Here is a 230686-nt window from a genome sequence, read left to right on the forward strand (position 1 = left end):
CGAGGCTATGGAAAGCGAGAGCAATGGGTCCGTTTCTCTGCATGGCTTCAACCCAGCTTGCGCTTTGCCTGCCGCTCGATGAGGCGGTTATAGGCAAGCATGATCACGAGATTGGCGACGAGCACGATGATCGCGATGGTCGCGCCGAGCGGCCAGTTCAGCTCGATCAGGAATTCGTCGTAAACGAGCGTCGCCGCCATCTTTAGCCGCCGGCCACCAAGCAAACCGGGAATGGCGAAGGAGCTTGCCGATAGCGCAAAGACGATCAGGCTGCCCGAGAGGATACCGAGTGCCGCCTGCGGGAAGACGATGCGGCGCAGCGCCGTGAAACGCGAGGCGCCGAGGGTGAGTGCTGCCGCCTCGACGGTCGGGTCGAGCTTCTGCAGCACCGTCCAGACGGGGATTACCATGAATGGCAGCATGATATGAACAAGGCCGATGACGATCGCCGTCTCGGTATAGAGAAGCTGGACCGGATCGAGGTCGACGATCGCGAGCGCGCCGTTTACGAAGCCGTTCTTGCCGAGCAGCATGCTCCAGCCGAAGGTGCGCACCACGACAGAGACGAGCAGCGGGCCGATGATCACCAAGAGGAAGATCGACCGCCACGGCTTGCGCATGTTCGAGAGAACATAGGCCTCCGGCACGCCGATCAGCACTGTGATGACCGTTGTTAGCAGCGCGAGGCGCAGCGTCCGCCAGAAGGTCGAGAGATAATATTCGTCCCGCAGCACCGTCAGGTAGTTGGCGAAGGTGAAGTCGCCCTGGATGCCGGCCGTATAGTCGTAACTGTTGAAGGAAAGAATGATCGTCAACAGCAGCGGCAACAGCACGAGGCCGATGAAGAACAGGGTCGCCGGTCCGGAAAGGGCAAAGGGTGCCAGCAGGCGCGGCTTGAAGGCGGAGGTCTGAGCGCCCATCATCTGGTGGCTCCCGCCAGAACACGACAATCGCCGTTCTGCCAGGCGAGCCCGACAGTTTCACCTTCCATCGGCGGCGGCGCGCCGAGATTGGGAACCGCGACGGCTAGAACGCCCGCCGGAGTCTCGGCGCTCACCAGCCATTGGCTGCCCATGAAATAGCGCGTCGCCACCTTGCCCTGGATCTGGCCTTCGTCGGGCGCGGTCAGCCGCAGCTTTTCCGGGCGGATGAAGACCGAGACCTTGCCTTCCGGTTCACGGCGATCGGTGTTGAAGCGGATCGGCGTGTTGTCGATGCTGATCGATGCCCCCTTGCCGTTGAAGGCTGACGTGGCGCGCAGGAAGTTCGACTTGCCGACGAAGGACGAGATGAAGTCGTTGCGCGGATGTTCGTAGAGTTCGTAGGGCGTATCCACCTGGGTGATGCGTCCCTTTTCCATGACGACGACGCGATCGCTGATCGACAGCGCTTCCGCCTGGTCATGGGTCACCATGATCGTGGTGATGCCGACGGTCTGCTGGATACGGCGCAGTTCGAACTGCATCTCCTCGCGAAGCTGCGCGTCGAGGTTCGACAACGGCTCGTCGAGCAGCAGCACCGGCGGATTGATGACGAGGGCGCGGGCGATCGCCACACGCTGGCGCTGGCCGCCCGACATCTCACGCGGATAGCGATCCGCCAACGCCGAGAGATGGACGAGCGCCAGGATCTCCTTGATGCGCCTGTCGCGCTCCGCCTTCGCGACCTTGCGCATTTCCAGGCCGAAGGAAACGTTCTGGGCGACGGTCATGTGCGGGAAAAGCGCGTAGCTCTGGAAGACGACGCCGAGCTCGCGTTGCGGTGGCGGCAGGTGGGTGATGTCGCGGCCGCCCATGGTGATCGCGCCGGCCGAGGGACGAACGAGCCCGGTGATCATCTGCAGGGTCGTCGTCTTGCCGCAGCCGGAGGGCCCGAGCAGCGAGATGAACTCGCCCTTTTCGACTGCCAGGTCGAAATCGTGAACGGCCGCAACCGATCCATAGAACTTGGAGACCTTCTCGAGGTTCAGGAAACTCATGCTCACTCTCCCGTGGGTCGCTGCCCCCAGGGATCGCCTGCCCCGTTTTTCTTGTCGGCGATCCCGGCGGCGACGACACGTCGTCAACCATCAAACCTCGCTTCAGGCGGCACGATCCGGCGAAGACGCGGCTCCGCGTTCGCGATAGCCGGATCGGCTATCCACGTTGTGCACGCTCACCCCTGAGTAAGGCTTGTGAATTAACTCCAGGAAATTGACGAAAAACACAAACGCAATTTTCTATTTCGGAATTTTTTGTTAGAAAAATCCGTTATACGGAATCCTGCTATGTGAATTTCGAAAGAAGCACGCAAATGTCGGAATTAGAGAATGCCGGAAGCTCCAGCCTCTCCAAGGCGATCCACATCCTGAAAGACCTCGCGGAGAACGCGAGCGAAGGTGTGCGGGTGATCGATCTCGCGCGCAGGCTGAATCTCACCCAGCCATCGGCGCATCGACTGCTGAAGAGCCTGATTGCCGAAGGTCTCGTCGAGCAGATGCCGGAAGGAAAATCCTATCGCCTGTCGCTGGAGTTCTTCTCGATCGCGTCGCAGGCACGCAGAAGAGAAGGAATCCTCGACATCGCCAGGCCGTCGCTGCTGAGACTGTCCGCGACGTTCAACGACACCGTCTTCCTGCTGGTGCGCAGCAACTTCGATGCGATCTGTCTCGACCGTGTCGAAGGCCCCTTCCCGATCCGTTCCTTTACCGGCGACATCGGTGGCAAGGTGCCGCTCGGCATCGGCCAGGGCAGCATCGCCATCCTTGCCCACCTGCCTGAGGAGGAGCGCGAGGCGATCATCAAGTTCAACATGCCGCGCATCATGGACCGGGCCGCGATCGACGAGGTGGACCTGCGCATCAAGATCGAGGAGGTGCGACGCATCGGCGCTGCGCAGATGAATTTCGAGATGATCGAGGGCATGGCGGGTCTCGGCGTCCCCGTCCTCGACCGCAACGGCATCGCGGTCGCTTCCTTAAGCATCGGCACGCTGGCGTCGCGCCTGACGGAAACGCGAAGCGGCACTATCACCGATCTCTTGAAAGCCGAAGCGCAGGCGATCAGCAGCAAGCTCAACCCCTTCGACCCGACACTGCGCTACCCGGCTTCGGCCCTGCGTGCCGCGCAGAAGGGCGATTGAGGACGCACTCGCCGCAGCCGCTCACGCCTCGAGGAAGGCGCGGGCAAAGCCCGGTTCGGTCACCTCGATGGATCCGTCCGGGAGCTTCAGGAAGCGCTCGATGGCGGTGCCGTAGGTTCGCATCCAGCCGTCGAGCATCGCCGCCGCACCATCGAGATCGCCAGCCTCGTAGCGCTGCAGCGCCTTGTGCATCACCTTGGCGACGCTCAGGCGCAGTTGCAGCAGCATCAAGGCCGCTGCTTCCGGGTCGGGCGCATCGAGGGTTCCTTCCTCGTGCCCGCGCCGCAGCATCTCCGCCACCAGGGGCAGGCTGACGGTCAGAAGCGCCTCGTCGATGCGGTGGTAGAGAGCGACGTTCTCAGGCTTGAAGAGGGCGTTGAAGGTGTTCTTCAACTGCGGCGCCATATCGAGCTTCAGCCGCCGCGAACCGGCGAAAAGCGCATTCAACTGCCCAACCGCGTCAAGCGACGGGTCTTCGAAGAGCGGCTGCAATTCCTTCAGGTTCCGCTGCGCCAGCCGGGTGGCGACCGCCTCCAGCAGCGTCTCCTTCGAGACGAAATAGTGGTAGAAGGCACCCTTGGAGACATTGGCTTCGCGGATGACGTCGTTGACCGTCGTGTTCTCGTAGCCGTGCTGGAAGAACAGCCGCTCTGCGCAATCGATCAGCTCGTTCGATCGGACTTCCGGCGATTTCTTCGTTCTGACCATAAGCTCTCCCAGAACGGCGGCTTAGCACGGGGCCTCACGGCAAGGTTCATGACGCTCCCTATGGCAAGGATGATACGCATCCTTGAAACAAACCGACCGTCGGTCTATTTATACCGAACGGACTGGAAGCATTCAAGGAGAGTCTCGTGCGGATGGCTCGTTATACAATCGGAGCGGCGGTTATCGTCGCCATCGGCGCGGCCGGCTCCTGGTATCTGTTTCGTCCGACACCCGTTTCCACAATCGTCCCGAAGCGCGGCGACGCGGCGGAGATCATCTATGCGGATGGCGTCGTGGAGCCGCGCACCTGGGCGAAGGTTACTCCAACGGTCTCCGAACGGATCGTCGAACAATGCAATTGCGAAGGCGAACGCGTCGCCAAGGGCGATGTGCTCGCCCGCCTCGACGACTCCGAGGCGCGGGCAGCACTCGGCGAACTCCAGGCGCGGTTGACACTGGCGCAGGAGGAGTATCGGCGGAAGCTGGCGCTCTCCGAGCGAAGTACGATCAGCGAACAGGAAGTCGACCGGGCACGCAGCGAACTCGGCCAGCTCGAAGCCCTCGTCGCTGGTCGCCAGGCGCGGCTCGCGACCTATGTTCTGAGAGCACCGAGCGCCGGCCAGGTGCTCAGGCAGGACGGCGAGATCGGCGAGGTCGCAGATCTCGGCACGGTGCTCTTCTGGGTCGGGGAACCGAAGCCGCTGATCGTGACGGCCGACGTCAACGAAGAGGACATTCCGCGCGTCGAAGTCGGTCAGCGCGCGCTGTTGCGCTCGGATGCCTTCCCCGACCGGAAGCTGGAGGCAACCGTCGACAGCATCACCCCCAAGGGCGACCCGGTAACGAAGACCTATCGCGTCCGCTTCCGCCTCCCCGACGACACACCGCTTCGGATCGGCATGTCGACCGACGTCAACATCATCGTGCGGGTAGCGCATGACGCCTTGATCATCCCGACCGTAGCGCTGGAAGGAACCAAGGCCGTGGTGATCGACGGCAATCGTGCCAGGATCCGCGATTTGAAAACGGGCATACGCGGCGCGGGCGGCGTCGAAATCCTCTCGGGACTGGAGGACGGAGCACGCGTCGTCTCGCCCTTCCCGACCGGCCTTGCCGATAATACGCGCGTCAGGGCCACGCCTGCCCCAGGGAAATGAGTTCGCCATGCGCCTCATCTTCGACATCGCACTGACCCACATCTCCGGCCGGGGCCGACAGACGATCGTTGCGATGTTGGGCGTTGCGGTCGGCGTCGGCTTTTCCATCGCCATGGCGGCCCTGATGCAGGGCGGCCAGGACGATTTCGTCCGCCAGCTCGTCGACACCATGCCGCATGTCCAGGTGACCGACGAGCAGCGCACCGCGCGGCGGCAGCCGGCGGAAGACTTTTTCGATACCGCCGCCATTGCCGGACTGAGACCACGCGACGACCGCCGCGGCATCATCAATCCCACCGCGGCGCTTTCCTGGCTCGATGGCTGGATTCCGGGCCGTTTTGCAGCGACCCTCAAGGCGCAGGGCGTCATTCGCTATTCCGGCCAGGAGGTCGGCGCCGTCGTCATCGGCGTCGATCCGCAGGCCGAGCCCCGCGTCTCGCCGATCATCGGCGACTTCAAGGCCGGCAGCTTCGCCGCCCTTGCCGCAGGCGGCAACAATGTGGTGATCGGCGACACCATGGCCTCCCGGCTCGGCGCCAAGCTCGGCGATACGATCACCGCCGTCTCTTCCGAGGGCCTCAGTCGCCGCTTCAAGATCGTCGGCCTCTTCCATACCGGCACGACGGCGCGCGACGAAGGCGAGGCCTATGTGCTGCAGAAGAACGCGCAGATCCTCTCAGCCCGGCCGAACGCGATCAACGAGATCAACATCAAGCTGAACGATCCGAACGCAGCGCCCACGGTAGCGCGCCGCATCGAGGCCGAGCTCGGCTACAAGGCGGTCGCCTGGCAGGAGGCAAACGAGTCGATCCTCGAGGCGCTCGTCGTGCGCAATGTCATCATGTACACGGTCGTTGCGGCGATCATGCTGGTCGCAGGCTTCGGCATCTTCAACATCATCTCGACGATCACGCACGAGAAAGCGCGCGACATCGCCATCATGAAGTCGCTCGGCTTCACCGAGACGGACATGCGCATCCTGTTCGTGCTCGAAGGTGTGGCAATCGCCACGGCCGGTACGCTCGTCGGCTGGGCGCTCGGCTTCGCAATGGTCTATGCGCTCTCGCTCGTGCGCTTCGAGATATCGGCAACCGGCCAGGAAATGACCCGGCTACCGATCTCCTGGAGCATGCTGCACTATCTGATCGCCGCGGCCTTCGCGCTCGGATCGGCGGCCGTCGCCGGCTATCTGCCGGCAAGGCGGGCGGCCCGCGCCAACCCCGTCGACATCATCAGGGGCGCGACATGAGCACGCTGATCGAAGCAAGGGAGCTGACGCGCATCCTCAGGGAGACGGTGCCGGTGACCCTGGTAAAGGACATCTCTCTCAGTATCGGCGAACAGGAATTCGTCGCGGTCACCGGCCCCTCCGGCTCGGGCAAATCGTCGCTACTCTATCTGCTCGGCCTGCTCGACCGACCGACCGGCGGCACGCTCATGATCCGCGGCCGAGACACGGCGCGGATGGACGAGGGCGAGCGGGCCGCCACGCGCCTTGCCAATATCGGCTTCGTCTTCCAGTTCCACTTCCTGCTGCCGGAATTCACCGCTCGCGAGAATGTCGAGATCCCCATGCGCAAGCTTGATCGTCTTGGACGGAACGAGATGCGCGAGAGGGCAAGCGACCTGCTTGCGGCACTCGGCCTTGCCGATCATCTCGACAAACGGCCAGACCAGCTCTCCGGCGGCCAGCGACAGCGCGTGGCCGTGGCCCGCGCGCTGGCCAACAATCCGCCGCTGATCCTCGCCGACGAACCAACCGGCAGCCTCGACAGCAAGAGCTCCGAACAGGTGTTCCAGATCCTGGAAAGGCTGGTGCGCGAGCAGGGAAAGACCGTGGTGGCAGTCACCCACGATCTCGACATGGCTTCGCGCATGGATCGGCGTATTGATCTCATCGATGGACGCCTGACCACGGAGACGGACAAGGCAACGACCAGGGGCGACAGCGAGACCCCAGAAACCTGACGCCCGCGAAATCTCAGCCGAGGCCGAAGACGACGTCGCTTTCCGTCAGAACCGAAAGCGAAACGTCCTCGATCAGAATGCCCTCGGCATCGGACCCGTTGAAGGCGACGAACACGCCGTCGGCCGTATCGTGCGCGGCAGCGAGAAAATCGGCATAGTTGCGAATGCCCGTGGCATCCTGAGCTTCCTCGGAAAAGGCGATCCGGTCGCCCTGCCAGCGGGCGAAGTCGAGAATGTGATCGAGACCTGCCTGGCCGGAGGTTTCCGACGACCAGAGAAACGTGTCGGCGCCGCTGCCACCCGTCAGCCGATCGGCGCCGTTGCCGCCGCTCAGAAGGTCATTGTGCGCACCGCCGTCGATGATATCCGCACCGTCACCGCCGAAGAGCTGGTCGTTTTCCGTGGCGCCGTATAGCGCGTCGTTTCCGCCGCGCCCGTCGAGGATATCGTTGCCGCCCAGCGAATTGAACGTGTCGTTGTCGTCGGCGCCGCGCAACACGTCGGCATAACGCCCGGTCGCGATGTTGAAATATTCGACATTGGCGAAGGTCAGTCCAGTGTGCGTCACACCGCGTGCCGCATCGAAATCCGTCGCTTCACGCAAGCCGCCATAATTGAGGGACAACAGATCCCGCCCTTCACCGCCATCGGCCTCGCCGAGGTAACGGGCATTGATGGTGTCGTTGCCCGCGCCGCCGCGCAGGACCGACGCGACGCCAAGGCTGCCGCTGTCGGGAACGGTGTCCTGCAGCCAGTCGTCACCGGCGCCGCCATCGAGCACGTCGCTGCCGCCGTCATTTGCAAGCCTATCCCGGCCATCACCGCCAAAAGCCACGTCATCGCCGGCGCCCGTCTCGATCATGTCGTCGCCGACGCCGGCATCGATGGTGTCGTTTCCCTCCTCGCCATCGAACCGGTCACTGCCGGCGCCACCTTCGAGATGGTCGTTTCCGGCGCCGGCATCGACCCAGAGAGAGCCAAGATCACCCGCGATGACTCGGTCATTGCCGCTGCCGAGCGCAAGGCTCACCTGCTCAAAGCCGCGCACCACGGTGCCGGTCGAAACCTTGCCAGCAGCGAAATCGACGGTGAGATCACTCGTGCGCTCCATCTCGCTGATAGCGAGCCAGTCCTCGCCCGCACCGCCATCGATCTCGGCGGAGTAGAATGTGGAGATGATCCCGTCACTGCCGTCGCCGCCAAAAAGACGGTTGGCACCGGACCCGTCGGTGATCATATCGTCGCCCGCGCCGGCATCGACAACATCGTTGCCACCGGCTGTCTTGATGAAGTCGCCAAGCGCGCTTCCCATAACATGGTCGCTTCCGCGTCCGGTTATCAGCTCAACCCGCTCGACATCCTGATGCTGGACGAAGAGGTGCCGCTCCGCCGGCGTCCCGTCTCCAATGATGCCGTGACCATTCTCCAGGTTGAACACGACCGGAGCAGCAGATCCCGAAAGATCAGCGACCAACGTATCGTCTCCGGCCCCGCCGAAGACGGTGCTGCCCGTCCCGACAAGCACGAAGCGGTCAGTTCCGTCGCCGCCGTCGAGACGATCGTGACCGCCCGTATTGGTGATGATGTCGTGTCCCGCGCCCGCATTGACGACGTCGTTGCCGGCACCGGTCGAGATCCGGTCGCCTCCGTCAGTCCCAATGATCCTGTCGTCACCGCTGCCGGCGAAGAGCCGCAGCCACTCGATATCATGGAAGAAGAGGTGCCGGTTGGCGGCGCTCGGGTCGCCGACATAGCCATGGCCCCCGGCGCCGTTGAAGACCATCCGGTCGGCGCTTTGCGAGAAGTCGACGACGAGAGCGTCATAGCCCGTGCCTCCCGTAACCGCACCGCCGGTCCCGGCGAGAGTGATCTGGTCGTCACCGGCGCCGCCGTCGATCCGGTCGTAACCGCTCGAGCTCGTCAGGATGTCGCTTTCAGTTCCACCATCGACAAAATCGTCGCCGCCGCCGCCATCGATCATATCGATACCGGGAAGGCCCCAAATATAGTCGATTTCCTCCGAACCTTTCAAAACATCGTCTGAGTACGAGCCTGCGATCTTCGCCATATCGCCATCCTCTTTGACCGATTTATATCAATACCCGCGCTGTCACGAATAAATTTAACCGGAACAGAATGTATTCTAATGACACCTCAAAGCAACAGTAAATAAGTCCACCAGATATCTGCAAATTAATTTGAAATATATATTAGATATCACAGCAACAATACTGCAATCCTGAATTGGCCGCGACCGTCGGGTGGAACCGCAAAAAAGGGCAGCGCGTGAACGCTGCCCCCAGGGGAGAGACTATTGCGGTGTGGGTCAGTTGACGATCTGCACCACTGTTCTCGACTGCGGTTCCACGATCACCCGCTGGTGGTTGACGACCGCATAGGCGTAGCGCGGGTTTTGCGGAACCGGCGTCAGGACGACGGCCGGCGGGATCGGCTTACCGACCACGATCCGTTCCTGAACAACGACAGACGGCGGAGCCGGCTGCTGCGCGACATAGGTGACCACTTCCGGCGGCGGAGGCGTCAGCGCTCCACCGAGCGCGCCACCCACCACGGCGCCGACACCGGCACCGATCGGGCCACCGACGACAGCACCCGCTGCCGCACCACCGGCCATGCCTGCGGCCGTACCGGCTTCCCTATTGGTGTCCTGAGCAAAGGCGGAGCCTGCCATTAGAGCAGCAACAGCCGCCGTGATTACAAGCTTCTTCATGATCTCATCCTTTCGTTCGATCACCAACTCAACGAAAGGGATAATAAATTGTTCCAGATTGCCGTTCCTGCTTTGGCATCACGCTTGATAACTTTCGTTAATAATCGCAGGAATTCTCTGACCAGATGTGAAGTATGCCTTTCATTCGCCAGAAATTGGAGACAGATACTTCATATTCGCAATGACCTTACTCTGAATCATCGACCGGCGCGCGTGGACCCACTTCAAGGCCCCGGCCGTCGCCGAGCCCCGAGCGGGTTTCCGCCGCTCGGGATGCGCGTTGTTGCGCAAAGCGCGTCGCGTAAGAGTGCGCAGCGGTTCGCAACGACATGCGCAATATCAGGGACTTAAGGCAAAAGGAGCGAACCTGAAAGATCGCGACGCGCCTTAGTCGCGGGGCAACTTGCCAAGAAGCAGTTTGTTTCCTTCCCTGTTTCCGCAGCGCGAGCATTTGAGCGTTTGAACAATGGAATTGAGGTGGACGCCCCATCCGCATGTGCTGGCAACCAGCCGACGATCAACCTGCCCCTGATGCCGGCACTTTCCGCATTTTGCCACGAGCACATACCATTCCGGCAGCAGTTCCAGCGTCGAGCCGTAGTCGGCAGCATTTTCGCGCGGCGTCAGATCGATGCTTCGACGATGCCTCATAATCAGTCCTCTCGAAGCTTCGTCCGATCCCTATCGTGCAGGCAGCCGCGGCTTATGGACGGCTACGGCAGCCGGCGTCCCGGCCAACGCGCCAGCATCGTCGTCAGAACCGCAATCCCAAGAGGGACCGTTTCTTCGATCACCGGGCAGAACCGTCGAGCCGCAGGGAAAGCTGCACGCCGCCGCGCTTCAACCGCGGCAGAGGCGGCGTCATGTCTATGCGCCCGAAGGTGCGCTTGCGCCACTCGGCTTCGCGTTCCCGCTTCTTCCGGGCGGCTGCGACGGCAGCCATGGCGCGTTCGATCACTTCTTCCGTATGGGTCATGGTTTCTGTCCGGCTCATGGGAAACCTCCATCTGTTCACGTTATGTTCTTATTTTAGCACTGCGATGTCAACTCCCTTCGCGCAACCGGCCGAATCGCAATCGCCGGGGGTCGACGATTCACGCTCCCCTCAGCGGACGGCAGACAATTAATCCTCCATCGCCAAGGCACCCGACGACCAAAAGATATGCCTCTTCCAAGAGGTCGATTTCCCTTGTTTTTCAATGTCAGCGGGCTGGTCGCGGGACCTGCCTCATTAACCTTCGCACTGCCGAATTAACCATTTGTTAACCATTTCCTCGGTACACCGAAGCAACGGAAAATTTACCAAGATGAACGACGTGTTAACTGAATCCCGGCCGATCCGCCTCAAGGGGCGCTCCTTCCTTGCTCTAGCGCTAACCCCCGAGTTGCCTCTCGAGGACTGGCTCACCCGGCTCGACGATCTGGCTTCCCGCTCCGCCGGCTTTTTCCTGAGGCGGCCGGTCGTGCTCGATGTCGAAGGGCTCGACATCGATCGTTCACAGTTGCGCGAACTCGTCGATCAACTGGGCAAACGCAACGTGCGGATCATGGGCATCGAAGGCGCACGCCAGTCGTTGCTCGGCGCCGATCTGCCGCCGGCGATGAATGACGGGCGTCCGGCAGCCGACTACGAAGCGAAGATGGCGGAGCAGGCCGAAAGGGCGGCCGAGGTTCCGGAGACGGCAACGCAAGCCGTCATCACGGCCGAGCCGCTTGCCGCCAAGGCAACGCCATCAATCGTCGTGACCCAGCCGGTGCGCTCCGGCCAATCGCTGTTCTTCCCCGAAGGCGACGTGACGATCGTCGGCTCGGTCGCCTCCGGCGCAGAGGTCGTGGCAGGCGGCTCGATCCACATCTACGGCGCGCTGCGCGGCCGGGCGATGGCCGGCACCACGGGCAATGCGTCTGCACGGATTTTCTGCCGCAAGCTCGAAGCGGAACTGATTGCGATCGACGGCTTCTACAAGACGGCCGACGAGATGGAGCCAAACCTGCGCGGCAAGGCCGTGCAGATCTGGCTCGACGGCGAAGCGCTCAAGGCGGGAACTCTCGGCTAGGGCGAGACGAGGACGAGTGCGGGCGGCAGCCGCCCGCATCCCGCTGATGATTTAGGTCGATCCGGCCCAAATCACAAGGACGCAGGCGAAGGCGAATTCTAGATACTTGGAGAGACGAATGGGCAAGGTAGTCGTAGTTACATCGGGCAAAGGCGGCGTCGGCAAGACGACGTCCAGCGCCGCATTGGGCGCCGCCCTCGCGCAAAATGGCGAGAAGGTCGTCGTCGTGGACTTTGACGTCGGTCTTCGCAATCTCGACCTGGTCATGGGCGCGGAACGGCGCGTCGTCTATGACCTGGTCAACGTGATACAGGGCGAGGCCAAGCTGTCGCAGGCACTGATCCGCGACAAGCGCCTGGAGACGCTCTACCTGCTGCCGGCCTCCCAGACCCGCGACAAGGACAATCTGACGCCGGAAGGTGTCGAGAAGGTCATCGCCGCCCTTCAGAACGCCTTCGACTGGGTTATCTGCGACAGCCCCGCCGGCATCGAGCGTGGCGCGACGCTGGCCATGCGCCATGCGGATATCGCCATCGTCGTAACCAACCCGGAAGTCTCGTCGGTGCGCGACTCCGACCGCATCATCGGCCTGCTCGATTCCAAGACGCTCAAGGCCGAGAACGGCGAGCGCATGGAAAAGCACCTGCTGCTCACCCGCTACGACCCCATTCGCGCCGAGCGCGGCGACATGCTGAAGGTCGACGACGTCTTGGAAATCCTGTCGATCCCGCTGATGGGCATCATCCCGGAAAGCGCTGACGTGCTGCGCGCCTCCAACGTCGGCTCGCCGGTCACGCTCGCGGACAACCGCTCAGCCCCGGCGCTCGCCTATTTCGACGCTGCACGCCGGCTCAAGGGCGAAGCCCTGCCGATCACCATTCCCGGTGAAAAGCGCAGCTTCCTTGGCAAAATCTTCGGAAGGAAGGCGGCATGAACCCTTTCCGTTTCTTCTCCCGCTCCCAGTCAGCTCCGGCCGCCCGCGAACGGCTGCAGGTGCTGCTGGCCCACGAACGCGCATCCGCAGGCGATTCCGATCTCGTCACTAAACTGCGCGACGAAATCCTCCAGGCGATCTCCAAACACATGCAGATCGACGACGAAAAGGTCCGCGTGACGATGGAGCGCGGCGCCCAGGTCTCGACGCTCGCAGTCGATATCGAGATCCCCTTCGACGCCAAGAAGGCGGCCTGACGGCCGCCTGCTCCGTTTCGCCGGCGACGGTCGCCCGTTTTGCGACCGTCCTCGGTTCGACGATTTCCGTGACCTGAAGGTGTTCTTTCAACGACACCTGCGAAATGCGCGGATGATCTCCGTCTCATCCCAGAGCACGCCCGCGCTCAGGCCGCCTGTTGCGGCAGAGGCCCGACATAGACGGAGCGCGGCCGGATGAGCCGGCCTTCGAGCGCCTGCTCGCGCGCATGGGCGACCCAGCCGACGGTGCGGCCAATCGCAAAAACGCCGGTAAAGGCCTCGCGCGGGAAATTCAGCGCATCGAGCAGAAGCGCGGTATAGAACTCCACATTGACGTCGAGCGGACGGTCGGGCTTGCGTACCTTCAAGATCGCGAGCGCCGACTGTTCGACCGCTTCAGCCAGTTGAATACGATCGCGGTTCGCCGGGTCGGCGGCGATCAGTTGCCTCAAAGCGCCTTTCAGCGCGTCGGCACGGGGGTCGCGGACACGATAGACGCGATGGCCAAAGCCCATCAGCCGCTCGCCGCGGTCGAGTGCGCGGGTGAGCCAGGTTTCCGCATTCTCCGGTGTTCCGATCGCATCCAGCATGTCCAGCACCGGACCCGGCGCACCGCCGTGAAGCGGCCCCTTGAGAGCGCTGATTGCAGCGAGCACCGAAGATGTGAGACCGGCTTTCGTGGACGCGACCACACGCGAGGCAAAGGTGGAGGCGTTGAGGCCGTGGTCCGAAATCGTCACCAGATAGGCATCGAGCGCCGCCACTTCTTGCCTCATCGGCACTTTGGCGCCGAGCATCGCCAGGATATCGGCGGAATGGGAAAGCGCCGGCCTCGGCGCAACCGGGCTTTCACCCCTCTTCAGGCGCAGTGCAGCCGTCAGGAAAACGGCCGGGGCGGCAAGCAAGCGCAGCGCCGTATCGAGATCGTCACCATCCGGAAGCCGGGCGATCAACGCGCGCATGATGTCGACTGGCGGCAGTTCCAGCAGCGCGTCGTCGATCGCGCCGACATGGGCGAACACTTCTGCACGCTTCTGCCCGAGGCCCCGCGCAAGCTCGGTTCTATCCGGACCAGTCCCCACCAACCCGTCGACCAGCAGGGCCACGACATCTTCATAGCTTGCGTAACCGACCAGGTGATCGAGCGATACGCCGCGGATGATCAATTCGCCGGCCTCACCGTTGACATGGGAAAGCTGCGTCTCGGCGGCGACGACGTCTTCAAGTCCGTTCTTCATCATCAGTTTCTCCTTTACGCGAAGGATGATCCGACCTAGACCTATTGACGTCAATCTTGATGCAATTGATCAATATGAAGACACTCTGGATCACCGCCGAAGAGGCGCTCGCCCGGCTCGGCAGCAAGCGGCAGACGCTCTATGCCAATGTCAGTCGCGGGCGCATTCGCGCCAAGCCCGACCCGACTGATCCGCGCCGCAGCCTCTATCAGGCAGACGACGTGCACCGGTTGGCCGAACGCCATGCCGGGCGGCGGCAGGCGGCGGTCGTTGCCGCCGAAGCGATCCGCTGGGGCGAACCGGTTCTGCAGACAACGATCTCCAGTATCGCTGGCGGACGGTTATTCTATCGCGGCCGCGATGCGGTCGAACTCTCCGGCGACGCAACATTGGAGGAGATTGCCACGCTGCTTTGGCAATCATCCGAGACAGTGACCGTTCCCGCCGGTGACCATGGCGGCAGTCAATCGCGCCTGACCGCAACATTCGGACGCCTGGCTGCACGGATCGAGAGCGACCTGCCGGCACTCGGGAGACGGCCGGCGATACTGAAGGCCGAAGCCGCCGAGGTGCTTGCGACCGCCGCGGCGGGGCTGGCGCCGTCAAGAGAACCAATGCCGCTGCATCAGCGGCTGGCACTGGGCTGGGGGCGGCCCGAGGTGGCGGAGCCGATCCGCAAATGCCTGGTGCTGACCGCGGAGCACGAGCTCAATGTTTCGGCCTTCGCGGCCCGGGTCACGGCCTCCTCGGGTGCTGCGCTTTCCGCCGCCACCCTATCGGGGCTTGCCACGCTGACCGGGCCGAGACATGGCGGTGCCTGGCTCAGCGTCACGCGCCTGGCCGAACAGGCAGCGGCGAGCGGCGTCCGCGAGGCGATCCGGGGAATGCTCTCCACGGAGGGCGTGGTCAGGGCCTTCGGCCACCGGCTCTATCCCGATGGCGATCCGCGCGCCAAGGCGATCATGGCGAGCTTCGATGTGCCGGCGCTCTACAATGCGTTGGCCGAAGCCGGTGAAGAGCTGCTCGGAGAGCCCGCCAATCTCGACTTTTCGCTGGCCGCGCTGGCGGCGACATACGACCTTCCGCTAGACGCGCCCCTCGTTATTTTCGCGCTTGCGCGCACCGTCGGCTGGCTCGCCCACGCGATGGAACAAGTGGAGAGCGGTGAATTGATCCGCCCCCGCGCACACTACGCCGGCTCGTAAGGCGCGATGCGGTGCAAGCATACAAATCAGCCCCACAGTAAGCCTCACGCCATTCGCACAAAAGAATCCGCAACACACGCGCAGATCGACTTTCATTACATAAAATTAACGGACGCCAACCCCGGATAAACTTCAAGGCAATATTACACGATATTAACGTGACGACGGCGCGCGGCAGCATTACCTTCGAGCCGAGGCTGAATATTGCCGGCGACCGCTTTGGCCGCGACGCGACAATAGGAGACGGCCTCGCAGGGAAGCTCCTCCCGCTTCCCGAGTTGAAGGAGAAGCAGATATGCGCTCGCCCCTCAAGACTACCGCCATTGCAACTATTGCCCTCGTCGTTTTCGCCGGTGGTGCCTTTGCGGCCGATCACCACGACTTCGGTCGCGACAACGACAAGGGCGCCTATACCGGTGATTATTACCAGGGCATTTTCACCCAGGACGACATGACGGCCCCGGCCATGGCCTACCGCGTACCCGCTCACATGGCGTCGTCGCGGCTCGACCGCGTCCTGCACGAACTCCGGGTCGACAATCATCGGATTCATGCCGATCGCGAACAGGGCAAGCTGACCGCGGCGAATTACAGGAAGCTCGAGCGTGAAGACGGTGCAGTGCGCGCCCAGGCGGTCAGGACCGCCGCCGCCCATCACGGCATGCTGCCGACGCAATCCTATGCACGGCTACAGAACGAAGTTCGGCACCTCGACCGCGACATTGCCCGAATGGCCTGATCGGCCGGCAGACCCGTCTCACCCGGCTTGCGGGTGAGCGCATCGACGGCGCCGGGTTCGCTCCTCGAGCCCGGTCCCTCGGCAATCAACACAAGTCTTGAACGAAGCCGATCGAAGCAATGAGCCGTGTTCAGCGCCCATAATGGGCAACCGGTGGGGATCGCTCGGCTTTGGCAGCGAAAGGAACAAGATCATGTCAGACAGTCTGAAGAGACATCGTGCTGCCGCCCTCCTCGGCGCAGCCGTCGTCATCGCGCCCTTGTCCGTGGCAACCTTCGCGGGCCGTGACGTGGCCGCGGCCGCCGCGCCCGGCGCAGCGGTTGCTGTTCCGGCCACATCCGGCGGCTCCTTCGCCCCGATCGTTTCGGCGGACAAGCCGGCGGTCGTCACCATCACGACCGTGATCAAGGCCGACAACGACGAAACGTCACAACTCGGCGGAACCTCGCCCTTCGACGAGCAGTTTCGTCAATTCTTCCGCGACCAGGGCATTCCGCTGCCAGACCAGGCGCCTGAGCGGCGCCCGACTCAACGGGCCGAAGCGCTTGGCTCTGGCTTCGTCGTAACGTCCGATGGCTACATCGTCACCAACAACCACGTCATCGACAAGGCGTCGAGCATCACGGTTACCCTCGACGACGGCACGCAAGTGCCCGCCAAGCTTGTCGGCGCCGATCCAAAGAACGATCTCGCTGTGCTGAAGATCAAGCCGACGAAACCGCTTGCCACCGTCGCCTGGGGTGATTCCGACGCCTTGCGGGTCGGCGACCAGGTGCTGGCGATCGGCAACCCGTTCGGTATCGGCACGACCGTGACGGCCGGCATCGTTTCGGCGCGTGGCCGCGATCTCAACAGCGGTCCTTATGACGACTTCATTCAGATCGACGCGCCGATCAATCGCGGCAATTCTGGCGGACCGCTGGTCGATGCCGAAGGCCGCGTGGTCGGCATCAACACCGCCATCTACTCGCCCAACGGCGGCAGCGTCGGCGTCGGCTTCGCCATTCCCTCCGATCAGGCCCAGAAGGTCGTCGCCGAACTGATGAAGGACGGCTCGATCCAGCACGGCTTCATCGGCGTCGAAATTCAACCGGTGACCACTGACATCGCCGATGCGATCGGCTTCCACCGGGCAGAAGGCGCGCTGGTCGCCGGCGTCAACGGCGGAACGCCAGCTGCCAAGGCGGGCCTCAAGGCCGGCGACATCATCACCGCCTTCGGCGGTAGCCCGGTCAAATCACCGCGCGATCTCTCGCGCACGGTTGCCGACCTCACGCCCGGCACATCGAAGAGCCTGAGCGTCTGGCGTGCCGGCAAGACCAAGGATCTCTCGATCACCGTCGGCAGCAATACCGCGGATCAGCAATAGCGGCGAGCCGCGATCCCGACTGCCCGGCCGCCTCGCGGCCGGGCAATTTCCCGCCGGCATTTAGCCGGCCATCCTTTCAACCCGGCTCTGTTCCCGCCAGGCCGCGGGGCTGAGAGCCGTCACCCGGCGGAACTCGCGATTGAAATTGGACTTCGTCTGAAAGCCGGATTCGAGCATCGCCGAGGTCACCGACATATCGGTCTCGCGCAGCAGACGGCAGGCCTCGGCAATCCGGAAATCGTTGATGTATTGCGATACGTTCTTGCCCGCCAGCCGATTGACGGCGGTCGATATCTGCCGGGCCGGCAGGCCCGCGCGCCGCGCCAGGCGCGAAAGGGTCAGGTTTTCGTCGCGGGCCAGCTTCTGGCTGACGAGTAGATGGTCGATCCGATCCAGGATCTCGCGATCCCGCAGCACCGATACCGGTTCCTCATTGACGATCGCATTCGCCGCCGGAAACGCTCGTGCGCGGTCCGCGACCATGGCCGTCACCCCGATGAAGAGCAATCCCAGCATATTCGCGTTGCTGACGATGAGGCCGATGTTTGCGCCTTTCGTCCATTCAAAGTCCAGCATGATCGCAAGATCGAAGAGCGCCGACAGGCAGAGCGAGAAGGCGGCAATGACCAAGGCGCGGTACGCTGCGACGGCGCCTTCGAAACGCGCTTCGTCCAGGGCGTCTGTGCCGGTGCGGGCCAGATTCAAAAGCGCCAGTGCATAGCCGACATATTCGACGATCAGGGCAAAGTCGATATATCGCGGCGTTATCAGCACCAGCGTGAGGACGCCGATCGTCGGCGTGGCGTGAAGCCACCCGGCGCCGGTGATGCTTCGCTCGTCGCTGCGGATCAGGCTGTGGAAGCTCGCGAGCACCAGTGGCGGTACGCCGCTTGCAAGCACCGGCAGAGCAAATCGCAGTGCCGCAAGGTCGTACCCCCAGCGCAGGCCGACGACCACCGACTGGAGGGCGCAAAGCGCCACCAAAGAGAGAAAGGCCCAGTTGCGCTTCGCGGGTTCGTCGCCACGTAGCATGAAGACCAGCAGGATCAGCAACAGCAGGGCAACGACGAAAGGCAGCGGCAGAAAGATCAAGAGCGAGTCCTTTGGCGAGCAAACAACCCGGCAAGTCATGGCGCAGATCGCGATTCGGGACGACCTGAATCACGATCAAGGACGCAAGAGAGGCGCAAGGCCGGCGACGATCGGCCGTCTTTCTTCAACCAGCGAGATGCCCATGCCCCTCCTCCAGTCTCTGCCCGCCGCCGTCTTCATCCTGGCTGTTGCCACTCCCGCGCATGCCCATGATGTCGGCGTACGCGAAATCAGCGTTCCGGCGCCCGAACGGGGTCGGAACGTCTCCGTCACGGTCTGGTATCCGACTGGCGCTGGCGGCGAAACCACGCTCGTCGGCGACAACCAGATCTTCAGGGGAACAGAGGCCGCAAGGAACGTCCCCTTGCTCCCGGGACCATTCCCCTTGGTCGTCGTATCGCACGGCTCCGGGGGCCGTGTTGAGGCGATGAGCTGGCTTGCAACCGCGCTTGCGAAGGCCGGTTTCATCGTCGCCGGCCCTAACCATCCGGGCACCACCAGCGGCGACTCGACGCCCGCCAACACGCCGAAGATCTGGGAACGCACGGCCGACCTTTCCGCCGTCATCGACAGGCTCACCGGCGAAGGCGAATGGAACGGGGTTATCGACGCCAATCGGATCGCCGTGCTCGGATTCTCGCTTGGAGGCTCGACCGCCATGGAGATATCCGGCGCGCAGGCGAGCCTCGAGGCCTATGCCCGCTACTGCGACAGCTACAGGAAATGGGATTGCGCCTGGTTCGCCGGCGGCAAAGGCTATATCGACGACATGCCGGTGAATGTCGACAAGCTCGATCTTCGCACCATCGACAAGGCACGCTTCGAACAATCCAACCTCGACCGGCGCATCAAGGCGGCCGTGCTCGTCGATCCGGGCCTGGCCCGGGCCTATCGGGACGAAACCCTGAAGACGATCGAGATACCAATGCATTTCATCAATCTCGGCGGCGCGGAGACCATCCCGCTGGCCGTCGCCGCAAAGCCGCTGGCGGCGCTGACGCCGAAGGGCTCCTATGCCGCAATCGCCGGGGCCGACCATTTCAGTTTCCTGCCGGAATGCAAGGACGGCGCGAGCGAACGGTTGAAGTCCTTTGGCGAGGTCGATCCGATCTGCGAACCGACCGGACGCGCCCGTGCCGACATCCACGCCGATATCATCAAGGTTGCCAGCGAGGCATTGCAGCAGAGTCTGGGCAAATAGCGGTCGGTGAAATCGCAACGCGGGCGGCGATACGCATCGCCACCCGGCCAGGCAGCGGCTCCTTCCGCCGTCCTCTTCCGAACCCGATGCCACAGAATACAAGCGCTTACAAAAGTCCCATCCGCGCGACACACGGCGAATACACGCCTCCATTGAAATGAGCACGTTTCCAGCGCCCCGACGCAAACCAACGCCTGACGGAGGAATTCATGAAAACCACCCGCATCTTCGCCGCCGCATTACTGATCGCCGGTAGCGTGACGACGCTTCACATGGCTGAGGCCCAGCAGATGCAGGGCATTCAGCGCACGGATCTGATCAAGAACGAGATCAGCGTGCCCGGACATGAAGCCGTACAGGTCCGCGTCGACATCGAGCCGGGCACAACCTCGATCAAGCATTCGCATCCAGGCGAAGAAATCGCCTATGTGCTCGAAGGTTCGCTGGAATACCAGCTCGAGGGCCGGGCACCGGTGACGCTTCAGGCGGGCCAGGCGCTGTTCATTCCAGCCGGCGTTGCCCATGTGGCGAAGAACGTTGGCACCGCCAAGGCGTCTGAACTCGCGACCTACATCGTCACCAAGGACGCGCCGCTTCTCGTTCCCGTCAAGTAGGCGATGCGTTGACCGGTGTAGCGCCGTTCGAATGCGCCTTCATGCGTGAAGGAATTCGAGCAGCGCCGCGTTGAACCCGGACGCAAACTCGATGTTGACGATATGGCGGCCCGGCAGCGACAGGTGCCGGCCCCGCTGCACGCACTTGGCGATATTCTCGAGGTCCGCCGGTGGGCATACCGGATCCCTCTCGCCGGAAATCGCTAGCAAGGGATTGGCGATCTTTGCGATTTCTTCCTGCAAATCCGCAGCCGCCAGCGCGGTGCAGCCGCCGATGTAACCATCGGTCGAGGTGGCGCCGAGGCTCTTGATGACGCGATCGACGGCATCACCATGGCTGGCTGCGTATGCCGGAGTGAACCAGCGCTCGGCCGTGGCGGCGGTCAAGCCCTCAAGGCCGCTCGCCCTGACGGCGTCGATGCGCGTGGCCCAGCCCTCGGGCGTGCCGATGCGGGCCGCCGTCGCACAGAGTACGATCTTGTCCAGCCGCTTACCCGCGTGCACGCCGAGCCATTGTCCTGTCAGCCCGCCGATCGAGAGGCCGCAGAAATGCGTCTTTTCGATCTCCAAGGCGTCCAGAAGGGCCAGCACGTCATGGCCGAGATCGGCGAGCGTATAGGGTGGCGGCGGCGCCGAGGAACGACCATGGCCCCGGCGATCGTAACGCAGCACACGGAAATGCGGTGAAAGCGCCCCGATCTGGGCGTCCCACATCGAAAGGTCGGTGCCGAGCGAGTTGCAGAAGAGCAGCCATGGGGCGCCGCCCTTCTGATCACCGTCGATGCGGTAATGAAGGCGATGGCTGGGTAACTCGAGATAGGCCATGAGACAGGAACTCCGATCGGGAAAGCCGCCAGCGATGGCGGCTTCGATATTGCTGGTGACACCACGGCTCGGGTGTCTTGTGCGCTGCATACGTAGATAGCGACAGAGCGCACTCAAGAGATGGCGGCCGGACCCTTCGTGATCCGGCTACCATTGCTGCCATCTATGCGGTCGCCAGTTGGCCGACCGCGACGCGGCGGGCATTGCTGATCGCAAACACCAGCATGGCGAGCGCCGAGATCGCCGCCGGGACGGCAAAGATCAGGAAGTTCTGCTGCAGCGGAAACTCCTGCGCCAGCAGTACGCCGCCGAGCGTCGGCCCAACGATCGCGCCGATACGACCGACACCGGATGCCCAGCCCAGCCCCGTCGAGCGAACCGAGAGATTGTAGAGCTGCGCCACGCTGGCATAGAGCAGGATCTGCGTGCCGATCGTGGTGGCGCCGGCGACGAACACCATCAGGAACAGGAACACCACCGGCGGGTTGAAGCCGATCAGCGCGATCGACAGCGCTGCCGCGACGAAGAAGCCGACCACCACCTTCGGCAGGCCGAAGCGGTCGCCGAGCCAGCCGCCGGCGATCGCGCCGACCATGCCACCGAAATTGAGCGAGAACAGGCTGAGCAAGCTCGCCTTCTCGGCATAGCCGGCTTCCTGCAGCACCTTCGGCAGCCATGAGGAGAGCAGGTAGACGAGCAGCAGGCAGCAGAAGAACGCGATCCAGAGCATAAGGGTTCGCAGCGTCCGCTGGTGGCGGAAGAGTTCCAGAACCGATGCCGAAGCGCCCTTCGTTTCCGAAAAGACCAGCCTGTCGGCAGCAGCCAGCCGTGCGGCGGGGGCGATTTTGGCATAGATCCGCTTCGCCTCTTCCTGCTTGCCCTGGCGGATGAGGAAGCCGAGCGACTCCGGCAGCTTCCACAGGATCGCCGGCAACATCAGCAGCGGAACTGCGGCGATGAAGAACATCGGCTTCCAGCCATAGGACGGGATCATGCCGATGCCGAGACCGGCTGCCACCATACCGCCGACCGAATAGCCGGAGAACATCAGCGCAACCATCGTGCCCCGCAGGCGCTTCGGCGCATATTCGTTCATCAGCGCCACCGCATTCGGCATCAGCCCGCCGCAGCCGAGACCGGCAAAGAAACGGAAGATCTTGAACTGCTCCGGCGAATTGGCAAAGCCGGTCAAAAGGGTCGAGACCGTAAACAGCAAGAAGCTGATGGCGATCCCCTTCCTGCGGCCGATCCGGTCGGCAAGCGGGCCGAAGATCAGCGCGCCGAACATCATGCCGAAGAGTGCCCAGGCCTGCAGCGCGCCGGCCTGTGGCTTGCTTAAGCCCCATTCCGCAATCAGCGTCGGCAGCACGGTGCCGGCGACGAAGACGTCGTAACCGTCGACGATCAAGAGCAGCGCCGAGAGCGCCACCACCATCCACTGGAAGCCCCCGAGAGGGCTCCCGTCTATTGCCTCATTCACATCGATCGTGCGCATCATCTCCTCCCCAGGTGTTTGCGCGTTTAAACAAGGAACCGTCAGCCGAGATCGCCGCCGGCGACCGGCAGCACATTGCCGGTGATGTAGGAGGCCTCGTCCGAGGCCAGGAACAGAATAGGCGCCGCTTGCTCCTCGATGCTGCCGTAGCGCTTCATGAAGCTCGACTTCTTTACCTGGGCAACGACGTCCCCCATCCAGGCCTTCTCGGCTTCGCTGTCACCCTCCGCATTGCGCGGGATGCGGCGCGGCGGCGCCTCCGTCCCACCCGGCGCTGTTGCGACGACCCGGATGTTGCGCTCCGCAAGCTCCATCGCCAGCGACTGGGTGATGGCGTTGACGCCGCCCTTCGCCGCCGAATAGGGCACACGATGAATGCCGCGCGTCGCGTTTGAGGACACATTGACAATGGTGCCGCCGCCACGAGCGAAGAGGTGCGGCAGCACGGCATGGCAGCAATAGAGTGTCGGCATCAGCGAGCGGCGAATTTCGGCATCGATCTGCTGCGGCTCGAACTCGGCAAAAGGGCGCATGCGGATGGCTCCGCCAACATTGTTGATCAGGACGTCGATGCCGCCGAACCTTTCGGCGGCAAAGCGCATCGCCGCTGCCGCCCCCTCATGGGTTTCGAGATCGGCCACGAAGGCGGCTGTCAGCTCGCTGCCCGCCTCCGCCGCCACCTCGGCAACGAAATCGGCGCGGTCGACGAACAGCACCTTGCCGCCTTCCGCCGCGGCCCGCAGCGCCACGGCACGGCCGATGCCCTGGGCGGCACCGGTCACCACGATTACTTTGCCGGCGAAACGGTCGGCGAAGTGGGCCGTTTTCATGCGGCCTCCTTCGCCACGACATTCGGCGTGAACTTCTCGTAGTGGAAGCTGTTGGGCGTAATGCCACTCTCGTCGAAGTGCTTGCGCACCGCGTCCACCATCGGCGGCGGACCGCAGAGATAGACGTCGACATGACCACCGTTGAGCAGCTCTTCCGGCATATGCTCTGTGACCCACCCCTTGCGCGGATGGCTGGAAGTGGCGTCCGCGACGACCGTCGCGTAAGTGAAGTTGGGAAGTTGTTTGGCATAGGCCTCGATCTCGTCGACCAGCACCAGGTCCAGATCGCGGGTGACGCCGTAGATGAGATGGACCTTCTGCTCGGCGTTTGTGCGGGCGAGCTGTTCAAGCATCGACAGGAACGGCGCAAGGCCGGTGCCGCCAGCCAGAAGCAAGAGGGGACGATGGACCTCGCGCAGATAGAAGCTGCCGAGCGGGCCTGTCAGGTTGAGTTTCGCGCCGACTTCGGCACGGTCCAGCCAGGTGCTCATCAAGCCGCCCGGGATCTTCTTGATCAGGAAGCCGATGCGCGCTTCACCGGGTGCTGAAGAGAAGGAATAGGAGCGGCTTTGGCCGCTGCCGGGCACGTCGATATTGACATACTGCCCGGGCAGAAAGGCCGGCGCCGCAGCACCTTCGATATCCAGTTCGAGCACGATTGCCGCATCATTGTGTGGCGTGACACGCGTGACCGTTGCCGCGAACGTCTGCTGCCCGGTCTTGCAGGCGGCCGATGTCGTCGGCACCGCGATGACGCAATCGCTCGACGGTTTCATCTGACAGGTCAGCACCAATCCGCTCTGAGCCTCGTCCGCCGTCAGCGCATCGTCGATAAAGTCGTCGCCGAGGTCATAAGCGCCGCTTTCGGCGCGACACTTGCAGGTGCCGCATACACCGTCGGAACAGTCCATCGGCAGGTTGATCTTGTTGCGGAAGGCGGCGTCGAGCACCTTCTCGTCGTCCCTGCATTCGACGAAGCGAGTGACGCCGTCCTCGAAATTCAAAGCGATCCTGTAGCTGGCCATGATTGCTCCTCCCATTCCTGTCTTGTCAGGCAATCAGATGTGGTAGACGTCGATGACCTGGCGGATGTAGTCGTTCTTCAGCACGATTTTCTTCCGCGAAATCATGAGCTCACCGCCGCTCTTGCGCAGCGTGACGAACATGGTCCCAAAGAAATGATCGGTGACCTTGTAGCGGTGGTTGAGCGTGTGGAAGTTGTAGCGGAAGTCCGCCTCCTCACCGCGATCAGCCACCCGTTCGACATTGGTGACGTTGTGGCTGGTGCGCGGCTCCGGCGTGGACGCACCGGAGCGTTCGGTCTTGATGCGAAAGACGCGATCTTCCAGGCCGTCGCGGCTCGGATAATAGATCAGCGAGATCTCAGATTGCGGATCCTCGGTCAGTTGATCGTCGTCGTCCCAGGCCGGCATCCAGTAGCTGACGTCGGGCGCATAGCAGGTCAGCCATTCGTCCCACTGGCGATCGTCGAGCAGGCGCGCTTCGCGGTAGAGGAAGGCGCAGGCGGCTTCAAAGGAGATGCTCATGCGACCGCTCCCTTCCTTTCAGAGGCAAGCGCTGCGCGCATTACCTTCGCCCAATACTCGTGCTGGCGAACGAAAAGGCCTTCGTCCTCGCTGCGCTCGCCCGAAAGCAGCGGCTCGATACCCATGCGCCTGGCATTCTCGTCCGGACCGTCGATCCAGAGCGGGGCGCCGCGCGACAGGTCGTTCCAGAGCGCGGTGATGCCGGCATAGCCTTGCTGGCAGGCGCGGAACTCTTCGAGATCGTCCGCTGTGCCCATGCCGGAGACGTTGAAGAAATCCTCATATTGGCGGATGCGCAGCGTGCGATCGGCAGCGCTTTCGCCCTTCGGCGCGAAACAGAAGATGCTGATCTCGGTCTTGTCGACACTGATCGGGCGGGTCACGCGGATCTGCGTGCTGAACTGATCCATCAGGAACACATTCGGATAGAGGCAGAGGTTGCGCGTCTGGTTGACGATGAAATCCGCCTGGACCTCGCCGACCCGCGCCTTGATCTCCTCGCGATGGCTGAAGATCGGCCGAACCTCCGGGTTCATGGTGTTGGTCCAGAGCAGGATGTGGCCATTGTCGAAGCCATAGACGCCGGCGATCGAGCGGCTCCAGCTGCTGGCGTCGACCGCCTTGGTGCCCTCTTCGTTGCGACGGCCCATGGTGGCGGCATAGTTCCAGTGCACGGAGCTGACGTGATAACCGTCGCAGCCGTTCTCCATCTGCAGCTTCCAGTTCCCGTCGTAGATGTAGGAGGAATTGCCGCGCAGCACTTCGAGCCCGTCGGGCGCCTGGTCGACGATCTGGTCGATGATGATCTTGGTTTCGCCGAGATAGTCTTCGAGCGATGAGACGTCCGGGTTCAGGCTGCCGAACAGGAAGCCGCGGTAGCTCTCGAAACGGGCGACACGCTTCAGGTCGTGCGAGCCGTCTTTCGCGAATTGCGGCGGATATTGCGTCGTCTTCTCGTCCTTCACCTTCAAGAGCTTGCCGGTGTTGGAGAAGGTCCAGCCGTGGAAGGGACAGGTGAAGCTGCCTTTGTTGCCGTGCTTGCGCCGGCAGAGCATCGCGCCGCGGTGGGCACAGGCATTGATGACCGCGTGTAGCTCACCTGTCTTGTCACGGGTGACGACGACAGGCTGCCGGCCGATATAGGTGGTGTAATAGTCGTTGTTCTCTGGGATCTGGCTCTCGTGGGCGAGGTAGACCCAGTTGCTTTCGAAGATGTGCTTCATCTCCAGTTCGAAGAGATCTTCGTTGGTGAAGATGTCGCGACGGCAGCGGAACGTGCCGGCCTCATGATCATCCTCGACCGCGGTCGCGAGCAGGTTGTCGAGGACCTCAGATTTATCGATAATCGCAGACATGGTTCTTCTCCCGCAAACGGCTGACCCGTGTTCGGCTCGGCGATTGCAACAATGTCGGTGTCGGGGGCGGCGGCTCTTTTGGCCGCCGCTGGAAAGGATCAGGCGGCAGCGCGCTTGCGCTGCTCGTTGATCTGGTTGTCGACGCCATTCACCAAGGCGGTGAGATGGATGTCGAATTCGATCTCGGCAAACGGGCCGGAGAGATTGTTGGCCTTGATGCTCGCCTCGTCGGTCCGCTCGGTGACATCGGGCACCAGGCCGTCACGCGTCGCGTAGGCGAAATCGTCATTGACCAGCGGGTCGCCGGCGATGTTGATCTGGGTCGTGAGCTTGCGGTGGCCGTCGGCGCTGATGAAGAAGTGGATATGGGCCGGGCGCTGGCCATGGCGTCCAAGCGCCGAGAGCAGCTGTTCGGTCGGGCTTCCCGGAGGGACGCCGTAACCATGCGGCACGATGCTCTGGAATTTATAACAGCCCTTGGTATCGGTCACGATCGTGCGGCGCATGTTGAACGGTGCCTGCAGGCCGGTCGGGTCGAAGTGGGAATAGAAGCCGCGGGTGTCGCAGTGCCAGACTTCGACGGTCGCGCCCTTGAGCGGCTTGCCGTCAGCACCATAGACGGTGCCGTGCATGATCAGCGTCTTGCCATTGGTGTCACGGCCGTCATCAAGGCGGGCGAACCCTTCCGAAGCCGGTGCGCCGGCGACATAAAGCGGCCCTTCGATGGTGCGCGGCGTCGGGTTCTGGATGCCGAGCTCCTCGTCAATCGCGTCGAGACGTTCGTCGAGGAAGTGGTCGAGGCCGAGGCCGGGCGAGATCAGGCCGGCCTGGCCGGCAGCACCGATCTCGTTCAACCAGGCAATGCCGGTCCAGTATTCGTCCGGGGTGATGTCGAGGTCGTCGATCGCCTTGAACAGGTCCGACATCAGCCGGTGGACGATCTCTTTAACGCGCGGGTTGCCGCCGTCCTTATCGAGGCCGCTTAAAACCTTCAGGAAATCCTGAATCTCCGGCTTGTCGAAAATCTTCACGCTCATATCAATTCCTCCACTTGGATCAGTTTGAAAGCGGGTGCCGTCTGCCAACCTCCCGGCGACGGCTGAACGAATTCTCAGGTATCGTCCTCACGGATCGAGGATGGGTGCCGAAGCAGCGGCGTCACCGCGATCTCCATGAATTTGAAGAGCGGCAGGCCGGAGAGGACCTCGTGCAGCTCGGCATTGTCCTTGACGTCGAAGACGCTGTAGTTCGCGTACTCACCGGCGATCCGCCAGATGTGCCGCCACTTGCCGTTCCGCTGCAGCTCCTGCGAATAGGCCTTTTCCCGGGCGATAATTTCGGCCGCTTGTTCGGCGGGGAAATCATGGGGAATGCGGACGTCCATTCTGACGTGAAACAGCATGACCTGCTCCTCACTTTGCAACGCTGATCGTCTTGCGCAGCCCATCGCGCGCAAAGAACTTCAGGCGGTCTTCGTCGAGTTCGATCCCGAGGCCCGGTCCATCCGGCACCTTCAGTTCGAAATCGCTGTAATCGAGCGGCGTCGCGAGGATTTCCTCGGTCAAAAGCAGCGGGCCGAAGAGTTCCGTGCCCCATTGCAAATGAGCGAAGGTGGAAAACACATGGGCTGACGCCACTGTGCCGACGCCGCCCTCCAGCATCGTGCCGCCATAGAGCTCGATGCCGGCGGCATCGGCGATCGTCGCAACGCGCTGGGCATTGAAGAGGCCACCGCTCTGCTCGATCTTGACGGCAAAAACGTCGGCGCCTTTGCTCTTCGCTATCTCGAAGGCAGATTCCGGACCGGTGAGCGACTCGTCCGCCATCAGCGCCACCGGGAAACGACGGACCAGGCGCTTGAGCGCCGCCGTCGAAGCGACCGGCTGTTCGACCAGTTCGCAGCCGGCCTCCGCCAGTGCCGCCATGCCGTAGGCCGCCTCGAATTCGCTCCAGGCCATGTTGACGTCGACACGCACGGCGCCGCGGTCCCCCAGCGCCTGCTTGATCGCCGCGACATGGGCGATATCGTCCTTCAAAGGCCTGGCGCCGATCTTCAATTTGAAGATCCGATGGCGGCGAAGGTCGAGCATCGTCTCGGCCTCGGCAATGTCTTTCACGGTATCGCCGGAAGCAAGCGTCCAGGCGACCGGTAGCCGCTTGCGCAATGCCCCACCAAGCAGTTCGCTGATCGGCAGGCCAAGACGCTTGCCATGGGCGTCGAGCAGGGCGGTTTCCACCGCGCTCTTGGCGAAGCGATTTTCCTTCACCGCCTTGCCGATCCGGATCATCAGAGCGCGGACATGGCTCGCGTCCTCGCCGATCATGACAGGCGCGAAATAGGTATCGATGGCAAGCTTCATCGTTTCCGGGCTCTCGCCCCCATAGGAGAGACCGCCGATCGTCGTGCCCTCGCCGACGCCAACCGTGCCGTCGCTGCAGTGCACCTTCACCAGCATCAGCGTCTGGCCGGTCATGGTCGCAACGGAGAGCTTGTGCGGCCGGATGGTCGGCAGGTCGACCAGCATCGTTTCGACCCGTTCGACAACGGGGGAAAGGGCTGCGGTCGGAGCAATGGGGGCAAGGATCTTGTTCATGGCGTGACTGTGCGCCGCCGACCGGGCGGCGTCCAACACCAATTAGGTTCGCTATGATACCTTTATGATATAGTATGGCAAAGATTTCGGGTATTCAGGCAGTTGCCGCATCGCAACATACCGCAACAGTAGGAAAATATCGGGAGCTCGACCATGGATCTGCGCCAGCTTCGCTATTTCGTCGCCGTCGCCCGTGAGCGCAATTTCACGCGCGCTGCCGAGCAGTTGCACATCGCCCAGCCCCCGCTCAGCCGACAGATCCAGCTTTTGGAAGAAGAGCTGGGTGTCCCGCTGATCATCCGCAAGAGCCGCCCGGTGCGGCTGACTGAGGCCGGCCGGTTGTTCTACGAACAGTCGCTGCAGGTTCTGGGACGAGTCGAGCAGATGGTTGAGGCCACGCGCCGCGTTGGCCTCAACCAGAACCGCGTCCTGTCCATCGGCTTCGTCGCCTCCACGCTCTATGGCGGATTGCCGACACTCGTGCGCAAGCTACGCCAGAACGCGCCCGAGCTCGACATACGGTTGCTCGAGATGGTGTCGGTGCAGCAGATCGCGGCGTTGAAGGAAGGACGGATCGATGTCGGCTTCGGCCGGCTTCACCACAGCGATCCCAACGTCGTCGGCATCCTCATGCGTGAGGAACGCCTCGCCTTGGCGATACCCCAGGGCACGCCGCTGGCTGAGGAAAAGTCGCCCCTGCCCTTAAGTGCGCTTGGTGGCCAGACGCTGATCGTCTATCCGAAGGAGCCGCGCCCGAGCTATGCCGACCACGTGCTAAGCCTGCTTCACGCCCACGATGTGCGCCCGGCCGAGGTGCATGAAGTGCGCGAGATTCAGAGCGCCCTTGGCCTTGTCGCCTCGGAAGCGGGTCTTTGCATTGTCCCCTCCTCGGCGCGCCAGGTGCGCTCGGATCTCCACTACCGCATGATCGAGGGGGAACGCGCGACCTCGCCTGTCATCCTCAACCATCGGGTCGGCGACAATTCGCGCCACATCGAGCTGATCAAGAAGCTGATCGAGGAAATGTATGCGGAAAACCCGCCCTGGCTCGGCCTTGAGCACAATCTCCCCTTCCGGCCTTCGTTCGTTACGTGACGAGGTCCGGCATTCGCCCGTCGGGCATCCTGTTGCCCGACGCGCCTTTGCTCTCAACCCATAGCTGCCGCACGATTTGCCGAAGCGCAAGCGCTTCGGCCCACCGGTCCGTGGAGTCTTCGCCGTCCGCCCTGGTGATCGCATAGGGCCTGGGACCAAGCTCGCAGGTCATGACCAGTTCGGCATCGGCAGGAGCACGGGATCGCCAGTTGGCGAAACCATAGCTCCACCAGCCGCAGAAGAGATCGACCCAGGGGCGATGGTGCGGAAAGGAAATCTCGACCTGAATCTGTTGGCACGAACCGATACGGCCGTGAAAGGCTTCGGCGTTGTCGAGGATGCGCCCGATCTGCGCGTGGCTTTCCTCTTCGATCGGGAAGGCGAATTCGCGACCAACCAGATAATGCGAGAGGTCGGCGAGAAGCGGCAGATTGGGTCGATGCTCGAGGAGATCGAGCGTAAACAACAGGTCGCTGGTGATCCGGTGGCGGTGGGTTTCGATATAGACGGGAACGCCTGTCTCCTCTGCGAGCCGCATCCATCCGTCGAGAAGCGGCAGACAGTCCTCGATCCGGCGCGGACGGACATCCGCCTGCAGATCGATGTGGCTGACGGGAAACTCCGTCGCCAGTTCGAGCGTCAGCCGCAGGTCCTCGACAGTCCGTGGAAAGCAGACACCCTCGATCTTCAGGCCGGTACCCCGGATCGCTTCGTTAAGGCGAATGACATCGCGACGGCTGGTGTAGTGCACGCTGATGCCGTCGAACCCGGCCGCGACGATATCAGCGATGTTTTCTTCGAGGCTGCGCTCGTAGCCGTCGGCATGCCGGCGTTCCATCGCCCAGAGTGATTGAAAGACAAGCAGCTTCTGCATCAGGCCGCCCGCGCGCTCTTGAGCAGTGCCTTCAGGTTCACGCTCGCGTCGGCGAGTGCGGCGGGGTCGGGGCTGACGCCGGCGGCAATCAGCATCTCCGCCAGCTTGATATCCTTGGCGAGACTATTGCCGAGACCGAGGCCTGCGGCCGCGACGAGACGCCCGCCATCCAGGTAGAATTCGAGTTCGCCGCCGTCGAGTTGGCGCGTGACGCTCTGATGGTCTGGATGCGGCAAGCCCGCCACCTGCAGGCCGAGATCGTATTGATCGGACCAGAACCAGGGGATGGCCATGAATGTTTCTTGGCTGCCGGCTAAGTTCCGAGCCGCCGTCTCCGCCTGGCTGCGCGCATTGCGCCAGCTTTCAAAACGCATATGCCCTCCACCCGGCTGTGCCACGGCCGCGCAATCGCCAGCCGCATAAATATTCGGGTCGCTGGTGCGCAGATGACCGTCCGTCAGAATGCCGTTTCCTGTCGCAAGCCCCGCCGCCTCGGCGAGCGCGATATCCGGCTGAACGCCAATGGCTGCGACAACGATATCGGCCGGCACCGCAACGCCATCGGCGAGAACAATCGCATCGTCAGTGATTTCGGCGATACCCTGCCCGAGATGAAACACAACGCCTTCATTCTGATGACGGGCGTGGAGCCTTGTAGCGAAGCGCGCAGGAACGGCGCGGCCGAGCGGCCTCGGCGCCATTTCGATGACGCTGACGGCGATCCCCTTGCCGCGCAGCACGGCCGCAAGCTCCATGCCGATCAGGCCGCCGCCAATGATCGCAACCCTTTTGCCGGCTTCGGCACAGGCGAAGATCGCCGCCGCATCGGTATAGGTGCGAAAATCGAGCGCGCGCTCGGCCCCCGGGCAATTGAGCCGTCGCGGGCGGGCGCCGGTGGCGAGCAGCAACTTGTCGTAGACGAGCGTCCGTCCATCGCTCAAGGTGACGGAGCGAGTGTCGGCATCGAACTGCGAAGCTGATACACCTTGTAGGTAGCCGATGTCCGCAGCCTCCAGCGCTTCAGCGCCGCAGATCGGCTTCATCTGCACCGCACCGTCAAGCGGTTTCGACAGCGGCGGGCGCTCATAGGGCAGATGCGGTTCCGTGCCGACCAGCGTGACGCAGCCGGTAAAACCAGTTTCCCTGAGTGCAAAGGCCGCGCGGGTACCGGACTCTCCGGCGCCAATGATGACGATGCCGTTCATGACTTGCTCCGTAGATCATAGGTTGGAGCGGGATGCGGGCGGAAAACCGCACGCTCTTTTCCTCATCCCGCTTTAAAAGAGGTGGCCGGCGCAGGCAGGAGAAATGCGCCGGCCTACGGCGCCGCGCGTCGGATCAGACGCGCAAAGGTCGCTGTAGTACTTTGAACCCCTGCATGGTCTTGTCCTTTAATCGGCTACTAATAAAGGAAACAGGCAGTAGGAGGATCAGTTGCGCGTCGTGTAGTCGGCCATGTTCTTGGGCGTGACGAGTTCGAAGGGAACCATCATCTCGCGCTCGACGGCCTTTCCGCGCGCCAGCGCAACGGCGGCATCGAGCGCGCTTGCCGACTGGCCCTTGGCGTTCTGGAATACCGTTGCGTCGAGATCGCCCGCGGCCATGGCGGCGAGCCCATCCTGCGTCGCATCGATGCCGACGACGATCACGTCATCCATCGACACGCCAGCGGCCTTGAGGGCCTGGATGGCACCGATCGCCATCTCGTCGTTATTGGCAAAGACGACGTCGATCGGGCGACCGGCGGTGATCCAGTTGGTGGTGAGATCCATGGCGTTGGTGCGTGTCCAGGCCGCGGATTGTTCATCGGCAATCGTCGCACCCCTGCAGTCGCCGGCGGCCAGCGTTTCCTTGAACGACGAGGTGCGGTCGCGCGAGGCCTGGTGGGCGAGGTCGCCCATCAGGATATAGACTTGCGCATCGCCGTCCTTGCCCTTTTCCTTCAGCAGCGAACAGGCGGCCTCGGCTCCGAGCCGGCCGGAATCCGTTTCCCGGCTACCGACATAGGCCTGCTTCGCCGGCAGTTTGTCGACATTGTCCGGCTGGAGATTGAGATAGACGAGTGGAATACCCGCTTTTTCCGCCGCCTCGCTGATACCGGGGGCGGCCGACGTATCGGCCAGTGTCGTGATGATCGCGTCGACGCCCGAGGCGATGAAGTTATTCACCTGGTTGAGCTGCTTGGAAATGTCGGTCTGGGCGTCCTCGATCTGCAGATTGACGCCGGTCACCTCCGTTGCGCGGCCGTTCAGACCCTCGCGCAGCAGGGTCTGGAAGTTGTTGTCGAAGCTCTGCATCGAGACGCCGATCGTCTCCGCCGAGGCAGAACTTCCCAGCAAGGCGGCAAGCGCTGCCGCCAGGTACATGGATTTCATGATATCCTCCCAATGGGTGCCGGATCACCCGATCGCATTCCGGAAGGCCCGACGGGCCCGATCAATCGTGGCGCATGACAGTGCCGAAGGCGGCACTAGAGCGCCGTGCGTTCATATGAACGCACAAAGGACGCTCTAGCACTTTGATTCTAGAGCATCTTTCCGCATTCAAGTGATTCCACTTGAAAGCGGGATGCTCTAGCCGAGCGCCACGCGGACCTCTCCGTCGACGATTTCGGCGGGGTAGGTCTTGAGGTTTTCGCAGGCGGGAAGCCTGAGGGCCTCGCCGGTGCGATAGTCGAAGGCGCCGGAATGCTTGGGACATTCCACCTCGAAGTCCATGACCAGCCCATCGGCGAGATGGATCGCCTCATGGGTGCAGAGGCCGGCGGTGCAATAGACGCTGTCGTCCGGGCCACGGTAGACCGCATAGGTGCGACCGGCATGATCGAAGCGGATCGCGCCTTCCTGTTCGATGTCCTCAAGCTTGCAGGCTGGTACCCAGGTGATCACGTTGCTCATTCGGCTGCCTCCCCGATCGTATTTCGTGCCTTGCGGGCTGCGAGTTTTTCCTTGCGTTTGCGGTAGCGTTCCAGCATCCGCGCCTCGCCCTCGGCCGAGCCGTCGTGCCAGGTGCCGAACCACCGATCGAGCGGGATGAGCGCGTCGCCGTAGTTCACCTCGAAATACTTGTGGTGCAGGTAATGCGCATAGGCGTGGCTATCGACGAGGGTCTCTTCGCCGACCTCGACCTTGTCGAAACCGACGTGGCCGGGAATGGCGCCGAAGCCCGCATAGTGAAGCTGATAGAGCATCAGGATCGGGTTGGACGGCAGGATCAGATGATAGAAGGCCGTTGCGAAGTAGAGCAGGTGCTCGACCGGATGCATCGACAGCGACGACCACGGCGACGGATTCACCGAATTGTGGTGGACCGAATGCACCCACTTGTAGAGGAACGGCGTGTGGATGAGCCGGTGGATGCAGAAGAAGTGGAACTCGTGGATCACGGGCACAACGAGCGCGACCGCGGCGAGCGTCCAGGGATTTTCCGCGAAGCTCAGCCATGGCGCATAGCCATTGGCATGGGCCCAGAGCATGGCGACCTCGACGGCAGTCCAGATGGTCACGCCCGAAAGGAAGGTGCGCAGGATGTTGTCGAGGTTCTGGCTCTCGAACCAGAAGGCCTTGCTCTTCTGCTCGGCCGGGAATTTGCCATTGTACTTGAAGCGGTTTTCCTGCCGCTTCAGCACATAGAGATGCAGTTCGAAAGCGCCATAAAACAGGAACACGCAGACGGCGTTCACCGCGTAAAGCCAGGCGATCCAGCCGATGCCAAGCGTCTGCATCGCTCCCATCGGCGGGATCACCCAGGCCCAATAGGCAAACGCCGAAGCGGCGAAGATGGCATTCCACGGAAAGAAATAGTGCGGCAGCCACTTGATCAGGGCCACGAGCCTGGGTGGAAAGGCAAACAGCGGCGCCGTCTCGATCGGCTGGTTCGGCGCCCAGTCGCCGCGCTTGTTGCGCGTTCCATACTTCAGATCATCCATGACGCTCTCCTCCCGGCGGGCCGCCTGCGCTCCGCACAATTTCACTGATGGAAGGGGCGCCTTCAGCGCTTTTGCCGGTTCCGGTTCGCCGCTGGAGCCCGGCCTCCTTCTTGACAAAAATCTAGCAGGAGGCGGCCTGAACGACGAAGCCTTCTTTGATCAAATCAGATCAAAGGCTTTCGGCCGTGACGGTGATGAAGCGAATGGGCGCCGTATCGGGTTCCATTTCGGTAAGGCCGATCCGGCGGAGCACAATATCAAGCGCGCGACGGGCCTGAGCTTCAGGTGCCTGGTCGAGCACGACGTCCATGATGCCGTCGTTAAGAGCATTGCGCGTGTAGTCGGTGAGTTCGTGGCCGACGAAAAAGATCTCCTTGCCGCGTGGATGCCGGCGAAGCACGTCGATCAGGGCGGCGTTGGCCCCGCCCGCATTATAGAGACCGGCCATATCGGGATAGATCTCGAGCGCCGATCGCAACGCTTCGGCGCCGTAAAGTTCTTCGTCGCGGGTGAAGCCCAACCACTCGAACCGGCGTTCGCCTGGGTGTTCGCGGAAATACGCCGAAAAGCCGCTGATACGATCGCGATGAACCTGATAGATCGGATGGCAGAGGGCAACGACAGGGCCGGACCGACGCGCCATGCGGGCGATGAAGAGGGCCGCCGTTCTTCCGGCCGCCTGGTTGTCGATCCCGACGAACTCTCCGAGCGTCTCGGACGCCCGCGTAACGACATGGACCACCGGCACGCCGCGCGCGACGACCGCTTCGACCGCGGCGCTGATCAGCGGACTGTTGGGTACTGCAAGGATCAGGCCGGCACGTGGCACCTCGCTCGACAGAATCCGCCCAGCAATCTCCTCCGGCTTCATTTCCTCGGCGAAGCTGCGCTGGACGACGACGAGCGGATCGAGCGTCTCGGCAATCCGCTGGAACGCCTGGGACAGCCGCCGATAGAACGTGGTTTCGGGCCGCACCATCAGCACATCGATGCGCAGCAGCCCGCGATGGGTATCGGGAAGCGTGCGCGGGTAATTCAGCGTGCGGGCGGCGACGACCACCTTTTCGACCAGATCCGGGCGAACGCCGCCGCGCCCGTTCAAGACTCGCTCGACCGTCGCGGTTCCGACGCCTGCCAGCTTGGCGATATCGCGATAGTTCGGTTTGCTCACCCCAGAATCCTTCGCCTGGATTTCCGATGCATCTCCACAGCGCCATAGCATGCGGCACGGCCCGTTCGACAGCGTGCGCGCCGCAATTGCTGCGTTACACTCGCCGCTTACCGTCGATGGCCTATATCAACCGGATGCCCAAGAACCACAGAGGCTTCCATGACTTATGAATTGTACTACTGGAACGGCATTCAGGGCCGTGGCGAATTCGTACGACTGGCGCTCGAAGACGCCGACGCGGCTTACGTTGATGTCACACGCGTCGCTGACCGCGGCACCGGCGAGATGATGAAGCTCATGGGAAGTACCACCGCGGCACACATCCCTTTCGCGCCGCCGTTCCTAAGAGACGGCGACCAGGTCATTTCGCATGTAGCGAACATCCTCCTTTACCTCGGTCCCAAGCTCGGCCTTGCGCCAAAGGAGGAGGGGCTGCGCTGGTACGCCAACGGCCTGCAGCTCACCATCACCGATTTCGTCGCAGAAGTGCATGACACACACCACCCGATCGCAACGTCGAAATACTACGAAGACCAGAAGGAAGAGGCAAAAGCCCGCGCGTCCGACTTCGTCACGAACCGCATCCCGAAGTTTCTGAGCTATTTCGAGCGCGTTCTTGCGCAGAACCCTGAGGGTGGCGGTCACGCCGTTGGCAGCGCAGTTAGCTATGTCGATCTCTCGCTGTTCCAGGTGATCGAGGGACTGCGCTATGCCTTTCCCAGGGCGATGCGTCACTATGAGCACCTGTACCCCAACCTCTTGAGGCTGCATGCCTCGGTCAAGGCAAGACCAAGGCTTGGCGCCTATCTCGCTTCGCCGCGACGGCTGGCCTTCAACGAGGACGGCATCTTCCGTCGCTATCGTGAGCTGGATATCGAGCCCTAGGCGAACCGGCCTCCCTGAGGCAGTTGCGCCGCGTGAGGGAAGCCGTTCGTCTCGAGGTGATCTCGTCGCCTCAGGCAGCGGCAAGGGCGCGCGCTACTCGACATAATTCCAGGGAATGAAGCGATAGAGCGTTTCGTCCCTGGCTACGTGGCCGATGCCGGGAAACGGCAGGTGCGCGCCGGCGACGAGGTAACGGCCATCTGCCGCATCTGCAAGGCCTACGGCGCGGGTCGCGACCGCCGCAGCGCCGTCGACGTCGAAGGTAACGAAGACGTCGGGTGCATCGAACTGGATGTGGTCGCCGTGGATCACGTCACCCCAGAAGACGAGGCGCTGACCGTCATCGGATTTCAACACGATCGATGAATGTCCGGGCGTATGCCCGGCCCTGAGGATCGAACCGATGTTCGGCAAAACGTCGGCGTTGTCGGCGAAACGCTTCACCTTTCCGGCGGCGATATAGGGAGCGAGAGCATCGTGGGCACGCTGGAAGTCGGTCTTCTGTGCCTCGGTCATCGACGTCACGCCTTCGCGTTCGATCCAGAACCGATATTCGCGGTCGGCGAGATGGATCTCGGCATTCGGATATTGCGGCTTGCCATCGGCGGTAAGGCCGCCCGAATGATCGGCGTGCACATGCGTCAGGATCACGGCGTCGACCTGCTCGGCTCCGTAGCCGGAGGCGGTCAGGTGGCGAAGGAGCTTGCCGGCAGCGGCGCCGAGCAGCGCGCCCGACCCTGCGTCGATCAGCACCAGTCGTTCGCCGTCGTTGACCAGATAGGCATTGATCGACAGATGCGGCTCCTTGCCGAGAAAGTTGTCGTCGAGCTTGCGCTGCAGGTCGTCTACCGGTTCGTTCTGATAGATCGTCGCCATAGGCAGCGCCAGCGTGCCGTCCGACAGCGCAGTGACTTCATATTTTCCGAAGCGGAAGCGGTAGAAACCGGCATTGGCAACGGTCGAGAACGGCGCGGCGGAAAAGGCCAGGCGCGGCACGAGCGGCAACAGGGCCGTGGCGGCGAGAAGACCCAAAGCTTGTCTGCGGGTGGTCATGATCGGCTCCTTCGATTGAATGCGATGAAGCTATCAATTCAACCCTTCGTCGATTATCCTTCGATCATGGAAGTGATTGTTCCGGAAACGCATGAAATCCCCCCAGTCTCCCGATCTCAATAGCCTCAGGATCTTCCTCGAGGTCGCCCGCACCGAGAGTTTTTCCGCCGCCGCGCTTCGCCTGCACCTTCCACCAAGCACGGTCAGCCGACGCCTGCTGGAGCTAGAGACCGCGCTCGGCGTCGCATTGTTGTTGCGCTCGACGCGCCGCGTCTCCTTGACCGAAGCCGGCAAGCAGTTGCTGGAGTCGATTGGCGGAGCAGTGGAGTTGATCGATCGTGGCATTGCCGGTTTCCGCCCCGCCAACGGAACGGCCCGCGGGCGGCTGCGGGTCGCAACGTCGGTGGCCTTCGCGCGCACTTACCTGCCGCCGATCCTCAAGCGCTACGCAGATCTCTGCCCCGAAGTTCAGGTCGACCTGCAGACGACGCATCACAATGTCGACCTGATCGGCGAAAGCGTCGACGTGGCGCTGAGGATGGGCGAGCCGGTCGACAGCGAGATGATCTACCGAAAGATCGGAACGATCGAGCAACGGCTCTATGCCGCCCCGGCCTACTGCAGCGGGTTGACCCTGTCGTCGCCTGAGGACCTGATGGAGGTCGCGCTGGTGGCGCATCGGACGCGCATGCGGCGGGAATTCGCCCACTGGCTGCTGTCGGATGGCAGCCGGCACTTCACATTGGAGCGGCCACCATCGATCGTGGTCGACGATCCGGCCATTGGTGAGCGCCTGATCGCCGAGGGCCTCGGCATCGGTCTGCTCAGTGATGCGCTCGCCGCCGACGGGGTCGCCACGGGGCGGCTGGTGCCGGTCCTTGCCGAATGGTCGGGACCGCCCACGACGCTTTACTACCTCTATCATCAGCAACTGGGCGAGCTGCCGAAAGTGGCGGAATTCCTGAAGGCCGTGCGCGAAACGTTCCGTGTTCGGGCTGAGTGAGGCCCACCGTGCCGATGCGTTGAACAATTGCCACGGAGCGGCTTTTTGCGCCTATACCTGCAATTCTTCGATCGAATCCACCCGGTCTGGATAAAACGCCAGCCGGTCCTTGATTTCCACCACCGCCGCATGCGGTTTTTCATAGGTCCATATGGCGTTCTTCGACCGCTCACCGCCGATCGTGACGCTGTAGTAGGAAGCATCGCCCTTGTAAGGGCAATGGGACGAATGATCGGTGCGATCAAGCAATGACATGTCAACGTCCTTGCGGGGAATGTACTGCACCGCCGGGTAGGACGCCTCGCGCAACGTCAACGCATCGCGCGTATCGGCGATGACGTGTCCGCCGAGCTTGACGACGACGCGTGCCGGATTCCGATCGATGGTGATCGGATGATCGGGCCCCGGGATTTTGATCGATTTGTCAGACATGAACGATCGCCTTCGGAAAATTGCAACACGCTGTAGATGGGGGCATGTCTGCTGATTTCCAACCGGCAACGCCAATTGGGTACGTACTGCAACGGCCAAGGTCGATAGCGCTATATGGCAGCTAGCCGTAACGGTGCGTGTACTCGCCAACCCGGAAGTCCTCGAAGGATTGGTACCAGCTCTTTCCCGGCCAGATATAGTTCACGCGGCCTTCTGCCGGTCGATAGACGGCTGTATAGAGTGTCGGAAACGAGCCGCGCCCGGAATAGAGTGGCGGCTGCAGCAACCGATCGGTCAGGCTCGAAAGAGACGCGGAAGGGGCGGCCAATGCTTCAAGGAGTGCGAGCTGTCGCGCCATCGAAGACGCTGATGCCTTTGTGCTGCACTGATGGTTCGTGCATGCTTTGAGGCGGGTAACGATCGGTCGCTGGCGAGGGCCCAGAAACAAAGTCGCGTAGCAGCCGGAGCGATCAAGCACGGTCACGTTTTGCGGGAGGGCAACCGGTATCCGGCATAGGGCCTCAACGGCCTCACTCACTTTGCGGCAGGTTTCGAGCACGTAACGGATCATCAGAATGATCGAGAAGCCGACGCCTTGAACATAGCTTCCGCCCAAGGTCACGCTGGCGACCAATCCTTCCTCGTTCATCCCGTCGACACAGCCGCCCCAAGGCCGCTGCGCCTTGCAAATCACCTTCAGGTTCGACCATTCGGTCATCTCAAACCGGTCCGACACGACACCGGGCGGATAGTCGAAATTGCGGATCAGCGCAGGGCCCTCGTCTCCGAGCCAGACGGCCTGGCTGCAGCCAAAGCGCTCTGGCGCAGGACGGTAGTGACTGAGCAGCCTGTGGGCGACTTCATCGTCGCCGACGAGAGCACAGGCTCGCTCATAGTGAGGGATCAACTCGGGCATATGGCTTGCGAGAGCGGCGCGACAGTCTTTGGCGCTGGGCGTCAAAGCTGCACCTCGCCCGAAGTACCAGCTCTCGGCCTCGGCGCGCCCGGCGACAAACCGGGATAGCCAGGCTTCTCCCGGCCGATCCTCCCGCGCGGCGACGAACGTCTTGTCCATGCACGGGACTATAGTGGCGGACCCGTTTCCATGGCAACGCAGCTCCCCGCAAAAGCCGCAGGTCCCTACCGTCAGCTCTCGCCAGCCGGTAGGGATTGGATCGCCGCCCTGGTGTCTCCTTCGGCGATCCGGATCGCCAAATCGCTCTCATCGAGCAGCTTGCGCACCTCCATCACGCCCTTGGCCGTATCCGACCAGCTATGTCTCCAGACGAGAAGTCCTACCGAGCCGACGATGGCGACGAGAAACGCGATCGGGCCCAGGAACCAGAGAGCAGCGGCAACTGTGAAGTAGTACGAGCGAACGCCCTGGCTGAAGGAGCGAAGCGCCGGATTGATCATCAGCGACAGGGCCTGGGTCCAGGCAGTGGTGTCTCGGACTTCATCTCGCGACGGGCTGGCTCCGATCGCCGCGAGACAATAGTTGATCTGCCGCACCGCCCAGATGAACTCGGAAAGCCCCCGCAGCAATGTCGCCATGACAAGCAGCACCTTGCATTGAAACAGCCATAGCGGCTCGATTGGCGCGAACATCGCGATGATCCCCGCCTGAAGGCCGATCGTCGGCTGGATGAAAAGCGCGCTGCTCATGGCGACAATGACGATGAGATTGGCCGAACCGAAGAACGAGGCCGAGTTGATCGTGTGGCCGAGGATGGCCGCATCGCCGATGAAATTGGTGTCTCGTGTCAGAACCTCGCGCATCCAGGCCTGCCGGATACGCACCATGTCCAGCATCAGGCTGTCAGTCCGGCGCGGCCAGCCAAGCGCCATCATCGGCTCCAATCCCACCCAGGTTGCGAGGAACAGGATAATCGCAGTCCAATCAAGCATCTGCACGGCTCAGCCTCCCATCACAGCTGTTCCTAATAGAAGCCGCGATGCGCGACTCGTCAACGCGTCGGCGTAGCCGAAATTGACCGTGGCCGGGGTCATGGGCCTTGCTGATTGAACACCCTGGCGACTTACGTTTCATCAACGGATTGACACAATCTGTATCCTGGATACAATTTGCCTCGGTCTTGGGAGGGATCGATGACTCAAGCCTTCGAATGGCGAAGCCAATCGCGCCTACTCGACGAAGTCGCGCAGGCGCTTCGCGAACGCATCTATGCCGGTGTCTACGCGCCCGGAGCGACGCTCCGTCAGGAGCGGATCGCTGCCGAATTCGGCATCAGCCGAACACCGTTGCGCGAAGCCCTGCGGGTGCTGGAGCGCGACGGGCTCGTGGTCAACAAGCCAGGCAGTGGCGTCAGGGTCGCGACTGCCGACCTGCCGAAACTTCTCGACGCCTATGCTGTGCGCGAGGCAATGGACGGTGTCGCGGCGCGCAACGCCGCGGAGCGCGCGACATCGGCCGAAATCAAGGATCTCGCAAAGCAGGTCGAGCGACAGCGCAAGATCGTCGAAAACTGGGATCCCGGTGCCTACACCCAATCCAACGTCCTTTTTCACGAGGCAATCGTCGCCGCCTCACGCAATGCGTCGCTGGCACCGCTCGGCCCGCTTCTGCGCATGACCTCGCAGGTCTTTGCGCCGGCCTTTTCGCTTTCGAGCGAACGCGCCAGCGCGGCCGTCGCCGAACACGGCCTGATCGTCGAGGCGATCGCGGCACGGAACCTCGACGAGGCCGAGAAGCTGGCGCGCGCGCATATCCACGCGACCGCAACGAGATTGAAAGCGCTCCTCGAGGAGCGCGATACTGACAAAGAGGCATGATCGTGAAGACCTACGGCAATTTCATCGCGAACAAATGGGAGGATGCAGCGGGCGGAGAGTTCATCGCCGTGCGAGACCCTTCCAACGGCCAGGAGTTCGCGCGCATTGCCCGGGGCACCCGGGAAGACATCGATCTCGCCGTGCGGTCTGCACGCGCGGCGCTCTCCGGCGACTGGGGAGGCATGACGCCCACGGAGCGTGGGCGGGTGCTGAGCCGGATTTCGGCAGCAGTGCTGCGCAACATTGATGTGCTGACGGAACTCGAAGCGCGCGATGTTGGCAAGCCGCTAACGCAGGCACGCGCCGACGTCGTGGCGCTCGCCCGTTATCTCGAATTCTATGGCGGCGCCGCCGACAAGGTGCATGGCGACACGATCCCGTACCAGAACGGCTTCACCGTCTTGACGGTCTATGAACCGCACGGGGTTACCGGCCATATCATCCCCTGGAACTATCCTATGCAGATCCTCGGCCGTAGCCTGGGTGCCGCGCTTGCGATGGGCAATGCGGCGGTGGTCAAGCCGGCGGAAGAAGCCTGTCTCACCATTCTGGAATTTGCCCGCATCGCCGAAGAAGAAGGCTTGCCGTCGGGCGCGCTGAATATCGTCACCGGCTTCGGCGCGGAGGCCGGTGCGGCCCTTTCCGAACATCCTGACGTCAACCACATATCGTTCACCGGTTCTGTCCGCACCGGCGAAATGGTGCAGGCGGCAGCTGCGAAGAATGCGGTGCCGGTGACACTGGAACTCGGCGGCAAGTCGGCGCAGATCGTTTTTGCCGATGCCGATCTCGACCGCGCCATTCCCTTCCTCGTCAATGCCGGTATTCAGAACGCCGGCCAGACCTGCTCGGCCTCGTCGCGCATTCTCGTTGAGCGGTCGGTCTACGAGGAGGTGGTCGCGCGTATGAGCGAGAGTTATCGTGCGCTCAAGGTCGGCCCGGCTGGCGCCGATTTCTCGGTCGGTCCGGTCGTCTCGCAGCGGCAGAAGGCGATCGTCGAGGGCTTCCTTGCCGACGCCGCAAAGGATGGCCTGAAGATCGCAGCTCAAGGCGAGATCGTCGCTGACGCACCCACCGAGGGCGCCTATGTCGCCCCCACGCTTCTGCGCGACGTGCCGCACGAACACCGCACGGTGCAGGAAGAGATCTTCGGACCGGTGCAAGTGATCATGCCCTTCGACGGCGAAGAGGAGGCAATCCGCCTTGCCAACGGCACCGCCTACGGCCTCGTCTGCGGCGTTTGGACCAATGACGGCGGACGGCAGTTGCGCATGGCGCGTGCCGTGCACGCAGGCCAGGTGTTCATCAACAATTATGGCGCGGGCGGCGGCGTCGAGCTGCCCTTCGGCGGCGTCAAGAAATCGGGCCATGGCCGCGAAAAGGGTTTCGAGGCCCTCTACGGCTTTGCCAGCATGAAAACCATTTCTGTCTACCACGGCTAGAGCCAGGAGACGTGGGCGTTTTCCGCCCACATCCCACTCTAATCTCTGATCCAAGTTTGCCCCGGGAGGAACACGTGTCACTAGAAGGTAAAGTCGCTCTCATCACCGGCGCGGGTTCGGGCTTCGGCGAGGGCATTGCGAAACGCTTCGTCGCAGGCGGCGCCAAGGTCATCGTCGTCGACCGCGATGCCGTCGGCGCTGAGCGCGTTGCCAAGGAACTCGGAGACAACGCCATTGCCGTCGTTGCCGATATCGCCAAGCAGACCGATGTCGAAGCCGCCGTTGCGGCCGGTATCGAGACGTTCGGCCGCGTCGATATCCTGATCAACAATGCCGGCATCGGCCACAAGCCGCAGAACGCCGAACTGGTCGAGCCTGATGAGTTCGATCGCATCCTCGGCGTCAACGTCCGCGGCGTCTACCTGATGACCCGGGCGCTGCTGCCGCACATGAAGGAAAATAAGGCTGGCGTCATCGTCAACATCGCGTCCACCGGCGCCAACCGGCCGCGGCCGAATCTGGCCTGGTACAATGCGACCAAGGGCTGGGTGGTCTCCGCCACCAAGGCACTGGCGATCGAACTTGCGCCATTCAATATCCGCGTGGTGGCGCTCAATCCGGTCGCCGGCGAGACGCCGCTGCTTTCGACCTTCATGGGAGAAGACACCGAGGAAATCCGCAAGAAGTTCCGCGATTCCATTCCGCTCGGACGCCTGCTGAAGCCCGAGGACCTGGCCGAGGCCGCCGCCTTCGTCGCCTCGCCGCAGGCCTCGATGATCACCGGCGTCGCACTGGATGTGGACGGCGGACGCTCGATCTAAGTAACTGGGACCATAAACAACGAAACCGCAAAGCGGGGGAACCATGATGAACTTGACGAAATGGGCACTTGCCTCGTGCTTCATCGCCGCGTCGCTGACGACGGCGATGGCCAAGGACACGATCACCGTCGGCCAGGTGCTGGAGCCGCCGGGCCTCGACCCGACCGCCGGTGCCGCAGCACCGATCCGCTACATCACGTACGGCAACCTCTTCGAGGGCCTGGTGCGTGTGGTGGAAGACGGCACGGTGAAGCCGCTGCTCGCCGAAAGCTGGACGGTCTCCAGCGACCAGAAGACCTACAGCTTCAAGCTTCGCCAGGGCGTCAAGTTCCACGACGGCACGCCGTTCGACTGCTCAGTCGTCAAGTTCTCCTATGAACGCGCGGTTGCGGCGGACTCCACCAATGCGCAGAAGGGGCTGTTCGAGCCGATCGAAAAGACCGAATGCCCGGATCCAGCCACCGCCGTCGTGACGCTGAAGCGCCCGGCGTCGAATTTCCTCTTCAACATGGCCTGGGGCGACGCGGTGATGATCGCGCCTTCATCCGCCGCCGACAACAAGACCAAGCCGGTCGGCACCGGTCCGTTCAAGTTCAAGGAATGGGCAAAGGGCGACAAGGTCGTACTCGAAAAGAACGCCGGCTACTGGGGCGAACCCGCCAAGCTCAGCGAAGTGACCTTCAAGTTCATCAGCGATCCTTCGGCCGCCGCCGCCGCCGTTCTCGCTGGCAATGTCGATGCCTTCCCAATGTTCCAGGCAGCGGAACTCGTGAGCCAGTTCCAGAGCGATCCGAACCTTCAGGTCGAGGTCGGCAGCACCTCTGGCAAGGTGGTCCTCGCTCTCAACAATGCAAGGAAGCCGTTCGACGACGTGCGTGTCCGTCAGGCGCTCGCTTATGCAATCGACCGCAAGGCGCTGGTCGAAGGCACCTATTCCGGCTTCGGCACGACGATCGGCTCGCACTATTCGCCGGTCGAACCCGGTTATGTCGATCTGAACGAGACCTACCCCTACGACCCCGGCAAGGCGCAGCAACTGCTGCAGGAAGCGGGCGTCCAAGGTCTCGAGATCACCATCATGCTGCCGCCGCCGGCCTATGCCCGCCGCGGCGGCGAGATCATCGCGGCCATGCTCAGCGAAGTCGGCGTCAAGGTGAACCTCGTCCCGATCGAGTTCGCGCAGTGGCTGGACCAGGTGTTCAAGAACTCCGACTTCGACGCGACGATCATCGCCCATGCCGAGGCCCGCGACCTCGATATCTATGCCCGCGACAAATACTACTTCAACTACCAGAACCCGGAATACAAGGCGCTCTACAAGTCCTACACGCTCGCCTCGACCGAAGCCGAGCAGATGGACCTCATCGGCCAGCTCCAGCGCAAGCTGGCAGCCGACGAACCGAACGTCTTCCTCTACGCGCTGCCGAAGATCGGCGTCTGGAACAAGAAGGTAAAGGGGCTCTGGAAGAACATGCCGGTGCCGGCCGACGATCAGACCCAGACCTATTGGGAAAACTGATCGACCTTCAATGAGCGGGATGCGGGCGAAAAACCGCACCCCGCTCCGGCATCCCGCCCTCCTCGTCGGGAAGGGCGGCTGCAGATCTGCAGTTGACCGCCGCACCCGGCGCCGGTCAACGCTCGCTCTTTCCGGGAGGTTGATGTGATTTCCTTCATTGGCGGTCGCCTCGTGTCGCTGGTTTTGACGACATTGGTCGCCTCAGTCATCGTCTTTCTGCTGATGCAGGTATTGCCCGGCGACCCGGCGGTGCTGATGCTCGGCATGAATGCCGACCCGGACGCGATCGCGGCACTGCACAGACAACTGGGCCTCGATCAGCCGATCTGGATCCGTTACCTCCACTGGATCGGCGGCTTCGTCGTCGGCGATTTCGGCACGAGCCTTACCTATTCGGTTCCGATCCGCGAGTTGCTCGGCCCGCGTATCCTGGTAACGCTGCCGCTGGCTTTGCTCTCCATGGCGATCTCCGTCGTCGTCGCCATTGCCATCGGTGTCTATGCCGCGGCCAATCGCGGCAAGGCCGGCGACACCGTCGTTATGGGCATCGCCCAGGTCGGCGTCGCCATCCCGAATTTCTGGCTGGCGCTGCTCTTCATCCTGCTCTTCGCGCTGAAGCTTTCCTGGTTCCCGGCCTCCGGCTTTGCCGGCTGGGAAGGCGGCATCTGGAGCGGCCTGCACTCGCTCATCCTGCCGGCCTTCGCGCTCGGCCTGCCGCTTGCCGCCATTCTCGGGCGTGTCACGCGCTCGGCCGTCATCGAGACGCTCGGCGAGGATTTCATCCGCACCGCCCGCGCCAAGGGGCTCAGCCGTTCCGGCGCGCTGTGGAAGCATGCGGTTCCGAACGCTCTGATCCCGGTCGTCACGATCATCGGCCTGCAGTTTTCCTTCCTGCTTGCCGGCACCATCATCATCGAGAACGTCTTCAACCTGCCGGGTATCGGCCGCCTGGTCTTCCAGGCGATCGCCCAGCGCGACCTGGTGACGGTGCAGACGCTGGTGACGCTGCTCGCGGCTTCCGTCATCACCATCAATTTCCTCGTCGATCTGGTCTATGGCTACCTGGATCCGCGGCTGTCGCGAGGGGGCCACTGATGTCCAGTCCCACGGTCGCCTCTGAACCCGGCCTCATCTCCAAGCTCATCGGCAGCAGAAACCTGACGATCGGCGCCACCGTCACTTTCATCCTCGTGGCAATGGCGATCGTCTCCTATGCCTGGACGCCCTATTCGCCGACCGCGATGAACTTCCGCGACAAGCTACAGGGGCCGAGTCTTGCCCATTGGTTCGGCACCGACAATTTCGGCCGCGACATCCTGTCGATGATCATGGTCGGCGCCCGCAACTCGATCAGCGTTTCGATCGTCGCGGTTCTGGTCGGCGCCGGCATCGGCGTGCCGCTCGGCGCCTGGGCTGCCGCGCGCGGCGGGTGGGTCGACGGCCTCGTCATGCGCATGAGCGACCTTGCCTTCGCCTTCCCGGCGCTTCTGACCGCCGTCATCATCACCGCCATCTTCGGCCCCGGCGCAACCAATGCGATGATCGCGATCGGCATCTTCAACATCCCGGTCTTTGCCCGCGTCACCCGTGGCGCCTCGATGGGCCTCTGGAAGCGCGAATATGTGCAGGCTGCACGCTGCGCCGGCCGCGGCGACGTGGCGATCACGCTTTTACACATCCTGCCCAACATCAACCATGTGCTGCTCGTCCAGGTGACGATCCAGTTCGCCTTGGCGATCGTCGCCGAAGCCGGTCTCTCCTATGTCGGTCTCGGCACGCAGCCGCCAATGCCGAGCTGGGGCAAGATGCTGAACGACGCCCAGACCTTCATCTATCAGGCGCCGTGGCTTGCGATCTTCCCGGGGTTGGCGATCACCTTTGCCGTGCTCGGCCTCAACCTTTTAGGCGATGGTCTGCGCGACATTCTCGACCCGCGCGTGAGGCGGCAACGATGACGAAACCCTTGCTTCGAATGGCCGGCATGTCGGCCGAACTCACGGCGGGCACGAGCCAGGTCGATATCGTCTCAGACGTCGATCTCGAACTCAAACGTGGCGAGCGCCTCGGCATCGTCGGCGAATCCGGCAGCGGCAAGTCCATGACCGCACTCGCCGTGATGGGCCTGCTGCCGCAACGCATGCGGGTGAGGGGCGAACTTTCTTTCGACGGCCGCAATCTCGCGGGGCTGTCGGAAGTCGACTATTGCGGCTATCGCGGCCGGCGCATGGCGATGATCTTCCAGGAGCCGATGACGGCGCTCAACCCGGTGAAATCGATCGGCGCGCAGATTGCCGAGGGACGGCGGCTTCACCTCGGGGAAACCAGGGCCGATGCTGAAAAGCGGGCCCGTGCACTACTCGACCGGGTCGGACTGCCGGCGCCGCGCTTCGACCTGGACCTCTACCCGCACCAGCTCTCCGGTGGCCAGCGGCAGCGCGTGATGATCGCCATGGCGATCGCCTGCGAACCGGACCTCTTGATCGCCGACGAGCCGACGACCGCGCTCGACGTCACCGTGCAGGCGCAGATTCTCGACCTGCTGGACGAATTGATCGAAGACACCGGTACCGCGCTGATGCTGATCACCCACGATCTCGGCGTCGTCTCCGAGATGACCGACCGCATCGCGGTCATGTATGCCGGCCGCATCATCGAAACCGGGCGGACCAACGATGTCTTCGCGCGCATGGCGCATCCCTATGCCCGCGGCCTCTTTGCCGCCTCGCCGCATGGCGCGGCCCTTGCGCCACGCCAAGCGGGCGAAGGACGTCCGCGACTGAACGCTATCCCCGGCATCGTTCCCGATCCTTTCGGTCGGCCGCCCCACTGTTCCTTCGCCGAGCGCTGCGCTTATGTTCAGCCGGATTGCCGGCGGGCGATTCCGGCGCTGGACGTGATCAACATCGATGAAAATGTCGAGCATCGCGCCGCCTGCTTTCATCCGCGCGAAAGGATGGTGGCACCGTGAGCGAGGTTATTCTTAAAACCACCGATCTCGTGCGTGAATACGATCTGCCGCGCCCTTCGATCTTCTCGAAACAAAGCCGCCTGCGGGTGCTGCATAGCGTGAGCATCGAACTCGCAGCCGGCCGGAGCCTCGGCATCGTCGGCGAAAGCGGCTCTGGCAAATCGACGCTGGCACGCGCGGTTATGGGACTGGAGCGGCCGCAATCGGGTGAGGTCAATATTGCCGGCAAGGACATCTATACGCTCGACCGCGCCGGACTGCGCGAAGCGCGCAAGGGCTTCCAGGCGATTTTCCAGGATCCGTACGGTTCGCTCGATCCGCGCCATACGGTCCGGACGATCATCTCCGAGCCGATCGTTTCGCTGGAACGCGGCACCGGCACGGCGGAGCGCAACAAGCGCATCGCCGAAGTGCTGGAAGCCGTCGGGCTGCCGCTTGCGTCCGTCGACAAATATCCGCACGAATTCTCCGGCGGCCAGCGGCAGCGCATAGCCATTGCCCGCGCGCTCATTACCCGGCCGGCGTTGATCGTTGCCGACGAGCCCGTTTCGGCGCTCGACGTCTCGATCCAGGCGCAGGTCCTGAACCTGATGATGGACCTGCAGGAGAAGCTCGGCCTCTCCTATCTCTTCATCAGCCACGATCTCGGCGTGGTGCGCGCCATCACCGATCGGGTCGCGGTCATGCATCTCGGCCGGATCGTCGAGGAGGGACCGACGGCTGAAGTCTTCGACAATCCGCGCCATCCTTACACCCAGGCGCTGGTCGCCGCCGTGCCGAAACCGTTTTCCGGCCGTCGCAAGCGGATCCGCTCTGATGCACCGCCGCAAACGCCCGTCCATACCGCAACGACCGCAGCCGGCTGCGCCTATGCCGCCGTCTGTCCGATGAGGCAGGAGATCTGCCTGACCCGAACGCCTGAGGCCAAGCCGGTGACGCCGGCCTGGTCCGCCCGCTGCCATTTCGCCTAGGAATTGATCCCATGTCCGAACTTGCCGATTTCTCCGCCGTCGATCTTGTCGAGGCCTACCGCTCGAAAAAGCTTTCCCCCGTCGATGTCACCGAAGCCGTGATCGCTCGCATCGACGCCTTAGAACCGAAACTGAACGCGCTCTGGGCCTATGACCCGGCCGAAGCGCGCAAGGCCGCAAGGGCCTCGGAAGAACGCTGGGCGAAAGGCGCTCCTCTTGGCGCGATCGATGGCGTGCCCGTGACGATCAAGGAGAACATCGCAACCAAGGGAACAGCCGTCCCGCTCGGCTGCGCCGCCGTGACACTCACACCGGCCGCCGCTGACGCGCCGCCGGCCGCACGCACCCGAGAGGCGGGCGGCATTCTGCTCGCCAAGACCACCATGCCCGACTACGGCATGCTTTCCTCCGGCCTTTCCAGCTTCCACAAGCTGGCCCGCAACCCGTGGGATCTTTCGGCCAATCCCGGTGGCTCCAGCGCCGGCGCCGCAGCGGCAGCCGCCGCGGGTTATGGCCCCCTACATATTGGTACTGATATCGGCGGCTCGGTCCGCCTGCCGGCTGGCTGGTGCGGCATCGTCGGCCTGAAACCTTCGGCGGGCCGGATCCCGATCAATCCGCCCTTCATCGGCCGCGTCGCCGGACCGATGACCCGGACGGTCGCCGACACCGCGCTCTATATGTCCGTGCTTTCAAAACCCGATGCCCGCGACACGATGGCTCTGCCCTATGCGGAACTCCCGTGGCTCGATCTCGATTGCGACGTGAAGGGCCTGAAGATCGGTCTCTGGCTCGACGCCGGCTTTGGCCAGTCGGTCACCGAGGAAACGGAACAGGCGATCAGCCAGGCGGCGAAGTTTTTCGCCGATGCCGGCGCGATCATCGAACCGGTCGGCCCGTTCCTCACCCGCGAGATGATCGATGGCCTCGACCGCTTCTGGCGGGCGCGCGGCTGGGAGGACGTGTCGCGCCTTTCGCCGGAAAAACAGGCGCAGATCCTGCCCTACATCTTCGACTGGATCAAAACGGCCGAGAATTTCTCCGGTCGCGAGGTCTATACCGGCTTCGCCCAGATCGAGGCCATGCGCAACGCGCTGCATGCGGCCCTTAACGGCTTCGATTTCATCCTGTCGCCGACCGCACCGACGGCGTCCTATCCGGCCGAATGGGCCTCGCCGATCAACGACCCGCAAAAGCCGTTCGAGCATATCGCCTTCACCGTCGCCGCCAACATGGGTGGGCAACCGGCGATTTCGATCAACTGTGGCTATACCTCGGGCGGCCTGCCGATCGGTCTGCAGATCATCGGCCAGTCCTTCGACGACATCGGTGTGCTGCGTCTCGCACGCGCCTTTGAAACCATGCGCCCTGAGCAGCGGCCTTGGCCCAAGGTCGCATGATGCGCGACACGATGCGCTACACCATCGAAAGCGGCGACCTGGAAAACATCGTCTCCCGCCTGCTCGACATCGTTCGCCGGCTCGGCGTCAGCGTTTCCAAGCTCGCCATAGAGGTGGATGGAGGCAAGGCGAACCTCGAAATCGCCGTGTCCTCGGCTTCGCACGCCATAGCCAACACGCTCAGGGAACGCATCGCGCAAATCGAGGGCGCTCGACCGCTGCTAAGCTCCGACCACGGCGCCGCGGCCTCATAGCCGGGCAAGACTCTCAACCCCAATGCGGCCATGCCGCTTAAATCAGACTGAAACCACAGGAGTGCCGAAATGGCTCGTAAGCTTTTCATCCTTCCCGGCGACGGCATCGGCCCGGAAGCCATGGCGGAAGTCCGCAAAATCATCGCCTACATGAATGCCGAGCTTGGCGCCGGCTTCGTGACGGACGAGGGCCTGGTCGGCGGTTCGGCCTATGACGCCCACGGCCAGGCGATCTCGGAAGCGGACATGAAGAAGGCGCTTTCCGCCGATGCGGTGCTGTTCGGCGCCGTCGGCGGTCCGAAGTGGGATGCGGTGCCCTACGAGGTCCGCCCGGAAGCCGGTCTGTTGCGCCTGCGCAAGGACCTCGAGCTGTTCGCCAACCTGCGGCCGGCGATCTGCTATCCGGCGCTGGCGGCCGCCTCGTCGCTGAAGCCCGAGCTTGTCGAAGGCCTCGACATCCTGATCGTGCGCGAGCTGACCGGCGGCGTCTATTTCGGCGAGCCGAAGGAGATCGTCGATCTCGGCAACGGCCAGAAGCGCGGCATCGACACCCAGGTCTACGACACCTACGAGATCGAGCGCATCGCCGGCGTCGCCTTCGAGCTCGCCCGCACAAGGCAGAACCGCGTCTGCTCGATGGAGAAGCGCAACGTCATGAAGTCGGGCGTGTTGTGGAACCAGGTGGTGACCGAGACGCACAAGGCGAACTATGCCGACGTTCAGCTCGAGCACATGCTGGCGGATGCCGGCGGCATGCAGCTGGTGCGCCAGCCGAAGCAGTTCGACGTCATCGTCACCGACAACCTGTTCGGCGACATGCTGTCGGACGTGGCGGCGATGCTGACCGGTTCGCTCGGCATGCTGCCGTCGGCCTCGCTCGGCGCCCCGGATGCGGTCAGCGGCAAGCGCAAGGCGCTCTACGAGCCGGTGCACGGTTCGGCCCCCGACATCGCCGGCAAGGGCATTGCCAACCCGATCGCGATGATCGCCTCGTTCGCCATGTGCCTGCGCTACTCCTTCAACCTGGTGAAGGACGCCGACAATCTGGAGAAGGCGATCGCCAACGTGCTCGACCAGGGCATCCGCACCGGCGACATCATGGCCGAAGGTGCGAGGAAGGTCGGCACGACAGAGATGGGCGACGCCATCCTCGCCGAGTTCAAGGCGCTGTCGGCCTGATCAGCGGACGATGCCGCATGGCACCGGCCTGACACCGGCCGCCACCCGACAAACAGACACCTCCGGAGCGCATCCGGAGGTGTCTTGCGTTGACGCATTGAGCGACAGTATCGCGTCAGATCGTGATGCCGCCGTCGATGTTGATCGCCTGGCCGGTGATGAAGGCCGCCTCGTCGGAGGCGAGAAAGGCGCAGACGGCAGCGACCTCCTCCACCGTGCCGAAACGCCCGGCCGGCTGTCGGCTGATGAAGGACCGGTAAGCCTCGTCCCGGCTTCCGAGTTTCTCGCCAAGTTCGCCGATGCGTTCCTCCAGCGAGGGCGATGCGACCGTTCCGGGGCAGACCGAGTTACAGCGAATGCCCAGGGACACGTAGTCGGCGGCGACTGCCTTGGTCAGGCCGATGACGCCGCCCTTGGCGGCGCCGTAAGCGGCGCGCCGCGGAAAGCCCTTGATCGAGGAGGCGACCGATCCGATGGTGATGATGCTGCCGCCATCAGCCTTCATCTTCGGGACCGCGCCGGCGATGACGTTATAGGCGCTGTCGAGGGTGATGTTTACCGAGCGGCGCCAGTCGGCAGCCGAGCATTCCTCGATCGTGCCCTGATGCACATAACCGACGGCATGCACCAGGATATCGATCCGTGCGAAGGCCTCGAAATAGGCGGCGACCGCCGCGTGATCGGTCGCATCGAGCCGCGTCGTCGCAGCGCCGTCAAGGGTGGCGAGCAGGTCGGCATTGATGTCGCTGGCGTAAACCTCGGCGCCTTCCGACATCAGCCGCTCGGCGACGGCACGGCCGATACCCTGGCCGGCCGCCGTGACCACGGCCACGCGTCCGGCCAAACGTTCCGTCTTTCCATTCATGGTGAGACCCTTCTGTAAGCCTAGAGTGACTGAACGATCTGGCGCTGGCGGCCGAGCCGGTCGATGCTGAGTTCCACCACGTCGCCAGGCTTCAGATAGCGCGGCGGCTTCTTGCCCATGCCGACGCCTGGCGGCGTGCCGGTGCAGATGAGATCGCCGGGCTCAAGCACGCAGAACTCGCTCATGTAGGAGACGATGGTCGCGACATCGAAGATCATGCGCGCGGTCGTGCCCGCCTGCATGCGTTCGCCGTTGACGTCGAGCCACATCGAAAGCGCCTGCGGATCCGGCACCTCGTCACGGGTGACGAGCCACGGACCCGTCGGGCAGAAGTTTGGGAAGCTCTTGCCCTTCACCCATTGGCCGCCGCGCTCCATCTGCCAGGCGCGTTCGGAGACATCGTTGACAACCGTGTAGCCGAAGACATGGTCCATCGCCTCGCTACGCGAAACATTCAACGTCCGCTTGCCGATGACGATGCCGAGTTCGACCTCCCAGTCGAGCTTGGCCATCGTCCTCGAATAGAGGATTGGATCGTTCGGACCGCAATAGGTGCCGGCCGCCTTGTTGAAGAGGATTGGTTCAGCAGGCACCGGCAGCCCGGCTTCAGCAGCATGGTCCGAATAGTTGAGGCCGACACACCAAATGTTGCGCGGTTGCTTGATGGGAGCGCCGATACGCGTCGACAAGAGCGCAACCTCGGGAAGTGCGTGGAAATCGGCGTCTGCCAGCTGCGCGCTTACAGTTCCAATCGTTTCGGGCGTGACGTCCTCGACCAACGAGGATACGTCCCATGCTTTGCCGTTCTCGTCGAGTATGCACGGTTTTTCGCGACCGATGTCGCCTATCCGGACCAATTTCATACCGTTGTCCTATCGTTCTTTTTAGACCACCAGGTGTTGTGCAGCGGAGCGCCGGCCACGAACGCGCTGGCACCGAGCTGCTCCTGGATTCGAATGCATTCGTTCCACTTGGCCATCCGCTCCGATCGCGTGAAAGAACCGACCTTCAGCTGGCCGGCGCCGAGCCCTATGGCGAGATGACTGATGGATACGTCCTCCGTTTCTCCCGAACGTGCCGATACGACCGATCGCCAACCGGCCCTTTCGGCGGTGAGATAGGTTTCCACCGCTTCCGTGACTGTTCCTACCTGATTGACCTTGATCAGCACGGCATTACAGGCGCCATTGCTGGCTGCATCGCGGACGAGAGCCGCATTTGTCACGAGATAGTCGTCGCCGACTATTTGGACACGCCCCCCGAAACGGGTCGTAAATGCGGCCATACCTTCGATATCGTCCTCGGCCAGAGGGTCTTCGATCGACGCGATCGGGTAGGTATCGAGCCATCGGCCCAGCTGGTCGATCATCTCGCCCGAATCCAGTTCGCGATTTTCCAGCGCCAATTTGTAGCGGCCACCTCGTCCGAACTCCGAGGCAGCAACGTCAAGTGAGATGACGACCCGGTCGCCCGGCGTCTCGCCCGCTTTCACGATAGCCTCGCATAACGTCTCGAGCGCCTCTTCGTTGCTATCGAAAGCGGGCCACCAACCGCCCTCGTCCGCCACCCCCGCAAGCCGGCCTCTGCTCGCCATAAGATCGCCGGCGGCGAAGTAGACGGCATTGGTGATCTCCATGACCTCTTCGAAACTCGAGGCGCCTGGAACCATGATCATGAAGTCCTGCACGTCCACGCGCCTGCCTGCGTGAGCCCCTCCACCGAATATCTGGATCTCGGGCAGAGGGATGGACGGCTGCCGGCCATATGCGCTGGCAACACGGCGCCACAACGGCTCACGGGCAGCCGCAGCAGCGGCGTGCAATACCGCAAGTGACACGGCGACTGTGGCGTTGCCGCCGAGAACCGCCTTTGACGGCGACGGGTCGAGCGCGCAGAGGGCAGCGTCTGCTCCCGATTGATCGAGGACGTCCCTTCCGATCAGCGCCCTCGCAATCGGCCCGTCGATATTTGCCACGGCCTTTGCAACGCCCTTCCCGCACAAGCTGCTGCCGCCATCACGCAAGTCGGTTGCTTCGCGGGTTCCTCTCGAAGCGCCGGCCGGTGCGATCGCGCGGCCTTGCGCTCCACTGGCAAGCGTAATTTCGGCCTCGACGGTCGGGTTTCCCCGCGAGTCCCAAACGCGCCGGCCCTTGATCCCGGCGATTTGCGTGTCGTTCATTTGCAGAGTTCCTCGGCCCAGGCTCGCGTTACATCGGCCAGGGTGGCTGGGGGTGACTGGATCAGGTTACGGGCAAATTGGCGGATGAAGTCCTTGTCTGTGCGTGTCGTGATGTATTCGACCGGCGATTTTCCGTCGACGCGCGCCAGCAGAAGAGCCGGCAAGAGCCTCGCAGCCCGGGCCTCAAGCGCAATTGCCGGCTCCCAGGTCACTCCCGTGAGATATGATTTCACGAGAGCCTCGAAACTGTGCAGAAGCTCCGCCGCATCCTGCCGTCGCCAGATACACTTCAGCAGCAGGTGATTGAGACAGAAGGCAAGATCGAAGCATGGATCGCCATACCAAGCACATTCTGCATCGAGGATGATCGGACCATCCTGGCCAATCAGAATGTTTTTTGGGCTGACGTCACCGTGAACAAGTGCGGTCTTCGTGTTCATCACGCCCCGCGACAGTGCGAGAAGCGGTGCAGCAAGATCAGGATGCACCTGCGCCGTCGCTTCAAGATAGGGCTCAAGGCGGATCGAGTGAAAGACCTCGTCATTGGCGAACCGGCGGCCGATATCCTGCGAGTGCGCGGTCGCCGCATGGATCGCCGCAACAACGCCCCCCAGACGACGCGCGAACGTCACATCGACGCGCCCGTTGCGCAACTCCTCCTTCCAGACGGGATTTTCGGAAGGATTGAAATAGGTCATGGCGAATGCACCGAGCGACGGATCATGTGCAAGAATGCGCGGAACGGCAGCCGGAGCGACCTTTGCGGCCTCGAGCATCCATTCGACCTCGCTGGCGTTTCGCGTGACCGGCGCTTTCCAGTCCTGGGCTACGCGCAGGCTCGCCAGCGCCTTCTTGACGACGAAACTCCTTCCATTCGTCGTGACCTTCCAAATGTCCGATGCGACGCCGCCGGTCAGCGGCTCAATCGTCCACGCCTGCTCATCCTGGACCTGCCCGGACCTGTGAAGGAATTCGAGAATGGCGGGATCCACATTTCCGGCCCCGAGAATGCACGCAAGACTAGACATGACTTGCCCCAATGAAAAATGCTGACCAGCCAGGCATTAGTCGGCCAGCAGTGATGCAACTAAACTTGCCGAACTGCAACTAGGCTTGTTGCGGCCGCGTGCCCGGCAGGATTGCTGATAGGAGCGACTTCGACGGAAAGCCGGTAGTGGGTGGCGAAGGTCTGACCCGGCTCGAACGCAATCGCCGTTGCAACGCCCGATAATGCCAGCGGGTTAGCCGCCGTGGAGACCGCCGGTCCGAGATCGAAAGCAGAGGCGATCGGCTCGACGCCGAGCGCCATGTGCCGCCCGTTCCAGGGATAAGCCTTGCGGCCGCGATTGCTGAACCAGAGTAGCAGGCTCGGAAAATGATCCTTCTGCCAGGTGAGCCGCGCGCGAAACCCCTCGTCGCGATAGTGTAGCGCCAAGCTGCCGTCGACACCGAAGAGCTGCAGCAGATCCTCGGTTTCTTCGGTGAGCGGCACCTGCGAGGCGTCGATTGTTGCACCGCTACGCGTCTCGACTTTGCCAAGCGATGGCCATTGCCGATCGGGCGAGAACAAGGCCGCGCCCGGTTCGACGTCGCCGGGAAAACTCAAGACGCGATCATAGGCACCGGGTTCGATAGTGACCGAACCCGGGCGGCTCGGCAGCCGGAACGTCGGATGCAGGCCGATCGGCAGGCGGCATGGCCGCCGCGCTTCGATTTCCAGGGTGATGTCGATGGCGGCCGCGCTTGGATTCGGCATAATCCTCCGCCGCAAAAGGCCGATCGGATGGTCCTCCGGATAACGGCATTCCATGGTGATCTGACGGTCGTCGCAAGCGCTCCAATCCCAATGAACATTGGCGCTATGGCCATGGGGCACGCCGGCGCCATTGAAACTTTCTCCTGTCGCAGACCAGCCCGCGGGAAGCGCCCGATCGGCGTCGCTGCCGAAGGGGGCGCAGGGCCATTCGCCGCGCAATTCCTGCAGGATTTCGGGCAGCGTCTCGCGCTCGGGATCATTCCCCCAAGGTGCCACATGCAAGGGGCTGACCTGCCGCCCGTCCGGCAGCAAAAACAACACGGGACCGAGCATGCCGCCGAGCGACTGCACCGAAAGGCAGCCATGCGCCCAGGCAAGCGCGCGTCGTGTCGTCACCGCGCTCACCTGCTTGTCACTCCAAACCGGTTTTCCGGAAGGCCGGGAACTTCGACGCGCATGGCATAAAGGCTGCCGGCGAGGCGTTCACCGGGGCCGGAAAGAATGCTGGCGGTGGTGATATAGAGCGTCTTCAGATCGGCACCACCGAAGGTGCAGGTGGTGATGTTGGTCACCGGCATGTCGATCACTTCGGCAAGACGGCCATCGGGTGCGATCCGGGCAATGCAGCTTCCGCCGAAACGGCAGTCCCAGAGAAAGCCTTCGCTGTCGATCGTCGAGCCATCGGGCGAGCCTCGATCGAATCCGGTGAAGAAATGCCGTTCGCCTGAAATCGCCCCCTCGGCCGCGTCATAATCGAAGGCATAGATCTCGTTTGCCAGGGTGTCGGCGAAGTAGAAGGTGCGCCGGTCCGGGCTCCAGCAGAGCGTGTTGGAGATGCCGAGCCCATGGCGCCATTCGGTGACGGCGCCATCGGGCGCAATCCGGTAGAGAACGCCTTCGCCCGGGCCGGCCTCGCCAAGTTCGCCATCAGGCAGGACGTTGTTCTTCATCGAACCGACCCAGAAGTTCCCCGCGGGGTCGGTACGGCCATCATTGAGCCTTACCCGCGGCGCGCCGGGCAGGCGGAAGCCGTGATCTTCGCGCCGGTCGGTCTCCGGCCACCACCAGAGGAGTTTCGAACCGAGAGCAACGAGCAGGCGGCCGGCTTCTTTTGTCAGCGAGATGGCGACCACTGGTTCTTCGAACAACCAGGTTCTGACCGCTTGAGTTGCCTCGTCGTATCGATGCACGAGGAACCGGTTGATGTCCGTCCAGTAGACAGCCGCCTCGTCCGCGGACCAGACGGCGCCCTCACCGCAGCGGTCGCCGACAGGCGCGACACAGATAAGCTCGGGTGCCATCGCCGCCTCCTATTCCGCCGCCATGCTTGCAGGGATCGAGCGCGATGGCCCGAGCGCCTCGGCGTTCTGCACCAGCGCTTTCATGTAGCCGAGCGCAAAGGCCTTGCCCGCATGCCAGGAGGCGCCGCAGGTCATGGCCGGCGTATGGTCGGGGATCATCACGCCTTGGTAGTTCTCGTCGCGCAGGATGCGGATGATCTCGGCCATGTCGATGTCACCCTCATCGACGAAGGTCTCGACATAACGCGGCATCTTTCCGCGCACGTTGCGGAAATGGATGTAGCCGATACGGCCAGAGCGGGCAAAGCGGCGGACATGATCGTAGATGTCGCCGCCCGGCATCTCCTGCAGCGAGCCGAGGCAGAGTTCCAGCCCGTTCGAGGGCGAGTCGACGATCGCCATCAGGCGATCGTATTTCTCCGGGCGGTTGACGAGCCGCGCCGTGCCGCGCAGTTCCTCCGCCGGCGGATCGTCGGGGTGGGCGCCGAGCACGACACCCGCCTCTTCCGCGACCGGCACGACCTCCTTCAGGAAGCGACCGAGGCGGTCCCAAAGTTCGGCGGAACTGACGGAAACGGGGATGGCACCGGCGACGGGGCGGCGATAGCGCATGTTCCAGACCATGCCGTCAGGGATCGGCGCATCCGGGCTCGGCGCGATGCTGGTTTCGACGCCGAAACCGACGGACTCGGCACGACCGCGGGCGTAGGGCCCGCGGGTCCAGCCATAGACGCCGGCGAGCGAGAAATTGTAGCCGATGCAGGGGATGCCGGCGCGGCCGGCGTCGCGGATGAGCTGCTTCAGCCCCTCGATCTGTTGCGCCCGCTCCGGTCCGTCGAGAAGCACGTCATGCCAGAAGCGCGGCGAAAAATTCTCGATCGCCGCGACCTCCAGGCCGCCGGCGCGCACATCCTTCACCAGCGCCGACAGCTCCTCGAAAGACCAGAGCCGATCGCCGGAGCAATCGCCCCAGCCGCCCTGATCGCCGCTGTCGATCTTCGGATCTTTGCCGGCGAAATAATTGGTCAGATGCGCGACGACATGGGTCGCACCCGCCTGCAACGCAAATTGAAAATTATCCGGGGTGAGTTGCTCCCGGTAGAGCCCAAGGCCGATCTTCATGTTGACGCTTCCTGTCTGATTACTTGACGCCGATACCAGCGGTGAGGCCGCCGTCGATGCGGAAATCCGAGCCGGTGACGAAGGCGGCGCGGTCGGAGGCGAGGTAGGCGACCAGTTCGGCCACCTCCTCCGGTTCGCCAATGCGGCCGATCGGGTGCGCGGCACCGAAGCGGGCAAAGGCTTCCGCCTCGCTGACGCCCTCGCCGCCATAGGTGCGAGCCGCGAGCGACAAAAGCGGTGTGCGCACCGAGCCGGGGCTGACCGAATTCACCCGGACCTTCACCGCCGCGTGGTCGAGCGCCATGGCACGGGTCAGCGCGTGAATCGCCCCCTTGGAGGCAACATAGGCGGCAACATTCTGCTGGCAGGCGTGGCCCTGCACCGAGGAAATGTTGACGATGGCGCCGCCGCCACGCTTCACCATTTCGGGAATGCCGAAGCGGCCGGTCAGGTAGATCGAGCCGACATTGACCGAGAGGCAGCGCGCAAAGGTCTCGGCGCTGGTATCGAGCACCGTGCCGTAGGGATGAACGGCTGCGGCATTGACGATGATGTCGAGGCCACCTTGGCGCAGCACCGCCTCGCGGACCGCCGCTTCGACCTCGGCTTCCACGGAGACATCTGTCAGCCGCGTCGACATCGGCAGGTTGCGCTCGCTGGCGATCTTGTCGAATGTCTCGTTGGTGGCAACGTCGTTGCCGCAGGCGAGCACGGTTGCGCCGGAAGACGCCAGGCGGATCGCCGAGGCGAGACCGATACCGGACGTGCCGGTGACGAGTGCGATTTTTCCTTTGAATTCAGTCATGATTGTCTCCGCGATGGATCGCGATGATTTGGATCGCGGGCGACCCAAGATCATATGCGTGATCGATTTTCATGAGGGCCGCGGGGTGCAAGCACCCCGCGCCGGTCTCAGCGCACCCGTTCCAGAACCTGGTTCAAGAGCACGGCGCCGAGAATGATCCCGCCGCGCACGACGTATTGCCAATATTCGCTGACATTCATCAGCGTCATGCCGTTGGAAATGCAACCGAGGAACAGGACCCCGATCAGCGTGCCCCAAATGCGGCCCTTGCCACCAAAGAGCGAGGTGCCGCCGATGATCACGGCGGCGATGACGTCGAGCTCCATGCCCGTTGCCGTCGTCCCGGTTCCGGCGCCGATCTGCGAGGCGATCAGCGTGCCGGAGACGGCGGTGAGCGCGCCAGTGAGCCCCAGCGTCAGCGCCTTTACCTTCCAGATGTCGATGCCGGAGAGGCGGGCTGCCTCCATGTTGCCGCCGACGGCATAAACCTCGCGGCCGAAGCTCGTATACTTCATCAGGAAATGCATGCCGGCAAAGGTGAGCGCAAAGATATAGACCGGGAACGGAATGCCGAAGAGGTAGCCGCCGCCGAGGAAATCGAAGCCGAGCGGGAAGGACGACATCGGGAAGCCGCCGGTGATGAGATTGGCGACCCCGCGGAGCGCCGCAAAAAGCGCAAGCGTGGTGATGAAGGTCGGCACGTTGAACCATTGCCGGAAACGGCCGGTGAGATAGCCGAGCATGAAGCCGAGCAACAACGCCACGGCAAAACCGACCGTGACGGCGCCCCAATCGCCGAGCGCATCGGTGAAGCGGTCTGCAAACCAGGCAACGATGCAGCCGGCAAGTGCCGCGCCCGCCCCGACCGAAAGGTCGATCTCGCCGCTGATGATGACCGCCGTCATGCCGAAGGCGATGATACCGAGCATCGAGACCGTGCGCAGCACGTTCAAGACGTTGCTGGTCGAGGCAAAGCCGGGCGCGACCAGGATCAGGAAGATCACCAGCGCCGCGAGAATGATCTCCATCGGATAGGTCTTGAGGAACTTGAGCGGCGTGTTCTGTCCGCCGGCCTCGGTCGTTTGGCTCACAAGTGTCATTGCTTGGCCCCTTCCATGCACAGGCCGTAGAGTTCGGTAAGATCGGTTTTCGTCGGATCCACTTCGGCGACAACGGCGCCGTGGTGCATCACCAGGATGCGATCGGCGACTTCGAGGACCTCCTCGAGTTCCGTCGAGACGAAGATGCTGGCGAGGCCGTCGGCCGCCTTCTGCCAGATGATGTCGAAGATCTGGCGCTTGGCCTGAACGTCGACGCCGCGGCTCGGTTCATCGAAGAACATCACCGAGGGCTGCCGGTTCAGCCATTTGCCGATCACCACCTTCTGCTGGTTGCCGCCGGAAAGCGACGACACCGGCAGTTCCGGGTCGCCGCACTTGATATGCAGATCGGCGATCTGGCGGCGCACATGCGGTTGTTCGCGCCGACGCGAGATGAAGCCCTTGTTCGAGATCGGGCCGAGGCTCGCCATGCAGAGATTGTCGGCGGTCGAGAGCGACTGTACGAGCCCGACCTCCTTGCGATTTTCCGGCGTGTAGCCAAGCCCCGCCTTGCGCATATCGCGCGGGCTCGCGCCGGTCATGATGCGGCCATCGAACCTGACGGAACCGCCGTCGACCCGGTCGGCGCCGAAAATCGCCCGCATCAGTTCCGTGCGCCCGGCTCCAAGCAAGCCGGCGATGCCGAGGATTTCGCCGGGAAAGAGGTCGAAGGAGACGTCGTGGAAATGCCCTGACCGGCTGAGTTCGCGCACTTCGAGCACCGGCTTGGTGCGATCGAGCTCGCGCCGCGGCGGACGCGTGGCACGCGCCGCATCGCCGAACATCATGCCGACGATCCCCGAAGGCGTCGTCTCTTTCATCGCGACCGAGCCGATATAATGGCCGTCGCGGATCACCGTGCAGGTGTCGGCGATCTCGAAGAGTTCGCTCATGCGGTGGGTGATGTAGATCATCGTCACGCCGCGGGCGCGTAAGCGTTCGATCAGCGCGAAGAGCTGCTTGACCTCGCGGGTGGCGAGCGCCGAGGTTGGCTCGTCGAGCAGCAGGATCGACGGGTTGAAGGACATCGCCTTGACGATCTCCACCACCTGCTGCTGGCCGACGCTGAGGGCGGAGACCGGCTGGCGGGAATCGAGCGCAAGCCCCATGTCGGCGAGCAGTTCGCCGGCGCGCCGGTGCAGGCCCGCCCAGTCGACGACGCTGAAACCGGCGCGCCGCCGATGCGGCAGCCGGCCGAGAAAGATGTTCTCGCCGACCGAAAGCTCCGGCACCAGCGAGAGCTCCTGATGCACGGTGACGATGCCGGCGGCGAAGGCGTCATGCGGCGAGGTGAAGTGGCGGTCCTCGCCGTTGACGCTGATCGTGCCGGATGTCGGCTCGGTGACGCCGGCAAGAAGCTTGACCAGTGTCGACTTGCCCGAGCCGTTCTTGCCCATCAGGGCATGCACTTTCCCGGGTGCGAAGCTGTGGGTGAATTCGGAAAGGGCGACAGTCGGGCCGTAACGCTTGGTCACGGCCCGAAAGTCCAGCCGTCCCTGCACCCCTTGCAACGCGGCTGACCTTGGTTGCGGATAGCTCATGCGGATTTCCTGCTGTGCGCGGCGAAGGAGCGACGGGACAAGGCTCCCGCCGCCCAGTTCACTTCCGGGCCTTTACTTCAAGGCTTTGAGGCCTTCCTTGTAGGCAGCGACGCCTTCCGCGTCGGCACGGGTCAGAGGCAGAACCGGAACGTTGACCTTCGTCTCGATCTTCTTGCCGTCGAGCAGGTTCTGCGCGGCTTCGATCGCCTGCTTGCCGACCTCGAGCGGCTGTTGCGCTGTCGTCGCCTGCAGCACGTTGTCGGAATTCAGGAGCATGTTGGCGAGTTGCTCGGAACCGTCGGTGCCGAAGACGAAGACCTTGCCTTCGAGGCCTGCCTTCTTCACCGCCTGAACGGCGCCGATCGTGCCGCCTTCGTTGGCGGCATAGATCACCCGGATATCGGGATTGGCCGTCAGCATGTCGCTTGCGACGGCGAGCGCCTTCTCGGCGAGCCAGGCGTCCTGTTGGGCGACGATGTCGACCTGATCCTTGACGACGCTCAGGAAGCCGTCGACGCGGGCATTCGATTGCTCCGGCAGCAGCGCCTTGAAGGCGAGCGTGCCGATCTTGACCTTCTCGCCATTGCCGAGCGTCTTTAAGAAGTCGGTCGCGGCCTTGCCGGTGCCGATGCCGATATCGCGGTCCGAGCTCGTCACGGTCGCCTGGGCGACGTCACCATTGGCAGACGTGCCGTAGGTCACGACCGTGATGCCGGCGTCGCGCGCCTTCTTCAGCGCCGGCACCGAGGCGTCAGCCGAAAGCGGCGCGACGACGATCGAGTTCACGCCGCGGGCGATGTAGGTGTCGATCAGCTGGGCTTCCTTCTCCAGCTTGCTGTCGCTATTGCCGGCAAGGAGCTCGTCTCCGGCCGCTTCCGCAGCCTTCTCCATACCGATCTGGATGCCGCGGAAATACTGGTCCTGCTGGAAGACGATGCCGGCGATCGCCTTGCCGCCGGCGAAGGCCGCGCCCGGCGCGAAGCTGACGGTGGCAAGTAGCGCGGCAAGCGCCAGACGTTTCATGCTGCTCATATTGGTTCTCCTCCCAAGTGCCCTGTTCGTGCCGCCGGACCAACGGGCGAGTGGATCCGGCAAACGGCCGTCCACACCGTAAAGGCGGTGTGGCTCAAAATTCCAATGTGCTCATCGCGCTTGCTGGCCGCCCGGCACGGCATCGACGAAGCGGATGCCGAACTCCAGATGCCGGCTCATCAGGTAGACATAGGCAATGCGGTCACGGGCTCTGAGCGCCCGGATGATCTCGGCGTGCGCCTCGAAGGTTTCCGCATGCACCGTGCGCTCAGCCTTGCCGAGCCGCATGACCTCCTCGATCACCGAGCGCAGCATGTGATAGGCGGCAAGCGTCGTGCGGTTGCCCGAAAGTTCGACGATCGCCGAATGGAACTCGTAATCGCAACGCGCCGCATCCTCGACGCTGCCGGCTTCCAGGATCCGCGCGTTGATCGCGTCCAGCCGGTCCAAGTCGTCATCCCCAGCCGTCAGGATTATGTGCTCGCCGACGCCTGTCTCGATGATGCGCCGGAAGCCCTGGAGATCCCGGAACGAGTCCGGTGAAATCCCATTGTGGAAGGCGAAGAGCCGGCGGATCGCCTCGCCGTGTCCGCCGCTGATGACGGCGCCGACCTTCGGCCGGGTCTCGACCAAGCCATAGGCGCGCAGCACCTGCAGCGCCTCGCGCACGGTGTTGCGGCCGGCCTGGAACTGCTCGCCGAGATCGCGCTCGGTCGGCAGCGCATCGCCGATGCCGAGGCCTCGCTCGGAGATCATGTCGCGGATCTGCTCGACGAGGCGATCGACGGCCGAGGTCTTGCCCGGCTCCACGGCCTCCACGCCCGACAATGCATCTTCCCGTACCGAACTGCTCACCGGCCATCCTCCCTGCGATGTTTATTTGTTGGTCCAGATTGCGGCGTCAGTCAAGCGCAAACTCGAGAATCTGCATCTCGGCATCATATTTGCGCCAAATCCTCGTTTCACGGCTTGAATTGTTGGACCAATCAGACATTATTGACCAACGTGGTCCAACAAGACACGGAAGCGGGTAGGAGTTCTGCATGAGACTGATGGAAGAGTGCTTTCGCTGGTACGGGCCGAACGATCCGGTGCCGCTCAGCCATATCCGGCAGGCAGGCGCGACAGGGATCGTCTCGGCGCTGCACCACATCTACGACGGATCGCCGTGGCCCGACGAAGCCATCGTGGAGCAGAAGGCACTGATCGAAGCCGCGGGCATGCGCTGGAGCGTCGTTGAGAGCATTCCGGTACACAACTCGATCAAGCTCGCCACCGCCGAAAGCGCTCGCTACATCGGCTGGTACAAGGACACGCTTCGCGCCCTGGCGCGGGCGGGCATAAACATCGTCTGCTACAACTTCATGCCGGTGGTCGACTGGACGCGCACCGAGCTGATGCAGCCCTTGGCGAACGGTGGCTACGCGTTACGCTTCGATGCGGTCGACTTTGCTGCCTACGACCTCTTCGTATTGAAGCGCCCGCATGTCGAGGATAGCTACGCCGAGCGGCAGATTTTCGCCGCCCGCCAGCGCTTCGATAAGATGGACCAGACGAAGATCGACCGGATCGAGCGCAATCTCATCGCCGGCTTGCCGGCAACCGAGCGCCAGTTCAACCGGGCGAGTTTTCTAGCCGCCCTTGCCGAATATGATGGCGTGACGGCCAATCACCTGCATGCCAACCTGGCGCACTTTCTCAGGGAGATCGTACCGGTCGCCGAGGAAGTCGGTATCCGGCTTTGCATTCACCCCGACGATCCGGCCTTTTCGCTCTACGGCCTGCCGCGCATTGTCTCCACCGCGGCGGATGTCCGGCAAATTCTCGCCGCCGTCGACAGTCCGGCCAACGGCATCACCTTCTGCACCGGCTCCTACGGGACCCGCGCGGAAAACGATTTGCCGGCCATGGTCCGCGAATTTGGGCCGCGCATCCATTTCGCCCACCTGCGCAACGTTCAGCGCGAGGAGGACGGTTCCTTCCATGAGGCGGACCATCTCGGCGGATCGAGCGATATGCCGGCGGTGATCTTCGCACTGATGCAGGAACAGGAACGGCGTGTGCGCGAAGGCCGCCCCGACTGGCAGATTCCGCTGCGGCCGGACCATGGGCACCTGCTGGCCGACGATATCGGCAAGGAGCGGATCAATCCCGGTTACTCGCTGATCGGCCGGCTGAAGGGCCTCGCGGAAATCAGAGGCGTCATGCAGGGCATCGCGACCGCCATGGCGCACAAGGCTTGAGGGAAGAAATGAACCATTTTGAAGACGATACCGAACTGTTTGCCGCCATGCGCAGTCGGCTGTTCACGGCCGTGGTCGGCGATATCCTGGACACAATGGGCCTGCAGCATCAGTTCCTGCCACCGCAGATCCGGGCGCTTCGCGACGACATGGTCGCTGTCGGGCGGGCAATGCCGGTGCTCGAGGCCGATTTCTTCGCGGCCGCCGAGACAAGTGGAAACTCGGCGTTCAGCGCCAAGCCGTTCGGCCTGATGTTCCACGCGCTCGATAGCCTGAAGGCCAACGAGATCTATGTCTGCTCCGGCTCCTCGCCGCGTTATGCCGTCTGGGGTGAGTTGATGTCGACACGGGCGCTGAAGCTGAAGGCGGCGGGTGCGATTTGCGATGGCTATTGCCGCGACAGCGCTGGCATTCTCGCGCTTGATTTCCCGACCTTCTGCTACGGATCCTATGCACAGGACCAAGGCCCGCGCGGCAAGGTCGTCGACTACAGCATTCCGATCGAGATCGGCGACATCCGTATCCGGCCGGGCGACATTCTCTTCGGCGACCGCGACGGCGTGCTCGTCATTCCGCGCGAGGCTGAGCGGGAAGCAATCGCGCTGGCTTTGGAAAAGGCCGAAACCGAAAACAAGGTTCGCCTCGCGATCGAGGCCGGCATGAGCACCGTCGAGGCGTTCGAGCGTTTCGGCGTCATGTGATCGATGTGGAGCGCCGGGAGAGCCGGCGCCTCATTTCAACCGGCTGAGGTCCACGGGGCGATTGTTGATGATCGCTTCCATCGAGAAGAAGCCGGTGACGGTTGCGAGGTCGAAATTGGTGATCAGCTTCTGGTAAAAGCTGTCGTAGCCACGCATGCCCTTGGTCACCACCTTGATCAGATAGTCCCAATCACCCCCGATCCGATAGAAGTCGATCACCTCCGGCAGTCGCTCGACATGCTGCCGAAAACCATCGCTCCACTCCTTGGAGTGATGACGGGTGCGGATCATCACGAACACGGTCAGATCCAACCCCAGCGCGCTCAGATCTATGTCTGCGTGCGAGCCCCGGATCAGTCCGATCGACTGCAGACGCTGAAGGCGCCGCCAGCACGCATTCTGTGACAAGCCGACCTTTTCAGCCAAGTCGCGCTGCGAGAGCGACGAATCTTTTTGCAATGCGGTAAGGATGTTCAGATCGAAGCCATCGATTTTGAACGAAGATTCGATCATTTGACACAATCCATGGCCGAAACTGCAGAAAATAGGTGAACTTTTCGACCGTGGACGAGATTACAATTGCTGTCAATGTTCGCTCCGAGGAGTCAGCGAGATGATCGTGCCTGCCGTCCACCGCCAGCCCTCAGAGGCACTTACGCCCCTTGCCCGTTTCCGCCAGGCTTTGAATGGCCCGGACGTGGTTGCCGACCTCCGCGACGGTCTCGTCGGGGCGAAGGCAAAGATCGCCGGTCCCTACGGCATGAAGGCCCTGGTCTATGCGGACTATGTCGCCTCGGGCCGCGCTTTGCGTGTGATCGAAGACTTCGTGCTCGAAGAGGTGCTGCCCTATTACGCCAACAGCCACACGGAGGCCTCCTATTGCGGAGGCTTCATGACCCGGATGCGCCGGGAAGCGCGCGCGCTGATCGGTGAATTCTGTGGCGCGACGGCGGACCACGCGGTCATCTTCACCGGGTCCGGCGCGACCTCGGGCATCAACCGCCTGGTCAAGCTGTTCGGCGTCGCCGAAGCTGCGGCAGCAGGCAAACGGGTCCGGATCATCATCGGCCCCTACGAGCATCACTCCAACATCCTGCCCTGGCGCGAAAGCGGTGCCGAGATCATCGAACTGGCCGAATGCCCGGCGGGCGGGCCAGAGCTTGCTGAACTTAGCGAAGCGCTCAACGCCGGTTCGCCTGAGCTGACGGTCTGCACCCTCTCGGCCGGATCGAACATCACCGGGATCACCAGCGACGTCGTCACGATCACCCGGATGGTCAAGGCTGCCGGCGCCAAGATGATCTGGGACTATGCCGGCGCCGGCCCTTACGTTCCGATCTCGCTGTCGCCAGCCGCCGGTGCCGAGATCGACGCTGTCGTCATCTCGCCGCACAAGTTCATCGGCGGCCCGGGTGCCTCCGGCATCCTGATCGTCCGCCGCGACGGCGTCGCCACGAACAAGCCGACCTGGCCGGGCGGCGGCACGGTCAAGTTCGTTTCGCCCGATACGCACGACTACAGCGGCAGCCTCGAGGCACGCGAAGAAGCCGGAACGCCGAACGTCGTCGGCGACATCCGCGCCGCACTCGCCTTCATCGTCAAACATGCGATCGGGCTTGAGGAGATCGAGAGGCGCAATCGCGCGCTGACCAGGCGGGCGTTTGCCGCCTGGAAGGCCGTGCCGCAACTGGAGCTGCTCGGTCTTCAAGAGCCGGATCGCCTGCCGATCTTTTCCTTCCGTATCAGGAACGGCAAGGGCGGCTATGTCCACCAGCAGCTCGTCACCCGCATGCTCAGCGACCGCTTCGGCATTCAGGCGCGCGGCGGCTGTGCCTGTGCGGGGCCTTACGTTCACAGGCTGTTGTCGATCGATGCGGCGCATTCCGAGCAAATCCGCCAGGCGATCCTCGCCGGCGAGGAGATCGAGAAGCCCGGCTTCACGCGGCTGAATTTCAGCGTCCTGCTGTCGGACGAAAAGGTGAAATACATCCTCGACTGCGTCACGCAGCTCGCGGCGGACGCACCCACCTTCGAAGCTGACTACGATTTCGACCCCACCCGCGCGATCTTCTTCCCGTGCGCCACGGCTGAAGAGGCCCTCGCCTATGCATAAGCCCGATGTTACCGGCTTCTACGATCCCCGCACCGGCAGCATACAATATGTCGTCGCCGATCCGGCGACCGGTAAATGCGCAATCATCGATCCGGTGCTCGATTTCGACGAGAAGTCGGGCTCGACCGCCACGCGGAATGCCGACGCGATCCTCGACCATATCGCCGCCAAGGGTCTGACGGTCGAGTGGATCCTCGACACCCATCCCCATGCGGACCATTTCTCGGCAGCGCGCTATCTGAAGAGCCGGACCGGCGCCCCGACGGCGATCGGCGAACATGTCAAGGGCGTGCAGCGGATCTGGAAGGAGATCTATAACTGGCCGGATTTTGCTTGCGACGGCTCGCAATGGGACCGGCCGTTTGTCGACGGCGAGACATTCCGGATCGGCGAACTTAAGGCCCGTGTCATCCATTCGCCCGGCCATACGCTGGCATCGATCAGCTATGTAATCGGCGACGCAGCCTTCATCCATGACACGCTGTTCATGCCCGACAGCGGCTCGGCCCGCGCCGATTTTCCTGGCGGCAGTGCGAGGGACCTCTGGCGTTCGATCCAGGCGATCCTGGCGTTGCCGGACGAGACACGCCTATTCACCGGCCACGACTATTGCCACGGCGGTCGCAAGGCACGCTGGGAAAGCACCGTAGCGGAGCAGAAGGCCACAAACCCGCATGTCGCTGGCAAGACCGAGGCGGACTACATCGGCCTGCGCGAGGCACGCGACCGGACCTTGCCGATGCCAAAACTCATCCTGCACGCGCTGCAGGTGAACGTGCGCGGCGGCGAACTGCCGGCCGCCGAAGACAATGGCCGGCGCTACCTGAAGATACCGCTCGACGCCCTTCCCGGTGCGGTCTGGGGGTAGCGGCATCGTGGCGGACCCTTTCCAGCAAATGTTGCTTGCGATCGGCTCCGGTTCGCTCACCGGCTTCACGCTCGGCCTGATCGGCGGCGGCGGCTCGATCCTTGCGACTCCGCTGCTGATCTATGTCGTCGGCATCCGCGACGTGCATACGGCGCTCGGCACCGGTGCGCTCGCCGTTTCCGCCAACGCCTATCTCAACCTTATCAGCCATGCGCTTCGCGGCCATCTCTGGTGGCGCTGTGCTTTGATCTTCACCGTCGCCGGCTCGCTCGGCGCCTATTTCGGCTCCAGCCTCGGCAAGCTGGTCGATGGACAGCGGCTGCTATTTCTCTTCGGCCTCGTGATGATGTTCGTCAGCTTCGCGATGCGAGGGGCGAAGAGCCAAGCGGTCAGCACGCCGCAATCGCTCTCGGCGCTCACCCATGGCAAGACCGGCCTGACCGCACTGCTGACCGGCACCTGTTCCGGCTTCTTCGGCATCGGCGGCGGCTTCCTCATCGTTCCCGGACTGCTGCTTGCGACCGGCATGCCGCTCATCAATGCGGTCGGCACCTCGCTTCTCGCCGTCGGCACCTTCGGCCTGACGACGACGATCAACTATGCATCCTCAGGCTTGGTGGATTGGCGCATCTCCGGCTATTTCATCGCCGGCGGCATTGCGGGCGGGATTTTCGGCACGATCGTCTCCACCCGACTGTCGACCCACCGCGATGTCCTGACCCAGATCTTCCGCGGCGTCATTTTTTCCGTCAGCCTCTACGTTCTCTGGCGCAGCTACATAGCGCCGTGATCCCATCCCTCGGTCTTCAGCCGGCGACGCAGACAGCAAAGCGCGCCTGGATGCTATCCCCGAGGAGGCTCGGGATCGGAGCGTGAACTTCAGCCCCTTTGCCTTCACTGTCTCGATCAGGCCGCGCCAGCCGGTGACGTCCTTGCCGAGCAGTGTCCGATTGTAGAGGATGCCGACCGAATCGGAGGCATAGGGCAGACGGGCGGCGAACGGGAGGTAGCAAATGGACCAGAAGAGTTTCAGTGAGTGGTCGCTAAAGGCCGTAAAATGGGGCGCCGACTATCGCGCATCGCTGCGCGACCGGCCGGTGCGCGCAAGGACGGCACCCGGTGCGATTGCCGCGCAGATACCATCGCGGCCGCCGCAAACGGGCGAGGACATGCAGGCGATCTTCGAGGATTTCGAGAAGATCATCCTGCCGGGCATGACCCACTGGCAGCATCCGCGTTTCTTCGCCTATTTCCCGGCGAATGCGGCGCCGGTTTCCGTCGTTGCCGAATATCTCGTGACGGCCATGGCGGCGCAGTGCATGCTCTGGCAGACCTCACCGGCAGCGACCGAACTTGAGACAAAAGTGCTCGACTGGCTGCGCCAGGCAATCGGCCTACCGGAAGGCTACTCCGGCGTGATCCAGGACTCTGCCTCCTCGGCGACACTTTCGGCCGTGCTCGTGATGCGCGAGCGCGCGCTTGGCTGGCAGGGCAACAAGAAGGGGCTGGCAAGCCAGCCGCAGCTTCGCATCTATTCCTCCGATCAGGTGCATACCTCGATAGACCGGGCGATCTGGGTCTCTGGCATTGGCGAGGAAAACCTGGTGCGCATCCCAGCCAAGGGTCCAAGGCGGGCGATGGACTGCCAGGCGCTCGAAGCTGCCATTCTTCGGGACAAGGCGGCGGGCCTGCTGCCGGCCGGCGTAATCGCCTGCACCGGCGGCACCAGCACCGGCGCCTGCGACGATATCACCGAGGTGGTGCGGGTCGCGCACGCCCATGGTCTCTACGTCCATGTCGACGCCGCCTGGGCGGGTGCCGCGATGATCTGCGAGGAATTCCGGCAGCTTTGGGCCGGCGTCGATAAGGCGGATTCGATCGTCTTCAATCCGCACAAATGGCTCGGCGCCCAGTTCGATTGCTCAGCGCATTTCATTCGCAGCCCGGATGACCTGGTCAAGACGCTGGCGATCCATCCGGAATTCCTGAAAACCCACGGCTACGACGGCATCATCAACTATTCCGAATGGACGATCCCGCTCGGCCGGCGCTTCCGCGCGCTGAAACTCTGGTTCCTGTTGCGCTTCCACGGGCTTGAAGGGCTGCAGACGATGATCCGTAACCATGTGCGCTGGTCTGGACAGCTGGCGGAGCGGCTTGCGGGACACAAGGATTTCGAGATCGTGACACAGCCGATATTGTCGCTGTTTTCGTTCCGCCACCGCAATGAAGGGGATCCGGACGCCCACAACGTCGCGCTCGTCAACGCGATCAACGACGACGGCCGCATCTATCTGACGCAGACCCGTGTCGACGGTCGCGTCGCGATCCGCTTCCAGGCGGGTCAATTCGACATGACGGAGGCGGACGCAGAAACCGCTTTCGAAGTCATCATCGAAGTCGCCGCCGCGCTGAGCAAGCATCAGAAGAAGACGGAAGCCAACCGATGAACCGTTCCCGTTTCGTGCGTTTCTCGGCCGGCGATCGAGGCGGGTGCCCTTGCCCGTCTTGCCGATGACGCAAGCGGATGGTCGCCGACCTTTCTCTCGATGACATCCGCCAAGTGCAGGAAGCAGTCGAAGCGGCCTTGCTTCACATCCAGTCGCACGGCAAGGCGGCCGGCATTCTCACTTCCGATCAGGCGCTTGCCCGCCGCTACCTCGAACTCGGCGCGGCCTTTGTCGCCGTCGGCCATAATGTCGGCCTGCTGGTCGGCGCAACCAGCCGTCTGGCTGCAGAGCTCAAAGGGATCAGAGGCGAGACCGATACGACGGTCAGCAAGACCTACTGACCGGCATCGCCTGCGTCGCGCCCCGATGGGGCCGATCCGGTCGCGACCGCCCGCCTGCCTTGGGCGGTCCCGGACTTTCCCTCGTCTCGGTCTGGGGGTATAGCGGTCTGACGCCCACCTTCACTGGATTCCCGCCATGACCGATACCGTTCTCGACCGCTTCCTCCGTTACGTCGTCATTGACACGCAGTCCGACGCCAGGTCGAAGACCCAGCCTTCCACGGAGAAGCAGAAGAACCTCGGTCGCGTGCTTGTCGAGGAACTGCTCGCAATCGGGCTTACCGATGCCCATCTCGACGAAAACGGCTATGTCTACGCCACGATCCCTTCGAATGTGGACAAGCCGGTGCCGGTCATCTGCTGGTGCTCGCACATGGACACCGCGCCCGATTTCACCGGCACGAACGTCAAGCCACAGATCGTCAGCAACTACCAGGGTGGCGATATCCAGCTCAAGGGCGACCCGCAACAGGTGATCCGCGTCAGCGACCATCCGGTCCTGAACGACCAGATCGGCAATGACATCATCACAACAGACGGTACGACACTGCTCGGTGCCGACGACAAGGCTGGCCTTGCCGAAATCGTCACGGCCGCGCAGATCCTCGTCGACAATTCCGACATCAAGCACGGTACGATCAAGCTGCTCTTCACCACCGACGAGGAGATTGGCCGCGGTGTCGACAAGGTCGACCTGAAGAAGCTTGGCGCTGAGTTCTGCTATACGGTCGATGGCGAAACCGCCGGCCATATCGAGGATGAAACCTTCTCCGCCGATGGCGTCGAGATCGTCATCCACGGCGTTGCCATCCATCCGGGCTTTGCCAAGGACAAGATGGAGAACGCCATCAAGATCGCCGGCGCAATCATCAGCCGGCTGCCGCGTGACGTGTCGCCGGAAGGCACGGAAGGCCGCGATGGGTTCGTGCACCCGACGAGTGTCACAGGCTCCATGGACAAGGCCCAGCTCGGTTTCATCGTACGCGATTTCGATGAGGCCGGGCTTGCCCAAAAAGAAGCGATGCTCGAAGCAATCGTCAAGGACGTGATGCGCGCCTACCCCGGCTCCAGCTACAGCTTCGAGGTCAAGGAACAGTATCGCAACATGAAGGCCGTTCTCGACCGCCATCCGGAAATCGTCGAGAACGCGATCGAGGCAATTCGGCGCGCCGGCATGCAGCCTGTACGCGGCAGCATCCGCGGCGGCACCGATGGATCGCGGCTCTCCTTCATGGGCCTGCCTTCGGCCAACCTCTTTGCAGGCGGCCACGCCTTTCACTCGCCGCTCGAGTGGGTCAGCCGGCAGGACATGGAGAGGAGTGTCAAGACGCTCGTCGAACTGGCAAAGATCTGGGCGGAGCGCGCCTAAGGCAAATATTCTGCGAGGGAGACGAGCGATCGGCACGCCACGAACAGGGGCTGGGCAATGAGCACGACGCGAAGCACCAGGCGCGCGCCGGCCAGGCTCGCTTCGCTCGCAGCCAATCCGCCGACGTTCGAGCACATCGTCACCAACGTCAACGAAACGTTTCTCTGGCGTCTCGACGACTATCCCTGGGAGCGGAACGTCTGGAATTTCCATCCGGAGATCGAGATCCATCTGATCCGGAAGGCTTCGGGCCTCGCCTTCGTCGGCGATCACATCGGCCAGTTCGGCCCGGGTTATCTCACGGTCATCGGTAGCAACCTGCCGCATGACTGGGTAACGGCCACCGAACCCGACGAGATTATCGAAGGGCGCGACATCGTCATCCAGTTTCATCCGGATCGCATGCGCGCGATCACCGATGCCCTGCCGGAGTTTGCCGAACTCGAGGCCTTCTTCTCCCGCGCCGAACGCGGTCTGGTTTTTCATGGTGAGACCCGCGCAAAAGGCGCCGAGCTGATCGAGCGCATGGGCGATCTCAAGGGGCTCTCACGCTTCTCGCTGTTCATCCAGCTCCTCGATCTTCTCGTCAACACCGACGAGTTCGAGCTGCTTTCTTCGCCGGAATTCGCACCGGAGTTAGAGGCGCAATCGCTCGACGTGCTGCGCGGCGCACTCGCCTTCATCTACGAAAACATCGCCACCGACATCCACCTTGCCGACCTCGCCAAGCGTGCCGGGATGAGCGAGACGGCGTTTTCCCGCTTCTTCAAGAAGAACACCGGCAATACCTTTACCGACCACGTCAACAAGCTGCGCATCTGGCAGGCCTGCAAGCTGCTTGCCGAAACCGAAATGCCGATCACCGACATCTGCTTCGAGGTCGGCTACCTCAACATCTCCAACTTCAACCGCACCTTCCTGCGTCAGCACAAGATGACGCCATCGGCCTATCGGCGGCTGACGGGGCAACGCCGACCGGCACGCCTCTAGACCGCTTCCGTGACAGCGAAACAATGAATCCTTGCATTTGCTGCACCGCAAATAGATCGATCGAGCCAAAATAGCGCATGAAAATATAGAATCGCCGCATCACGCACGCTAGTTCGACACGTCATAGCGCCTATCATCAGGACCAGCGAAACGGTTCGCTATCGGGAAAACGCGCCGGATCTGAGGAGTTTCCAGCGCGCATCGCAGACCTTGGGGAGGTCCTTCACATGACAAAAGCCAAGACGCTCGTTTCGAGCATCGCCTTCGCATGCCTTCTTTCCACCGGGCTCACGACGCTGGCGGTCGCTGCCGAATGCTCCGGCACGATCAAGGTGCTCGCCCAGCCGCGTGACGGCCTGACGCTGCTCGAAGATTACAAGTCCGAATTCGAGAAGCTCTCCGGCGGCGCATCCTTCGAAATCGATTATCTCAACGAAAACGACCGGCGCGCCAAGACCAAAGCCGACGCCTCGACCATCGGCAAATACAACGTCTATTACATCGACGAAGCCAATGTGGCGCTCTTTGCGTCCGCCGGCTGGGTCGCGCCGCTGATGGACTACTATCCTGCAGAGTACGACTACGCCGATTTTGATCCCGGCCGCCAGAAGGTCGCGACCTATGACGGCAAGGTCTGGTTTGCGCCAATCACCGGCGGCGGCGACCTCATGGTCTATCGCAAGGACCTGCTCGAAGCAGCCGGCATTTCGGCGCCGAAGACGCTCGACGAGTACATCGCGGCCGTAAAGAAGCTCAACCAGCCCGACCAGGGCATCTATGGCACCGCACTTCGCGGCCAGCGTGGCTCGGGTGCCAATGTCTGGCGCTGGATGCCGCTCTTCAAAGGGTTTGGCGGCAACTGGTTCGACGGCAAGACGCCCGTCTTCGATGGCGAGCAGGCCGTCAAGGCGACCGAAACTTATCTCGAACTGTTCAAGTATTCGGCACCGGGCAGCCAGACCGGCGGCTGGGACGAGGCGGTCGGCGCCTTCACTTCGGGACAGGTGGCGATGCTGATCGAATCCACCCCGCTTGTCGGCATGGCGATCGACCCGAAGTCATCGAAGGTCGCCGGCAAGGTCGGCTACCTGCCGCCCCCGGCGCCGCTGACGGGCGGCGGCTATGGCCATGGCCTGGCAATCGGTACCAAGGCCAACAAGGATGAGGCCTCCAAGGCTTGCGCCGGTCTCTTCATCGCCTGGGCGACCTCGAAGGAAAACGAGACGCGCCGGCTCGAAGCCAACCAGTTCAGCGAACTCAACCGCACCAGCATTATGACCAGCCCAAAATTCGCCGAGCTCTATGGTCCCGATCTCGGCCAGGCGCTTGCCGACACCGGCAAGGTCACCGCCGTCAACTTCTGGCAGAGCCCGCAATGGCCTGATCTCGGCGACCGCTGGGGCATCATCCTCGAAGAGCTGATCACCGGCACGCGCACCGACATCAAGGAAGGCCTCGACGAACTCGACGGCTTTGCCAAGGATCTGGTCGCCCGCAGCCAATAAGCCGCTTCCTCCCAAGGGGCCACCGGCCGGCGTAAGTTGCGCCGGTGGCCCCGCACCATAGGGAGCGCCTCGCGCTTAGCCGCAGGACATCATCATATGAAACAGAAAAACAGCCTGCCGGCGGTGTTCCTCACCCCGGCGATCGGGATCCTTGCCGTTCTGGCTCTCGTGCCGACGGCCTATGCGATCTACATATCCTTCCAGAACCGCGAGCTCAGCCGTCCCGATGGCAGCTTCGTCGGCTTCGCGAACTACGTCGACCTCTTCTCGGATCGGCGCTTCATCAACGCGATCGGCGTCTCGCTGACCTGGGAAGCGGTAACAGTCGGCATGACCCTCCTCATCGCCGTCGGCCTCGGCATCCTGCTGTTCGAATGCGTCTCGCCGCGCATGCGCAACCTGCTGGCGCTGTTGTTTCTGGTGCCGGTGATCCTGCCGCGCGTTTCCGCCGCCTTCGTCTGGAAGTTTGCCTTCCATCCGCTCTACGGCATCGCCACCTATCCCTACAAGGCGATAACCGGCGAGCCGCTCGACCTGCTCTCCAATCCGGCGACGGCGCTTGCGACCGTGGCGCTGGTGGACGTGTGGCAATGGGGCCTGTTCTTCGCCGTCATCGTGCTGAAGCTCCTGGAAACCCTGCCACCGCAGCCTTTCGAGGCAGCGCGGCTTGACCATGCCCGCACCTTCGAAATCTATACCTTCATCGCGCTGCCGATGCTGAAGGCGCCGCTGATCTCGCTCGCCTTCGTCAAGATGATCGAGTCGTTGCGCGCCTTCGATCTGATCTATGTCATGACCCGCGGCGGCCCCGGCATCGCGACCGAGACGCTCGACATGTACGCCTTCTCGCAAGGTTTCATCGAGTCCGGCCGCATCTCCTATGCCTCCAGCATGGCTGTTTTGATGATGATCGCTACCTCGATCGCGTTCACCTTCATCTGGAAGAGGGTTCAGTGATGACCGCCCACACCCTTGGCCGCTTCATTGGCCGGCTGATCCTCGGCCTCGCCGCCTTCTCGGCCGTGTTTCCAATTTTCTGGACGACGCTCAACGCCTTCAAGAACCGTGTCGATATCGTCACGCCGACGCCGCTCTTCATCTTCGAGCCGACACTCGACAATTTCGCCTACGTGCTCGGGCGCGAAAGCGTCTTTGCCGGTCTCGTCAATTCGCTGCTGATATCGGGCGCTTCGGTGCTGATCGGCGCGATCCTCGGGCTTCCGGCGGCCTATGCGATCGCGCGCTATCCGAACCGGTGGTCGCGCGACATCCAGTTCTTCGTTCTGTCGCTGCGTTTCCTGCCGCCGGTGGCGATCGCCATTCCCCTGATGGTGATCTGGCTCGACTTCGGATTTTACGACACGCGTCTGTCGATGATCGTTACCTATTCGCTGCTGACGCTCGCGACCATCATCTGGCTGAGCGTCCCGGCCTTTGCCCGCGTGCCGAAGGAGGTCGAGGAGGCCGCGCGCGTCGATGGCTATGGCCCCTATGCGGTCTTCTTCCTGGTCGCGCTGCCGATCGCGCTCCGCTCGCTGATCGGTGCCGTCGCCTTTGCCTTCGTGCTCGTCTGGAACGAGTTCCTGATCGCACTGATGCTGACGACGTCCGACGCCAAGACGCTGCCGATCGTCGCCTCGGAACTGACCCAGCTCGGCCGTGACGTGCCCTGGGGCATCCTCAATGCTTCCGTCGTGCTGCTCTCCATCCCGCCCCTGCTCTTCATCGGGGTTCTCAGCGGCATGCTCAACAGCGCCTTCAAGCGCAAGACCCAATGAAAACCGAGACACGGTGAAAATAAGGAAATCCCACATGCAAGCATTGGTCCTCGAGCAAAAAGGCAAGCTCGCGCTCAGGGAGATCGATCTCCCCCTGGAGCTCGGCCCCGATGACGTCAAGATCGCCATCCACACGGTCGGCGTCTGCGGCAGCGACGTGCATTATTACACCCACGGTGCCATCGGCCCTTATGTGGTGCGCGAGCCGATGGTGCTCGGCCATGAGGCGGCCGGCACCGTCGTCGCCGTCGGCAGCAATGTCGAAACGCTCGAAGTCGGCGATCGGGTCTGCATGGAACCGGGCATTCCCGATCTGGCGTCACGCGCCGCCAAGCTTGGCATCTACAACGTCGATCCGAAGGTGCGCTTTTGGGCGACACCGCCGGTCCATGGCGTACTCGCCCCTTTCGCCGTGCACCCCGCCGCCTTCACCTACAAGCTCCCTGACAACGTCTCCTTTGCCGAAGGCGCCATGGTCGAACCCTTCGCGATCGGCATGCAGGCAGCCGCCCGCGCGCGCATTGCGCCCGGCGATGTCGCCGCTGTCATCGGTTGCGGCCCGATCGGCATCATGGTGGCGCTCGCCGCCCTGGCCGGTGGCTGCAGCCGCGTCTTCATCTCCGATTTCAGCGCCGAGAAACTGGCGATCGCCGCGCAATATCCGGGCATCACCCCGGTCAACATCGCCGAGGGCTCCTTTGCCGATGTGATTGCCACCGAGACCGGCGGCTGGGGTGCCGATGTCGTCTTCGAAGCGAGCGGCAGCGCCAAGGCGTTCTCAGGGATCTTCGATCTGGTCCGACCGGGCGGTGCGATCGTACTGGTCGGCTTGCCGGTGGAAGCCGTGCAATTCGACGTGCCGGGGGCGATCTCGAAGGAGGTCCGCATCGAGACGGTGTTTCGCTACGCCAACATCTTCGATCGGGCTCTGCAACTGATCGCCTCCGGCAAGGTCGACCTGAAACCACTGATCACAGACACGTTCCGGTTCGAAGACAGCATCAAGGCCTTCGAACGCGCCGCCTCGGCGCGGCCGACCGATATCAAGCTGCAGATCCTCATGGACAGCGGGAAGGATTGAGCCATGGCGCATATCGTCTGCTCCAACGTCGACAAGCAATACGGTGCCGTCGACGTCATCAAGGGCTTCAACCTCGATGTGGCCGATCACGAATTCATCGTGTTTCTCGGGCCTTCCGGCTGTGGCAAATCCACGTTGCTGCGCATGATCGCCGGTCTTGAGGACATCTCCGGCGGCACCGTGTCGATCGGAGGCCGGACGGTCAACGACCTGCCGCCGCGCGACCGCGGCGTCGCCATGGTCTTCCAGAACTATGCGCTCTATCCGCATATGACGATCTACGACAATATCGCCTTCGGGCTGAAACGCATGAAGGTGCCGAAGGCGGAGATCGACACGCGCATTCGCGCCGTATCCGCGACACTGGGGCTCGAGCCCTATCTGGCGCGCAAGCCGACCGAGTTGTCGGGCGGTCAACAGCAACGCGTGGCGATCGCTCGCGCCATGATCAAGACGCCGCGGGTCTTCCTCTTCGACGAGCCGCTTTCCAATCTCGATGCCAAGCTCCGCAACCACATGCGCGTCGAGATCGCGCGGCTGCACCAGAAGCTGAAGACCACCACCATTTACGTGACGCACGACCAGCTGGAAGCGATGACGCTTGCCGACCGGATCGTGCTAATGAAAGGCGGCGCGATCGAGCAGGTCGGCACGCCCGCCGAAATCTACGAGCGACCACGCACCCTTTTCGTCGCCGGCTTCATCGGTACGCCGAACATGAACTTCATCGACGTCACCGCCGAGAGGACCGAAGGCGGGTGGTTGCTGCGCAGCGCCGGTGGCAGCTTCTCGATTCCGGATGGAAAATTCGCCCTGCGCCATGGCCAGTCGCTAGTGCTCGGCATCCGGCCGGCCGATCTGAAGATCGCGCAGACGGGGTCCAATCTTATCTCGGGCATCGCCGATCTCGTCGAATTTCACGGCAACGACGCGCTGGTGACCTTCCTCTTTGCCGGCAAGGAAATCGGCGCGCTGGTCAAGGCCAGCGCCTGCCCAAAGCCGGGCGACGCCGTCGCTTTCGCGGTCGAACCCGAAGGGCTGCATCTCTTTGACCGGGAAAGCGGCATCTCCCTGCTGAAATCCTGAGATGTCTCTATCAGCTCGGATTGGCGAACGAGGCGGCCGGGCGCGGACCGGCCGTCATCAGCGTGAAATCGAAGGGCGCTCGGACGTCGGCATCGAGCACATATTGCCGGTGAACCCGAAGGAAATCGCGCTTGATCCTGCGATAGCGCTCCGATGAAAGCATGTGCTTTAACCGGATGAAGACGATCGGCGGCTGGGGTGCATCGTGGTGTCCGGCGAGTGCCACGACCTGGCATCTGTAAAAATTGATCGCATCGGTCAGGCATTGAACGTCGAACCAGAAGATCTCCTTCATACGGGCGATGGCGCCGATCCGTGCCCGCAAGACCTCGGCCGAGCGAAGCAGCGCACATTGCAGAATCGCGCCGCCGAGGGTGACGAAGGTGATGCGTTTTCCCGCGAACAGGCTGGGCTCTCTTTCCACCAAAGTGCCGATGACCTGGGTGGCGATGCTGGAACCCATGCTGTGGGAGCTGATGACATATTCGTCGGCGGGCTCGGCAAGAGCAGCCCGTACGGACGCCAAGCTATCTTCAACCCATTGCTTGAAATAGGGTTTCTCCAGACTGGCGACAGCGACCGCCAGCTCCCAATCGGAAAAAAGGTGCAGCGTGTGCCATCTGTCGGACCAGGGAAGAAGGAGCCGGAAGAAGACCACATATGCGACGATTGCGCTTAAGATCAGAAGCGATGTGTCAAGTCCGAGCCAGTAGGGCGCGGTTGCGATCAGCACGCTCAGAGCAAGGCCGATTGCCACCAGCAGGAACGGAAAGAGGAAGAACAGACCGAAGCGCCACGCATGTTTGAAGTAGGACAAGGCGCCACCTTCCCAGACGACCCGCGCAGCATTCAAATACCCCGAAACCATTCTGTGCAGCGTCGATCGGCCATTCAGGCTTTTGACGATCTCGTCGTGATCGAAGACGTAGACGCGGCTCATCGTTCGCCAATCGGCGCCTTGACTGTCCACATCGAAGTAGCGGCTGGGTCCTTCGATCTGCACCGGTCCCACCTGGACCTTGAAATCGTGAAGGGTGGCAGTCTTCACCGCGGATCGCTTGTAGCGCGCTTGATGTTTGACTGCGTCCAAGGGCTCAAAGCCCGGAAAGTGCAGCACGATTCGTTTCGTGACGTGCCCGGAGGGTCTGTCGAATGACAAGTGGATGATCTTTCAATAGGCGCAAAACGCCCGCTCCTGCTTCCCCGATAGGAAGCGAGAGCGGGCGCTCAGTGAGCGCCGGGTGGTCCCAGCCTGCCGGAGAGGTCAACAATCTCGGTGTCGAGAATATGGCCGAGCGAAACGATCCAACGGTGGGAACAGAATTTTTTTGACGCGATTGGCCAAGGCGCGCCCTCGCCAATGCCAGCGATCTTGCCCCCAAAGCGTCGCCCGGTGCACCGGCCCTTATGTTTCCCTTATTCGCCTGGCCAATCTTCCCAAACGATTTCCTACCTCCGTTCGCGCTAACAGGAGATGGCGAGCAAATGCCGCACGGTGTCATGGCTTCGCCTTCATGGCGCCGCTTTTCGATGGCTTCAGACGCGCCGTTCCGCCCGGAACCCTCGGAGCCCTCGGCACGTTCCATCTTTACAGAAAACGGCCTGGTTTTGGTTGGCGGGTATCCGCCGTAGCCGCGGGTCGCGAAAGCAAAAAAAGAGCGCAGCCTGCGCCACCACCGGCCCTCCCCCGGTTACGCGAGGCGCCTCACAACGAGCAAGACGATGAAATTCACCAACGGGTTCAAACTCACCTCCAAGGCGAGCCGACGCTTGCCGACGGAATACTTCGTGCTCGCAGATGCCGCGTTCGAAGGCGCTGTCATCGGTTACCTTGCCGGCCGCCCCATCCGAGAAGCCGTGACCGATCACGACGGCCTACGCTACCGTTTCGTCGGCGTTGCGCCACGTCTGCCTGGCGGCGGTTTCGACGTACTGGCACTTCGCTCCGGCGAATGGATCGTGTTGCCCGGTCTCGTCTACGCGGCGGATGCGAAAGAGAGTGCCACGCCGAACGAAGCGGACCGCGCCGCCTGACAGCGGCCTACCGGCTTACGGTCCATAGCGCACGATCCAAGGCGTCGCTTAGCTTATTAGCGATTTTCGTCTCCCAGAGTTGAACATTGCGACTATTTGCCGTTGGCAGTTAAGTCTCTCCGCCCGGGCGATGACTTTGGCCTCGATCGCCTCTGCAGTGAATCCACTGGAAATTTCGGCCGGAACGTTGTGGAAGACGTCCGCAAGCATCTGCGCCTCCAGCAGGTTTTCGTTGGCCCTGATCTCGATCAGAACGACGCCAAGCACGCGCAATATCGTTTCTTAAGGCCTGCAACTTTTTTGCATCGTCTTGCCCATCGCCAGCCACCGCATCCTCCGATTCGATCCTGGTCCGATAGCAGCACGCCTACGTCCTGCGCTGTTGCCGCGGATCCCGCAATGTCCCTGTAATCTTGCGCCTTTAGCACCCGGTCTCTCGCTGCACCACTGCGGACTCGCGATCGATCAGAGGAAGCGGCAAGTCAATGAACGACCGCAGGCTTTGTGTGTCCGGGTGGCGCCTGACGCCGCAGGTAAACTGGGATCCATCATGTTCTTCAGCAATGGGCGTCGCGCCCTCGCATGCTTCGCCGCCGCCATTTTCCTGACCGGTTGCGCTTCCGACACGATGAAAACCTACATCGGCCAGCCGGTCGAATCCGTCATCATCGACTACGGCCCGCCGACGAACATTCTCGATCTCGGCTGGAACGAGCGAGCCTATCAATGGCGCAAGATCTCGACGAATGTCGTCTCCGGCACGTCGAGCGGTGAAATCAGAGACACCCGGCGCGGAATGCGCTACGAGGAGTACACGACGCCGGGCTATGTCGAGGAACAGGAATGCTTCTACACTTTCTATGCCCGGATGCAGCAGGGCCGTTGGTACATCACCAATTTCCGCCAGCCGAAGCTGGAATGCGAGTGACGGCTTCAGTCCCTTCCGGCAAGGTACACGGGACCTGTTGTAAGTATTTGAATTTATGAATGTTTTCATTGATTGATCTGCTCAGGAATACCTGTAATCGGGAGAAATTGCATGCGCATCCTGCTGCTGGAAGACGAGCCGGAAATGGCCTCGGCCCTGAAGGCGGCGCTGGAGCGGCGTCAGGTGATCGTCGATCACGTCTCGACGCTGGCCGATGCCGAAGCCGTCGCCGAGCTCTGGCCTTATGACGTCGTCGTGCTCGATCGCCGGTTGCCGGATGGCGAGGGGCTGGACCTCATTCCGAAACTGCGCAACCTCGGGGTCGCAGCGCCCATATTGATGCTGACCGCATTGGGGTCGATCAACGATCGGGTCGCCGGGCTCGATGCCGGCGCCGACGACTATCTTTCCAAGCCGTTTGCCGTTGAAGAACTCATGGCCCGCTTGCGGGCGCTCGCCCGCCGCCCGGTCTCACTGAAAGCTGAGCAAACCAAGGTTGGACGCCTGATCTACGACTTCCGCCACCGCGAAGCGGCCGTCGACGACAAGCCGCTTGATCTCTTGCGCAGAGAGCGCCTTGCGCTCGAAGCCTTGATGCGTCGGCCGGGTCGCACGGTGCTTAGGGCGACGCTCGAAGAATCGGTCTACGCCATGGAAGACGAGATCGGATCCAATGCGCTCGATTCGCATCTGTCGCGCCTGCGTCGAAAGCTCGATGATGTCGGTGCCGGGGTCGAGATCAGGGCCATCCGCAACCTCGGCTATCTCCTGCGCGCAACGACATGACGAAGGCTCGGCCCCGCTCGCTGCAATGGGTGCTCGTGCGCCGCCTCATCCTGCTGCAGGCCGCGACATTGTTTGTCTTTATCGGGCTGCTTTTTCTGGCCATGTTCATCGCCCAGCCGCGCCTTCTCGTCGATGACGAAGCGGCGGTGGACGTTCTCGACCGCGCCGTCGGGCGCGATGCGAGCGGCGCATTGATCGTCCGTGAGACCGAAGACCTTCGTGAGCTGCGCCAGTCCCACCCCAATCTCTGGTTCATCATCCGCGACGATGCCGGTCAGGTTCTGCGACAGGGAAACGTTCCTCCTCCCTATGACGAAAGCGGTGGCGACCTGCTGCGACGCGTGGAGGGCGCGAAGCTGCTTTTCGATGAGGGCGGAACGCTGCCGGACGCGGTCCTTCACAACGCCGACACCGACGCCGGCCGCGTCCAGATCATCGCCTCGACCGTCTCCTCGCGACGCGACAATGGACCGCTGGACGTGCAGATCAGCATCAACGTCGACATGGCGCGCGACCTCGACGGCACGACGACCTGGACCGAGGTCGTTCCGATGATCGCACTGCTTATCCTGTGCTTTCTGCTGCCAATCGTTCTGGTCATGGGCGTGACCACGCTGGTCACGGCGCCGGCGGTCGTTCGGCGTTCCTTGGCGAGCCTCATATCGACGGCTGATCAGGCCGGCCGCATCGATATCGACAATCGAGCGGTCCAACTCGAGACCGAACAGGTACCGGCCGAAATCGCGCCTTTGGTGCGCGCCTTCAACAAGGCACTGGCACGGCTGGGCGAGGGATACGACCAGCGCAACCGTTTCCTCACCGACGCGGCGCACGAATTGCGCACCCCGATTGCGATCCTGAGGACCCGGGCCGAACTTCTCCAGGAGGCTCCGGAAAACACCCGTCTGCGGCTGGATATCGAACGTCTGTCTCACCTCGCCCAACAACTCCTCGATCGACAGGTGCTCGAGCATGCCGGTGGCGCGCTCGAGGTGGTGGACCTCGTTGCCCTCGCAAGAACCATCGCTGCAGACTTTGCGCCTTTAGCGTTCGAAGCCGGCTACGAACTGGCGTTCGAAACCGAGGTGCCGATGGCGCGTGTCAGCGCCAGGCCACGCCAGATCGAACAGGCCCTCGCCAATCTCCTGCGCAATGCCATAGAACATGGCGGCGGCACCGGCACGATCACCGTGCTGGTCAATGCCGAGGGCGGCCTTGAAATCCAGGACGAGGGGCCTGGCATTCCTGTCGAGGAGCGCGAACGCGTTTTCGAACCTTTCTATCGCTTGCGCCCGCGGTCCACCGGTGCCGGCCTGGGGCTCAATCTGGCACGGGAGATCGCCCGCCTGCACGGCGGCCGCATCGATATTCTTGCCGGCCCGTGGCGGGGCGCCCGCGTACGGCTGCAACTGCCGCAGCTCGACGGAGGCCGCTCGGCGCAGCAGTCGACACCGGCATCCGTGTGACCACGGCCCTACGGCGCCGCGCGTCCAACACACGCACAAAGGCCACCGTAGCACTTTGAATTGCTGCATGTTTTTCTTCTGTAGCCAGCGACGATCAAAGGAAACATGCGGTAGTAATCGCCTTTCCTCAAAAGCTTTGCGCCTCCCCCTTATCAAGGCGCCACTGATGCTCCACATTTGCAGCGATACATCGCAAACGTTCGCCGGAAGAGCGGCTGAGCGTTCGACCAGAATGGAGAATTGCAAATGCAGATGTCTTCGCAGGTCCCCTCCCCTTCACTTGAGGAAGGAAACTGGCCGACTCGACGCCGAAGCGTGCTCGACTGGCTGATCATCGAAACGCGCAACGAACGGTTTATCGACAACATCCTCGTTGAAATGTGCGAACGGCTTCAGGCGGCAGGTGTCCCGGTTGCGCGTGCGACGCTGCATTTCCGGATCAATCATCCGCAGTGGCTCGGTGCCCGCATTCTTTGGCGCAAGGGCCTGGCGGAGGCTGAAATCGACCTCTACGACTATGGAACCCAAAACACCGCGCTCTATCTCAACAGCCCGCTCTATGTGATCAACAACGGCGGCACCGAGGTTCGCACGAACCTGGAAGCGCTCGCGGAAGAGCACGCTCAGAACTCGCTTTATGTCGACCTGAAGGCCGAAGGACTGACGGAATATATTGCCTGGCCGCTTGAACACACGCTCGGCAAACGCCACGTCGTGACCTTCACCACCGACCGAAAGGGCGGCTTCGAGGACGAGCACGTCGCTTTTCTCTCGGATCTTCTGCCCGCCTTGGCGCTGGTCAGCGAAATTCGGCTGAAGAACCGGTTCGTGCGCACGCTGCTCGAAACCTATGTCGGCCCGCATGCCAGCGAGCAGATTCTCGCCGGCGCCACGACGCGCGGCAGCGGTGTCACGGTCGGTGCCGCCATCCTGATTTGCGACTTGCGCAATTTCACGAAACTCTCCGATCTTTGGCCGCGTGACGACGTGATCGATCTGCTCAACTCCTATTTCGATGCGATGTCGGAACCGATCGAGCGGCACGGGGGCGAGATCCTCAAATTCATGGGCGATGGCCTGTTGGCAATCTTTCCGCTCAGCAATGCCAATGCCGCCGAAAATCTACTGCAGGCAATCCGTGAGGCGGAAGCGGCAATCGCCCTTCTCAACAAGGACAACCTCGAAAAGGGCCGTGAACCCCTTGGCTACGGGATCGGCGTCCATGTCGGGGATGTCATGTACGGCAATATCGGTTCGCGCCGCAGGCTGGACTTCACGGTGATCGGCCCCGCCGTCAACATCGCCTCGCGGCTGGAGAACCTGACCAAGGAAACAAAGCGGCCCGTGCTTCTGTCTCGGGCGTTCGTGGAACTGGCAGGCTGCGCCTCCAGCATGGAGCATCTGGGTTCCTATCCGGTCAGGGGGATTGGCGAACCGATCGAGGTCTTCGCCTTTTCCGGCAATGGCCCGGCACCGGTTCTGCGCGCGGTCGGAGAATAGTGGTTGTCCGCGGACAACTGGCGGGACGTCAGCAGGATAGAGGAGCGTTAGCCGGCTATCCGATTTGGCTCGGCGCGAACTGGGCAACAAGTTCGTGGCGGTCGCCAGGATAGGTCAACCGCACATGCGTGACCGGCGCACGCCCGCTCCAGGTGCGGCGCTCGATGACCAGGCAGGCAGTGCCGGTCGAAATGTCGAGCGCTTGCGCTGCCATTTTGTTCGCCGCGACGGCGCGAATGCGATGTTCGGCCGTACTCCACGGCACCTTGCCAAGCAGCCATGAACCGGGCGCTGCGGCCTCAAACAACTCCGCTTCCGCCTCCGGCACCGCCGCAAGACTGATCAGGCGTTCTTCGAAACAAAAAGGACGACCGCCAGCAAAGTGCCGGCACGTTACCTCCAGAAGTCTCGCCGATGCCGGAAGATCCAGGCGTTCGACGTCCCGGCCTTCCACCTTGCGGATCTTTCGCTCGTCCAGTCGAAAACTGTAATCGAGACCCAGCGATTGGACCTCGAGCTTGACGTCGTGGATTTCCATGACCGCCGACTGCACCTGGGGAAAGGTGACGTAACTGCCCGACTTGCGACGCCGCTCGATCAAGCCGCGCTTGACCAGTTCGGTCAGCGCCTTGTTCACAGTCATCCGCGAGCAATCATACTGTTCCGTCAGCTCGTGTTCGAATGGGATGCGATGGCCCGGCGGCCATTCGCCGGAGAGGATGCGTCCTTCCACGTCCCCGAGGATACGCTGATGCAAAGACAAGGTCTGCCCTTGAGTGTCGACGGCATCGTCGGGCTGATCGTTCGAAACGGTTCGGTCTTGCTTGGTGTCCATGACACCGAACTTAATCATTTCCCGGCGGCGAAACAGCCCTTCTCTCGCTGTTTCGTGCTTTTCCACCATAGCGACGGATATCCCTGGCGCACTGTTGACAGCTGTCAACATCCGTAGCGCGGCAAGCGCCAATACCTGATGGTCAATAGAGGAGATGCCAGGGCGTCAGAAATGCACGCGCCCATTCCTGATTGCGATCAGACTCTTCGCAGTCAGACTTTTCAACCGGTGCCGGCTCAATCTCTACTCTCGACTGCCGTGTCGCCTTGGGTGGCGGCGGCGCCAGATAGCCAAGGGTCATTCCACCAAGATAGAACATAGCGAACCTTCTCGCGTCTCGTCTCCGATGGACGCAATGGTGACACAATCAGCTCACCTGTCAATAGTCTATAAATTCTATACTCTTTTAGAGCTTCTCACGCCGGCCGGGAAATGGCGCCGCCAGCCCTGACACCTCGCAACATGAAAACGCCAGTTGTCCGCGGACAACTGGCCCGGGAACAGGCGTTCATTTGCCGGCAAAATAGGGCGTTGGGTATAATTCGCTAGGCATTTGTAAAACCGAACCGAATCGGAGCATAGTGCAGCTGCGCAGATTGTCGCGATATGACGATTTTTGCGCAGTTTTTGGGGAACTCAATGTTGCAACAGAAAATTCAAGGTCACGACGTACAGGAGCATCTGCCGACGCTTCTGGCTGCCGACGCTTTGGAACTGGCGCATCAGCTGCAGCAGCACCAAAAGAAGATCTTCCCTCCGCAAGCTCAAAAGGCCATGCGCCTCTTTAGTCCTGCCGAAGCCGCCGCCTTCATTGGAATCGGTGAAGGCTATCTAAGGCAGGTTGCCTCAGAGGGCCACGGGCCTGCTCCCTTGTCAAACGGTCGGCGCATGTACGCCGTTGAGGACATCGAACGCATCCGCCGCGTTCTCGATGAAGGCGGAAAATCCGGCAAATATATCCCACACCGCCGCGGCGACGAGAAGCTGCAGGTGCTCTCGGTGATGAATTTCAAGGGTGGGTCGGCGAAGACGACGACATCTGCCCACCTTGCCCAATATCTGGCGCTGCGCGGCTATCGGACGCTTGCGATCGACCTCGATCCACAGGCCTCGCTGTCCGCCCTCTTCGGCCACCAGCCGGAACTGGACGTTGGCGAAGGCGAAACGCTTTACGGCGCGATCCGCTACGACGAGCCGCGGCCGATTGCCGACATCGTGCGTTCGACCTACACCACCAACCTTCACCTCATTCCCGGCAATCTCGAGCTCATGGAATTCGAGCACGAGACTCCGAAGGCAATGATGATGGGGGGTGCTGCCGAGACCCTCTTCTTCGCGCGCATCGGCGACGTATTGTCGGAAATCGAGAGTTTCTACGATATCGTCGTCATCGATTGCCCGCCGCAGCTCGGCTTTTTGACCATGTCGGCGCTCTGCGCCGCGACATCCGTACTGATAACGGTGCATCCACAGATGCTCGACGTCATGTCGATGTCGCAGTTCCTGTCGATGACGAGCGAGTTGATGAGCGTCGTCGAGAAGGCCGGTGGTCGCACCAGTTACGACTGGATGCGCTATCTCGTCACTCGTTTCGAGCCGAATGACGGTCCACAAAGCCAGATGACCGGTTTCATGCGCGCCATTTTCGGCAATCGCATGCTGCAGAACGCGATGGTGAAATCGACGGCCATTTCCGATGCCGGCGTGACGAAGCAGACACTTTACGAAGTCGAGCGCTCGCAATTCGTCCGCGGCACCTACGATCGCGCCATGGATTCGCTGAACCAGGTCAATGGCGAGATCGAAGAACTGATCCGCCAGGTTTGGGGGAGGAAGTAGTCCATGGCCCGCAAGAATCTGATCGGAATTACCGATGACCAAGCCGAAAACGGTGCCGAAGCGGCTCTGGAACGCCTGGTCACAGCGCGACCGATCGCCGGCCTGAGCGTCGGCGCCCGGCCAACAAGCGCTGTCGGCGGCATCACCCGGTCGCTGTCGAACATCACTCAGAAAGTTGAGCGCGCCCAGGAGTTGGAGCGCCAACTTGCCGAAGGACTTGTCGTCGTCGATCTCGACCCCACGCTCATCGACGCCTCTTTCATCGTCGACCGCCTTGAGATCACTGCGGATGCACAATCCGCGCTCGCGGAGCAAATCCGCGAACACGGACAACAGGTTCCGATCCTCGTGCGGCCGCATCCTGACGCCGATGGGCGATACCAGGTTGCCTATGGCCATCGCCGGCTGGCAGCCGCTCGCGAGCTCGGTAACAAGGTTCGCGCGGTTGTCCGCGATCTCAGCGACGAACAGCTGGTCGTCTCTCAAGGGCAGGAGAACAACACTCGCACGGATCTGTCCTTCATCGAACGGGCGCTGTTTGCCACTCGGCTTGAGGATCGCGGTTTCTCCCGCGAAATCATCATGTCTTCGCTTGGTGTCGACAAGGCAGCACTGTCAAAGATGATTTCCATCATTCGTCGGCTACCGATCGTGCTGATCGAGGCTGTCGGGCCGGCACCTTCGGTCGGCCGGCGTCGTTGGTTCGAGCTCGCCGAGCTGCTGGCACAAGACGGAAAGAGCGAGGCTGCCAACGTCTTCGTGAAGGACAAACAATTCCAGGCGGCAGGAAGTGATCAGCGTTTTGATGCGCTTTGTGCCTTCCTGAACACCTCCAAGGCGCGCGCCAGAGCCATCTCGTGGGTAGCGCCCGACGATACAACCCCGGTCCGGATCCGTGAAACGGACGGCGAAACCACGCTGTCTTTCAACAGGAGACAGGCGCCGGGCTTTGCAGATTTCGTGAGGCAGAGGCTCAAATCTCTGTACCTCGAATACCAAGAGGAAACAGGAGACTAAACAGAGCAAAAGAAAAAGGCTTCCGAACGACTAGCGCTGCGGAAACCCTTCTCTCGTGTAGCAACTAGAGAATCCCATTTCCGCGAATCGGTGTCAAGAGTTTTCAACGTCGTTTCGGCGAACGGATTTCTTTTGCCTTGAAAAAGGTGAAGACGAATGGATTGTGGGATTGTCACGACGCCCTTTGGGCGGCGGGCGATGTCGCTTGGAATGTTGGCACATCAACTTTCCAGCGCTTCGGCCGTCGACGAAGGCAAAGTCGACAAATGGAAATTGTTTCGAACGGTCTGCGCTGCCAAGTCGAGCCTTGGGGTTTCCGATCGTTCTCTTGCCGTCTTGAACGCCTTGCTGTCGTTCTACCCGAAGACGGAACTTGCGGCGGCCGAAGGCCTCGTCGTCTTTCCGTCCAACGCTCAGCTTTCCCTGAGAACGCACGGCATGGCCGAGACGACGCTCAGGCGCCATCTCGCCACCCTGATCGAGGCCGGCCTTATTCTCCGGCGCGACAGCCCCAACGGCAAACGCTACGCTCGGCGCGACCGTCAAGGCGCAATCGGCCAGGCATTCGGATTCGACCTTGCTCCGTTGCTCGCACGTATGGCCGAGTTCGAAGCTGAGGCTGCGCGTCTCGAGGCTGATCGGCGGTATCTTCAGGTGATGCGTGAACGCGTGAGCCTCAGCCGCCGCGACGTTGCGAAGCTGGTCGATCTGCTGCGCTCCTCTGACCTCGCCTATGCAGAGCAGGCGGAGACCCGCTGCCAGGCCATCTATATGTCTCTCTCTCGCAAGCCCTCCATCGCTGAAATCGAACGCGTCCTTACCGTTCTTGCCCAACTGCAGGACGAACTCACTAATCGTCTGGAAAACCTACTGAAAACACAAAATACGGCTGCCAATGAACGCCAAAATGAGCGGCACATACAGAATTCAGAATCCGATTATCTTTCTGAATCTGAACCGTCTGATGAAAGACTTGGGGTGACATTGTCGCGCAAGCCTTCAGCAGAAGTGCCGGAACTCAGCCACGATATGGGTAAATCCGCAAAGATCGAAACATCGGCGGTGCAAAAGCCCCATCAGCATCGCGGGGAAACCTCTCCCCTGAACCGGACAGTACCCCTGCCGCTCGTTTTGAAAGCCTGCCCGCAGATCCGTGACTACGGCCCATCCGGCCGTATAGACAATTGGCGCGATCTTCTGACGGCCGCGACTGTGGTTAAAAACATGCTTGCGATCAGCCCTGATGCCTACGACGAAGCCTGCGCTACACTCGGGCCAGAAACGACCGCCACCGTGCTTGCCTGCCTTCTCGAACGGGCCGAGCACATTCGCTCAGTGGGCGCCTATCTGCGGGATCTGACGCGTCGGGCGAAGACCCAGTCGTTTGCTGTCTCCGCAATGTTGGCGGCACGCCTACGCGCCCAGACGTCGGTTGCTGCTATGGATGGATGATTGCCGCGCTCGGAACGGAAACCGATCGTCTGGTAGCCGGTGCTCCCTCGATAATCGGCGGTACGATCTTGTGTAAGGCGAGCAAATGCAGGAAACTGGCATGAAGGGATTCGTTGATCTCTTTGGGATATTCTAATGCTCGGTATTCAAATTTGGGTCCCGCCATCTCCAAGAAAAGATTGATGTTTTCATCTGTTACGGAAGGAAATCGGCTGATTTCTTCCGTCGCTCGGACGACCATGCGGTAGGCCCTATTGGACGCTTGCGGAGGTGAGAGCGGCTGGCTCTCAGCGAAGCGGGGTGGCCGAGCGTAAGATCAGTTCTATTGCCTAAGGTTTCGCACGCTCGTCGGGGCGGCGAACGGGGCAGAGGGTCTGGCTTTGTGCTGAAGGCGGCTCTTATGTTGACAGCTGTCAACCGCATGAGGCGATGGGTTTTATTCTGAGCCAAACGGATAGGACCGAAGTCCCGCCAGCAACGCACTTGTCCGCAACCCAACTTGCCCCCCTGCCCCTCCTCGTAGCGAAACGTGCATACCATCAACACCGAGAGCTTCCGATAATAGCGTCGAAGCGCGAACCAACCGAGGACCTTCAGCCTATGTCACATGTCATCGTTATCAACGGACCGGCAGGAGTCGGGAAGACAACGGTGAGCCGGATTCTGGCAAGGCGCCATCCCGGTGCGATCAACATCGCCGGCGACGCTTTGCGTCACTTTGCGCCTGAAGACGTTCGACATTCCTTGGGGCCTGGTTCTACCTACAGGGCCGGCGCGGCGCTCACCACTGCCTATCTGGCAATGGGAGCTACCAAGGTTCTCTTCGAATACGTCTTCGACGACGCGAAAAAGCTTGATCTGTTCTGCAGCGGATTACCCGATAAGATCCCCGTCTCTGTTTTCACGCTTTGGGCACCGATCGATCGAGTCATTGATCGGGAAGCAAACCGCGTTGAGCGCGAGCGATTGGGGGATCTGGTGTTGCGGACATACCAGGCGATCGAACGAAACCTGCGCCTGCTTGGGCAGGTCATTCCAAATACAGAGACGCCGGAACTGACAGCTCAGACGATCAGCGAAGCAATTGCCAATCCTGCAAATATCTGGCCGCGTCCGGCCCGGGGAAACTAACCTGTCAGATGCTCCATCATTCAGGCCCGCCTGATGTGTTCGTGGCGCGCCTCACTCGTGAGGACATGCGTTGACAGCTGTCAACAATCGATACGCATCGAATTCTCAGGCTTATGAACTCAGCCGCGAAGATTTGCCCTGCCGAGTTTCTCGGATACCATTCCTTTCACCGTCACCTTTGGCTATGCCGCGTTTGGACGACCTTACCCGAAGGCGTCGCGTCTGTGACGGAAATGATTATCATGTTACGTTCCGTTTCGACGGCAACATCCTTAGTTTGAAATGCGATACCAGATCCCCGATCCATATCATCCGGCGCTACTTCCACTCCTGATTTCGGCGGAAGACGCCTTGGCACGACTGGACGAACGTGCAAACCGTCATGTGGTCGAAGACGGCTTTCGTGAACGTGGTCACTTCTTCGACGCAGCGGCAGCGCTTTGGGTGGCCGGCGAACTCGTCCATGTCGAAGACCTGGTGTTGCACGATGCCCATATGGATGCGCGTGCTCCCACGCATGAGCTGACGATAGCGCATTCGATTCTTCGGGCGCGGCGGCGTATCTGGCTGGCCGAGCCGGCCTGGGCGCTGTCGCTGCCGGGCCTGGCTACCCTTCGAGGCGAACAGGGGAACGTCCCCAACGCAGGCGATGGGCTCGCAGCCGCGCGGCCGGAGCCGCCATCGACTTCCGATGATAGCGCTCAGCTTCAGGAGGAAGAGGGGGCAAATCCCATGGCCGCCGAATTTGCGGCCATCGATGCGGCCATCGCCCGTTCGCAGCAACTGCTCGAGGCGCACGACAAGGACACCCTTGAAATCGCCGAACGGGCGGCCCGTGTGACCACACAGGAGCCTGTGGGGCAGTTGGGCTTGCTCTTTGACGACGAATGGGACGAGGATGCACGAATTGACGAATGGCGCCATGCGGTCGCGAGCGCGGATCAGCTACCGGCCACTCTCGGCGCTACGCTTCTCTTCGACGCCTGGGAACGGATCGAGCCGCTGCGTCGCCAACACTGGTTGGGCTCGCTGCTCGTTAGCGCCTATCTGAGATCGCGCGGCAAGGTTACCTCGCATCTTCTCACCTTCAACACCGGGCAGAAGGCGGTTCGTCATGAGCGGCGGCGCGCGCAGGATCCGGTGACACGGTGGAGCGCATTCCTCGAAGTGATGACGGCAACCGCAGATCTCGGTCTGAAAGAGCTCGATCGACTGTCACTCGCCAAGACACAGATGGAGATGCGTATCCGCGATCGCCGTTCCAACAGCAGCCTGCCCGCGTTGATCGAGCTTGTCCTGTCCCGTCCGATCGTTTCTGCTGCGCTGGTCGCCCAGCATGCCGGGGTGACGCCTCGCGGTGCGTTGAACCTCATACGAGAACTCGGCATCCGTGAAATGACCGGCCGCGGACGCTACCGCGGCTGGGGCGTGCTTTAGCCTCAGGGTGTCGCTCGCGTGGCCATGGGGCATTGCTGAGGTGCCACGATGTCAGCCCATGGTGATCAGGATCAACACCACGAAGACCGCGGGCACGAGAACCAGCGCCGGAATGATAATCGCCGGGTAGCCGAAGGCGACGATCGCGAGCAACCATATCAATGCGCAGTTGATCAGAAACAGGACTTTTGCCGTCTGCGATCCCTGCACTGCTTCCTTCAGCATCCAGCCAAATACCGGCACGTTGTAAACTAATCTTGCAATCATTCTTCTTCCTTTCCTGGGGGCAGTCGGGGTGGGGGTGGACCGTTGAGAGGTGTTCAGGTCCGGGGACGTCCGCTTCCTGCCAACCGCTGGCGCGTAAAGCCGGCAGCAGCTTCGAGGCGTTCCGGGTCGAGCAGACGCATGGTTTTCGGATGGCTGAAATCGATCAGCCCTTCCCGTTTGAAGCGATTGAGACAGCGACTGACAGTCTCGACCGTGAGGCCGAGCCAGTCGGCAAGGTCTGCCCGCGTGAGGTGCAGGCGAAAGCCCAGTCGGGCAGGATCGCCTTCGCGACCGCTGTGACTGAAGATGCGCGACAGTTCGACCAATGCACTGGCCACCTTCTCGCTTGCGGTCTTGCGACCAAGCAGGATGGCATGTGCCTGCATTCGATGCAGTGTCATCTTCAACTCGCTGGCGATCACCGAATTGTTCGCGAGAAGTTCGGCATCTCCCAGGGCTTCGATGCGCGCGATGCTCAGCGTCTCGGCCGTGGCAATGTTGCGTCCATCGACGGTGAAGCCGAAGAGCCGACTCGGGCCGAGCACATCCGTGATCTGTCTGCGCCCGTCGTCGAGCAGTTGAGAGAGAACGATGCAACCGTCGAGCACGCGAAAGAGCGAGCGGTTGCGGCCACCCTCAAAAAGCAGCGTGAAGTTTTCACCGACCACACGGCTGCGGGCGGGCAAACGCGCCGGCCTCGTCAAGGACGCAAGGGGATGAGCCGCCGCAGAGGCGGCAGCGGATTGGGGCTCGGGCATGGGAGATGATGTCCGCATTGCGGATGCAAGGAGGCATGGGGCCCTGTTGCCATCCGACATCGAAGAAGGAGGAGCGTTGACAGCTGTCAACGCAGTTTCAAAGCCGGGTGACGACTTCGGGTGGTCCACGCGGGCTGGAGTTCGGAAAATGAACCTGGTTCGCTGGCGGCGCGGCGGTCACCGTAACGGCGGGCGAGAGGCTTCCTTGCAGGCGCTCCCCGACAGAGTCCCTTCGCGGCGCTAACAAAGCCCAAAAGAACCGGCAGGCGCTGCAGACATGTTTGGGGGCCGGCTTTTCCTTCCAACTCTCATCACTGCCGGTTTGGCAGAAGTCCGGCAACGAGCCGTCAGGAAGGGTGTAGCGCGCACGTTCGACCGCGGGCAGCGGAGTGGCGAGGGCCGGGCCGAGATGAGCGAAACCGAGCAGGCAAAGGGCCATGGCGCACAGGATGCGCAAGGCTCTGTCCCATCTTGATTTCGTGCGACATGTCATCGCTCAGGCTCGTCCTCGCGTCTATTCGATGAGACAGAAATAGGCGAGGGGATTGACAAAGCTCAATGTGGCAAACTGCGCAGGGGCAGAATGCCGCATGGCAGCAAAATACCGCGCCACCGAGTGGAGGCGCGGCATATTAAGTCATTGATTAATATTGATAATGCTGTGAAAACGGCTGGCAGAGATTAGTCCTCTTCGACAAAAACCTCCTGGCGCTTGGCCTTTACGCTCGGAAGGAACACGACGACAAGCACGAGCGCTGCGATCAGCAGCAGGATGGCGCTGATCGGGCGGGTCACGAAGGTCGTGGGATCACCGCGCGACAGGATCATGGCGCGGCGAAGGTTCTCCTCGAGCAGCGGTCCGAGCACGAAGCCGAGCAACAGCGGTGCCGGCTCGCAGCGCAGCTTCAACAAAAGGTAGCCGACCAGACCGAAGAAGGCGACGGCATAGAGGTCGTAGACGTTGGAGTTGACGCTGTAGACCCCGATCGAGCAGAACGCCATGATGATCGGGAACAGGACGTAATAGGGGATCTTGAGTAGCTTCACCCAAAGCCCGATCAACGGCAGGTTCAGGACCACCAGCATCAGATTGCCGATCCACATCGAGGCGATGATACCCCAGAACAGTGCGGGCTGCTCGATGGCGACGTTCGGGCCGGGCACGATACCCTGGATGATCATCGCGCCGATCATCAGCGCCATGACCGGGTTGGCGGGAATACCGAGGGTCAGGAGCGGGATGAACGAGGTCTGCGCGCCGGCATTGTTGGCGCTTTCCGGACCGGCGACACCGGCGATGGCCCCATGCCCGAATTCCTCGGGTCGGTCCGAGACGCGCTTTTCCACCGTATAGGAGGCGAAGGCCGCAAGGATCGCGCCGCCGCCGGGCAGAATGCCGAGCGCCGAGCCGATAATCGTGCCACGCACGACTGGTGCAAACATGCGCTTGAAATCATCCCGCGTCGGCATCAGGTCCGTCACCTTGGCCATCAGCACTTCACGGGTACGTTCATTCTCCAGGTTGCGCAGGATCTCGGCAATGCCGAAGACACCAACGGCAAGCGCCACGAAATTCAGGCCATCGGCGTATTCTCGGATGCCGAGGGTGAAGCGCGGCGTGCCGGAATAGATATCGGTACCGACCAGCCCGAGCAGCAGGCCGAGCGCCACCATCGCCAAGGCCTTGACGATCGACCCGTGGGCAAGCGCGATCGAGGAAACGAGGCCGACGATCATTAGCGAGAAATACTCGGCAGCGCCGAATTGCAGCGCGATCTCGGTTAGCGGCGGCGCGAAGACCGCAACGAGGAAGGTCGAAACGGTGCCGGCGAAGAACGAGCCGAGAGCGGCAATTGCAAGCGCTGCGCCGGCGCGCCCCTTGCGGGCCATCTGGTAGCCGTCGATAGCCGTGACTGCCGAGGAGGATTCACCGGGCATGTTGATCAGGATGGCGGTGGTCGAGCCGCCATATTGGGCGCCGTAATAGATGCCGGCGAGCATGATCAGCGACGAGACCGGCTCGAGCTGGAAAGTGATCGGCAACAGCATGGCGATGGTCGCCGTGGCCCCGATGCCGGGAAGTACGCCAATCAAGGTGCCGAGCAAAACGCCAATCAGGCAGAAGAGCAGGTTGGCAGGGGAGGCGGCGGTTGCGAAGCCGAGCGCAAGATTGCTGAAGAGTTCCATCGCGCGTCTCCTAGAACTGAACCCAGGGGCCGAAGCGCTGGAAGGGCAGGCCGAGGCCATAGCTGAACACCGCCACGGAGAAGGCCGTCAGCGCCAGGGAAAGCGCCAGTGCCATGAGCGGCTTCATCCGGCCCGAAGCGAAGCAGGCGATCAACGCCGTGAAGAACAGCGCCGGCACGAAGCCGAGGCCCCGAACTGTCAGGCCGAAGAAGATGGGGGCCGGCAGGATGAAGGCCATGCCGCGCAGCGCGATCGGACCCATGGGCTCGCCTTGGACGCGGGTGGACTGCACGAGGATGACGATGCCGAGCAGCGTCAGAATAACCGCGAGCATCAGCGGGAAATAGCCGGGACCCATGCGGAATGCGGTGCCAAGCTCGAGGTTGAACGCCTGCCAGGCGAAGAATAGCCCGACCGCCGTTAATATCCCGCCGCAGAGCGCATTGGTGGTGTCGAAGGAGAGTGATTTCATCGTGTCCCCATTTGTTCTAGCGGGGCAGCCGGCCGAGGCTTTTCTTGCGGCCTCCCGCATTGGCATTGCCGGCGTAATGCCGGGTTCGCGCATTGGGTGGCGGAAGGTTGACAGCTGTCAACGGCAGTTGACGGCGTTAACCCTCTCCGGGCATCGTCGCGGCATCCCAATGTCAGAAGTGCCGCGCTTCCGGACGAGCCGGAGCGCGACGCGACGAGCGGCGGGTCAGTCGGCGTATTGGCCGGCTGCTTCGATCACCGGCTTCCAGCGGGCGATTTCGCTCTCAAGCTTCGCCTTCAGCGCGGCCGGGGTCGCATCAGCGTCCGACGAGGGTTCTGTGCCGAGCTCGCCGAAGCGGGCGACAACGTTCGGATCCTTGAGCGCGACCTGCAGCGACTTCGACAGGCGTTCAGTCACTTCCGCGGGCGTGCCCTTCGGGGCGTAGATGCCGTGCCAGATGCCGACCTGAAGGTTCGGCAGGCCGGCTTCCGTCGTCGTCGGCAGATCGGGGAAGACCTTGAGGCGCTGCGGTGAGGTGACCGCATAGGCCTTGATCGTGCCGCCCTGGATCTGCTTTGTGGTGTTGGTCGTCTGGTCGCACATGATGTCGACCTGACCGCCGAGAAGATCGGTCATCGCCGGGCCTGTTCCCTTGTAAGGCACGGTGGTCAGCTGTGTCTCGATTGCGCTCATGAACATCATGCCGCAAAGATGCGAAGCAGCACCGATACCGGCATTGGCTACGGTCACCGTGTCCTTGTTCGCCTTGACGTAGTCAACGAGGCCCTTGAGGTCGGTCGGCTCGAGATCCTTGCGCGCGACGATGGTCATCGGCACTTCGGTGACGAGGCCGACATACTCAAAGGAATTCAGTGTGTCGTAGGCGAGCTTGCGGTAGAGCGTGGCGCTGGTTGCCATGCCGATATGGTGCAGCAGCACCGTATAGCCATCGGGATCGGCTTGCGCGACGCGCCCGGCGCCGAGTGTGCCGCCAGCGCCGCCGACGTTCTCGACGATGATCTGCTGGCCGAGATCCTTGGACATGGATTCGGCCACGAGACGCGCGACGGTATCCGTCGGGCCGCCGGCAGAGAAGGGCACGACCATGGTGATCGAGCGTTCGGGGTAGGTCTGCGCGTTGGCGGAAACGGCGAAAAGCGAAAGGGCGGCAACAGCGCCCAGCAGGGCATTCAGGGTCTTCATCTCTTCCTCCCGGATGAAATATCGGCCAGCCGGCAAGGTTTCCTCCCGCGCCGGTTCTGGGTGCCCCCATTTGCGAACGCAATCATAGCACAGACAACGGTTTAGCCGGGCGAGGGAATGCATTTGTCGGGCTTTGGCTTTGATTTGGGTGGATTTGGAAACATACGGCGGATCGCATGGGTGGATTTCCACCCATTACAGGCATGGCTTTTTCTTCCCCATGTCAATTGAGGCTCTAAGCGGGGAGTTTTGACGTAACGGCTTCACGTCGAGGAGGGGAGGACACACCCTTGGTCTCCAAATGATAACCTACTAGCAGCGCCCTCTGGTGACTTCAATGTCGGCGCCCGGGCCGAATTTACTCGTTGGCGCAGGTCTAAGGCGGGATAAAGGAGATCTTAGGTGACGTCTTTTGCGATCGTTGATCCTGCCGTTGGGTGTCCCAGGCCTGTGGTTCGGAGAGGAAGGGCTCTATCCCCGTGCGAACGATCGGATCGGATCGCCGACCTCGCCGGATGCAAGCGACGCAGGATCCATAGACGTGCGTCAGAGGCGCCGGCTTACTCATAATTCCAGTAGTAGACGAGGAGTCGTCTTTATCCTATCGGTTGAGTATGAAAACGAGCCTCGAACACCTTCCGGAAAAGAAGCAGCGCGAGCTTGCCCGCGTTGTGGAAATCATCCACGAGGAGTTTGCCGATGCGCTCGAGGGTGGCTCGGCCGACTTCAAGAAGCGCGGGCGGATCCTGAAGATCATCCTCTTCGGCTCCTACGCCCGCGGCACCTTTGTTGACGAACCGCATACGATGAAGGGCTATCGCTCCGATTACGACATCCTCGTCATCGTCAACTCGAAGAAGCTCGCAGAACCGCAATACTGGGACAAGGCGACCGACCGTCTGATGTGGGACAAGGGCGTCTCGACGCCGGTGGGGCTGATCGCCCATGGCGCCCGGGAGGTGAACAACTTCCTTGCGGACGGACAATATTTCTTCGTCGATATTCTGCGCGAGGGCATCGTGCTCTACGAACTCGACGACCGGCCACTGGCCGAGCCGAAACGGCTCTCGCTTACTGACGCGCTTCGGGTGGCTAGGGAGCATTCCGAAAGACAGGATGAAAATGCGAAGCGCTTCCTCGACTTGGCGCGCGTCGCAATATCCAATCGTTGGGCAAATCATGCCGCCTTTTTATTACATCAGGCAGTCGAGACCGCCTATTCTCGCCTACTCCTGACGCTCACCAACTACAGCCCGCCGTCGCACAACCTCAAATTTCTTCGTGGTCTCGCCGAGGATCGTGATCGGCGGCTGGTCGAGGCCTGGCCGCGCGATCAGCACCGCTTCAGCGCCTGGTACAACGTTCTCAACGAAGCTTATGTGAAGGCACGCTACTCCAAGCACTTCGAGATCACCGAGGAAGGGCTCAGCTGGCTTCTCGAGCGGACCGAGCATCTCCTTCGCCTCGTCGAGACGATCTGTCAGGAGCGGCTGACCGAGCTGGCTCGGGCAGCGGACGCCACCTAACTGCTTGCTTCGCTTGCGCAAGTCCGCCCTTCATGAAGCCTCGGATGAAGTGCCCGACCGTATCTTCACCCGCCGCGGCTAGAGATACGGGCACCTTTCGGTGCTCTCAACTTCAGTAACGTTCTTGGATGAGGCAATGCGCCCCTTTGTCGAATTGAAGAACTGACCCCCTCGGGCAAGTTGGTCACCTTAAACCACATCACTATCGATCCTTGAATACTATCTGCGGGATCTGACGGCAAAGGCACGAAGAGGGGAGTTTTCGCTCGGGCCGATGCTGATGGCGCAAATGCGGGCGAACCCTGGTGGTAGGAAAGCCGGATAGTACTGTCGCGAAGCGACTGTTAAGCTATGCCAATCTTACAGATCAAGGCCCGAGGAAATTCCGGAAGGAGGGATCGTGGAAATCAGCGCCAGCGACCGCGAACTTATCACGGTGATGCGACAGTATTTTGCGGCGAAGAGCGAGCTGGAGGGCTTGAAAGAACACTTGGAGGCGGCACGACAGGCAGCCGGAGAGGCGGTCGGGGTGTTCTACGATCCTCGCCAGAACGTCGAGCACGCCGCTGACTTGGAACGTTCGCATCGCTTGAGGGGAGAGATGGCGTCGTTGATGAAGCGCGCTGAAGCCTGGGGGAGGACAGCATCGACCGATGACCGACACGATAGGTCGCAGGCGGAACCGGAAGACTGGCAGTCGTTTGAGAAGCGAGCCGATTCATTCTTCGGCTCGTAGTCACGATTAGATGATCAGCCGCGCGGCTCGTCGGAGGGCCGGCGAAGCCGAGGTCATCCTGTCTTGCCAACCTTTGGGTAGCAAGCATGGAAACCGCGGTACCTTGATATCTGTTCGCGGGATCAAGGTGTTGATATTAAATTAGCCTGTCCGGCCGCTTAAACCGTCATAGGCGCCGAAGCCACATCGGCCTTTCGGAAATCGGAGCAACATTTATGAGCCGCCAACTTTCTCTCCCACGCGATCGAATTTCCGTGCTTCTGCTGGAAGGCATTAGCCAGACCGCGGTGGACTACTTTTCGTCGTCCGGCTACACCAGCCTCATTCATTTGCCGAAGGCGCTCGACGACAACGATCTTAGGCGCCACATCGCCGACGCTCATATCATCGGCATTCGTTCCCGCACGCAGCTGACGGACGAGATCTTCGAATCCGCCAAGAAACTAATCGCAGTTGGCTGTTTTTCCGTGGGTACGAACCAAGTCGATCTGGATGCGGCGCGGCGGCGCGGCATTCCGGTGTTCAATGCACCGTATTCAAATACGCGATCGGTGGCCGAGCTTGTGATCGGCGAGATTATCATGCTGACACGGCAGATCTTTCCGCGCTCGGCTTCCGCGCATCAAGGCGGGTGGGAGAAGTCCGCTGTCGGCAGCCGGGAGGTCCGCGGCAAAACGCTCGGCATTGTCGGCTACGGCAATATCGGATCGCAGCTCAGCGCGCTTGCCGAAAGCATGGGCATGGTCGTGCGCTACTTCGATCTTTCCGATCGGCTGCGCCGGGGCAATTCGGAGTCGATGGCTTCGCTCGGCGACCTTCTCGAAATTTCTGACTACGTGACAATGCACGTTCCCGAAACACCCTCGACTCATAACATGATCACCGAGACCGAATTGCGCCGCATGAAGAAGGGCGCCATCTTCATCAATAATTCTCGCGGCACGGTGGTGGATCTCGATGCGCTTGCGAGAGTCCTGAAAGACGGCCATCTAGCGGGTGCCGCCGTGGACGTCTTCCCCAAGGAGCCGGCATCGAACAACGAGCGTTTTGAGACGCCGTTGCAAGGCTTGGACAATGTCATCCTGACGCCGCATATCGGCGGCTCTACTGAGGAAGCCCAAGAGCGCATCGGCGGGGAGGTTTCAAGGAAGCTGGTCGAGTATTCCGACATCGGCTCAACGATGGGCGCCGTTAACTTTCCGCAGGTACAGCTGCCCGAGCGCCCGAACGGCACGCGTTTTATTCACGTGCATGAAAACCGCCCCGGTATGCTCATCCAACTCAACGAGATCTTCTCGTCGCGCGGGCTAAACATCATGGCTGAGTTCCTTCAGACGCATGGCGACACGGGCTATGTGGTGGTCGAGGCCGAAGGAATTTCCGCAAATGCCGAGGAGATTCTTCAGGCCCTACGCGAAATTCCTGGAACGATACGAACGCGATTACTCTACTGACAGCTGACCGGAGCTCAGCGCACCAGCGAATGATCACCTTTGGTTTGGCTCGCGGGGGCGCTAGGTAACCAACCGCGCCGCCCGTCCCTGTTTACGCTCGGCGTCGTTGTAGTAGCGTGCTGCCTGCGTCACGGATTTGTGCAGCGACTGCTGCATCGCTTCCGGCAGCGGATGCCGCGTTTGGCGGCCTTGGTGAGATAGCCTGACCGCAGTCCATGCGCCGAAAACACGGTCGGGTCGAGCCCAGCCTGCTTGCAGCGGCCTTTCAGGATCAGGTTGACCGACTGTGGCGTCAGCGCACGGCGATCGATGTTCCCCCATTGGTCGATGCGCCGGAATACTGGTCCTTCGTTGATGTTGGCCTGCTCCAGCCAGCCTTTCAACGCCGTCACCGGTCGGCCGATCAGCAGCACATGTTCGCCATCATCGCTCGTGGTCGTCTTCGTGCGGCCGATGCGGATCGAAAGGCAGGGGAGGGGAGCCAGAATTCGCCGGATCGGCCTGCACGGGGTCTTCGTCGGTCAGATCCTCGACACGCAAGGCCGCCACCTCCGATCGGCGGCGCCCGCCGGAGGCGAAGGCGATCAACAGCAGTGCGCGATCGCGCACGTCCACCAGGCTTTCGCCGGTGCAAGCCAGCAGCAATTGCGCCAGAACGTCGGCCGTGACCGCCTTTTTGCTCTTGCGCTGCCGCGGCCGAGCGCTGGCGCGAACGGCAAGTCGCAGCGCGGATTTCAGCGACGGCGCGGCAAAAGCGCCGGTCAGTCCGCTGTGGGCGGGATTCTCACTGCGCTTGGCCGGATCCCAGAGATGATGGGCAACAAATTTCAAGAGCAGGCTTTCCGGCGCCGGCCAGGGGAGAGGGTCACCGGTCGCCAGCTGGCACCAGGCCTCGAGATAGCTGAGGTCGGAGGCCAGCGCCTTGAGCGTATTCTCGCCCATGCCTTCGCCGGCGAGATGTTTCAGCGTTGCGACGTCGTCGTCGGTCAGCAGCGCCGCAAGCTGGTCGCGCCGATTGAACGGCAGGACCGCATCGAGGGCGTCGAGCTCTTCTGAGCGTTTCAGGACGGCATCCGTTGCTTTCTTTCTGGCCATCTTGCTGACGTTGGCATCTTGTAAATTTCCGTAAAGTACGTATTTTACGGAAAAAATGGAGGTGCATGATGACATCCACCGTCACCGCCGCTGCGGTCTCCAAGAATTTCGGAGCCTACCAGGACGCAGCCGTGCGCGAGCCGTTGATTATCACCAAGAACGGCCGACCGCGCACGGTTCTGATCGCCTATGAGGACTATCTTCGCCTGATGCGGCGCGAGCGACGAGTCGAGCTGACGAGCGCGTTGGATGCGGACGAGCTCGCTGCAGTCGAAAAATCCACGATGGATCCTGGACTTGATCATCTCAATGCCGAATTGACGAAGGACAAGAATGCTGCCGACTGAGCCGAAGGTCGGCTGGGTCTTCCGCTATTCCTTATGTGGACGGCCCCCTGCTCGCAAGATATTCTGAGACGATTTTGATCCGATCGCTTGCGCCCATATGTCCGGCCTGTTGTTGCGCTCACATAAACGCTGGCCAAGATGGTTTCCGCAACGCGAGTTCCAAACATCTCTGCGACCTTGTAAAAGGCCAAGGGATAAGACGGATTGTCTCACGTCTCGGATCGATCGATCAGACCATCTGCTCCTATCTTGCAAGTTCGGGAATCAGCAACTCAACGCGGATTGTAAGTTAGAACTTCTCGTGTCGAGCGGATCATCATGTCGCGTCAGCCACCAGAGCGGACGCATATTTTGCGTTGTACCTTTCTCCGGATACCATGATCTTCCAGGCGATACGCGCCATCTTGTTGGCAAGTGCGACCGCTGCGAGTTTCGACGGCTTGCGCTTGAGCAGTTCGGCCAGCCACGAAGAGGCCTTACCGTGTCGTCGAGCATGTTGAATGACAGCCGTTGCCCCGGCCACCAGCACCGCTCGCAATGCCTCATCGCCTGCCCGCGTGATGCATCCGAGTCGCAGCTTTCCGCCGGTCGAGTGATCCTTTGGTGTCAGCCCAATCCACGCCGCGAATTGGCGGCCGGATCGGAATAGCTCTGGCGCCGGTGTCTTCATGATCAGAAGCGCCGCGCCGATCGGGCCGATGCCGGGAATAGTATTGAGACATTGGCAGCGTTCGTCGGCTCGCTGCCATGCCATGAGCCTGGCATCCACGTCCGCAATCTTTTCTTCCAGCTGGGCGTATTCCTCCGCCTGACTCGCGAACAATTCCCGTGCCAGCTTCGGCACGGTCTCGTCGGACTGTATCCGTTCAAGCAGCAAGGGAATATGCGCCAGCCCCTTGGCGACGGAAATGCCGAATTCAGTGGCGTAACCTCGCATTGCATTGGCGAGTTGGGTGCGGTTGCGGATCAAGCGATCCCGGACGCCGACCAACATGGTGGCGGCTTGCTCATCGGCTGCCTTGACCGGCACGAACCGCATCGTTGGGCGGCTCATCGCCTCGCATAATGCCTCAGCGTCGGCAGCGTCATTCTTGCTCCGTTTCACGTAAGGCTTCACGAGCTGCGGCGCGATCAACTTCACCTCATGCCCGAGCGAGGTCAGCAGCCGAGCCCAGTGATGGGAGCCGCCACAGGCTTCGATGGCGATCACGGTTGGCGGACAGATCCTGAAGAAGTCGATCATTTCCTTGCGGCGCATCTTCTTGCGCAAGACCGGTTTCTCAGCCGCGTCCACGCCGTGGAGCTGAAAAACATGCTTTGACGTGTCCATGCCGATGCGAATAATCTTGTCCATGGGCGGCTCTCTTTGTTTGAGATCTTAACGACTCACTCTGGCACGTTTCGATGCCGTTCGGGGGCCGTCCACACCAACATCTCTGGCACTGGCAGTATTTGGAAGGACGAGAAGAGGGGGACAAGGATCGCCCGGCGCTCGTTCTTGCCATCGTTGCCACCTTGGAAGATGGAACGCCGGTGGTCCGCGTGCTTCCGATCACGCATACGCCGCCCTCCGACCCGGCTGAGGCAGTCGAGATTCCGCCGGCGACAAAGCGTCGTTTGGGGCTGGATGACGAACGCTCCTGGATTGTTTTGACGGAAAGCAACCGCTTTGCCTGGCCAGGGCCGGATGTCCGGCCGCTCGACACGGATAGCGGCTACCACGGCCCGTTGCCTCCGGCCCTGTTCAAAGAGGTGAAGCGTCGCTTTGTCGGCCTGGCGCGCAGCCAAAGACATCAGGCGACGCCGCGTAGTTCCTAAAAGCGATTTGTTCCAGCGATTTCTGCAAAATGGAGCATCCCATGGCGTTCCGGAAACGTCGGGGACACATCCCCTGCACGACTTTAGGTCGTCTGCGACTCGAAATCCATCACTATCGATACTTGCAAACTATCGATAGTAATGAGTTGCGGAAATCAGCGTCCGGATGACAGAAGTAAACTGCAGAATAACTTCCACTTGTGGATTTTAGGGCATTGATTCATATGGTTAATGATCTCATAAGATGGCCAAGGCCCGCTTTAGGGCTTTAGGGGCATTGGGCAAATTACCTTTGTGACTATCCAAGCTGAACACTCAGCCTGCACTTTTGACCCAACCATTTCGCGTCAACTCGGCCGAAGCTTGCCCCGTGTTTTTGGGATACGCAGGCTCGTCGGGCAAGGCGGCGCGTGCCCGATCCCGTTGCCGTTTCCATTCAGTCAGGCTTGTAGCCGATCACCATCGAGTCCGGCCCCAGCAACGGCTCAACGCGTGTGGACACGAAACCGGCCTCGCGCATCCAGGCCTGGCAATCGGCGCCCGTGTAGTCGAACCCTCCGCGGGTCTCGATCAACATGTTCAGGCTCATCAGCAGGCCGAAGGCGTTGCTGCGGCGCTCGTCATCGATGACGGCATCGTAGACGATCAGGGCCCCGCCTTTCGGCAGCGCGGCGAACGCTTTTTCCAAGAGCTTCCTCTTCTCGGCAAGATCCCAGTCGTGCAGGATATGCCCCATCACGATCACATCCGCATTCGGCATCGGGCCGTCGAAGAAGTTGCCGCTTTGGAAGCGGATGCGGTCAGTGAGGCCCTGCCGGGCGACGAACTCGTCGAATATCGGTTGCACGGCGGGCAGGTCGAAGCCGATGGCGTGGAGATGCGGATGGGCTCGCGCGATCACCACCGGCACCATGCCCTGCGCTGCGCCCACATCGGCGAAGGTCGCGTATTCCGACCAGTCGAACCTGGCGGCCATCGCCTGCGCCGCACCGGCGCTGATCCCGCTCATGGCCTCGAGGAACCCGCGCAGCCGTGCCGGTTCCGCATAGATCGCGGCAAAGAAGTCCTCGCTGTACTTGGCTTCGTTCTGCGGCTCTCCCGTGCGCAGGGCTTCGGTCAGCGAGCCCCAGAAGCCGTAGAGCCGGGCATTGGCCATTTCGAGGATGCCGCCGATATAGGACGGCTTCGCCTTGTCGAGGAAGAGGTCCGTATCAGGCGCATTACGATAGCGGCCGTCCTCGCGTTCGAGCAGTTTCAGCGCCACCAGGGTGTCGAGGAAGTCGCGGGCCGAGCGGGGATGCAAGTTCAGCCTGGCCTGCAGGTCCGGCAGGTCGGCCGGGGCGGCTGCGAGCTCGGTGAAGACGCCGAGTTCGACCGCGCTGAGCATGGCCTTGGAGGCCCAGAACCCCATGCCGAGCTGCATGATGTTGTCCGGCGTCGTTGCGCCCATCGCCCGTCTCCTCGTGGATCGTGTTGTTCATGCATCAGGGATTGGTGCGGAAACCGAAGCGGCCCGGCAGCGCTGCAAAACCGGACGTCCCGTCTCGTCGAGGCACCCTGCCAGGGAAGATAGAGCGTTTTGCGATGCGGTGCTATTAATCAAGAATGACTAGCGACGAGCCAACCGAAAATTGAGTTGAGTGGTTTCAGATGACAGACGGGATTACTCGGGTCGTGTCGTGCTGATGGTTTCCCCGGTCCCGCCCGCAAGCCGCTTACGCCATGCGTCGCTCCTTCGACCATATGTGGCGCGTCGAGCAATCCGCCGATCTCAACTTCTAGACTTCTTTGAACGAACTCCTCCTTGCCTCGTCGGAACGGAGGCCTGCGCCAGCGCTCACTACTGGACGCGCGAGATTGCTAAATTCGGCCACCAGGTCCGGCATCATGCCCGCCTGCTACGTCAAGCCTTACGTGAAAAGGAACAAAACCGATGCCGCGGACGCCGAAGCCATCTGCGAGGCTGTCACACGACCGACGATGCGGTTTGTGCCGGCGAAGTCGGATGTCGAGCAAGCCGTCAACATGATGCTCAAGGCTCGTGATCTCCTTACCAGGCAGCGTACTCAGACGGTCAATGCGCTACGCTCTCATCTCGCGGAGCTGGGTATCGTGGCCGGTGCAGGATTTAAAGCAAGCGCCAAGCTCATCAAGATAGTGCGCGACGATACCGATCATCGACTGCCACCAATCGCCGCTTTGCATTGATTGAGATCGCGGACCAGATCGAGCGCCTGACAGAGAAAATCATGAAGCTGGAAAAGATGATCGTTTCGTCCGTTCGAGAGGATGACGTCTCTCGACGCCTGACCAGCATTCAAGGCGTCGGCCCGATTACTGCAGCAGCAGTGAGGGCGCTGGTACCGGATCCAGCTGGTTTCCGAACCGGCCGCGATTTTGCGGCATGGGTGGGGCTGACACCTCGATCAAATTCGAGCGGCGCGAAACAAAAGCTGGGTTCGATATCGAAGCGAGGCAATCCTCAACTGCGAAGTCTCTTCATGGTGGGAGCCATGGCGAGCCAAGGGGCGAATTCCAATGCAGATCAGACCGTTCCCCTCTTTGCGCCTTGCAGCGCGTGAGTACGATTAGGCGATCCCGCATTACGGAAATCATCGTGGCCAGCGGTCGCGCGACCGCGCAGATAGGCCGGACATACGACCGCACCGCCCGACTTGGAAAATTACAGCAGCAGCGCCTTGCTAAACGGGCCGTTCCACTTACGAGGAGAGGGACGTTTTTGTTTTAGTTCTGTTGCAGCGATCCAATGCGGCCACCTGCGCTGTCGAGCAGGACGGCATATTCGATCGGCGGCACGCTCAAGGTCAACCAGGCGAACCTGGCTGGCATCAGCGCCATCAAGGGCGGCACGCTGACCACGCAGGAGGCCGCACTCGATCTGTCGGGCATGATTGTCAATTCCCGGATAGAGAGCAGCAATGCCGGCGGCACCACCTTCACCGTGACCGATGCCGTCGCGGAGTCCCATGTCTATGGCGGCGACGGCGCCGATACCCTCATCGCCAGCGGCTTCACGCTCTCCGCCAATCTGAGGGACAGCATTTTTGTATTGAACTCACTCGAAGCCATCCGCGACGGCAACGATCAGTCGAATGCTCTCTACGCGATCGCCAACGACACCGTGACTGGCCAAGGAGGTAGCGACTGGAGGCGACTGCTGGGCAACTAGTCCATCAAGCGCGGTCTAAGAGTTTGAAAGAGCAACAAATGGAAACAAGAAGCCTGCCGCGCGAGCGCGCGGCAGGCTTCTCAAAGGAACCGCGACCTGACGAAAGGAAGGGTGCTGATCCCCAACGCTGCGAAACAGCAGGTAGGTCACATATCGAAATCTTGAGCGAAAATGGATGATGGCGCCCAAATTGCAGGCAAGAATTCGCAGCCCGCCGTGCCATTCGCGAAGCAAATGGTTTGTCAGCCGGCGTGCCGGATTGAGGAGGCCTCGAGTTGTTCCGACCCCGAAGAGGAGAGGGAGGTTTCCACCGCTGGGACGCCCGGCAGGTAAAGCCAGCCACACTACGAGCGCCGTTCCAAACCCCCACTACGCTGCTTTTGGAAGCGCAAAGTGAAAAAACCTCGTCATCGGCCTTGCGGGGATCAGCGGAGATTTGGATCAAACATCAAACCAAAAGAGAATTCTCAAACGGCACATGAAGCGGAATCTCGAAACGCCTTCCGTCAGGCGTTGCATGCTGGTCATATCCGTAGTCGGCGACCCATAGGCTCATCTTGCTTGGATCATCGCTGGACGGCGCGAGCTCGACGCCCTTGCGCACCGGAATTGTGATGCTGGTATCCATGCTCCAGTTGTAGCTATCCCCCTCGGCGGTGGGCGCGTCGTTGGTGCCGGTGACCGTCACCGTCAGGGTCGTGGTGGACGAGGCGCCGTGGTTGTCCTCGTTGGTGTAGCTGAACACGTCAGTTGCCGTCTGGCCGTCACGGAGCGCCTGCACCGATGGGTTCAGGTTGTCGAGGGGCACAGTAAGGGCCGATCCGACGATAAGGCAACCGACCGAGACCGCTTTGAAGTAGAGCCGCTGGGTTCCAGGGGACGCAGCGACCAGAACCGCCCGGAAGGGTAAGCGCGAACGGTTCTGGGTTCGGCCAGACGCGCTGTGTGGATGATGCGCGATAGGCATAGCGAATTATGCGCCCCTTGGGTTCGTCAACAATCTCCCTAGGACTTATGCGCTCGCCTATGGGACCCAAGTCGGATAGCGGGGAACACTTTTCTCTCGGCGCGTTAACTCGCCTCCAGTCGGATCTGAGGGTCGTTGCTGCCGCCCTTCGACGTTGGGACATCGGGCCCCAAGTTGATAGGCGTGCTTTAGCGGAGCCGATTCAATCTGCGCGGCTATCGATAGCCCCGGAAAATAAGGGGAACCATTTTCTGTCCTTAACGTTCGGAGACGGGGCAATGTCGCCTGAGGCGAAAATGGAAACCGTAACTTTACTTCTCGTCGAGGACGAGGCGCTGCTGCTCTTGGAGTTCGAGCAAACGCTGACGAACGCCGGCTTCGATATTGTAACGGCAACCGGCGCACGGGACGCCATGCGGATCTTAAACGCCCCGACCTCACCCATCCATGGCGTTGTCACTGACATCCGGCTAGGCGCACCACCTGACGGGTGGGATATCGCACGCACCGCGCGAGAAATCGATCCACAGATTCCCGTCGTTTATGTCAGCGGCGACAGCGTTCGTGACTGGGCCTCGAAGGGTGTCCCCAACAGCGTTATGCTTGAGAAGCCCTTCGCCATGGCTCAGCTGGTGACGGCGATCTCGCAACTCCTAAACGACACAAGCACCAGTCAGCCGTCAGCCAACTGAGAATGTCGCGTCCACGCTGCCAAGCCCGCGATTGCGCCCAAGTCTCACGCGTGTCGGCCCTTTGCGTTTCGCACGCGCCGTTTGTGCGGGCTCAGGTAAGTTGCTATCGTGTAAACGGCTCGGATCTCTACGATGGGGTTGGCCGGAGACTGCGATGGAGATCGAAATGAAAACCGGTAACGGGCACACGGTCGATCGCGATCTGCAGCCACTACCAACCAATGCTCCAAAAGCACTATCCGAGCAGCGTGAACTGCTCGGGACCGGCGATTACCCTGCCGAAGAGATCCTTAAAGCTCTGCCGGTGGCGGTCTACACGACGTACGCGGACGGGCGGATCACTTTTTTCAATGAAGCGGCCGTATCGCTTTGGGGTGTTCGCCCAGAACTCGGCAAAACCGAATTCTGCGGCTCCTGGAAACTCTATTGGCCCGATGGTACGCCATTGCCGCATGACGAGTGTCCGATGGCTCTGACCCTGCAGCAGAGATTGCCTGTGCGCGGATATCAAGTGTTGGCGGAGCGGCCAGACGGTACCCGGGTGGCGTTCATCCCTTACCCTACGCCGCTGTTTGATCGCACCGGTGCGTTCGTCGGCGCGGTGAACCTTTTGATGGACATCAGCGAGCTCAAGGCGTCCGAGCAGCGCAACCAAGAGAGCGAAACGAAGTTCCGCTCTCTTTTCGAGAACGTTGGTGCGGCTGTCTGGGAGCGAGACTTTTCGCGTGTCGTCGACCTGCTGGACAGCTTGCGGGCTGAGGGGGTGACGGATTTACGAAGCCATCTGGCGGCACATCCAGACGTGCTGCAAGAGGCAATCACGCGCGTCCGGATCCTTGACGTCAACCCATTCGCAGTTGAACTGTTTGAGGCGACCAGGAAGGAAGAGTTGCTTCGATCACTGTCGAGCGTTTTCCTGCCGGAAACGTCGGCGATCTTCCTCGAGGAGTTGGCGACCATCTGGGAAGGCGGACGGCGGTTCGCCAGCGACACCGCACTGCGCACTCTCTCCGGGCGACGGATCGACGTCGTCTTCACAATCGTTTTCGATGGTCCGGGCTGCGAACGCGCCTATGTCACCATTCTCGACATCTCAAAGCGCAACGCGAGCGAGCGCCGTCTCGAGGCGGTCGACAAGATCGCTAATGCGATCGCCGGTAATAATATGGATCATATCGTTCAGACGGTCACCGACGCCGCGACTGAACTCACCGGGGCCAAGTTCGGTGCCTTCTTCTATAATCGCACCGATCCCGACGGTGAGCGATACACGCGCTATACCCTGTCAGGCGTGCCACGAGCGGCTTTCGAGAACTTCCAGCTACCGCGCAATACGGCCGTCTTCGACCCAACCTTTCGCGGCCTTAGCGTTGTGCGTTCGGCGGATATCCGAGCCGACCCGCGCTATGGAAAGTCGGCTCCTCATTACGGGATGCCGAAGGGGCACCTGCCAGTGGTCAGCTATCTGGCCGTTCCAGTCATTTCGCATTCGGGCGAAGTACATGGCGGCCTTTTCTTCGGCCACGACCAACCGGACATCTTCACCACCGAAGCCGAGCAGACGGTCATCTCGATCGCAGCCCATGCCGCTGTCGCAATCGACAATGCTCAGCTGTTCAAAGCGGCGGAGCGTGAGGTCTCTGAACGGCGCCAAGCCGACCGAGCAGCTCAGCAACTCGCCGCCATCGTCGAGTCGTCGGAAGACGCGATCCTGTCGATGGACCCCAATGGTGTAATCGCCAGCTGGAATGCTGGAGCTGTGCGGTTGTACGGCTATACCGCCGAGGAGGCGATTGGACGTCCAGTTACACTGCTGATCCCCGAGGACCATGTTGGCGAGGAGCATCAAATCCTGGCGCAAATCCGTGCCGGTGATCCCGTCGACCATTTCGAAACGGTAAGGCGGCGCAAGGACGGCGCTCTGATCCCGGTCTCGCTTCGAATTTCACCGATCCGCGACAATGATGGGGTCATCATCGGCGCTTCGAAGATCGCGCGCGACATCAGCGAACGCAAGCAGGCCGAGCAACAAAAAGACCTGCTTATCCGCGAAATGGCCCATCGGATGAAGAACCTATTCACCGTATCGAGCAGTGTGGTGACGCTCAGCGCGAGATCCGCGAGTTCTGCGGATGAGCTCGCTACGGCCGTCGGCGCGCGGCTGGCTTCCTTAGCGCGGGCGCACGCGCTCACGCTCCCGCGATTGAGTGGCGCAGAAGCCGGGGAGGGCAGCGCAACGCTGCAGGAGCTGCTGGGCACATTGTTATCACCCTACGCTGGCGAAACAGATCAGGGAAATCGAGTGACGATCCGGGGGGACGACCTTTCGGTGTCACGCTCGGCCATAACGGGTCTCGCGCTTGTCGTGCACGAGTTGGCAACCAACGCGGCCAAATATGGAGCGTTGTCAACCGACAGTGGCCGACTCGATATCGAATGCACCGACCATGGGGAAACGCTGGAACTGGTCTGGACGGAGCGAGGAGGGCCGGCTGTCGTGAAGCCGGAGACGGAGGGCTTCGGGACGAAACTTGGCAAGCTCACTCTGGAAAGGCAATTCCGCGGAAAGATTAGCCGCATTTGGAATCCGGGGGGGCTCGTCGTGCGACTGATTGTTCCGAAAGATCGGTTGCAGCAAGAATAGGGCCACCTGTCGTGAAGTACGCAACGGGCCACGGTCCCGTACCTGCAAGATGCCATCGTTGGTCGCAAGCATAATGAGGCGCAACGACTGACCGAAGTAGCTTTTGCAGGAGCGATTGCGTGATGCATCACTAACGCGAGCAATCCTTCCATCATCAACGATTGACGATACCGCCCGTGAAGAAGGTGACCTGACTCCGTAGCTGTGCACGCAGCCGCGACCGGGCGCGCGTCTTGGCCGACAAGAAAGCGTTCCGCGCGAAACTCCATTGCAACAAATGGAATGAGCCTCCGCAGGTCAGATGCGGAGGCTCAACCGCGCGTAGGTGGAAAGTATCGAGCACTTACACGGCAATATGAACCGCGAACGCAGGTAGTGTTGCGTGAAACGGGGTAGCGGCTTATGCAAGTGCAGGTGCAGTGTGCCAATTGGAGAAAAGTGAAGCAACTCGCCCGAACGGGTACTCTGCTACTACATTCGGGTTAAACTGGCTCCGCCCACCAAGCTTCACGGTTGCACAACCAGCGATATTTTCGACGTCCGTAGCTCCAGCCTTGTGTCTATTTAGGGTAGGGTCTCACACTTCTTACTGAAGTTGGTGGTTCTCAGCGTGTCGGCGGTTATCTTGCGATTTTGAGCCGTCGCAAGTTTGTCTGATGACACCTTGGCGGCGCGCACAATGCAGCCTTCGCCAAGATCGACCTTGATGACTTCCGTTGTCTTGGCCTTGGAGCGGATGCCGTCACGCATGATGTCCTCAGTGATCGTGCTAGAAACTGTCAGGGACCTAGCGACACGGTTCATGCGTCGCGCATACGGACGTTTAAGACTTCAGATTGGCGGCTGGTAGGGACGAGTTCGACCCAGAGCCGTCGCTCGTCAATCTCAACCAGACTTTCCGGTGGTGATCTGGTGATCCAAAGGAGACGAAGGCGCATCGGTTAGGCGACGCTGGAGCTCGGGTTCGCGCCAATAGCGAGCGCTGCATAGGTGGCGGCCTCCCGGATGCGTTGAAATATAAAAGAAAATTTGACAACCTCAATTGTCATGAAGTCAGCGAAACCAGGCAATCAGCCCTCAGCAGGCAAATCACAAACACTGCTCCAGCAACTTGCTCGAACCCCCGAGAAGCTGTTCGGGAAGGCGTTTTGGCAGCAATACGGTGCCCTCTGCTTCCGCTACAAAGAGGGTGGTTCCGAGATTGAAATCCTGGTCATTACCTCGCGCGAAAGTCAGCGATGGGTCATTCCTAAAGGATGGCCGATGAAGGGCAAGAAGCCCTACGAAGCGGCAGCGATCGAAGCATGGGAGGAAGCCGGCGTGCGCGGTAAGGCGAAAAAGAAGCCGGTCGGTAGCTATACCTATCTGAAAGAACTTGGTGACGGCAATGTTGCGCCCTGCATCGTGGAGATATTCCAGATTGAAGTGACCGAGATCAGCGCCGATTTCAAAGAGCGGGGACAACGCGCTTTCGATTGGGTGAGCCCAAGTGACGCGGCCAGGCGGGTTCGCGAAATTGAACTGAAATCCCTACTGGTCAACTTCAAACCGAAGGTGAGCAAAAACCGCGGTTGACACACACCTGCACGTCGACAGCATGCTCCTCGTCGGAAGGCACAAATACAGATGTGGAAATTCTTAGTCATCGCAGCCGCGTTGGAAGGCATCCCCCTTGAATTCCCTCGATGGGTTAAGCAACGTTGTTCAATTGCAAAGAAACTAAACTGTGCGATATTTTCTCATGACCGCTTCATAATTTTCAAATCAATTATACGTCCATGTTTTCCCTGCATTTTATGCATGGTGTCTAGGGGGGAATCAATCAATGACAGACAATCCACAAAGGACGGATCCTGGGCCTCTGAAAACCTAACGAATATCCCGTCCTTTCCGCTGCGCAATTTGGCGCAAGTCAGAAATATCTCGAAGTGTCCCAAGCATAAATAAAAATGATCGGGGATCAGCTCTATTTTGCTCGATTGTAAAATAGCGCCTGACTCGCAAATGCCAACAATACGGGCCTGAACAACCGACAGCTTCTTGACCCCTCGCGCCGGGTACAATGCACGGGCGACCAGATTGACGCTTCGAACGCGGGACGGTTCCTCATTTTTTACGTCATATAATCGAGCCAAATAATGCCGCTGCCGCGCTTTGCCCAACATGTGCGTGCGAACTCTCTACCCGCTTAACAACTCGTTAACGAATAAACGCGAATCACCGGTCAAGCAACCGCATCCCTAATTCCCCCCGCCGCTGCGACCTGCAGTGGCACCGTCCGGCATCAAGCGCTTCATGTTGGCAGCCCAGGCCAACGCTGGCCGGCCTACAGAAATGCTTTGAGTATCGCCGCCCGCGATATTCGCCTATTCGCCGGCAGCACGGCCCCACAGAGATCTTGAGCTCCTGTATTCACAGCTTCAGAAAACGGATGTCGCGGCGGAGAAGCAGTTCGAGAAAGTAGCGATGCCTGAATGCTCCGATCAGAAGGCAGGTGGCATTCGCCGAGCGGCGGAGTCTAGAATGGATTCGGCGCTGAACGGCTCCAGCGTCGCTCGCGACGACCTGGCCTTCTAGTCGGTCCTCGCTAAAGCCGGATGGGAGATGCGGGTGCCGCGGTCGTGACCGGCATTTCGTTCGGCGGAGCGGAGCGCCTCATCGAAACGCAGATCACGCCCGATTCCCGGTTATGAGCGACGAGACGAAGGCGCTGATGGCCCTCCCGACGCAGGGAGCAAATAATCCGGTAGCGTGACCTCACGCGCCCTGGCTCACCCGCGACTTCAATGCCAGCCGCCGACACGCAACCATCGCTGCGTCAGCGGTCAACGTCGGCGATCGTTCGACACCGCTTCGTGTGTAAAATACCGAGCGCTAATGTCTGCCGCCGCGAGCGGCTTGCTGAACAGGTAGCCTTGAAGCTGGTCACAACCGGCGCGCCGGGCGGCGACTGCCTGTCGCTCGGTCTCGATGCCCTCGGCCGTCACGGGAATATTCAGCGCGTTGGCCAGCGAGATCGTCGCATGCAGCACGCCCGCGCCCTCCACCGTTTCGTCGAGGGCAACGATCAGGGAGCGGTCCATCTTCACGCGGTCGAAGCGGAACTTTCGCAATGCGCCGATGCTGGCATACCCGCTGCCAAAATCGTCGAGGCTGACCTTGATGCCGAGCGCCTTCAACCCGAGGATGGCGCGCATGGCCTGATCGGGATTGGAGATCAGCACGCCCTCGGTGATCTCGATCGTCAGCCTGCGGAAATCAAACGATGTTTCGCTGACCAGTTGCCGCACCTGCTCGACGAAGTATGGGTTCCTCAGTTGGATCGGAGAGGCGTTGACCGACAACGCCATGCTGGGCCATTCCCGCACCGCCTTGAGAGCTTTCTCCATCACCTGCAGGCCGAGACGATCGATGAGACCGACGCGAAGTCCATCGCGCCAGCGCCTCCACGCCCCGCAAGGCGCCGGTTTCAGCGTCGACGAGAGGCTGAAAGACGACATCGATCGCCTGGCGGTCGAGGGCTTCCCGTAAATCTTGTTCGAGTGTCGCCTCGCGTGCCTGTCTGACGTCGAATGCCTCGGTGTAAAGCAGGACCATGTTCCGGCCGGCTTCCTTGGCGCGGTAGAGCGCGATGTCGGCCTTGCGCATCAGTTCGTGGAGCGTTTCTTCGGCCTTGTCGCAATGCACCACGCCAACACTCGCACCGATCTCGATCACGCGACCTTCGGCGCTAAACGGTTCGACGAGCGCTTGTTGAAGTTCCCGGCCGATCCGCACGGCGTTGTCGGCGTCGACGATCTCCACCACGGCGAATTCATCGCCTCCCAATCGCGCGACGAGCGCCGTGTCGGCGACGACGGAGCGAATGCGCTGTGCGACGGCCACGATCAAGGCATCGCCGACCGGATGGCCCCAAAGGTCGTTCACGGTTTTGAAACCGTCGAGATCGATAAGGTTCAGCGTCGCTGACCGCGTACGACCGGAATCGCGCCTGGCATTGAAACGCTCCGACAAGCCGGCTCGGTTCAGCAGGCCCGTCAGCGGGTCGTGAAGGGACCGGTAACGAGCCAGTGCCTCGTCCCGGCTGAGGTTGCGGATCGCCGCACCGCCCACCGCGACAATCCCGCCGAGAAACAACAGCACGCCGATGCTTGCAATGAACAGCAAGGGCGCGACAGTCGCTAAGCTTTTCGAGCCGGGTTCTTGCGCGTGCCAACTGAAGTAGGCGACCGGCTTCTGGTCGGCATTCAGCAGTGGCGAGTGCAGTTGGCCGGAGTCCGGCGACTGGCGAAGACTGAGACCGGTGAGGCCGAAATTCGCCGCCACCTCCGCTGTGACGTCCGCATCCAGATGCTTGGCAAAAACGAGAACATGCGTCTTCTGCATGCTAGCCGCTCTGTCGACCAATTGGATCGGCGAAGCACCGACGACCGCAATGCCTTGCCGCGTGCGGATGAAATGTACTGGCAACCGGTCGCGGTCCAAGGCTTCGGCTCTTGCCTCGGCAAGCAAAGTCTTAAATGACTGGTCGAAAAACGTGCTCGGTTTCTCCCCAATCGGGTCACCTTTGTAATAGGCAATCAACGGTTCGTCGTTTGGGCCGATAACGATTGCGGTATCGTAGAGCGGATAGTCGCGGGTTATCTTGCCCCAATTCTCGATCGCCCAATCGCTATCGTTACCGACCGCAACATGCTGGTATGCATCGTCCCAATAGCCGTTGTCGCGCACGGTACCGCCGATCTGATTGCGCAAAGACATCTCAGCAGCGGAGGCCGCGTTGAGCGCTCGATGATCATCGATCGAATTCGCCGTCGCCGTCAGTGTTGCGATTGCTTCCGCCACCAGCGTCGAGAGCGCGGCGGTTACCAACAGAAAAATCACAATAACGATGAGTGTACGCTTCCGGCGATCACGGGCCGACCAAGGACTTTGTTGCTGGCGCAAGACACACTCCGAATGAGCCAATTATTCTGGCGGACATGCGACCCACCTGGCATTTGCGGCCGATGGCAGCAGCTTTCAGAGAGAACGCCGCTGTAATCCACCGGAACGATACAGACGGCGTCGATAAGAATGTCTGAAGGATGGGGGTAGTTTGCTCGACGTCGAGTGCTATTTGTTCGCCACGGTCCTGGGGGATTTTATCAGCGCGGGATTCGAACGGGGCTCGTTGCGGAAAACGCCTAACGCGTCCGTTTCGAACCTGCTCGCCGCGTGAAGCTGGTATTGCACCAGATTGTCCGCCGCGATTGAGCGCATGGCCCGCAGCTTTATCTGGATCATGTGGCCATTGTTGAGATACCCCGCCCTTCGTCCAGGCGCTACAGCGGACCGGAGAAGCGACGACGGCCAATGCTTCGTCACCCCGGCTTCGAACTCGACACACAGCCGTGCAGCGCGTGGGCAAACACGTTGGGCAAACGCCGCCACGCCAAACAGCAGTTCGACAATGACACGACCGATATCGGATTATGAGGCACCACGCGGCGCGATCACCGAGGTCAGCTGTCGCGCTGGACAGTGTTAGCTGGCCGCTCGGGTCTGCCGCTCTTCAAGGCGAAGTTTGGCAGTCGCAACTTGACCTTCAACTAAGTTCCGTATCGCTGCCAACATTCCAGGCGCGGCGCTTTCGCTGAAACTCTCTGCCGCTTTGAGTTCGGTGACGATCGAGTCACGTAAGGCATCTATCCACGCTGGGCCTTTTTCGCCCTTCATCGCCGCAATTTCGGTGATGAGATGGTGGATCATAATGCTGTTCGCTCCACACACCACGCGCATTTCATGTTCGCCCAACCCAGCCTCCTTAATTTTGGGGGCTATTCAAGCAGGTTAACCATTTGCCGTCGAGCCCGGAAATATCAGTGAACCTGTTCCTCCGGACCTCGTGGCCGGCCTTAACAATCGTGCGGTCCACTTCGCCCAGGGTCGACCCGGCGATGAACAGGCACTGGACGCCGAGATAGGGCATTCTGCATACAGGGATGGTGAAGCTGTCGGAGGCTTCACTCCGGCCGGTCCAACAAGACGGTTCCGAATCGCTATCTGTCGCTCGGTGAGCGAGGCGCAAAGCAGTTTCGCCTTGGCTACAAACGCGGCTGCGAACGCATGCAGCACGCGTTGGGGAAAATCGGTGACAAGTCTCCGCGGACCTGATCTCCCGCATTGCGTATCCGCAAGCGACGTCGTAACGGAGAATGAACTGTAGTTTACGTGTCCGCGGCGCGGTGCACTCCATTGGCCGCACATCCAATTTGAGGTCGTGATGCAGCAGAGACCGCAGCCCAAAGCACCGAATGCAATCGACGTTCACGTTGGCAGCCGCATTTCTATGCAGCGCCGGGTCAAGGGGATGAGCCAGACGACGCTGGCCGAAGGGCTCGGCATCACCTTCCAACAGGTCCAGAAATACGAGAAGGGCACAAATCGCGTCGGCTCGAGCCGGCTGCAGGCTATCGCCAACATTCTTGGTGTCCCGGTTTCTTTCTTTTTCGAGGAGGGATCTGGGGTATTTGCTGACCCGCAGGGGCCGGACATGAGAGCCAGCGATGAGATCACGCAATTCCTGACCTCCGCCGAGGGAGTCGCCCTCAACCGCGCTTTCGTGAAGATTCAGGACGCCAAAACCCGACGGAAGTTCGTCGATCTGGTGAAAACGCTGGCAACAGAGCTATCAGAATAACACCGTCCGGTTACGTCGGCAGCTTCCCGACGAGGCTTTCATGATCCGTATTCTCTGCAATCCGGCCGTCCGCGGTTCCCGAACGCGCCCGTTCGATCACTGCCGAGTCCCATATGGGGAGGCCGTCATTTCCTCTCTTGAAGGGTGTCTGGCGGCCTCAAGGCGTTGAGCCTCAACTCCGATTCCACTCCCGCTGTGATTTCGCGCCAAGGTTTAGAATTTTAGTCAATTCGAGTTAAAGGACACACGAAGTGTCGGCCTTGTTCGGCGGCAATCAGTTTGCCGCCCTGGCGAGCGTTTGAATTGGCTTCAGGGGCGGCTCATATTTTTCGTCATTGACGTGCCGGAGAAATGGGCGGCGGTGGCGAGCGCTGATCATCTCGGATCAACGCGACTCAGGCAAACGGGTGAAGTCCTACAAGCGGTGCTGCTTTTCTAACTGCGGCAGCAGCGCAACCACCTCGGTCTGCAGATCCAAGCAGATGTCCTGATATTCGCGTACGAGCTCCTCGCGGCGGGGGACTTCCTGTAAAAGACTGTCGAGCGCCTTCGCGGCCAGTGCGTACGCCTCAAGAAGATCATCCAGGCGATGGTCCTTCAGAGACCGCAGTTGCTCTCGATGACGTGGCAGGGCCAACGCCAAACGAGCTCTGCCACTTTTTACTAACGACATTCGATCACGACCCGGTGCAGCGCAGCTCTTTCAGCTAGTTTGCCAGAACACACCTACCATGTGGTCAAAGCCGGCTAGCGCCTACCAGTGCTTTCCGCAATTTTTCGTGCAATATGCATCCGGTAGTGCCGGACATCTGTGTTCACCGGTCGAGGCAATATTTTTGCGAGCTGGCACGCGAGGCGCCGTCACCCTGCCGAAGCCCATAGGACCAACCCCCGCATGACGGGAACACGTCGTCGCCGGGAATTCTCCGGTTTGATCAGGGGGGCTTACGCCATGCCGGTGCGCGTCGTCCCTCGGCGAGCAATATGGTCGCGGCTTCCATGATTCCCCGCAGCGCATTGCCCCACATTCCAACGCGCGAAATAGTTATCTGTTCCCCTCCCTTTTCAGGGCGTGCAGGCGCCGTTCCAGCGTCCGCGACGATGATTATTTCTAAGTCGACGCCCGTCCAGTAGGGCAACACCCAGGAACAGGAGGCGGCAACGGGTCTTTAGGGACTGCCGTGCTCGTTGGATCAGATCTCGGGGAGCCGAATTCAAGGCAAGGCTCACACTGACAACAAACCGATAACAAGGCTAAGAACGACCCGCGCGATCGGCCTTCTCGGGTCATCTGCCGCCGGTCGATGACGGAGAAGCGCGTGAGCCGGATCAAGCTAAGTATCTGTATTCCAACTTACAACCGGGCACCTTTGTTGGAAAAAGCCCTCGGCTACTTCGTTGGCCTCTACGAATTTCCCTTCTCTTATGAAACCGCACCGGCTCGGCAGTCAGGACCTCGAATGTTCGATGATGATTCACACTGTCGCTCATAGGTTTCTCCGCATGACTCATGCAGAGAATGACCGTTCAGCGGCCTTAAAGATACGTGGGGTGACCTACCCGTTTACCCTACTTTTGCATGTCGCCCGGATGGATGCGAACCGACATGGCCGGGGATGCTCACCTGGGGGGCGCGCACCGCTCGACGTCGAAACGAGTACGGCTGGCATTAACGACACAATGTTGGCCCGCCTGGAACGAAACCATTCTTCGGTAGGCGCCGCAGGAAAGGAATTGGCTGAGCCTCACGCTTTGGCAGGGGCAAGGATGCGGCGGCTCTGCCCCAATATTTTTCTGTTGCGCTAAACCTCAACAGGAAAAACAGCGCTGATGAAAGCCTTACCCTACGGGCCGCCGCACGTCATCGGTGTCAGCGCGGCCCTAAGTCATTCTCGATCCCATCCCCCCGCCGAGCAGGGAGAAGCCCTCAATGATGCGGCATGTGCGCTTGTCGGGAGAGCACGTGCGACCTGATCGGACCCAGCGACGACGGCATCCTATCTCTGAAGAGGCGGATGGGGAGATGACGTCCCAGGGAGTGGTGTAGCAGGAAGGCGGCCATCAGTGTTTTTCCGGTAGGGTCGGGTTGTTCAAGCTCAACCTGATGGAAAGATCACCGATGACCGACGAGATGATGAACCTGCGCTCGCTTGTTGAGAAGAGCGCGGACGCGGATTTGCTGCGGGAGATGATTGGCTTTGCCGCCGAGAAGCTGATGGAGCTGGAGGTCGGGGCGAAGACGGGCGCAGCCTATGGCGAGAAGAGCGCCTTTCGGCTTGCCCAACGTAACGGCTACCGCGAGCGCGACTGGGAAACACGGGCCGGGACCGTGGAACTGCGCATCCCGAAGCTGCGTACCGGCACCTATTTCCCGAGCTTTCTCGAGCCGCGCCGCATGGCCGAGAAGGCTCTGACGGCCGTGATACAGGAAGCCTACATCCAGGGCGTTTCGACCCGCTCCGTCGACGACCTGGTCAAGGCGATGGGCATGAGCGGCATCTCCAAGAGCCAGGTCTCGAGGTTGTGCGAGGAGATCGACGACAAGGTGAAGGCGTTCCTCAGCCGCCCCATTGAAGGCGACTGGCCATATCTGTGGATCGACGCCACCTATCTGAAGGTTCGTCGCGGTGGCCGCATCGTCTCGGTCGCCGTCATCATCGCCGTCGGCGTCAACACCGACGGACGGCGCGAGGTCTTGGGCATGGAGATTGGCACGTCCGAGGCCGAGCCGATCTGGACGGATTTTCTGCGCAAACTGACGCGAAGGGGTCTCAGAGGCGTCAAGCTCGTCGTCTCCGATGCCCATGAAGGGATCAAGGCCGCCGTCTCCAAGGTTCTATCGGCCACCTGGCAGAGGTGCAGGGTTCACTTCATGAGAAACGCGCTGGCCCATGCCGGAAAGAGCGGGCGACGAGTGGTCTCCGCCTTCATCGCCACAGCCTTCGCCCAAGATACGCCGGAGACCGCAAGCACTCAGTGGCGTAACGTCGCCGACCAGATCAGGCCGAAAGTGCCGAAGCTCGCCCAACTCATGGACACCGCTGAAGAAGACGTGCTCGCCTATATGACCTTTCCCAGGCAGCACTGGGCCAAGCTTCACAGCACCAACCCCATCGAGCGCCTCAATGGGGAGATCAAGCGGCGCACCGAGGTTGTCGGCATCTTCCCCAACGATGACGCCATCGTCCGCCTCGTCGGCGCATTGCTGCTCGAACAGAACGACGAGTGGGCCGTCCAGCGCTCCAGATACCTGACCCTTGAGACCATCGCCGCAATGAGCGATGATCCGCTCATCAGCCTGCCCGCTGCGGCAAGCTGACCCATTCCCGGCTCCGTCCGGAAAGCACGGCGATCGCCGAAGCTACACCACTCCCTGGGACGTCATCGATGGGGACCGCGAGACAGGATGCAAGGGCGTCATTTTGTAGGCTGAATGAAGGGGGTGCCCTCATTGCTCTTCGCATGATGAAGCCGTTCATAGGTCTCCATTTGCGCCTTCCTCGACCGTCGTTCGATGACCCCCAACACCTGCTTGGCGGGTAGGGGGCGTGCCACCAGGTAACCCTGGACCTCATCGAAACCTTCCGCCCTGATGAGGTCGAATTGCGCCTGCGTGTCCACGCCTTCGACTGTTGTTGTTATTCCCAACGCTCGTCCGATGGCGGCAACCGCTCGGATGATGGCCAGAGACTCCTTGCCGGTCGGCAAGTCGCTAACAAAGCTGCGATCAACCTTGATCTTGTCGAAGGGAAAGGTTCGCAAGTACCGGAGTGAGGAGTAGCCTGTCCCGAAATCGTCCATCGCAATTTTTGTTCCCAGCTGCCGGATCTGCTGAAGAACGAGCAGGTTCCCCTCGCTTTCGTCAAGCAACACCGACTCGGTGATTTCAAGCTGCAAACGCGAAGCATTCAGCCCGGTTTCTCTGAGAATGTCGGCGATGGTGGTGGCGAGCCGTCGGTCTCGAAATTGCAGCGGAGAAAGGTTTACGGCCACGCTGACATGTGGCGGCCATTTGGCTGCCTCGGTACATGCCTGACGAAGAATCCATTCCCCGAGCGGGTCAATCAGACCGGTTTCTTCTGCTATCGGGATGAACTCGGCCGGGGACACTGGCCCCTTTTCCGGATCCGTCCACCGCACAAGCGCCTCACAGCTCGTGATCTGACCCGTATGAACCTTGATCAGAGGCTGGTAGTGCACCTCCAACTCACCATTGGCGAGCGCGCGTCGAAGTGCGATTTTCATCTTCTGCCTTGCCTGGAGGTGAGTGTCCATGCCCGGCTCAAATTGCGCGTAGCTCCCGCGGCCGTTGCTCTTCGCTCGGTAAAGGGCTATGTCCGCAGCCTTGATAAGCTCATCTGCCGATTGGCCGTCTCTCGGGGCAAAGGCAAGCCCGATATTCACCCCTATATCGGCATGCGTGCCTTCCAGATCGTAGGGGACCCCAACTGAATCGATGATCCTCCGCGCCAGTCTCAGCACGTCTTCAGAGCGATGCATGCCAGGCCTCACGACGAGAAACTCGACGCCGCCAAGACGAGCGATGATATCGGTTTGTTCGACACATTGCCTCAGGCGATCTGCCACGCGGCGCAGCAACAGGTCCCCGACGGCATGCCCATAGGCATCATTCACCGTCTTGAAGCCGTCGAGGTCCAGGCTGAGAACTGCCGCTTCCGCCGTACCTGTGCATTTGTCCATCAGGTGGTCAAACGCCTCACGTACGAACTGGCGGTTTGGCAATCCGGTCAGAGCGTCGTGTCGTGCCATGTGGTGCACTTGCTTCTGCGCGCGCAAACGCTCTTCTTCCGCGTTGCGACGCTCGGTAATGTCCAGAACGATGCCGACATAACCGAGAAACGCGCCGTCGGAAGCAAAACGCGGCTGCCCGACGTCAATGACCCAAGCCCAGCTGCCGTCGGTGCGCCGGAGACGACATTCTACCCGCACAGGCTGACGGAGACGGAAGGCCGCCTGGAAGCCACCTTCGACCTCTTCGCGGTCCTCCGGATGGATGGCGTTGACCCATCCAAAGCCTTGGGCCTCCTCTGGTGTCTGCCCGGTCATTTCGAGCCAAAGGCGGCTATGGTAAGTGTCGGCGCCGCTTTCATCGGTCACCCAAATCATAACCGGAGCGTGGTCCGCGATTGCCCGAAAACGAGCCTCGCTCTCCTTGAGAGCCTCCAGCGCTTTGCGTCGTGCGGTAACATCCAGGATCGTCGCCACAACCACCACTTCCTTCGAGTTCCCCCTGATCAATTCGGCGCGACGTTTCTGGGTCACAAGGCTCCGCACTGTTCCGTCGGCGATGGTGATCTCTTCCTCGAACAAGAGTTCCCGCCCGCTAGAGAGAACTTGTTTATCGATCTCACGAATGCGATCGGCCTCCGCTGTTGGCAGGATGTCATGATCCGTGCGGCCAGTCAGCTCACCGCGCTCTCTGCCGACAAGGGCACATGCGGCATCATTCAAGAAACAGAAGCGAGAAAGCCCATCCTTAATGATAACAGGCTGCGGGATTGCGTTGAGGATGACTTCGATCTCGTCATCGAAGTGCACAAACTGCCCCGCGGACGTGGGTTGCGTTTCTTTCATGGCGCTTCGAACGGTCCATTTTAGACAAGAAGGGCTGGCGGCAGTGGCTTATTGCCCGCCCACACATAACTAAAACCGCGTCCAAGGTGAAATGGGGCGAAGCTGCGCGTTGTCAACACTCTACGGTAGTAACGGTAAACAAGAAATGAGTGCAGGCGCGGTCATGAGCCAACCACCGGCGACCAGGCAGTCGAACAACTGACGCGCGATGCGCCGGACGGCGGCCGCGCTGAGATAGACGAGCACGTTGCGGCAAAGGATCAGGTCGATATCCGCCAAACCTTTTTCAGACGCCGGAAGCATATCGGTTCCAAGGCAGACGCTCGTGAAGCGGACTCGCTGCGCTAGTTCTCTCTTGAGCAGGAACCGCCTCCCGTGTCTCCGGAAATACCGGTCCTTGAGGTGCGGTCCGTATTCCTGAGAGACCATTCGCCGTAATCCGCCAGCTTGGCGTCGGCGAGCGCCCTTCGAGAGATGTCGGACGCGGCGATGCGAGCCTTGCCCGAGAGCCCATCCTCTTCACAGAGAATGGCAAGGGAATAGGGCTCCTCCCCCGTTGCGCAGCCGGCGCTCCAGATCCGGAGTTGCGCCGGCAGCTTGCCGCCGGCGCAACTCCGGCAGAATTATCTGCCGGACCAGTTGGAACTGCGTGGGACCGCGGAAGAAGCAAGTTTCTCCAACGGTCACCTCGTTCAGCAGCTCGTCGGTCAGATCCTGTCTCGCGCCGATCTGGTCGAGAAGAAGCCGGGCATCGTCTTGTCGGCGACCCGCGAAGCGACGGCGTCGATTCCGCGGAAGTTCGCGCCTGCCGCGCCCCGCGCCGCATTGCCGGATTTCTGGCCGCTCGGTCGCGCCTGGCTGTCGCTTGGCGCATTCCCGTTCCACGTCCGTTCCGCTGCTATCGTTGCTATGACTATGCCCCCGAATGCGATTCGACTATTCGTCCGCATGGCCAGGGACCGGCCTATCCGATCGGACTATGTGGGGGTCATCTTTCCGGCGTTGGCAACAGACGCGCGCCGGCTGCCGCCGCTTCCTGGCGGTTCCTCACGAGCAGGCTGCGGAAGAGAGCCGCCATGTGAATCTTCACCGTGCCCTCTCCAAGGCGGAGCTTGCGCGCTATTTCCTTGTACGAAAAACCCTGAACGAGCAGCCAGAGGACCTCCCGTTGCCGCGGCGTGAGGAATTCGATCGCCCGCTGCGGGAGCTTCTCCGGGCGGACTTCCCCGATCGGCAGCGGGTCCGGTTCTGGCGAGAAGGGCGTGCGTCCGGCGATCGACGGCGGGACATAGACCGAGCCGTTCAGGCGAATGGCCACGGCGAGATCCGTGGCGCCGAGGCCCTTCGGGACGTAGCCGTGAATGCCGGCGGCAAGCGCCGCCAGAATGTCGGAGCGGCGCGCTGAAGCCGAGACCACCGCCACCTTCAGCGCCGGGTGGATGTCACGAACCGCACCCAGGCTCGCTTTCCATGCCCGGCATGGCGAGGCCGAATAGCGCAAGCGAGATGTCGCCGCGATCCGCCAGGCGTTCGATCGCTTCATCGAGAGAGGCGGCCTCGACGACCTCCGTGAAGCCCAGTTGATTTTTCAGGATGGCCGCGAGCGCGATCCTGAAGAACTCGTCATCATCCGCGACAATCGCGACGTTAAACGCATTCATCGGCGCTTCCCCTCAAGTCAGGCGCTACCACGCCCTGCCATCAAGCGGCCACGGAGCCGCAGTCCGTCGACGGGGACTACAAAATGACTTGCAACTAACGATCGTGCCCGGTCATTGGTTCCCGCCCGGCCCACGTGTTATCGGTCGAAGGCTGTCGCCTGGAGAATTTATACCCGTTGCCGAAAGCACGGGGCAGATCGTTGAGATCGGCCGCCTCATGCTGGAGGCGGCCTGTCGCGACGCGCGATCGTTTCCGCGCGACATGCGAGTTTCGGTCAATACGTCGGTCGTCCAGTTGATGCGCGACGATGTGGTATCGACCGTGTCCGGCCTGCTTGCAGCCACGGGACTACCGCCACACCGGCTCAGACTGGAGGTCACCGAATCGGTTGTCATCGCGGATGTCGAGCGGGCGCTGACAACGCTCTCTCGCCTGAAGGCGCTTGGGGTTTCAATCGCGCTCGATGATTTCGGAACGGGCTATTCAGCACTGGCCTATCTGCGCTCGTTCGCTTGGGATGAGCTGAAGATTGATCGGAGCTTCGTCCAGGGCATCGCCGATGATCCGCAGAGCATGGCCATCGTCAGGGCCGTTGTGGCTCTTGCCGGTGAACTCGGCGTCTCGGTGGTAGCCGAAGGCATCGAAACACCCCTTCAGCATCGATTGCTATGGGAAGCCGGCTGCCAGATCGGCCAAGGTTACCTCTACAGCAAGCCTGTTCCCGGGAGGAATTGGAAGCGGCCATCCGCTCGGTGCGGCGCATCGTTCCAAACTCCGGATCGCCACAACGGTCTCGTGTCATCGAGGAGCTCGGATAGGTTTAGCCGGTGCAAGGTTCAAGATATGCTATCGGCGAACATCTTGCCGAGAATACTTAAAGGATGGTCTGACGCGACGACGATCCATGCACCCCTGAGCGCCCAAGCGCCTTGGCGCTCCGGCTCTCACGAGCCCGATCGCCGGGTGACAGGCACCGCCGACGGTTTCGCGCTGCTCAGCGATAGATATCGAGCACCCAATCACCTGCGGAGCGGCGCCAGCGGGCCAGCGCTTCGACACCGATGACGTGGCCTGTGCCCAGATCCACCTGCAATTGATAAAATGGGATGATGCCCCCGGTCTCGATCGCCTCGTCGAGTTCGGCCTCCGTCCGGCTGCGGCGAGTGACGATGGCCCGCATTTTTGGCGCGAAGGCGACAATGCTTCCTCGCCCACTCGATTTGGCGTGATTGAGGGCAAGGTTGGCGTTGAGATGGAGCCGGTCGTTCTCCTCGTCGTCATCCCCCGACACGGCCCAACCGACCGATGCATCGATGATTACTGTCCCGGCTGCACCGACATGGGGGGCGCGTAGCGACTGCCGCAATCGGTTCGCCTGGTTGGCCACCTCTTCCTTGCCGCCCTCCAGGTGCAGCAGCACCATGAATTCGTCGCCGCCAAATCGGGCCACCACATTCCTCTTATCCCACTGGCATACGTCGGCCCGGAGGCGCCGGGCGACGGAGATGAGGAGTGCATCGCCAGTTCCATGGCCGAGGGTGTCATTGATCCCTTTGAAACCGTCGAGGTCGATAGCCAGCACCGCGATGCGGGCACTGTCGGAACCGAGTCTCATGACGGCGGCACTCAGCGCGCCATCAAAGGCTGTGCGGTTAGGCAGACAGGTCAGCGGATCGTGGCTGGCGAGGAACGCAAACCGCTCGCCGTTCTCTCGCAGCCGATGGTTGGCGCGGGCGAGCGAGCGGTTCTGGATACCGGCCAGGACGAGCAAGCCGAGCCCCGTGACAAAGAGGCTGGTAATCAGAACATGTTGGATAAACTGCCGCTCTCGCAATGTGTCGCGGATGTCTTCCGCCTGCGTCAAACTTGTCGAATACGCACTCGTACCGATCCGGGTCAGCGCTACGCCCACCTCGTCGAGTTCGGTCAAAGCAATCCCAAGAGCTTTGGGTTCAAGCTGCTCGAGACGGTCGAGCACATTTCCGAGCGCCTTGATTCTCAGGGACAATTCATTGAACTGCACGCGCAGTCCCGGCGAAGAGTCGAGAAAGTCGCGAAAAGCCCCGGCGTTCCAGGTGCGCATCCGCCCAACGAGGATCTGGTAAGGCGAGCCTGTTGCGCATGGGTGGGATCGTGCGTCAGGGTGAAGCACGCAACATCCCTCTGGAGCCGAGCCATTTCCAGCCGGCCTCCTGCACCTGACCAAGCAACGTCGTAACGTAGCACCCGGTCGAGAGCATAATCGGAGGCGTTGATGGCGTAGGTAAAGGCTGCGGCGGCGATCGCCAGGAACAGCAGAATAAGAATGCCAAACCATCGAGCCCAGTCGAAAGCGGTCATGGATTTGGGGGAGCGGTACATCGGGCTGTATTACTCGATCGTGATGGTGCGAACCTGCCAGACGGAACGTGAGAAATAGATCTCACTTTTGAGTTCCGGCTTGTCGTCAAAGGGGTAGATAACGAACAGAGGGCCCTTGTCGGCAACCTCCATGTACCTGCCGTCCTGCTTGAGAGCCAAGATGGCGCCGTGCTCCGAGAAGTCGGAGAGAGGAATTTCGATGGCGTAGTCGTTGAGTGCGACGACAAAAGCAGATGTCTCGACCGAAGCGGAGCCCGGCACAGACCCCGGCAGCGGTTGCCGACGCGATCGCGACGTTGCGCCGCTACGAGCGCGACAGGCCGGGCGAGATGATCCACATCGACATCAAGAAACTCGGGCGCTTCGAACGGGTCGGCCACCGCATCACCGGCGATCGCACCGGCCAGTCCAACAGCCGCGGCATCGGCTGGGAATTCGTCCATGTGTGCATCGACGACGCCTCGCGCGTCGCCTTCTCGCAGGTCTTGCCGGACGAGCGACAGACAAGCGCCATCGCCTTCCTCAAGGCGGCGGTCGCCTACTACGCAAGCCTCGGCATCACGGTCGAACGCGTCATGACCGACAACGGCTCCTGCTATCGGTCAAAAGCCTTCGCCAAGGCGTGCCGCACGCTCGGCCTCAAGCACATCCGCACCAGACCCTACACGCCGAAAACCAACGGCAAGGCCGAGCGCTTCATCCAGACCGCGCTCCGGGAATGGGCCTATGCCGTCGCCTATCCGACTTCAGACCAGCGCGCCGCCGAGCTGCCCGCCTGGCTTCATCGCTACAATTGGCACAGCCCGCACGGCAGCCTAAAATCTCAAACGCCCATCAACAGACTCGGCCTGACCGAGGACAACCTCTTGAGGCTCCACAGCTAGAGCGGGCGAGCCACGGGTGCTTTTTTCGTGTTATGATGAACCTGCAGCGCGTAACCACGACCTCGACAATATGGCAGAGGCCGAACGCTATTTTTTGCTCCGGCGCAGGAAGTTTTGCGCCCCAGAGTAGGCTTAACGCCGAAGCTGGGTGTACTGGCTTTTCCTGACTCCGGGTGGGGAGGTAGTCCCATGTCCACGAGTAGTGTCGACCGCCCGTTGCAGCCGGGCGACCGGGCCCCGAACATAGTGCTCGATGCGATATCGCGCGACGGCAAGATCGCGCTCGATGATTTTCGAGGCCGGAACCCGTTGTTGATAGGTATGTTTCGCGGTCTACACTGTCCGTTCTGCCGGCGCCATGTCGCGGCGATGGCGCAACTCAAGCCGGCCCTGCATGACAAAGGCGTCGAATGCCTGGCGGTCGTCATTACGCCGGTCGAGCGGGCGCGGCTCTATTTCCGCTACCACCCGGCCCCCGATCTTCTCGCTGCATCCGACCCAGAGCGGGCCTCGCACCGTGCTTTCGGCTTGCGCGAAGTCGGGGTGGACACGGTCATGGCGATACGTGTCCATCTCCCGGGCGAGTTGCCCGAGCCTATGGATGTCATGGCAATGGACGAGTTTCTCAATAAGAAGGAAGGATATGAGATTACGGAAGCCGATCAGCAGGCGATGGTTTCCAGCCAGGGGCAGCTTGTCGGTCAGTTCCTAATCGACCGAGGGGGCATCGTACGCTGGAGCTTCACTGAAGTTCTGGAGGCTGGTCTCAATACGTTCAGGACACCGAATCCCGAGGAACTGATGTCGGCAGCTTCGCAAGTTTCACATTAATAGGCGGCAGAAATAGACTGCTGAAAACTCGTTCGACGACCACCGTCCCTAGGAGATCCTGTGAATTTAGATGAGGCTCAGGCGCCGGTCAGCGACGACACGATCTTGCGGCAATTGAAGCACAAGAATTCGGCGTCCATGCAAATAGATAATATCCGGGTTGTGGGCATTGATGATTGGAGCTGGCGGCATTCCTCGCGGTACCACACGATCATGGTCGATCTCGAGCATCATTCGGTCGTCGCGGTTCTGGACGACTGCAGCGTCGAGAGCGCAAAAGCATGGTTCCAAGAACGTCCGGCCATCGAGGTTGTTAGCCGAGATCGCTGTGGTCTATATGCCCAGGCAGCCCGCACCGCAGGTCCGCCAGGTGGCTGACTCGTCTTCTTTTGCGCCAGCAGGGGCCTCACCTACAGCGAGATTGCAAGGTGTCGTTTGGCAATTAACTGGGGTCTTCCTCAATTTCTGTGGTTAACAGAGTGTTAACGCCTCGACTGCTATCTGCGGGGATGCGAGCGCAATTGAAATGGTCACCCGGCCCAGGGGTCACGGTTCTGGGTATTACCCTTCAAGACGAAGAAAACTGGGTTGTTGTTTCTGCCGCTGCCAAACCTGTCGGTATCTACCCGGATTGTGGAACGCAAAGCCGGCATCGGCACGGCTGGCACAACCGCCGCCTCCAGGACTTGCCTGTTCAAGGTCAAGTTGTGAAAATCGAGCTCGCACTGAACCGGTGGCAGTGCAGACACCGGAAATGCGGGCGACGAACCTTCACCGACAGGGTGCCTGAGATTGCTTCACCCTATATGCGACGAACTGAACGGATGGCTGAGATTGTGGGCTTGGTTGGTCACAAGATGGGCGTCCAGGAGAGCACTTGATGCATCGGCTTGGCATGCCGGTCAGCGACGACACGATCTTGCGGCAATTGAAGCGCGGTAATCCGGCGTCCATACAAAAAGACACTATTCGGGTTGTGGGCATCGATGATTGGAGCTGGCGGCATTCCTCGCGGTACGGCACGATCATGGTCGATCTTGAGCGTCATTCGGTCGTCGATGTTTTGGAGGACCGCAGCGTCGAGAGCGCAAAATCTTGGTTGCAAGAGCGTCCGACGATCGAGGTCGTGAGCCGAGATCGCTGTGGTTTGTATGCTCAGGCAGCCCGAGAGGGCGCCCCGCAAGCCCTCCAGGTGGCTGACCGTTTTCATCTGGTCCAAAATCTCAGGGAGGCGATCAAGGAACAGATGAGCGTTTACGGTCACGCCCATGTTAGACCCATTCTCTCCGAAGATGCTATCGCCAGCGCCAGGTCACAACAGCGCCGTGCCCGCTTGGCGCACAGGCAATCTCGTCAGGAAATATTCGACACGCTTCAAGTTTTGCGGCAGCAGGGCCTCACGTACAGCGAGATTGCAAGGCGGACCGGATACGAGCGCCGCAGCATCGCGAATTGGCTTACTTCCAATGCACCTCGAGACAGGAATCGGGCGGCATTGAATCCGACATCGCCACTGTATTTCGAAGCTTTTCTGGCTGAATGTTGGAAAAATGGAAACCGAGTAGGGCGCCATCTGTTTTACGATATCAAGAACCGCGGTTACACGGGCAGCCGCTCCAATCTGGAGCGCCTGTTGAAAGTGTGGCGTGAGGTCGAAAACATTCAACCCGACCAGCCGCCTCCGGAGACGGATGTTTCAGAACCCGTCCGCGATCCTGACACGGGCCATATGATCTCGTCTGTGGTGGCAGCAGCTTTGTGCATAAAGCCTCGCGGCTTGCTGACAGATCGCCAGGCCAGAAAGGTCAATGCGTTGAAGCAGGGCTCTCGAGCGTTCGCCATCATGCGTGGCTTGGCCATGCGCTTCAACGGCATCTTGCGCAGCAGGAGCCCGGACGCGCTGGATGAATGGATCGACGATGCCATCGACACCGAGCTCACGGCAATTATGCGTTTCGCCAGCGTTTTGCGCCGGGATATTGATGCCGTCAAAAATGCAATCGAACTCCCGTGGAGCAACGGTCAAGCCGAAGGGCAGATCAACCGCCTCAAGATGCTGAAGCGAGCAATGTACGGTCGCGCCGGCCCACAACTGATGAAGGCGAGAATGCTGCCACTGAATCACAGAAATTGAGGATGAACCCGATTAAATGCAAAACGACAGCGTCTGAAAGAGTTGTCCGCGGAGATCGACGAGCGGTTTCGTCAGTGTAACCTGGTAACTTATCGCCAGATCGCACTGGAAAAGGGATCCGTCTGGGATCTAATCGCCGAGCGCAACCTTCCTGAAATGATGTCAGCTTGGACCCTCTCTCCGGCAATTGCCAAAACATTCAAAGGTGGCGTGCCACCTGAAGGATGGCAGGGCGTCATCGTTGCGCTCAAACCGCCCGCCGGCAGCATCATCCTAAACCTCGACACCTTGTATCGGTCCGACCATTTTTAATCGCCTTAGATCGCGAGAGGGGCTTCATCACGGGGTGTGCCGATGGAGCCGGGCGCTACGGCGGAACACAATCCGAGGTCGTATTGGAGATCGATAGTCTCAACAGCAGCGATATATACGCGCTTGGTGGCTACTCCGCTGACCGCGACACACTCATCCGTATCATGTTTCATTCGAACCCGACACCCGAGTTGATCGCGTGGTTTGACCATCACAGTAAGACAGCGGGCGTTGCTCCTGGACCTATGTGGCTTAAGGCGATCCGTTGGTACGGGTCATGAAGCGAATGCAGCCGCATATCGAACGACTGAAGCCGATTAAGGCCGCCGAGATGGCGGCAGGCGGCATTGTCCCGATCAGGACGTAGGAATTTGCGCATCTTGGTTTTTGACTGCATCAGAAAATTATATAGCTACTACAATGCTGTATCTGCTCCCAATTTCATCCTGTTCGGTGCGCCAGTTTTATACAGGAATAACAAGCACTTGCATTTAACCATCTGCCAACGCTAGTGTTAGCGTCATCTGTTGTTTGCCGGCCGCGGAAGAGTAAAAAAGTCGGCCAACCGGAGAGTACAATGATCGGGGACTTTGGAGACCGCAACTCCAGTCCGTGACCTCTTTACACTCTGGCAGGCAACTTTGGCGCGGGTGTCGGGAAAATCCAAACTCGCCGAAGCTCTCCGGTATGCCATATCGCGTCGCGACATATTCGAGCGCTTCCTGACCGACGGCCGTGTCAAGCTCGACTCCAACATTGTCGAGCGAGCTATCAGACCCCAGGCCATCACCTACGCCGCCTGAACGGCCCCGGCTTGTCGCTTACACTGCTCCTCATTTGGCGGGAAGAGATCAATCGGGCACTCCGACAATCCCGCACGTTGCAATATATGTCGTAATGCGACATAAATAAAGCGTCGGTTTACTCCCGCTTCTCCGGGTGACGAAGGCGGAATAGTTCAAAGCAGGAACTGGGCCGGGATGAGCAATTGCGCGCACGCAGTTGATAAAGGCTCTCAGAGTGGGCCTTTAATCTGGAGATCGTTAAGCAGCTCTATCAAGCGCGGGGCCATCTCCCGGATCTCGGTCAGATGAATGGCGCTCAATCGCGTAAGGATGTCTTCCGCCTTCGCAGTAAGCGCAAGCGTCTGGCGGCGCCTGTCATGCGGATCGAGCTCACGCGTGACATAGCCGGCCCCCACGAGCCGCTCGACGAGTTCGGAAGCGGTGTGCCGGGCAACGACCAGGCGCTCGGACAAGTCTCCGACCGTCATGGGAGCTTCGCCGCGATGGCCTTTGATGGCCAGCAGGGCCTGATGTTGCTGACTTGGGAGCCCCTCGTGCTGTGCTGCCGACGTCGAAAAATCCGTAAAACGCCGCAGGGCGTAGCGCAGGTTGGCAAGCGCCTCGTAGTCGGCATCGGTGAGTGCGTCTTGTTTCTTGGTCACAGACTTTGGCACCAGGAGTGTTTCACGGGCTATGCGCATAGCGCTCGCGGGACGAGCTGCCAACACCGACTTGATTTATATCGTATTGCGATATATGTGCGCTGCGGGCGATCGCACCCTCTGTTCAGCCGCCACACAGGTTTCCCGATGTCGTCAAAACCTTCCCGTCCGCACCAGCACGATTTCATGGGCGGCCTTGCTCGCCGCGAAGCTGGTGATTTCACCACCGACCGGCGCGTGCTCCTGTTGATCGGAATGGCGATAATCGTCGCAACCGGTGGCGCGTTCGCGGCCTGGTTCCTCGTCAATCTGATTGCTCTCGTCACCAACATCGTCTGGTTTGGGCGGGTGAGCATCGGGGAAGCGCGGATAGCCGACGTGATCTTCTCGCCCTGGATGGCCTTGATCCCGGTGGTTGGAGGGCTCGTCATTGGCCTGATGGCGCGTTTCGGATCGGAGAAGATCCGCGGGCATGGTATCCCCGAAGCGATAGAAGCCATCGTTATCGGCGGCAGTCGCATGTCAGCGAAGGTTGCCGTGTTGAAACCGCTGTCGTCGGCGCTTTCGATCGGCACGGGAGGCCCGTTCGGGGCCGAGGGGCCGATCATCATGACCGGTGGCGCGATTGGTTCGCTTTTTGCCCAGTTTTTCCATTTGAGTGCGGCAGAGCGAAAGACCTTGTTGGTCGCAGGGGCGGCGGCCGGCATGACGACAATCTTCGGCTCACCTGTCGCAGCCGTCATGCTTGCGGTCGAACTCCTCCTGTTTGAATGGAAGCCCCGCAGCTTCATTCCCGTGGCAGTCTCAGCCTGCGTTGCCATCTCCTGGCGACCGCTGCTGTTCGGCACGGGACCGCTTTTTCCAACGCACTTCCGGGCCGACCTTCCCTGGTGGGGGATTCTGCTTTGCGCCGGAGTGGGGATTGTTGCCGGCCTTCAATCGGGTCTGCTGACGACACTGCTCTACAAGATCGAGGATCTGTTCGAGCGCCTGCCGATCCACTGGATGTGGTGGCCGGCGCTCGGAGGTCTTGCCGTTGGGCTCGGTGGCCTAGTCGAGCCACATGCTCTCGGTGTCGGTTACGACGTGATCGAGGGGCTGCTCGAAAACAGCTGGCCAACATCGACGGTCATCGCCATTCTCTTGGTCAAGGCCACGATCTGGCTCATCGCTCTCTCGTCGGGCACATCGGGCGGTGTGCTGGCGCCGTTGCTGATCCTCGGAGGCGCACTAGGATGGCTGACGGGCTTGATGCTTCCCGGAGATCCGGGATTCTGGGCGCTTCTCGGCATGGCGGCGATGATGGGTGGCACGATGCGCGCGCCGTTGACCGGAACGTTTTTCGCGATCGAGATCACCGGCGATCTCAGCACGCTCATACCCTTGCTGGCCGCCACGATTGCCGCCTACGCCGTGACTGTGCTCCTGCTGAGGCGCTCGATCCTGACGGAGAAGATTGCGCGGAGAGGACAGCACATCAGCCGTGAATACGGTGTCGACCCTTTTGAGTTCGCCCGGGCTCGCGACATTATGGTCAGCACAGTCGACACCTTGCCGGCGACGATGTCGGTGGCGGAGGTGTGTGCGCATTTCGCCGCGGCGGATGAGGCACACCGGACCTATCCGGTCGTTGACGGGGCCGGCGCGCTTGTCGGTATGGTTTCGCGTTCAGATGCGCTTCGGTGGCAGCGAGGTCCGGACATTGGGGCCGACATGCTGGCAGACAAGGTATCGGACACCTCGATCCCGATCGGGCATCCCGACGACACTGTTGGTCACATCGCGGACATCATGATTGCGACCGATGCTGCGAGGATACCCATCACGGATCCGCTATCCGGCACCTTGGTCGGCCTTGTCACCCGCAAGGACCTTCTCCGACTCAGGCAATCCCAGAAATCCGCTGAATTGGAACGGCGGCCCTATCTTGGAAGGATGCGATAGAGGCGTTGATTAGAGTGGTCTGACGGGGCTATTGCACCCTGGTTGCTTGTGGCCAGTGGAAAGCCAGGAGGGCGCGGCGGCCACAGACAGACTCGGCAAACTGAACGGCCGGTGGCAGCCGAACGTGAGGCACCCCATCGAGTTCTGAAATAGTCGATACGCCGGTCGTCATTGTTCAGGTCTCGCGGCCGCAGGCAATGGAGGAAACTCGGCGACTGTTGATCGCCGGGCTTCAAAAGCAAGAGCGAGCCGGGGGGGCGGCGAAGCCAAGACGCCAATGCGGCCGATCGTGCGGGAGAAGCCGGCGAGCTTTGTGATCTCGTCGCCCGCCGGTTTTCTCTTGGAGCAAGCCTAGAGTTGCGAAAGCGCCTTGTCGACCCGTTCGCGGGCCTTCTTCGGGAGTTTCGCAGACTTGATCGAATCGAGGTTCGCCGGAGAGTCCCCAACCACGACGACGGCAACCATGCCCATCGAAAAATGCGGCGTGCACTTGATCACATAGGCTCCTGGCACCGTGAACGCCTGTTTCAAAGTGTCGTTGATCTTGCTCTTGAAGGCTTCGGCTCCTTCCGGGATCAAACCCTTCATCGTTTCAGCGTTGTGACCCTTGTCGGTGGGAAGGAAGGTGATCGTGTCACCTGGCTGCACCTTCGTCAGCGCAGGCTCGAATACCATCACCCCGTCAGGGCCCTTGTTCATCATATGAACCTCGAAGTCCGCAGCTGCGGCCGGAACTGCGATCATTGTGAGCAAAGTTGCCGCAGCCAGATTTTTCAGAAGGTGCATGGTCAAGTACTCCGTTGAGATTGGTGTGATTGCGCTATGGAAAATGCGAGCATCCGCGTTGTGCGTCCTCAGGCTCGTGTTTCGAAACGGCGATGGCCGCCGTCCGCCCGGACAAGATCAACCAGTACGCCTGATCTGCGGTCTAACGTGGATCGGATACTGGTCTCATCCATCAAGCTAAATGCCGTCGACAGAGCATCGGCGGTGGTCGCATCATCGGCGATGACGGTCACACGCCTGTACAATGCAGCTGCTCCTCCGGTGCGCGGATCAAGGATATGGCTGAAACGCTGTGCCTTGTCGAAGTGGAAACCCATGCCACTGGAGGTCGCGACAGCCTTGTCGATCACGTCGAGAACGACGTCGGGAAACGCGTCGTCCTGTCGCTCTGCTAGGCCGATCCGCCAGGGCGTTCCATCCAACCTCGAGCCTACAGCGCGATTTTCCCCCATGTTCACGAGACTGCTAGTTACCCCGGCGTCTCGCAGCAAGTCCACGATCCTGTCCGTGACGTAGCCTTGGGCGATGCCATTCAAGGTCAGTGCCATCTTCGGTCGAGTCAGGACGATGCGATCCCGATCGAACCTGATCCCTTCGAAGCCAACGGCGTCGAGCGTGTCCCTGATCTTTTCGGCTGAAGGGCCGGATGGGTCCGCCTCGGGCCGCGTGAAGTGGTCTCGGTATAGCGACCACAGCGGCTGTATAGTGGGATCGAACCCGCCGTCACTCATGTTCCAAAATTCTTGGCAGGAGCCAAGCAGCGCCACAAGGTCTTGCGGGGGAGCGACCAGAGCGCCGACGCGGTTCAACTCGGAAAGCGCGGTATCGTCACGATAGAGGCTGAACGCGCGTTCCAGTCTTGTGACCTCGGCGACGACTGTGTCGATCAATCGTTCGGCTCGCGCGCGGTCTTCATGATTGAGGATCAGTGTCGCTGGCGCGCCGAGAGCCTGTCCCTTCCATGTGACGGTGCTTGATGCTGCCTTTGCGGCAGTCAGGAGGGGCAAACCGGCAGCTGCGGCGAAAATCGCGATTGCGCGGCGTCGAGTATATCCTTTAGCCATGGTTGTGCCCTTCCACACTTTCCTCGGCGTCGGGGCTGGTTGTCGTGGCGTCGACACCGCCTGCACCCAGCACGTAGTCCTGCGGGACCTCGCCGAACGGGACGACGCGCCCGCCGTTCTTGACGGAAAATTGTTGCGCCGCTTCCTCTGTGCCGAACGGCACAGCCTCTTCCGCGCCCATGCCGCCCCGCAAAGAGCTGCCGATGACGTAGAAAGCCTTGCGGGCGTCAATCCAGTTGTTTTCTCCGGGCTTCTCCCAGCTTGGCGCCTTGCTCATGTCGGAGACGTAGATCGCCGCGATGTCCTTCGGCTCCTCCGGCAGCATGGTGAACGCCAAGGCGTCGCGAGCGGACGAAAACCAGATGGGTTCGGGAACTTGCGCATCCAAAATGATCTGCCCCTTGGGTCCTGGGTGTTCGAGCACGTTCATTCCGCAGTATCTGCCTGTCGCTTCGGACGTCAGCGCGTACGGTGCGGGCGGAGGAGCCTTTTGCTCTTCCTTGCAGCTTGCGAGCAGAAAGGCCGACAGGAGTGCCGCGGCCACCAAAGCGCGTCTCATAGCTCCCTCCTCGAAAATACTGCCGCGGCGAGCGCTAGCGGCACGATGGTCCACGCAGCCAGTGCGCCGACCATCATCGCGGCATTAAGCCCGGAATGCTCGGCGACACCGCCCAGACCCGAAAAGGCGCTCGCCTCTCCCGAACCGAGGTTGAGCATCCGGTAAGCGTCGGTTGGATTGAATAGCAAAACCGCATCCAGCAGGCCTGACGGGATAGCATGCCCTCCCGCCGCGACCAGTGCGCCGAGCAACGCCATGTCGTAAATCAGGACAAAAAGCAGCCAGATGCCGATAGCTATCCCGCCCGCCGTGCTCCGCTCGCTGACGATCGCACTGGCGAGGTATCCGATCGCGACGAATACCGCCCCTAGGAGCACCGACGATCCGAGCATGTTGAGGAAGGCCCACCAACTGCCCGTGTCGATGTTGCCTCCCGTGATAGCGAGCGCCAGGGCGGCGGCACCATAGCCGCAGAGCGTCGCAAACGAGAGGATGGCAATGTGGCCGAGGAACTTGCCGAGAATGACCTGATTGCGTCCAATCGGATAGCTTAGAAGCAGCAGCATGGTGCCGCGCTCCATCTCGCCTACGATCGCGTCGTGCGAGAGCAGGAGCGCGATCAACGGCACGAGAAAGATGGTCAGGCTGGAAAGACTGACGATGACAACGTCGAGTTGGTTGACCCCGACATTCCCGGTCGGCGCGCTCCCCAGTGCGGTGAGGGTGAGCGCCAATGCTGCAAGGAGAAGGGTAGCTCCGAGCACCCATCGATTGCGCAAGCCTTCCCGGATCTCCTTGCGGGCCATAATAAGAATGTTCTTCATTCGGCCGCCTTCCGCCCGCCAAGAAAGTGGGCATAGAGGTCGTCCAATGTCGGCTCGACGAGTTGCAGCCCGGCAACCTCCGCAGGGTTGGCTGTGACCTCCCGAAGGAGTGCGACTTTTTCGTCCATTGCCACCTCGGTCTCGACGGTATCGACGCCCGTGATCCTCCATCCACCTCCTGCATTCCAGTCAGCGGTCGATTTGCCGTTGGCAAGCCTGACACTCACGCGCGTGGGTAGCTGAGCCAAACCGCGCAATGTGTCCAGCGATCCATCAGCGACCTTGACGCCTTCGTTGACGATCACCACGCGATCGGCACGCCCTTCGAGTTCGGTCAATGCGTGTGACGAAAGAAGGATTGTGGTTCCAGCGGAGCGCAATCCGTCCAGGATGTCGTAGAATCGCCGACGAAGAGCCGGATCGAGACCGCTCGTAGGTTCGTCCAGAAGCAGGACCCGCGGGTGGCCAAGCAGTGCCTGCGCCAGTCCCAGTCTCTGCCGCATCCCCTTTGAATAGGTCCGAACCGGACGGTCGGCGGCATCCGGAGCCAGACCAACCTGCTCCAGAAGCTCAGGCACCGAGGAGACCTCGACGCGCTTGAGGCGGGCGTAGAAGGCCAGCGTTTCGCGCCCCGTCAGGGCCATGTGGAAGGAAACGCTTTCCGGCAGGTAGCCAAGCCGCCTGCGGACCTCGAAGTCGCCCTTGGCCGGATCCTCGCCGAGAACGAGCACGCTGCCCGTCGAGGGGCGAATGAGCCCAAGCATGAGTTTGATCAGTGTCGTCTTGCCAGCCCCGTTGTGGCCGACAAGCGCGACCGTTTCCCCTTCTGTGAGCTCGAACGTAACATCCCTGACGGCTTCGACGCTGCCATAGCGCTTGGCGACCCCGGATACTGCCACCGTCGTGACATTCATTGCGCCGGCCTCCCTTGGGTGGGGGGTGCCATCAGGGGATGGCTGTCTACGACGCCGCCCGGTAGAAGGGCCGGGAATTGAGCCTGAGCCCAGCGGATGACCTGGACTGCGGGGCTGGTGGCCAGCACCTTGGCCTGGGGAGCGGTCCACATCACCTTGTCCATGACATCGTTTGGACGATAGGCGTTGTCACCGAGCCCGTCGCCATCGAGATCAAACGCCGGATTGTCGCTCCAGTAATTGCCGTGGCCGTCCACCGACCAATCGAGATACCGAGTTCCCACGTATTTGACCTGATTGCGGTTGTTGATGAAGGCGTTTCCGCTTATCGAATTACCCTCCGAGCCGGCCGTAAAGTGAATGCCGATCGAACAGCCGTCAAACCTGTTGCCCTTCAGCCGGTTCTTGTTGGCGTTGTAGATGAAAACGCACTTCTCGGGACCCAAGCGCTCGCCCGAAAGGTTGGCGTTGGGGCTCGTTGGGCTGTCATCGGAAGGCATTTTGTCAGCGGGGTCGCGATTTCCGGCGGTTGTCCATCGGCTCTGGGGCTGCATCCGCCCAATGACGGTGTTCCCCTCTATTTGCGATCCGTTGGCGAAATTCAGCACGAGGCCATGATCGCGGTCGCCGTCAGACACGTTGCCGACGACTTTCAGCTTGTTGGAGAACATCAGCGCGTAGCCGACGGCGTTTCCTATAGACGTGTTGCCGCGGATCTCGCTGTTGTTGGTGTACATGTAATGGATCGCGAAACGCACGTCGTGGAATTTATTGCCACTGAACACATTGCGTTTGCTTGCGATCGTGAAGATGCCGTCGCGGCCGAAGCTGACGTCGTTATCGATGATCTTGGCGCCCGGCGCGTTCCAAACCGCGATCCCGTTGCCCAACTCGCTCATGTGGCCCTTCTTCAGGCCGATGACCGTGTTTTTGCGGACCAAGGAATCGGCGGCCCCGTGGACGTAGATCCCGTAGAGGTTCCCGGTAACGCTGTTGCGTTCGATAAGCGCGCCTGTTGCGTTCTCGGTGGCAAACACGCCTGAGTCCATGCCTTCGAGGTTCGTGCCCGAACCGCTGATTTCAAGACCACGGAGTGTTACGCCGGCCGCGTCGATGGTGACGACGGTGCCTTTTCCGTCGCCCATGATCGCAGCGCCGGGTTCGCCTTCCAGCGTCACGGACTTGGTGATTTTCACGGGACCCTTGTACTTGCCCGGACGCAATATGATGCGGTCCCCCGGTGATGCCGCCTCGATGATCGATGCCAGGTCATCGACGGGCGTGACCGTCCGCTCCGCGGCCTCGGCGGGGGTGGCGATGGCGACCCAGAAGGCCACCATCGCTGTGATCATCACGCGCCTCATCATACCGACTTCGGTTCGACCATCATGCGTCCCTTCATTTCCATGTGCATCGCATGGCAGAACCATGTGCAATAGTACCAGTAGACCCCGGGCTTGGAGGCCTTGAAGGTCACTGACGCCGTCGCCTGCGGCCCGATCTCCATGTTGATACCGTAATTGACGATGCAGAAGCCGTGAGTCAGGTCCTCGACCTCGTCGATGTTGGTGACGTAAACGGTCACCTCGTCGCCCTCCTTGACGGTGAAGGACTCAAGCCCGAACGCGGGAGCCGCCGACGTCATATAGACGCGCACCTTGTCGCCATCGCGCTTCACCTCGGAGTCCACCATGAGGTCGATATTGTCTTTTTTGGCTTGAGCGACGGCGTCTGCGAAGAAGGGGTCCTCACGGTTCCACACGTGAACCGGGTTGATCTTGGACGCGTGCACGATTGTTGCGTCGTGGGGCTCGGCGAAGGTCGGGTTGTCGTGGACGAGCACCATTTCATCCCCTGAGATGTCGATCAGCTGATCGCTCTCCGGCTTCAGCGGGCCGGCGTTGAGGTAGCGATCTTTCGAGAACTTGTTAAGCGAGATGAGCCACTTGCCGTCGGCCTCCTTGGTCTGGCCCATCGAGGAGTGGTTGTGCCCGGGCTGATAATGGACATCCAGCTTCTGGCGGATCGGATTGACCTTCTCGCCCTTAAACGCCCGTATGGCATCCTCGATGTTCCACTTGCACACCTGGCTGTCGAGGAAGAGCGTCGTATAGGCGTTTCCCCTCCCGTCGTAGGCCGTGTGCAACGGACCAAGCCCAAGTTCTGTTTCGGCGACGACGGTGTCGCGCGGCTGGATCTTGTCGTCGAAGAGGTCGTCGAACTTGCGCACGTCGAATACCGTGACCGTCGGTGACAGCTTGCCATTGGCGACGAAGTGGATGCCATCCGGGGCCGTATTTATACCGTGAGGACTGTTGGGCACCGGAATGTAGCGGGTGTACTTCGAGCCGTGGGAGCCATCGATGACGGGAACGCCGCCGATCTCCTTGTAGTCGCCCTTGGCGACCGCTTCTTCGATGCGTTTGAGATTGAACACGACGACCCAGTCCATGTCCTTGCTCATCATCTCTTCGAGAGTTACTCCCTCCTCCGAGTTGTAGCAGGTCGAATAGCAGTACTTGCCCTGGTAGTCCGCGTCGACGTTGTCGAGGTTGCCGTCGACCATGACCTGCCATGCGACTTTCATTGTCTCGCCGTCGACCGCGGTGAAAATGGATTGGTACTGCTTTGGATCGTCCAGGACCTTGCCGTCATTGGGGATCGGCACACCGTCTTCTCCGTTGCAGAACACGTAGCCTGTCTTGGGGAACTTCTGGACGCGCAGCCCGTGCACGGTATGTTGGTTTGGAAGCTCGATGATCTTGTCGCACTTCATGACGTCGAGACGGATACGGCAGACGCGTGTGTTGGATTTGTCGTTGGCAAAGAGGTAACGGCCGTCGTAGGTGCCGTCCGTGAACGACGGGTGTGGGTGGTGAAGGTCGCCGTTCTGGTAGACGCCGCCGCGATCTTTGAGAAACTCGACCGTCTCCGGTCGCATGTTTTCCGTGAGGACCTTCAGGCTCTCATTCGTTTGCCCCCATCCCGTCGCGCTGCAGCGGTTGAACACCGGAATGCGCATGATTTCTCGCATCGAGGGAACGCCGACGATGCGGACTTCACCCGACTGGCCACTTGAGAAGAAGGTGTAGTATTCGTCGAGCTCGCCGGGGCGGACCTCCCACTTCGCCGGCTCCTGGGCCATGGCCGGAGACGCCCCGCCTGCAAGGCCCAGCGCACCGGTGGCCGTAGCGGCTCCTGCGGCCGCGGCCACGGCGGTGGTACCCAGTAGTTGGCGTCGGTTGAAAAGGGGCAGGTTTTTATCTTCATTCGACATGGTATTGCCTCCTGAGATGCGGCTCACATTTGCCGCGTGCCTATTTCGAGTTGGTGACGGGCTCTCCGTTATGCGTGACAAGCGTCTTCGGCGGTGTCTTTTCGCCTCTCGATCCGGGCGTTGACAGCGCCATGAATTTTTCGCGCTTGAGCCGCACCTGGATCATGTGCGGACAGCGCTGGTCGTCATGGTAGAGTTCCTGGCAGTGCATGCAGTAGATGCACTCGTTGACGTTGATCGGGCCTTCCGGATGAATTGCCTGTACCGGGCACTCTTTCGCGCAACGCTGGCAGGGAGAGCCGCATTCTGGCCATCGCTTCAACCACTCGAAGGTGCGGATGCGCCCAGGGATGGCAAGTGCCGCCCCCAGCGGGCAGAGGTAACGGCAGTAAAATCGCTCGATGAAGAGGCTAGCCGCAAGAAGCGCCAAGGCGAAGACCACGAACGGCCAGTCACGGATGAATTTGAGGATAATCGCGGTCTTGAACGGCTCGACCTCGGAGAGCATTTCCGCATAGGCCATCGAATAGAACGACATGCCGAAAAGCCCGAGGAAGACGATGTATTTGATAGGCCAAAGGCGCTCGTGCAGTCCCCAGGGGATGGTGACCTGCGGCACCTTCAGGCGCTTGGCGACGATGCTCAGCAGTTCCTGCAAAGCGCCGAACGGGCAGAGCCAGCCACAGAACGGGCCGCGCCCCCAAAACAGGAGGCCGGCTGCGACGGCGGCCCAAAGAATGAAAATCAACGGTGCAGCCAGGAAGAACTCCCAGCTGAAATTGGTGACCAGCGCGTTCGTGAACGTGAGGACGTTGACGACCGACAGCTGCGCATTGGCATACCAACCGAGCCAGACGAGCGTAAATACCAGATATCCGGTACGAAGCCAGCCGAAAAATTTCGGCCTTTTGACGAGCCAGTCTTGGAAGAAGAAGATGGCGGTCAGGACAAGGAGAGCTGCGACTGTGACTGCGATTGAGATGCTGTTCATCTCCCACATGCGTTGCCACAACGGTATTTCGTCAGGCGTCAACTTCGGATCGCTAGCCTGGGAGGGCGCCACCTGCGGTGTCTGGGCCGGCGTCGTCGGTACCTCGGCCTTGGTGACGGTGTAGTAACTGGGGGGAAGCGAGTATCCGATCGTAAACGGGATAACCGATTTGTCTCGAGCACCCGTGCTGCTACGCTGCACGAGCAGTTCCAGTTCCCACGGCTCAGTCGCGTCAAAGGCGAATTCCAGCGGCACTTCGAACAAAGCGATCTCCCGCAGGCGGGGAGCGTCCGACGGCACGAGCGCTGCGATCCTGGTATGGTCTCGATCGCGAAACCGCAGCCCTTGTCCGTCCTGCAGCAACTCGATGCGGTCGAAAATGCCGCCTCGGACGTAGCCGGAACCTTTGAAGGAGTATGCTCCGTCTCCCGCCACAAGGATTGCGGACTGTCCCGGCTTGAGTTTGCCGGCGAGGCGCTGATATGCGACGTCGCCCAGGAGCGTCTTGCCAATCGCGGGCACGCTCACCGGCGCGATGTACAGATCGATGAAACGGTTTTCGGGGTTTGCGGACTCCGGATGGGAAGCCGCTTCCGCATGCCCGGCCTCTTGAAAGGCCTTCGAAACCTCCCCAATCGTCAACCGAAGGCTCCGGACGGAGCCGTCGCCAAGGAGGGTTTGCCAGTCGCTCGCCTGATCCTTGGAAAGGTCGAGTTTTTTGACGGCAGTTGCCTGTTGAACGCCGACCGAGTGGCCGCCAGCCAAGCGGTTGCTCCTAATGAGGCTGACGGCCGAGCGGACGATACTGTCGCCCATGACGAGAACCGTCACGGTCGCTCCACTGACGATATCCACCTCCGGTGGGCGCTCAGCCCCGGCCGCGACCCGTCCAAGATCTTTGCCGATGATCGAATTCAACGCGGCGACGACTTTGGCTTCAGGGATCCCGATCAGGACGATCGGCTCGTGGTGTTCGAGGAGCTTGAAGCCCTTGATAATGCCGGATTGATCGATGCCAACCGCGATGCGGATAGGCTTGCCGGAATAGCCGACCGAACTGGTAAAATCGGAATTGAGATAAACGTACCCGAGCAGGTCATCACCCCGATAGACCGGCGCGATGGGTGGTTCACCCACGGTGTCTCCGAAGCGGTCGGCCCCTTCAAAAAGCTCACCCGGCTGGACTCTTTCAAGAAAAGTGGGAAGCTGTCCTGCCAATGCTGCGGTTCCGAACAAAAGTCCGACGAACGCCACTGCAAGCACGAGCATGTTTGCAAACAATGACAACCGAACTCTTTGTGAAAAGTTCATTGCGCTGCCCGTAGGATTTCTTTGCGTCCCAAGATCAGAATGTATCCTAACCTTGATCAAAGACAACTCCTCGTTGGAAAAACTTACGATTCTCTGACAGTGGATATTCGGGCAAGGGGAAGACCTGACAGGAGTGAGCTGGTATGTCGTCAAACACCTCTGATCCGTGGAAACTGGCATCATTGGACGAGCTGTTGGCGCTTGCTGGTGCGATGGAACAGGAAGCGATAGACGGATACGTCGCCCTCGGTCTCAGGATGAAGGCCATGGGACGTCCCGAGCTTGCGGCAGTGTTCGACGCGCTGGTCGCCGAGGAGCGGGCGCACTTGAGAAAAGTGGGCGAATGGGAGAACGCGCTTGGACACAAAACGCGCTCGGTCTCCACACATCCTCCCGAGCATTTGTTCGACGACGAGGCAGCGGGGAAAGTGGCTCCCGAGATGCTGAGCGCCTACCGCGCGTTCTCGATTGCCGTTCGCAACGAGGAACGCGCGTTCGTGTTCTGGTCTTACGTCTCGGCCCATGCCCGGTCGCAAGACATTAGAGACGCGGCCGAACGAATGGCCCGGGAGGAACTCGGTCACGTTGCCACGTTGAGACGCGAGCGGCGGCGTGCATTTCATCAGGAACGAAGCCAGGTACTCTCGGTCGACAAAGGCGATTTGCCGCTCCTCGAGCGGAAGTTGTCGAACCTCCTTAAATCGATGGCAGAACTATCGACGGTGGGCGGACGCGACGACCTACTGGCTCGTTCAAATGAAGCCGACCTGAGGTCAAAAACGATGCTGGAACACCCGTTTTTGACCACTTCGCGTCCGGAGAGGGCGACACAAAAGGCAGTCGAAAGTGCGCTGCCGCTCGGTGAATTCCTGGCAGAGTGCTACCTCGACATCGGAGATCGCGCGGCCAATGAGGAGGATGCTGATAGGGCCCGCGAGTTCGCCTCCCAGGTCATTCACTGTCTTCGGGCGCTTCGCCGCCTACCCTCGACATGATCGCAAGCCACCGTCCTAGTCCATCTCAGCATCTAGTCATGGCGGAGACGACGCGGTCAATTCCTTCGGGGCGCCGAGCTGCATCAGAATGAACGTCGAGCCGATCGTGCTCCAGATTACCGCATACGGTATCGTGTTTGTTTCCGATTGGCGCCCAGGATCGCATAATGTATCGTCCGGAACTGGGGCAGGTTTGCGCCGCCGCCAGTAAACCTGCGGGTGGCAATCGAGGAGCAGATGAGCCTTTCCGGCAGCGGCACTGGACGTTGGGGTGAGCCTCTGCTCTCGGCAGAAGCTCTGGGGCCGGAGCACCACAAGGGTTGTGCTGCAGTCGCATCCTCGATGCTGCACCGGAACGATCGACGCATATCTCGTCCCTTCGGGGCCAAGCCGACCCCCTCCAGGGGGATCGGTGCGGTGATCGTCACTCGCCTGGTGTAAGCGTTCGATAAGCGCCGGATGATGAGCGACGCTTCAGGCCGTCGGCGGGCGTGAAACCGCTCCGCTTGCGTCAGCCGTTCAGCGCGTCCTTGAGAGCTTTGGCCGGCGCGAAGGTCAACTTCTTCGCAGCAGCAACCTTGATGGTCGCACCGGTTGCCGGGTTGCGAGCCTCGCGCTCTGGCGTGTCCTTCAATTTGAACTTTCCGAAGCCCGGGATCGATGTTTCGGCGCCAGCTGTGGCGGCGGCAGTCACGGCAGCGAAGACCGATTCGACAACCGCCTTGCTCTGGACTTTAGTCAAGCCATGTTCGGTCGCGATCTGTTCTGCAATCTCATTGGTTGTTGTCATTGTTTTCCCCTCTTGATGACGCGGGAATTCTCATCCGACGGGATCCCTTTTGTCATCTGGCGTTCCAGCGTGCACGGCCCAAATACCGACGATTTCCACAGCGCAATCGTGGCCTTTCGTCGAAAGCCGTTCCATTGGGCCCTTGGGTCCATGCCTGTTGGATAAGGCGCTCTGGTCACCCGGCGCTGCAGGGGAGCGCCCGCCAGTTCGAATGTCGGGCGTTGAGCAATGTCGAATTCCCATCGACCACGAGCCATAGCTCCTTGCCCAGCGCGCGAACGGTGAGCGGTTTTCGTTTCTCCTGACGGCCATTTGCCGCCGTCAGCATATGGCGATTTGCATTGACGATCCCTCTTTCGCGCGCACGCGCGTTGACCAACTGCTCGAGCGGAATGAGCAGGTGTTCTTCGCCAAGATCGAAGTAAAGCGAAGGGTCATCCGGAAGCCTCGTGAGCGCTGCGGCGATTTCCTGGTTCAATGCAAATTCTCCAATGGCGCCGCCAAGCTGGAGCGTGAGAAACTTTGGCGACATTTCTTCAGCTGTCATGCAGTGCCTCCTAGAATAGTGCTGGGCCTGCGCGATGCGCGCTTCGCAGGCGATCCACGGTTCGAACGGTCAGGAACACGGCCATCAATCGGCACGGGACCGTACTTCGCATGCGGGCACTTGGTGCCTTCGTCGTTCTGGGTTGCGGGCTATTTTATGTCGAAACGCACTGTCGGGCTGTGCTGAAAAGCCCCGATGATTGCGGTGACTGGTTTGAGATGGACGCCAACTTCGCAGCAAGGTGTTTCGCTTGCTGCTCGGTTAATCTGAACTGCAGTGACGACACGTCAGTTCGATTCGGATCGACGCTGAATTCGATCCTCAACAAGACGTCGCCACTCGCATCCGCAGTGACGGCCTCAACTTTCCAATCGATGACGGCAGATGCTCGAATATTGCCTCGTCCGTCTGTGCTCCAATCTTTTCTATGCAAGCTGACTCCCCTCTAAGCTGCGCAATCTGCCGGCAGAAATACCTCCTGAGCGCGCGTGCCTCGGGCTCCTATCGCGCACCGCGCGCCGAGCGAATAGATGCATACCAATTTAGCTATACTGGTTAATCGCTTGCTTGGCATCAAAATTTTCTAATCAGCTAATAGAGCTGCGTTCTTCCTGCGGATCAGCTATCTCTATGTTTTTGAAGCTTATTCCGGCGCCAGAAAAATCTGCGTCCAGCTTCCAGTCGATTGCGCGCCGGAGTGGACCCATAGGAAGCAGCATCGATTTGCGAATGACCGGGCGATGCGCGACCGCACAGGCATCAGCCGTGATGGGCTGATCCTGCTTGCCGCTCTTAGCGTTTTGATCGCGACAACGGGGCTATCGCCCGGTGAGCGGGTGGGATATCGATCAGAGACGCGACCCGCGTCATACTCGAGGTCGTTTCTGTCTGCATCAATGCACTCGCTACCAACGAATGGAATGGAAATGCCGCACATCGCCGTAAAGATGTTCCCCGGCCGCGCCGAGGAGCAGAAGCAGGACTTCGCCGCCAAAGTAGTCGAAGCCGCGAAAACCATCTTAGGTTCAAGCGATGCTTCCCTATCCGTTTCCATCTCCGAAGTTGAACCAGCGGAGTGGGACGCAAGAGTTTACGATCCTGAAATCGCGGCCAACGAGAGTATACTCTACAAGAGACCGGGTTACGGACCTCTGGCACAGTCGTAGTGGTAGGCCGAGCAAGGGCTCTGATCAGCGGAGCCCGCCAACGCCTGTCCAGCGTTTTTGGATGGAGAGGGCTCCGGTACAAAACCCGCTCGCTGAGTTCACGCCTCTGCGAAAGTCTCAAGCCGCCGAAAAGCGGCGCCGTCTTTTGACGCCGGGTTGTTGCGGACCGGAGAGTCTCATTGACTCTGCCCTTTCCGCGTTGGAAATAAGCCTGATAGTTGCAGAGGGAACAGCCATGGCAGACGACAACAATATCGAGACCGTCGAGACGACGACCACCCCGGCCGAAATTGCGCCGCCGAAAAAGCGCCGGGGCCCGAAGCCGAAGAACGCCGCTGCGGAAGCGACCGCCGAAGCCCCAAAGGAAAATGGTGTCAAGACGCGAAGGGGACGCCGGAAGAATGCCGCGACGTCGGCCGAAGGCGTGACCACTGTCGCGGCCGGCGGCAAGACCTCGGCAAAGAACAGCGCCAAGGGCGCCGGAAAGACCCGAGCGCCGAAGCAAACCACCGCAGCAGCAGCTCCGGTCCTTGACGACATAGCGGACCTGCTTCAGCTCGAAGAAGAGAATGCACGACTCCGTAAGGCGCTGGCCGAAAAGCTGCGGGCCGAGAACGCGGACCTGCGCAAGCGGCTCGGTCTTTCCTGATCGTTTTCGGTGATGGCCGATCGGTCTGCGCGATCGGCCTCCTCCTACATTTTGGTGGCTTACGGTCCTAGCAATGGGTGCCGACGCCATCGCGTGAGATGAGGGCGCACGATGAAGTCACCCTGGAAATACCTGGCCTGTCAATCGGCGTCCAAAATTCACCCCTTATCGGCGTCCAATTTTGACCCCCTGATGATGTAGATCAGCGCTTGGCCTGCCCGGCGCTGGCCGGGGTTGCAAAGGGTAGGCCAAGTGCGGGTGATGGCTTTCTTCGGCTTTAGCTTTGAGAGCGGTTCTTGAAGCGCCAGGACTCGTTTCCGGTTTCGACGATCTCGCAGTGATGGGTCAGACGGTCGAGGAGCGCCGTCGTCATCTTGGCGTCGCCGAACACCGTCGGCCATTCGCCGAAGGCGAGGTTCGTGGTGACGATGATCGAAGTGCGCTCGTAAAGCCTGCTGATGAGATGGAACAGGAGCTGGCCGCCGGCCTGAGCGAACGGCAGGTATCCGAGTTCGTCGAGAATGATGAAGTCGAGACGGTTGAGGTAGTCGGCCGTCCGCCCCTGCTTGCCGCTGCGTGTTTCGGTTTCCAGCCGATTGACCAGATCGACGACGTTGAAGAAGCGCCCGCGTGTTCCGTTGCGGATGAGCGCGCGAGCGATGGCGATGGCCAGGTGGCTCTTTCCGGTTCCCGTGCCGCCGACGAGCACGACATTGCGCTGATCGGCGACGAAGGTGCCGGTAGCCAGCTCCCGCACCAGGGATTCATTGACGGGTGTATCGGCGAAGTCGAAGTCGTCGATGTCCTTGGCGAGCGGCAGCTTGGCGATGCTGAGCTGGTAGCGAATGGAGCGGGCCTGCTTCTCGGCGATCTCCGACTGCAAGAGATCACCGACGATGCGCGGCGGTTCGTGCTGCCGTTTGATGCCGTTTCCCATGACCTCGTCGTAGGCGCTGCGCATTCCATAGAGCTTCAGCGTGCTCATGAGTTCGAGAACCTGTGTGCGTTCCATCAACTTGCCCTCCTGAGGCTGTCATAGCGTGCGCAGTCGGCGACCGGTTCATGGGTCAGCCGCAGCGCATCCGGGGTTTGCAGGGTTGCGGCCGGAGCGGGATCACGGCTGCGGGCCAGAATGTTGATGATCACCGAGGCCGAGCAGACGCCGTGATCAAAAGCCTCCTGGCAGGCAGCATCGACGGCCGCCAGACCGTCGGTGGGAACACAGCCGAGGATGGTGACCATTTGCCGATCACCATCATGGACGCTCTTCAGCCGGCGGCGCACCTTCTCCATCGCTGCGGGTAAGACCCATTCCCGGAACGGCGCACCGTTGCGCAAAGCACCAGGTTTGCGAGCCAGAACGGGGACATAATGCCAAGGATCGTAGATAGTCTCGCCACGGCCAAAGCAACGAGGATGCTCACCGACATTCACGCCATCCTGCCGGATCACGATCTTCTCGGCATAGGCATGAACCTCAACAGGGCGGCCGACAGCCGTTGAGAGGACAGAGTATTTGTTGTTGTCGAAGCGGACCGTGCAGGTCTTCGACACCGAGGCCGGGACACAGTGGAAACCGTCGAACGGCCCGACGTAATGCACGAGGCTGCCGCGCTCCTCCTCGAACATCTGCCAGATCGTCCGCTCGGCTTGCTCGGGATGGCGGTGTGCCTTGGCATAGGCGATGCATTTGTCGAGCAGCCAGACGTTCAGCTCCTCCAGGCTTTTGACCCGTAGGCGTGGAGTGAAGAAGCGTTCGCGCACGAGACCAACCTGGTTCTCGACCTGTCCCTTCTCCCATCCGGATGCGGGCGTACAGGCAACGGGATGGACCAGATAGTGGCTGCACATCTGCAGGAAGCGGCGATTGTATTGTCGCTCCTTGCCGACGAATACGGCCTCGACCGCCGTCTTCATATTGTCGTAGATGCCGCGCGTGCAGGTGCCACGGAAGAAGGCGAAGGCCTTGTCGTGCGCATCGAACACCATCTCCTGGCTTTCGCGCATATAGGCCCGCGCAAACATCATCCGACTGTGGCAGAGCCGGACGTGAGCGACCTTGACGGTCGTCGTCACGCCGTTGATCAGAATGATCTCGTGGCTCCAGTCGAACTGGTAAGCCTCACCCGGCGCGTAGTAGAGCGGCACATAGGCTTCCGCCGTGACAACTCCCCGGTTCTTCGCCCAGGTCTTGGCGTATCGCCGGATCGCATCATAACTGCCATCGTAACCGAGTGCCCTGACCTCCTCGTAAATCCGGATCAGCGTCAGCCGTTCACGCGACGGCTTGCCCTCATTGGCTGTCAGAAACCGCTCGATCTCGGCCTTCCACGCTCCGATCCTCGGCAGCGGTTGCCGCTCTCGTTCATAGGTAAAGTCGGTCTCGTCGGAGCGCAAAATCTTGCGGACCGTGTTGCGCGACACATGCAGTTCCCGGACGATCTTCTTCACCGACCAGCCCTGCACATGGAAGGCCCGTCGAACACGCGCAATCGTATCCACTCGCTTCAACTCCCGCTCCATCCGCCGCAAAAAGCCGGATGGTCAGATGAAATCTGAGGGGGGTCAAAATTGGACGCCGATTACCCCGCCAAGGGGGTCAAATTTGCACGCCGGAACACACCCTATTTCTTCGACATTCCGAATGATGAGGGCGTCAAGGAACGCTTCTGGTTCAACCTCAGAACCTAAGCGAAGAATTTTATCAACTCCAATAAACTCAGAGTATTAGTGGAGGGGGTGAGGGCAACAGGAATAACCGTGCTCGCCCTCATTATGCTAGAGGCGGCCTAGTACATGTTCCATGATTTCGAAGAGGTAATCTGCGTTTGACTGGGAGAACGGCATCGGAGGCCGGATCTTGAAAAGATTTTCCTTCCTTCCGATGAGACCCATGACGACACCATTTTCGCGCATCAGATTGGTCGCTCGCTTTGCAAGCTTCGGATCCGCGGTTAGGCGCTCGCCCGGGCGGATGAATTCGGCGCCGAAGAAGAGCCCAGCACCACGAACGTCTCCGAGGAAGCCGAATTTCTTGGCAAGGGAGCGCATCTTGTTTTTAGAATACGCGCCAACCGTCCCTGCGTTTTCGATCAGCTTCTCACGTTCAATCACATCGAGAACTGCTAGCCCAGCTGCACAGGAAACCGGATTGCCTCCGAAGGTGTTGAAATAGAGGTTCTTGGTTCTGAAGGCATGCATGATCTCCGAAGTCGTGACAACGCCTCCGATCGGATGGCCATTGCCCATTGGTTTTCCCATAGTTGCAATGTCTGGAATGAAGCCGGAATACTGGTGGCCCCACATTCCCCCTCCGGTTCGGCCGAAGCCGGCTTGCACTTCGTCAGCGATGACGACGCCGCCGGCTGCTCGAACCTTCGTCGCGATGTTTTGGAGGAAGCCCGCGGGCAAGTCCGGGAAGCCTTCATTTGCAAATATAGGGCAGAGCAAGATTGCCGCGACACCATGGCCAGCATCCTGCAGAGATGCAATGGCAGCATCGAGATGCTGTAGCACGCGGGCTGCCATGTCTTCCTTGCTGGCCTCCCCCGGCAACAAATGGTAGCTATCTGGCGCGGGAATGGTTCTCAGATACGTGCTGAAGCCGTCCTCTCGCGGCAGTAGAGTGGCGAGTTCCATCACGGCAGTCGTATTGCCGTGATAGGTAAAGTCCGTGACGATAATGCCGTGATTGCCCGTGGCGGTACGCGCCATTCTCAGCGCCACATCGTTCGCTTCACTCCCGGTGCAAGTGAAGAGGACCGTAGAAAGCGAACGGTGGTATGTTGCCGTCAGTCGCTCCGCATAGTCTAGGATGGTGTCATGCAGATAGCGGGTATGGGTGTTGAGCGTGGATGCCTGCCGAGCGATGGCATCGACGACGTGCGGGTGGCAGTGTCCGACGTGCGGCACATTGTTGTAGGCATCGAGATACCTGCGTCCGCTCGCGTCGTATAACCATACCCCTTCGCCGCGGACAAAATGGACCGGCTCTTCGTAAAACGTAGGATTGTTCGGACCGAGGAGACGTTCTCTTCTGGCCATCATTAACTGAGTCCTCGATGGTGTCATGTTCTGGAAAGCGTTCATTCTGTGACCTCAGCAAAGACAGGCTGGTTATGAAAAGATGACTTGAACGTCTGTGAATTCCTTCAAGCCTTCGGTTGCAAATTCGACGCCGTAACCGGAGGTCTTGATGCCACCGAAGGGCGCATTCGGCTGAATTGCGCCATGCTTGTTGATCCAGACGGAGCCGCACTCCATGCGGGAAGCAACTTCAGCAGCCTTCTGAAGGTCGCGCGCCCAGACCGAACCACCCAGGCCGTTGGGGTTATCATTCGCCAGGGCTATGACTTCATCGAGATCGCGATACTTGATGATTGGCAGAACCGGACCGAATTGCTCTTCGTCCACCAGACGCGAGCCATTCTTGAGGTCTGCGACAAGCGTAACCGGATAGAAATATCCTGGACCCTTGCGGTTGATTTCGCCACCAACCAGCACTCTCCCGCCATCAAGCTTTGCTTGCTCGACCAACTCAACGATCTTGTCGAATTGTCTCTTGTTCTGAACAGGTCCCAGCAGGTTGTCTTCCAGGAGGCCATCTCCAACTGGGATCCGCTTGGCGAATTCCGCCAGTTTGGTGCAGATTTCATCGTAAACGCTCTCGTGAACATAGAGCCGCTTCAAAGCCGCGCAAGTTTGGCCGCCGTTGAGGAAGGCACCCCAGAACAGGTTCTCGATAATCTGCTCCGGAATGACGTCGGGCAAAACGATCCCTGCGTCGTTGCCTCCCATCTCCAGCGTCAGGCGCTTCATGGTTTCGGCTGCCGTTTTCATGATTTTCTGGCCGGTGGCGCAGGAACCCGTAAAAACGATTTTTCGAATTGACTTGTGGGAGGACATTGCCGCCCCGAGATGATCCTCGCCTGCAATGCTGTTGACGACCCCAGGCGGAAGCACCTCGTTGATCAGCTCAACCAGTCTTAGCGTGGAGAGGGGAGTGAAGGGCGACGGCTTGATCACAACCGTATTGCCTGTTCGTATCGCCGGCAGAATATGCCAGATGGCAATGAGAACGGGATAGTTCCAAGGCGTTATGGATCCCACCACACCGAGCGGCTTGCGCAAAAGTTCAACTTTGCCGTCGCAATTGTCTTGCAGGATCTCAATGGGGGTGTCCAGGGTGGCCGTGTGACGGGCCCACGCAACCGCACCACCAACCTCCCAACGGGAGCCGTTTCCGTTGAGCGGCTTACCCTGTTCGCGGGTTATGAGTTGCGCCAGGTCTTCCGCGTTGTCCTCGATCTTCTGCGCGACTGCTCGACAGGCGTTAGCCCGCTGCTCGGAAGTTAGGTTGCTCCACGTCTCGAATGCCTCTTCAGCGGTTCTTACTGCCAGATCCAGATGTTCAAGTGTTGCTTTCGGTGCCATCCCGACGACGCCGGCAGACGCAGGATTTTTGACTTCCATGTGCGTATACGTAGGTACGGTCTTCCCACCGATTATCAAAGAATAGGTCTTCAATGTGATCTTCCTTCAACACAACCGCTGCAAGCCACGGACTCGGATGCGACACGATTCGCTATGGCTCTTCCGAAACATATTCCGCCGCGATCGAAGAAACTATTCTTCGCAGCGCGGCAATGAGTGAGTCCTTTTTACTGGGAACTTCACTGACAATTCTGGCGGCTTCTCGCATAGAACCTACGATCAACTCAGCTAATGCGGTGCACTGTGCTTCGCTGGCAGAGTCGCCGAGAGTTTCCTTCAAGTCCGCCGCAATCGAGATGACGAATTGCTTTGACGCGAGTCCCACCACAGGCGTGAGAACCGGTCGCAACTCTGGGCTGAGAACGCTGTAAAACCGACCGTAAGTCGGAACCTCAGAAAGCTTTAGCAAGGCTTCCGCCATTGCTACTATGCGCCTTCTGGGATCCGATATCTTGGCCCGCACCTCTTCCGTTGTCTTCAGCAGCCGTCCGGTAATGTCTGCGTATATTTCCCGATAGATGTCATTGAGACCATCGGGAAAATACACATAGACTGTGCCTTTCGAGATCCCTCCGAGTTCAGCGATCTTGTCGATCGAGGTCCCCGCAAATCCATCCTCGTTGAAAACTTCGAGCGTTGCGTCCAGGATTTCCTGTCTCGTACGAAGCTTATTCCGCTCCCGCAACGATAGCCGCTCTGATCTGTTCGCCATGAATGCACCCTTTCGAATTATATCTGAACTGCACGGACTGTTCACTAATCCAACGTTCATACAGAAATCCGCCCTGCCGGTGCAAATATGAAAGAACATCCCTGAACTGATTTGCGAGATGCGGATCCAATTTAAGCCTCGACTTCCGACAGAAATTTGCCGAAGCCAGGATCACCTATACGACCGAGAATGCGGCCCCAGATGTCCCTCATGAACCCCGTGTAATCGTAATCATCGTTCATATCTGCGGCGGCTAGTGCAACAGCGAAGAGCGAAAATTGGTGGTGATCAGCCGCTACAGACAGGAGTTCCGTTCTGGCTCTCAACTTTGAATCAAATTGACCGAAATAGGATTCCGTCAGCTTGTCGACCTTCTCCGGGTCAAGTCCTTCAAAGGTGGCGATCAGCCCAAGATCGTAGCAACGGTCGCTGTTGCCCGACAGATCGTAGTCGATGAAGCGAATGGTGCCATCGGCCAGTCGCAGGATATTGGCACTGTAGAGGTCGTTGTGGCTCGGAACGAAGTCGCGCGGACGCAGATCCAGCGCCTTCTCGACGCGGTCGATCGTCTTCCGAATTTCCTTGTAGTCATCAGGCAGCGTGGCGCCTTTCCGCTCAGCAGAAGACAAGATTACGCGCGCGTCGGCGAATGGATTGAAATCGCGCTTGAAGCACATGCCACTATCGTGCAAGCTCCTCGCCCGCTTCGCCACAAGATGCAGGATTCCAAGATCTTTCAAGTCCACCGGAGTTCCCGGAAGAAACTCGAGCATGATGCCGAGGGGATCGTCGACGATGGCGATGACGGGCGCGCCGATGCCAAATCGGCCTGCTTCCACGGTGTTGAGTAGAGGTACCGCACTGGGCGGGATCACACCAAGCCCTTCCCAATCGCAATTCCAGAGCTTGAGCACCGCTTGAGCGTTGTTGCCATTGGTGATGATGAAATTCTTGTGGGCGCCACCACCTGAAATCCAGCTCCAGGTCGCCTTACCGTCATCCCAACCAGGGACTTTTGAAAGCGCCCTTCCAACCCGTTCAGAGTAAGCTGAAATTTCCTGAACATTGCTGTTTGTAGACATTGCTTTTCGTTCCCATTGTTTTTTCTGCTCAGCACATTCGAACGACAGTTTCTAAGCGGGACCCTCCACACCCGTCGCTCTCCAGTGTCCTCTGTATTCGCCACTTTTTCATTCCCTGATGTTTACCGATAGGCGTTTACACGGTTTAAAATTTATGTCATAAACTGAATTAATAGTCAATAAATGAACGAGAAGTTCAGAAAAAATCTGAGCTGTCGAAAATGAGGGGAAGTCATCGGTGTTTCTTTGTTGGCCGCTCACGCGTGCCAAGCCGATGTTCTGTGCTCCTGCTGTCGAAAGGGAAAACAATGGCGACCGAAATTCCTAAAGATGCGCAAGTGGTAATTATCGGGGGGGGCGTGCATGGCTGTTCTGTGGCCTATCACCTTGCCAAACAGGGTTGGACCGATGTGGTCCTGCTCGAACGCAAACAGCTGACAAGTGGTACGACATGGCATGCTGCGGGCCTCGTCGGTCGTTTGCGCGGCGATACCCTGTCCACCGAATTTGCCTCCTACGGCACGGAAATTATCGAAGAGCTGGAGCGCGAAACCGGCCAGACGACCGGGTTCCGCCAGACTGGCTCGGTTACCGTCGCTCGGCATCCAGACCGTATGCGACAGCTCCGCAGGCAGGTTGATTACGCGAGAATTTTCAATATCGAGGCCTACGAAATCGGCCTAAATGAGATTCAGGAGCGGTATCCCCTTGTCAGCCTCGACGGCATCGTGGGCGGCACCTGGATCCCGAGCAACGGCTCCATTAATCCTGTGGATCTGACCAATGCGCTTGCAAAGGGCGCGCGTGGTCGCGGTGTAAAGATATTCGAAAACACCAAGGTCGAAGAGATCATCGTTGAAGGTGGTCGTGTCACCGGAGTTCGCACGGACAAGGGCGAGATCCGGTGCGAAGCGGTCGTCAACACATCGGGAATGTGGGCGCGCGAACTGGGCCGACGCAACAATGTCGAGATCCCTCTGCACGCCTGCGCGCACTATTACCTCGTCACGGAAGCCATTCCGGATCTTCCGAAGAACCTTCCGGTGCTGCGCTCCTATGACGACGCGACGTATTTTAAGGAAGACGCCGGCAAGCTTCTGGTTGGCTTTGGACACAGGATCGTCGTGCCTTACGGCGAAAACGGCATTCCCGAAGACTTCAGCTTCGATTCGCTTCCCTTCGTCGAAGAACACGTCATGGACGTGATGGAAGAGGCTCTCGAGCGCGTTCCCGTCTTGCAGTCGGTCGGTATCCGCACTTTCTTCAATGGGCCGGAAAGCTTCACGCACGATGGTCGAGCAACCATCGGCGAGGCGCCGAACATCAAAGGCTACTTCATCCTGGCGGGCGTGAACTCCACAGGGATCCAGTGCGGCGCCGGTGCAGGCAGGGCTCTCGCTGAGTGGATAATCAACGGTCGTCCGATGCGTGATCTCAGCGCGGTCGACCCGGCCCGAATGGAAGCGTTCCAGTCCGGCGATCTGTACCTGCAGCAGAGAGCACCGGAGACCCTGGCGCTCTCCTACGCACTACATTACCCGCATCAGCAACGCGAAACCGCCAGAAACATCCGCAGAACGCCTCTGCATCACGCGCTAAAGGCCCAGGGTGCCTACTTCGGTGAAGCACTGGGTTGGGAGCGTCCCGCCTGGTACGGTCCTGCGGGTTCCGAACCGAAGCCGGAATACTCCTTCGGAAGGACGAAGTCCTTCGAATATTCCCTTGCCGAGCAGAAGGCCGCACGTGAGGCTGTTGCCATCATCGACTACTCGCCGATGGGCAAGACCGAAGTCGAGGGCAAGGATGCCGAGGCGTTCCTTCAGCGTCTGTGCACAAACAACATGGCTGTTGCACCCGGCAGACTCGCCTACACCCTGATGCTGAACGAAGACGGCGGGGTGGAAAGCGACATGACCGTGGCGCGCGTGTCGGCAGAGCGCTTCATCGTGACCAGCGCGACTGGCCGTCGTCGTCGCGACCTCAATCGTCTTCTGGATCACATCCGTTCGGGTGAGGATGTGCGGGTGCGGGATGTGACGACCGCGTCTGCAGCGCTTTCGATCATGGGACCGAACTCCCGCGCGCTACTTTCCGAACTGTCCGGAGCGGATCTGTCCAATGAGGCGTTCCCGTTCAACTCGGGCAAGACCATCCGCATCGGCTATGCGGAGCTCTGGATCCAGCGCCTCTCGTACAGCGGCGAACTCGGCTACGAAATCTACATGTCGCCGGATGTTGCGGAGCATGTGTTCGAGACGATCATGGCGCTTCAGGCCAAGTACGGCATCAAGCTACTGGGAACCGAGGCTCTGAACGCTCTGCGTATCGACAAGGGCTATCTCCACTGGGGTACTGATATGGCCTACATGGAATCGCCCCATCAGCTTGGGGTCGATTTCCTCTGCAAGACGAAAAAGGAGATCCCCTTCATTGGACGCGACGCGTACATTGCACGCAAGAGCGAAGCCAAGGGTCCGTATCTCTACTCCATCATGCTCAACGATCCGGAACCGATGTTGTTCGGGCGCGAGCCTGTGCTGCGCAATGGCGAGGTCGTCGGCTCGATCACCAGCGCGGCCTACAGCTATTTCTTTGGCAAGGCGACGGCGCTTGGACTGCTCGATTTCCAGAACGGTCCGGTCGATAGCTCCTATGTCAATGCGACCGAGTTCCAGGTTCTTGTCGAAGGCAAGGCAGTCAGCGCGACTGTGAGCAAGCGCGGCTTCTACGACCCGGAAAACAAGAAAGTCCTGTCGTAATACTTAGTGCGGTCATGGGGCTGCATGAACAGCTTCATGGCCGCCGGGATCCGCTATCTTGGAAGGATGCTCCATTGAAAGTTCTTGTGCCTGTAAAGCGCGTCGTTGATTACAACGTGAAAATTCGCGTTCATGCTGATGGTTCGGGTGTTGATCTTGCAAACGTGAAGATGTCGATGAACCCCTTTGACGAAATCTCCGTCGAAGCAGCGGTTCGCCTGAAAGAAGAGGGAAAGGCCGAAGAGATTGTTGTCATTTCGATCGGTTCCGCAAAGGCCGAGGAAACTCTCCGTACGGCCTTAGCGATGGGTGCAGACCGCGCCGTTCTCATCGAGACTGACGAAGTTGTCGAGCCGCTCGCCGTCGCGAAGATGCTGAAAGCGATTGCCGACGCAGAGAAGCCTGGTCTGATCATTGTCGGAAAGCAGGCCATCGACGATGACTCTAACCAGACCGGTCAGATGCTGGCTGCCTTGCTGGGGGCCGCACAGGCTACCTTTGCTTCGAGGATCGAAGTGGAAGGCGGTGCTGCAAAGGTCACCCGGGAAGTGGACGGAGGCTTGCAGACGATCGAAGTCAAGCTTCCTGCTGTTGTCACGACGGATCTTCGCCTCAACGAGCCGCGATACGCGTCCCTGCCCAATATCATGAAGGCTAAGAAGAAGCCGCTCGATAAGAAATCCCCGTCGGATTTTGGAGTTGATCTCGCCCCACGCATCAAGGTGCTGAAAACGGAAGAGCCGGGCGGCCGCAAGTCCGGCATCAAGGTCAAGAGCGTTGCCGAGCTTGTCGAAAAGCTCAAGACCGAAGCCGGCGTTCTGTAAGGAGATTACAACATGGCCATTCTTCTTTTGGCAGATCACGATAACGCAACTGTTTCCGACCAGACGGCCAAGGCGTTGACCGCAGCCCTACAGATCGGTTCTGACGTACATATCCTTGTCGCAGGCTCAAGCGCACGGGCAGCCGCTGATCAGGCCGCCCAGCTAGCGGGCGTCTCCAAGGTTCTGCTTGCCGACGACGCATGTTTTGCCGGCAACCTGGCCGAGCCACTGGCAGATATCATCGTTGCGATCGCCGCATCGTATGACGCGATCGTTTCGGCTGCGACCTCAGTCGGCAAGAACGTGCTGCCGCGTGTTGCCGCATTGCTCGACGTTGCGCAGATCTCTGAAGTCATTGAGGTTGTTGCCCCCGATACTTTCAAGCGGCCCATCTACGCTGGCAACGCCATCCAGACGGTTCAGTCCACGGATGCGACAAAGGTCCTCACAGTCCGAAGCGCAGCATTTTCCCCGGCCTCCCAAGGCCCCACTGCTGCCGTCGAGCTCGTCTCGGCGGCAGCTTTTTCATCCTCCATATCCACCTTCGTTTCCGACGCCCTTTCGTCGTCGGAGCGACCGGATCTCACATCAGCCAAGATCGTTATGTCGGGCGGCCGGGCGCTTGGTTCGTCGGAGAAATTCCAGGAGGTCATTCTTCCCGTCGCTGACAAGCTTGGTGCGGCAGTCGGCGCATCGCGCGCGGCCGTTGATGCCGGCTATGCGCCGAACGACTGGCAGGTCGGTCAGACAGGCAAAGTGGTCGCGCCACAGCTTTACATCGCGTGCGGAATTTCCGGAGCCATTCAGCACCTGGCCGGCATGAAAGATTCGAAAGTCATCGTCGCCATCAACAAGGACGAAGAGGCGCCAATCTTCCAGGTCGCCGACTACGGCCTCGTTGCAGATCTTTTTGAGGCATTGCCCGAGCTTCAGAAGGCGCTCTGAGATCCAAAGCGCCAATAGCCTGACGTATGTACGAATGTGAGATAAGCAATGAAATCCCATGTCCTGACCATTACCTGCACGTCAAAGCGCGGTATCGTCGCTGCGATTACGACCTATCTGGCCGAACTCGGGTGCAATATCGTCGATTCGTCGCAATTCGACGACCTGGAGACGGGCCTCTTTTTTATGCGCCTTACCTTCCTTTCGCAGGAAGGCGTGGCCGGTAAAGACATCATCTCGGGCTTTGCCGCTGTGGCGAAGCCATTCGAGATGACGTACCGGTTCCACGATAGCGATGAGCGGATGAAGGTCTTGCTCATGGTCTCGCGCTTCGGACATTGCCTCAACGACTTGCTTTATCGCTGGAAAATCGGCGCTCTGCCGATCGATATCGTTGGGGTTATATCCAATCACTTCGATTATCAGAAGGTCGTGGTCAACCACGACATTCCATTCCACCACATTCCTGTCACGAAGGCCAACAAGCCTGAGGCGGAGGCGCGGATCATGGAAGTGGTTGAGCAGACCGGAACCGAGCTCATCGTTCTCGCGCGCTACATGCAGATTCTCTCGGATCAGATGTGCCAGAAAATGTCCGGCAAAATCATCAACATCCATCACTCCTTCCTGCCGAGCTTCAAGGGCGCCAATCCCTACAAGCAAGCTTATCAGCGCGGCGTAAAGCTGATTGGTGCGACTGCTCACTACGTGACGGCCGAACTCGACGAAGGTCCGATCATTGAACAGGATGTGGCCAGGATCACCCATGCCCAATCAGCGGATGATTACGTGTCAATCGGTCGCGACGTGGAGAGCCAGGTTCTCGCACGCGCGGTACATGCTCATATCCATCATCGAACGTTCCTGAACGGAAACAAGACCATCGTCTTTCCGCCCAGTCCGGGTTCCTACAAGTCCGAGCGAATGGGTTGAGAGATGACGGCTATCATCATCGACGGAAAACAGACCGCAGCGTCCATCATCGAAGTTGTGAAATCGGCGGCCGCCAGCTTGAAGAGCGAAGCTGAGGTTAAGCCTGGGCTTGCGGTCGTCATCGTTGGCGACGATCCCGCCAGCCATGCTTATGTCGGCGCAAAGAGCAAGATGGCCAAGGAATGCGGCTTCAATTCTGTCCAGCATACCTTGCCGCAAGCGACGACGCAGGAAGAGCTGGCAAACCTCGTCCGGACGCTGAATGCCGATGCCTCCATTCACGGCATTCTCGTCCAGCTGCCGCTGCCGAGACACCTCGATTCCGACCCGATCATTCAGTCCATCCTGCCCGAAAAGGATGTGGACGGGCTGCATGTGGTCAATGCCGGCAAGGTCGCGGCAGGCGACCTCGACAGCGGCCTCGTCTCCTGCACGCCGGCCGGCGCAATGGTCTTCGTGCGTCGCACCCACGGTGAGGACCTATCCGGCCTGAACGCCGTCGTCATCGGTCGCTCGAATCTTTTCGGCAAGCCGATGTCGCTCCTGCTGCTGGCAGCGAACGCGACGGTGACGACCGCCCATTCGCGCACGAAGGACCTGCCGGCCGTCTGCCGAAACGCCGATATCCTCGTGGCGGCCGTAGGTCGTCCCGGGATGGTGAAGGCGGACTGGGTCAAGCCCGGCGCGACCGTCATAGACGTCGGCATCAACCGGGTCCCGGCGCTGGACAAGGGCGAGGGTAAGTTCCGCCTCGTGGGCGATGTCGCCTTTGCCGAATTGGAGAAGGTCGCTGGTGTCATCACGCCGGTACCGGGCGGCGTCGGTCCCATGACCATCGCCATGCTGATGGCGAATACCGTCATCGCGGCATATCGGGCTGTCTGCAGGGTTCCACCGAAGTTCTAGTTCGACCGGTGGACCATGTCTGTGACGTACGGGGATAGCATCAATACCTGGGGGAGAATGATGAAATCCAGTCGAAAGAAGAGTGTCATGAAGCACTATGCAGCGATCATTGATGGTAAGCCTCTGCGGGTTGGCTCTGATTTTACAGTTTGTAATCCTGCGAATGGGGAGACTGTGGGTCGTGCGCCGAACATGGGGCAGGGGGAGCTTGATGCGGCTGTCTCTGCTGCGAAGGCCGCCTTCGTTTCCTGGTCGGCTCAGAGCGATGCGGCTCTGCAGGCGGCCTGCGCGGCCGTGACGGCGAAAATCGAGGCGCATTCCGCAGAGCTTGCTGAACTTATCACGCTGGAGCAGGGCAAACCTTTGAACGGCATGGGCTCCCGTTGGGAAATGAGAGGCGCGGTCGCCTGGGCTGGTTATACGTCCGGCCTGTCGTTGCCGCCGAAGGTCTTGCAAGACAATGAGCAGGGCAGGGTGGAACTGCACCGCAAACCGCTCGGCGTGGTCGGCTCCATCGCGCCGTGGAACTTCCCTGTCATGATTGCGGTCTGGCATATCCTTCCTGCCCTTCGCACGGGCAACACCGTCGTCATCAAACCCTCGCCCTACACGCCGCTTTCGACCTTGCGGCTCGTCGAGATCATGAACGAGGTGCTTCCCGCGGGCGTGGTCAATGTGGTGACGGGTGACGACCAAGCGTTCAATCTGGGAGGCGCGATGTCGTCGCACCCGGACATTCGCAAGATCGTGTTTACCGGATCCTGTGCGACCGGCCAGAAGGTCATGCAATCGGCTGCAGAAACGATGAAGCGCCTGACGCTCGAGCTTGGCGGCAACGATGCCGCCATCGTGCTTGCGGAAGCGGATCCGGAGAAGATCGCGGAGGGGCTGTTCTGGGGTGCCTTCCTCAACAATGGCCAGACCTGCGCAGCGATGAAGCGTCTTTACGTGCACGACTCCATCCACGATGCGGTGTGCGATGCGCTCGTGGCCTATGCGAAGGCTATTCCGGTCGGCAACGGTCTGGATGAGGCGAGCCTGCTCGGTCCCGTCCAGAACCGCATGCAGTTCGACAAGGTCGCCGGGCTCGTGGCGGATGCGAAGGGGCGCGGCAAGGTTCTGCTGGGCGGAGAGCCGGGCGAGGGCCTTTTCTTCCCGCCGACGATCGTCTCCGGGCTTCGCAATGGCGATGCGCTTGTGGATGAGGAACAGTTCGGCCCGGTCCTGCCGATCATCCGCTACTCGGACGTCGAAGAGGCGATCCGGCTGGCCAATGACAGCCCGAACGGGCTTGGCGGCTCGGTCTGGTCTTCGGACAAGGCGATGGCGCGTCAGGTCGCGAGCCGGCTCGAATGCGGCTCGGTCTGGATCAACAAGCATGGGGCCATCCAGCCCAACGCACCCTTCGGCGGTGTCAAGACATCCGGCATCGGCGTCGAGTTCTCCGAAGAAGGCCTGGCCGAGTACACAGACATTCAAGTCGTGTTCGTATGAGGCGGATCGTGCCTGTGGTGTCGAGACGGTTCCGCCGGCAAGGACCGGTCTTCAGACCTTTTCATTCACCTAAAATGTCCCCAGACCGTTTCAGTAACGCGCCGAAACGGTCTGGACGCTTGTTTGGCGACTATCTATCGCGAGGCGTCAACGAGCCTGCCAATAATCGGGTCATGCGGAATGGAGAAAGAAGGCCTTGCGAAAGGTCTCGGTAACGGTCCATTCCGTTTGTGAGCCCTGCTTGATGATCCAGCCATCGCCAACCCCATAGGTAGCCGATTTGCCGGTCTCAAGATCCTTGATGGTGACACTGCCTTCCAGAACGAAGGCGTGTTCGGTGAATGGCCAAGTTATGATCGCCGACGCGGGTGCCTGCACATATTCTCCGGCGACAACGTTATCGCTCGTGAAGTCAATGCGGCTCTTCGCACTGAAATTGCCGATGATGTTGCGCGCGCCGTTCTGGGCCGGATCGAATTCCATCCAGCCGTCTTCGGACCGATTGTCTTTGATGTATGAAAAGACCGTCATTTTTGCTTCCTCCTCTGTTGCTTGATGTTCGCGACACTCTGGATGGTGTCTCCGGGCAGATCACGAGAGCGTCACCTTTGCAAACTTTCGAAATAGGCGAGCAGATTGGAAACGTCTGCCTCGTTCTTCAGGCCAGCAAATGCCATTTTCGTGCCGGGAACCGTTTGCCTCGGCGCCTTTATGAACAACGTGAGGGTCACATCATCCCAAGTCCGCCCGCCCTGTGCGAAGGCCCGCATTGCAGGGGAATACTCGAACTTCTCGGCCGCCGCGACCTGGCGCCCTCTGATTCCGAACAGATTGGGGCCGACCGCATTTGTTTCGGACTCAGCAACATGACAGACCGTGCATCGACCAAACACGATCTTGCCGGCAGCCGGATCCCCGTCTCCCGCGAAGGAGGGAGAGGTGAACAGGAGGGGCAGCGATATGGCCGCTGACCGCATGGTTGCACCAAACAAGGTCATCTCAGTAGCCTCCAAAGGAATACATGTCGGCCCGGATCAGCCAGTCCTCGCCAACCTTCGACCAGATAAACAGGGAACGCACCTTGGTTGGTGCTTGACTTGCTTCCTTGCCTGCAAGGGTCCAAAGCACCCAGGTGCCCATCTGATCACTGCTCTCGCTGGCGATACGTTCCAGGGCGATCTCGGCGCTCGGAAACGCCTCGATCAGTTCACCGACAAGAGGCTTCGCCTGGTCGCGCCCGACAGCCGGCTTGGGCAGTTGCTCTCCAAGAATGACGACGTCCTTATCGTAGAGGGCATCGACCAATTCAGCTGGCTTGTTGCCGTTCCAATATCCTTCAAGCTCGGCCAGTCGGGCCTCGATGGCACGTCGGGCGCCGGGCGCATCGCAGGCGTGTGCAGGTAGCGGCACCATGCTCAGAAGGGCGATGGCGCATGCCATCGATCTCGACATGAGTTTCATTGCTGCTGCACTCATGCTTTTCTCAGTTCTGAGACGACTGCGTGGGCAACATGGTTTCCGCGCTCGATCGCGCCATCAATAAAGCCGCGCCATCCATTCGCGCTGTCAGCACTTGCGAAGTGCACAAGACCTTCCGGCTGCTGAAGTGCGGCAAGAGCATTCGTGAATTGGCCTTTGCGATAGAAGCACCAAGTGCCCTGAATGTATTCGTCTTCGGCCCACGGGAACCCGGCGGTATCGATGACCTCGGCATCCGGAATGAATTTCTGGATGTAGGTGGTTAGGGTCGGGGGATCCAGAAGGTCGATGTCACTGGGGCTGGCGAAGGCAACCATTGTCGTTTTCCCGCCTTCGACATATTCCGTCCAGAACATGCTGATCGGGAAAGGATACGGCGCCGAGGCAAGAAATTTCCCCACATCCTTATCGATGGTGAAGTAGAACTTAAGGCCGGCGCCGGTGTGTCTTTGTTCGGAGGCTGTGCTTTTTGCTTCCATCAGCGGCGGATCGAATTTCACTTTCGACAAAGTGTTCAACGGCACGGCACAGATGGCGCGCTTCGCGCGATATTTTTCGCCGGATTCGACGGTAACCTCTACGCCGTCGCCGTCCTGTCGGATTTCCTTTACCGCTGTCGACAACTTGACCTCGGGTTTTCCATCTTCTATCAGATGATCGATCAGACCTGCCGTACCCTCCTTGATTTTGTAATGGCCGCAGCGGTCCCACAGAAGGCCGACATTGAAGTCGCCGAGCGAGTACCATTTCAGCATATCGACGAAGCCTGCCAAGGACGGGTCGTTATGGCAGCAAATCGAAACCCACGAGTTTAGAAGCGCCTTTTCTTCCGGCGTGGCATCCAGTTGCTCGATCCGGTCGACGCAGGTCATTGCATCGTACTGCTTCCATTTGTCGGTTGCGAAAGGAGCATGCGCCTGCGGGAAGATCGTTGCTCCACCCAAGCCGTCGACATCGCAGAACTTGTGCATCGCTCCCATGAAGATTTCGAGGTAAACGCTCGATGCCTCCGTCCGTACCTTGCCGTCGATCATCCAGGCGGCAGTGTCGGGTACAGCGCCCACGCTTTCCTTGACACCAAGGCCGTAGCGGTTCATTTCCGCCCATACGTTCGGTTGGCACCAGTGCACCCAAGTGCCGCCGAATTCCGTCTGGTGGCCGTTGTATTCGCCGGTATGGGTGCGACCTCCAAGAATCGGACGCGCCTCGATGAGAAGCGTTTTCAGGCCCGCATTACCCAATTCTCGGGCGGCCGTGCAGCCGGCGAAACCACCTCCGATGACGATGACATCGATGTCGCGCTGGTTCGCTTCGGCCCCATTGGCAGACGCGAGAATGGGAGCGACCGTCGCCAAGCCGCCTCCTGCCTTTATCAGGGCGCGGCGTGTGATTTGTTTGGGGTTTGTCATATTTACCTCCTCCTCAAGAGCTCAACTGTTTCCGCAACTAACCGGCGGACAGCAGAAAGCCTTCGACGCGCTGAACTAGCGGTCGCTCTCCCATGCGCTTTCGTTTAGCCTTGCCGGTAATGTAAGAAACAGTAATTATAGGTCGCACGACCTATAATGAAAATAGGTCATGCGACCTTTTTGTCAATCTGAATCTTTTGTTTCCTATTCGGGCGTGAGAATGGACGTTGAACGAGATACACAGAGTGTGGGCGCATCGGTTGTGCGAGCGGCGGATCCATCCATTAGAGCCATCGTGGCGCCTGATGGCCTCAGGGGTGGCGACAACGAGTTTTTCGGTGCATCCGTGACAACGACCAAGGGTCGACAGCGCGTGAAGCTGCTCTTGGAGTCGGCCTTGGAGGTCATCGAAGCTGAAGGCTTCGAGGGGATGAGTTTACGGTCAGTCGCTAGAAAGGCGGGAATTACGATTGGCAACCTGCAGCATTATTACGCGAACCATGAAGCTCTTCTGCAGGCCGTAACACGGTACATTCTCCATCATTACTTTGTCGAGTATGACCGATTGGCAGAACTTCATGCAGGCAACGTGGAGCGACAATTTGAGGAAACCATTCGATTCCTTATCGAGGATTGCAAGTCCAGGAGAACCAATGCGGTGTTCTTCAGTCTCTGGGCACTGTCACAGCGAAACGAATTCGTATCGGAGCTGATGGACCTCATGTACACGGATCATCGCAGGTCTTTGGAGAGACAGCTTGCGATCATCAATCCCGATATCGAAATAGACCGCTTACCGAAAGTTGCAGCCCTCATCGCGGTTCAGATCGAAGGGCTGATGCTGCTCATTTCAGCCGATCGGCCCAAGCACAAAGAGCTTGAGGGAATCGAGGAAGAATGCATGCGCCAGATTATGCAGTTGGCACGCCAGACAAGGTGATCCTCGCCCAGCCCGACGATGACATTGCGGCAGAAGCGCCAAATTCAGTGAACCTCAACGCAAATCACCGCCATTGGCATGGCGGTGATCATTGGGGATGTGTCAGGCCTTCGGCTGAGCCGGCGATAATTTAGCAAAGCTGCTGTCTGCCGATCTTGGCATAGATGTCTGGGCGCTTCGACTTGTAGAACAATGCAAGCACGACACCCGAGACGAACAGCGACCAGATAACGATCTGCAGCACGACAGCAGTCGTCTCGTCACCCCCGGTCAAGGCGACGAAGTTAGTTGCCGAAAGGTAGACAGCCGCACCAAGGCCGATCGCAGCGAGGATAGGCGCCACCAGGGTCTGCCAGATGCTGACATCTGTGATCTCGCTGCGCTTTCTGACGAAGAAAAGGATGACTGCGATGCTGGTCAGGAACATCAGGAACAGAAGCGGAAAGCCGCCGGCGCCAGCCATCCAGGCGTAAGTCACGTTCGGGTCGGAGCCCGAGAATACGATTACTCCGGCAGCAAGCGTGACCGAAAGAACCAGCGATGCGACGTAAGGAGAGCCGTGCCGCGGATGGACCCGACCAAGGAATGCAGGCAATGCCTCATCGATGCCCAGCGAATGGCAGTAGCGTGCAATGATGTTTTGGCACGAGAGCACAGCTGCGAAGGCGGAAGACACGACGAGAATTGACAACGCATCACCCGCCCAGCCGCCAACGTAACTCACCATTGCGCTGGTAAACATGCCAGTCGGATTGGCCGTAGCAACGGTCTGGGCCTGAGTGATGCCATAAGCGATGATGAGCAACCATGTGGTCAAGACATAGAAGATGCCGATGAAGCAGACGCTGAGATAGGTCGCGCGCGGAATGGTCTTGCGCGGATCTCTGCTCTCTTCACGGAAAATGGCGGTCGCTTCGAAGCCGAGAAAGGTGATCACGGCGAACAGAACGCAAATTCCGGCCACGCTGCTATCGAGGGCGCCCCAATGGAAAGAGGCAAATGAAATTCCCTCAGGCCCCCCCTGACGTCCCACGATAAAGTCGAAGATCAGAACGATGCCGATTTCCAGAACCATGACGACCGACAAGACCTTCGCAGACAGGTCGATGCGCATATAGCCGAGGATACCGACAGCGACGACGAGCAGCAGCGAGTAAATCCACCAGGAAAGCACCGGGCCGTGCAGCGTATTCGTTACCAGATCGCCAGCGACGATGCCAAAAAAGATGGTGATGCCCAAGCCGATCATGAGGTAGCCGAGGACAGCCATGAAGCTGGCGGCCAGACCGAAAGTCTGGCCGAGACCGGCACTGATGTAGGCGTAAAACGCCCCCGGATTAGGAAGATATCGGCTCATCGCAGTATAGCCGACCGAGAAGAGAATCAACATCGCCATGGCTGCTGCAAAAGCTATGGGAGCTCCTGCCCCACCGAATTGAATGACCAGTGGAAGCACGCCCACCACGCTCGCGAGAGGTGCGGCAAAGGCGACAACTGTGAGGGCGAGTGCAATCGGGCCCATCTGGCCCTTGAGATGAGGAGTCTCGACGGGACTTATAGTTGCCGTCTGGATAGAAGCTGAATCCGTCATTTGCCATTCCCCTTTTTGTGATGAGGCAATGAGACGAGAAAAACATACTTCTTGCCATATTTCTAGACAGAAAGTTCAATATTTCGTCTTCTCGTGTAAATTATGACGTATGAGTCAAAAATAGATTGCCTTCGCCGCGGACTGGATCATGATGCGCTTGCTCAATATGCTGGAGGTTCGCCAATGATGCTCAAAGATAAAGTCGTCTTCGTTACCGGTGCGGGTACCGGTATTGGGGCGGCAACATGCCGACAGGTAGTGCAAGAGGGAGGGCGCGTCGTCCTGATGGGACGCAGGCCTGAAGCGATCAATGCTGTTGCGGCCACGATTGATCGCGAGGATTCCGTTTTCGCCTATCCCGGGGATGCGGGGTCTCTGGATAATGTATCCAATGCAGTTAACGAAGCACGCTCGCGGTTTGGGAGGCTTGACGCGGTGGTCGCCTGCGCCGGTGCCGTGGAAACCGGCTCCGTGCTTGATCTCTCCGACGATAGCTGGCGTCGGCAGATGCATTCGAACCTGGACACGGCCTACTTTACGGCGAAAGCGACCTTGCCGTCTCTCATTGAAAGCAAGGGTGCTTTTATCATTGTTTCCTCGATTGCTGGATTGCAGGCAATGCCGATGACATGTGGATATGTGACCGCGAAACACGCGGTTATTGGCCTAATGAGATCGATCGCGATGGATTACGGCCCGCAAGGCGTGAGGGCCAATGCCGTTTGCCCGGGATGGATCCGTACGCCGATGGCCGACGAGGAAATGTCTCCGGTCATGGCAAGGGAGGCTGTCACATTGGAAGGCGCCTATGAGCATGTTACATCCGATACTCCGCTCCGGCGAGCCGGTGATGCTGGAGAAGTGGCTGACCTTTGCTGCTTCTTGTCATCAGACCGTGCGCGACTGATTACCGGCTCAGTGATGACAATTGACGGTGGTAGTACCGTGGTTTGCGTTCCGACGCTGAAGATGTAGTCTTGCGCCGCGCGCCAGCGGCCACGATTTATCGCATCGCGAATTTCGGGTGGCCGCCGTGGGGCGCCCCAAGATGTTCAAGGCAGATTGGGCACGCTCCGCCCCACTGTCCGTGTGATTGATATCATTGACGGATTGAGCCGGTTGCAGCGTCCCAATGCGGATGGAAAGGCGGATGTTGCAGTCTTGCTATCATGCTTTTCATGATCGAGATTATGAAAATCGGGGTATCGGATCCTGCCTTTTTGGGGCTAAGCAATCCGGTAAACCAGGGCACGATCATGAGTGGAGTCCCTTTTGCTGGGGAAGGACAAGACCGGAAAATCGTTTACAGCGCAGCTGCAAGCGATCCTTGACGAAAGCCCGTTGAAGGCGGCGGGCTTTATCGTCACCGTTTATGGCGATGTGGTCGAGCCGCGTGGCGGCGTGATCTGGACCGGCAATCTGGTCGAAATCTGTGCCGAGGTCGGCATCAGCGAAACTCTCGTGCGCACGGCCGTCTCTCGTCTTGTTGCTGCAGGCCAGTTGTCCGGTGAACGTGAAGGTCGCCGGAGTTTCTATCGGCTGGCCCCGCCGGCCCGGGCGGAGTTCGCCGCCGCCGCCCGGATGTTGTTCGGTCCGCCCGAGCCCGCTGACTGGCATTTCGTGCAACTGACGGGAGAGCGGCCCGATGAAGCGATGCAGATCCTCGAGCGAGCGGGTCATTCACGGCTTGGCCCGAGGCTCGCCGTAGGTGCGCGGGCCATGCCGCCTCTTGAACAGCCGGCGGTCGTCTTTCGGGCAGAAGTGGTGAGCGGAGAAGCCGACCTTGGCGCCTTTGCTGCCGACCATTGGGACCTCGAATATCATGCCGATGCCTATCGCGGCTTTCTTGGCCGCTTCGGTCGGATCGAGAGCCTCCTTGCGGGTGGAGCCCGGCTGACAGCTTTGGAAAGCCTGGTCACCCGGCTTGTGCTTGTCCACCAGTTCCGTCTTGTCGTGCTGCGCGATCCGCGTCTCCCGCAGGCGGCACTCCCGGCGGGCTGGCCGGGCGATGACGCGAGAGCCCTTTTTGCGCGCCTCTATCTTCGTCTTTCGCCCGATGCGGATCGCTGTGTGGCCCATCGTTTCGTGACTGCTGACGGCGCGTTGCCCGTAGATAGCGAGGCCACCAGGCGCCGTTTGTCGCTTCTTGCGGGCGCGGCGTAGCACGCATTTCAAACGAAAAACCCGTGTTTCGTGGTATGTTGGTGGCTCACGCGAGGATATGTCACAAAAATATGGAAAATCGGCATTGATCTGTGACATGTCGAGTGATAAAAAAGTAACCGAACGGTCGGTCAATTCTTCGAGGAAAGAATGCGGCCATGGATACTAGGGAGGAGCTTGCGTGTCTGAAGCCTATATCTGCGACGCTGTTCGCACGCCTATCGGTCGTTACGGCGGCGCCTTGTCTTCGGTCCGCGCCGATGATCTCGCGGCCGTGCCGCTGAGCGCACTGATGGCTCGCAATCCGAACATGGACTGGTCGAAGGTCGACGACCTCATCTATGGCTGCGCCAATCAGGCGGGCGAGGACAACCGCAACGTCGGCCGCATGGCGGTGTTGCTGTCCGGCATGCCCGTCAGCATTCCCGCAACGACTGTCAACCGCCTCTGTGGCTCCGGCATGGACGCCGTCGGCATGGCTGCGCGCGCCATTCGCGCCGGCGATTGCGATGTCGTCATCGCCGGTGGTGTCGAAAGCATGAGTCGCGCGCCCTTCGTCATGCCGAAGGCCGAGAGCGCTTTTTCCCGCTCCAGCGCCATCTATGACACGACCATCGGCTGGCGCTTCGTCAATCCGAAGCTGAAGGCCGCATTTGGCGTCGATTCCATGCCGGAGACCGCCGATAACGTCGCCGGCGATTTCGGCGTCAGCCGTGCCGATCAGGATGCCTTTGCCGCCCGCAGCCAGGCGCGCTGGGCGGCCGCTCAGGAAGCCGGCGTTTTCGCCGACGAGATCGCGCCTGTGCATGTCGCCCAGAAAAAGGGAGATGCGCTCGTCGTCGATCGCGACGAACATCCGCGTCCCGGCACCACCATCGAGCAGCTTGCCAAGCTGAAGGGCGTCAACGGCCCTGATCGTACCGTCACCGCCGGCAATGCCTCTGGCGTCAACGATGGTGCGGCAGCCCTGCTGATTGCCGGTGAAAAGGCGATCAAGGAGCAGGGGCTTTTGCCGAAGGCCCGCATCGTCGCGATGGCGGCTGCCGGCGTCGAGCCGCGCATCATGGGCATCGGTCCGGCGCCGGCCGCCCGCCGGGTGCTCGAGCGCGCCGGCCTTTCCATCGGCCAGATGGATGTCATCGAGCTCAACGAAGCCTTCGCTTCGCAGGCGCTTGCCGTGCTGCGGGATCTGGGCCTGCCTGATGATGCCGCCCATGTGAACCCGAATGGCGGCGCTATCGCCATCGGTCACCCGCTCGGCATGAGCGGCGCCCGTCTCGTGACGACGGCCACCTACCAGCTGCATCGCCAGGGCGGTCGCTATGCCCTGTGCACCATGTGCATCGGCGTTGGTCAGGGGATCGCACTCATTCTCGAACGTGTCTGAACCGGTAATCAGGAGAAGCTGTCATGTATGCACAGATGGTGAAGACCGACGCAGCCCGCGTCCGCAGCCTTGACGAGATGGACCCGGTCGAGCGCGCCTTCCAGGAGCGCATCGATGCCGGCCAGAAGATCGAACCGAAGGAATGGATGCCGGAAGGCTACCGCAAGACGCTGGTGCGCCAGATCAGTCAGCACGCCCATTCCGAAATCGTCGGTCAATTGCCGGAGGGCAACTGGATCACCCGCGCCCCGACCCTGGAGCGCAAGGCGATCCTGCTTGCCAAGGTCCAGGACGAAGCCGGCCACGGCCTCTATCTCTACTGCGCTGCCGAAACGCTCGGCGTCAGCCGTGACGAGATGTACGAGCAGCTGCATTCCGGCAAGGCCAAGTACTCCTCGATCTTCAACTATCCGACGCTGAGCTGGGCCGATATCGGCGCCATCGGCTGGCTGGTGGATGGCGCGGCCATCATGAACCAGGTGCCGTTGCAGCGCTGTTCCTACGGGCCCTATGCCCGCGCCATGGTCCGCATCTGCAAGGAAGAGAGTTTTCACCAGCGTCAGGGCTACGACATCCTGATGAAGATGGTGAAGGGAACGCCGGCGCAAAAGGCGCTGGTGCAGGACGCGCTGAACCGCTGGTGGTGGCCGTCGCTGATGATGTTCGGCCCCTCCGACGATGCTTCCGTGCACTCAGCCCAGTCGATGGCCTGGAAGATCAAGCAAAACTCCAATGACGAGCTGCGTCAGAAGTTCGTCGACCAGACCGTGCCGCAGGCCGAGTATCTCGGTCTTACCATCCCCGATCCGGAGCTGAAGTGGAACGAGGCGAAGGGCGGCCATGATTTCGGCGAGCCTGATTGGAGCGAGTTCTTCGCCGTCATCGCCGGCAATGGCCCCTGCAATGCCGAACGCCTCAACGCCCGCAAAAAGGCCTGGGACGACGGCGCATGGTTCCGCGACGGCTTGGTCGCGCATGCTGAGAAAGCCGTAGCCCGCCGCGCCATGCGGGTCGCAGCCGAGTAACAGGGGCCTTTTGCCCCGGGGTCGGGCGCTTTCCAGCGTTCACGAAGGGCAGGGCGTCGCCATTGGCGCGCCAGAAGCAGTCATCGTTTCAAGGGAGAGTTATCATGTCCAGCGAATGGCCCCTCTGGGAGGTCTTCATCCGCGGCCAGCACGGCCTCAACCACCGCCACGTCGGTAGCCTGCATGCGCCGGATGCCGAAATGGCCGTAAACAATGCCCGTGACGTCTATACCCGTCGTAACGAAGGGGTGAGCATCTGGGTGGTGCGCTCGGCCGATATCACCGCAAGCGCGCCCTCCGACAAGGGCCCGCTGTTCGAGCCATCGAACTCCAAGGTCTATCGTCACCCGACCTTCTTCGACGTTCCGGATGAAGTGGGGCATATGTGATGGGCGCGTCTGAAAAGACGGGCGCCGTCGAGAACGCCGCCCTTTTCGAATTCCTGCAGCGCATGGGCGACAACGCGCTCATCCTTGGCCACCGCGTTTCCGAATGGTGCGGCCATTCGCCGGCGCTGGAAGAGGACATCGCGCTCTCCAACACCGCGCTCGACCTGATCGGCCAGACGCAGCTCTGGCTCGGTCTCGCTGGCGAAGTCGAAGGCAAGGGCCGCTCGGCGGACGATCTCGCCTATCTGCGCGACGCGCTGGATTTCCGCAACGTGCTGCTCGTCGAGCGCCCGAACGGCGACTTCGGCAAGACGCTGATGCGGCAGTTCCTGTTCGATGCCTGGCATTACCTGCAGCTGAAGGCGCTGAAAGGTTCCAGCGACCGGCGCGTCGCCGAGATCGCCGAGAAGGCGTTCAAGGAAGTCTCCTATCACCTGGAGCGTAGCGGCGATCTGGTGATCCGGCTTGGCGACGGAACGGCGGAAAGCCACCGCCGCATGCAGGAAGCGCTGGACGACCTTTGGCCCTATACCGGCGAACTCTTCATGGGTGACGCCTTCGATGCGGCGGTTGCTGCCGACGGTATCGCGCCGGAGCCGGCATCGCAGAAGGCCGCATGGGATGCGCTGGTTCGCGAGACGCTCGAGGAGGCCACCCTCAAGATGCCCGCCGACGGCTACATGCAGAAGGGCGGCAAGCGCGGGGCGCATACCGAGCATCTCGGCTTCATCCTTGCGGAGCTGCAGTTTCTGCAGCGCGCCTATCCGGGCGCAACCTGGTAGGAGGGCGCGATGATCACGGCCGCACATCCGTCGACGAAGGAAGTCTGGACGTGGCTTGCCGAGGTGCCGGATCCGGAAATCCCGGTCATCTCGCTGGTCGATCTCGGCATCATCCGCGATGTCGCCTGGGAGGACGAGGCGCTGGTGGTTACCGTCACGCCGACCTATTCCGGCTGTCCGGCGACGTCCGTGATCAATCTCGATATCGAGCGGGCGCTCACCGACCGCGGCATCGGCCAGGTGAAGCTCAAGCGCCAGCTTTCGCCCGCCTGGACCACCGACTGGATCAGCGCGGAAGGCCGCGAGAAGCTGCAAGCCTACGGCATCGCCCCGCCGATCGACGGCACGGCGGCCAACGGGGTGCTAATGAAGCGCATCGACCGTCTCTCCGGCCGCTCGAACCTGACGATCGCCTGTCCCCGCTGCGCATCGATCAGGACCGAGAAGATCAGCCAGTTCGGTTCGACGCCGTGCAAGGCCAGCTATCGCTGCACCGACTGCCTGGAACCCTTCGATTACTTCAAGTGCATCTGACCCGAGACAAAGGATGAGGGCCGCCATGGCACGTTTCCATTCCCTGAATGTTACCGAAGTGCGCCGCGAAACCCGTGACGCCGTGGTCGTCACGCTGGTTCCGTCCGAGGAAGACCGCGATACCTTCGATTTCACCCAAGGCCAGTACCTGACCTTCCGCCGCAAGTTCGACGGTGAGGAGCTGCGCCGCTCCTACTCGATCTGCGCCGGCCGCGACGAGGGCGTGCTGCGCGTCGGCATCAAGCGGGTCGATGGCGGCTGCTTTTCCAACTGGGCCAACGAAGAGCTGAAGGCCGGCGACACACTCGAAGCCATGCCGCCGATGGGAGCCTTTTTCACCGACATCGAGCCGGAGATTTCCAAGCATTATCTCGGCTTTGCCGGCGGTAGCGGCATCACGCCGGTCCTGTCGATCATCAAGACGACGCTGCAGCGCGAGCCGCGTTCCCGCTTCACGCTTGTTTATGCCAACCGGCAGATCTCCTCGATCATGTTCCGCGAGGAGCTGGAGGATCTGAAGAACAGCTATCTCGGCCGCTTCTCCGTCCTGCATGTGCTGGAAAGCGAAGCGCAGGACATCGATCTCTTCACCGGCCGCGTCAATGCGGAGAAATGCGCCGCCCTGTTCAAGAGTTGGATCGACTTGCGCTCGGTCACCACGGCCTTCATCTGCGGACCCGAGCCGATGATGCTGGCGATCGCAGGTGCCCTTCGCGACCATGGTCTGCGCGACGACCAGATCAAGTTCGAGCTGTTCGCGTCCTCGCAGCCCGGCCGGGCGCTGGCCCGTGCCCAGAGTGCTGCGGGCGCCGACGCCAATGCCAGCTGTCAGGCGACGATCACGCTCGATGGCGCGACCCGCAGCTTCAGCATGCCCAAGCACGGCCAGAGCCTGCTCGACGCCGCGCTCGAAAACAGCATCGACGCCCCTTACGCCTGCAAGGCGGGCGTCTGCTCCACCTGTCGGGCCAAGGTCATCGAGGGCGAGACGGAGATGGAGGTCAACCACGCGCTCGAGGACTACGAAGTCCGCCAGGGCTATGTGCTCACCTGCCAGTGCTACCCGCTGAGCGACAAGGTCGTCGTCAGCTACGACCAGTGAGCGACAGAGGGAGGAGAAGGCCATGACCGACACGGAAACCATGCCGATCGAAGACTATCTTTCGCAGGGCGGCAGGCTGACCTCGCCGGACAATGTTCCGGCGCGCTATCGCGGCGAGCTCTTGCGGCTGATGGCGAGCTTCGTCGACAGCGAGCTCGCGGGCTCCGCTGGTTTTGCCGGCGTGATCAACGATGCGCCGGGCATTCAGGAGCGCATTTCCGCGGCCCGCATCGTGCTCGAAAAGTCCGATCATGCCGGGCAAGTCCTGAAGGTCATGGAGAGCTTCGGCGCCGATGGCGGCCGCTACGCCGTGCATCACCCCTGGGCCGACCGCCTGCCGCGAGATGCTGATATTGGGGCAGCACGGCGGGAAGGCGACATGCGCCTTTCGGTCTTCCATTATCCGTTGCAGGGCTGGGTCGATGCCGTCGTCATGAACGTGTTGATGGGCAAGGCGGGCGTCATCCAGCTTCGCGAGCTGTCTCACGTTTCTTATCAGCCGCTGGCAGAGGTTTTCCGCCGCATCCTGCCGCGCGAGACCCGCCACCTCGAACTCGGCCTTGCCGGGTTGGAACGTATCGCTGCAACGCCGGAGACGCGCTCGGCGGCGCTCGCCTCCATCGCCTACTGGACACCACGGGTCGCCGCGAGCTTCGGCCATTCCGGCTCGGCACGCTATGCGACGCTCGCGCGTTTCGGCCTGCGCCACACCCCCAACGAAACGCTTCTTGCCGAATGGCAGGCGGATGTCGATGCGCAGCTTGCCGCGCTGAAACTGCTCTGAAAGGAAACGACCATGAACGTTCAGGCGTCCCGGCCCCGCCGGCTTGAAAGCTATGTCTGTGGCAACTGGACCGCCGGCGCAAAGGAGGGTGTTCCGCTTCTCGACGCCTCGACCGGCGCGCCCGTCGCTTTCATCGATTCCAGCGGCATCGATTTCGCCAGCACCCTTGCTTATGGCCGCGAAAAGGCGGGCCCGGCGCTGCGTCGCTTGTCCTTCCATGAACGCGCCGCCATGTTGAAGGCGCTCGGCCTGGCGCTGATGGAACGCAAGGAAGAGTTCTATGCGCTTTCCGCTTCGACAGGCGCCACCCGCTCCGACAGCTGGGTCGATATCGACGGCGGCATCGGTACGCTGCTCTCCTACGCTTCTAAGGGCCGCCGCGAGCTCCCGAATACCCGCGTTCTGGTCGATGGCGATGTCGAGACGCTGGCGCGCGACGGCACCTTTGCCGCCCGCCATATCCTCTCGCCGCTGCAAGGCGTCGCCGTCCACATCAACGCCTTCAACTTTCCCTGCTGGGGCATGCTGGAAAAACTCGCCCCGACGCTGCTTGCCGGCATGCCGGCGATCGTCAAACCGGCCAGCCAGACGGCCTATCTCACCGAGCTCGTCGTGCGCCGCATGATCGACACCGGTATCCTGCCGGAAGGTGCGGTGCAGTTGATCTCCGGCTCGGTCGGCGACCTGCTCGACCATGTCGATGGCCAGGATGTGGTGACCTTCACGGGGTCGGCTACGACCGGCCGCAAGCTGAAGAGTCATCCGGCCGTCATCGGCAATTCCGTGCGCTTCACCATGGAGGCTGACAGCCTCAATGCTTCGGTGCTCGGCCTCGACGCCGGGCCGGGTACCGAGGAATTCGACCTCTTCGTCAAGGAAGTTGCCCGCGAGATGACCTCCAAGGCCGGGCAGAAATGCACCGCCATCCGCCGCGTCATTGCGCCGCGCGCCCATTGCGATGCGCTGGTGGCCGCACTCGGCGAACGTCTCGGCAAGACCGTGCTTGGAAACCCGGCGGATGAGAATGTCCGCATGGGTCCGCTCGCTAGCCTCGACCAGCGCACCGAAGTGCGGGAGCGTATCCGCGATCTGCTCGAAGATGCTGAGATCGTCGCGGGCGACCCCGACACGCCGCGCATCATCTCAGGCGATGCCGAGTCAGGTGCCTTCCTCAATCCGGTACTGCTCTATTGCGATCGTCCGTGGGAGGCCAAGGCAGTCCATGATGTCGAGGCCTTCGGCCCGGTCAGTACCGTCATGCCCTATGACACAGGCGAAGAGGCGGTCGACCTTACCCGCCGCGGCAAGGGCAGCCTTGTCGCCTCGGTCTTCACCAACGATCCGGCCTTTGCCGAAGAGGTCGTGCTCGGCATGGCCCCGTTGCATGGCCGTGTCCTGATCGGCAATCGCGTGAGCTCCAAGACCTCGACCGGTCACGGCTCGCCTCTGCCCGGCCTCGTCCATGGCGGCCCGGGCCGTGCCGGTGGTGGCGAGGAACTCGGCGGCATGCGCGGCGTCAAGCATTACATGCAGCGCACCGCCGTCCAGGGCTCTCCGACCATGCTCTCGGCTGTCACCGGCCGTTGGGTGGCGGACGCCGAGGCCCGCAGCGGCGGCGAGCATCCGTTCCGCAAGTCGCTCGCCGAGCTTCGCATCGGCGACCAGCTCGTCACCGCATCCCGTACGGTGACGCTGGCGGATATCGAGCATTTCGCCAATTTCACCGGCGACACCTTCTACGCCCACATGGACGAAGAGGCCGCCAAGGCCAACCCGTTCTTCGACGGGCGCGTCGCCCACGGCTATCTCATCGTCTCCTTTGCCGCCGGGCTCTTCGTCGATCCGGCGCCGGGCCCGGTTCTGGCCAATTACGGCGTCGACAACCTGCGCTTCCTGACACCGGTCAACCCGGGCGATACGCTTACGGTGCAACTGACCTGCAAGGAGATCAACCCGCGTGCGGATGCCGAACATGGGGAGGTGCGCTGGGATTGCCGCGTCACCAACCAGAATGGCGTCACTGTTGCCCAATATGACGTCCTGACCATGGTAGCAAAGACGAGAAGCTGAGGAGAAGGCGGCCATGACGCAGATCTATGCCTATGACGGCGTGGTCCCGGTGATCGATCCCGCCGCCTTCGTGCACCCGGCCGCAATCGTCATCGGTGACGTGATCATAGGCCCTGCCTGTTATGTCGGGCCGGGAGCCGTGCTGCGCGGCGACTTCGGCCGCATCGTGCTCGAACAGGGATCAAACGTGCAGGAGACCTGCGTCGTGCACAGTTTCCCCAATCTCGACGTGGTTGTCGGCGAGGAAGGCCATATCGGTCATGGCGCGGTGCTACACGGCTGCCGGATAGGCCGAAACGCGATGGTCGGGATGAACGCCGTCGTCATGGACGAAGCCGTGATTGGCGAAAATGCCATCGTTGCCGCCATGGCCTTCGTCAAGGCAGGTACGGAGATTCCCGCAAACAGCCTTGCAATGGGTTCGCCGGCGCGCGTCACCCGCGAGCTTTCAGCCGAGGAGATCGCGTGGAAACGCCAGGGCACGGTCATCTATCAGCGCCTCGCGCTTGAGGCGAAAGACAAGCTGGTTGCGACCGAACCGCTTTCTCAGCTAGAACCCGACCGGCGGCGCATCCGCGCTCCGCAATACGATCCGCTCATTCTCGAACGGCTGAAATTCGGCGACTGAGAGGCTAGGTCAGCGAACGGCCTTGACGCCTTCGAGGATAAGCGTGGTGGCGATATCGGCATATTCGTCGCGGCTGATCGGCCCGTTCGGCCGGAACCACATGTAGACCCAGTTCATCATGCCGAACAGCGACATGGTGACGGGCATCAGCAAGGGTCGGCCCTGATTAAGCTCAGGATTGATCTGCTGGATGACGCTGGAGAAGCGTTTGACGATCCGCCGCTCGATCGCCTGCAGCTCCGAAAGCTGCTCCTGCGACAGGGCGCTGGTGCCGTTGAGCTGCACCTTGTGTTCGTTGTCGCGGCCTTCGTAATTCTTCATGACGGCTTTGACGAGAAGGCGCAGCCGCTCCTGCGGCGCTACATCACTGCGATCCGCCGCTTCGATCGCGCCGTCGAGCTCCGTCAGGTGCGTGCGTACGATATCGAATATCAGGGCATCCTTGCCGGGATAGTAGTGATAGAGCAGGGCCTTCGAGACATTGCTGTACGAGGCAATCATGGACATGGAAGCCTTTTCCATGCCCACTTCGGCGAACACCGCCGCCGCGTTCGTCAGAATGCCGCGCTGTTTTTCTTCAAAATCCACTGCGCGCGTGCGTGCCATATTGTTCTACCCTGCTCACTTCCTGTCCGTTTGCCGCCGCGCAAGCGGCGACTTTTGTTCGTATATACGGTCAAACCGGTGCCGGGCTATCCCGGCTCTCCGTCATTCACTCTTTCGGGCGGTTGTCGACAACCCGCTTTGCCTTGCCTTCCGAGCGAGCGATGCCGCCCGGCTCGTGCACCGTGATCTTCGTCGTGACGCCGACCACGCTCTTGATGTGGTGAGCAAGCTCCTTTGCCGATCCGGAGCGTGCGCCCTCGTCGGCCGCTTCTAGCGTACATTCGACATGAACCGTCATATTGTCCATACGGCCGGCGCGGGTCAGCTCGATCTGGAAATGCGGGGCAAGTCCGCGGCATTTCAGGATCTGCTCCTCGATCTGTGTCGGGAAGACGTTGACGCCGCGCAAGATCATCATATCGTCGGAGCGACCGGTGACCTTCTCCATGCGGCGCATGGATCGCGCGGTGCCGGGTAGAAGCCGCGTCAGGTCGCGGGTGCGGTAGCGGATGATCGGCAGGCCTTCCTTAGTCAGTGTCGTGAATACCAGTTCGCCGATCTCGCCGTCGGGCAGCACCGTGCCCGTCACCGGGTCGATGATCTCGGGGTAGAAATGGTCTTCCCAGATGTGCAGGCCGTCCTTGGTCTCGACGCACTCGTTGGCGACGCCAGGACCCATGACTTCCGACAGGCCGTAAATGTCGACGGCATGCATGTCGAAAGCCTGCTCGATCTCCTGGCGCATGGCGTTCGTCCACGGCTCCGCGCCAAAAATCCCGACGGCCAGCGAGCTTTCGCGTGGGTCGATGCCGTGTTTGCGGAACTCATCGAGGATAGAAAGCATGTAGGAGGGCGTGACCATGATGATGCGCGGCTTGAAATCCTGCATCAACGTTACCTGACGCTCCGTCATGCCGCCCGAGATCGGCACGACGGTGCAGCCGAGTTTTTCGGCGCCATAATGCGCGCCGAGGCCGCCGGTGAAGAGGCCGTAGCCATAGGCGACATGGACGATATCGCCGGCCCGGCCTCCCGAGGCGCGGATCGAGCGGGCGACGACCGTCGCCCAGGTGTCGATGTCGGTCTTCGTGTAACCGACGACGGTCGGCTTGCCGGTCGTGCCTGACGAGGCGTGGATGCGGGCGAGCTTTTCACGCGGCACGGCGAACATGCCGAAGGGATAGGTATCGCGCAGGTCCTTCTTGGTGGTGAAGGGAAATTTCGCGAGGTCGGTGAGCGTCTTGAGGTCGGACGGGTGCACGCCTGCCTCATCGAAACGCTGCCGGTAGAAGGGCGAGTTCTCATAGGCGTGGGTCAGCGACCATTTCATGCGCTGAAGCTGCAGCGCGGAAAGCTCGTCGCGAGAGGCCGTCTCGATCGCTTCGAGGTCACCGGGGCGGGGGGACAGGTCTTCCATGAAATTCTCCTCCAAGAATGCGGGATCGTCTGCCTCACTCCGGCAGATGGGTACCCTTTACGGTTCGCGAGTGGCCACGGAATTCCGCGACATGCTCGCCCTCCTGATTGGTGATGCGGACATCGTAGATGCCGCCGCGTCCGCGGCGAGACACTTCCCGTGCCGTCGCCGTCAGCCGGTCGCCCTTGAACGCCGGCGCGATATAGTTCACCGAACAGTGCTGGGCGACGGTGCGCTGATTGTAGGTGTTGCAGGCGAAGGCGAAGGCCGAATCGGCCAGCGTGAAGATGTAGCCGCCATGGCAGCTGCCGTGGCCATTGGTCATCGTCGCGGCAACGGTCATGGTGATGGTCGCTTCGCCGGGTGCGACGGACACAAGCTCCATGCCGAGATGGCGGGTGGCGTTGTCTTCATCCCACATGGCCCTGGCGCAGGCATCGGCGAGCGCCTGAGGCGAAAGGCTGGTGTCGCTCATTGGCCCCTGAACTCCGGCTTGCGCTTCTCGAGGAAGGCGGAAACGCCTTCAGCATAGTCGGCGCTGCGGCCGGCTTCACGCTGAAGGTCGCGTTCGAGGTCGAGCTGCTCGTCGAGCGAATTTATGGCGGCGGCCTGGATGGCGCGCTTGGTCATGCCGAGGCCCCTGGTCGGGCCGGTGGCAAGCCGAGCGGCGAGCGCGCTTGCCTCTTCCATCAGCCTGTCGTCATCGACGGTACGCCAGATGAGGCCCCAATCGGCGGCAGTTTCTGCGCCGAGCGGCTCGGCGGTGAGCGCCAACGCCTTGGCACGCGCCTCGCCGATCAGCCGCGGCAGGCTCCAGGTTCCGCCGGAATCCGGCACGAGGCCGATCTTGGCGAAGGCCTGGATGAAGCGGGCGGAGCGGGCGGCAAGCGTGATATCGCAGGCAAAGGCGATGTTGGCGCCGGCGCCGGCGGCAACGCCGTTCACCGCACAGATGACCGGCTTCTCCAGGTTGCGGATCAGGCGGAGCAGGGGATTGTAGTAGGTTTCTATCGTGTGGCCGAGGTCCGGCACGCCCTTGCTCGGGTCGCGGTCGCCGAGATCCTGACCTGCGCAAAAGCCGCGGCCCGAACCCGTCAAGAGCACGGCGCGCACCTCCGCATCCTCATGGGCGCGCTCGAACCCGGCGCGCAGCGCAAGATGCATCTCCTCGTTAAACGCATTGAGCTTGTCAGGGCGATTGAGCGTCAGGCTAAGGACGCCATCGGCAAGTGCCGACAGGATCGTGCTGGATTCCGGCATGTTTTCCTCCTTGTCGCCCTTGTTCCAGAGCGACCGTGAAAAAATAGTTGCATAAACCGGCCGGCCGGTCAATTATAAAAGCACCGATTGAGAGGAGTAAGCCATGACAGGACTTTTCGAGCGCCATCGCCAAACGCTAGATGCAGCTTTGCAGGCGGCGGCCAAGCGCGACTTCTGGTCCGCCTATCCGGAAGTGCCGTCCGGCAAGATCTATGGCGAAACCGCCAAGGAGGAGGGGCTTGCCGGCTACCAGGCGCGGCTCGGAAAACCCTTCGCGCTTGCCGATCACCCGGCGCACCGCGTCGTCGGCGCGGAAGTCTCACCCTATGGCCCAGCTCTTGGCATCACCTATCCCGCTGCCTCCGTGGATACTCTGGTTGCGGCCTCGCGTGACGCTTCTTCGCAATGGGCTGCCGCCTCGCCTCATGTGCGCACCGGCGTCTGCCTCGAAATCCTCGCCCGCCTCAACGCCCGCAGCTTCGAGATGGCGAATGCCGTCATGCACACGACCGGCCAGGCTTTCGCCATGGCCTTCCAGGCCGGCGGTCCGCATGCGCAGGATCGCGGTCTTGAAGCCGTCGCCTATGCCTATGCCGAAATGACCCGCACGCCAGCGAAGGCCACCTGGACGAAGCCGCAGGGCAGGGGCGATCCGATCGTCATGGAAAAGCATTGGCGCGTGGTTCCGCGTGGTGTTTCGCTGGTCATCGGCTGCAACACCTTCCCGACCTGGAACAGCTATCCCGGCCTCTTCGCCAGCCTGGCCACCGGCAATACCGTCATCGTCAAGCCGCATCCGGCGGCGATCCTGCCGCTTGCCATTACCGTCGAGATCATCCGCCAGGTTCTGGTGGAGGAGGGCTTTGCCGCCGATGTCGTGCTGCTCGCTGCGGACGAGCCCGGCTCGGAGATCACTAGGGATCTCGTGCAACATCCGGCCGTCGCCATCGTCGACTATACCGGTTCCAACGCGTTCGGCACTTGGGTGCGGGAAAATGCCGGCAGCGCCGACGTCTATACCGAAGAGGCCGGCGTCAATTCCATTGTCATCGGCTCGACTGACAATTTCGCCGGCATGTGCGGCAATATCGCCTTCTCGCTGTCGCTCTATTCCGGGCAGATGTGCACGGCCCCGCAGGACATCTTCGTGCCTCGCGGCGGCATCGAAACCGACGAAGGCCACAAGAGTTTCGACGCGGTCGCAGCCGGCATCGCCGCGGCGGTCGATGGCCTGCTTGCCGATCCCGCCCGTGCGGCCGGCATCTGCGGCGCGATTGCCAACGCGGCGACGCTCGCCCGCATCGAGACTGCCCGCGCGCTTGGCCGGATGGTGCGCGACTCCGCAGCCATCGGCGGGCTGGGTGACGCGCGCACCGCAACGCCGCTGATCCTCGCCGTCGATGCCGCGGATACGGAAAGCTATGCGCAAGAGCGCTTCGGCCCCATCGCCTTTGTCGTCGCCGTCGATGATGTCGAAGACGGTGTGAACCGCGCAGCGAGCCTTGCGGAAGACAAGGGCGCGATCACCGCTGCCCTCTACACGACGGATGAGGCGCAGGTCCTTGCTAGCGCCGACCGGTTTGCTGCGGCGGGCGTCAATCTTTCGGTCAACCTGACCGGCGGGATCTACGTCAACCAGAGTGCCGCCTTCAGCGATTTCCACGTCACCGGCGCAAACCCCGCGGGCAATGCCAGCCTGACGGATGCGGCTTTCGTCGCCAACCGGTTCCGCGTGGTGATGTGGCGCCGCCCCTTGGCGGCGTGAGAGGAGTTTTCGTTTTTATTTTTGTCTTTGTTGGGAGGAGAAACCGACATGAAATTTGCACAAACTGCGACTGCAGTTACCCTCGTTCTCGGCTTTGCCGGGCCCGCCTTGGCCGATATCAAGATCGGCGCGACTATTTCCGAAACCGGCCCCGCCTCCTTTCTCGGAGATCCGGAAGCCAAGACGCTGAAAATGCTGGTCGAGGAGATCAACGCGGCCGGCGGCGTCAATGGCGAGAAGCTGGAACTCGTCATCTATGACGATGGAGGCGATCCGAACAAGGCGCGAACCTTTGCCACTCGCCTCGTCGAGGACGACGAAGTCGTCGCCGTGATCGGCGGCACGACGACCGGCACCTCCATGGCGATCATCCCGGTCTTCGAGGACGCGGAAGTGCCCTTTATCTCGCTTGCCGGCGCGATCGAGATCATCGATCCGGTCAAGCCCTATACCTTCAAGACGCCGCACACGGACCGCATGGCCTGCGCCAAGATCTTCGAAGACATGAAAAAGAACGGCATCACCAAGATCGGCATGATCTCCGGTTCCGACGGCTTCGGCGCCTCCATGCACAAGCAGTGCCTTGCGATCGTCGGCGACTACGGTATCGAGGTCCTAGCCGACGAGACTTACGGCCCGACCGACGCCGACATGACGCCGCAGCTCACCAACATCAAGGGCAAGGACGGCCTGCAGGCGGTGTTGAACCCCGGCTTCGGCCAGGGTCCGGCGATCGTCACGCGCAACTATGCCCAGCTTGCCGTCGGCCTGCCGCTCTACCAGTCGCACGGCGTTGCCTCGGATGGCTTCATCGAGCTTGCCGGCGCACAGGCCGCAGAAGGCGTGCGCCTGCCGGGCACGGCGCTGCTCGTCGCAAAACTCCTGCCGGAGAACGACCCGCAGCGCGCCGTGGTTACCGCCTACAAGGATGCCTATGAAAAGGCGACTGGCAAGCCTGTTTCCACCTTCGGCGGTTACGCCCACGACGCACTGCGCATTCTGGTCGATGCGATCGGCCGGGCGGGTAGCGCTGAGCCGTCCGATATCCGCGACGCCATCGAGACGACGAAGGGCCTCGTGGGTACCACGGGCACCGTCACCATGACAGCCGAGGATCACCTCGGTCTCGACCTCTCGGCCTTCCGCATGCTGCAGATTGAAAAGGGCGGCTGGAAGATCGTCGAGTAATCGAGCCCGCCGGCCCCAGCCCTTCTTGCGAGGGCCGGCGGAAACCGTCGCGTGCCAAGCGGAGGCATCCATGCCCGAACTGCTGCAATTTTTCCTGTCCGGGATCACGGTCGGCGCGGTCTATGCGCTGGTCGCCCTCGGCTTCACGATCATCTACAACGCCTCCGACGTCGTGAACTTCGCCCAGGGCGAGTTCGTCATGCTCGGCGGCATGATCACCTTCTTTGCCCATGCCGCCGGCCTGCCGCTGCCGCTGGCAGCGCTCATCGCCATCATCGTGACGTCGGCAATCGGCGTCGCGCTGAACAAGCTGGCCATCGAGCCCGCCCGCGGCGCGCCGGTCGTCTCGCTGATCATCATCACCATCGGTGCGTCTATCTTCATCCGCGGTGCGACGCAGCTCGTCTTCGACAAGCAGCTTCACCGCTTCCCCGCCTTTTCCGGCGACCAGCCGATCCTGATCGGCGGCGCGACGATCCTGCCGCAGAGCCTCTGGGTGATCGCAGGCGCGCTCGCGGTCTTTTTCTGTCTCTGGCTGTTCTTCACGCGCACGCTGATCGGCCGCGCGGTGCTGGCGACCGCCAACAACCGCATCGCCGCCCAGCTCGTCGGTATCAACACCAAATATGTGATGACGCTCTCCTTCGCCATGTCGGCCGCCATCGGCGCGCTCGCAGGCGTGCTGGTGACGCCGATTACGCTGACCGGCTACGACGTTGGCCTGGCGCTCGCGCTCAAAGGTTTCGCCGCCGCCATGCTTGGCGGCATGGGCAACCCGAAGGGCGCGCTCGTTGGCGGCCTGCTGCTCGGCATCCTCGAAGCGATGACGGCCGGCTACCTCAGCTCGCAATACAAGGATGCGGCCGCCTTCGTCGTCATTCTCGCCGTGCTCTTTGCCATGCCGCAAGGTCTGTTTGGCCGTAAATCGACGGATCGGGTGTGATCATGCGGTTCTCGGGCAAAGCCACCAGCCTTCTCATCCTCGCCGCGGTCATCGCCATCGCGCCGGTCTTCTTCCCGTCCTCCTATTACTTCCGCGTAGGCTCGCTGATTTTCGTCAATGGCCTGGCGGTGACGGGGCTCGTCATCCTGATCGGCTATGCCGGCCAGATCAGCCTCGGACATGCGGGTTTTGCCGGCATCGGCGCCTATGCCTGCGCGCTCGCGCCGGTTCATCTGGGCCTGCATCCGGCGCTTGCGGCGGTGCTGGGCGCTGCCCTCTCCGCCGGCATCGCCTTCCTCGTCGGCCGGCCGATCCTGCGGCTCAAAGGCTACTATCTCGCCGTCGCCAGCCTCGGTTTCGGCATTCTCGTCTCGATGGTGCTTTCCAACGAGGCGCAGCTGACCGGCGGGCCGGACGGCATGGCGGTGCCGGAGCTGGGTCTTCGCGGCGTCCTGAAGTCCATCGGGATCGACTTCTCCAACACCGAGTTCTGGTACGCCTTTTCCGGCCTCGTTCTGGTCATCGGCGCATGGCTCGCGCTCAACCTCTATCATAGCCCGACGGGGCGGGCCCTTCGCGCGCTGCACGGCTCCGAAGTCGCCGCCCGCACGGTCGGCGTCGACGTCGCCCGCTACAAGCTCGTCGCCTTCGTGCTTTCGGCGGTTTACGCGTCGGTGTCCGGATCGCTGCTGGCGCTCCAGAACAAGTTCATCACGCCTGACGTTGCGGGCTTCATGCATTCCATCGAGATGGTCACCATGACCGTGCTCGGCGGGGCCGGATCGGTGCTCGGCGCGATCCTCGGCGCAGCGATCCTCACCACGCTGCCGCAGGTGCTGACGATCTTTCAGGAGTACGAGCAGCTCATGCTCGGCCTCGTCATGATGCTTGTCATGATCTTCATGCGCGAGGGCCTGCTGCCGTCCATCGCGCGCCGCATAAGGGGGAGGGGAGAATGAGCCTGCTTCAGATCGAAGGCTTGGGGATCGACTTCGGCGGCTTGCGTGCCGTCCATGATGTCGGTTTCTCATTGAAACCGGGCGAGATCGTCTCGGTCATCGGCCCGAACGGCGCTGGCAAGACGACGCTCTTTAACATGATATCTGGCGTCTACGCCCCGGCGCGCGGTCGCGTGGCGCTCGATGGCGAGGATACCACGCGCATGCCGCCGCACCTTCTGGCGCGGCGCGGCCTGTCGCGCACCTTCCAGAATCTCCAGATCTTCCAATCGATGAGCGTTCTGGAAAACGCGGTTGCCGGCCATCACCTGCTTGAGCGCGGCTCGGTCTTTTCCGACCTCTTCTCGCTGCCCGCCGCGCGCCGCCGCAGCAAGGCGTCGGAAGAAAGCGCCCGCGCGCTGCTCGATCGCGTCGGTCTCGGCCGTGCCGCCGAGCAGGAGGCGGGTTCGCTCTCCTACGGCGCGCTGAAGCGACTTGAGATCGCACGCGCCTTGGCGCTGAAGCCCCGCGTGCTGCTGCTCGACGAGCCTGCCGCCGGCTGCAACGCGGTGGAGACGGAGGAAATCGATCACCTCATCGCCGCGGTCGCCGCCGAGGGTGTTTCGATCCTCCTGGTGGAGCACGACATGAAAATGGTGATGCGCATTTCCAACCATATCGTGGTGGTCGACCACGGTGAAAAGATCGCCGAAGGCGAGCCGGCGGCGATCGCGCGCAATCCGCGCGTCATCGAAGCTTATCTCGGGGCCCAAGCGGCGGAGGCGCAAAATGCTCAACGTTGAGGGACTGCGCTCACGCTACGGCCGCATCGAGGTGCTGCATGGCATCGACATCGATGTCGCCTCCGGCGAAATCGTCACCGTGGTCGGCGCCAACGGCGCGGGCAAGACGACGCTTCTGAAATGCCTTTCCGGCATCCAGCCGGTTTCGGCTGGCTCCATCCTCTTTCGCGGTGAGGCGCTGACCACTGTGGCGGCGCACCGGCGCGTCCAGCGCGGTCTTGCCCAATCGCCCGAGGGTCGGCAGATTTTCACCAACCTGACGGTGGAGGAAAATCTTCGGCTGGGGGCCTATCTGTTCTCCGACGACAAGGTGGAGCGCGACCGGGAGGATGCCTTTGCCCTGTTCCCGATCCTGAAAGAGAAGCGCAACCTTGCGGCAGGCGGGCTTTCCGGCGGGCAGCAGCAGATGCTCGCTATCGCCCGCGCGCTGATGGCCAGGCCCTCCTGCCTGCTGCTGGACGAGCCGAGCATGGGGCTCGCCCCCATCCTCGTTGCGCAGATCTTCGATGTGGTGAAGAGCATGAAGGCGCTCGGCGTCACCGTGCTTCTTGTCGAGCAGAACGCCTTTGGCGCGCTTTCCGTCGCCGACCGGGGTTATGTGATGGAGACAGGGCGCATTACCATGACTGGCCCCGCCGCCGAATTGATTGCCGATGAGCGCATCCGCGCCGCCTACCTGGGAATTTGAACGCCATGACCGTCACCATCACCCATGAAACTGCCGTCGCCGTCGTCACCGTCGACAATCCGCCTGTCAATGCGCTGTCGCAGGTTTTGCGCCAGGCCCTCGTCGATGCCGTGGCGGAGCTTGACGCAGACAGTTCCGTAAAGGCCGTCGTGCTGCTCTGCGCCGGCCGCACCTTTATCGCCGGCGCCGATGTCAGCGAATTCGGCAAACCGCCGGTGCCGCCGCATCTGCCTGACGTGGTGGCGAGCATCGAAAGCGCGAAAAAGCCGTGGGTTGCGGCAATCCATGGCAGCGCGCTCGGCGGCGGGCTCGAAATTGCGCTGGGCTGTACCTATCGCGTGGCGGTTGCCTCCGCCAGCCTCGGCCTGCCGGAGGTCAAACTCGGCCTCATTCCCGGTGCGGGTGGCACGGTCCGCCTGCCGCGCCTTGTCGGCCCCGCAGCCGCCGTCGACCTGGTGACCGGCGGCAACCCGATCGGCGGGAAGAAGGCCGAGGAGCTCGGCCTTGTCGACGCGATCATCGCCGGCGACCTGCGCGCCGGCGCTATTGCCTTTGCAAGCGACGTGGCTGAAAAGTCCTTGCCGCATCCGCTTTCAAGCCGCGGAGTACCCGCGGTCGAGCCCGGTTTCTGGGAGGATGCCGAAAAGGCGGTGGCGGCCAAGGCGCGGCGCGAAATCGCGCCGCTGAAGGCGCTCGCATCGGTGCGCAAGGCGAGTGAGACGGATTTTTCCGGTGCAATGGCCTTCGAGCGCGAGGCGTTTCTCGAGTTGCGTGGCTCCGAACAGGCGGCCGCGCTGCGCCATGTCTTCTTCGCCGAGCGCGCCGCGCCGCGCCCGCCGGAGCTTGCCGGGATCACCCCGCGCGAAATCCGCTCGGCGGCGGTCATCGGTGGCGGCACGATGGGCGCCGGCATCGCTGCGGCGCTGCGCGACGCCGGCCTCCCGGTGGTTCTCATCGAGCGCGATCCGGCGGCAGTCGAGCGCGGGCTTGCCAATATGCGGGCCATCTACGACGGCCCGGTGAAGCGCGGGCGCATGACGCAGGCGGTCGCCGACGAACGCATGGCGGGTGTGGCCGGCGGTGACGATTATGGCCTGATCGCCGACACCGACCTCGTGGTCGAGGCGGTGTTCGAGGATCTCGCCGTCAAGCGCGCCGTCTTTGAAAAGCTCTCGTCGGTCTGTCGGCCGGATGCCGTGCTCGCCACCAACACCTCCTATCTCGATCCGGATGCGATCAGCCAGGGCGTCAGCCATCCGAAGCGCTTTCTTGGGCTACATTTCTTCAGTCCCGCGAACGTGATGAAGCTCTTGGAGATCGTGCCGACAGCGACGACCGCGCAGGACGTTCTCGCGACCGGTTTTGCACTTGCCCGCCTGCTTGCCAAGATCCCTGTGCGCGCCGGCATCTGCGATGGTTTCATTGGCAATCGCATTCTGAAGGTCACGCGCGCCCAGGCCGAAAGGTTGTTGTTGGCGGGTGCGACGCCCTCGACCGTCGACGCGGCCATGCGCGCCTTTGGCCTGCCGATGGGCCCGTTCGAGGCACAGGACCTTGGTGGCCTCGACATCGCTGCTTTCCAGCGAAAGGCGGCGCGGGAGCGCGGCGAGACACCATTCGCGCCGGTTGCCGAGCGCCTTTGCACCATCGGGCGCCTGGGCCAGAAGACCGGAGGTGGCTGGTACGATTACCAGCCGGGCGACCGTACGCCAAAACCGTCGGAAACCGTGGCAGGCATCATCGCAGAGATGGTGGAGGGTCTACCCCAGCGGGTGTGGAGCGAGGCCGAGATTGCCGACGCGATCCTGCTCCCGATGGTCAACGAGGCGACGCGGATTTTGGAGGAGCGCGTGGCGCTGCGTGCCGCCGATATCGATCTCGTCAAGATCCACGGCTATGGTTTTCCGCGCTGGCGCGGCGGGCCAATGCATTATGCAGAGGCGCGCGGTCTTTCCGAGGTCGTGGCTGTGCTCGACCGGCTCTCGGCGGTGGGCCTTGCCGAGCCACCGTGCGATGGGCTGCGCAAAGCGGCGGGAGATGGAGGGTTCTCAACGCTTGCCGACCAGAGGACGATGGGCAAGCGCTAAGGATTGCGATGAGATAGTAGTATAAAAGGCTTTCTGCTAGAGCCGGGGAGGGCGCGATGCAGTCGCTGATGACGCCGGGGCACAAGCCCGTGCCCGTCGAAATTCTCGAAGCGAAGATTAGGCGGGTCTGCGGCTCGTTTGATCTGGAGCCGATGGAACGAACGGGCGTCATCAATGGCGACGTCACCACGAGGCGGGTCGGTCCCTTCGATACGGCGATCGTCGCGCTCGATGCCTCCGAGGTTGCGCGCAGCCACCGCTCCATCCGGCAGGATCCCGGCGAATATTTCTTTCTGCTGATACAAGATGCCGGCCACTGCCGCGTTGAACAGGGTGATTGGGTGGCCGAGCTTTCGCCCGGCGACATGTTCCTTGTCGATTCAGTGAAGCCTTCCACTTTCATCTATCGGGGCGAGCGTTCGAACCAGGTCTCGCTGCACATTCCGCGCGAGGAAATGCTGCACCGTTTCGGGAGGGGCTGCGCCGGCGGCCTGTGGATTTCGCGCGACGATCCGCTCTGGCTCGCCATGCGCGCGGTCATCGCAAAAATGTTGTCGGAGGAGGGCGCGCAGGCGCAACTTGGCGAAGCCTTCCTATGCCTGATGGGCGCCTATCTGCATTCGGCCCGCGTCACCGGAGCGCCTGCGGAAACTCTGCTTTCCCGTGCGCTGGCGATGATCGACCGGCATCGCGCGGACCCGACATTCGGGCCGCGCGAGCTTGCCACCCGGCTCAATGTCTCGGAACGCATGCTGCAGCGGCATTTTCGCCCGCTCGGCGAGACGCCCGGCCACCGGCTGCTCAATCGCCGACTGGAGCTCGCCCATGCGCGGCTTTCCGCTTGCAAGGTAGCGAAAGGCGTTACCGCGGTTGCATTTGACTGCGGCTTCAATGATCTCTCCTACTTCTATCGCGAGTTCCGGAAGAAATACGGCACGACGCCGGGCGCGGTCGCGCACTGTCAGTGACGTTTTTGTCCAAAAGGTGGGACGGCGCCGTCCAAGTCTGACGCTTCGCCTGCCTCTATCCTCTGCCGTCAATTGTACCGCCGAAGGAGGCGAGTTTTCATGGAGGAGGCGGAAATGATTGAATTCAGCGCAACCATCGGCGGTAAGCCGGCGCCGGTCGGCTCGGTCTTTCCCGTGCTCAACCCGGCCACGGGCGAGGAGGTCGGCTGCGCGCCGAACATGGGCGCGGCAGAACTGGACGCGGCCGTGGCCGTTGCCAAGGCGGCGTTTGTCTCATGGTCAGCTCAGGGCGATGAGGCTTTGCAGGCAGCCTGCGCCGCGGTGACGGCGAAGATAGAGGAACACGCGGCGGAACTTGCCGAGATTATAACGCTGGAGCAGGGCAAGCCGCTGAACGGTCTCGGCTCGCGCTGGGAGATTGGGGGCGCCGTCGCCTGGGCTGGCTATACAACGGGGCTCTCGCTGCCGGTCAAAGTCCTACAGGACAATACGCAGGGCCGCATTGAGCTGCATCGCAAGCCTCTCGGCGTCATCGGCTCGATCACACCGTGGAATTTCCCCGTGATGATCGCTGTCTGGCATATCCTGCCGGCGCTGCGCACCGGCAATACGGTGATTGTGAAACCCTCGCCCTTTACGCCGCTGTCGACGCTGCGGCTCGTTGAGATCATGAACGAGGTGCTGCCGCCGGGCGTCGTCAACGTGGTGACGGGCGACGACAAGGCGTTCAATCTCGGCGGTGCGATGTCGGCACATCCGGATATCGCAAAAATAGTCTTCACCGGTTCCTGCGCCACCGGCCAGAAGGTTATGCAATCCGCCGCCGCGACGATGAAGCGGCTGACGCTGGAACTGGGCGGCAATGATGCTGGCATCGTTCTGCCGGATGCTGATCCGGCAAAGATCGCCGAGGGCCTGTTCTGGGGTGCCTTCATCAACAACGGCCAGACCTGCGCGGCGATGAAGCGGCTCTATGTGCATGAGTCGATCCACGATGCCGTCTGCGAGGCGCTTGTTGCCTATGCGAAGAACATCCCGGTCGGCAACGGCATGGATGAGGCGAGCATTCTGGGCCCGGTCCAGAACCGCATGCAGTTCGACAAGGTGTCGCGTCTTGTGGCGGACGCGAAAGAGCGCGGCAAAGTTCTGCTCGGCGGTGCGCCGGGCGAGGGCCTGTTCTTCCCGCCGACCATCGTTTCCGGTTTACGCAACGGCGATGCGCTTGTTGACGAGGAACAGTTCGGCCCGGCGCTGCCGATCATCCGCTATTCCGACGTCGAGGAGGCGATCCGGCTTGCCAATGACAGCCCGAACGGGCTCGGCGGCTCGGTCTGGTCGTCCGACATTAAGGCCGCGAAGAAGGTCGCGAGCCGCATGGCCTGTGGCTCCGTCTGGATCAACAAACACGGTGCGATCCAGCCGAATGCGCCCTTCGGCGGGGTGAAGGCTTCCGGTGTGGGTGTCGAGTTCGCCGAAGAGGGGCTTGCCGAATACACCGACATCCAGGTGGTCTTCGCCTGAATAATAAAGGGAAGGAGGGAACGATCATGAGACTGATGAAATATCTGGCCGCGACCGCGCTGGGCTTCGGCCTTGCCGGCGGTACGGCTTTCGCCCACCCGCTCGACGGTCTGACGGCCGAGGAATACCAGAAGATCAACCAGATCCTGCGCGACAAGAAGGTTGCTGACGACAAGACGCTCTATCCGCTGATCGAGCTCAAGGAGCCGGCTAAGGCCGACGTGCTTGCCTGGAAGGAAGGCGACAGCCTCGATCGCAAGGCGACGGTGCATTTCACCAGCCCGGACGGGTTCGGCGAGGCGGTCGTCAACATCACCAAGGGTACGGTCGAAAGTAACGCCAAGGCAGCCGGCCAGCCGATGGTGCTGTTCACCGAATTCATGGGTGCGCTGGAAGGCGCGCTCGGTCATCCAGACATGGTGGCGGGCCTCGCCAAGCGCGGGCTGAAGCCTGAACAAGCCTTCTGTCTGCCGCTGACGGGCGGCAACTTCTTCACCGAGGAATATCAGAACTCCCGTCTGATGAAGGTGCCCTGCTACCAGGTGCCGGATGGCTCAAATTTCTACGCAAAACCCATCGAGAACCTTTTCGCCGTTTACGACATCGGCAAGAAGGAAGTGGTGCGCGTTGTCGATCTCGGCGTGATCGACCTGCCGAAGGACGGTTGGGGCTATACGGAGGAGGAGGTCGCCAAGCGCCTGCCGCTGCGGGGGGACTCCAACCCCGTCAAGCTCGTGCAGGAAGGCGGCCCGAACTACAAGATCAACGGCAGCCATATTGAATGGGACATGTGGCGCTTCAACTTCCGCGTCGACAAGCGCCCTGGCCTCGTCGTTTCCAATCTCGACGTTAACGATGCAGGCACCTGGCGCTCGGTCATCTATCAGGCGCATCTTTCCGAGGTCTTTGTGCCCTATATGGACCCGTCGGAAGGCTGGTACTGGCGCACCTACATGGACAGTGGGGAATACGGTTTCGGCCTGTTCCTGACGCCGCTTCGCGCCGGCATCGACTGCCCCTCCCACGCCACGTTCCTGCCGGCTACCATCGCCGACGACAAGGGCTCGCCGCTCGTTATCCCGGATGCGATCTGCGTCTTCGAGCGCAGCATCGGCGATCCGGCCTGGCGCCACTTCGAGGTCTTCGCGCAGACGCCGGAGAAGCCGGTGCCGGCGGAAGGTCGCCCGGCGACCGAACTGGTGGTGCGCACGGCCTCGGAAGTAGGCAATTACGACTATCTCATCGATTATCGCCTGCAGCAGAACGGTCAGGTCAACATCTATATCGGCGCGACCGGCCTCGATGCGGTGAAGGGCGTCGCCTCGACGTCGATGAAGGACGCGACGGCGAAGGCGGATACGGCTCATGGAACGCTGATCGCGCCGAACCTCGTCGCAGCCAACCACGACCATTATTTCAACTTCCGCATCGACTTCGACGTCGACCAGCCGATCAACCATTTTTCGACGATGGACATCGTGCCAGCCAAGCTCGACGCATCGACGCCTCGCAAGTCGATGTGGACCGTCGAGCACAAGATGCCGATGACGGAAATGGAGGCGCGCTACAAGCTTTCATCCTCGCAGCCTCGCTACTTCCACATCTCGGACCCGTCGCGCGAAGGCTATCTCGGCCATGAACCTGGCTACATGATCCACCACGGCGACGTCTCCTACGGCCCGTTCGACTTCCAGAACGACCCCCCGATGAAGCGCAACGCCTATATCGAGTATTCGGTCTGGAACACGGTCTACGATCCCGAGCAACGTTATGCCGGCGGCAAGTTCGCGATGCAGAGTGATGGTTCCGATACGCTCGCCGAATGGGTGAAGAAGGACCAGAGCCTCATGGGCAAGGACATCGTCACCTGGTTCTCCGCAGGTTTCCATCACATTCCGCGCATGGAGGATTGGCCCGTGATGTCGACCGAATGGAAGACCGTGCACATCATGCCGCACAACTTCTTCGCCCACAATCCGGCGTTGACGATCAGGAAATGATGAGGAGGGGGCCTCTCCACCGCTGCACTCTGACTTTGCGAAGCGGCTAGAGCTGTGTCGTTTCCGGTTGGACAAAGGCCTGGCTTCATCTGACGACGTTTGTGTGCGAGATGATCTCGTCTCCCTTCCGCCGCGCTGCCGGCATGCTCTTCGATCCGAGAATACTGGCACGCGCCAAGGAGACGCCTGATGCTGATACCCAAGACTGCGATCGCTAGAAATATGTTCGCCATCGTGGCAACAGGAGTAGCCACCACTGTCGTGACCGCGGGCATTCTGCTCTGGCTGTCCTACCGAGCCGTGGAAGAGCGCTCCGTCTCTGAGATGGTGAAGACGGCGCATGCAACTGCCGGTAAAGTTGAGACTTATTTCGCCGACGTCAGGGCTCTCAGTCGGAACATGCGTTCGGCACTTTACGCCGTGAAGGCGGCTGGGAACCCGAGTCGTGATATGATGAACAGCGTCTTGAGCCGGCTGATGGTCGACAACCCATTTGCGCTTGGCATCAGTACCGCTTGGGAGCCTGGAGCATTTGACGGCAAAGACGAGGAATATCGCAACAAGTCGGGCCATGACGTAACGGGCCGCTACATTCCCTATTTTTACCGCAACGCCGGCACAATCGAACTAATGCCGTTGGTCGATTACGATAAGCCGGGTGTTGGAGATTACTATCTGGTGCCTAAGGCAACCGGGAAGGAATTTCTGACTGAGCCTTATAGTCCTATCGTTGATGGCAAGAGCGTGCTCATGACCTCGTTCATGGTGCCATTGATGTTCAACGGCAGGTTTCTCGGCGAGACCGGAGTGGACATTGCTCTTGATGCGCTGACGTCCGAAATGGCTCAACTGAAGCCGCTCGGCGAAGGCTATGTCGCTCTTCTGAGCCAAGGGGGCAGTGTTGTAAGCCACCCTGACAAAACAACCTTAGGGAAGAACCTAGCGGATTCCGGACTCGATGCGGAAGCGTGGCAAGAAATCATAGCCAACCCCGAAAAAGCCGTGAAGTTCAAGGGCGCAGGTGGGATTTCCTTCGTCGGCGTTGCTGTGCCGGTCCCGCTCGTGAGCGGCATAACTTGGTTCACAGTAGCGTGCGTTCCCACTTCTGTCCTCTTCGCTAACGTGACCTCTCTCGCGTTGATATCCACTATTGTCATCGCTGTCGCCGCAGGCATGATGGTGTCGGTCGGCTGGCTCCTGGCGAGACGTCTTCGTAGTCGACTCAACACGGTCATCGCGGCTACAAGCGCGATAGCCGCCGGTGGAACGGAAGTTGACCTCTCGGAATCTGAACGTCAAGACGAGATTGGTGAGATGGCCCGCTCGCTTGCGGTGCTTCGCGACTCGACGCTGGCTAAAGCTCGCCTTGAAAACGAGGCCGAGCAAGGCCGCATACTTTCCGAACAGGAACGGCGTCAACGCGCTGAGGAAGCGGCGGAACGCGAACGCCAGACGGCTATTGCTGTTGAGGCGCTGGCTGTTGGCTTGCGGAACCTTGCCGATGGCAACATGACTCACCGAATTGAACAGGTATTTGCCGGATCGCTCGACCAGGTTCGTCACGATTTCAACGCTTCGGTTGAGAAGCTGCAGACGGCACTGCGTTCAGTCGGTAGCAACGCCAACGCTATCCAAGCCGGCTCCGCTGAGCTTCGCGCAGCATCCGACGACCTCGCCAGGCGTACCGAGCAGCAGGCAGCTTCGGTAGAGGAAACTGCCGCCGCTCTGGAAGAGATCACAACGGCGCTCAAGGATGCCAGCCGGCAGGCGGAGGATGCTGGTCGATTGGTAGAGAGAACCCGCATCAGTGCTGAAAAGTCCGGAGAGGTTGTTCTGCGTGCAGTGAGTGCGATGAGCGGAATCGAAACCTCGTCTCGAGAAATCTCCAACATCATCGGCGTGATTGACGAAATCGCGTTTCAGACGAATCTGCTGGCGCTAAATGCAGGCGTGGAAGCGGCGAGGGCAGGAGAGTCCGGGAAAGGTTTTGCCGTCGTCGCCCAGGAAGTCCGCGAACTCGCCCAGCGTTCGGCGAACGCTGCCAAGGAAATTAAAACACTCATTGGCAAATCGGGCGAACAGGTGCATCTCGGCGTTGAGCTCGTCGGCGAGACTGGTTCGGCACTCTCTCTGATCGTAAACCAGGTGCAGGCGATCGACAAAAACGTCGCGGCAATAGCACAGTCGGCGCGCGAGCAATCGACTGGACTACAGGAGATTAGCTCTGCAGTGAATTCCATCGACGAAACTACGCAGAAGAATGCGGCCATGGCGGAGGAGCAGACTGCGGCCAGCCATGCTCTGGCGACAGAAGCAGATGCCCTCAACAAACTAATCGCGCAGTTTAGCATAGGTACCATAGGCGCGCGACCCGTCGCGGTATCGTCCAATGAACATCCCCCCATCGTTTCGGGCGCGCGGATGCTCGGCAACCAGGTCATTCGTGCCTTCGCTGGCAGCAGTGCGGCCGCCATAAATGAGCCATCGCAGGAATGGGAAGAGTTTTAAGAATCATACTGGCTTTGCTGAATGCCGCCGCGGGACGCCCGAGATGTCCATGCAAGATTGGGGCACGGCGGTGTTTATCGCGCGACCGCCGGATGGCGTCGGTCGGATGACCATGCTGATGGCTAGGTGAACTGCGACATGGCGGACCGCATCCACGAGTTTTGTGAGGATTTGAAATGAGCGAGTACTTGGAGTTGCCCGAGCGCGAGAGCATGGAGTTCGACGTCGTGATCGTCGGCGCGGGGCCGGCCGGTCTTGCGGCGGCGATCCGGCTGAAGCAGGTCAATCCGGAGCTTTCGGTGGTGGTGCTCGAGAAGGCCGCCGAGGTCGGCGCGCATATCCTGTCGGGTGCCGTCGTCGATCCCATCGGCATCGATAGGCTGCTGCCGGACTGGCGCGCCGACGCCGACCATCCGTTCAAGACCGAGGTGACGGACGACCACTTCCTGTTGTTGGGCCCGGCCGGCTCGATCCGCCTGCCGAACTTCCTGATGCCGCCGCTGATGAACAATCACGGCAACTACATCGTCTCGCTCGGTAACGTCTGTCGCTGGCTGGCGACAAAGGCGGAAGAGCTTGGCGTCGAGATCTATCCGGGCTTTGCCGCCACCGAAGTGCTCTACAACGACGAGGGTGCGGTCATCGGTGTTGCCACCGGCGACATGGGCATTGAGCGCAACGGCGAGCCGGGCCCGAACTTCGCCCGCGGCATGGCGCTCTTGGGCAAATACATGCTGATCGGCGAGGGCGTGCGCGGTTCGCTCGCCAAGCAGCTGATCGCCAAGTTCAAGCTCGACGAAGGTCGTGACGTCCAGAAATTCGGTATCGGGCTGAAGGAGCTCTGGCAGGTCAAGCCGGAAAACCACCGGCCCGGGCTGGTGCAGCACTCCTTCGGCTGGCCGCTCGGCATGAAGACCGGTGGCGGTTCGTTCCTCTATCATCTCGAAGACAACATGGTCGCCGTCGGCTTCGTCGTGCACTTGAACTACAAGAACCCCTATCTCTTCCCGTTCGAGGAGTTCCAGCGCTTCAAGACGCACCCCGCCATTCGCGGTACCTTCGAGGGGGGCAAGCGGCTCTCCTATGGTGCGCGTGCGATCAGCGAGGGCGGCTATCAGTCGGTGCCGAAGTTGTCCTTCCCCGGCGGGGCGCTGATCGGCTGTTCGGCCGGTCTCGTCAACGTGCCGCGCATCAAGGGCAGCCACAATGCGGTGCTGTCGGGCATCCTCGCTGCCGACAAGCTGGCGGAAGCGATCGCATCCGGCCGCGCCAATGATGAGCCGGTCGAGATCGAGAACGAATGGCGCCAGACCGACATAGGCAAGGACCTGAAGCGGGTGAGGAACGTCAAGCCGCTGTGGTCGAAGTTCGGCACGGCGGTGGGCGTGGCACTCGGTGGTCTCGACATGTGGACCAACCAGTTGTTCGGCTTCTCCTTCTTCGGCACGCTGAAGCACGGAAAGACCGATGCGCAGAGCCTCGAGCCGGCGGCCAAGCATCAGCGGATCGATTATCCGAAGCCGGATGGTGTGTCGACCTTCGATCGCCTCTCCTCGGTGTTCCTGTCGAACACCAACCACGAGGAAGACCAACCGGTTCACCTCAAGGTCAAGGATATGGAGCTGCAGAAGCGCTCCGAGCACGACGTCTATGCCGGTCCGTCGACGCGCTACTGTCCGGCCGGGGTCTATGAATGGGTGGAGAAGGACGGGAAAGACGTCTTCGTCATCAACGCGCAGAACTGCGTGCACTGCAAGACCTGCGACATCAAGGACCCGAACCAGAACATCAACTGGGTGCCGCCACAAGGAGGCGAAGGCCCGGTCTATCCGAACATGTAAAAATTTGGGGCCGCGCCGAGATCACTCCGCGGTGCCTCTATGAAGTTGACCAGGAGGGACGATGCGAAAACTTGTCGCGGGTAAGCTGCACGGCATTTATGTGACCGAGGCAAACCTCAATTACCACGGATCGATCACACTCGACCCCGATCATTGCGAGGCCGCTGGCATTCTCCCAATGGAATTCGTGGAAATCTGGAACAGGAATTCTGGCGCGCGAATTTCCACTTATGTCATCCTCGGCGAGCGCGGGTCGAGGTGCTGTATCCTCAACGGTGCGGCCGCCCGCACGTGCCAGCCAGGCGACGCGATAATCATCTGCAATTCCGTCTATCTCGACGACAGCAGTATTACCAAATTGAAGCCAAAGGTGCTCACTTTTGATCAAGACAATCGCATACGCGAACGCTTGACCTATTCCGTCGGCGTCGATGGTAAGGGGCAGTACGCATTTAGTATTCTCGATGAAAAGGGCACTGTTTTGCCCACGCCACAATTGGTGACCGCTGTTTAAGGAGGCGTGTTCGCGCGGGGGAACCCGCGCGGCGCTTTTGGGCGAGAGCGTCTCGGGAATGAACTGGGCGATCGCCGTTCCAGTAAGCTGATCGTCGCCTTTGTCAGAAAGATCACGCGGGAACCGAGATCAACGAGTTTGAGGCCGCGGAGACCGAACTTCCCAACTGCACGATGGAGGAGAAATCCCGGTTTCAAAATATTTTCATCCACCACTTTGCGACCATGGCAAGCTCGACTGCTGAACTTTGTCCTTAAAGGGCGAGCCGCTCATGTCGAGCCTCGGAACTGCGTCATGAACACCCTCGACCCGCAGATTTGCTTTGTCGAAAACAGACTTTACGCTGCCGGCGTTGTCGCTCTCGCCGGTGACGCGAGTTATTACACTGTCCTTTTCGAAGTAGCGCATAAATTCCTGGCCATGATCTCCCACGTGTTGAAGTGACAGGGGCCGAGAAGCGCGGCGGGGTGCAGAGCGGTTTGGCTTGGCCAGGCATCCGTATCGCACTTCGGCGCAATACAAATGTGCACATGGCTTGCCACGCCCAGAGCCAGACAGAGATGTTGTCGATCAATATTGAGCGCGCTGCGCGCATGGGGAGTGGAATCATGCTCTATCACGGAAACGGGCTAGTTATCGGCGAGATTGCTGTCGTGGAAGATGACGTTTCCACACTTCAGGTGTGACGTTAGGCGGGACAGGCAAAGCTGCCGGTGGTTGCCACCCGCGGATTCGCCGGGGCGCGCTTATCGGCGCTGGGACATTAAATCATCGGCAACATCGAAATCGGTGTACGTGGCAAAGGAGGAGGCTGGCAGCGTCGCCGTAGCCCCCGTCACACTTCATACCTCAGGGGACGAATAATCATGGGTCGGCCTCTGCAGCCTTGGCCATATTAGCGGCTCCGGTCTGGCTCCCATTTTCTCGAACGCGAATTCGGCAGGTAACTGAGGGCATAGCGTTGGCTTCCCGCTAGACAACGCGGCCTTTATCAACCAAAGACAGCGGTAGCCTTGATACACAAGGGCTACCATGCGATTCTTCGGGCATGATCCGAAGGAGATGAGAATGTCGGAGATGCTTGCAGCGCTTACCAACATTCGGACCGCGGAAGATATGGTCGTGGCCTTTCGCGATGAGGAACAGTGTCGGCGATTGCTGGAAAGCATGGTGTGGCCGGCCGGAAGAGTTTGCCCCGCCTGTGGTTACAAGCGCTCGATCGCGATCGCCGGGCGCGATATGGGCAAGCGGCGTGCGCGTCCGGGTCTCTATCAATGCTCCAGCGGCGAGTGTCGGTTCCAGTTTACGGTGACGACACACACGCCGCTGCATTCCACAAAACTTCCTTTGAGTGTCTGGCTGAAGGGCATGTGGCTTATTCTGCAGTCGGATAAAGGTTTGTCCTCGGTGCGTCTGGCCGAGGCTCTGGGGGTAAGCCAACCCACGGCCTGGCGGATGGGACACGCGCTGCGTCTCATGGCGGCGCGCGAGCACATGCTCGATGGCACGGTGGAGATCGACCATTTTTATCTCGGTGGGCGAGCAAGAATAAATCCGGACGATCCACCGCCTGGACGAGGCCGAAAAGGCCTACCGAATACCCAGAAGACGCCTGTCATGGTGATCGTTCAACGGCCAGATGACATCACACCCGGCACTCCGGCCGGTGACGCGCGTGCTGCGGTGGTGACTGGTCTTTCGCTCCGTGCAGCGGCGCGCGCCGCCGAAGCGCAGATCGACCCCGACGCCTGCTTGATGAGCGATGAGGCGACAGCGTTCATGGCCCTTGGCGAGAGCTATGCCAGACATGACACTGTGAAGCATTCCAGCCGCGAATACGTTCGTGACGCCGTTCATGTCAATTCGGTCGAAGGTTTCAATGCCCGCGTCCGCCGCACAATTGCCGGCGTCTTTCATCACATCAGCCCGCAGCACGCCGACCTGTATTTCCACGAGATCGGTTTCCGCTGGTCACAGCGCATTGTGACGGGCCAGGCTGTGCGGAAAAGCCGAAATGGCAGGGAACGCATGAAAACCCTTTGGTCACGCGTGCCACCGGCGCTGCAATTGCTGCAAATCTTTCGCGCCGCGACCGGCCGTCAACTGCGCAGAAGTCCGGATGGTGGCATCATCGTCAAATCAGCAGTCGCTGTCTTTGGTTGATAAAGGCCGACAACGCTAAGGGAGATCAAATCGCGAACACCAAACAGATCGTGCGCGGAACTTCTCACTTGGGTGGAGAGCGGAATTAGGTGGCCAAAGCGCTGAATGGCGGCGTTCGCAGACAGGAACCGTCATTGCTCACTGCCCACTCGCGGTGTTCCCCGCAAGAGATGAGTCCAGGCTGCATGCTGCAACTGGACTGCACCGTTGTGCAGAAAGCAGCGATGCATTCGACGGCGACGATGCTATGGCCAGCGGCGCATCGGGCAAGTCAGTGTTTCATACTAAAAGAAACTTGCCGCTGTGTCGCAAACGCGGCGACCGCCGTCATACGGCGCGGGCAGCTTCGCTGGTTCGCAGCGAACTTTTGAAATTATCTGCTGAACCGACGCTCTATTTGGCAAAGCCAACTCCTTGATCGACCTATTCTGGGTAACGCCCGATCCAGCTCAGAGGCACATCGCTGGCTCAACCGCGCAGGGCAGCAAAACATCCGGTCCGCGCCGGACGGAATTTAATCAGCCTCATCGATCCCGCACCCGCGAACCGAACAAGGAAAACGACATGTCACTGTTGATTACCATTGATACCGATCCGAGCTTCACACCAAAGGAGGCGGTTCCCGCACAGGACCGGCTCATTTCGGGGAACCCGCTCTTCAAGACCTGGGCGCAGGATGCCTCGAAAGGAGAGAAGGTGCTGACCGGCGTCTGGGAGGCGACGCCTGGCGAGCATCATTCGATCAAGGGTACCACCTACGAATTCTGCCATCTCATTTCGGGCCTCGTGGAAATCGAGGAGGAGGGCGGCGAGACGAAGACCTATCGCGCCGGTGACAGCTTCGTCATGAAGCCGGGTTTCGTCGGTGTTTGGCGTACGATCGAGACCGTACGCAAGATCTACATTTGTGTTTACGAGTGACAGCAAACCCAGGTGCGCCGACTGTGGCACACCTGAGACTTCCGGATGAGGCGACGCCGAGACTGGGGCAAATAGCAGCCGCGATGTGCGCCCGGCATCCGGCCCGGCACACCGATCTTGACCCTCACTCGTTCGAGAAGCCGACGATGCCCTTGATCTCGGTAAACTCGTGCAGCCCGAACTTCCCGTATTCCCGGCCGTTGCCGGATTGCTTGTAGCCGCCGAAGGGGGCGGCCGGGTCCCAGGCGGAGCTGTTGAAGCGAACGATGCCGGCGCGTAGCCTGCCTGCGAGCGCCCGCGCTTGCTCGAGATCGCCCTGAATATAGGCGGCGAGGCCGTAGGGCGTATCGTTGGCGATCGCGACTGCTTCCTCTTCGCTGTTATAACCGATGATCGACAGCACCGGGCCGAAGATCTCCTCGCGCGCAATCGACATCTGGTTGGTGACGCGGGCAAACACCGTCGGGCGCACGTAATAGCCGGCATTGAGATGCGACGGGCGGCCGAGGCCACCGGCGACGAGCTCCGCTCCTTCGGCGATGCCGCGTTCGATCAGCGCCTGGATCTTGTCGAACTGGGCGGCGCTTGCGACCGGTCCGAGGTCGGTGCGCGAATCCGAAGGCGGACCGACGACGAGCGCATCCGCTTGCCTCGCGGCGATCGAGCTTGCCTCGTCCATGCGCTCCGCCGGCACCAGCATCCGCGTTGGCGCAGTGCAGGTCTGGCCGGAATTGCCGAAGCAGCGGCGGACGCCAGCAGCGACCGCGGCAGAGAAGTCGGCGCTGCGCAGGATGATGTTCGGCGACTTGCCGCCGAGCTCCTGATGCATCCGCTTGACGGTCGGTGCCGCGGCCTGCGCCACGGCGATGCCGGCGCGGGTCGACCCGGTGAAGGACACCATGTCCACGTCCGGGTGGCTGGCGAGTGCCGCACCCACCGTGGGCCCGTCGCCCTGGACGAGGTTGAAGACCCCCCTGGGCACGCCCGCCTCATCCATGATCTCGGCGAAGATCACGGCATTGAAGGGAGCGATCTCCGAAGGCTTCAGCACCATGGTGCAGCCGGTGGCGAGCGCCGGAGCGACCTTGCAGGCGATCTGGTTGATCGGCCAGTTCCACGGCGTGATCATCGCAACGACCCCGACCGGCTCGTGCACGATGCGCGTGGTCCCCTGCATGTAGTCGAAGGCAAAGGTCCCGAAGGCATTGATCGTCTGCTCGAAATGGGCAGCACCAAGGGCGGCCTGCTCGGCCCGGGCCATGGCGAGCGGCGCGCCCATTTCCCGTGAGATGACATCGCCGAGCTCGTCATTGCGGCGCTTCAGGATCGTTACAATGCGCTTCAGCAGTTCGACGCGCTCTTCCTTTGGCGACTGCGAGAAGGAGGCAAACGCCCGCCGCGCGGCCGCGACCGCCTTTTCCGCGTCGGCGGCACTGCCGAGTGCGATCGTACCCGTCGGCTGCTCGGTCGAGGGATCGATGACCTCAAGTATTTTAGACACCGAGGGCTCGACCCACTGACCGTCGATATAGAACTTGTGGGCATGTTTCATTGGTGGCTCCCATGGATGGCGTCCTGCGCGCCATCGGCGGCGCGTTCCAAGAATCCGGCGACAGCGACGATGGCTGCCTCGGTGTGCGGCAAAGCGGCCAGTTCGCCCAGTGTCACCGGTTTAATGGGCGGGCGTAGCCGATAGTAACCGACCTCGTCGGGCGGAACGTTACGGCATTGCGCCAGCAGTTCAACCGCGGTCAGACCGCACAGCCGGCCCTGACATGGTCCCATTCCGCATCGTGTGAACGCCTTCATTTGGTTAGGACCCGGAACGCCGAGCGCGGCAACTTCACGCAGCTTGCCGGCTGTGATTTCCTCACAGCGGCAGACGATGGTGTTGTCGTCCTCGGGCACGCGAAACGTTTTGCCGGGCCGGAACCGATGCTCGATGAAAGTCCTGCCCCTGAGGGCAAGAGCGAGCTTTCGTGCGAGTCGGTTCCGGCGCTGTTCGTAGGCACCCTGGCCAATTCGATTTAAGTCGAGCGCCGCAGACAGGCCCGCGAGCTCTCCTTGCACAGCCGAAGCAACCGCCCCGACAATTCCCGCCGCATCACCGGCGATCGAAATCGCCGGAACCGAACTTGCGCCGCGAACGTCGACGGCCGGACGGAAGGCTGCGAGGCGCTCGTCCCAGCCGTAGTCGCACCCGGCTGCCAGCGTGAGATTGAGGTTCGGCGCGATCCCCTGGTGCAGAAGCAGCAGGTCGCCCTCAATGTGCAGGGACTTGTTGCCGCGACGAAGCTGCAAGGCGCTGAATTGTCCGGAACCGACCGCCTCGATCGCGGTCACCCCGCGGATGACACGGGTTCGACGGTGAACGTCCAAGAGAAGCTTCAGGCCCTTGAGAGCATAGGGCGACGTGGCAAAGGTAAGCACGTGAGGCAGGGCCAAGCGCCAGTTCTCGACCGGCGTGGTATCGACGACCGCTGTCACGGACACGCCTACCCGCAGAAGTTGGCTTGCCAGCAAGTACAGCAGCGGCCCGGTCCCGGCGAGGATGGTCCGTCCGGAGGGAACGAGGCCTGACGACTTCATCAAGACCTGCGCCGCTCCCGCCCCCATGATGCCGGGCATGGTCCACCCCGGGAATGGGAACGGGCGCTCGAGCGCGCCGGTTGCGAGAATCACGCGATGGGCGGCGATCGGCCGGGCAATGCCGCCGAGCGAGATCCCGACCTCAAGCGCATGCGCGCCGTCGCCAGTTTCCTCGTCAGCGGGCCCGACGCTCCACACCGTCGCCCGGCGGGCATAGCTCAAGTCTGCGCGCTGGAACCGCTCGATGAGCCTCCGACCGGCAGCGTAGTCCGGCCCCAAGCGCGCAAGATCGGCATCCGAAGCACGGTCGACCGACCGATAGATCTGGCCTCCGGGCGAATCATTTTCGTCAGCCAGCAATACGGCGAGGCCGTGGGTCGAGGCTTCGATGGCTGCCGAGAGGCCGGCAGGCCCCGCGCCAACGACGACGAGGTCATAGGCAGGCGCGAGATCGGCGGCAGACTGAATGTTTCTAGTCATTCTTCCCGCCCCGGCATGGCCGCGCCGTCCTGTGTTTCGACCCGCATTCCCTCCACGACGGTGGTCATGCAAGCCTGTCGGTTCGGCAGTCCGTCAATTTTGACGAGGCACTCGAAGCACACACCCATCATGCAGTAAGGACCACGGGCGGCGTCGGACACCGGCGTACGCCGCGTGCTGCGATGTCCCGCGGCTAACAGTGCAGTGGCGACGCTGTCGCCCTGGCGGGCCATGGTCGGCGCGCCGTTGAATGTGAATGAGACCGAACTCTCTTTTCTGTCAGACAGCCGCCGGAACATGGAACCTCCGGGAATGAAATACGGAAAGATCGTCAGACAGCGCCCCGGCCGAAATTTGCCGCGGCAGGACCAGCGCATGGTTCGCCGCCAGCGTCACGCCGGAGTGGCAGGCGCATGCAAACGCACCTGGGAACCGCTCCGATTGCTCGTAAATGGGGTAGCCGTCGGGCGTCACTACGCGGAATGCAGCCCAGATCCGCACCGCTTTGGCGTCCCTGAGCAGTGGGAAGGTGCGTAGCGCGCGTTCGGCCAGAACTGCGGTGATTGGTCCTCGCGGTCGCTGATGATCGATCGTCTCCTCCTTGCTCTCGCCGATCAGCACAGGGCCCTCGTCTGTCTGCCGCAGATAGCCGGTGGCATGGCTGAGGAAAGGCTTCAGCCGCTCGGTGACGATGATCTGGCCGCGGCTCGGCGAGAGAGGAATGCTCAGCCCAACCATCGGGGCCAGCGCGGTATTGGCGATGCCGGCCGCAAGCACGACCTTGCCGGCACCGAGCCTCCATCCTTCCCCAGCCAGTTCGAAGGCGCCGGCGCGATGGTGGATCGCAGTTGTCTTCCGGTGCGGAAAATAATGAACGCCACGCTGCTGCAGCGCCTTGTGAAAGCCAGCGAACAGCCGCAGCGGGTTTGCGTGTCCATCGAGCGGGCTGAAAATCGCACCTGCCACTGTCTCGCCGACGAGGGGCAAGCGGCGGCGCGTCTCCGCCTGATCGAGTATCTCATACTCGAGCGGCGGCGTTCCTTCCGCGCCCATTCCTGGTTGGCCGGCGAGCTTCGCCATCGATGCGATCCCGCGTTCCAGCTCCGTTGGCGTTAGCCGAATTGAGAAGCCGCCCGACTGGACAAAGCCAGTGTCGATGCCGGTTTCGGCCTTGAGTTCGGCTGCCAACTGGTGCCAGTTCGCCGTCGAGGTTCGCGACCACCGCGAATAGGCGGCGTTGCCGAGGCCCTTGCTTGAGCTCCATACGAGACCGAAATTCGCCCGGGCGGCCCTGTTTGCCAGATCGCCTTCGTCGACGATTGCAACCCTTTCGCCGCATTTCGACAGACCCCAGGCAATCGATACGCCTACCAGCCCGCCGCCGATGACGATTACGTCGTAATCCATCCCGCTAACTTTCCTCGGCGCGTCGCTCCAACTGCTGTTCCCCGATCCGGCCTCACGGATCAGATTGCGCCGACCTTGACTTTCGAACCATCAAGGAGGCGCGACAGGCGGAAAGGGGTGGGGTCGACACAGGGTGTATCATTGGCAACCAGGTCGGCCGCGAGCCGGCCGATACCTGGGCCCAGTCCGAAACCGTGGCCAGAGGCGCCCGCCGCCAGATAGAGACCTTTCACGCCGTCGGCCGGCGAGATGACCGGCACCGCGTCCGGCGTGAAATCCACGTAGGCTCCCCAACTGTCGGCGACTTCGACCCCCGCCAATGCAGGAAACTGCTCGGTGACCCGTTTCAAGATAGCCGCGATGGTGCGGCGGCTCGGCGGCGGGTCGAGAACGCGCATCTGTTCGAAGGCCGTCGGTTTGCTCTTGTTCAAGCTTCCCAATGCCTCCGGACCCTGGAGGAAGGATTTGCCGATGCCGAACTGCACCGCTTTCAGACGCTTCATGAACATCGGCATGAACCAGCGGGCGTAGCGAATGCCTTGCGGGGTGATGTCGAGCATCGCCCTGCCGCTGATCGCAAGTGTGTAGCTGCCATCCAACCGGCGGGTCAGCGCGCACTCCGGCGTATAGATCGCCTCGCCCAGATTCGCTGTCGGCCGCGTCCGTAGCGCTGTCTGGCGCACGCTCGCTTGCGGAAACAGAACGCCGTGCTGGCGACAAAACAGCGACGTCCAGGCACCGCCGGCGCAAAGGACGGCTTGTGTCCGGATGGTCCCCTTTTCGGTGATAACCCCCGCTACCGCTCCATTTACCAGATCGAGGCCTCGCGCAGCGCACTCCTGGTGGATCGTCGCCCCAAATTTGCGAGCGCCGTTCGCGATCGTCGGCGCGGCGATGGCAGGCTCACCCTTGCCGTCATCGATTGAATGGACCCCGCCGAGCCATCGACGGCCGTTTGCCGGAATTGCGGCCGCCGCTTCGCTGGCGCTCAGCATCTTCGTATTGACGTTGAACTGGCGCGCTGTCTCACGCCATGCTTCCCATTCCGCCAATTGCTGCGGATTGTCCGTAGCGTAAAGCAGACCGCATCGGCGGAAACCGACGTCCTCTCCGATTTTGGACTCGAACTCACCCCATAGCCGCAGGGCGACACCCGATAGCGGCAGCTCGCGCTCATCCCGGTTCTGTTGGCGGCACCAACCCCAGTTGCGGCTCGACTGCTCGCAGCCGGCATGGCCCTTTTCAACCAGAGCGACGGACAGTCCCCGCTCCGCGAGAAAGAAAGCTGCCGTTGCACCAATAATGCCGCCGCCGATGACGACGACATCCGCCTTGGCGGGAAGCTCTTGATCGTTCTGTATGTGTTTGACAATTGGAGACATGGGGGCTGACCTGAGTTATTTTTTCGGCCGATCTATACGGCACTGTTTCCTGCCCCTCCGGCAGGAGCATCTGAGGCAATGACGGCTATCGCATCGACTTCTACGAGATAGCCGTAGTGGAGTTCCGGCACCTGAACGACCGTGCGAGTCGGGCGGGAAGCGCCCAGGCCTTGCCGTTCGAACGGATGCATTTCGATGACGCCTTCGGCCGGAAGCAGGAAATTCCCGATGGGCAGGGGCAGGTCTGGATCAAAGCTTGGGTTCATCGCGCGCCCTCGAAGTGAGCTCATGTGACGGTACCGAAGAAAGGCGAGCAGCATGCATCGAATGCAAATGCAGGGATGGCAGAAAGTTCGGTTTTTGGCGGCGCGACGGTCAAATCTTCGGCCGTCGCGCGGGTAAGTTACAGAGCATCGTCTGACGACAGTGGTTTTGAATCGACTTCCGGTCGAGCACGACAGATGCCGCGATCGGGTTCGTATCCCCCCTGCTGTTACAGGCTCAAATTGAAGAGCGTGCACAATTAAAAACAGAGATATAAGCCATGACTACAGGCATTCATGAGTCCCCTGCGCTTGCCATGATCCATACGGTCCCCGGGATCATCCCCGCGTTTAACGAACTCGTTGGCCACCATCTGCCCGCTTGGCGCCCGTTCAACATGTTGGATGAGAGCCTGCTGGGGAACACGATCCGCGAAGGCACGCTGTCACGTCAGACCATGCGGCGGCTTGCGACTCACATCTGGTCGGCGGTGGATGCGGGGGCTTCGGCGGTCCTCGTCACCTGTTCGTCGCTCGGCCCTGCAGTGGATGCGGCAATGCCACTCTGCCCCGTCCCCCTCTTCCGTATCGATGACGGGATGGCGATCGAGGCGATCAACCGCGGGAATCGAATCGGTGTCCTCGCGACCCTGGCTACAACAATGGAGCCTACGACCCGGTTGATTGAACGCCATGCGCAAAGAATGAATCGCGACGTTTCCGTCGCCAGTGGTCTTTGTGAGGGAGCCTTCGATAAATTGCGAAACGGGGACAGGGCGGCGCATGATGCGATGATACGCGAGGGCCTCGCTTCGCTCGTGGGCAGTGTCGACGTGGTTGTTCTTGCTCAAGCATCAATGGCGAATGCCCTGAAAGAAATGAGCGAGATGTCGGTGCCAGTACTTACTAGCCCTGAACTCGGTGTGCTGCACATGTCCTCCGCACTGAATGCGCGCTCCCGCGTCCAGGAAAGTGCTCAAAGTTAGGCCAGCGGTTTGCCTGCTTTCAGCAGTCCCGAACAGGCCGTCTTGAAGCCGCGCGATCCGATCGCAAAGCAGTGATCAAAGAAGGCATCAGGCGTCGCGGCATCGGCTGAAAGAGACAGTTTGCTGCAAGTCTCCATCGGGTGGTATCCGCGAAGAAAGGAAAAGTAGTGCTTTTAGGAGTGATCGCCGACGATTTTACCGGCGCAAGCGATATTGCAAACACAATTGCAAAGGGCGTGGCGCCTAACGGTGGACTGCGCACCGCCCAGTTTCTCGGCGTACCGAAAACCGCTGCATCTGCCGACGTTGAGGCGGGTGTGGTTGCCCTCAAAAGCCGAACTATTCCAGTCGAGGAGGCGGTAGCGCAATCCCTTGACGCCTTGAACTGGCTTCTGGCCCAAGGCTGCCGGCAGATCGTCTTCAAATACTGCTCGACATTCGATTCCACCCGTGACGGCAACATTGGACCCGTGGGCGAAGCGCTTGCGGCCGCACTCGATGTGAAAAGCGTCGTCGCATGCCCGGCGTTCCCAGGTGCTGGCCGCACCGTCTACATGGCGCACCTGTTCGTCCATGACCGGCTCCTGTGTGAATCCGGAATGCAGAACCATCCGCTTACACCCATGACGGATCCCGACATTCGCCGATGGCTGCGATACCAGACCCGATCGTCCGTTGGGCATGTCGCGCTTGATACGGTTCGCAAGGGTGCCGAGGAAGTCGCCGCTGCGCTTGCCGCGAAGGATGACACGTTGGTAATCGTCGATGCGACATCCGATCAGGATCTGATCACAATCGGGTCGGCGATTGCCGACCATAAGCTGGTAACAGGCGGGTCTGGCATAGCGATTGGTCTTGCTGAGAACTTCATTCGGCGCGGCCAAGCTTCAGGAAACTCAGGCAGGTTGATCGGAACAGACGGGCCGGACGCGATCCTGGCGGGAAGCTGCTCTGGTGCGACCCGCAGCCAGATCGATGTCCACAAGCAAAACCACCCGACGCTAGCCATCGACGTCGACAAGGTGATGAGCGGCGAAACCACCTCCGACCACGTCGTAGAATTTATAACGGGCAATCACGGCCAGGCCCCGCTTGCCTACTCCTCCGGTACACCTGAAGAAGTCAAGGCCATTCAGGCGAAGTATGGTCGCGACAAAGTCGCAGCCAAGCTCGACGCCCTCTTCGCCGACACAGCCCTCAAGCTGATTCAATCGGGCGTGACACGGTTGGTCGTTGCTGGCGGCGAAACGTCTGGCGCAGTCGTATCAGCTCTGGATCTTGGCGCGCTGACGATTGGGCAGGAAATTGATCCAGGCGTGCCAGTCCTCCTTTCCGATGGCGACAAGCCGATCGCTCTTGCCCTGAAGTCAGGCAACTTCGGCTCTGCCGATTTCTTCGTCAAAGCGCTGGAAAGGTTGAAAGCAAATTGAGTAGCTCGGAAAACAGAATCCGCGAGGATATCGTACGCTTGTCGCGGTCGCTCTATGAACGTGGTTTCTCGGTCGGTTCCGCAGGCAACATCAGCGCGGCCGTTGATGACGTCATCCTCATGACACCCACGAACTCCTGTCTTGGCTTTCTAGATTCCGCCAAGATCAGCAAAGTCACGCGTGATGGTCGGCACCTGTCAGGGGACAGACCATCCAAGGAAATTTTTCTGCACAAGGCATTTTATGAAACGCGGCCCCAGACCGGAGCGGTGGTTCATCTTCATTCAACCTATGCAACCGCGCTCTCCTGTTTCACCGACATCGACCCTGACGATTGCATCCCGCCGCTCACCCCATATGTTGTGATGCGCGTGGGCCAGGTCAAACTCTTGGAATACGTGCGGCCGGGAGATGAGAAGGCGGGAGATTTGATCCGGGCGCTCGGGGGGAAATATGCTGCAGTGCTTCTCGCAAATCACGGCCCGGTCGTCACCGGCAAAGATATTTCCTCGGCCGTCTATGCGGCGGAAGAACTGGAAGAAACCGCGAAACTGCTCCTTATGCTGCGTGGCCTGCCAACGCGGATGTTGTCGGATGAAAACGTGGTTGAGCTCAAGTCCGTTTTCGGCGCGTATTAGCCCCTCCGCTTTTCAAAGGCGACGGCCATAATGTTGTCGCTTCATCTTTCGAGCCAGGATCGGAGTTTAACGAGATTGAACGTGATCTCGGGCCAATTGACTTCCGGATCAACAACGCCAGCAGCGCAACTTCAACGACGGTGGGAACTCTCCCGGAAGAGTCCATCCAGCCGCCGCCTCATTGTCTGCTTTTTGGACCCGCACTGCACATTCCCGTCGGTATCGGGGAATGCCAGCTCGGGTCGAACAATGCCGTCGCGCATCTGCGCTCAGAAGGTAAAATCGTCCCAGATGATCTCTTGGCCCATACCTCGCCGGTCGGATGGGAACACATCGCCTTCTCCGGGGATTTCCTCTGGGATCGTGCCGCGACTGCGACCGGCCGGAAACCACTCAACCTGACCGGAAAACAGCGAGCAGCGTGAGGGCGTTCAGGCTTCGTTCTCCCTTATCGTTGTTTAGCGGGAAACCAACGCTATGCCCTCAGTTTAGCTCGTCTGCGACTCCAAATCCATCATTATCGATACTTGAAACCTATCGATAGTGAGAGGTCGCGAAAATTGGCATCCAGCTGACGGAAATAATAAGCCAGTTGACTTCCGTTTGTAGAATTTGAGACGTTAATTCATATGGTTAATAACCGCCTAAGATGGGATCGGCCTCGGCCAAATAGGGTAACCGGGTGTGGCTTTTGCTTTGTGATTTCAATTGAAGTGCTCAGCGGTAAATACGACGCCGAACTTTCACCTAACGACTCCAGGCCGAGCAAGGGGAGGGAGCTTTCAAAGCCCGGGTACCTTGGGGAAATTGCGCCGGAAGCGGAGGCCGACGTTGCGGTTTGAGTCGCACTGTCACGCCCGAGCTCCAGAATTAACGCTCATCGATTATCGCTGCACGCAAAGTGCCTAAGTTGCCGTTGATGTTCGATATTGCAATGGCCTGGCAAAAAGTGGCTCGCTGAAATCGTTAGAGGAAAATCGTACGCCGTTGAGCGTCTAAACCCAACGGACATATGACAATTTTCGGTTTGAAACGGTAAAGCAAAACCCACACCGGCATCCCGTATGTCCACGGCAGGGCCGGAAATGCGTTCGTCGAGGTCTCACGGACACATGGGGATCTTGCAATTACCTCTTGCGTTACAAGCGGCTACTTGCTGGAACCAAGAAGTGGAGAGGAAAGGGTTGCAGTGTGAAGGTCCGCTATCCCGCGATATACAAGATACACGGCGCGAAAAGCCTTCCAGATGAGGCGGAGCGCATGCTTCTACTTTCTGTCGAAAACCCGCTGATTACGGCGACGCTGACCACAAATCCAGAGCCGGACTTCCTGCATATTGAAAAATCCGCGGCGCTCGCAGCGCTACTTCTGAAAGGCATCTTCGCCCCTGACAAGGAAGGCACTTTGCAAGAGCGCCTTGCGGCAGAACTCGAAGAAGTCAGAGCTCGCCGGGAGAAGCGAACCGGAAAGGGCCTGTTCCTTGTATTTGAGTGCGAAGCGGAGATTCCCACGCCGGAGTTCAAGGCGCGGCGCGATGTCGAAGAGTTCGGCGTCTGCCTTGGTGCCCTTGAGAAGCAGGCTATTCGGGAGATTTTCCGGCCCACGGTGCAAGGCGCGATTATGGCCCTGGGATTGGGGCTTCCCGCGAATGCAGACCGACGGGTCGAAAAACTTGGCGACGCGGTCTATCTCATCGACCTAGCCGGCAACAAGCCGATCTATGCTTTTTCATTTCAGGGCGGCCATGCACGCGCTTCAGTTGCCAGTCCGCTTACCGACAGCGTCATCGCCGAGGTGGCGGCAATCGCACCAAAGCTCGCTGCCGACAAGGCGATGGCCCGTCCTGTGAGCTTATTGGTCACCTCGCTGGAAGAAGCCACAGAGGAGTTGCAGCGCTTTATCTCCGCCTGGTCAGCACTTGAAATGTTCGTCAACGGCGCCTTCAAGTCCACATACGAAGCGCGTTGGTTTGCAATCATGGAAGAGGGTGCACCGGCATCAGCAAGGCCCGTCTTCGCGCGCTTTCAAGATGTAATGAGCGACAAGTACAGGCTCACGGACAAATTCCTCGTCATGGCCTCTGTGCTCGATCCCGCCACAGCCGCCGGGGACGCGGCCGAGTTCGGGAGGCTCAAGAAACTGCGCGACGGGCTTCTTCACGCCTTGGACACATCATCGCCGCTGCCAACAGACGCCGTTCAAAAGCTGCTCCTGAAGTATATGAAACTCCACTTGGCCGGCGGTGGAGGTCGGGTTGAAGGAGCATAACCCGCTGGCGTCGGCGGCCGGCGCTCTTTGTTGCGAGGCTTCAGGCTTTGTCCAGCCAGGTCCCGTAAGCGCGAAGGTCGAGCATGGGAACCGTTGCAAGTTTCTGCAGCTGAATGATTAGCTCGAACAAAAACGCAGTGGCGGGCTTGCTTCCCTCGGCAATCCCAATTTCACCGTCAGCCCAGCACGTGAAATGCCCGTGAGCTGCGACACAGCCGAGATCAAGCCGCCCGAACTCAGTTGAAGCGAGCGCCGTCAGCTGATTGGTCAAAGATGAGCCAAGCGGCGGCTTCCAGTCGCTATCCAGCGTGAGGATGCCGCCGAGAATGGGCGGGAGCTCACGCTTGTGCTCGCCGCTTAAATGCGGAATCGGAAGACTGGTCCGGGAAAGGCGGCGCACACTCTCGACTTTTTGGGCCGCGTATTCCACGAATTCTGCATTGATCGTCTGCTTTGCTTCAAAGATCGCATAGACGCTTTCGGCGGGGACGATGATCTCGTTGCCGATGCTGAAAATCAGCGGCGAATACTGCCGGTCATAAATTACAACGTCGATCTGTTCGCTAAATTGGTTGTTGCTGTCACAGACATGCGCCTTGGCTACCTTGTATCGCTGGGGAAGGTACGTGGTCAGAAGTCCGCGCCAGGCTTCCTCTGTAGCATCACCTTTCGTGCCCATATGGCCGAGCGTTTGGCGGGCAGCAGTTAGCTTTTGTTCGACGTCCTTGTGAAGGTGGGTGTGTTCCGGCGTGCAAATTTGACCCCCTTGGCGGGGTAATCGGCGTCCAATTTTGACCCCCCTCAGATTTCATCTGACCATCCGGCTTTTTGCGGCGGATGGAGCGGGAGTTGAAGCGAGTGGATACGATTGCGCGTGTTCGACGGGCCTTCCATGTGCAGGGCTGGTCGGTGAAGAAGATCGTCCGGGAACTGCATGTGTCGCGCAACACGGTCCGCAAGATTTTGCGCTCCGACGAGACCGACTTTACCTATGAACGAGAGCGGCAACCGCTGCCGAGGATCGGAGCGTGGAAGGCCGAGATCGAGCGGTTTCTGACAGCCAATGAGGGCAAGCCGTCGCGTGAACGGCTGACGCTGATCCGGATTTACGAGGAGGTCAGGGCACTCGGTTACGATGGCAGTTATGATGCGATCCGGCGATACGCCAAGACCTGGGCGAAGAACCGGGGAGTTGTCACGGCGGAAGCCTATGTGCCGCTCTACTACGCGCCGGGTGAGGCTTACCAGTTCGACTGGAGCCACGAGATCATTCTGATCAACGGCGTGACGACGACCGTCAAGGTCGCTCACGTCCGGCTCTGCCACAGTCGGATGATGTTTGCGCGGGCCTATATGCGCGAAAGCCAGGAGATGGTGTTCGATGCGCACGACAAGGCCTTCGCCTTCTTCCGTGGCACCTGCACGCGCGGCATCTACGACAATATGAAGACGGCGGTCGAGGCCGTATTCGTCGGCAAGGAGCGACAATACAATCGCCGCTTCCTGCAGATGTGCAGCCACTATCTGGTCCATCCCGTTGCCTGTACGCCCGCATCCGGATGGGAGAAGGGACAGGTCGAGAACCAGGTTGGTCTCGTGCGCGAACGCTTCTTCACTCCACGCCTACGGGTCAAAAGCCTGGAGGAGCTGAACGTCTGGCTGCTCGACAAATGCATCGCCTATGCCAAGGCACACCGCCATCCCGAGCAAGCCGAGCGGACGATCTGGCAGATGTTCGAGGAGGAGCGCGGCAGCCTCGTGCATTACGTCGGGCCGTTCGACGGTTTCCACTGTGTCCCGGCCTCGGTGTCGAAGACCTGCACGGTCCGCTTCGACAACAACAAATACTCTGTCCTCTCAACGGCTGTCGGCCGCCCTGTTGAGGTTCATGCCTATGCCGAGAAGATCGTGATCCGGCAGGATGGCGTGAATGTCGGTGAGCATCCTCGTTGCTTTGGCCGTGGCGAGACTATCTACGATCCTTGGCATTATGTCCCCGTTCTGGCTCGCAAACCTGGTGCTTTGCGCAACGGTGCGCCGTTCCGGGAATGGGTCTTACCCGCAGCGATGGAGAAGGTGCGCCGCCGGCTGAAGAGCGTCCATGATGGTGATCGGCAAATGGTCACCATCCTCGGCTGTGTTCCCACCGACGGTCTGGCGGCCGTCGATGCTGCCTGCCAGGAGGCTTTTGATCACGGCGTCTGCTCGGCCTCGGTGATCATCAACATTCTGGCCCGCAGCCGTGATCCCGCTCCGGCCGCAACCCTGCAAACCCCGGATGCGCTGCGGCTGACCCATGAACCGGTCGCCGACTGCGCACGCTATGACAGCCTCAGGAGGGCAAGTTGATGGAACGCACACAGGTTCTCGAACTCATGAGCACGCTGAAGCTCTATGGAATGCGCAGCGCCTACGACGAGGTCATGGGAAACGGCATCAAACGGCAGCACGAACCGCCGCGCATCGTCGGTGATCTCTTGCAGTCGGAGATCGCCGAGAAGCAGGCCCGCTCCATTCGCTACCAGCTCAGCATCGCCAAGCTGCCGCTCGCCAAGGACATCGACGACTTCGACTTCGCCGATACACCCGTCAATGAATCCCTGGTGCGGGAGCTGGCTACCGGCACCTTCGTCGCCGATCAGCGCAATGTCGTGCTCGTCGGCGGCACGGGAACCGGAAAGAGCCACCTGGCCATCGCCATCGCTCGCGCGCTCATCCGCAACGGAACACGCGGGCGCTTCTTCAACGTCGTCGATCTGGTCAATCGGCTGGAAACCGAAACACGCAGCGGCAAGCAGGGGCGGACGGCCGACTACCTCAACCGTCTCGACTTCATCATTCTCGACGAACTCGGATACCTGCCGTTCGCTCAGGCCGGCGGCCAGCTCCTGTTCCATCTCATCAGCAGGCTTTACGAGCGCACTTCGATCATCGTCACCACGAACCTCGCCTTCGGCGAATGGCCGACGGTGTTCGGCGACGCCAAGATGACGACGGCGCTCCTCGACCGTCTGACCCATCACTGCGAGATCGTCGAAACCGGAAACGAGTCCTGGCGCTTCAAGAACCGCTCTCAAAGCTAAAGCCGAAGAAAGCCATCACCCGCACTTGGCCTACCCTTTGCAACCCCGGCCAGCGCCGGGCAGGCCAAGCGCTGATCTACATCATCAGGGGGTCAAAATTGGACGCCGATAAGGGGTGAATTTTGGACGCCGATTGACACCCTGGCGCCAGTTCGCGGAAGCCGAGCGCTTTCATCGCCGGGGCCGCGAGGATCTTTCGGCCTAGCTTGATGCCGCGCACCAACGTGTCGATGTCGGCTTGCTTGGTGAGGTTGTTCCCGACAAAAAGGATTGGATCTTCGGCCTTGGAGCTTCTGATCGAAACTTTGCCTCGTGCTTGCGGCCGCAGGATGCATGGATTGATCGAGACGCCGTGACCATCTATCTGACCGCGCGACGCATCGCCAACAAGTGCCGGTGTGACGTGAAACTGTACGTCGGGCCGGCCGCAGCCGGACGTGTCGATGAAGCCGCCAGTCTCAACGACGTTCGACGAGAGCAGCCCCGAGCGGTTGAACAGGTATTGTAGGCCGTTGACCGCGGCACGTATCCCCTTGTCCTGACCTCTCAGCGAAATCGCGCGGTCGGTAATGCCATAAACCGAGGCGGTGATGTGATCTTGAAAATTCTCTCCGACGCCAGGCAGATCGCGTAGTACCGGAATGCCGTGGGACGAAAGATGGGCGGCTGGGCCGATGCCGGAAAGCATCAGAAGCTTTGGCGTGGCGAGGGCCCCAGCGCAAAGGATGACCTCTTCCCTAGCTTTCGCTTTGTGGTCGATACCATCCGCAGTCCTGTAGGCGATCCCAGAGGCAGCGCCATTTTCCATCAGTATGCTGCGGGCGGCACTTTCGGTACTGATCGTCAGCAGCGGTGATCCCCGCACAACCTTTAGATAGGTTGCCGCCGTCGATCCGCGTCGGGCCTGAAACGTTGTCGTCTGGTAGAAGCCGATGCCTTCCTGGGATGCCCCATTGAAGTCATGCGAAAAGGGCAGACCCACTTCCTGCGCGGCGCGAACGAAGGCGGAACTGATCGGGTGCCGGTGGCGCGGCTCGGAGACCTTCAAGGGCCCGCCCGTCCCGTGATACTCGCCGGCGAGTGTCTCGTTGTCCTCGCAGCGCTTGAAAACCGGCAAAACGTCGTCGTAGCCCCAGCCCTCACAGCCGAGATCACGCCAGGTATCGTAATCCTGCGCCTGACCGCGAATATAGATCATTGCATTGACGGAGGAGCCGCCGCCGAGCGTTCGGCCCTGCGGCACAACGAGAACACGACCATTGGCGCCTGGTTCGGGTTCCGTTTCATACATCCACGTACGCTTGGAACCGATCACGCGCACGAAGGTGGCGGGGATATGGATGAAGGGTGTATTGTCCCGCGGACCCGCCTCCAGCAGAAGGACTGTCTTGCCGGCCGTAACGAGCCGGTTCGTTACCACGCAGCCGGCCGAGCCGCCACCCACCACAATGTAATCGAACGTCTTCATCCGCTGTCTGATCCTCTACGAGCCCACAGATAGAGTGCGCCGAACGATGTCAGCACACCAAAGCGGCATCAGGCGCCGATGTGGCTGACGAACTTCACAGTTTGATAGGCGTCGAGACTTTCCGCCCCGCCCTCGCTGCCATAGCCGCTGTCCTTGATGCCCCCGAACGGCGTCTCCGCCGCGGCGATGCCGAAATGATTGATGGACACCATGCCCGCTGCAAGCTCGCACGCGAAGCGGTCCGCCACCGCCAGCGAGCGGGTAAATGCGAAGGCGGCCAAGCCAAAGGGCAAGCGATTGCTACGCTTGATCGCTTCATCGACAGATTCGACACGAACCAGTGCAGCCAGAGGGCCAAAGGGTTCCTCGTTCATGATGCGTGCCTCTTCCGGCACATCGGACAACACCGTCGGCTCGAAGAAGAAGCCGGCATTGCCAATGCGTCGGCCACCACATTCCAGCTTCGCGCCGGCTGCCACCGCGTCCTCGACGAACATCTCCATCGCATCGAGACGCCGCGGGTTGGCCAGCGGACCCATCTGGGTGCCCTCTGTCAGTCCGCCACCGACCTTGAGTGCCTTGACCCCGGCGACGAAGCTATCCTTGAAGCGGTCGTAGACGGAGTCCTCGATATAAAAGCGGGTTGGCGATGCGCAGACCTGACCGGCGTTCCGAAACTTCAGCATGACGCCGAGCTTGGCGGCCGCTGCAATGTCTGCGTCCGCCGCAACGATGTAAGGGGCATGTCCCCCGAGCTCCATCGTCGAACGTTTCATGTGCGAGGCGGCCGCCGCGGCCAGCGCCTTGCCGACCGGAACCGAGCCAGTAAAGGAGATCTTTTGAATGATCGGCGATGCAATAAGATATTCGGAGACCTCAGCTGGGATGCCGAAGACGATGTTTACGACACCATCTGGCACGCCAGCGTCCTGGAATGCCTTTGCGAGCTCGATGCAGGCAGATGGTGTTTCTTCCGGTGGCTTCGCGATCACCGAGCATCCGGCGGCGAGTGCCGCGGAAATCTTGCGAACAAGCTGATTGATCGGGAAATTCCAGGGAGAGAAGGCGGCAACGGGGCCGACCGGCTCCTTGATCACGATTTGCCTCGCGCCAGGAATGCGCGAGGGGATCACCCGACCGTAGGAGCGGCGAGCCTCTTCCGCATGCCATTCGATGTGCTCCGGCGCAGCATTGGCCTCGCCCCGTGCTTCCGTCAGTGGTTTGCCTTGTTCGCGCACCATGTGCTGGGCGATTGTCTCTGCGCGTTCGCGAACCAAGGTGGCTGCGCGCAGCATGACGCGGCAGCGTTCCAGAGCTGTCGTCTTTCGCCAGATTTCAAAGCCCTTGGCTGCGGCGGCCAGCGCTTCGTCGAGATCGGCTCGTTCGCAGACCGGCAGTCGCGCAATGACCTGTCCGGTTGCCGGGTTCTTGACCTCGGTTGTGCGGCTACCAGAAGGCGCGCGCCAGGTTCCGTCGATCAAAAGCGGTTTATCCAACATTGCTTATTTCCTTCGAATTTCCGTCATAGACGGCGTTCGGCAGGCTGCTTACGACCTGCACATATTCCTTCGCGATACGGGTGACGATTTCGGCTGCAGGCAGAACTTCGGAGACGAGCCCCGTGCTCTGGCCGGCCTCCACCTTGCCGCCGCTCACGTCTCCGTCGAAGGCCGCGGCTTTCAGGGAACTGGCAACGAAGAGCGCCTTGCGCCGATCGTCGGAAAGCCCCTCGGCTTCGGCCTTCGCCATGCCTTCGGCGAACTGGTTGCGAATGACGCGGATGGCGCCGAAACCGCGTCCGACCACCATCGTGTCGGCAACTCCGGCTTTTACCAGCATGTCCTGATAGGCCGGATGCAGACGTGCCTCACGCGACATCATGAAGCGTGAGCCAAATTGCGCAGCACCCGCCCCGAGCGAGAGAGCGGCTGCGAGCCCGGAGCCATCGGCAAAGCCGCCAGAAAGGATCAGGGGTATCTCGGGAACGGCCTTGGCGATCGCCCGACCAAGAACGAGCGTAGAAACCAGTTCCGGAGGCGGATGACCACCGGCTTCGCCGCCAACGGCAATCAACCCATCGACGCCTGCGTCAGCTGCCTTGCGGGCATGGATCTCACCCGAGACGACATGCAAGCAGATCGTTCCGACGGCCTTGAAGCGATCGATGTACTTTTTCGGTCCGCCCTGGGAAGCAATCAAAACCGGGATGCGTTTTGCCAAGAGCATGTCGATGATCGCGTCAGCGCCTTGGCGGTAGAGAGGCAGGTTGACGGCGAAAGGACGATCAGTTCCCGCCCTGATCTCGTTGATTGCCTCTTCGAGATCATGGGGATACATCGGCCCGGCAGCAAGAACGCCGAGACCCCCGGCATTCGACACCGCAAGTGGCAATGCCGAGTTGGATGACGCCCAGGACATACCTGCCTGAATGATCGGCAAGTCGATGCCCAGCAATTTGGTGACGTTGGTCTCGATGCGCATGTCAGCTCTCGATGCCCACGAGTTTGCGCGCGTGGGCGGCAAGTTGCTTCTTCTGAATTTTGGAACTGGCTGTCATGCCGATCGACTCGAAATCCTCGACGATCCAGACGTGGCGCGGCACCTTGAAGCCCGCCATTTCCCGCTTCGACCACTCGATGATCTCCGCCTCCGTTGCCGTGCAGCCATCATTGAGAATGATGAAGGCGGCGGTGACCTCGACGAGACGTTCATCCGGCACGCCAACCACGGCCGCCTGGCGGATCAGCCTGTTCTGGTGCAGCACGTTTTCGACATCGGCGGGCGATACGTTCTCGCCACCTACGCGCACGATTTCCTTCGCCCTGCCGAGAAATCTTAGCCGCCCGGTGGTATCGAGTGCGCCAAGGTCACCCGTCGATAACCAGCCATCGGCGGACAGCGCGGCTGCGGTTTCTTCCAGTTTGTCGAAATAACCCTTCATGACGTTCCAGCCGCGAACATGGATCTCGCCAGGTTCGTCCGGTCCAGCATTACGCCCCTCTTCAGTGCGGATGCGGACATCGACTCCGGTTTGAACTCGCATGGCCGCGCTGACGCGAACCTCCTCTGGCTCCCACCAACAAGATTGGGCCACATTGGGAGAGGCTTCCGACAGCCCGTAGCCAACGACGCATTCGCGTGCGCCAAGCTCGTCGATGACACGACGAACAATTGTGGGGGACGCGGCAAGCCATGCGCCGCGCAGGTTGAGGTGGCGCGACGGCAGGTCGGGATGTGTGAGGAGCATCAGCGCCATGGTGTCGTTGCCCGAGAAATGCGTGCAGCGCTCCCTTTCCATCAGGCGAAGCGCCTCGCCGGGCTCGAAGCGGTCCATGCTTACCAGGGTCACCGCATGCTGCAGACATGAGAGGATCGACAGCGTGGTGCCCGCGACATGGAAGAACGGGCGGGCACTGTGGAAACGGTCACCAGGCCGCAATCCCATCCGCAGGCCGGAGAAGAAGGCATTCGGCAACATGTTGCGATGCCGAAGCAACACGCCCTTGGGGAAGGAAGTTGTGCCGGATGTGTATTGAATGAGGAGGACGTCGTCGGCGTTGTCCTCTGGTTTCGTGCGCACCAGCGTGCTTGCGTACAGCTCACGATAGTTTTGCGCGGCAGAAGGAACATTGTCCCCAATCACCAGAACTCGCCGAAGGTCGGGCAGGGCATCGTGCGGGAGCGCACTATCTAGGCCTGGACACACCTCGCGAAGCATTGAGATGAAGTCGATCTTGAGGAAACGATCGCAGGTAACGAGCGTGGTCACGCGCGACTGCTTTAGCGCATACGCCATTTCGGCGGTAACGAAACGGGTATTGATGGGGACGGTCACGGCTCCCATTGATCCGATCGCCAGGAAGATGACGACCCATTCAATGGAATTCCCGAGGCACAGGCCGACATGATCTCCCTTGCGCACGCCCGCTGCGAAAAGCGCATCGCGGGCGTCGGCAACTCTTGTTTCGAGTTCTTGATATGTCAGCCTGCCGTCGCTTGCGACGATCGCTTCGACATCCGGCGCAATGGTCGACGAACGGCGTAACGCGGCAGAGATCGTCAAGGGGCAAGTGGCGTGGAGATCGAGATCGCTCATTTGCCGCTCCCACTGCCAACGACTTCGGAGAACTTTTCGATGCCGGAGCGCCAGTTGCCATCGGCAAGGCAGCGTTCGATCGCTGCCATTTCGATGCGGATACCGTTGCCAAGGTTGGTTTCATGGCCGAGGTCAACAGCCTGTTTGGACAACGCCATCGCAAGTGGTGGTGCTGCCGCAATGCTTTGGGCAATTTCCTGCCCTACCTTCTCCAGTTCGTCCGCCGGCACGACCCGCGCGACGAGGCCGCGTTGATAGGCTTCGTCAACCGGCATGATTCGACCGGTGAAGAGCAGTTCCTTAGCGTTCATGCGTCCAATCACCCGCTGTAGGCGCTGGGTGGCGCCAACCGTGCCCCATTGTGGTTCCGGGAAGCGGAATGTCGTGTTCTCAGACGCGATGACGAAGTCGCAACTCATGAGAATCTCACCGCCGGAGCCGACGACCGGCCCTTGCGTCAGAGCGACAATCGGCTTGCCGCAGCGGCCGATCGCGTCATAGGCGGCGAAGGAGGCCTGCCGGCGCGCAAGCACCCAAGCTTCGTCCTTGTCGGCGCGTTCCTTTAGGTCCGCGCCCGCACAGAATACTGGACCGTTGGCGGAAAGCAGAATGACGCGGACATCTGGCTTTGAGTCCAGGCGTTGAAATGCCTCGCGAAGCGCGATGCACATTTCAAGATTGACCGCGTTGCGGGACTGCGGGCGGTTCAGGACAACGCGCGCGATGGCCCCGTCCTGCGTTACCGATACAGCATCGAGGCTCATCCGATCGCTCCTTCCTTCCGAAGCGCCGCAATCTCAGCGTCGGTCAGGTTCATCTCGTCTCTCAAAATGGTCTCGGTGTCGGCGCCAAGCAGCGGCGGACAGCCTATCTCGGGGCTGTCGAAACCTTCGAAATTCACAGGCGTGCGAAGTGCCTTGAACGTGCCTTCCGCCGGGTGTTCGAACGTGCCTACCATACCGCGCGCCAGCATATGCGGATCATCAAGGATCTGCCGCGTCGTGTTGACTTCGCCGGCCGGTATGCCGACTGCGCGTAGCGCTTCGGCCAGCGGCGCGCGCTCACATGCCGCAATCGCCGTGCGCATCTCGTCCATCACTCTTTTTCGATTGGCCACTCGCCCGCCGTTGTTGGCGAGGGCGGGGTCGGCACCGAGCTCAGACAGGCCGAGGACGTCACACAGTCGTCCCCAATGTTGATCGCTGCCGCTGATATGCAACCATCCGCCATCACGGCACTCGAAGGCTGCTGAGGGAACGCGGCCCGGATGCTCTGTGCCGGAGCGACCGATATCTTCGTCCAAGGCGAAAAGGCGCGCGGCGGCCAGCGCAAGCAGACTTGCCTGCACATCCATCATCGCAAGGTCGATATGGCACCCCTTACCACTGCGGCCCCTGCCGACGAGGCCGGTTAGAATGGCGATCGCGATCCACAGGCCGGCGGTCAAGTCGGCGATCGGCACGCCAGCCTTGGCCGGCGGCGTATCGGGATGGCCAGTCAGGTGCATGATACCGGATAATGCTTGAAACACCGTGTCGTAGCCGGCGCGCTCTCTATACGGTCCGGTCTGGCCGAAGCCGGTATTGGAAACATAGATCAGGCCTGGATTGAGCGCCGAGAGTTTGCCGTAGCCAAGATCGAAGCGATCCATGTCGCCGGGAAGGAAGTTTTCCAGCACTACATCGTGCTGCGATGCGAGCCGTGCTGCGATCTGCTGCGCCTTTGGCGACTTCAGATTCAGCGTCAACGATCGCTTGCCGCGATTAAAAGCAAAGAAGTAGGCACTTTCGCCACCGGGAAGACGCGGCTCGAAGACGCGCGATTCATCGCCGCCACCCGGCCGCTCCACCTTTGTGACAGTTGCGCCCAACTCAGCGAGAATCTGGGTCGCCATCGGGCCTGCCAGGACGCGGGAAAAATCCAGAATACGGATGCCTTCAAGCGGTTTCATTTGGCCTCCGTGCGGAAACTGCGCATTTTAGCATTAAGTTCTCGGCCAGCTGCCATGGCTTGAGGGTAGGGGAGGTCTTCCACCCGATAGTAGAGCGCCTTTGCGGCTGCCATGGCGAGCGGGTTGGCCGTCGCCCACGCCTCTGCAATCTCGACCGCCGCCGCGAGAATCCCGTCGGGGGGCACAACGCGGTTGCACAGGCCGAGTGACATAGCTTCATCCGCACCAATCAACCGGCCGAGGCTGATCATTTCAAAAGCAGCCTTGCGACCCAGCGACCGCTGCAGGCCGGTCATGACGAGTGCTGGCACAATGGAATGCTTCAGCTCGGGATAGCCGAATTTCAGGTTGGTCGCCGCCACCATCATGTCGCAGCCGATGGCAAGGCCCGCACCGCCGCCGACGGCAGCGCCCTGCACTGCGGAAACGATGGGCTTCGACAGGCTTTGCATCATTGCCTGCGTTCGGCACGTCAAATCTGCGCGCTTTTCGACCAGATCCTGATTTCCCGGCGTCAGCGTCTCGAA

206 protein-coding genes and 15 pseudogenes (2 of these 221 only partly in view) are annotated in these 230686 nt (G+C 61.1%); 115 read left to right on the top strand and 106 right to left on the bottom strand.

The features are described from left to right. The 3 genes in view from QM996_RS28675 to QM996_RS28685 are tightly spaced (at most 4 nt apart) and all read right to left on the bottom strand, a layout consistent with a single transcriptional unit that may run on beyond the window. On the bottom strand, nt 1-43 hold the beginning of the coding sequence (locus QM996_RS28675; RefSeq protein ID WP_334197248.1) for an ABC transporter permease. It extends 752 nt beyond the left edge of the window; the window shows 43 of its 795 coding nt (coding positions 1-43); it begins with the start codon at nt 41-43; its stop codon lies beyond the left edge, outside the window. Nucleotides 44-47: 4 nt separating this feature from the next. Continuing rightward, on the bottom strand, nt 48-923 hold the full coding sequence (locus QM996_RS28680) for an ABC transporter permease (RefSeq protein ID WP_334197249.1): 876 nt from the start codon (nt 921-923) through the stop codon (nt 48-50). Then, nucleotides 920-1978 (bottom strand): ABC transporter ATP-binding protein, encoded by a 1059-nt coding sequence (locus QM996_RS28685; RefSeq protein ID WP_334197250.1) that lies wholly within the window; start codon nt 1976-1978, stop codon nt 920-922. The genes QM996_RS28680 and QM996_RS28685 overlap by 4 nt, the downstream gene beginning before the upstream one ends. Nucleotides 1979-2292: 314 nt before the next feature. On the opposite strand from QM996_RS28685, the gene QM996_RS28690 reads away from it, so the two are divergent. Beyond that, on the top strand, nt 2293-3120 hold the full coding sequence (locus tag QM996_RS28690; protein WP_334197251.1) for an IclR family transcriptional regulator: 828 nt from the start codon (nt 2293-2295) through the stop codon (nt 3118-3120). Between the two features lie 21 nt (nt 3121-3141). Here the strand turns inward: QM996_RS28690 and QM996_RS28695 are convergent, their stop codons facing one another. Next, nucleotides 3142-3828, bottom strand: a complete 687-nt coding sequence (locus QM996_RS28695; RefSeq protein ID WP_334197252.1) for a TetR/AcrR family transcriptional regulator — start codon at nt 3826-3828, stop codon at nt 3142-3144. A 152-nt stretch (nt 3829-3980) separates the two neighbouring features. On the opposite strand from QM996_RS28695, the gene QM996_RS28700 reads away from it, so the two are divergent. The 3 genes from QM996_RS28700 to QM996_RS28710 are packed head-to-tail and all read left to right on the top strand — an operon-like array spanning nt 3981 to nt 6953. Next, on the top strand, nt 3981-4985 hold the full coding sequence (locus QM996_RS28700) for an efflux RND transporter periplasmic adaptor subunit (RefSeq protein WP_334197253.1): 1005 nt from the start codon (nt 3981-3983) through the stop codon (nt 4983-4985). Between the two features lie 7 nt (nt 4986-4992). After that, nucleotides 4993-6234, top strand: a complete 1242-nt coding sequence (locus QM996_RS28705) for an ABC transporter permease (RefSeq protein WP_334197254.1) — start codon at nt 4993-4995, stop codon at nt 6232-6234. After that, nucleotides 6231-6953: an ABC transporter ATP-binding protein gene (locus QM996_RS28710; RefSeq protein WP_334197255.1), complete on the top strand. Its 723-nt coding sequence runs from the start codon at nt 6231-6233 to the stop codon at nt 6951-6953. The genes QM996_RS28705 and QM996_RS28710 overlap by 4 nt, the downstream gene beginning before the upstream one ends. 13 nt (nt 6954-6966) lie before the next feature. Here the strand turns inward: QM996_RS28710 and QM996_RS28715 are convergent, their stop codons facing one another. From QM996_RS28715 to QM996_RS28725, 3 genes are all read right to left on the bottom strand, one after another. Beyond that, nucleotides 6967-9021, bottom strand: coding sequence for a calcium-binding protein (locus QM996_RS28715; RefSeq protein ID WP_334197256.1), 2055 nt, complete (start codon nt 9019-9021; stop codon nt 6967-6969). A 258-nt stretch (nt 9022-9279) separates the two neighbouring features. After that, on the bottom strand, nt 9280-9684 hold the full coding sequence (locus tag QM996_RS28720; protein ID WP_334197257.1) for a DUF1236 domain-containing protein: 405 nt from the start codon (nt 9682-9684) through the stop codon (nt 9280-9282). 790 nt (nt 9685-10474) lie between these two features. After that, a complete protein-coding gene (locus QM996_RS28725; RefSeq protein ID WP_057252114.1) occupies nt 10475-10660 on the bottom strand; it encodes a hypothetical protein in 186 nt (61 codons plus the stop codon). A gap of 331 nt (nt 10661-10991) precedes the next feature. Here QM996_RS28725 and minC point away from each other — a divergent pair, with 331 nt between their 5' ends. From minC to minE, 3 genes are all read left to right on the top strand, one after another. Beyond that, a complete protein-coding gene (gene minC, locus QM996_RS28730) occupies nt 10992-11741 on the top strand; it encodes a septum site-determining protein MinC (protein ID WP_334197258.1) in 750 nt (249 codons plus the stop codon). 118 nt (nt 11742-11859) lie between these two features. Next, entirely contained in the window at nt 11860-12675 is an 816-nt protein-coding gene (gene minD, locus QM996_RS28735; protein ID WP_334197259.1) for a septum site-determining protein MinD, read from the top strand. Continuing rightward, a complete protein-coding gene (gene minE / locus QM996_RS28740) occupies nt 12672-12932 on the top strand; it encodes a cell division topological specificity factor MinE (protein ID WP_173519484.1) in 261 nt (86 codons plus the stop codon). The genes minD and minE overlap by 4 nt, the downstream gene beginning before the upstream one ends. Before the next feature lie 146 nt (nt 12933-13078). Here the strand turns inward: minE and QM996_RS28745 are convergent, their stop codons facing one another. Beyond that, the gene (locus QM996_RS28745; protein WP_334198703.1) at nt 13079-14170 is read right to left on the bottom strand and encodes a citrate synthase/methylcitrate synthase; all 1092 of its coding nucleotides are present in this window, start codon (nt 14168-14170) and stop codon (nt 13079-13081) included. 74 nt (nt 14171-14244) lie between these two features. Here QM996_RS28745 and QM996_RS28750 point away from each other — a divergent pair, with 74 nt between their 5' ends. From QM996_RS28750 to QM996_RS28760, 3 genes and pseudogenes are all read left to right on the top strand, one after another. Further along, on the top strand, nt 14245-15375 hold the full coding sequence (locus QM996_RS28750) for a citrate/2-methylcitrate synthase (protein WP_334197260.1): 1131 nt from the start codon (nt 14245-14247) through the stop codon (nt 15373-15375). A 295-nt stretch (nt 15376-15670) separates the two neighbouring features. Next, nucleotides 15671-16114 (top strand): hypothetical protein, encoded by a 444-nt coding sequence (locus QM996_RS28755; protein ID WP_334197261.1) that lies wholly within the window; start codon nt 15671-15673, stop codon nt 16112-16114. A 193-nt stretch (nt 16115-16307) separates the two neighbouring features. Beyond that, nucleotides 16308-17480, top strand: a pseudogene (locus QM996_RS28760) (Do family serine endopeptidase); the annotation flags it as partial. A gap of 63 nt (nt 17481-17543) precedes the next feature. Here QM996_RS28760 and QM996_RS28765 read toward each other — a convergent pair. Further along, complete coding sequence (locus QM996_RS28765; RefSeq protein WP_334197262.1) at nt 17544-18575, bottom strand: helix-turn-helix domain-containing protein; 1032 nt, start codon at nt 18573-18575, stop codon at nt 17544-17546. A gap of 142 nt (nt 18576-18717) precedes the next feature. Here QM996_RS28765 and QM996_RS28770 point away from each other — a divergent pair, with 142 nt between their 5' ends. Together QM996_RS28770 and QM996_RS28775 are read left to right on the top strand one after the other, a co-directional pair. Next, nucleotides 18718-19776 (top strand): alpha/beta hydrolase family protein, encoded by a 1059-nt coding sequence (locus tag QM996_RS28770; RefSeq protein WP_334197263.1) that lies wholly within the window; start codon nt 18718-18720, stop codon nt 19774-19776. 209 nt (nt 19777-19985) lie between these two features. Then, nucleotides 19986-20390 (top strand): cupin domain-containing protein, encoded by a 405-nt coding sequence (locus QM996_RS28775; RefSeq protein WP_334197264.1) that lies wholly within the window; start codon nt 19986-19988, stop codon nt 20388-20390. A gap of 39 nt (nt 20391-20429) precedes the next feature. On the opposite strand, the gene pcaD is transcribed toward QM996_RS28775, so the two are convergent. The 9 genes from pcaD to QM996_RS28820 all read right to left on the bottom strand — a co-directional run bounded on the left by pcaD (nt 20430) and on the right by QM996_RS28820 (nt 29036). Next, complete coding sequence (gene pcaD / locus QM996_RS28780) at nt 20430-21215, bottom strand: 3-oxoadipate enol-lactonase (RefSeq protein ID WP_334198704.1); 786 nt, start codon at nt 21213-21215, stop codon at nt 20430-20432. Nucleotides 21216-21378: 163 nt separating this feature from the next. Then, a complete protein-coding gene (locus tag QM996_RS28785; protein WP_334197265.1) occupies nt 21379-22710 on the bottom strand; it encodes an MFS transporter in 1332 nt (443 codons plus the stop codon). A 41-nt stretch (nt 22711-22751) separates the two neighbouring features. Beyond that, nucleotides 22752-23540 carry a benzoate diol dehydrogenase BenD gene (gene benD / locus QM996_RS28790; protein ID WP_334197266.1) on the bottom strand — a complete coding sequence of 263 codons (789 nt, stop codon included), beginning with the start codon at nt 23538-23540 and terminating at the stop codon, nt 22752-22754. Continuing rightward, the gene (benC, locus tag QM996_RS28795; protein WP_334197267.1) at nt 23537-24565 is read right to left on the bottom strand and encodes a benzoate 1,2-dioxygenase electron transfer component BenC; all 1029 of its coding nucleotides are present in this window, start codon (nt 24563-24565) and stop codon (nt 23537-23539) included. The genes benD and benC overlap by 4 nt, the downstream gene beginning before the upstream one ends. 33 nt (nt 24566-24598) lie before the next feature. Beyond that, on the bottom strand, nt 24599-25087 hold the full coding sequence (benB, locus tag QM996_RS28800) for a benzoate 1,2-dioxygenase small subunit (protein ID WP_334197268.1): 489 nt from the start codon (nt 25085-25087) through the stop codon (nt 24599-24601). Continuing rightward, nucleotides 25084-26442: a Rieske 2Fe-2S domain-containing protein gene (locus tag QM996_RS28805; protein WP_334197269.1), complete on the bottom strand. Its 1359-nt coding sequence runs from the start codon at nt 26440-26442 to the stop codon at nt 25084-25086. The genes benB and QM996_RS28805 overlap by 4 nt, the downstream gene beginning before the upstream one ends. A 98-nt stretch (nt 26443-26540) precedes the next feature. Then, the gene (gene catA / locus QM996_RS28810; RefSeq protein WP_334197270.1) at nt 26541-27479 is read right to left on the bottom strand and encodes a catechol 1,2-dioxygenase; all 939 of its coding nucleotides are present in this window, start codon (nt 27477-27479) and stop codon (nt 26541-26543) included. A 74-nt stretch (nt 27480-27553) separates the two neighbouring features. Continuing rightward, on the bottom strand, nt 27554-27844 hold the full coding sequence (gene catC, locus QM996_RS28815) for a muconolactone Delta-isomerase (RefSeq protein ID WP_334197271.1): 291 nt from the start codon (nt 27842-27844) through the stop codon (nt 27554-27556). Between the two features lie 10 nt (nt 27845-27854). Continuing rightward, nucleotides 27855-29036 (bottom strand): muconate/chloromuconate family cycloisomerase, encoded by a 1182-nt coding sequence (locus QM996_RS28820; protein WP_334197272.1) that lies wholly within the window; start codon nt 29034-29036, stop codon nt 27855-27857. 153 nt (nt 29037-29189) lie between these two features. On the opposite strand from QM996_RS28820, the gene QM996_RS28825 reads away from it, so the two are divergent. Then, entirely contained in the window at nt 29190-30131 is a 942-nt protein-coding gene (locus QM996_RS28825) for a LysR family transcriptional regulator (protein WP_334197273.1), read from the top strand. Here QM996_RS28825 and QM996_RS28830 read toward each other — a convergent pair. The 6 genes from QM996_RS28830 to QM996_RS28855 form a co-directional block, all read right to left on the bottom strand. Continuing rightward, complete coding sequence (locus QM996_RS28830; RefSeq protein WP_334197274.1) at nt 30124-31005, bottom strand: sugar phosphate isomerase/epimerase family protein; 882 nt, start codon at nt 31003-31005, stop codon at nt 30124-30126. The two genes, QM996_RS28825 and QM996_RS28830, sit on opposite strands and share 8 nt — an antisense overlap. After that, nucleotides 31005-32210 carry an NAD(P)/FAD-dependent oxidoreductase gene (locus QM996_RS28835; RefSeq protein WP_334197275.1) on the bottom strand — a complete coding sequence of 402 codons (1206 nt, stop codon included), beginning with the start codon at nt 32208-32210 and terminating at the stop codon, nt 31005-31007. The genes QM996_RS28830 and QM996_RS28835 overlap by 1 nt, the downstream gene beginning before the upstream one ends. A gap of 225 nt (nt 32211-32435) precedes the next feature. Then, complete coding sequence (locus QM996_RS28840) at nt 32436-33380, bottom strand: substrate-binding domain-containing protein (protein ID WP_334197276.1); 945 nt, start codon at nt 33378-33380, stop codon at nt 32436-32438. Nucleotides 33381-33578: 198 nt separating this feature from the next. Continuing rightward, nucleotides 33579-33890 (bottom strand): MocE family 2Fe-2S type ferredoxin, encoded by a 312-nt coding sequence (locus tag QM996_RS28845; protein ID WP_173520183.1) that lies wholly within the window; start codon nt 33888-33890, stop codon nt 33579-33581. Nucleotides 33891-33898: 8 nt separating this feature from the next. Then, on the bottom strand, nt 33899-34933 hold the full coding sequence (locus QM996_RS28850) for a sterol desaturase family protein (protein WP_334197277.1): 1035 nt from the start codon (nt 34931-34933) through the stop codon (nt 33899-33901). Nucleotides 34934-35102: 169 nt separating this feature from the next. Beyond that, the gene (locus tag QM996_RS28855; protein WP_334197278.1) at nt 35103-36104 is read right to left on the bottom strand and encodes a LacI family DNA-binding transcriptional regulator; all 1002 of its coding nucleotides are present in this window, start codon (nt 36102-36104) and stop codon (nt 35103-35105) included. Between the two features lie 159 nt (nt 36105-36263). Between QM996_RS28855 and QM996_RS28860 the strand changes: the two genes are divergently transcribed. Continuing rightward, on the top strand, nt 36264-36989 hold the full coding sequence (locus QM996_RS28860) for a glutathione S-transferase (RefSeq protein WP_334197279.1): 726 nt from the start codon (nt 36264-36266) through the stop codon (nt 36987-36989). 93 nt (nt 36990-37082) lie between these two features. On the opposite strand, the gene QM996_RS28865 is transcribed toward QM996_RS28860, so the two are convergent. Then, the gene (locus QM996_RS28865; RefSeq protein ID WP_334197280.1) at nt 37083-38042 is read right to left on the bottom strand and encodes an MBL fold metallo-hydrolase; all 960 of its coding nucleotides are present in this window, start codon (nt 38040-38042) and stop codon (nt 37083-37085) included. A 91-nt stretch (nt 38043-38133) separates the two neighbouring features. On the opposite strand from QM996_RS28865, the gene QM996_RS28870 reads away from it, so the two are divergent. After that, the gene (locus tag QM996_RS28870) at nt 38134-39045 is read left to right on the top strand and encodes a LysR family transcriptional regulator (RefSeq protein WP_334197281.1); all 912 of its coding nucleotides are present in this window, start codon (nt 38134-38136) and stop codon (nt 39043-39045) included. Between the two features lie 51 nt (nt 39046-39096). On the opposite strand, the gene QM996_RS28875 is transcribed toward QM996_RS28870, so the two are convergent. From QM996_RS28875 to QM996_RS28885, 3 genes and pseudogenes are all read right to left on the bottom strand, one after another. Then, nucleotides 39097-39477 carry a DUF427 domain-containing protein gene (locus QM996_RS28875; RefSeq protein WP_334197282.1) on the bottom strand — a complete coding sequence of 127 codons (381 nt, stop codon included), beginning with the start codon at nt 39475-39477 and terminating at the stop codon, nt 39097-39099. A 121-nt stretch (nt 39478-39598) separates the two neighbouring features. Then, nucleotides 39599-40552, bottom strand: a complete 954-nt coding sequence (locus QM996_RS28880; RefSeq protein ID WP_334197283.1) for a C45 family autoproteolytic acyltransferase/hydrolase — start codon at nt 40550-40552, stop codon at nt 39599-39601. A 149-nt stretch (nt 40553-40701) separates the two neighbouring features. Beyond that, a pseudogene (locus QM996_RS28885) lies at nt 40702-41385 on the bottom strand (DUF599 domain-containing protein); the annotation flags it as partial. A gap of 201 nt (nt 41386-41586) precedes the next feature. On the opposite strand from QM996_RS28885, the gene QM996_RS28890 reads away from it, so the two are divergent. From QM996_RS28890 to leuB, 11 genes are all read left to right on the top strand, one after another. Then, entirely contained in the window at nt 41587-42270 is a 684-nt protein-coding gene (locus QM996_RS28890) for a GntR family transcriptional regulator (RefSeq protein WP_334197285.1), read from the top strand. Next, nucleotides 42267-43712 carry an aldehyde dehydrogenase family protein gene (locus QM996_RS28895; protein WP_334197286.1) on the top strand — a complete coding sequence of 482 codons (1446 nt, stop codon included), beginning with the start codon at nt 42267-42269 and terminating at the stop codon, nt 43710-43712. The genes QM996_RS28890 and QM996_RS28895 overlap by 4 nt, the downstream gene beginning before the upstream one ends. Before the next feature lie 74 nt (nt 43713-43786). Continuing rightward, nucleotides 43787-44533: a glucose 1-dehydrogenase gene (locus tag QM996_RS28900; RefSeq protein ID WP_334197287.1), complete on the top strand. Its 747-nt coding sequence runs from the start codon at nt 43787-43789 to the stop codon at nt 44531-44533. 43 nt (nt 44534-44576) lie between these two features. After that, nucleotides 44577-46052 (top strand): ABC transporter substrate-binding protein, encoded by a 1476-nt coding sequence (locus QM996_RS28905; RefSeq protein ID WP_334197288.1) that lies wholly within the window; start codon nt 44577-44579, stop codon nt 46050-46052. A 144-nt stretch (nt 46053-46196) separates the two neighbouring features. Continuing rightward, nucleotides 46197-47147: an ABC transporter permease gene (locus QM996_RS28910; protein ID WP_334197289.1), complete on the top strand. Its 951-nt coding sequence runs from the start codon at nt 46197-46199 to the stop codon at nt 47145-47147. Beyond that, nucleotides 47147-48007, top strand: a complete 861-nt coding sequence (locus QM996_RS28915; protein ID WP_334197290.1) for an ABC transporter permease — start codon at nt 47147-47149, stop codon at nt 48005-48007. The genes QM996_RS28910 and QM996_RS28915 overlap by 1 nt, the downstream gene beginning before the upstream one ends. Then, nucleotides 48004-49020 (top strand): ABC transporter ATP-binding protein, encoded by a 1017-nt coding sequence (locus tag QM996_RS28920; RefSeq protein ID WP_334197291.1) that lies wholly within the window; start codon nt 48004-48006, stop codon nt 49018-49020. Before QM996_RS28915 ends, QM996_RS28920 begins: the two co-directional genes overlap by 4 nt. Continuing rightward, nucleotides 49017-49991: an ABC transporter ATP-binding protein gene (locus tag QM996_RS28925; protein ID WP_334197292.1), complete on the top strand. Its 975-nt coding sequence runs from the start codon at nt 49017-49019 to the stop codon at nt 49989-49991. Before QM996_RS28920 ends, QM996_RS28925 begins: the two co-directional genes overlap by 4 nt. 11 nt (nt 49992-50002) lie before the next feature. Beyond that, a complete protein-coding gene (locus QM996_RS28930) occupies nt 50003-51391 on the top strand; it encodes an amidase (RefSeq protein WP_334197293.1) in 1389 nt (462 codons plus the stop codon). Continuing rightward, nucleotides 51388-51645: a hypothetical protein gene (locus QM996_RS28935; RefSeq protein ID WP_500270415.1), complete on the top strand. Its 258-nt coding sequence runs from the start codon at nt 51388-51390 to the stop codon at nt 51643-51645. Before QM996_RS28930 ends, QM996_RS28935 begins: the two co-directional genes overlap by 4 nt. A 69-nt stretch (nt 51646-51714) precedes the next feature. Further along, nucleotides 51715-52824: a 3-isopropylmalate dehydrogenase gene (gene leuB / locus QM996_RS28940; RefSeq protein ID WP_334197295.1), complete on the top strand. Its 1110-nt coding sequence runs from the start codon at nt 51715-51717 to the stop codon at nt 52822-52824. Nucleotides 52825-52939: 115 nt separating this feature from the next. Here leuB and QM996_RS28945 read toward each other — a convergent pair whose 3' ends face one another. The 12 genes from QM996_RS28945 to QM996_RS29000 form a co-directional block, all read right to left on the bottom strand. Further along, a complete protein-coding gene (locus QM996_RS28945; protein WP_334197296.1) occupies nt 52940-53689 on the bottom strand; it encodes an SDR family oxidoreductase in 750 nt (249 codons plus the stop codon). Between the two features lie 20 nt (nt 53690-53709). After that, entirely contained in the window at nt 53710-54552 is an 843-nt protein-coding gene (locus QM996_RS28950) for a fumarylacetoacetate hydrolase family protein (RefSeq protein WP_334197297.1), read from the bottom strand. After that, nucleotides 54549-55868, bottom strand: a complete 1320-nt coding sequence (gene eno / locus QM996_RS28955; protein ID WP_334197298.1) for a phosphopyruvate hydratase — start codon at nt 55866-55868, stop codon at nt 54549-54551. Before eno ends, QM996_RS28950 begins: the two co-directional genes overlap by 4 nt. Then, entirely contained in the window at nt 55865-56896 is a 1032-nt protein-coding gene (locus QM996_RS28960) for a phosphotransferase (RefSeq protein WP_334197299.1), read from the bottom strand. Before QM996_RS28960 ends, eno begins: the two co-directional genes overlap by 4 nt. Nucleotides 56897-56955: 59 nt before the next feature. Then, nucleotides 56956-58020 carry a hypothetical protein gene (locus tag QM996_RS28965; protein ID WP_334197300.1) on the bottom strand — a complete coding sequence of 355 codons (1065 nt, stop codon included), beginning with the start codon at nt 58018-58020 and terminating at the stop codon, nt 56956-56958. 5 nt (nt 58021-58025) lie between these two features. Then, entirely contained in the window at nt 58026-58925 is a 900-nt protein-coding gene (locus tag QM996_RS28970) for an SMP-30/gluconolactonase/LRE family protein (protein WP_334197301.1), read from the bottom strand. A 9-nt stretch (nt 58926-58934) separates the two neighbouring features. Beyond that, complete coding sequence (locus tag QM996_RS28975) at nt 58935-60047, bottom strand: mannonate dehydratase (RefSeq protein WP_334197302.1); 1113 nt, start codon at nt 60045-60047, stop codon at nt 58935-58937. A gap of 19 nt (nt 60048-60066) precedes the next feature. After that, nucleotides 60067-60852, bottom strand: coding sequence for an SDR family NAD(P)-dependent oxidoreductase (locus QM996_RS28980; protein WP_334197303.1), 786 nt, complete (start codon nt 60850-60852; stop codon nt 60067-60069). Between the two features lie 107 nt (nt 60853-60959). Next, nucleotides 60960-61952 (bottom strand): ABC transporter permease, encoded by a 993-nt coding sequence (locus QM996_RS28985; RefSeq protein ID WP_334197304.1) that lies wholly within the window; start codon nt 61950-61952, stop codon nt 60960-60962. Further along, a complete protein-coding gene (locus QM996_RS28990) occupies nt 61949-63493 on the bottom strand; it encodes a sugar ABC transporter ATP-binding protein (RefSeq protein WP_334197305.1) in 1545 nt (514 codons plus the stop codon). Before QM996_RS28990 ends, QM996_RS28985 begins: the two co-directional genes overlap by 4 nt. A 72-nt stretch (nt 63494-63565) precedes the next feature. Further along, on the bottom strand, nt 63566-64525 hold the full coding sequence (locus tag QM996_RS28995) for a substrate-binding domain-containing protein (protein WP_334197306.1): 960 nt from the start codon (nt 64523-64525) through the stop codon (nt 63566-63568). Between the two features lie 111 nt (nt 64526-64636). Next, nucleotides 64637-65380 (bottom strand): FadR/GntR family transcriptional regulator, encoded by a 744-nt coding sequence (locus QM996_RS29000; protein ID WP_334197307.1) that lies wholly within the window; start codon nt 65378-65380, stop codon nt 64637-64639. Nucleotides 65381-65577: 197 nt separating this feature from the next. Here QM996_RS29000 and uxuA point away from each other — a divergent pair, with 197 nt between their 5' ends. Beyond that, nucleotides 65578-66768 (top strand): mannonate dehydratase, encoded by a 1191-nt coding sequence (gene uxuA / locus QM996_RS29005; RefSeq protein ID WP_334198705.1) that lies wholly within the window; start codon nt 65578-65580, stop codon nt 66766-66768. An 8-nt stretch (nt 66769-66776) separates the two neighbouring features. Next, nucleotides 66777-67469, top strand: a complete 693-nt coding sequence (locus QM996_RS29010) for an RraA family protein (RefSeq protein ID WP_334197308.1) — start codon at nt 66777-66779, stop codon at nt 67467-67469. Between the two features lie 30 nt (nt 67470-67499). Here the strand turns inward: QM996_RS29010 and QM996_RS29015 are convergent, their stop codons facing one another. Further along, entirely contained in the window at nt 67500-67982 is a 483-nt protein-coding gene (locus QM996_RS29015) for an Lrp/AsnC family transcriptional regulator (RefSeq protein ID WP_334197309.1), read from the bottom strand. Nucleotides 67983-68082: 100 nt separating this feature from the next. Here QM996_RS29015 and QM996_RS29020 point away from each other — a divergent pair, with 100 nt between their 5' ends. The 12 genes and pseudogenes from QM996_RS29020 (at nt 68083) to QM996_RS29075 (ending at nt 81050) form a co-directional block, all read left to right on the top strand. Then, entirely contained in the window at nt 68083-69582 is a 1500-nt protein-coding gene (locus QM996_RS29020) for an aminotransferase class V-fold PLP-dependent enzyme (protein ID WP_334197310.1), read from the top strand. After that, entirely contained in the window at nt 69575-70450 is an 876-nt protein-coding gene (locus tag QM996_RS29025) for an MBL fold metallo-hydrolase (RefSeq protein WP_334197311.1), read from the top strand. The genes QM996_RS29020 and QM996_RS29025 overlap by 8 nt, the downstream gene beginning before the upstream one ends. A 28-nt stretch (nt 70451-70478) precedes the next feature. After that, nucleotides 70479-71240 carry a sulfite exporter TauE/SafE family protein gene (locus QM996_RS29030; protein ID WP_334198706.1) on the top strand — a complete coding sequence of 254 codons (762 nt, stop codon included), beginning with the start codon at nt 70479-70481 and terminating at the stop codon, nt 71238-71240. A 223-nt stretch (nt 71241-71463) separates the two neighbouring features. Continuing rightward, nucleotides 71464-72900 (top strand): pyridoxal phosphate-dependent decarboxylase family protein, encoded by a 1437-nt coding sequence (locus QM996_RS29035; protein ID WP_334197312.1) that lies wholly within the window; start codon nt 71464-71466, stop codon nt 72898-72900. 107 nt (nt 72901-73007) lie between these two features. Continuing rightward, nucleotides 73008-73241 (top strand): annotated as a pseudogene (locus tag QM996_RS29040) (2-keto-3-deoxy-L-rhamnonate aldolase); the annotation flags it as partial. Nucleotides 73242-73377: 136 nt separating this feature from the next. Then, nucleotides 73378-74610, top strand: coding sequence for a peptidase T (gene pepT / locus QM996_RS29045; protein WP_334197313.1), 1233 nt, complete (start codon nt 73378-73380; stop codon nt 74608-74610). A 57-nt stretch (nt 74611-74667) separates the two neighbouring features. Next, complete coding sequence (locus QM996_RS29050; RefSeq protein WP_334197314.1) at nt 74668-75600, top strand: helix-turn-helix domain-containing protein; 933 nt, start codon at nt 74668-74670, stop codon at nt 75598-75600. A gap of 227 nt (nt 75601-75827) precedes the next feature. Further along, nucleotides 75828-77105: an ABC transporter substrate-binding protein gene (locus QM996_RS29055; protein WP_334197315.1), complete on the top strand. Its 1278-nt coding sequence runs from the start codon at nt 75828-75830 to the stop codon at nt 77103-77105. 96 nt (nt 77106-77201) lie between these two features. Continuing rightward, nucleotides 77202-78062 (top strand): carbohydrate ABC transporter permease, encoded by an 861-nt coding sequence (locus tag QM996_RS29060; protein WP_334197316.1) that lies wholly within the window; start codon nt 77202-77204, stop codon nt 78060-78062. Beyond that, nucleotides 78062-78883 carry a carbohydrate ABC transporter permease gene (locus tag QM996_RS29065; RefSeq protein ID WP_334197317.1) on the top strand — a complete coding sequence of 274 codons (822 nt, stop codon included), beginning with the start codon at nt 78062-78064 and terminating at the stop codon, nt 78881-78883. The genes QM996_RS29060 and QM996_RS29065 overlap by 1 nt, the downstream gene beginning before the upstream one ends. 34 nt (nt 78884-78917) lie before the next feature. Beyond that, nucleotides 78918-79964 (top strand): NAD(P)-dependent alcohol dehydrogenase, encoded by a 1047-nt coding sequence (locus QM996_RS29070; RefSeq protein ID WP_334197318.1) that lies wholly within the window; start codon nt 78918-78920, stop codon nt 79962-79964. A gap of 3 nt (nt 79965-79967) precedes the next feature. Next, the gene (locus tag QM996_RS29075) at nt 79968-81050 is read left to right on the top strand and encodes an ABC transporter ATP-binding protein (RefSeq protein ID WP_334197319.1); all 1083 of its coding nucleotides are present in this window, start codon (nt 79968-79970) and stop codon (nt 81048-81050) included. A gap of 10 nt (nt 81051-81060) precedes the next feature. Here QM996_RS29075 and QM996_RS29080 read toward each other — a convergent pair whose 3' ends face one another. Further along, nucleotides 81061-82209, bottom strand: coding sequence for a hypothetical protein (locus QM996_RS29080; protein ID WP_334197320.1), 1149 nt, complete (start codon nt 82207-82209; stop codon nt 81061-81063). 563 nt (nt 82210-82772) lie between these two features. On the opposite strand from QM996_RS29080, the gene QM996_RS29085 reads away from it, so the two are divergent. After that, nucleotides 82773-83084 carry a hypothetical protein gene (locus tag QM996_RS29085; protein ID WP_334197321.1) on the top strand — a complete coding sequence of 104 codons (312 nt, stop codon included), beginning with the start codon at nt 82773-82775 and terminating at the stop codon, nt 83082-83084. Between the two features lie 48 nt (nt 83085-83132). On the opposite strand, the gene QM996_RS29090 is transcribed toward QM996_RS29085, so the two are convergent. Continuing rightward, nucleotides 83133-83357: a hypothetical protein gene (locus tag QM996_RS29090; RefSeq protein ID WP_500270416.1), complete on the bottom strand. Its 225-nt coding sequence runs from the start codon at nt 83355-83357 to the stop codon at nt 83133-83135. 277 nt (nt 83358-83634) lie between these two features. On the opposite strand from QM996_RS29090, the gene QM996_RS29095 reads away from it, so the two are divergent. From QM996_RS29095 to QM996_RS29110, 4 genes are all read left to right on the top strand, one after another. Further along, nucleotides 83635-84012, top strand: coding sequence for a hypothetical protein (locus QM996_RS29095; protein ID WP_334197322.1), 378 nt, complete (start codon nt 83635-83637; stop codon nt 84010-84012). A 111-nt stretch (nt 84013-84123) separates the two neighbouring features. Further along, nucleotides 84124-84798 (top strand): response regulator transcription factor, encoded by a 675-nt coding sequence (locus tag QM996_RS29100; RefSeq protein ID WP_334197323.1) that lies wholly within the window; start codon nt 84124-84126, stop codon nt 84796-84798. After that, complete coding sequence (locus QM996_RS29105) at nt 84795-86264, top strand: sensor histidine kinase (RefSeq protein ID WP_334197324.1); 1470 nt, start codon at nt 84795-84797, stop codon at nt 86262-86264. Before QM996_RS29100 ends, QM996_RS29105 begins: the two co-directional genes overlap by 4 nt. Before the next feature lie 246 nt (nt 86265-86510). Continuing rightward, nucleotides 86511-87764, top strand: a complete 1254-nt coding sequence (locus QM996_RS29110) for an adenylate/guanylate cyclase domain-containing protein (RefSeq protein ID WP_334197325.1) — start codon at nt 86511-86513, stop codon at nt 87762-87764. Between the two features lie 55 nt (nt 87765-87819). Here QM996_RS29110 and hutC read toward each other — a convergent pair whose 3' ends face one another. Then, nucleotides 87820-88599: a histidine utilization transcriptional repressor HutC gene (hutC, locus tag QM996_RS29115; RefSeq protein WP_500270514.1), complete on the bottom strand. Its 780-nt coding sequence runs from the start codon at nt 88597-88599 to the stop codon at nt 87820-87822. A gap of 142 nt (nt 88600-88741) precedes the next feature. Next, nucleotides 88742-88918 (bottom strand): hypothetical protein, encoded by a 177-nt coding sequence (locus QM996_RS29120; protein WP_500270417.1) that lies wholly within the window; start codon nt 88916-88918, stop codon nt 88742-88744. Nucleotides 88919-89241: 323 nt separating this feature from the next. On the opposite strand from QM996_RS29120, the gene repA reads away from it, so the two are divergent. The 5 genes from repA (at nt 89242) to QM996_RS29145 (ending at nt 95475) form a co-directional block, all read left to right on the top strand. Next, complete coding sequence (repA, locus tag QM996_RS29125) at nt 89242-90438, top strand: plasmid partitioning protein RepA (RefSeq protein WP_500270515.1); 1197 nt, start codon at nt 89242-89244, stop codon at nt 90436-90438. Between the two features lie 3 nt (nt 90439-90441). After that, nucleotides 90442-91455, top strand: a complete 1014-nt coding sequence (repB, locus tag QM996_RS29130; RefSeq protein WP_334197327.1) for a plasmid partitioning protein RepB — start codon at nt 90442-90444, stop codon at nt 91453-91455. A gap of 156 nt (nt 91456-91611) precedes the next feature. Continuing rightward, the gene (gene repC, locus QM996_RS29135; protein ID WP_334197328.1) at nt 91612-92907 is read left to right on the top strand and encodes a plasmid replication protein RepC; all 1296 of its coding nucleotides are present in this window, start codon (nt 91612-91614) and stop codon (nt 92905-92907) included. A gap of 600 nt (nt 92908-93507) precedes the next feature. Next, the gene (locus tag QM996_RS29140; RefSeq protein WP_500270418.1) at nt 93508-94038 is read left to right on the top strand and encodes an AAA family ATPase; all 531 of its coding nucleotides are present in this window, start codon (nt 93508-93510) and stop codon (nt 94036-94038) included. 282 nt (nt 94039-94320) lie between these two features. Next, on the top strand, nt 94321-95475 hold the full coding sequence (locus tag QM996_RS29145) for an RHE_PE00001 family protein (RefSeq protein ID WP_334197330.1): 1155 nt from the start codon (nt 94321-94323) through the stop codon (nt 95473-95475). Nucleotides 95476-95526: 51 nt separating this feature from the next. Here the strand turns inward: QM996_RS29145 and QM996_RS29150 are convergent, their stop codons facing one another. From QM996_RS29150 to QM996_RS29170, 5 genes are all read right to left on the bottom strand, one after another. Beyond that, entirely contained in the window at nt 95527-95742 is a 216-nt protein-coding gene (locus tag QM996_RS29150) for a hypothetical protein (RefSeq protein WP_334197331.1), read from the bottom strand. A 53-nt stretch (nt 95743-95795) separates the two neighbouring features. Next, a complete protein-coding gene (locus QM996_RS29155; RefSeq protein WP_334197332.1) occupies nt 95796-96500 on the bottom strand; it encodes a helix-turn-helix domain-containing protein in 705 nt (234 codons plus the stop codon). Between the two features lie 681 nt (nt 96501-97181). Then, nucleotides 97182-98687 (bottom strand): tripartite tricarboxylate transporter permease, encoded by a 1506-nt coding sequence (locus QM996_RS29160; protein ID WP_334197333.1) that lies wholly within the window; start codon nt 98685-98687, stop codon nt 97182-97184. Between the two features lie 10 nt (nt 98688-98697). Further along, nucleotides 98698-99159 carry a tripartite tricarboxylate transporter TctB family protein gene (locus QM996_RS29165; RefSeq protein WP_334197334.1) on the bottom strand — a complete coding sequence of 154 codons (462 nt, stop codon included), beginning with the start codon at nt 99157-99159 and terminating at the stop codon, nt 98698-98700. A 225-nt stretch (nt 99160-99384) separates the two neighbouring features. After that, nucleotides 99385-100362, bottom strand: coding sequence for a tripartite tricarboxylate transporter substrate-binding protein (locus QM996_RS29170; RefSeq protein ID WP_247959271.1), 978 nt, complete (start codon nt 100360-100362; stop codon nt 99385-99387). A 614-nt stretch (nt 100363-100976) separates the two neighbouring features. Here QM996_RS29170 and QM996_RS29175 point away from each other — a divergent pair. From QM996_RS29175 to serA, 3 genes are all read left to right on the top strand, one after another. Further along, on the top strand, nt 100977-101888 hold the full coding sequence (locus QM996_RS29175; RefSeq protein ID WP_334197335.1) for a nucleotidyltransferase and HEPN domain-containing protein: 912 nt from the start codon (nt 100977-100979) through the stop codon (nt 101886-101888). A 400-nt stretch (nt 101889-102288) separates the two neighbouring features. Then, nucleotides 102289-102624, top strand: a complete 336-nt coding sequence (locus tag QM996_RS29180; protein ID WP_334197336.1) for a hypothetical protein — start codon at nt 102289-102291, stop codon at nt 102622-102624. A 215-nt stretch (nt 102625-102839) separates the two neighbouring features. Then, the gene (gene serA / locus QM996_RS29185; protein ID WP_334197337.1) at nt 102840-104078 is read left to right on the top strand and encodes a phosphoglycerate dehydrogenase; all 1239 of its coding nucleotides are present in this window, start codon (nt 102840-102842) and stop codon (nt 104076-104078) included. Between the two features lie 60 nt (nt 104079-104138). On the opposite strand, the pseudogene QM996_RS29190 reads toward serA, so the two are convergent. Beyond that, nucleotides 104139-105173, bottom strand: a pseudogene (locus QM996_RS29190) (site-specific integrase). A gap of 68 nt (nt 105174-105241) precedes the next feature. Between QM996_RS29190 and QM996_RS29195 the strand changes: the two are divergent. Continuing rightward, nucleotides 105242-105520: a type II toxin-antitoxin system Phd/YefM family antitoxin gene (locus QM996_RS29195; RefSeq protein ID WP_053249523.1), complete on the top strand. Its 279-nt coding sequence runs from the start codon at nt 105242-105244 to the stop codon at nt 105518-105520. 316 nt (nt 105521-105836) lie between these two features. Here the strand turns inward: QM996_RS29195 and QM996_RS29200 are convergent, their stop codons facing one another. Next, nucleotides 105837-106874 (bottom strand): IS110 family RNA-guided transposase, encoded by a 1038-nt coding sequence (locus tag QM996_RS29200; protein ID WP_334197338.1) that lies wholly within the window; start codon nt 106872-106874, stop codon nt 105837-105839. Nucleotides 106875-106924: 50 nt separating this feature from the next. Between QM996_RS29200 and QM996_RS29205 the strand changes: the two genes are divergently transcribed. Next, nucleotides 106925-107338, top strand: a complete 414-nt coding sequence (locus tag QM996_RS29205; protein WP_334197339.1) for a plasmid maintenance toxin (PemK-like) — start codon at nt 106925-106927, stop codon at nt 107336-107338. Between the two features lie 436 nt (nt 107339-107774). Here the strand turns inward: QM996_RS29205 and QM996_RS29210 are convergent, their stop codons facing one another. Next, a complete protein-coding gene (locus QM996_RS29210; protein WP_334197340.1) occupies nt 107775-108788 on the bottom strand; it encodes a methyltransferase in 1014 nt (337 codons plus the stop codon). A 295-nt stretch (nt 108789-109083) separates the two neighbouring features. Between QM996_RS29210 and QM996_RS29215 the strand changes: the two are divergent. Continuing rightward, nucleotides 109084-109851 (top strand): annotated as a pseudogene (locus QM996_RS29215) (IS110 family RNA-guided transposase); the annotation flags it as partial. Nucleotides 109852-110105: 254 nt separating this feature from the next. Continuing rightward, entirely contained in the window at nt 110106-110528 is a 423-nt protein-coding gene (locus tag QM996_RS29220) for a hypothetical protein (protein ID WP_334197341.1), read from the top strand. A gap of 448 nt (nt 110529-110976) precedes the next feature. Here the strand turns inward: QM996_RS29220 and QM996_RS29225 are convergent, their stop codons facing one another. Next, nucleotides 110977-111336 carry a VCBS domain-containing protein gene (locus QM996_RS29225; protein WP_500270419.1) on the bottom strand — a complete coding sequence of 120 codons (360 nt, stop codon included), beginning with the start codon at nt 111334-111336 and terminating at the stop codon, nt 110977-110979. Between the two features lie 437 nt (nt 111337-111773). Here QM996_RS29225 and QM996_RS29230 point away from each other — a divergent pair, with 437 nt between their 5' ends. Then, a complete protein-coding gene (locus QM996_RS29230; protein ID WP_500270420.1) occupies nt 111774-112187 on the top strand; it encodes a response regulator in 414 nt (137 codons plus the stop codon). Between the two features lie 154 nt (nt 112188-112341). After that, nucleotides 112342-114831, top strand: a complete 2490-nt coding sequence (locus QM996_RS29235; protein WP_334197344.1) for a PAS domain S-box protein — start codon at nt 112342-112344, stop codon at nt 114829-114831. Between the two features lie 564 nt (nt 114832-115395). Here the strand turns inward: QM996_RS29235 and QM996_RS29240 are convergent. After that, nucleotides 115396-115581, bottom strand: coding sequence for a hypothetical protein (locus tag QM996_RS29240; protein WP_334197345.1), 186 nt, complete (start codon nt 115579-115581; stop codon nt 115396-115398). A gap of 297 nt (nt 115582-115878) precedes the next feature. Between QM996_RS29240 and QM996_RS29245 the strand changes: the two genes are divergently transcribed. After that, the gene (locus tag QM996_RS29245) at nt 115879-116406 is read left to right on the top strand and encodes an NUDIX hydrolase (protein WP_334198708.1); all 528 of its coding nucleotides are present in this window, start codon (nt 115879-115881) and stop codon (nt 116404-116406) included. 164 nt (nt 116407-116570) lie between these two features. Here the strand turns inward: QM996_RS29245 and QM996_RS29250 are convergent, their stop codons facing one another. The 4 genes from QM996_RS29250 to QM996_RS29265 form a co-directional block, all read right to left on the bottom strand. Beyond that, nucleotides 116571-116996: a hypothetical protein gene (locus tag QM996_RS29250; RefSeq protein ID WP_334197346.1), complete on the bottom strand. Its 426-nt coding sequence runs from the start codon at nt 116994-116996 to the stop codon at nt 116571-116573. Between the two features lie 660 nt (nt 116997-117656). Next, nucleotides 117657-118199, bottom strand: a complete 543-nt coding sequence (locus QM996_RS29255; RefSeq protein ID WP_334198709.1) for an EAL domain-containing protein — start codon at nt 118197-118199, stop codon at nt 117657-117659. Further along, the gene (locus tag QM996_RS29260; protein WP_500270421.1) at nt 118090-119778 is read right to left on the bottom strand and encodes a sensor domain-containing diguanylate cyclase; all 1689 of its coding nucleotides are present in this window, start codon (nt 119776-119778) and stop codon (nt 118090-118092) included. Before QM996_RS29260 ends, QM996_RS29255 begins: the two co-directional genes overlap by 110 nt. 579 nt (nt 119779-120357) lie before the next feature. Continuing rightward, nucleotides 120358-120627, bottom strand: coding sequence for a hypothetical protein (locus tag QM996_RS29265; protein ID WP_334197348.1), 270 nt, complete (start codon nt 120625-120627; stop codon nt 120358-120360). Nucleotides 120628-121096: 469 nt separating this feature from the next. On the opposite strand from QM996_RS29265, the gene QM996_RS29270 reads away from it, so the two are divergent. Further along, nucleotides 121097-121513 carry a helix-turn-helix domain-containing protein gene (locus QM996_RS29270; RefSeq protein ID WP_334197349.1) on the top strand — a complete coding sequence of 139 codons (417 nt, stop codon included), beginning with the start codon at nt 121097-121099 and terminating at the stop codon, nt 121511-121513. 415 nt (nt 121514-121928) lie between these two features. Here the strand turns inward: QM996_RS29270 and QM996_RS29275 are convergent, their stop codons facing one another. Then, on the bottom strand, nt 121929-122156 hold the full coding sequence (locus tag QM996_RS29275; RefSeq protein ID WP_334197350.1) for a hypothetical protein: 228 nt from the start codon (nt 122154-122156) through the stop codon (nt 121929-121931). A gap of 1476 nt (nt 122157-123632) precedes the next feature. Between QM996_RS29275 and QM996_RS29280 the strand changes: the two genes are divergently transcribed. Then, nucleotides 123633-124832, top strand: a complete 1200-nt coding sequence (locus tag QM996_RS29280; RefSeq protein ID WP_334141816.1) for an IS256 family transposase — start codon at nt 123633-123635, stop codon at nt 124830-124832. Between the two features lie 98 nt (nt 124833-124930). Here QM996_RS29280 and QM996_RS29285 read toward each other — a convergent pair whose 3' ends face one another. From QM996_RS29285 to QM996_RS29300, 4 genes and pseudogenes are all read right to left on the bottom strand, one after another. Beyond that, the gene (locus QM996_RS29285; protein WP_334197351.1) at nt 124931-127108 is read right to left on the bottom strand and encodes a putative bifunctional diguanylate cyclase/phosphodiesterase; all 2178 of its coding nucleotides are present in this window, start codon (nt 127106-127108) and stop codon (nt 124931-124933) included. A gap of 120 nt (nt 127109-127228) precedes the next feature. Next, nucleotides 127229-127537 carry a CheR family methyltransferase gene (locus QM996_RS29290; protein WP_500270422.1) on the bottom strand — a complete coding sequence of 103 codons (309 nt, stop codon included), beginning with the start codon at nt 127535-127537 and terminating at the stop codon, nt 127229-127231. Then, nucleotides 127453-127704, bottom strand: coding sequence for a CheR family methyltransferase (locus QM996_RS29295; protein ID WP_500270516.1), 252 nt, complete (start codon nt 127702-127704; stop codon nt 127453-127455). Before QM996_RS29295 ends, QM996_RS29290 begins: the two co-directional genes overlap by 85 nt. Nucleotides 127705-128096: 392 nt before the next feature. Beyond that, nucleotides 128097-128769 (bottom strand): annotated as a pseudogene (locus QM996_RS29300) (LuxR C-terminal-related transcriptional regulator). On the opposite strand from QM996_RS29300, the gene QM996_RS29305 reads away from it, so the two are divergent. Next, nucleotides 128702-129835: an EAL domain-containing protein gene (locus QM996_RS29305; protein ID WP_500270423.1), complete on the top strand. Its 1134-nt coding sequence runs from the start codon at nt 128702-128704 to the stop codon at nt 129833-129835. The pseudogene QM996_RS29300 and the gene QM996_RS29305 sit on opposite strands and share 68 nt — an antisense overlap. Here QM996_RS29305 and QM996_RS29310 read toward each other — a convergent pair. Both QM996_RS29310 and QM996_RS29315 read right to left on the bottom strand, forming a co-directional pair. Continuing rightward, nucleotides 129765-130853 carry a diguanylate cyclase domain-containing protein gene (locus tag QM996_RS29310; RefSeq protein WP_334197353.1) on the bottom strand — a complete coding sequence of 363 codons (1089 nt, stop codon included), beginning with the start codon at nt 130851-130853 and terminating at the stop codon, nt 129765-129767. The genes QM996_RS29305 and QM996_RS29310 overlap by 71 nt on opposite strands. Nucleotides 130854-131140: 287 nt before the next feature. Further along, nucleotides 131141-131356, bottom strand: a pseudogene (locus QM996_RS29315) (putative pterin-binding protein); the annotation flags it as partial. Between the two features lie 71 nt (nt 131357-131427). Between QM996_RS29315 and QM996_RS29320 the strand changes: the two are divergent. The 7 genes and pseudogenes from QM996_RS29320 to QM996_RS29350 form a co-directional block, all read left to right on the top strand. Next, nucleotides 131428-132015, top strand: a pseudogene (locus QM996_RS29320) (integrase core domain-containing protein); the annotation flags it as partial. A gap of 189 nt (nt 132016-132204) precedes the next feature. Then, nucleotides 132205-132846, top strand: a complete 642-nt coding sequence (locus QM996_RS29325) for a peroxiredoxin-like family protein (RefSeq protein ID WP_334197355.1) — start codon at nt 132205-132207, stop codon at nt 132844-132846. Nucleotides 132847-132930: 84 nt separating this feature from the next. Then, nucleotides 132931-133212, top strand: a pseudogene (locus tag QM996_RS29330) (transposase); the annotation flags it as partial. A gap of 143 nt (nt 133213-133355) precedes the next feature. Next, nucleotides 133356-133727, top strand: a complete 372-nt coding sequence (locus QM996_RS29335) for a transposase family protein (RefSeq protein ID WP_500270517.1) — start codon at nt 133356-133358, stop codon at nt 133725-133727. 14 nt (nt 133728-133741) lie between these two features. Continuing rightward, entirely contained in the window at nt 133742-134980 is a 1239-nt protein-coding gene (locus QM996_RS29340) for an ISL3 family transposase (RefSeq protein WP_500270518.1), read from the top strand. A 42-nt stretch (nt 134981-135022) separates the two neighbouring features. Continuing rightward, nucleotides 135023-135292 carry a hypothetical protein gene (locus QM996_RS29345; RefSeq protein ID WP_334197356.1) on the top strand — a complete coding sequence of 90 codons (270 nt, stop codon included), beginning with the start codon at nt 135023-135025 and terminating at the stop codon, nt 135290-135292. Between the two features lie 608 nt (nt 135293-135900). Next, a pseudogene (locus QM996_RS29350) lies at nt 135901-136083 on the top strand (IS66 family transposase); the annotation flags it as partial. A gap of 224 nt (nt 136084-136307) precedes the next feature. On the opposite strand, the gene QM996_RS29355 reads toward QM996_RS29350, so the two are convergent. Then, nucleotides 136308-136778 (bottom strand): MarR family winged helix-turn-helix transcriptional regulator, encoded by a 471-nt coding sequence (locus QM996_RS29355; RefSeq protein WP_500270424.1) that lies wholly within the window; start codon nt 136776-136778, stop codon nt 136308-136310. A gap of 108 nt (nt 136779-136886) precedes the next feature. Here QM996_RS29355 and QM996_RS29360 point away from each other — a divergent pair, with 108 nt between their 5' ends. Next, the gene (locus QM996_RS29360) at nt 136887-138683 is read left to right on the top strand and encodes a chloride channel protein (RefSeq protein ID WP_112597223.1); all 1797 of its coding nucleotides are present in this window, start codon (nt 136887-136889) and stop codon (nt 138681-138683) included. 351 nt (nt 138684-139034) lie between these two features. Here the strand turns inward: QM996_RS29360 and QM996_RS29365 are convergent, their stop codons facing one another. The 8 genes from QM996_RS29365 to QM996_RS29400 form a co-directional block, all read right to left on the bottom strand. Then, on the bottom strand, nt 139035-139460 hold the full coding sequence (locus QM996_RS29365; protein WP_112597271.1) for a pseudoazurin: 426 nt from the start codon (nt 139458-139460) through the stop codon (nt 139035-139037). Between the two features lie 77 nt (nt 139461-139537). Next, nucleotides 139538-140533, bottom strand: a complete 996-nt coding sequence (locus QM996_RS29370) for an FAD:protein FMN transferase (RefSeq protein WP_192358028.1) — start codon at nt 140531-140533, stop codon at nt 139538-139540. Next, complete coding sequence (locus QM996_RS29375; RefSeq protein WP_060586046.1) at nt 140526-141092, bottom strand: nitrous oxide reductase accessory protein NosL; 567 nt, start codon at nt 141090-141092, stop codon at nt 140526-140528. The genes QM996_RS29370 and QM996_RS29375 overlap by 8 nt, the downstream gene beginning before the upstream one ends. Continuing rightward, nucleotides 141089-141916 carry an ABC transporter permease gene (locus QM996_RS29380; protein ID WP_060586044.1) on the bottom strand — a complete coding sequence of 276 codons (828 nt, stop codon included), beginning with the start codon at nt 141914-141916 and terminating at the stop codon, nt 141089-141091. The genes QM996_RS29375 and QM996_RS29380 overlap by 4 nt, the downstream gene beginning before the upstream one ends. Beyond that, nucleotides 141913-142830, bottom strand: coding sequence for an ABC transporter ATP-binding protein (locus QM996_RS29385; protein WP_192494042.1), 918 nt, complete (start codon nt 142828-142830; stop codon nt 141913-141915). The genes QM996_RS29380 and QM996_RS29385 overlap by 4 nt, the downstream gene beginning before the upstream one ends. Next, complete coding sequence (locus tag QM996_RS29390) at nt 142827-144182, bottom strand: nitrous oxide reductase family maturation protein NosD (RefSeq protein WP_162732984.1); 1356 nt, start codon at nt 144180-144182, stop codon at nt 142827-142829. The genes QM996_RS29385 and QM996_RS29390 overlap by 4 nt, the downstream gene beginning before the upstream one ends. Nucleotides 144183-144193: 11 nt before the next feature. After that, nucleotides 144194-146107, bottom strand: coding sequence for a TAT-dependent nitrous-oxide reductase (gene nosZ / locus QM996_RS29395; RefSeq protein WP_060586041.1), 1914 nt, complete (start codon nt 146105-146107; stop codon nt 144194-144196). 40 nt (nt 146108-146147) lie between these two features. Beyond that, a complete protein-coding gene (locus QM996_RS29400) occupies nt 146148-148409 on the bottom strand; it encodes a NosR/NirI family protein (RefSeq protein ID WP_112597230.1) in 2262 nt (753 codons plus the stop codon). A 143-nt stretch (nt 148410-148552) separates the two neighbouring features. Between QM996_RS29400 and QM996_RS29405 the strand changes: the two genes are divergently transcribed. After that, complete coding sequence (locus QM996_RS29405; protein WP_113135603.1) at nt 148553-149404, top strand: ferritin-like domain-containing protein; 852 nt, start codon at nt 148553-148555, stop codon at nt 149402-149404. 511 nt (nt 149405-149915) lie between these two features. Here QM996_RS29405 and QM996_RS29410 read toward each other — a convergent pair. Then, the gene (locus tag QM996_RS29410; RefSeq protein WP_334197358.1) at nt 149916-150194 is read right to left on the bottom strand and encodes an HU family DNA-binding protein; all 279 of its coding nucleotides are present in this window, start codon (nt 150192-150194) and stop codon (nt 149916-149918) included. Between the two features lie 175 nt (nt 150195-150369). Beyond that, complete coding sequence (locus tag QM996_RS29415; protein WP_500270425.1) at nt 150370-150672, bottom strand: hypothetical protein; 303 nt, start codon at nt 150670-150672, stop codon at nt 150370-150372. Between the two features lie 995 nt (nt 150673-151667). On the opposite strand from QM996_RS29415, the gene QM996_RS29420 reads away from it, so the two are divergent. Continuing rightward, nucleotides 151668-151907 carry a tautomerase family protein gene (locus tag QM996_RS29420; protein WP_334197360.1) on the top strand — a complete coding sequence of 80 codons (240 nt, stop codon included), beginning with the start codon at nt 151668-151670 and terminating at the stop codon, nt 151905-151907. 235 nt (nt 151908-152142) lie between these two features. Next, nucleotides 152143-152556 carry a SyrB-like regulator gene (locus tag QM996_RS29425; protein ID WP_334197361.1) on the top strand — a complete coding sequence of 138 codons (414 nt, stop codon included), beginning with the start codon at nt 152143-152145 and terminating at the stop codon, nt 152554-152556. Between the two features lie 277 nt (nt 152557-152833). Here QM996_RS29425 and istB (QM996_RS29430) read toward each other — a convergent pair whose 3' ends face one another. From istB (QM996_RS29430) to QM996_RS29455, 6 genes and pseudogenes are all read right to left on the bottom strand, one after another. After that, nucleotides 152834-153541: an IS21-like element helper ATPase IstB gene (gene istB / locus QM996_RS29430; RefSeq protein WP_375337367.1), complete on the bottom strand. Its 708-nt coding sequence runs from the start codon at nt 153539-153541 to the stop codon at nt 152834-152836. Further along, nucleotides 153444-155067: pseudogene (gene istA / locus QM996_RS29435) on the bottom strand (IS21 family transposase). Before istA (QM996_RS29435) ends, istB (QM996_RS29430) begins: the two are co-directional and overlap by 98 nt. A gap of 267 nt (nt 155068-155334) precedes the next feature. Then, entirely contained in the window at nt 155335-156645 is a 1311-nt protein-coding gene (locus tag QM996_RS29440; RefSeq protein WP_334197362.1) for an aspartate aminotransferase family protein, read from the bottom strand. Nucleotides 156646-156672: 27 nt separating this feature from the next. Beyond that, complete coding sequence (locus QM996_RS29445; protein ID WP_334197363.1) at nt 156673-158082, bottom strand: aldehyde dehydrogenase family protein; 1410 nt, start codon at nt 158080-158082, stop codon at nt 156673-156675. A gap of 58 nt (nt 158083-158140) precedes the next feature. Next, on the bottom strand, nt 158141-158761 hold the full coding sequence (locus QM996_RS29450; RefSeq protein WP_334197364.1) for a TetR/AcrR family transcriptional regulator: 621 nt from the start codon (nt 158759-158761) through the stop codon (nt 158141-158143). Nucleotides 158762-158892: 131 nt separating this feature from the next. Further along, the gene (locus tag QM996_RS29455; RefSeq protein ID WP_334197365.1) at nt 158893-159843 is read right to left on the bottom strand and encodes a phosphotransferase; all 951 of its coding nucleotides are present in this window, start codon (nt 159841-159843) and stop codon (nt 158893-158895) included. Between the two features lie 308 nt (nt 159844-160151). On the opposite strand from QM996_RS29455, the gene QM996_RS29460 reads away from it, so the two are divergent. From QM996_RS29460 to QM996_RS29485, 6 genes are all read left to right on the top strand, one after another. Next, entirely contained in the window at nt 160152-162602 is a 2451-nt protein-coding gene (locus QM996_RS29460) for a GcvT family protein (protein ID WP_370050764.1), read from the top strand. A gap of 74 nt (nt 162603-162676) precedes the next feature. Further along, on the top strand, nt 162677-163426 hold the full coding sequence (locus tag QM996_RS29465; RefSeq protein WP_334197367.1) for an electron transfer flavoprotein subunit beta/FixA family protein: 750 nt from the start codon (nt 162677-162679) through the stop codon (nt 163424-163426). Between the two features lie 12 nt (nt 163427-163438). Beyond that, complete coding sequence (locus tag QM996_RS29470) at nt 163439-164371, top strand: electron transfer flavoprotein subunit alpha/FixB family protein (RefSeq protein ID WP_334197368.1); 933 nt, start codon at nt 163439-163441, stop codon at nt 164369-164371. A gap of 48 nt (nt 164372-164419) precedes the next feature. Beyond that, nucleotides 164420-165304, top strand: coding sequence for a formyltetrahydrofolate deformylase (purU, locus tag QM996_RS29475; protein WP_334197369.1), 885 nt, complete (start codon nt 164420-164422; stop codon nt 165302-165304). Between the two features lie 3 nt (nt 165305-165307). Next, a complete protein-coding gene (folD, locus tag QM996_RS29480) occupies nt 165308-166210 on the top strand; it encodes a bifunctional methylenetetrahydrofolate dehydrogenase/methenyltetrahydrofolate cyclohydrolase FolD (RefSeq protein WP_334197370.1) in 903 nt (300 codons plus the stop codon). 87 nt (nt 166211-166297) lie between these two features. Further along, nucleotides 166298-167704, top strand: a complete 1407-nt coding sequence (locus QM996_RS29485; RefSeq protein ID WP_334197371.1) for an aldehyde dehydrogenase family protein — start codon at nt 166298-166300, stop codon at nt 167702-167704. Between the two features lie 171 nt (nt 167705-167875). On the opposite strand, the gene QM996_RS29490 is transcribed toward QM996_RS29485, so the two are convergent. From QM996_RS29490 to QM996_RS29505, 4 genes are all read right to left on the bottom strand, one after another. Next, nucleotides 167876-168235: a cupin domain-containing protein gene (locus QM996_RS29490; RefSeq protein ID WP_334197372.1), complete on the bottom strand. Its 360-nt coding sequence runs from the start codon at nt 168233-168235 to the stop codon at nt 167876-167878. Between the two features lie 71 nt (nt 168236-168306). Further along, nucleotides 168307-168702: a c-type cytochrome gene (locus QM996_RS29495; RefSeq protein ID WP_334197373.1), complete on the bottom strand. Its 396-nt coding sequence runs from the start codon at nt 168700-168702 to the stop codon at nt 168307-168309. Nucleotide 168703: 1 nt separating this feature from the next. Continuing rightward, nucleotides 168704-169180 carry a hypothetical protein gene (locus QM996_RS29500; RefSeq protein WP_334197374.1) on the bottom strand — a complete coding sequence of 159 codons (477 nt, stop codon included), beginning with the start codon at nt 169178-169180 and terminating at the stop codon, nt 168704-168706. Next, on the bottom strand, nt 169177-170592 hold the full coding sequence (locus QM996_RS29505; RefSeq protein WP_334197375.1) for a flavin monoamine oxidase family protein: 1416 nt from the start codon (nt 170590-170592) through the stop codon (nt 169177-169179). The genes QM996_RS29500 and QM996_RS29505 overlap by 4 nt, the downstream gene beginning before the upstream one ends. A 220-nt stretch (nt 170593-170812) precedes the next feature. Between QM996_RS29505 and QM996_RS29510 the strand changes: the two genes are divergently transcribed. Then, entirely contained in the window at nt 170813-171532 is a 720-nt protein-coding gene (locus QM996_RS29510; protein ID WP_334197376.1) for a TetR/AcrR family transcriptional regulator, read from the top strand. A 130-nt stretch (nt 171533-171662) separates the two neighbouring features. Here the strand turns inward: QM996_RS29510 and QM996_RS29515 are convergent, their stop codons facing one another. After that, nucleotides 171663-173123: an APC family permease gene (locus QM996_RS29515; protein WP_334197377.1), complete on the bottom strand. Its 1461-nt coding sequence runs from the start codon at nt 173121-173123 to the stop codon at nt 171663-171665. Between the two features lie 186 nt (nt 173124-173309). Between QM996_RS29515 and QM996_RS29520 the strand changes: the two genes are divergently transcribed. The 11 genes from QM996_RS29520 to QM996_RS29570 all read left to right on the top strand — a co-directional run bounded on the left by QM996_RS29520 (nt 173310) and on the right by QM996_RS29570 (nt 183987). After that, nucleotides 173310-174098 carry an SDR family NAD(P)-dependent oxidoreductase gene (locus tag QM996_RS29520; protein WP_334198711.1) on the top strand — a complete coding sequence of 263 codons (789 nt, stop codon included), beginning with the start codon at nt 173310-173312 and terminating at the stop codon, nt 174096-174098. 297 nt (nt 174099-174395) lie between these two features. Continuing rightward, entirely contained in the window at nt 174396-175286 is an 891-nt protein-coding gene (gene paaX, locus QM996_RS29525; RefSeq protein WP_334197378.1) for a phenylacetic acid degradation operon negative regulatory protein PaaX, read from the top strand. Between the two features lie 181 nt (nt 175287-175467). Next, nucleotides 175468-176673 (top strand): 3-oxoadipyl-CoA thiolase, encoded by a 1206-nt coding sequence (pcaF, locus tag QM996_RS29530; RefSeq protein ID WP_334197379.1) that lies wholly within the window; start codon nt 175468-175470, stop codon nt 176671-176673. A 23-nt stretch (nt 176674-176696) separates the two neighbouring features. Beyond that, the gene (paaA, locus tag QM996_RS29535) at nt 176697-177698 is read left to right on the top strand and encodes a 1,2-phenylacetyl-CoA epoxidase subunit PaaA (protein WP_334197380.1); all 1002 of its coding nucleotides are present in this window, start codon (nt 176697-176699) and stop codon (nt 177696-177698) included. 104 nt (nt 177699-177802) lie between these two features. After that, on the top strand, nt 177803-178087 hold the full coding sequence (gene paaB, locus QM996_RS29540; protein ID WP_327513036.1) for a 1,2-phenylacetyl-CoA epoxidase subunit PaaB: 285 nt from the start codon (nt 177803-177805) through the stop codon (nt 178085-178087). Further along, nucleotides 178087-178869 carry a 1,2-phenylacetyl-CoA epoxidase subunit PaaC gene (gene paaC, locus QM996_RS29545; RefSeq protein WP_334197381.1) on the top strand — a complete coding sequence of 261 codons (783 nt, stop codon included), beginning with the start codon at nt 178087-178089 and terminating at the stop codon, nt 178867-178869. Before paaB ends, paaC begins: the two co-directional genes overlap by 1 nt. 9 nt (nt 178870-178878) lie before the next feature. Next, complete coding sequence (gene paaD / locus QM996_RS29550; protein ID WP_334197382.1) at nt 178879-179403, top strand: 1,2-phenylacetyl-CoA epoxidase subunit PaaD; 525 nt, start codon at nt 178879-178881, stop codon at nt 179401-179403. Nucleotides 179404-179428: 25 nt separating this feature from the next. After that, the gene (gene paaE, locus QM996_RS29555) at nt 179429-180505 is read left to right on the top strand and encodes a 1,2-phenylacetyl-CoA epoxidase subunit PaaE (protein ID WP_334197383.1); all 1077 of its coding nucleotides are present in this window, start codon (nt 179429-179431) and stop codon (nt 180503-180505) included. A gap of 22 nt (nt 180506-180527) precedes the next feature. Beyond that, the gene (locus tag QM996_RS29560; RefSeq protein ID WP_334197384.1) at nt 180528-181289 is read left to right on the top strand and encodes a Phenylacetic acid catabolic protein; all 762 of its coding nucleotides are present in this window, start codon (nt 180528-180530) and stop codon (nt 181287-181289) included. A gap of 12 nt (nt 181290-181301) precedes the next feature. Continuing rightward, a complete protein-coding gene (paaZ, locus tag QM996_RS29565; protein ID WP_334197385.1) occupies nt 181302-183359 on the top strand; it encodes a phenylacetic acid degradation bifunctional protein PaaZ in 2058 nt (685 codons plus the stop codon). Nucleotides 183360-183372: 13 nt separating this feature from the next. Then, nucleotides 183373-183987, top strand: coding sequence for a phenylacetic acid degradation protein PaaY (locus QM996_RS29570; protein ID WP_334197386.1), 615 nt, complete (start codon nt 183373-183375; stop codon nt 183985-183987). Between the two features lie 9 nt (nt 183988-183996). Here the strand turns inward: QM996_RS29570 and QM996_RS29575 are convergent, their stop codons facing one another. The 4 genes from QM996_RS29575 to paaG all read right to left on the bottom strand — a co-directional run bounded on the left by QM996_RS29575 (nt 183997) and on the right by paaG (nt 187270). After that, entirely contained in the window at nt 183997-184593 is a 597-nt protein-coding gene (locus QM996_RS29575; protein ID WP_334197387.1) for a TetR/AcrR family transcriptional regulator, read from the bottom strand. Between the two features lie 106 nt (nt 184594-184699). After that, nucleotides 184700-186010, bottom strand: a complete 1311-nt coding sequence (paaK, locus tag QM996_RS29580) for a phenylacetate--CoA ligase PaaK (protein WP_334197388.1) — start codon at nt 186008-186010, stop codon at nt 184700-184702. Nucleotides 186011-186044: 34 nt separating this feature from the next. Further along, on the bottom strand, nt 186045-186485 hold the full coding sequence (gene paaI, locus QM996_RS29585; protein WP_334197389.1) for a hydroxyphenylacetyl-CoA thioesterase PaaI: 441 nt from the start codon (nt 186483-186485) through the stop codon (nt 186045-186047). Further along, nucleotides 186482-187270, bottom strand: a complete 789-nt coding sequence (gene paaG, locus QM996_RS29590) for a 2-(1,2-epoxy-1,2-dihydrophenyl)acetyl-CoA isomerase PaaG (protein ID WP_334197390.1) — start codon at nt 187268-187270, stop codon at nt 186482-186484. The genes paaI and paaG overlap by 4 nt, the downstream gene beginning before the upstream one ends. Before the next feature lie 103 nt (nt 187271-187373). On the opposite strand from paaG, the gene paaN reads away from it, so the two are divergent. From paaN to QM996_RS29670, 16 genes are all read left to right on the top strand, one after another. Continuing rightward, nucleotides 187374-189035: a phenylacetic acid degradation protein PaaN gene (gene paaN / locus QM996_RS29595; protein WP_334197391.1), complete on the top strand. Its 1662-nt coding sequence runs from the start codon at nt 187374-187376 to the stop codon at nt 189033-189035. Between the two features lie 48 nt (nt 189036-189083). Further along, nucleotides 189084-190223 (top strand): ABC transporter substrate-binding protein, encoded by a 1140-nt coding sequence (locus QM996_RS29600; protein WP_334197392.1) that lies wholly within the window; start codon nt 189084-189086, stop codon nt 190221-190223. A gap of 70 nt (nt 190224-190293) precedes the next feature. Then, on the top strand, nt 190294-191166 hold the full coding sequence (locus QM996_RS29605; RefSeq protein WP_334197393.1) for a branched-chain amino acid ABC transporter permease: 873 nt from the start codon (nt 190294-190296) through the stop codon (nt 191164-191166). A gap of 2 nt (nt 191167-191168) precedes the next feature. Continuing rightward, nucleotides 191169-192125, top strand: coding sequence for a branched-chain amino acid ABC transporter permease (locus tag QM996_RS29610; protein ID WP_334198712.1), 957 nt, complete (start codon nt 191169-191171; stop codon nt 192123-192125). Next, nucleotides 192122-192907 carry an ABC transporter ATP-binding protein gene (locus tag QM996_RS29615; RefSeq protein WP_334197394.1) on the top strand — a complete coding sequence of 262 codons (786 nt, stop codon included), beginning with the start codon at nt 192122-192124 and terminating at the stop codon, nt 192905-192907. The genes QM996_RS29610 and QM996_RS29615 overlap by 4 nt, the downstream gene beginning before the upstream one ends. Then, complete coding sequence (locus QM996_RS29620) at nt 192894-193595, top strand: ABC transporter ATP-binding protein (protein ID WP_334197395.1); 702 nt, start codon at nt 192894-192896, stop codon at nt 193593-193595. The genes QM996_RS29615 and QM996_RS29620 overlap by 14 nt, the downstream gene beginning before the upstream one ends. A 5-nt stretch (nt 193596-193600) precedes the next feature. Then, entirely contained in the window at nt 193601-195682 is a 2082-nt protein-coding gene (locus QM996_RS29625; RefSeq protein ID WP_334197396.1) for a 3-hydroxyacyl-CoA dehydrogenase NAD-binding domain-containing protein, read from the top strand. A gap of 56 nt (nt 195683-195738) precedes the next feature. After that, nucleotides 195739-196650: a helix-turn-helix domain-containing protein gene (locus QM996_RS29630; RefSeq protein ID WP_334197397.1), complete on the top strand. Its 912-nt coding sequence runs from the start codon at nt 195739-195741 to the stop codon at nt 196648-196650. A gap of 114 nt (nt 196651-196764) precedes the next feature. Then, the gene (locus QM996_RS29635) at nt 196765-198171 is read left to right on the top strand and encodes an aldehyde dehydrogenase family protein (protein WP_334197398.1); all 1407 of its coding nucleotides are present in this window, start codon (nt 196765-196767) and stop codon (nt 198169-198171) included. 26 nt (nt 198172-198197) lie between these two features. Beyond that, entirely contained in the window at nt 198198-200171 is a 1974-nt protein-coding gene (locus tag QM996_RS29640) for a copper amine oxidase (protein WP_334197399.1), read from the top strand. Between the two features lie 189 nt (nt 200172-200360). After that, nucleotides 200361-202679, top strand: a complete 2319-nt coding sequence (locus tag QM996_RS29645) for a methyl-accepting chemotaxis protein (RefSeq protein WP_500270426.1) — start codon at nt 200361-200363, stop codon at nt 202677-202679. 176 nt (nt 202680-202855) lie between these two features. Next, nucleotides 202856-204520, top strand: a complete 1665-nt coding sequence (locus QM996_RS29650; RefSeq protein WP_334197400.1) for an electron transfer flavoprotein-ubiquinone oxidoreductase — start codon at nt 202856-202858, stop codon at nt 204518-204520. Between the two features lie 61 nt (nt 204521-204581). Then, entirely contained in the window at nt 204582-205034 is a 453-nt protein-coding gene (gene panD, locus QM996_RS29655) for an aspartate 1-decarboxylase (RefSeq protein ID WP_334197401.1), read from the top strand. 294 nt (nt 205035-205328) lie between these two features. Further along, nucleotides 205329-205478 (top strand): hypothetical protein, encoded by a 150-nt coding sequence (locus tag QM996_RS29660; RefSeq protein WP_334197402.1) that lies wholly within the window; start codon nt 205329-205331, stop codon nt 205476-205478. Nucleotides 205479-206102: 624 nt separating this feature from the next. Next, nucleotides 206103-207197 (top strand): IS1595 family transposase, encoded by a 1095-nt coding sequence (locus QM996_RS29665; RefSeq protein ID WP_334197403.1) that lies wholly within the window; start codon nt 206103-206105, stop codon nt 207195-207197. Between the two features lie 564 nt (nt 207198-207761). After that, the gene (locus tag QM996_RS29670; RefSeq protein WP_334197404.1) at nt 207762-208118 is read left to right on the top strand and encodes a cupin domain-containing protein; all 357 of its coding nucleotides are present in this window, start codon (nt 207762-207764) and stop codon (nt 208116-208118) included. 124 nt (nt 208119-208242) lie between these two features. Here the strand turns inward: QM996_RS29670 and QM996_RS29675 are convergent, their stop codons facing one another. The 6 genes and pseudogenes from QM996_RS29675 to QM996_RS29700 form a co-directional block, all read right to left on the bottom strand. Beyond that, nucleotides 208243-209670, bottom strand: a complete 1428-nt coding sequence (locus QM996_RS29675) for an aldehyde dehydrogenase family protein (RefSeq protein ID WP_334197405.1) — start codon at nt 209668-209670, stop codon at nt 208243-208245. Next, entirely contained in the window at nt 209667-211187 is a 1521-nt protein-coding gene (locus tag QM996_RS29680; protein ID WP_334197406.1) for an FAD-dependent oxidoreductase, read from the bottom strand. The genes QM996_RS29675 and QM996_RS29680 overlap by 4 nt, the downstream gene beginning before the upstream one ends. Continuing rightward, nucleotides 211184-211486 carry a (2Fe-2S)-binding protein gene (locus tag QM996_RS29685; RefSeq protein WP_334197407.1) on the bottom strand — a complete coding sequence of 101 codons (303 nt, stop codon included), beginning with the start codon at nt 211484-211486 and terminating at the stop codon, nt 211184-211186. The genes QM996_RS29680 and QM996_RS29685 overlap by 4 nt, the downstream gene beginning before the upstream one ends. Then, nucleotides 211467-212594: an NAD(P)/FAD-dependent oxidoreductase gene (locus tag QM996_RS29690; protein WP_334197408.1), complete on the bottom strand. Its 1128-nt coding sequence runs from the start codon at nt 212592-212594 to the stop codon at nt 211467-211469. The genes QM996_RS29685 and QM996_RS29690 overlap by 20 nt, the downstream gene beginning before the upstream one ends. Before the next feature lie 59 nt (nt 212595-212653). Beyond that, on the bottom strand, nt 212654-213976 hold the full coding sequence (locus QM996_RS29695) for an NAD(P)/FAD-dependent oxidoreductase (protein WP_334197409.1): 1323 nt from the start codon (nt 213974-213976) through the stop codon (nt 212654-212656). A gap of 32 nt (nt 213977-214008) precedes the next feature. After that, nucleotides 214009-214143 (bottom strand): annotated as a pseudogene (locus tag QM996_RS29700) (RidA family protein); the annotation flags it as partial. A gap of 377 nt (nt 214144-214520) precedes the next feature. Between QM996_RS29700 and QM996_RS29705 the strand changes: the two are divergent. The 5 genes and pseudogenes from QM996_RS29705 (at nt 214521) to QM996_RS29725 (ending at nt 219561) form a co-directional block, all read left to right on the top strand. Further along, nucleotides 214521-215225, top strand: a complete 705-nt coding sequence (locus tag QM996_RS29705; protein ID WP_334197410.1) for an aspartate/glutamate racemase family protein — start codon at nt 214521-214523, stop codon at nt 215223-215225. Between the two features lie 167 nt (nt 215226-215392). After that, nucleotides 215393-216655: a 3-oxo-tetronate kinase gene (gene otnK, locus QM996_RS29710; protein WP_334198714.1), complete on the top strand. Its 1263-nt coding sequence runs from the start codon at nt 215393-215395 to the stop codon at nt 216653-216655. 38 nt (nt 216656-216693) lie between these two features. Continuing rightward, nucleotides 216694-217293: a 3-oxo-tetronate 4-phosphate decarboxylase gene (gene otnC / locus QM996_RS29715; RefSeq protein ID WP_334197411.1), complete on the top strand. Its 600-nt coding sequence runs from the start codon at nt 216694-216696 to the stop codon at nt 217291-217293. 248 nt (nt 217294-217541) lie between these two features. Then, a pseudogene (locus QM996_RS29720) lies at nt 217542-217718 on the top strand (Tn3 family transposase); the annotation flags it as partial. A 766-nt stretch (nt 217719-218484) separates the two neighbouring features. Further along, a complete protein-coding gene (locus QM996_RS29725; RefSeq protein WP_334197412.1) occupies nt 218485-219561 on the top strand; it encodes a hypothetical protein in 1077 nt (358 codons plus the stop codon). Nucleotides 219562-219601: 40 nt separating this feature from the next. Here QM996_RS29725 and QM996_RS29730 read toward each other — a convergent pair whose 3' ends face one another. Next, entirely contained in the window at nt 219602-220240 is a 639-nt protein-coding gene (locus QM996_RS29730; RefSeq protein ID WP_334197413.1) for a DUF6602 domain-containing protein, read from the bottom strand. Between the two features lie 170 nt (nt 220241-220410). Here QM996_RS29730 and istA (QM996_RS29735) point away from each other — a divergent pair. Both istA (QM996_RS29735) and istB (QM996_RS29740) read left to right on the top strand, forming a co-directional pair. Next, nucleotides 220411-222034, top strand: a pseudogene (gene istA / locus QM996_RS29735) (IS21 family transposase). Continuing rightward, nucleotides 221937-222644 carry an IS21-like element helper ATPase IstB gene (gene istB, locus QM996_RS29740; protein WP_375337367.1) on the top strand — a complete coding sequence of 236 codons (708 nt, stop codon included), beginning with the start codon at nt 221937-221939 and terminating at the stop codon, nt 222642-222644. The pseudogene istA (QM996_RS29735) and the gene istB (QM996_RS29740) overlap by 98 nt, the downstream one beginning before the upstream one ends. Before the next feature lie 142 nt (nt 222645-222786). On the opposite strand, the pseudogene QM996_RS29745 reads toward istB (QM996_RS29740), so the two are convergent. The 7 genes and pseudogenes from QM996_RS29745 to QM996_RS29775 form a co-directional block, all read right to left on the bottom strand. Next, nucleotides 222787-224112 (bottom strand): annotated as a pseudogene (locus tag QM996_RS29745) (GMC family oxidoreductase); the annotation flags it as partial. A gap of 68 nt (nt 224113-224180) precedes the next feature. Next, nucleotides 224181-225611: an NAD-dependent succinate-semialdehyde dehydrogenase gene (locus QM996_RS29750; protein WP_113131722.1), complete on the bottom strand. Its 1431-nt coding sequence runs from the start codon at nt 225609-225611 to the stop codon at nt 224181-224183. Further along, complete coding sequence (locus QM996_RS29755; protein WP_058328828.1) at nt 225601-226593, bottom strand: NAD(P)H-dependent flavin oxidoreductase; 993 nt, start codon at nt 226591-226593, stop codon at nt 225601-225603. The genes QM996_RS29750 and QM996_RS29755 overlap by 11 nt, the downstream gene beginning before the upstream one ends. A gap of 1 nt (nt 226594) precedes the next feature. Then, nucleotides 226595-228208: an AMP-binding protein gene (locus QM996_RS29760; protein ID WP_334197415.1), complete on the bottom strand. Its 1614-nt coding sequence runs from the start codon at nt 228206-228208 to the stop codon at nt 226595-226597. Next, entirely contained in the window at nt 228205-228972 is a 768-nt protein-coding gene (locus QM996_RS29765; protein WP_113131725.1) for an enoyl-CoA hydratase/isomerase family protein, read from the bottom strand. The genes QM996_RS29760 and QM996_RS29765 overlap by 4 nt, the downstream gene beginning before the upstream one ends. Continuing rightward, complete coding sequence (locus QM996_RS29770) at nt 228969-230159, bottom strand: CaiB/BaiF CoA transferase family protein (RefSeq protein ID WP_334197416.1); 1191 nt, start codon at nt 230157-230159, stop codon at nt 228969-228971. The genes QM996_RS29765 and QM996_RS29770 overlap by 4 nt, the downstream gene beginning before the upstream one ends. After that, a protein-coding gene (locus QM996_RS29775) for an enoyl-CoA hydratase/isomerase family protein (RefSeq protein ID WP_334197417.1) crosses the window boundary here: on the bottom strand, nt 230156-230686 show its 3' portion. It continues 216 nt past the right edge of the window; the window shows 531 of its 747 coding nt (coding positions 217-747); its start codon lies off the right edge, out of view; the stop codon is at nt 230156-230158. Before QM996_RS29775 ends, QM996_RS29770 begins: the two co-directional genes overlap by 4 nt.

The organism is Sinorhizobium chiapasense, from assembly GCF_045277575.1.
Taxonomy (GTDB): Bacteria; Pseudomonadota; Alphaproteobacteria; order Rhizobiales; family Rhizobiaceae; genus Ensifer; species Ensifer chiapasense_A.

Bases quoted from the DNA above. Each gene is read 5' to 3' on its own strand.
- QM996_RS28680 (WP_334197249.1), bottom strand. From the start codon at position 923: ATGATGGGCGCTCAGACCTCCGCCTTCAAGCCGCGCCTGCTGGCACCC.
- QM996_RS28685 (WP_334197250.1), bottom strand. From the start codon at position 1,978: ATGAGTTTCCTGAACCTCGAGAAGGTCTCCAAGTTCTATGGATCGGTT.
- QM996_RS28690 (WP_334197251.1), top strand. From the start codon at position 2,293: ATGTCGGAATTAGAGAATGCCGGAAGCTCCAGCCTCTCCAAGGCGATC.
- QM996_RS28695 (WP_334197252.1), bottom strand. From the start codon at position 3,828: ATGGTCAGAACGAAGAAATCGCCGGAAGTCCGATCGAACGAGCTGATC.
- QM996_RS28700 (WP_334197253.1), top strand. From the start codon at position 3,981: ATGGCTCGTTATACAATCGGAGCGGCGGTTATCGTCGCCATCGGCGCG.
- QM996_RS28705 (WP_334197254.1), top strand. From the start codon at position 4,993: ATGCGCCTCATCTTCGACATCGCACTGACCCACATCTCCGGCCGGGGC.
- QM996_RS28710 (WP_334197255.1), top strand. From the start codon at position 6,231: ATGAGCACGCTGATCGAAGCAAGGGAGCTGACGCGCATCCTCAGGGAG.
- QM996_RS28715 (WP_334197256.1), bottom strand. From the start codon at position 9,021: ATGGCGAAGATCGCAGGCTCGTACTCAGACGATGTTTTGAAAGGTTCG.
- QM996_RS28720 (WP_334197257.1), bottom strand. From the start codon at position 9,684: ATGAAGAAGCTTGTAATCACGGCGGCTGTTGCTGCTCTAATGGCAGGC.
- QM996_RS28725 (WP_057252114.1), bottom strand. From the start codon at position 10,660: ATGACCCATACGGAAGAAGTGATCGAACGCGCCATGGCTGCCGTCGCA.
- minC (WP_334197258.1), top strand. From the start codon at position 10,992: ATGAACGACGTGTTAACTGAATCCCGGCCGATCCGCCTCAAGGGGCGC.
- minD (WP_334197259.1), top strand. From the start codon at position 11,860: ATGGGCAAGGTAGTCGTAGTTACATCGGGCAAAGGCGGCGTCGGCAAG.
- minE (WP_173519484.1), top strand. From the start codon at position 12,672: ATGAACCCTTTCCGTTTCTTCTCCCGCTCCCAGTCAGCTCCGGCCGCC.
- QM996_RS28745 (WP_334198703.1), bottom strand. From the start codon at position 14,170: ATGAAGAACGGACTTGAAGACGTCGTCGCCGCCGAGACGCAGCTTTCC.
- QM996_RS28750 (WP_334197260.1), top strand. From the start codon at position 14,245: ATGAAGACACTCTGGATCACCGCCGAAGAGGCGCTCGCCCGGCTCGGC.
- QM996_RS28755 (WP_334197261.1), top strand. From the start codon at position 15,671: ATGCGCTCGCCCCTCAAGACTACCGCCATTGCAACTATTGCCCTCGTC.
- QM996_RS28770 (WP_334197263.1), top strand. From the start codon at position 18,718: ATGCCCCTCCTCCAGTCTCTGCCCGCCGCCGTCTTCATCCTGGCTGTT.
- QM996_RS28775 (WP_334197264.1), top strand. From the start codon at position 19,986: ATGAAAACCACCCGCATCTTCGCCGCCGCATTACTGATCGCCGGTAGC.
- pcaD (WP_334198704.1), bottom strand. From the start codon at position 21,215: ATGGCCTATCTCGAGTTACCCAGCCATCGCCTTCATTACCGCATCGAC.
- QM996_RS28785 (WP_334197265.1), bottom strand. From the start codon at position 22,710: ATGCGCACGATCGATGTGAATGAGGCAATAGACGGGAGCCCTCTCGGG.
- benD (WP_334197266.1), bottom strand. From the start codon at position 23,540: ATGAAAACGGCCCACTTCGCCGACCGTTTCGCCGGCAAAGTAATCGTG.
- benC (WP_334197267.1), bottom strand. From the start codon at position 24,565: ATGGCCAGCTACAGGATCGCTTTGAATTTCGAGGACGGCGTCACTCGC.
- benB (WP_334197268.1), bottom strand. From the start codon at position 25,087: ATGAGCATCTCCTTTGAAGCCGCCTGCGCCTTCCTCTACCGCGAAGCG.
- QM996_RS28805 (WP_334197269.1), bottom strand. From the start codon at position 26,442: ATGTCTGCGATTATCGATAAATCTGAGGTCCTCGACAACCTGCTCGCG.
- catA (WP_334197270.1), bottom strand. From the start codon at position 27,479: ATGAGCGTGAAGATTTTCGACAAGCCGGAGATTCAGGATTTCCTGAAG.
- catC (WP_334197271.1), bottom strand. From the start codon at position 27,844: ATGCTGTTTCACGTCAGAATGGACGTCCGCATTCCCCATGATTTCCCC.
- QM996_RS28820 (WP_334197272.1), bottom strand. From the start codon at position 29,036: ATGAACAAGATCCTTGCCCCCATTGCTCCGACCGCAGCCCTTTCCCCC.
- QM996_RS28825 (WP_334197273.1), top strand. From the start codon at position 29,190: ATGGATCTGCGCCAGCTTCGCTATTTCGTCGCCGTCGCCCGTGAGCGC.
- QM996_RS28830 (WP_334197274.1), bottom strand. From the start codon at position 31,005: ATGCAGAAGCTGCTTGTCTTTCAATCACTCTGGGCGATGGAACGCCGG.
- QM996_RS28835 (WP_334197275.1), bottom strand. From the start codon at position 32,210: ATGAACGGCATCGTCATCATTGGCGCCGGAGAGTCCGGTACCCGCGCG.
- QM996_RS28840 (WP_334197276.1), bottom strand. From the start codon at position 33,380: ATGAAATCCATGTACCTGGCGGCAGCGCTTGCCGCCTTGCTGGGAAGT.
- QM996_RS28850 (WP_334197277.1), bottom strand. From the start codon at position 34,933: ATGGATGATCTGAAGTATGGAACGCGCAACAAGCGCGGCGACTGGGCG.
- QM996_RS28860 (WP_334197279.1), top strand. From the start codon at position 36,264: ATGACTTATGAATTGTACTACTGGAACGGCATTCAGGGCCGTGGCGAA.
- QM996_RS28865 (WP_334197280.1), bottom strand. From the start codon at position 38,042: ATGACCACCCGCAGACAAGCTTTGGGTCTTCTCGCCGCCACGGCCCTG.
- QM996_RS28870 (WP_334197281.1), top strand. From the start codon at position 38,134: ATGAAATCCCCCCAGTCTCCCGATCTCAATAGCCTCAGGATCTTCCTC.
- QM996_RS28875 (WP_334197282.1), bottom strand. From the start codon at position 39,477: ATGTCTGACAAATCGATCAAAATCCCGGGGCCCGATCATCCGATCACC.
- QM996_RS28880 (WP_334197283.1), bottom strand. From the start codon at position 40,552: ATGGACAAGACGTTCGTCGCCGCGCGGGAGGATCGGCCGGGAGAAGCC.
- QM996_RS28890 (WP_334197285.1), top strand. From the start codon at position 41,587: ATGACTCAAGCCTTCGAATGGCGAAGCCAATCGCGCCTACTCGACGAA.
- QM996_RS28895 (WP_334197286.1), top strand. From the start codon at position 42,267: ATGATCGTGAAGACCTACGGCAATTTCATCGCGAACAAATGGGAGGAT.
- QM996_RS28905 (WP_334197288.1), top strand. From the start codon at position 44,577: ATGATGAACTTGACGAAATGGGCACTTGCCTCGTGCTTCATCGCCGCG.
- QM996_RS28915 (WP_334197290.1), top strand. From the start codon at position 47,147: ATGTCCAGTCCCACGGTCGCCTCTGAACCCGGCCTCATCTCCAAGCTC.
- QM996_RS28920 (WP_334197291.1), top strand. From the start codon at position 48,004: ATGACGAAACCCTTGCTTCGAATGGCCGGCATGTCGGCCGAACTCACG.
- QM996_RS28930 (WP_334197293.1), top strand. From the start codon at position 50,003: ATGTCCGAACTTGCCGATTTCTCCGCCGTCGATCTTGTCGAGGCCTAC.
- QM996_RS28935 (WP_500270415.1), top strand. From the start codon at position 51,388: ATGATGCGCGACACGATGCGCTACACCATCGAAAGCGGCGACCTGGAA.
- leuB (WP_334197295.1), top strand. From the start codon at position 51,715: ATGGCTCGTAAGCTTTTCATCCTTCCCGGCGACGGCATCGGCCCGGAA.
- QM996_RS28945 (WP_334197296.1), bottom strand. From the start codon at position 53,689: ATGAATGGAAAGACGGAACGTTTGGCCGGACGCGTGGCCGTGGTCACG.
- QM996_RS28950 (WP_334197297.1), bottom strand. From the start codon at position 54,552: ATGAAATTGGTCCGGATAGGCGACATCGGTCGCGAAAAACCGTGCATA.
- eno (WP_334197298.1), bottom strand. From the start codon at position 55,868: ATGAACGACACGCAAATCGCCGGGATCAAGGGCCGGCGCGTTTGGGAC.
- QM996_RS28960 (WP_334197299.1), bottom strand. From the start codon at position 56,896: ATGTCTAGTCTTGCGTGCATTCTCGGGGCCGGAAATGTGGATCCCGCC.
- QM996_RS28970 (WP_334197301.1), bottom strand. From the start codon at position 58,925: ATGGCACCCGAGCTTATCTGTGTCGCGCCTGTCGGCGACCGCTGCGGT.
- QM996_RS28975 (WP_334197302.1), bottom strand. From the start codon at position 60,047: ATGAAGATCGGCCTTGGGCTCTACCGGGAGCAACTCACCCCGGATAAT.
- QM996_RS28980 (WP_334197303.1), bottom strand. From the start codon at position 60,852: ATGACTGAATTCAAAGGAAAAATCGCACTCGTCACCGGCACGTCCGGT.
- QM996_RS28985 (WP_334197304.1), bottom strand. From the start codon at position 61,952: ATGACACTTGTGAGCCAAACGACCGAGGCCGGCGGACAGAACACGCCG.
- QM996_RS28990 (WP_334197305.1), bottom strand. From the start codon at position 63,493: ATGAGCTATCCGCAACCAAGGTCAGCCGCGTTGCAAGGGGTGCAGGGA.
- QM996_RS28995 (WP_334197306.1), bottom strand. From the start codon at position 64,525: ATGAGCAGCATGAAACGTCTGGCGCTTGCCGCGCTACTTGCCACCGTC.
- uxuA (WP_334198705.1), top strand. From the start codon at position 65,578: ATGGAAGAGTGCTTTCGCTGGTACGGGCCGAACGATCCGGTGCCGCTC.
- QM996_RS29010 (WP_334197308.1), top strand. From the start codon at position 66,777: ATGAACCATTTTGAAGACGATACCGAACTGTTTGCCGCCATGCGCAGT.
- QM996_RS29015 (WP_334197309.1), bottom strand. From the start codon at position 67,982: ATGATCGAATCTTCGTTCAAAATCGATGGCTTCGATCTGAACATCCTT.
- QM996_RS29020 (WP_334197310.1), top strand. From the start codon at position 68,083: ATGATCGTGCCTGCCGTCCACCGCCAGCCCTCAGAGGCACTTACGCCC.
- QM996_RS29025 (WP_334197311.1), top strand. From the start codon at position 69,575: ATGCATAAGCCCGATGTTACCGGCTTCTACGATCCCCGCACCGGCAGC.
- QM996_RS29030 (WP_334198706.1), top strand. From the start codon at position 70,479: ATGTTGCTTGCGATCGGCTCCGGTTCGCTCACCGGCTTCACGCTCGGC.
- QM996_RS29035 (WP_334197312.1), top strand. From the start codon at position 71,464: ATGGACCAGAAGAGTTTCAGTGAGTGGTCGCTAAAGGCCGTAAAATGG.
- pepT (WP_334197313.1), top strand. From the start codon at position 73,378: ATGACCGATACCGTTCTCGACCGCTTCCTCCGTTACGTCGTCATTGAC.
- QM996_RS29050 (WP_334197314.1), top strand. From the start codon at position 74,668: ATGAGCACGACGCGAAGCACCAGGCGCGCGCCGGCCAGGCTCGCTTCG.
- QM996_RS29055 (WP_334197315.1), top strand. From the start codon at position 75,828: ATGACAAAAGCCAAGACGCTCGTTTCGAGCATCGCCTTCGCATGCCTT.
- QM996_RS29060 (WP_334197316.1), top strand. From the start codon at position 77,202: ATGAAACAGAAAAACAGCCTGCCGGCGGTGTTCCTCACCCCGGCGATC.
- QM996_RS29065 (WP_334197317.1), top strand. From the start codon at position 78,062: ATGACCGCCCACACCCTTGGCCGCTTCATTGGCCGGCTGATCCTCGGC.
- QM996_RS29070 (WP_334197318.1), top strand. From the start codon at position 78,918: ATGCAAGCATTGGTCCTCGAGCAAAAAGGCAAGCTCGCGCTCAGGGAG.
- QM996_RS29075 (WP_334197319.1), top strand. From the start codon at position 79,968: ATGGCGCATATCGTCTGCTCCAACGTCGACAAGCAATACGGTGCCGTC.
- QM996_RS29085 (WP_334197321.1), top strand. From the start codon at position 82,773: ATGAAATTCACCAACGGGTTCAAACTCACCTCCAAGGCGAGCCGACGC.
- QM996_RS29095 (WP_334197322.1), top strand. From the start codon at position 83,635: ATGTTCTTCAGCAATGGGCGTCGCGCCCTCGCATGCTTCGCCGCCGCC.
- QM996_RS29100 (WP_334197323.1), top strand. From the start codon at position 84,124: ATGCGCATCCTGCTGCTGGAAGACGAGCCGGAAATGGCCTCGGCCCTG.
- QM996_RS29105 (WP_334197324.1), top strand. From the start codon at position 84,795: ATGACGAAGGCTCGGCCCCGCTCGCTGCAATGGGTGCTCGTGCGCCGC.
- QM996_RS29110 (WP_334197325.1), top strand. From the start codon at position 86,511: ATGCAGATGTCTTCGCAGGTCCCCTCCCCTTCACTTGAGGAAGGAAAC.
- hutC (WP_500270514.1), bottom strand. From the start codon at position 88,599: ATGGACACCAAGCAAGACCGAACCGTTTCGAACGATCAGCCCGACGAT.
- QM996_RS29120 (WP_500270417.1), bottom strand. From the start codon at position 88,918: ATGTTCTATCTTGGTGGAATGACCCTTGGCTATCTGGCGCCGCCGCCA.
- repB (WP_334197327.1), top strand. From the start codon at position 90,442: ATGGCCCGCAAGAATCTGATCGGAATTACCGATGACCAAGCCGAAAAC.
- repC (WP_334197328.1), top strand. From the start codon at position 91,612: ATGGATTGTGGGATTGTCACGACGCCCTTTGGGCGGCGGGCGATGTCG.
- QM996_RS29140 (WP_500270418.1), top strand. From the start codon at position 93,508: ATGTCACATGTCATCGTTATCAACGGACCGGCAGGAGTCGGGAAGACA.
- QM996_RS29145 (WP_334197330.1), top strand. From the start codon at position 94,321: ATGCGATACCAGATCCCCGATCCATATCATCCGGCGCTACTTCCACTC.
- QM996_RS29150 (WP_334197331.1), bottom strand. From the start codon at position 95,742: ATGATTGCAAGATTAGTTTACAACGTGCCGGTATTTGGCTGGATGCTG.
- QM996_RS29155 (WP_334197332.1), bottom strand. From the start codon at position 96,500: ATGCCCGAGCCCCAATCCGCTGCCGCCTCTGCGGCGGCTCATCCCCTT.
- QM996_RS29160 (WP_334197333.1), bottom strand. From the start codon at position 98,687: ATGGAACTCTTCAGCAATCTTGCGCTCGGCTTCGCAACCGCCGCCTCC.
- QM996_RS29165 (WP_334197334.1), bottom strand. From the start codon at position 99,159: ATGAAATCACTCTCCTTCGACACCACCAATGCGCTCTGCGGCGGGATA.
- QM996_RS29170 (WP_247959271.1), bottom strand. From the start codon at position 100,362: ATGAAGACCCTGAATGCCCTGCTGGGCGCTGTTGCCGCCCTTTCGCTT.
- QM996_RS29175 (WP_334197335.1), top strand. From the start codon at position 100,977: ATGAAAACGAGCCTCGAACACCTTCCGGAAAAGAAGCAGCGCGAGCTT.
- serA (WP_334197337.1), top strand. From the start codon at position 102,840: ATGAGCCGCCAACTTTCTCTCCCACGCGATCGAATTTCCGTGCTTCTG.
- QM996_RS29195 (WP_053249523.1), top strand. From the start codon at position 105,242: ATGACATCCACCGTCACCGCCGCTGCGGTCTCCAAGAATTTCGGAGCC.
- QM996_RS29200 (WP_334197338.1), bottom strand. From the start codon at position 106,874: ATGGACAAGATTATTCGCATCGGCATGGACACGTCAAAGCATGTTTTT.
- QM996_RS29205 (WP_334197339.1), top strand. From the start codon at position 106,925: ATGCCGTTCGGGGGCCGTCCACACCAACATCTCTGGCACTGGCAGTAT.
- QM996_RS29210 (WP_334197340.1), bottom strand. From the start codon at position 108,788: ATGGGCGCAACGACGCCGGACAACATCATGCAGCTCGGCATGGGGTTC.
- QM996_RS29220 (WP_334197341.1), top strand. From the start codon at position 110,106: ATGCGGCCACCTGCGCTGTCGAGCAGGACGGCATATTCGATCGGCGGC.
- QM996_RS29230 (WP_500270420.1), top strand. From the start codon at position 111,774: ATGTCGCCTGAGGCGAAAATGGAAACCGTAACTTTACTTCTCGTCGAG.
- QM996_RS29235 (WP_334197344.1), top strand. From the start codon at position 112,342: ATGGAGATCGAAATGAAAACCGGTAACGGGCACACGGTCGATCGCGAT.
- QM996_RS29240 (WP_334197345.1), bottom strand. From the start codon at position 115,581: ATGCGTGACGGCATCCGCTCCAAGGCCAAGACAACGGAAGTCATCAAG.
- QM996_RS29245 (WP_334198708.1), top strand. From the start codon at position 115,879: ATGAAGTCAGCGAAACCAGGCAATCAGCCCTCAGCAGGCAAATCACAA.
- QM996_RS29250 (WP_334197346.1), bottom strand. From the start codon at position 116,996: ATGTTGGGCAAAGCGCGGCAGCGGCATTATTTGGCTCGATTATATGAC.
- QM996_RS29270 (WP_334197349.1), top strand. From the start codon at position 121,097: ATGCAGCAGAGACCGCAGCCCAAAGCACCGAATGCAATCGACGTTCAC.
- QM996_RS29280 (WP_334141816.1), top strand. From the start codon at position 123,633: ATGACCGACGAGATGATGAACCTGCGCTCGCTTGTTGAGAAGAGCGCG.
- QM996_RS29285 (WP_334197351.1), bottom strand. From the start codon at position 127,108: ATGAAAGAAACGCAACCCACGTCCGCGGGGCAGTTTGTGCACTTCGAT.
- QM996_RS29290 (WP_500270422.1), bottom strand. From the start codon at position 127,537: ATGGTCTCTCAGGAATACGGACCGCACCTCAAGGACCGGTATTTCCGG.
- QM996_RS29305 (WP_500270423.1), top strand. From the start codon at position 128,702: ATGGCCGCGAGCGCGATCCTGAAGAACTCGTCATCATCCGCGACAATC.
- QM996_RS29310 (WP_334197353.1), bottom strand. From the start codon at position 130,853: ATGCGCACCTGGAACGCCGGGGCTTTTCGCGACTTTCTCGACTCTTCG.
- QM996_RS29325 (WP_334197355.1), top strand. From the start codon at position 132,205: ATGTCCACGAGTAGTGTCGACCGCCCGTTGCAGCCGGGCGACCGGGCC.
- QM996_RS29335 (WP_500270517.1), top strand. From the start codon at position 133,356: ATGCGAGCGCAATTGAAATGGTCACCCGGCCCAGGGGTCACGGTTCTG.
- QM996_RS29340 (WP_500270518.1), top strand. From the start codon at position 133,742: ATGCCGGTCAGCGACGACACGATCTTGCGGCAATTGAAGCGCGGTAAT.
- QM996_RS29355 (WP_500270424.1), bottom strand. From the start codon at position 136,778: ATGCGCATAGCCCGTGAAACACTCCTGGTGCCAAAGTCTGTGACCAAG.
- QM996_RS29360 (WP_112597223.1), top strand. From the start codon at position 136,887: ATGTCGTCAAAACCTTCCCGTCCGCACCAGCACGATTTCATGGGCGGC.
- QM996_RS29370 (WP_192358028.1), bottom strand. From the start codon at position 140,533: ATGGCTAAAGGATATACTCGACGCCGCGCAATCGCGATTTTCGCCGCA.
- QM996_RS29375 (WP_060586046.1), bottom strand. From the start codon at position 141,092: ATGAGACGCGCTTTGGTGGCCGCGGCACTCCTGTCGGCCTTTCTGCTC.
- QM996_RS29380 (WP_060586044.1), bottom strand. From the start codon at position 141,916: ATGAAGAACATTCTTATTATGGCCCGCAAGGAGATCCGGGAAGGCTTG.
- QM996_RS29385 (WP_192494042.1), bottom strand. From the start codon at position 142,830: ATGAATGTCACGACGGTGGCAGTATCCGGGGTCGCCAAGCGCTATGGC.
- QM996_RS29390 (WP_162732984.1), bottom strand. From the start codon at position 144,182: ATGATCACAGCGATGGTGGCCTTCTGGGTCGCCATCGCCACCCCCGCC.
- nosZ (WP_060586041.1), bottom strand. From the start codon at position 146,107: ATGTCGAATGAAGATAAAAACCTGCCCCTTTTCAACCGACGCCAACTA.
- QM996_RS29400 (WP_112597230.1), bottom strand. From the start codon at position 148,409: ATGAACTTTTCACAAAGAGTTCGGTTGTCATTGTTTGCAAACATGCTC.
- QM996_RS29405 (WP_113135603.1), top strand. From the start codon at position 148,553: ATGTCGTCAAACACCTCTGATCCGTGGAAACTGGCATCATTGGACGAG.
- QM996_RS29410 (WP_334197358.1), bottom strand. From the start codon at position 150,194: ATGACAACAACCAATGAGATTGCAGAACAGATCGCGACCGAACATGGC.
- QM996_RS29420 (WP_334197360.1), top strand. From the start codon at position 151,668: ATGCCGCACATCGCCGTAAAGATGTTCCCCGGCCGCGCCGAGGAGCAG.
- QM996_RS29425 (WP_334197361.1), top strand. From the start codon at position 152,143: ATGGCAGACGACAACAATATCGAGACCGTCGAGACGACGACCACCCCG.
- istB (WP_375337367.1), bottom strand. From the start codon at position 153,541: ATGAGCACGCTGAAGCTCTATGGAATGCGCAGCGCCTACGACGAGGTC.
- QM996_RS29440 (WP_334197362.1), bottom strand. From the start codon at position 156,645: ATGAACGCTTTCCAGAACATGACACCATCGAGGACTCAGTTAATGATG.
- QM996_RS29450 (WP_334197364.1), bottom strand. From the start codon at position 158,761: ATGGCGAACAGATCAGAGCGGCTATCGTTGCGGGAGCGGAATAAGCTT.
- QM996_RS29455 (WP_334197365.1), bottom strand. From the start codon at position 159,843: ATGTCTACAAACAGCAATGTTCAGGAAATTTCAGCTTACTCTGAACGG.
- QM996_RS29460 (WP_370050764.1), top strand. From the start codon at position 160,152: ATGGCGACCGAAATTCCTAAAGATGCGCAAGTGGTAATTATCGGGGGG.
- QM996_RS29470 (WP_334197368.1), top strand. From the start codon at position 163,439: ATGGCCATTCTTCTTTTGGCAGATCACGATAACGCAACTGTTTCCGAC.
- purU (WP_334197369.1), top strand. From the start codon at position 164,420: ATGAAATCCCATGTCCTGACCATTACCTGCACGTCAAAGCGCGGTATC.
- folD (WP_334197370.1), top strand. From the start codon at position 165,308: ATGACGGCTATCATCATCGACGGAAAACAGACCGCAGCGTCCATCATC.
- QM996_RS29485 (WP_334197371.1), top strand. From the start codon at position 166,298: ATGAAGCACTATGCAGCGATCATTGATGGTAAGCCTCTGCGGGTTGGC.
- QM996_RS29490 (WP_334197372.1), bottom strand. From the start codon at position 168,235: ATGACGGTCTTTTCATACATCAAAGACAATCGGTCCGAAGACGGCTGG.
- QM996_RS29495 (WP_334197373.1), bottom strand. From the start codon at position 168,702: ATGACCTTGTTTGGTGCAACCATGCGGTCAGCGGCCATATCGCTGCCC.
- QM996_RS29500 (WP_334197374.1), bottom strand. From the start codon at position 169,180: ATGAGTGCAGCAGCAATGAAACTCATGTCGAGATCGATGGCATGCGCC.
- QM996_RS29505 (WP_334197375.1), bottom strand. From the start codon at position 170,592: ATGACAAACCCCAAACAAATCACACGCCGCGCCCTGATAAAGGCAGGA.
- QM996_RS29510 (WP_334197376.1), top strand. From the start codon at position 170,813: ATGGACGTTGAACGAGATACACAGAGTGTGGGCGCATCGGTTGTGCGA.
- QM996_RS29515 (WP_334197377.1), bottom strand. From the start codon at position 173,123: ATGACGGATTCAGCTTCTATCCAGACGGCAACTATAAGTCCCGTCGAG.
- QM996_RS29520 (WP_334198711.1), top strand. From the start codon at position 173,310: ATGCTCAAAGATAAAGTCGTCTTCGTTACCGGTGCGGGTACCGGTATT.
- paaA (WP_334197380.1), top strand. From the start codon at position 176,697: ATGTATGCACAGATGGTGAAGACCGACGCAGCCCGCGTCCGCAGCCTT.
- paaB (WP_327513036.1), top strand. From the start codon at position 177,803: ATGTCCAGCGAATGGCCCCTCTGGGAGGTCTTCATCCGCGGCCAGCAC.
- paaC (WP_334197381.1), top strand. From the start codon at position 178,087: ATGGGCGCGTCTGAAAAGACGGGCGCCGTCGAGAACGCCGCCCTTTTC.
- paaD (WP_334197382.1), top strand. From the start codon at position 178,879: ATGATCACGGCCGCACATCCGTCGACGAAGGAAGTCTGGACGTGGCTT.
- paaE (WP_334197383.1), top strand. From the start codon at position 179,429: ATGGCACGTTTCCATTCCCTGAATGTTACCGAAGTGCGCCGCGAAACC.
- QM996_RS29560 (WP_334197384.1), top strand. From the start codon at position 180,528: ATGACCGACACGGAAACCATGCCGATCGAAGACTATCTTTCGCAGGGC.
- paaZ (WP_334197385.1), top strand. From the start codon at position 181,302: ATGAACGTTCAGGCGTCCCGGCCCCGCCGGCTTGAAAGCTATGTCTGT.
- QM996_RS29570 (WP_334197386.1), top strand. From the start codon at position 183,373: ATGACGCAGATCTATGCCTATGACGGCGTGGTCCCGGTGATCGATCCC.
- QM996_RS29575 (WP_334197387.1), bottom strand. From the start codon at position 184,593: ATGGCACGCACGCGCGCAGTGGATTTTGAAGAAAAACAGCGCGGCATT.
- paaK (WP_334197388.1), bottom strand. From the start codon at position 186,010: ATGGAAGACCTGTCCCCCCGCCCCGGTGACCTCGAAGCGATCGAGACG.
- paaI (WP_334197389.1), bottom strand. From the start codon at position 186,485: ATGAGCGACACCAGCCTTTCGCCTCAGGCGCTCGCCGATGCCTGCGCC.
- paaG (WP_334197390.1), bottom strand. From the start codon at position 187,270: ATGCCGGAATCCAGCACGATCCTGTCGGCACTTGCCGATGGCGTCCTT.
- paaN (WP_334197391.1), top strand. From the start codon at position 187,374: ATGACAGGACTTTTCGAGCGCCATCGCCAAACGCTAGATGCAGCTTTG.
- QM996_RS29600 (WP_334197392.1), top strand. From the start codon at position 189,084: ATGAAATTTGCACAAACTGCGACTGCAGTTACCCTCGTTCTCGGCTTT.
- QM996_RS29605 (WP_334197393.1), top strand. From the start codon at position 190,294: ATGCCCGAACTGCTGCAATTTTTCCTGTCCGGGATCACGGTCGGCGCG.
- QM996_RS29610 (WP_334198712.1), top strand. From the start codon at position 191,169: ATGCGGTTCTCGGGCAAAGCCACCAGCCTTCTCATCCTCGCCGCGGTC.
- QM996_RS29615 (WP_334197394.1), top strand. From the start codon at position 192,122: ATGAGCCTGCTTCAGATCGAAGGCTTGGGGATCGACTTCGGCGGCTTG.
- QM996_RS29620 (WP_334197395.1), top strand. From the start codon at position 192,894: ATGCTCAACGTTGAGGGACTGCGCTCACGCTACGGCCGCATCGAGGTG.
- QM996_RS29625 (WP_334197396.1), top strand. From the start codon at position 193,601: ATGACCGTCACCATCACCCATGAAACTGCCGTCGCCGTCGTCACCGTC.
- QM996_RS29630 (WP_334197397.1), top strand. From the start codon at position 195,739: ATGCAGTCGCTGATGACGCCGGGGCACAAGCCCGTGCCCGTCGAAATT.
- QM996_RS29635 (WP_334197398.1), top strand. From the start codon at position 196,765: ATGATTGAATTCAGCGCAACCATCGGCGGTAAGCCGGCGCCGGTCGGC.
- QM996_RS29640 (WP_334197399.1), top strand. From the start codon at position 198,198: ATGAGACTGATGAAATATCTGGCCGCGACCGCGCTGGGCTTCGGCCTT.
- QM996_RS29645 (WP_500270426.1), top strand. From the start codon at position 200,361: ATGCTGATACCCAAGACTGCGATCGCTAGAAATATGTTCGCCATCGTG.
- QM996_RS29650 (WP_334197400.1), top strand. From the start codon at position 202,856: ATGAGCGAGTACTTGGAGTTGCCCGAGCGCGAGAGCATGGAGTTCGAC.
- panD (WP_334197401.1), top strand. From the start codon at position 204,582: ATGCGAAAACTTGTCGCGGGTAAGCTGCACGGCATTTATGTGACCGAG.
- QM996_RS29660 (WP_334197402.1), top strand. From the start codon at position 205,329: ATGAACACCCTCGACCCGCAGATTTGCTTTGTCGAAAACAGACTTTAC.
- QM996_RS29665 (WP_334197403.1), top strand. From the start codon at position 206,103: ATGTCGGAGATGCTTGCAGCGCTTACCAACATTCGGACCGCGGAAGAT.
- QM996_RS29670 (WP_334197404.1), top strand. From the start codon at position 207,762: ATGTCACTGTTGATTACCATTGATACCGATCCGAGCTTCACACCAAAG.
- QM996_RS29675 (WP_334197405.1), bottom strand. From the start codon at position 209,670: ATGAAACATGCCCACAAGTTCTATATCGACGGTCAGTGGGTCGAGCCC.
- QM996_RS29680 (WP_334197406.1), bottom strand. From the start codon at position 211,187: ATGACTAGAAACATTCAGTCTGCCGCCGATCTCGCGCCTGCCTATGAC.
- QM996_RS29685 (WP_334197407.1), bottom strand. From the start codon at position 211,486: ATGTTCCGGCGGCTGTCTGACAGAAAAGAGAGTTCGGTCTCATTCACA.
- QM996_RS29690 (WP_334197408.1), bottom strand. From the start codon at position 212,594: ATGGATTACGACGTAATCGTCATCGGCGGCGGGCTGGTAGGCGTATCG.
- QM996_RS29695 (WP_334197409.1), bottom strand. From the start codon at position 213,976: ATGTCTCCAATTGTCAAACACATACAGAACGATCAAGAGCTTCCCGCC.
- QM996_RS29705 (WP_334197410.1), top strand. From the start codon at position 214,521: ATGACTACAGGCATTCATGAGTCCCCTGCGCTTGCCATGATCCATACG.
- QM996_RS29730 (WP_334197413.1), bottom strand. From the start codon at position 220,240: ATGGGCACGAAAGGTGATGCTACAGAGGAAGCCTGGCGCGGACTTCTG.
- istB (WP_375337367.1), top strand. From the start codon at position 221,937: ATGAGCACGCTGAAGCTCTATGGAATGCGCAGCGCCTACGACGAGGTC.
- QM996_RS29750 (WP_113131722.1), bottom strand. From the start codon at position 225,611: ATGTTGGATAAACCGCTTTTGATCGACGGAACCTGGCGCGCGCCTTCT.
- QM996_RS29755 (WP_058328828.1), bottom strand. From the start codon at position 226,593: ATGCGCATCGAGACCAACGTCACCAAATTGCTGGGCATCGACTTGCCG.
- QM996_RS29760 (WP_334197415.1), bottom strand. From the start codon at position 228,208: ATGAGCGATCTCGATCTCCACGCCACTTGCCCCTTGACGATCTCTGCC.
- QM996_RS29765 (WP_113131725.1), bottom strand. From the start codon at position 228,972: ATGAGCCTCGATGCTGTATCGGTAACGCAGGACGGGGCCATCGCGCGC.
- QM996_RS29770 (WP_334197416.1), bottom strand. From the start codon at position 230,159: ATGAAACCGCTTGAAGGCATCCGTATTCTGGATTTTTCCCGCGTCCTG.